This window comes from Pseudomonas costantinii (assembly GCF_001870435.1).
Taxonomy (GTDB): Bacteria; Pseudomonadota; Gammaproteobacteria; order Pseudomonadales; family Pseudomonadaceae; genus Aquipseudomonas; species Aquipseudomonas costantinii.
Genome location: NZ_MDDR01000025.1, coordinates 1 through 227571 on the forward strand (window position 1 = coordinate 1; position 227571 = coordinate 227571).

Here is a 227571-nt window from a genome sequence, read left to right on the forward strand (position 1 = left end):
ATCTGGCTTTTGATCCACACCACTCAGGTCGGCTTTCAGGCCGCCGTGCTCTGCTTTTGATCTGCTTGTGATCTTGATCTCAGGCGCCCCATTAACCACGCTGGCCGCACGCAGGCACACCGAGCCTAGGCGAGGTGCCGAGTGGTGGGGCAAGAGCCCTTTTGGTTACTTTTGGCTGGGCCGGCATTCCGGGCTCTTTTCCAAAAGTGACCCGCCGTAAGGGCGGAACCCTAAGCGGCCGTTACCGCAACAACGGATATGTACTCATATCTACCTAAAGAAAATGGCCAAGCGCCAAGAGCTGTGTAAATACCTATGCTGCGATGGCATCGACCCAGTCTCCCAGGGAAACCGAGTTGCCCGCATTGCGGGCAAGCCCGGCTCCCACATGGTTCTCAGTGTTTCCAAGGCAGCGCTATACCCGAAACTGATCCATCAACTTCATCTGCTGGGTGGCCAACGCATTCAGTTGGCTGCTGATAGCCGCCGATTCGGTGGCCTGGCCAGTGAGGGTTTCGGTCACGGTGCGGATCGCCGAGACGTTGCGATTGACCTCTTCGGCCACGGCGCTCTGCTGTTCGGCGGCGCTGGCGATTTGCAGGTTCATGTCGCTGATCACCGTCACTGCGTCACTGATCTTGCCTAACGCTTGCACCGCTTGATGGATCTGCCCGGCATTGCTCTGGGCCTGGTGTTGGCTGGAATGCATGGTCTCCACCACGCCGCGGGTGCCGTTCTGGATGCGCTCGATCACCACGCGAATTTCCTCCACGGAATCCTGAGTGCGTTTGGCCAGGTTGCGTACTTCGTCGGCGACTACCGCAAAACCACGTCCGCTTTCCCCGGCACGCGCGGCTTCGATGGCGGCGTTCAGCGCCAGCAGGTTGGTCTGTTCGGCAATGCTGCGGATCACTTCCAGCACCGACCCAATCTGCTCACTGTTCACCGCCAGGGCTTCAACTTCAGTCACCGCCTTGCTGACTTCTTCGGCGAGGGTGGTGATATCGCGGGTGCTCTGCTCAATGATCGACATGCCCTCACGCGCCGACTGATCAGCCCCACGTGCCGCGCTGGCGGCGTTAGACGCGCTGTTGGCCACATCATGGGCGGTGGCGCTCATTTCATTGGAGGCGGTAGCCACTTGGTCGATTTCGCGGAATTGCACCTGCATGCCTTCGCTGGTCTGGCGCGCGATGGCTGAGGATTGATCAGCAGTGCCACGCGCTTCGGTGATGCTTTGTTTGATCTGCGCGATGGTCGGTTGCAGCTTGTCGAGGAAGCGGTTGAACCAGTTTGCCAGTTCGCCCAGTTCGTCCTTTTTGGTGTAGGCCAAGCGTTGGGTGAGGTCACCTTCGCCGCTGGCAATATTCTTGAGCATGGCCGCCACGTTGTTGATCGGACGGGTCACGCCGGTGGCGGTCAGCCAGATCAACAGCAAACCGAGCAGGGCGGCGACGGCCCCTATCAGCAATGCCTCGAGTGTGGAGGCGCTTTGGGCCTTGTCGAGTATGCCTTGCAGTTTCACCACGTCGCCCAGCATCACGTGTTTGGGCAGTTTGATCACGATGCCCCAGGATTTGGAGTCGGCGATCGGCTTGACCGGGTACACGGCGCGAATCGTGTCGTCCTGTTCGCGGATCATGCGGGTATCGCTGGCGAGCAGTTGCACGATCTCTTTGCCTTCGGCGCCGAGGGTGTTGATCAGGTTTTTGCCGACCATGTCCGGCTGGCCGCTGAAGGCTGCAATCAAACCGGTGCTGGAGAGAATTTCGAGATACCCGGCACCGTCGAACAAGTCTTTTTGCGCCGCATCCGTGGCGGCTTGCAGGGCATTAAGGGCCAGGTCGACACCGACTACGCCGATGACTTTACCGTCCACGATCAACGGCAGGGAGATGGTGGTCATCAGCATCGACTTGCCCGCTACTTCATCGGCGTACGGGTCCAGTAGGCAAACACCGCGGGTGTCTCGTGGGCAGGTGTACCAGATGTTGTAGGGCGTGCCGCTGAGGTTGGGGGTGGTCTTGGTCAGGTCGTCCTCGACCATCACGGTGTTCAAGCCTTCGCCAGCGGCGCGGCTCCAGTAGCTGGAGAAACGGCCTTTTTCGTTGGAGACGCGGGCTTTGTCGTCGACGAACTCGTTGTCTTTGCCATCCAGGCCGTTGGGTTCGAACGACAGCCAGATGCCGAGCACCCGGCTGTTGCGCTCAAAGGCGGTCTTGAGGCTCTGGTTGAGTTCTTCACGCAGGGCGCCCGCTTCCAGCCCGCGCTTGGCTGCGGTGTTACGCAGGCCCTTGATCTGGTCGGCTAATGCGGTGATTACCACCAGGCTTTCGCCAAAGGTTTTTTGCAGTTGTACGGCTTGTTCGCCGGCCTTGGCTTGCAACAGGTTCTGCACACTGTTGGTGAGCATTCGCGAGCTTGAATCGCTGACCAGGCGGTTGTTCCGGCCGGCCTCGTACAGGTTGATGCCGATGATCAGCGCAATCACCCCCAAGAGGCAAAGGCCGGACAGCAGCACGATTTTCAAGCGGATGGAGAGGGTGTCGAACATAGGTTCACTCGCGATTGGACTTGTTGGAATGCAAGCAGGGCGAGCCAAGTCCATTCGGCGCTATGTCCGGAACATCGGCGTAACAAGTTGTTTCATTAGAGGAAGGCGATGAACGGTAGGGAAAGGACTACACGCAACGTTACACGGGGGCTGCAAGCCGTTCCGGGCGTGACCAGATCCACAGGTTGCCCAGACTCATCCCGGCAATCGCCAGGTAGATCGGCCAGCCGTGATCGAGCATTACCAGCATCAAACCGGCACACAACAGCATGCTCACCGTGGCGCTGATTTTGGCGCGGCGCGCGATGATCTTGCCATTGCGCCAGTTGAACAAAATCGGCCCGAATAACCGGTGGTTTTCCAGCCAGGCGCTAAGGCGCGGCGAGCTTTTGGTGGCGGCCCAGGCGGCGAGCAGGATGAATTCGGTGGTGGGCAAACCCGGTATGACAATCGCCACCAACCCAATGCCCAGGCTGACGTAGGCCAGCAGGCCGAAGAGGATCCGCGCGATTTTTGAGGTGGATTGGGTTTTGCCGGTCATGTTTTTTGCGAAGTAGAGGAAAAAGTCAGCTTGAAATGAGATTTAAATGTGGGAGCGGGCTTGCTCCCACATTTGACCGCATTTCAAACGATGGGTCAGGCCAGTTCTGGGGCGCTAGCGTACGCCTGTTCCAGCAGCACGGTGAAGCGCACGAACGCGTCGATCGCGCCTTTTTCTACCTCGGCTTCTTCTTCTGCGCTGAATTCCAGGCCATCGAGGGTGCGGGTGAAGTTCTTCCAGCCTTCGGCGCGACCACCGGCCGGCTCACCGAGGTGACGGGCACCGAAGGTTTCGCTCAGGCCCAGGCCCACGGCGCGCTTGATCAGGAACGCAGCGCCCAACTTGGAGCCTTCGGAGACGAACAACCAGCCCAGGGCTTGGGCCTTGCTCGGGTTTTTCACGGCGCCGGCGACCGGTGCAGGCACTTCGGTGTCCAGGTCGCCCAGGTCCAGCTTGGCGGCATCGGCGCGGCAGCGTTCGGCCAGGTCTGGGACGATTTTGATCAGCTCGGCGTCGTTGTACAGGCCGACCAATTCCGATTGAAACAGGTACTGCGCGACCACGAAGCGAGCGAAGTTGGCCTGGGTTTCAAATGGGGCGTGGGCCTTGACCAGTGCGTCGAGCTTGGTGTGCGGCTCGTTGGTGATCTGGTTCAGGCGCTGTGAGCGCAGGCTTGGGCGTTCTGCGGTAGGAGAAACGGTCATGAAAAAGTCCTTGAGAAGGGGAGCGCCTTGGTGCTCTGAAGCGTTGCAGAGCTGTTATCAACTAGACGAACAAGAAGACGCGGCACAGTAAAAAATCCTCACCTCGCCGATGAAATGTCGGCGAGGTGAGTGTGGGGTTGTCAGATGTCCCAGATCAGGTTGATCGCAAAGTGGCGACCAGGCTGAGTCAGTCGGTCCAGGTTGGCCGGGCCGGTTACAGCGGCTTCGCCGACGCTGTCGTAGCTGCGCACGTCATCCCAGTTCCAGTATTTCTTGTCGGTCAGGTTGTAGAGGCCGCCATTGACGGTCACGTCGTTGGTGACTTTGTAGTACGCGCTCAGGTCAAGAATGCCGAAGCCTGGCGTCTTGAATGGGCCGTCGGTGCTGCCGTCGGGCGCGTGGAAGGTCGTGCTGTCGACGCGACTCTGCTTCTTCACCAGGGTCCAGCTCAGCAGACCGCCATAGTTGTCCTTGTCGTAGCCCAAGCCGAACACGCCTTTGAGTGGGTTGACGCTGTTGAGCGCCTCGCCGTTGTCGTCGTTGCGGCCATAGGTGTAGCCAACCGAGCCCTGGGTGTACAGGCCTTGCGGTGCACCGAATGCGTCGAGGTTCAGGCGGCCTTTGGCTTCAATCCCTTTGATGGTGGCGTGCTTGATGTTGTTGGCTTCGAACTGTTGCACGTTACCGCCAGCGACAGAGGCGTCCTCGTCGATGAAGTCGCGGTATTTGTTGTAGAACACGGCGATGTCGAACGAGCCTGCGTCGAAGTTGCCGCGAATCCCGGTTTCTATGCCCTTGCTGCTTTCCGGCTTGAGGTTCGGGTTGGGTTCGACGGTGTAGCCCTGATTCAAGTTTTCAAAGCGGCCGTACAAGGCTTTGGCCGATGGTGTGCGGAAACCTTCGGCGTATTGGCCGAACCAGGTGTAGTTCTCGGTGAGCGCGTAGGTCAGGCCGAACTTGGGCGTTACACGGTGCCAGGTTTTTTCCTGGTCGCTCACTGGGTCTTTACCGGTTGGGTTGACGGTGTTGAGGAACGCCTGGGTCAACTCTGGTTTGAGCTGGGTGTAGTCGTAGCGCACGGCGGGCAGGAAGGTCCATTTGCCCCAGGCGATCTGATCCTGGGCGAACAGCGAATAGGTATTGATGGTTGGGTCCGGGAAGTCGCTGGACTTTTTCACGCTGTCGCTGGCGCTGGGGCTCGGCGCGCCGATGGCAGTGCAACCGCCGCCGACGGCCAGGCAGGTGGCGGCGCCTTCGCGGGAACCGGTGACTTTCTGCTGTTTCAGGGTGGTGCCATAGGTCACCAGGTGATCGGTTTCACCGACGCTGAAGGCCTTGTCCAACTGCGCGTCGAAGACCCACTGTTTTTCTTCATAGAGGGTTTCGCGGGTGCGCAATACACGGCGCGACGGCTGGTAAATCTCGGAGGTGGACTGGTCGGTCTTGGCGATTTGGTAGTTGAGGCTGGTCTTGATGTGATCGGCAATCGGCGAGTCGAGGGCGAAGCGGTTTTCGATGCCGAAACGCTCACGGGTGATGGTGTCGTTACCCGAACGGGCGCGGTAGAAGTTGAAGCCTCGCCCGCCCGCGAATGGGCCGCCCACGGCATTTTTCAGATTGACGTCGCGATCATCCTTGAACTTTTCGTACGTCAGGCCCAGTCGGTTGTCATCCCCATAATTCCAACCCAATTTGGCCAGTACGTTGGTGGTGCGCGCATCTTCCGGGTTGGCGCCGGTGCGGGACAGGCCGGTGGCGTTGTTGCCGTCGTAGGATTCCATTTCATGGCCATTACGCTGGCTCAGGTGCAGCAAACCGTCGAAGTCCTGCACGCGGCCAGCGACGGTGCCGGAGGTCAGCCAGCTTTCATCGGCGGAGCTGTAGCCGGTTTTCAGGCGGGCGCCGAAGTCTTGGCCGGGCTTGATGATGTCATCCGGGTCGAGGGTGAAGTAACTCACGGCGCCGCCGATGGCGCTGCTGCCGTAGAGGGCCGAGGCTGGGCCGCGGAGGATTTCCACGCGCTTGACGATTTCCGGGTCGACGTAGTTGCGGCGCGTCTTGGCGTACGGGCCGTTGAAGAAGTTGTCGGGGACTTCGACGCCATCTACCTGGGTGAGGATGCGGTCACCGTCGATACCGCGAATGTTGTAGCCCGCATTGCTGGCACGGGTGCCGGCGCCGCCCACTGAGACGTTAGGTTCGTAGCGCACCAGTTCACGAATGGTGTTCACGTTCTGGCGGTCCAGTTCCTGGCGCTCATGCACGCTGACGGTGCTTGGCACGCTGTTGACGTCTTGCTCGGTACGGGTGGCGCTGATGGTGACTTGTTGCAGGTTGAGGGTACTGCCCGCCGCGCGCTTTTCCAGGACGATGCTGTTATTGCCCAGTTTGCGGTAGCTCAGGTTGGTCCCCACCAACAGCCGGTCCAGGGCTTTTTCCGGCGACAACGGGCCGCGTACACCAGGGGACGAAACACCCTGGCCCAGCTCCGCCGGCAGGCCGACTTGCCAGCCGGTCACGCTGGTAAAGGCATTCAGTGCCGAGACCAGAGACTGCTGCTCGATGCTGAAGTTGTAGTTGCCGTGGCTGCGGGCGACCGGCTCGGCGGCGGTAGCTGCCATGGCTGGCGCGCTGGCCAGCAGGATGGCGGCGGTCAGCAAGGACAGGACGGGCGAAGAAGACCGGCGGTTGAAACGAGAGGACATCGAGAGCGCTCCGGAGGTACGAATCTTATAGTTGCGAACCGAATCAAATAGGAATCAGTTGCATTGGCTAAGACGAGACGTACCGCCGACAGCTATCGAGTAAAAATAATTCTCATTTAGTTCAAAATGACCAGCGCCGGGTATTCCGAAAGCTTGGCCGAAGTGATGTGTGCCAGGGAGCGCACGACATCGAGGGGTTGGTCGAGGCGATAATTACCGGTGACGGCTGTGCTTGCGAGCTTATCGTTGGTGTTGACGATCCAGCCGGGGTAATAGCGGCGCAGCTCAGCGAGCACTTCGCTCATCGGGCAGTTTTCGAATACCAGCCGACCCTGGACCCAGGCCAGGTCCTTGCTGGCATCCAGCTTGGCGGGTTGGCCGAAACCCTTGGGGCCGATACGGATACTTTCACCGGCGCTCAGGCGTACGCGGGCATCGTCGAAGGTATTGCTCAGGTCGACATCACCGCGCTGCACTTGCACCTGGGCTTCGCCATTGAGGTAGCGCACGGCGAAGGCCGTGTCGCGCACGCTGGCGCGAACCGGGCCAGCATCGATTTCCAGAGGCAGGCCACGGCTGGGCACCACGTCGAAAAACGCCTCGCCTTGGTACAGGCGAGCGATGCGCTGGTGATCCTTGATGCTGCTGGAAAACGCCGAATTGGTGTTCAGCAGCACTTTCGAACCATCGTCCAGTTCCAGGCGCTGGCGTTCACCGACCACGGTGAGGTGGTCGGCTTGCAGGCGCACGGGCAGGTTGCTGAAGCTGAACAGCCCGATCAGCAACATGGCAGCGGTGGCCAAGGGTTTCCAATGCGGCTTGATGCGGCGCCAAACTGTCGGCTTGCGCGGTGCAGCCAGGGCCACGGCTGCACTGTGCACCGGCGCACCACCCCAGGCGGCCTGGGCTTTGTTGAATGCGTGGACGTGCGCCGGGTCACTGGCCAGCCAGGCTTCGAACTCGACTTGCTGCCCGGGTTGCGGGCACTGCAAGGCGATCAGCCAGTCGAGGGCTTGGTCCATAGCCGTGTCTTGCAACACCTCATGAGCCAGCTCATGGGGGCGCAGTTTATTCGGGTCCGTCACGGTGTTCCTCGGGTCTTCGCCACGTTCTATTCATCTTTCCTACAGCCTGGATCGACACATCTGTCGGAGAAGCTTAAGGCTGATCCAGCCGTTCGGCCACACCTACGCAGATGGCCATGATCAATTTCAGCTCCTTTTGCACGGTGCTCAAGGACACTTGCAACTGATCGGCAATCTCCTGGTAGCTGCAACCGTGCAGGCGACTGAGGATGAAAATCTGCTGTTGACGGGCGCTCAACTGGCCGAGGCTGACGCTCAGGTGTTCGAGCAATTGCTCGGCCTGGGTGGCGTCTTCGGGAGTGCTGGTGGGGGCGGCGACGCTTTGCAGGATGTCCAGCGGGACATCTTCCTGCAGCGTGCGGGCCTGAATCCTGCGCGAACGCAGGTGATCCAGCGCCAGGTTGCGCGCAGTCTGGTAGACGAAAGGTTCGAGGTGATCGATCGGCCGCTCGCTCAGGGCCCGAGTGACGCGCAGGTAGGTTTCCTGCAACAGGTCCTCGGCAGTGCTGTGGTTATTCACCATCCGCTGCAAGGTGCGTAGCAGAATCACCCGTTGGGTGAGAAAGACTTGGTTGAAGCGAGATTGGCTCACAGTGGTACCAGACCGAGATGCAGTTAATGATAATGCTTATCATCAACTGAAATGGCAAGGGACTATTTTTGTGAGCCAATCATTTGCTTACTCGGCGTTACACAGCGCCAAGCAGTTATCCAGCATACGGTTGGAGAAGCCCCACTCATTGTCGTACCAAGCCAGCACTTTCAGTAGCTTGCCGCTGGATTTGGTGTGATTGGCATCGAAAATCGATGACAGCGGGTTATGGTTGAAGTCACTCGAAACCAGCGGCAGGGTGTTGTAGCCGAGGATTTTCGAGTGCTGGCTGGCTTCTTTCAGCAGTGCGTTGACTTGCTCTGCCGTGGCTTCTTTTTTCAACTGCACGGTGAGGTCCACCAGCGACACATTGATCACCGGTACACGCACCGCCATGCCGGTCAGCTTGCCTGCCAGCTCCGGCAGTACCAGGCCGACCGCTTCGGCGGCGCCGGTCTTGCTCGGGATCATGTTCTGAGTCGCCGAACGCGCGCGGTACGGGTCGGTGTGGTAAACGTCGGTCAGGTTCTGGTCGTTGGTGTAGGCGTGAATGGTGGTCATCAAGCCGCTTTCGATACCCAGCTCACGGTGCAGTACTTGGGCGACCGGCGCCAGGCAGTTAGTGGTGCACGAAGCGTTGGAAATGATCTGGTGGGATTGACGCAAAATGTCGTGGTTCACGCCATAGACTACGGTGGCGTCCGCGCCCTTGGCAGGTGCGGAGATGATCACCTTGCGCGCGCCGGCGGTAATATGGGCCGCAGCCTTGTCACGGTCGGTGAACAGACCGGTGCATTCGAACACTACGTCGATCTTGTGCGCAGCCCATGGCAGTTCGGCTGGGTTGCGAATGGCGCTGACGGCAATCCGGTCACCATTGACGGTCAGGCTTTCCTGATCGTGGGCGACCTCTGCTTCGAAAGTGCCATGTACGGTGTCGTATTTGAGCAGGTGGGCGTTGATTGCGCTGTCGCCCAAATCATTGATGGCGACGATCTGCAAATCCTGACGGTAGCCTTGGGTATACAGTGCGCGCAGGACATTACGGCCAATACGGCCAAAACCATTGATTGCGATACGAAGAGTCATTGGAAAGTGCCTGTCGTCGATTTGTTGTAAGAATTACAAGATTATTCGCATAAAAATAGAAAACAAGCCTTTTTAGTGGCAATATTTTGTTCAATCTACAACGAGTGACCTGAATCAACTGGTCCGATTGGTCAAGTAACACCCTGCCAACCTCTTCGCGGCGGGCGTTTGACCAGCATAGACACTCAGGTCGCCACATCCGTTAGCCTGGAGTTCTATACATGCATCCCCGCGTTCTTGAGGTCACCGAACGGCTTATCGCCCGTAGCCGCGCCACTCGCGAGGCTTACCTTGCGCTTATTCGCGGCGCAGCCAGCGACGGCCCGATGCGCGGTAAACTGCAATGCGCCAACTTTGCCCACGGCGTGGCCGGTTGCGGCACTGAAGATAAAAATAGCCTGCGCATGATGAATGCCGCCAACGTGGCAATTGTTTCGTCATATAACGACATGCTCTCGGCGCACCAGCCGTATGAGCATTTCCCGGAACAGATCAAGAAAGCCCTGCGTGAAGTCGGCTCGGTCGGCCAGTTCGCTGGTGGCACCCCCGCGATGTGCGACGGCGTGACCCAAGGCGAGCCCGGCATGGAGCTGAGCCTGCTCAGCCGTGAAGTGATTGCCATGTCCACGGCGGTAGCGCTGTCCCACAATATGTTCGACGCCGCGCTGATGCTCGGTATCTGCGACAAGATCGTCCCTGGCCTGATGATGGGCGCACTGCGCTACGGCCACCTGCCGATGATCTTCGTCCCTGGCGGCCCAATGCCGTCTGGCATCTCCAACAAGCAGAAGGCCGATGTGCGCCAGCGCTACGCCGAAGGCAAGGCTACCCGCGAAGAGCTGCTGGAATCGGAGATGAAGTCCTACCACAGCCCCGGCACCTGCACCTTCTACGGCACCGCCAACACCAACCAGTTGCTGATGGAAGTGATGGGCCTGCACTTGCCGGGCGCCTCGTTCGTCAACCCGTACACGCCGCTGCGTGATGCGCTGACCCGCGAAGCTGCGCACCAAGTTACTCGCCTGACCAAGGCCAATGGCAACTTCACGCCGATCGGTGAGATCGTCGACGAGAAATCCATCGTCAACTCCATCGTCGCGCTCAACGCCACCGGCGGTTCGACAAACCACACCCTGCACATGCCGGCCATCGCCATGTCGGCGGGCATCATCCTCACCTGGCAGGACATGGCCGATCTCTCCGAGGTAGTGCCGACCCTGTCCCACGTGTATCCAAACGGCAAGGCCGACATCAACCACTTCCAGGCCGCGGGCGGCATGTCGTTCCTGATCCGCGAACTGCTGGAAGCGGGTCTGCTTCACGACGACGTCAACACCGTTGCAGGCTTTGGCCTGAGCCGCTACACCCAGGAGCCGTTCCTGGTCGACGGCGAACTGATCTGGCGTGACGGCCCGATCGAAAGCCTCGACGAAGCCATCCTGCGCCCCGTGGCCCGTGCGTTCTCGCCGGAAGGTGGTTTGCGCGTGATGGAGGGCAACCTCGGCCGTGGCGTGATGAAGGTCTCCGCCGTGGCGTTGGAGCACCAGATCGTCGAAGCACCGGCGGTGGTGTTCCAGGATCAACAGGACCTGGCCGATGCGTTCAAGGCTGGCCAACTGGAAAAAGACTTCGTTGCTGTGATGCGCTTCCAGGGCCCGCGCTCCAATGGCATGCCGGAATTGCACAAGATGACGCCGTTCCTCGGCGTGTTGCAGGACCGTGGTTTCAAAGTGGCGTTGGTGACAGACGGGCGTATGTCCGGCGCGTCGGGTAAGATCCCCGCCGCGATTCATGTCAACCCCGAAGCTCAGAGCGGCGGGCCGCTGGCACGGGTCAAAGATGGCGATATCATTCGCGTCGATGGCGTGAAGGGCACCTTGGAGCTTAAGGTGGATGCCGAAGAATTCGCAGCGCGTACGCCTGCCACGGGCCTGTTGGGCAATAACGTGGGGGCTGGTCGCGAGCTGTTTGCATTTATGCGCTTGGCCGCAAGCTCCGCAGAGCAGGGCGCCAGCGCCTTTACCTCTGCCTTGGAGACGCTTAAGTGAAGCTTGCGCTGGTCGGTGATATTGGTGGAACCAACGCCCGTTTTGCGTTGTGGCGGGATCAGGAACTGCACTCGATCCGCGTGCATGCCACGGCGGATCACTCCAGCCCTGAAGAGGCCATCAAGGTCTATCTCAAGGAAGAAGGCCTGGAAATCGGGGACATCGGTGCGGTGTGCCTGTCGGTCGCCGGGCCGGTGAGTGGCGATGAATTTAAATTCACCAACAATCACTGGCGCCTGAGCAAGACTGCGTTTTGCAAAACCCTGCAGGTGGATGAGCTGCTGCTGGTCAATGACTTCACGGCCATGGCCCTGGGCATGACTCGCCTCAAGCCTGACGAGTTTCGCGTGGTCTGCGAAGGCACCCCGGAACCGTTGCGCCCTGCGGTAGTGATCGGTCCGGGCACCGGCCTCGGCGTCGGTACCTTGCTGGACTTGGGTGAAGGCCGTTGGGCGGCGCTGCCGGGGGAGGGGGGCCATGTCGACCTGCCGCTGAGCAGCCCGCGTGAAACCCAGCTGTGGCAGCACATTTACACTGAAATCGGCCATGTCAGCGCCGAGACGGCTTTGAGCGGTGGCGGTTTGCCGCGAGTGTATCGCGCCATTTGTGCGGTCGACGGTCACACGCCGGTGCTGGACACGCCCGAAGCCATCACGGCGGCGGGTCTGGCCGGCGACCCGGTGGCGATGGAAGTATTGAACCAGTTCAGCATCTGGCTGGGCCGTGTTGCCGGTAACAACGTACTGACCACCGGTGGGCGCGGTGGCGTGTACATCGTGGGCGGGGTGATACCGAGGTTTGCCGACTTCTTTATCAACAGTGGCTTTGCCAAGAGCTTCGCTGACAAAGGCTGCATGAGCGACTACTTCAAAGGTATTCCGGTGTGGTTGGTGACCGCGCCGTATTCCGGGCTGACTGGCGCGGGCGTGGCGCTTGAGCAGGCGTTTGCGTAGGTCGTGATGGCGCCATCAGGAACACCCCATAACAACAAGGAGGGCCCCATGAGCGTAATCAGTAAATCGATTCTCCTCGTCGACGACGACCAGGAAATCCGCGAATTGCTGCAAACCTACCTCAGTCGCGCCGGCTTCCAGGTGCGTGGCGTGCCGGATGGTGCGGGGTTCCGCCAGGCGATGAACGAGGCGCCGTGCGACTTGGTCATCCTCGATGTGATGTTGCCCGACGAAGACGGTTTCAGCCTCTGCCGCTGGATTCGCCAGCACCCGCGCCAGGCGCAGGTGCCGATCATCATGCTCACCGCCAGCTCCGATGAAACCGACCGTGTGATCGGCCTGGAACTCGGCGCTGATGATTACATCGGCAAACCGTTCAGCCCTCGCGAGTTGCAGGCGCGGATCAAGGCCCTGCTGCGCCGTGCCCAGTTTGGTCAGGAGCGCAGCAGTGGTGGCGATGTATGGGTATTTGATGAATGGCGCCTGGACATGATCAGTCACCGCCTGTTCCACATCGACGGCGAAGAAGTCATCCTCTCCGGCGCCGACTTCGCCTTGCTCAAATTGTTTCTCGATCACCCTCAACAAATTCTCGACCGCGACACCATCGGCAACGCCACCCGTGGCCGCGACCTGATGCCGCTGGACCGGATCGTCGACATGGCTGTCAGCCGCCTGCGCCAACGTCTGCGTGATACCGAAAAACCCCCAAGGCTGATCCGCACCGTGCGCGGCAGTGGTTATCAGCTGGCAGCCAGCGTGGTTGCCGGCAATGCCCACTGAACATCTGACCGAACGCCGTCGCCGCTTTCCGGTGCCGCGTTCGCTGCTGGGGCGAATGCTGCTGCTGACGTTGCTGGCGGTGCTGTTCGCCCAGGCGCTGTCCAGCGTGATCTGGGTCTCGCAATTGCGTGCCACCCAGCTCGAAGGCCTGGTCACCAGCGCCCGTAGCCTGGCGCATTCGATGACGGCCAGCGTGAGTTACTTCCGCTCGCTGCCGGTGGCCTATCGCCCGTTAGTGCTTGATCAGTTGCGCAGCATGGGCGGCACCCGTTTTGTGGTGACCCTCAACGATCGCCCCTTGGACATGCAGATATTGCCGCAAACCCCGCGCAAGCAAGCGGTGCTGCAAGCCGTGGATGAAGTGTTGCGCCAGACCCTGGGCGGCGACGTGCATATCTCGGTGGAGTTCGTCAGTGCCGAGGACCTGCGTATTTTCAACGCCGGCTTGAAACTCGATGAATTGCCGCGCTCCTGGGCGCATTACGCGTTGACCCTCGAACCGGTGAACCCGCCGGTGCTGGTCACCCAGATCCAGCTCGCCCCTGGCGAGTGGCTATACATCGCCTCGTTGTTGCCCGAGCCCTACACCAGCCTTGAAGAACAAGGCCTGCCGTCGCAACAGGTGTGGTTTATCGTGCTGACCAGCGGCTTCCTGTTGCTGTTTATCGGCCTGCTGGTGCACTGGCAGAGCCGGCCGCTCAAGCGCCTGGCGCGAGCGGCACGCGACATGTCCCTGGGCGCCGACGTGGAGCCGGTGGCCGAAGGCGGCGGCAGTGAAGTGGTGGAAGTGGGCCGCGCGTTCAATGCCATGCGCGAACGCATCAGCCGTTACCTGACTGAGCGCAGCCAATTGTTCAGTGCTATTTCCCACGACTTGCGCACGCCGATTACCCGCCTGCGCCTGCGCGTGGAACTGCTCGAAGATGAGAACCTGCAAACCAAATTCGGCCGCGACCTGGACGAGTTGGAGTTGCTGGTGAAGGGCGCGCTGCAATGTGTCAAAGACACTGACATTCATGAAAACATCGAGCCGGTAGACCTCAATCACGTACTCGATTGCCTGGTGGAGCCTTACCTGGCACCCAACGGTAACGGCCGAATCACCCAGGGCGGTCGTGCCCTGGCGCCGTACCCGGGCAAACCGCTGGCGCTCAAGCGCTGCATCGGCAACCTGATCGACAACGCCTTGAAGTACGGGCAGAACGCCCATTTGCATATCGAGGACGATGGCGCGGAGTTCATCCTGCACGTCGATGACGAGGGGCCGGGCGTGCCCGAACAGCGCCTTGAGCAAGTGTTTGAGCCGCACTTTCGACTGGCCGGCCAGCAGCAGGGTTACGGCTTGGGGCTGGGAATTGCGCGTAACATTGCCCATAGCCATGGCGGCGAAGTGAGTTTGCAGAACCTGCGCGAGGGCGGACTGCGAGTGACCTTGCAGCTACCCCGAACCCTCGACTGATCCCATCCGTAGCAGCTGTCGAGCGCCAGCGAGGCTGCGTTAGACGCACTGCCGACTCAGGATCGAGTCGCACCCGACGCAGCCTCGCTGGCGCTCGACAGCTGCTACGGGATGAGGTTTGTTAGATGCTCTGGCGCATCCTGGCCAAGTCGCGCAACGGCGGCGCTCCAAACAACCGGCTGTACTCCCGGCTGAACTGCGACGGGCTTTCATACCCCACCCGATACCCCGCCGCCGACGCTTCCAGCCCTTCGGCAATCATCAACCGCCGCGCTTCCTGCAAGCGCAGTTGCTTCTGGTATTGCAGTGGGCTCATGGCGGTGATCGCCTTGAAGCGGTGGTGCAAGGTCGAGACACTGAGGTTCACTTCCTTGGCCAAGTCATCAATGCGCAACGGTTGTTCGTAGTTGCCGTTGAGCCACTTGATGGCCTGGCTGACGCGATGACTCTGACTGTTAGCCACGGCGATTTCATACAGCCGATAGCCCTGTGGCCCACGCAACAAACGATAGAGAATTTCGCGGTTGATCAGCGGCGCCAACATTGCGATGTCTTTAGGCGCATCCAGCAAACGCGCCAAGCGCAATACCGCGTCCAGCAACTGGTTGTCGATGCGGTCGACGTACATGCCGCGGGAGGTTGGGCGCGACGGCACGCCCATCGGGCCCGCTTCGGCGATCAGCGCCGTGAGCTGCGCCGGGTCGATATTGATACGTACCGACAGGTTGGGATCTTCCGGCGTGGCATCAATGATCCGCCCGGCCACCGGCATGGCAACCGAGAACACCAAGTAGTTAAGTGGGTCGTAGGCAAAGATTTCGTCGGCCAGGCGCACTTCCTTGCTGCCACTGGCCAGGATGCACAAGGCGGGCTCAACCAGCACCGGCATGAAGTCGCGCGGCGTGTTGTGGCGGTTCAGATACAGCGAAGCGATTGCCGTGCCGTAGGAGCCATCTTCCCAGGTGTGGCGGTGCACGATGCTGGCCAGTTCGGCGCGCTGCTTTTCCATCTCGGCATCGAGGGGAATGGACTTATGTTCAGGCGACGACATGGGGCGACCTCTGCATGCTTCTTTGATGGGCTCAGCTTAAGGCGGCTTTTCAAAAGGTGTTACGTCGATTCTGCACAATCCTTGCCTGATCCTGCGATACGTCGTGAATCAGGCAAGTATGGGGGCTGTCATCTCCCTGAAACACTGAGGGAGCGCCGGGAATAACGCCAACGCACCAAGCTTCCTATCTACGCTTCTCGCAGGATTGTGCAATAAGCCTGCAGGAATTGACTAACTGCGCCCACGCCCGCGCCGTTATCTTTGATCCTGTGGCAACACGCCCTCACAGTGCTTGCCGAGCATCACTTCTCAACGGGAGAGTCGAACATGTCCACCCCCATTCCCGCGAGCCATATGGCCTTTATCCGTGCCCGTACCGGGTGCAGCACCGAACTCGGTGCACGCTTGAGCAGTTTGATCGAACCGGGCCGTCAGGCTCAGGGTTGCCTGCAATTCTCGTTGCAGCATTCCCAGGTTGATCCCGATGTGTGGCTGGTCTCGGGTTTCTGGAGCAGCGAGCAGGCGATGAGTGCCTACTTCAACTCTCCGGCCCTGATGATCTTCACCGAGCTGTTGAACGATATGGTGGTCCGCAGCATGGACTTCCAGACCTTCACCGATGCATCGGCCGTGCATGCCTACGGTGAGTACCTGCAACTGGCCGGTTGAGCGGGTTAGAATGGCCGACTTTCCATTGGCCAGGACCTGCAACATGGCACGTAAAGAGTTTGCCCACCACGAAGCCGTTTCCGCCGTAGTACCTGGGGAAGGTGGCTACAGCGCTGCCGTCGCCATCAAGGCACTGGATGGCATGGGTGCACCGCAGTTTCACAAGATCCTTGATGGACAGAAGTTCAAGACAGCCTCTGATGCCGATGATGCGGCCGCTCTGCAATTAGAGCGGTTGATCAATGTCGACGAAGAGGGGCAGTTGGCCTGGGCGCCTGCGTCCTAAGCTTTAGGTCGGTACATCTTGAACAACGCCTCAGGCCCCAACTGGAAGTAATCCGCTGGGCCGCCGCCGCGCAAAATGGGCTCGGCGGCGGCGGTGTCGTAGATGCCATCTTTGAGCAACCATTTGGCAATGTGCACCGCGACCACTTCGCCCAACACCAGCCAGCTCGGCACCAGTTGTTTGTCGGCGCGTTGCAGTTGAATGATCTGCGTCACTTTGCACTCGAACGACACCGGGCTCTCGCCCACCCGTGGTACGCCGACGATTTTCGATGCCACCGGCGTCAGGCCGGACAACTCGAATTCATTCACGTGCGGTGAAACCGCCGCGCAACTCTGGTTCATCTGCTCGGCCAGCGGACGGGTGGCCAGGTTCCACACAAACTCGCCGGTCTGTTCGATATTGTTCAGGCTGTCTTTGCGCCCGACACTGGAAAACCCAATGATCGGCGGAATGTAGTTGAACGCATTGAAGAAACTGTAAGGCGCCAAGTTCAGGTGGCCTTCACTGTCGTGTGACGAAATCCAGCCAATCGGCCGTGGGCCAACAATGGCATTGAACGGGTCGTGGGGCAGGCCGTGGCCGTTGGCAGGTTCATAGAAATGGATATCGTCAGACATGGCCGGGGTTCCTGCTGTTGGATTCGGTGAGGTGGCCATACTGCAAGGCATGACGACGAATTTCCATCGGCCATATGGAATTTTCATTGATTGCCCACCTATTTTTCACAGCCCCACGTTCAGTCTGCGCGCCTGGTCGACTCCCCTATAAGTCGGCCCATTGAAAGACTGAGCTTCGGAGCCTTCTGCACCATGAACAAACTTCCTCAGATCACCCTGGCGTTCTGGGTCATGAAAATCTGCGCAACCACCCTGGGTGAAACCGCCGGGGATTTGCTGTCGATGACCTTGAATGTCGGATACGCCATCAGTTCGATGATCCTGATCAGCGTGTTTCTCGTCACCCTGGTGACGCAACTCTGGTCGAAGACCTACAACCCGGTGCTGTACTGGATCGTGATCTTGTCCACCAGTACGGCGGGCACCACGATGTCGGACTTCATGGACCGCACACTGGGCCTGGGTTATGCCACCGGCTCCATGATCCTGATTGCGATCCTGATGATCATCTTCGCGTTGTGGCACTTCAGCGGTGATTCGCTGAACGTGAACAAAGTGCAGACCTTTCGAGGTGAGCTGTTCTACTGGATGGCGATCCTGTTCTCCAACACCTTGGGTACCGCGTTGGGCGACTTCCTGGCGGATGATTCCGGGCTGGGTTTTGCCGGAGGTGCCTTGTTGATCGGCTCGGCCATTGCGGTGGTGGTAGCACTCAAATACTTCACCCACATTTCATCGGTGTTGTTGTTCTGGGTGGCCTTTGTACTGACTCGACCGTTTGGTGCGACCTTGGGCGACTTCCTCACCAAGCCCCATGAAAAGGGCGGGCTGGATTTCGGCACTATCGGCTCATCGGCGGTGTTGGCGGCGGTACTGGTGGTGATGATTGTCGGGGCATCGTATGCGCAGCGCCGGTATGGGCGGCGTGAGGTTGCAGAGCTGTCCTGACCTGACAATAAAAAGGGGCTGTGTCATCAACTGACACAGCCCCTTTTTTATTGCTGACGAAACGTTAGTCCGTGGTAATCCGCGAATGCTTGCGGGTGTCTTTCATGGTCACGTAGACCACCAACGACACCGCGATACAGGCAGTCACGTACCAGTAATAGCCGGTTTCCATGCCGATGTTTTTGAACCACAGCGCGATGACTTCAGCGGTGCCACCGAAGATCGACACGGTCAGCGCATACGGCAGGCCCACGCCCAGGGCGCGGATTTCGGTAGGGAACAGCTCAGCTTTCACCACTGCGTTGATCGAGGTGTAGCCGCTGACGATGATCAGCGCCGCCATGATCAGGAAGAACGCGCCCCACCAGCTCTGGATAGTGTGCAGGGTGGTGAGGATCGGCACGGTGAGCAGGGTGCCGAGGATACCGAAGGCGATCAGGATCGGCCGACGACCAACCTTGTCCGACAGCCCACCGACGAGGGGTTGCAGGCACATGAACAGAAACAGCGTTGCCGCCGAGATGGTGGTGGAGTCGGAGATGCTCATGCCGACGGTGTTCACCAGGTATTTCTGCATGTAGGTGGTGTAGGTGTAGAACGCCAGGGTGCCGCCCATGGTCAGACCGACCACGGTCATCACTTCTTTGGGGTGACGCATCAAGGTGCGCATCGCGCTTTCCTTGGCTTTTTCTTTCTTGGTGAACGACTCGGTTTCTTCCATGCCGCGACGCAGGAACAACGCGACCACGGCACACAGCGCGCCGATGGCGAACGGGATACGCCAGCCCCAGGCATACAGCTGCTCGGTGGTCAGCACTTGTTGCAGCACGATCAACACCGCCAGGGCGATGAGTTGGCCGGAGATCAGGGTCACGTACTGGAAGCTGGAGAAGAAACCGCGGCGTTCCTTGGTTGCCATTTCACTCAGGTAGGTGGCCGACGTGCCGTACTCACCGCCGACCGAAAGGCCCTGCAGCAAACGTGCAAACACCAAGAGGATCGGTGCGCCGATGCCGATGGTGTCATAACCCGGGGTCAGGGCGATCAGCAGCGAGCCGAAGCACATCAGCAATACCGAGGCCATCAGCGCAGCTTTGCGGCCTTTGTAGTCAGCGTAGAGGCCCATCAGCCAGCCACCGATAGGGCGCATGATGAAACCCACGGCAAAGATGGCGGCAGTGTTCATCAACTGCGCGGTAGAGGAACCGGCGGGGAAGAAGGTTTTAGCGAAGTACAGCGAGAAGGCGGCGTAGACGTACCAGTCGTACCACTCGACCATGTTGCCGACCGATCCGCTGAAGATCGACTTGATGCGGCTGGAGGTGGTGCGTTCTTTCGCCGGCGCGGCCACCGACCCCAGAGGCAAGGTGTTGGAGTTATCCATTGAAGGATCCTTCATCTAATTGTTTTTGTGGAGCGGCGCGAGCGCAGCCTGGTTCGGGCTATAGCAGGAGCTGTGCCAAATAGACGAAGGCCCGGTTTAGAAGGACCGTAAGATTTTTTTGAGCGGAAAGTCGCTGATAAATTTCAGGGTGTGAGCGGAAATCCGCTTATGGCTTGCCTGCGATGAGGGCATGAGAGTCGACACACGCGTTGACCTAGAGAAACATCTCCCGCACCAACCCATGCCGCTGCATCTTTTCATTGAGGGTGCGGCGCGGCAGTTGCAGCTCCGCCAGCACTGCCTTGATATCGCCTTTGTGCCGAGTCAGCGCCGCTTTCAAACAATGCGCCTCAAAGGCTTCCTGCTGCGCCGCCAGCGATTGTCCGGGCTCGATGCCCTCCGGCTCCGGTTCGCCCAGCCCCAGCACTTGGCGTTCGGCGACATTGGCCAGTTCGCGCACATTGCCCGGCCAGTCATGGCTGAGCAGGCGCCCCAACTGCGGGCCGCTCAACGGTTCAACGCTGCGGCCCAGGCGTGCGGCGGCGCTTTGTGCAAAATGGTCGAACAGCAGCGGAATATCTTCGCGGCGCTCGCGCAAGGGCGGTAAACGCAATTGCGCGACGTTCAGCCGATAGGCCAGGTCTTCACGAAAACGTCCGGCACGCGCCTCTTCCAGCAGGTCCGGCTTGGTGGCGGCGATGATGCGCAAATCCACATGAATGCTTTGATTGGAGCCCAGTCGCTCCAGCTTCTGTTCCTGCAACACCCGCAGCAGTTTCACCTGCTGGGCCAGTGGCATGCTTTCGATTTCATCCAGGAATAGCGTGCCGCCGTGGGCGTACTCCAGCTTGCCGATGCGCTTGCCTTGAGCCCCCGTAAACGCACCGCTTTCGTGACCGAACAGTTCCGCTTCAAACAGCTGCTCGGGGATGGCTGCGCAGTTGAGCGCTACGAACGGTTTTTTCGCCCGTGGCCCGAAATCATGCAGGCAGCGGGCAACCAATTCCTTGCCGCTGCCAGTCTCGCCACGGATCAGCACATTGACCGGCAAGGTCGCCAGGTCCAGCACCTGGCGCCGCAGGTTTTGCAAACCCCGGGACACGCCCAGCAAGCTCGACTCCAACTGCGCCCGATGGTCGGCCTGTTGATGCAGGCGACGGTTTTCCAGAATCAGCCCGCGCTTGTCCAAGGCACGGCGCAGGCTGTTGAGCAACGCATCTGGGCTAAAGGGTTTTTCCAGAAAGTCGTAGGCACCGTCGCGCATGGCTTCCACGGCCATCGGCACATCGCCATGGCCGGTCAGCAGGATCACCGGCAAATCTTTGTCGCGACGTTGTACTTCAGCCAGCAATTGCAGGCCACTGAGCCCGGGCATGCGCACGTCGCTCAGAATCACACCGGGAAAGTCCTTGGGCAGTTGCGCCAGGCACTCTTCGGCGCGGCTGAACAACTGCACTTCAAACCCCGACAGGCTTAACCATTGTTCGACGGCCGTGCGAATGCTGGCTTCGTCATCGACCACAATTACCGCGTTCAACATAGGTCGGGCGTCTCCAACGCGATAGGCAAAGTCAGGGTAAACACCGCGCCGTCGCCACGGTTACTGGCGATCAGGCGCCCGCCCAATTCGTGCACGATAGCGTAGGACACCGCCAGCCCCAAGCCGAGCCCGTCACCCACGGGTTTGGTGGTGAAGAACGGGTCGAACACGCTGCTGAGGTGGTCGTCGGCAATTCCGCCGCCGCTGTCGCTGACGGTCAGTTGCCACAGTTGCTGATCGGCGTGCAGTCGGATTTCCAGGCGTTTGCGCGGCTTGTCAGCCATCGCATCAAGGGCGTTACGCAGCAAGTTTATCAAGACCTGTTCCAGGCGGATCGCGTCGCCGCGTACGCAGGCGGGGCGGGTCAGGTCCAGCATCACGCCGATGCCTTCATCGCGCAGCCGTGCGTCGAGCAAGTGCAGGGACTGGTCGACCACGGTGGCCAGGTCCAGGCGTTCGCGCAGGCCGCTGGGGCTTTTGCGGGCGAAGGTCTTGAGATGGCCGGTCAGTGCGGCCATGCGCGTGAGCATGTCGTCCAGCGGGGTGAGCGCCTTATAGGCGTCATCCACGCGGCCGTGATCGAGCAGCAGGCGTAAGGTCGCCAACTGCATGCGTTGGGCGGTCAGCGGCTGGTTGATTTCATGGGCGAGGGCGGCGGACATCTGCCCCAATGCCGCCAGCTTGGCTGATTGCACCAAACCGTCCTGAGCAGTACGCAGGGCCTGGGTGCGCTCTTCCACAAGCTGTTCGAGTTCTTCGCGGCTGCGTTGGCGCAAGCGGGCCAAGCGCCAGCGTTGGGTCAGGAACAGCACGAGGAACACCAGCGCCAGCCAGGAGCCGGCGGCGGCGAGGCCGGCGTTGCGTTGGTCTTCAAAGGCGAACTGGGGTTTGCGCAGCAGGTGCAGGGTCCAGCCTTCGGCTTTCAGCGGCAGGGACTCCCAGATGTAATTGGCGTTGCCGTCGGGGCCGTTGACGCGCATCAGGTGGCTGTTGTCGCCAAAGCGTTGCAACGTCTGGGTTTCCAGTGGTTGCAGTAGTTTTTTGTCGTATTGGCGGGTGGCCTTGAGCTCGGCGAGGTCACTGGCTGACAGCGGACGCAGGTTGCGGTAGCGCCAGCCCGGCTGGTTGGCGATAAACACAATGCCGCGCGCGTCGCTGACCAGCAGCAGGTCATTGCCCTGAGCCCATTCGCGTTCAAGTTCGGGGAACTCGAGCTTCACGACCATGGCACCGAGAAACTGCTCGTGTTCATCCACCACTGCGCTGGAGAGAAAGTAGCCGGGGATTCCAGTGGTCACTCCCACCGCATAAAAGCGCCCGGTGCCTTGGCTCAAGGTCTGTCTGAAGTAAGGGCGAAACGCGTAGTTATGCCCGACGTAACTGCTTGGCAGGTTCCAGTTGCTGGCGGCCACGGCCAGGCCGGTGCGGTCCATCAGTTCCAGGGTGGAGGATTGCGCCGCACCGTTGATGCGCTCCAGCTTGCGGTTGAGTACGTCCTGAGTGGTGGTGTCCAGCGGGCCTTTCAAGGCACTGATCATTTCCGAGTCCAGGGCCAATACGGCGGGCAGGGCGCGGTAGCGTTCGATCAGGGTATGCAGCGAGTTGGCGTACAGCGCCAACTGCTGGTTGGCACGGGCAGCGTCGTCCACCAGGGCCTGGCGCTCGGCATGGCGCGTGGCCAAGGCGGCGGCCAGCACCGCACCGGCGATAATCAGCAGCGAGTAGACGGTCAGGCGCAGGGGGCGAGGGATCACGATCATACGGTGAGGGGCAGGCACAGTAAGGGGAGAGCACCATAACATGCGCCATAAAAAAGGCGACTGGGCCATGGGCCACAGTCGCCTTTCTCCTTGCGGGGGAAGTACTTACTGCACTTCTACCGCCAGGCTTTCACTGATCTTTTTCTGCCAGATGGCAGGACCGGTGATGTGGACGGATTCGCCCTTGCTGTCCACCGCAACGGTGACCGGCATGTCTTTCACGTCGAACTCGTAGATCGCTTCCATGCCCAGTTCGGCGAAAGCCACTACGCGCGACTTCTTGATGGCTTGCGCCACCAGGTAAGCGGCGCCGCCGACGGCCATCAGGTACACAGCCTTGTGGTCCTTGATTGCTTCGATTGCGGTTGGACCACGTTCGGACTTGCCGATCATGCCCAGCAGGCCAGTTTGCTCAAGGATCTGACGGGTGAACTTGTCCATCCGCGTGGCGGTGGTCGGGCCAGCCGGACCAACCACTTCTTCGCGCACCGGATCAACCGGGCCGACGTAGTAGATGAAACGACCTTTGAGGTCTACCGGCAGGGTTTCGCCCTTGTTCAGCATCTCAACCATGCGCTTGTGCGCCGCGTCGCGACCGGTGAGCATCTTGCCGTTGAGCAACACGGTTTCGCCCGGCTTCCAGCTCTGCACGTCTTCCGGGGTCAGGGTGTCGAGGTTGACGCGACGGGCCGATGGGCCGGCTTCCCAGACGATTTCCGGGTAGGCGTCCAGCGGTGGCGCTTCCAGCGACGCCGGGCCGGAACCGTCGAGCACAAAGTGCGCGTGACGGGTGGCGGCGCAGTTAGGGATCATGCACACCGGCAAGGAGGCGGCGTGAGTCGGGTAGTCCATGATCTTCACGTCGAGCACGGTGGTCAGGCCACCCAGGCCCTGGGCGCCGATGCCCAGTTGGTTGACCTTCTCGAACAGCTCCAGGCGCATCTCTTCGATACGGTTGGACGGGCCGCGCTTTTTCAGCTCGTGGATGTCGATGGATTCCATCAACACTTCCTTGGCCATCACTGCAGCTTTCTCGGCGGTGCCGCCGATGCCGATACCCAGCATGCCCGGTGGGCACCAGCCGGCGCCCATGGTCGGAACGGTCTTCAGCACCCAGTCAACGATCGAGTCGGACGGGTTGAGCATAGCCATTTTCGACTTGTTCTCGGAACCGCCGCCCTTGGCCGCTACGTCCACTTCCACGGTGTTACCCGGGACGATGGAGTAGTGGATCACGGCCGGGGTGTTGTCCTTGGTGTTTTTACGCGCACCTGCCGGGTCGGCGAGGATCGATGCACGCAGGACGTTTTCCGGCAGGTTGTAAGCCTGGCGCACGCCTTGGTTGATCATGTCGTCCAGGCTCATGGTGGCGCCATCCCAGCGCACGTCCATGCCTACACGTACGAACACGGTAACGATACCGGTGTCCTGGCAGATCGGGCGGTGGCCGGTGGCGCACATGCGCGAGTTGATCAGGATCTGGGCCATGGAGTCACGGGCTGCTGGCGATTCTTCGCGCAGGTAGGCTTCGTGCATGGCCTGGATGAAGTCAACGGGGTGGTAGTAGGAAATGAATTGCAGGGCGTCGGCAACGCTCTGAATCAGGTCGTCTTGCTTGATCACGGTCATGAGTCGCGCTCCTCTATAAGGGAACATTCAATAAAGGTGGGCCCAGTGTTGCATCGGTCGGCTGAACCCACCTTTCCAAGGCACGCCAAAGTGGTGCAGGCGCGACGCTAAAAAGGCGCGGCAGTATAACCCGGCGAGGTGGCCGATACACCCGACTATGGTCAAACTGTCGCAGGCATGATTCCCTGTGAGCGCCCCTTATGATTGAGTCCTTATATGCCTGAACTGTACGTCGGTGAGCGCCATTGGTCGGTAACCGCAGGCAGCAATCTGCTGGATGCCCTGAACCAGGCGGGTGTGGCCGTGCCCTACAGTTGCCGGGCGGGCAGTTGCCACGCGTGCCTGGTGCGCTGCCAGGGTGAGGTCGAGGACACGCAGCCCGATGCCTTGAGCCCGGCGCAACGCCAGGATGGCTGGCGCCTGGCGTGTCAGTGCCAGGTTGCCGGAGATCTGCAGGTTGAAGCCTTTGATCCGCTACGCGACGGTTTGGCGGCCCGGGTGGTGGGTGTCGACTGGTTGAGCGCGAGTGTGCTGCGCCTGCGTCTGCAGCCGGAGCGGGGCCTGCGTTATCGGGCCGGGCAACATCTGGTGTTGTGGGCGGGGCAGGTGGCGCGGCCGTATTCCCTGGCCAGTTTGCCCCAGGAAGATCCTTTCCTGGAATTTCACCTCGATTGCCGTCAGCCCGGTGAGTTCAGCGATATTGCCCGGCAGTTGCAGATAGGCGACGCCTTGCGACTGGGCGAGTTGCGGGGCGGCGCGCTGCAATACGACCCCGACTGGCAGTCCAGACCGTTATGGTTGCTGGCCTCCGGTACTGGCTTGGGGCCTTTGTGGGGGGTGTTGCGTGAGGCGTTGCGTCAGGATCACCAAGGTACCATCCGGGTAATTCACCTCGCGCATGATGCCAATGGTCATTATTTGTCGGAACCCTTGGCGGAGCTGGCTGCACACCATCCAAACCTGACGGTGGAGCTGTGGACCGCGGCTGAGTTGACCCAGGCATTGGCGCAACTGCGGCTTGTTTCGCGGCAAACTCTGGCCTTACTCTGCGGGCACCCCGCCAGCGTCGAGGCGTTTTCCAAGCGCTTGTTTCTGGCCGGGCTGCCGCGCAATCAACTGCTGGCCGATGTGTTCCTGCCCCGTGGTTGAGCGCTGAATTCTACAGTCGCGAGATTCGCCATGACCGACGCCATCCTGCAGCTACGCGAACGCGGGCTGCTGATCCTGCAGCTCAATCGCCTCGACAAGAAAAACGCCCTGACCCGCGCGATGTACACGCAACTCGCCGAGGCGTTGGAGCTAGCTGACGCGGACCCGGAGATTCGCGCCGTGCTGATCCAAGGCAACTGCGAATGTTTTACGGCCGGCAATGACATTGGCGATTTTCTGGCGCAGCCGCCCAGCGACCTCGACAGCCCGCCGTTTCATTTTATGAAAAGCCTTATCAATTGCCGTAAGCCGGTGGTTGCAGGTGTGGCGGGTGCGGCCGTGGGGATTGGTACGACGCTGCTGCTGCATTGCGACCTGGTGTATATCAGCCGCGATGCACGGTTGCGTATGCCGTTCGTGAATCTGGGGTTGTGTCCGGAGTTTGGTTCGAGCTTGATCCTCCCGCGCCTGTTGGGGCATGCAAAAGCCGCTGAGTTGTTGCTCTTGGGCGAGGGGTTTACGGGTGAACAGGCCGCTGCGTGGGGGATCGCCACTGAGGCGTTGGGCAGCGGTGAGGCTGCGTTGGCCAAGGCTCGGGAGATGGCCGAGCGCTTTGAAACCCTGGCACCGGGGGCTGTGCAAGTGACCAAGCAGTTGATGAAAAGTGTGGATCGCGAGCAACTGCGCCAGGTGATTGAGGAGGAGGGGGCGTTGTTTACCCAGCGCTTGAAATCACCGGAGGCGATTGCGGCGTTGTCGGCCTTCATTACCAGGCGATGAGTTGCTACGAAGAAAGCAAAAAGCCCCGCCATTCACATGGCGGGGCTTTTGGTTTTCAGCGTGTCACTCAGACCTGTGGGTCGCCCACATGCAGAATCTTCATGCCATTGGTGCCACCGGTGGTGTGGTAGCTGTCGCCCTTGGTCAGGATGACCCAGTCGCCTTTCTCTACGACGCCGCGTTTGACCAGCTCGTCGATCGCCTTCTGGCTGACTTCGTTCGGTGCCAGCGAAGCCGGATCGAACGGAACGGTATACACGCCACGGAACAGCGCCGTGCGGGCCTGGGCTTCGCGGTGAGGGGTGAACGCGTAAATCGGCACCGACGAGCGGATGCGCGACATGATCAGCGGCGTGTAACCACTTTCGGTCAAGGCGATGATCGCTTTAACGCCTGGGAAGTGGTTGGCGGTGTACATGGCGGCCAGGGCGATACTCTGGTCGCAGCTTTCGAACTCTTTGCCGATGCGGTGGCTGGAGGTCTTGCTTGTCGGGTGCTTTTCAGCGCCGATGCAGATACGCGCCATGGCCTGGACGGCTTCCAGCGGGTACGGGCCGGCGGCACTTTCAGCCGAGAGCATCACGGCGTCGGTGTAGTCGAGCACGGCGTTGGCCACGTCGGACACTTCGGCGCGGGTCGGCATCGGGTTCTGGATCATCGACTCCATCATCTGGGTCGCCACGATCACCGCTTTGTTGTGGCGGCGTGCGTGCAGGATGATCTTCTTCTGGATACCGATCAGCTCGGCGTCACCGATTTCCACGCCCAGGTCACCACGGGCAACCATGACAGCGTCGGAAGCCTTGATCAGACCGTCGAGGGTTTCGTCATCGGCCACGGCTTCGGCGCGTTCGATTTTCGCCACCAGCCAAGCGGTACCGCCGGCTTCGTCGCGCAGTTTACGGGCGTATTCCATATCGGCGGCGTCGCGCGGGAAGGACACGGCGAGGTAGTCCACTTCCATTTCGGCGGCGAGCTTGATGTCGGCCTTGTCTTTTTCAGTCAGGGCTGGCGCCGTCAGGCCACCACCACGACGGTTGATGCCTTTGTGGTCCGACAGCGGGCCGCCGATGATCACGGTGCAGTTCAGTTCAGTGACGCTGGCGGTGTCGACACGCATAACTACGCGGCCATCATCCAGCAACAGTTCGTCACCGACGCCGCAGTCTTTAACCAGGTCCGGGTAGTCGATACCCACGACTTCCTGGTTGCCTTCGGTCAGCGAGTGGCTGGTGGAGAAGGTGAACTTGTCACCGATCTTCAGCTCGATTCGCTTGTTGGTGAATTTGGCGATACGGATTTTCGGGCCTTGCAGGTCACCCAGCAGTGCCACGAAGCGGCCGTGTTTGGCGGCCAGGTCACGCACCAGCTTGGCGCGAGCCTTGTGCTCGTCCGGGGTGCCGTGGGAGAAGTTCAGACGGGCAACGTCCAAACCAGCCAGAATCAGCTGTTCGAGGACTTCCGGCGAGTTACTGGCCGGGCCAAGGGTGGCGACGATTTTGGTACGACGGACGGACATGCACAGACTCCTGAGTTCAAGCGCTGGGGAAGGCTACTATGCTCTTTCGTTGTAGTCATTGTTCGTTTGCACTACTTATCGACGATTGACTTGTTTTTGCTGCGGTTGAATAGACGAACATCCTTGAAGATTTTTGACGAGGGGTCGATACACTGCACAAGACAGGAGAACCCCCATGCGAATTTTGCTCGTTGCTGCCCTGGCCGTCAGTGTTGTCGGCTGTACCCGTTGGTCGATGGACCATCATCTGAACAACGCTTACCGCGCCTACGGGGCGGGTGATTGCGAGCGCGTCACCCTGGAGTTGTCCCAGGTCGACCGCGAGAGCCGTACCCGCCGTTATGTGCAACCGGAGGTCTCGATGTTGCGCGGGCAATGCCTGGAACGGCAGAAATTGTTCGTTGATGCCGTACAAACCTATCAGTTCATCATCAGCCAATACCCGTCGAGCGAGTACGCGTTCCGTGCTCGGGCCAGGCTCGATACCCTGCAGCAGTTGGGGCATTACCCCGGTGCCAGCGTTGCGCAGCCACGTCCGGCGTCTTTGTGATGATATTTGTCATCCTATAACTGGTCCGTCGCCAATCTTGGGCTATTCTTTGAAGGTTCGGTTGTACACGTTCTATTTGAATGAATGAGAGGCCCGGATTCGGTAGCTGTCCAGTGACAAAGGGATGTGTGTTGTCACACCGAGATCCAGGGAGCGCGAGCCATTGGCTCGTTCCGAATCACTGGCCATTGGATGATAATCACATCATGTTTACCAACCGACGGATTGAGCGGCATCAACTACCTTATTTCCTGCAGGTGTTCAATCGCCTTACAGACAAGCCTATCGGCTTTCTAGGCAATGTCTCAGAGGATGGGCTGATGTTGATCAGCCATTTGCCTATGATGGTCGACGCGGACTTCGAGCTGCGCTTGAAAATTCCTGGGCCAAAAGGCGAACTCCAGGCAATTGACCTCACGGCGACCTGCCTGTGGAGCCAAGAGGATATCAACCCTCAGCATTATGACTCGGGGTTCAGCCTGGTTCAGGCGGGCGAAGAGTACGGGCAACTGATCACCGCTTTGTTGAATTATTTCAGTTTCGACCCTTTACAGGCATCAGCCTAGACGCTTCGTGCAGTCGATACGGCTTGGGTTTGTAACCCTTGCCGTTGTCGTGTGCGCCCCTCAAAAGACTCCGGCTTTTTTCCAACCCAAATAGCGCGTAACCAGGGCGGGCCCCAGTTCTGAGGGTGAAGTATCCAATACTGACAAGCCATGAGCGCTCAGCCGGTCATGCAGTTCGTTTCGGGTATTGAGATAGTCGACCGTACCGCTGTAAGCCAGTGCCTCGGGCAAGGTTTGCACGGGGGCCTGGCGCAGTTGATCGAGGACTTCCTCCCGCAGACTGGCCACCAGCACCCGGTGTTGTCGACTGATGCGTTTGACCGCTGACATCAGTGCTTCATCGTCCTCATCCCGCAGATTGGTGACCACGATCACCAATGCCCTGCGCTTTTGCCGAGCCAGCAGTTGGCTGGCGGCAGCCTCGTAGTCGGCTGTTCGACGGGTGGTATCCAGGTCGTATACCGCGTTGAGCAGCCGGTTCAACTGACCACTGCCCTTGACGGGGGCCAGGTAGCGCGGTTGGTCACTGGCGAAGGTGCACAGACCCACGGCATCGCCCTGACGCAACGCAACATAGCTGAGCAACAGGCAGGCGTTGAGCGCATGGTCGAAATGCGATAATTCGTCATCCTGGCTGCGCATGCGTCGACCGCAATCGAGCATGAACACAATTTGCTGGTCGCGCTCATCCTGGTATTCCCGAGCGATTGGCGTGCGTTGTCGTGCGGTGGCCTTCCAATCGATCTGGCGCAGGCTGTCGCCTTCACGAAACTCGCGCAGTTGATGAAACTCCAGCCCCAACCCCCTTCGTTGGTGTTGGCGCACGCCCAGTTGGCTCAGCCAGTTATCCACACCCAACAACTGCGCGCCGTATAAACGGGCAAAATCCGGGTAGACGCGGGTGGTATCGTTGATCTCGATAAACCGCCGTGCCGACCATAGTCCAAAGGGGCTGGGCAGGTGAGCTTCACAGCGGCTGAAACTGAAGTGTCCACGGCGCAGAGGGCGTAGGCGATAGCCCAGCTCGCAGCGTTCATCGGGGCGCAGTTCAATGGTCTGAGGCAGGTGCTCCATGCCCAAGCCGTCTGGGACGTGATCGAACACTTGTACGGTCAGCGGCTGTGGGTAGGTGTGCGTGACGGTCAGGCGTACTTCGCCCCAGCGTCCAAGTGCCAAGCTGCCGGGCATTTGCCGTTGCACCTGGACGGATGGCCTGCGACGCAGGCGTACGGCATCCAGCAACGCCAGCAGTAATAGCGCCAGTAATAAGCCCCAGGCTATCGAATGCAACGTATCGGGCACCTTGAACTGCAACGCCGTTGCGGCGCCGAGCAGGATGTTCAAGCCCAGCAGAATACTCAGCCAGCTCAACAACAGTCGGGTCGGCTTCATGGGCGAGTCACTGCCGTGGTACCGGGATCTGGTCCAGCAGTTGCTTGAGCACTTGGTCTACCTCCAGACCGTCGATGTCCAGCTCCGGCGCAATTCGTACCCGATGGCGCAGTACCGCCAGTGCGCAACCCTTGATGTCGTCTGGGGTGACGAATTCGCCACCGCGCAACAAGGCCCGAGCCCGAGCACCGCGAACCAGGGCGATGGACGCTCGAGGACCGGCGCCGATGGTCAGTCCTGGCCAAGTGCGGGTGGCTCGGGCCAGCCGCACGGCGTAGTCGAGTACCTGTTCATCCAGGACCAGTTCACTGGCGATCTGCTGGAGCGCAAGCACGTCCTGCGCCTGCAACACGGTGCGTAGCGGCTGTACATCCAGCATGTCGGCTCTGGACGAGCGAGTCACTTCGCGCACCATATCCAGCTCTTGTTGGGCATCGGGGTAGTCCATGCGCACCTTGAGCATGAACCTGTCCAGTTCGGCTTCGGGCAGCGGGTAGGTGCCTTCTTGTTCGATGGGGTTCTGAGTGGCCAGTACCATGAACGGTTGACCGATCGGCAATGCCTCGCCTTCAAGGGTGACTTGGCGCTCCTGCATGGCTTCAAGCAGTGCGGCCTGCGTCTTGGCAGGGGCACGGTTGATTTCGTCGGCCAGCAATAGGTGAGTGAACAGCGGCCCCTTTCGCAGCTTGAACTGTTCGGTGTGCAGGTCGTACACGGCGTGGCCGGTGACATCGCTGGGCATCAGGTCCGGCGTGAACTGGATTCGGGCGAAATCCCCCCCAAAACAACGGGCCAAGGCGCGCACCAGCAATGTCTTGCCAAGGCCTGGTACGCCCTCCAGCAGTACATGACCGCCTGCGATCAATGCGGTGAGTACGTCGTCAATCACCTGATCCTGGCCGATCACTGCTTTGCGCAGTTCAACGCGCAAGGCTTGTGCCTGCTGGCTGGCGTGTCGAAGGTTTTCGATGGTCAGGGCAGTGGCTGCCGGAAAATCGCTCATAGGGCATTCCTGATAGTTTGCAGGTACGCCACCTGACGGCAGAAATCGGCGCTGGTGAGCCGTTTTGCGGCAGGTGTGCCGAGGGCCTGACTGATGATGTGGGAGGGCTGGCGCGTCAGGCGTTCAAGTACCTGCCACTGCTCAGCGGTTTCGAGGTGTTCAAAGCCTGGGTGACGACGGCGGGCAGCACGCTGAATGTCACGCTGCAAGGCGTGCAACAAGGTGCCTTGGCCACTTCGGCGTAGCAGGAAGTCGGCGCTGGCCTTCAAGTGTTCCTGCAACTGCCGACGGGCCTTGGGGGCTGGAGTCTGGATTGGGCCTTGGCGCATTCCGGCGTGCCAGAGCGCCAAGGCAATCAACGCGACGAGTGCTACCAGCGCCTGGGGGAAATAACGTATCAATAGGGTCAGTAGATCATCCACGTCGCTGCTGAACAGCAAGGTCACGTCAGTACCCTGGTTGAGGTACCACAACAGCCAGGCGTTATCGTGTTTGCCGATGTCAGGGGTTTTCCACAAGTCGCTATCGGTTACAACTGTTACGGTGCCGTGCCCGAGGTTGCGTTGCATCAGGTGGCTGGATTTGGCGCTGTTGGCGGAAAATTGCGCCAGGTGCTTGGGGTCGGTGAGGTTGAAGTCGGTGTTGAAGCTGAAGTAGGCCGGGGCGGTTTCATTGTCCACATAGAGTTTGGTCAGGCCCGGCGCTTTCTTTTTGCGCGGGGAGGCTGGTTCGTCAAATGACTCACTCAATGTCTGGTGGATGTTTAACCGATCCAGCAACAGGTCACCACTTTTGCCTGTCTCTTCATCCCATAAAGCTTCGGCGACGACCAGCAGGTGACCGCCGGATTTCGCCCAGTCCAACAGTTGGTCCACTTGGCGTGGGGTCATGTTGCTGCGTTCGCCCAGCAGTAGCAGGCTATTGCCTTTGGGAGGAAGGTTGCTGAGCCGTTCAAGGCTATTGGCATGTTCAACTGCCAGGCCTTGTTGGCGCAGAAAGTATTCGGCCGCCAGATACGGGTTCGCCCGAGCTTGTGGCGTTGGACCGCGATCCACCACTTCGTCATAAGGAATTGCCTTGTGCCAGGCGTAAAATGCTCCGCCTCCAAACAGGCACGCCAGCAGCAACCCCACCCACAGTAACGGTCGGTTCATCGGGCCGCTCCCGAACTGAACAACGCACGCCAGTCGCTGCAGAGTTTTTGCTGGGCAGAGGCAGGGGGCAGGTGGTGACCGTAGGCGAGATTTTGCCAGTGACGTGTCAGGTCATCACTAAATGCCAGCAATTGTGGTTGTTGCAAATGGTGAATGCGCTGCAGGATCTGGCCTTCAGTATCAGCACTTTTCAGCGGTAGGTTGTAGTCATGCAGCAACCGGCTGAGCAGGCCACGGTACAGTAGGCCGAGGGCTTCCCGTGGCTGTGTGGGCCAGAGTTGTTCGACGGTGGTAGCGAGGTCTTCGGGCAAGGTCTCGCTACCCAGTTCCAGGCCGAATAATTGCGTTGGGGCGGGTCTGGCGACCTTGGGTTTACGTCCTCCGCGCCGACTGACAAAGGCGCGCAGCCAGTCGCGGTAGTACCAGGCGAGTAGGGCGATGCCTCCGATCAACGCGCTCCATAGAAGTATTTCCAGCCCTTGGGCAGCATGTTTGAAGGTGTTGCTGTTGAGGTTGTCCAGCAGCGCCTGTAGCCAGGCGGGTAATTTGCCTTCACTGTGCGTTTTGCTTTTAACGGTAGGTTTTTCTTCGCCGAAACGATAGCGGGTGACGGTTTCAGGGTTTTTAAAGGGCGGCTCTTCCAACAGCACCTTTATCGATTGACTGGCGGCTTGGGTATTCAGTTGTTTGGGGCTATTGGACTCATCAGCCAAGGCCGGTGGGCTGGCTTGCACCAGCATCAGCCCGACTGTCAGCAGCAACACCGTCGCGGCGCTGCTCAGGCGTTGGCGCAATCGGCGAAATACCAGTTCCAGGTCCCAGGCTTCCAGTACGGTACGGCGGTTAAGGTAAAGACTGAAACCGCAGGCGATGTAGATGGGTTCCCAGAACACCAGTATCAGGGCATAGAAGGCGTTGCTCAGGTGTTCCAGCCATAGACCTTCGGGACCGGTTGTGAGCGCCAGCCGTTGCCAGTCCCAATCCAGCTCAACCTGTTCAGGAATGAAAAAATAGAACAGCGCCATGCAGCCAAACCATAGGCCGATTTCCAGGTGCGTCCCAATGATCGTCAGCCAGCGCGCGGCGCCCGCGTTACGTTGTAGCAGCACGCCGAGGCGTTGCTGGCGTGCCTGGCCATCCAGGCCCTCGAGTTGACTTACCGGCAACACGAAACTGCGGCTCAGGCTGAGTCGCCGCCACGTCAGGCTGGCCAGCAATTGGCTTTTAAGCAGTCGCGGCCAATGGCGTACCGCGTTTTTGACGCTGGGTGTTTCACCAAACAGGGACTTGGACAAGATGTGTAGCGGCAAGCGGTCGAAGGCTGGCTTAAGCCACCAGAATAGGAATATAGCGGTTGACGGGTGCTCCCAGAGCAGCGCGGTGAGCAAGGCAAACACCGGCAAGCTCACCAGCGCCCAACTGCTCATCAATAGCAGGCGATGTTCCCGGGCCATTAATACACCAAGGTCCATGGCTTCCCAGGCTGTACGGGGGCGAATCACCACACTCGCATCACTCAGGCGCATGGTGAGTCCGCCCAGCGAAAATCAGGTAGATGGCCACTACCAGCCAAAGCACAGTACCCACGAGGTATTTGACCCAGGGGGCGATGCTTGTTGTGGAAGACCAGTAGGCTTCGATAAACGCCGCGATCAGTAGAAACACCATGACGCCGCAGAGCATCTGCATGCTTTTGCGCGCCGCCAATCGCAGGGATTCACTCCGAGCTAGAGGCCCTGGAGCAATCAGCGCCCAACCCAACTGTAAACCTGCTGCGCCCGCGAGGGCGATGGCGCTCAGCTCGAATGCGCCGTGACCGATGACAAACGACCAGAAGGTCTGGCCATAGCCAATCTCGGTCAGGTGGCCGGAGATTGCTCCGATGATCAAACCGTTGAAGATCAAAAAGAACACGCTGCCCAAGCCGAACAGCAAGCCGGCGGCAAAGGTCTGGAAGGCGATGCCGATGTTGTGCATCACGTAGTAGCCAAACATCATCCAGTCTTCGCTGGCGGCGCGTTCGGCAGCGCGGCCCAGACGGCTGGCATCGGGGTTGTACATGCCTTGCATCTCAGCGACCTGCTGGGGGCTGACGATGCTGTAGATCAGGTCGGGAAACAGGTAAACCAGCAAGGCTATGCCCACCAAGCTGCCAAAGAACAGCACGCAGGCGATTAAAACGAAGCGCCACTGTTCACGCACCAGGCGGGGGAATCCCGCCAGTACGAAGCTCAATACGTTCGCCCCCAATTGGCTGCGATGGCGATACAACTGTTGGTGGCCGCGCAGGGCCAGTTGCTGCAGTGGGTCTACCAGGTAACTGCTGTAACCGCGCTCTTGTGCCAGGGCTAGATGTTGGCACAGACGCCGGTAATGATGAGGGAAGTCGGCCATATCGCTGGCTTTGGCCTTGCCTTGTTCCAACTGTTTCAGTTGTTCTGCAAAGGCTTGCCATTGGGGCTGGTAACGGCTTTCGAACAGGCTCTGCTTCATGTCGGCCCCAGCAGTCCACGGGCCACACCGTTGAGCTGTTCCACCGCCCGGGCCGGAGACACTTGCAGGGGTGCGGCGAGGATGGATGCCAGCTCATGCACTCGTTCGGTAGACAATTCGCCTTGGCGTTCGGCGAAGCCGAGGATGGCGCGCTGTTCGCTCAGGTCCAGGGTAAAGGGCAGGCGCAGAGCAGTAGCTTGAGGTATCTGGGGGCGGACCAGTGGCTGTTCGCGGTAAATTACCAGGGTGCCGGCGGCCAAGTCGCCCAGGCGTTTGAAGTGAGGATGTTGCAGGCAGCTGATGGCGCCGAGGAAGTAGCCGAAGGGCAGCATGTCGACAAAGCGCAGCAGGTTGCGGATCAGTGATGCAGACCAGCCGACAGGCGTACCGTCATCCTGGACTACCCGCAGGCCCATGACCTGCTTGCCTGGAGAACAGCCCTGATTGAGCACTTCGAAAAGCACCATGTACCACCAACTGATCAGGAATAGCAGCAATAAACCCAGGCCAATACCTACATTGCCCAGCAGGGCCAACGGTACGAGCAGGATACCCATGACCAACCCACGCAAACCCAGGTCGAAAGCAAAGGCCAGTGTGCGCGGCAGCAGGCCTGCCGGGCGCAAGGGCAGATCAATACCTTCTGGGGTCTCGATCTGGTAGCGGGTATCCAAAGGGGCTGATGGCATTGCGATCCTTGGCAGTGCAAAACATCTAAGAGACAGGGATGCTAGCAGTGTCGACGGTGGAAGCAACCATTCAAGGTTTTACTGGGTATTTGTACAGCAATGTTATCGCTGGCCCCGGATACCTCACTGCGCCTAGACTTTGTCGATCTTCAGCACAGGAATAGCCCGTGACCTCGATTTTCTGGTACGACTATGAAACCACTGGCATCAACCCGCGCAACGATCGCCCGCTCCAGGTCGCTGGTATTCGTACCGATCTCGAGCTGAACGAGGTTGGCCCGCCGGTTAACCTTTATTGCCAGCCCAGCGACGATATTTTGCCCCATCCGATCGCCTGCGCGATCACGGGTATCACCCCCGGTGTTCTGGCGGAAAAGGGCTTGGCCGAAGCCGACTTCATGACCCGGATACACGCTGAGTTGGCCGCTCCAGGCACGTGTGGTGCCGGTTACAACACCCTGCGGTTTGACGATGAAATGACGCGCTACAGCCTGTATCGCAACTTTTTTGATCCTTACGCCCGTGAATGGCAGGGCGGCAACAGTCGCTGGGACCTGATCGATGTGGTCCGTACTGCCTACGCGCTACGTCCGGAAGGGATTGTCTGGCCTGAGCAGGATGGGCGGGTCACCCTCAAGCTCGAGCGCTTGACTGAGGCCAACGGCATTGATCATGGTCAGGCCCACGATGCGTTGTCCGACGTGCGTGCCACTATTGCATTGGCCCGCTTGGTCCGCGAAAAACAACCGAAGTTATACGACTGGTTGTTTCAGCTGCGTAGTAAGCAACGGGTGATGGATCAGGTGCGCCTGTTGCAACCGATGGTACATATTTCCGGGCGCTTTTCCGCCGAGCGCCATTACTTGGGAGTGGTCCTGCCGCTGGCCTGGCACCCGCGCAATCGCAATGCGTTGATTGTCTGTGACCTTGGGCTCGACCCGCAGGGTTTGCTCGATCTGGACGCCGATACTTTGCGCCAGCGTCTCTACACGCGCCGTGATGATTTGGCGGAAGGTGAACTGCCGGTACCGCTCAAGTTGTTGCATATCAACCGCTGCCCGGTCGTTGCCCCTTTGAATGTGTTACGGGCGCAAGATCGTGAACGACTCCAATTGGATATGGATGCCTGTCTGGCACGGTCGCTGCGACTAACTGACGCACAAGAAGTGTGGCGTGACAAGTTGGCGGCCATTTACGCGGTGGAGGATTTTGCGCCAAGTACTGACCCGGAGCAGCAGCTCTACGACGGTTTTATTGGTGATCGCGATCGACGTTTATGCGAACAAGTCCGTGCGGCTGAGCCTGCACATCTAGCACGTCAGCAATGGCCTTTCGATGATCATCGTTTGCCTGAATTGTTATTTCGTTACCGCGCCCGAAACTTTCCTGACACCTTGAACAACGAGGAGCAACAGCGCTGGAAACTTTTCTGCCAGCAGCGTTTGTCGAATCCGGAGTGGGGAGCACCCAATACCTTTTTGGCATTTAAGCAGGCGCGCGAGGAGTTGGCTGTTAGTGCTACATCGTTTCAGTGCCAGGTGCTTGATGAATGGCAGGTGTATGCCGACTCTTTAGCCGCCCGACTGGATTTGTAATCAGGTTATTGCAAAATATCCGGACAATAAAAAACGCCAGCAAGCTGACGTTTTTTATTGTGTTGCGTATCAGGCGAGAGCCTGGCGAAGCTTAACCCAGCAGGGTAGCCCAGCCTTCAACCACGTCGCCGCCCCACTTGGCTTTCCACTCTTTCAGAGTCTTGTGGTTGCCACCTTTGGTTTCAATCACTTCGCCGTTGTGCGGGTTTTTGTATTGCTTGACCTTGCGAGCACGCTTGGTGCCGGTAGTTTTCACGGCGCCACGCGGTGCTTTAACTTTCGACTCTGGATCCAGCAGCGCGATGATGTCACGCAGGGATTTTGAGTATTCGCCCATCAGGGTGCGCAGTTTGCCTTCGAACTCCAGCTCGGTTTGCAGCTTGTCATCTTGGGACAGATTCTTCAAACGGGCTTGCAGCTCTTTGATAGCTTCTTCGGTGGCACGGTATTCGTTGATCAGAGACATGTGGACTACCTTATGTAGAGCGCTGGTTGACAGGGACAGTGGCCAATAATAGTCAGGCTATTTCCCCAAGTAAACAATTAAGGATGTATTTATGTGAATTACTTTGAATGTTAGTGGTGACGCTATGCAAACGAGTTAATTAATAGGTGTATGCCTTAAGACAATCCCGTTTATTTTTTGATAACTGCCCAAACGTGCCGTTGTTCGGTCATATAACGGTGGTAAAACCTTACGTTGCTAAGGGATGTAGCCATGGTCAGGTGTCAGAATAAGCCGTAATGAATACTGCAGTTTTTCTGCGTAATCGCTAGAATGGCGGCCTTTGCGAAGTTTTGGAGTTTCCCCCTAATGCGCACTTTTCGGCTGGTGATCGCTTGCCCGGACCGGGTTGGCATCGTTGCCAAAGTCAGTAACTTTCTGGCCTCCCATAATGGCTGGATCACCGAGGCGAGCCATCACTCGGACGATCTCAGCGGTTGGTTTTTCATGCGTCACGAAATTCGTGCCGATACGTTGCCCTTTGGTCTTGAAGCTTTCCGCGAGGCGTTTGCGCCGATCGCCGAAGAGTTTTCGATGACCTGGCATATCACCGACACCGAGCAGAAAAAGCGCGTGGTGTTGATGGCCAGTCGTGAGTCCCACTGCCTGGCCGACTTGCTGCACCGCTGGCATAGCGATGAGCTGGACTGTGAGATCGCTTGCGTAATCTCCAACCATGACGACCTGCGCAGCATGGTTGAATGGCATGGCATCCCGTACTACCACGTCCCGGTCAACCCGCAGGACAAGGAGCCGGCTTTCGCTGAGGTCTCCCGCCTGGTCAAGCAGCACGAAGCTGACGTTGTGGTGCTGGCGCGTTATATGCAGATCTTGCCGCCGGAACTGTGCCGCGAATACGCCGGCAAAGTGATCAACATTCACCACAGCTTCCTGCCGTCGTTTGTCGGTGCCAAGCCATACCACCAAGCCTCCCTGCGTGGCGTGAAGCTGATTGGCGCAACCTGCCACTACGTCACCGAAGAGCTGGACGCCGGCCCGATCATCGAGCAGGACGTGGTGCGCGTCAGCCACAGCGACAGCATTGAAGACATGGTGCGTTTTGGCCGTGACGTCGAGAAGATGGTCCTGGCCCGTGGCCTGCGTTATCACCTGGAAGATCGCGTGCTGGTGCACGGCAACAAGACCGTCGTGTTCTGATAGCGGCGTTTGTGTTGAAGTCTTTTGATTGAAGAATAGGGGGCCTGGGCGTTAAATCGTTCCAGGCCCTTTTTCTTTGTCTGCCGTTGAGGATTGATTGATGAGCGACCCGCTGGATAAAGCCACCTCAAAAGCTCCGGCGACCTTGGGGGAGGGCTGCTTGAGTCGATTTGATCCGGATGACCTGGATGCGGACGACGGCACCGAATTTCCCGGAGCCGCTGAGTTGTGGGAGCGGGAGCAGAATAAACCCGAGCCCCAGAAAGAATAATCGCCCGCAGTTGTATGAAACGGCGGGCGCTGGAATCAGATCCGGAAGCTGCCCACCAACTGCTTCAATCGCGATGCCTGTTGTTCCAGGTCGGCACACGCGCGCAGGGTTGATTGCAGGTTTTCCACACCCTCCTGGTTGAGGGTGTTGATCTCGGTAATGTCCATGTTGATCGACTCCACCACGGAGGTCTGCTCCTCGGTGGCGGTGGCGACTGACTGGTTCATGCCATCGATTTCGCCAATACGTTGGGTCACGCTGTTCAGGCGTTCGCCGGCGAGGTTGGCGATGTCTACGCTGTCGAGACTGTGACGCTGGCTTTCACTCATGGTGCTGACTGAGTCCCGGGCCCCGACCTGCAACTCCTCAATCATCTTTTGCACTTGTTGCGCCGATTCCTGGGTGCGATGGGCCAAGTTGCGCACTTCATCGGCCACTACGGCAAACCCGCGTCCAGCTTCGCCTGCCCGAGCGGCTTCGATCGCGGCGTTAAGCGCCAGCAGGTTGGTTTGCTGGGAGATGCTGGTGATGACTTCCAGAATTTGCCCGATATTGACTGTCTTGCTGTTGAGCGCTTCGATGTTGCTGCTGGAGGCGCTGATCATCTCGGACAGTTGGTTCATCGCCTTGATATTACGTTCTACCACTTGCTGGCCGTCTTCAGCCAAGTGCCGCGCGTCGCTGGCCTGATGCGAGGCAAGGGCTGCGTTACGGGCGATTTCCTGCGCGGCGGCGCCCAGTTCGTTGATGGCGGCGGCGACGCTGTTGGTGCGATTGGCCTGCTCGTCGGAATTGACCATCGACGAGTTGGAGGCGCTGACCACTCGCAAGGCTACTTCGTTGACCTGCTCGGTGGCGGAGGATACTTCGCGTATCGACGTATGAATCCGTTCCACGAAGCGGTTGAAGGCATTGCCCAACGTACCGAATTCGTCATTATTCTGGATGGTCAGGCGGCGGGTCAGGTCACCTTCGCCATCGGCGATGTCCTGCAGGGTGTGGGTCATCTCATGCAAGGGTTGCAGCAGTACACGGATCAGCATACCCAGCAGCGCGATGATGATTGCCACGGCAATGATCGTGGCAATTACCGCCGAGGTGCGGAATTCGCTGAGCATGGCGAAGGATTTGTCTTTATCTACCGAAATACCCAGGTACCAGTTCACCGACGGGAGGCCCTTGATCGGTGTAAAGGTCACGATGTTGTCCTTGCCGTTGGCCTCAACTTCGCTGAAGTCACCACTGATCTTCGGTGTGTTTTTCGGGTACACGTCAGCGAGGGTCTTCATCACCAGGTTTTTGTCCGGGTGCACCAGCACTTTGCCATCGGCACTGACCAGGAACGCATAGCCCATGCCGCCGAAGTTCAGGGCGCCGATGTTATTCACCAGGGTTTGCAGGCTCAGGTCGCCACCCACTACGCCGAGACTCTGGCCGGCCTTGGTGCTGGGGGTCGCGATGGAGATGATCAACTGCCCGGTAGCGGCGTCGATATAGGGTTCGGTCAGCGTTGAGCCATTGCTGCTCTGGGCGCCTTTGTACCAAGGGCGAACCCGTGGGTCGAAGCCATCCGGCATTTTTGTGTCGGGGCGGATGGTGAAGGCGCCTTTGCTGTCGCCCACGTAGGTTGCCATGAACGAGGACGTCAGGGCTTTCTGTTCCAGCAGGCTGGCAACCGCAGTGGGTTCTGGGTTGATGGCGATGTTTTGTGCAGCGTTTTCCACCAGGGCAATGCGCCCGGTAAGCCAGGTTTGAATGTTGCTGGCGGTGACATCGCCCATTTCATGCAGGTAGTTATTGAGGTCGTCGCGAATCGCATTGCGTTGCAGGTAGTCGTTGTAGAGGGTAAACAGGGCGAAGGCGGCGATGACGATAAGGGAGGCTGCAAGCAGGATTTTGTGGCTGAAGCGCAGATTTTTATTCATGGCTTGTAGGGTCCGCTAAGGTCTTATTATCCGAGGCGCGTCTTTGTGGGATGCGCAAAATGGCAGCGTCAAAAAAAGGTGTGATGTTTCTTGTGATAGCTCCGTTTGATAGCTTCGTGGGTTCCTGTAGGAACCATTCGACCTATTTTTGACTTTGTGGGTCTCACACTTGTCTATATCGACCTGGCCGCACTAAAGATTAACCATAGGTGACGAAATGCCTGACTCCACGCAACTCCTTATCGGCGCTGGCCTAGACGGCCAGCCCATCACCCAGGCAATGCGCCTGGCCAACCGTCACGGGTTGATTGCCGGCGCCACCGGTACAGGCAAGACCGTCACTTTGCAGCGCCTGGCGGAAGCCTTCAGCGATGCAGGCGTGGCTGTATTCGCTGCTGATATCAAGGGTGACCTGTGCGGACTGGGTGCTGCGGCCAACCCTCAGGGTAAAGTGGCCGAGCGCATCGCGGGTATGCCCTTCCTTAATTACACGGCGAAGGCTTATCCGGTGACGCTGTGGGATATCCATGGGCAATCCGGTCATCCGTTACGCACCACCATCAGCGAAATGGGGCCGTTATTGCTCGGCAGTCTGCTGGAACTCACCGACAGCCAGCAGTCGGCGCTCTATGCCACCTTCAAGGTGGCGGACCGCGAAGGCCTGTTGCTACTGGACCTCAAGGACCTCAAGGCACTGCTCAACCATCTGCGTTATCACCCGGAGTTGCTGGGCGATGATGCTGCGTTGATGACCACCGGCTCCAGCCAGGCGCTGTTACGGCGTTTGGCGGTGCTGGAGCAACAGGGCGCTGAGGCCTTGTTTGGCGAGCCTGCCCTGCAACTTGAAGATATCTTGCAGCCCACCAGTGATGGTCGCGGACGCATCCATCTGCTGGACGCCAGCCGTCTGGTGCATGAGGCGCCGAAGGTCTACGCGACGTTCTTGCTGTGGCTGTTGGCGGAACTGTTCGAGCAGCTTCCGGAACGCGGTGATGCCGACAAACCGCTGCTGGCACTGTTTTTCGACGAGGCACATTTGTTGTTTGCCGATACGCCGAAGGCTTTGCAGGATCGCCTGGAGCAAGTGGTGCGCTTGATTCGGTCCAAAGGTGTGGGTGTGTATTTCGTCACTCAATCCCCGGGTGATTTACCTGACACGGTATTGGCCCAACTCGGTCTGCGTATTCAGCACGGTTTGCGGGCTTTCACGACCAAAGAACAGAAGTCTCTAAGGGCTGTGGCAGACGGTTTCCGACCTAACCCGGCGTTCGATGCCTTGTCGGTACTGACTGAGTTGGGTACGGGTGAGGCGCTGGTGGGCACCTTGCAGGACAAAGGCACGCCGGAAGTCGTCCAGCGTGTACTGGTGGCACCACCGCAATCGCGGATCGGACCGCTCAGCGAAGCTGAACGCGCCGTGCTGATTGCCAGTTCGCCTTTGCTGGGGCGGTATGACAAACCGATCGATCGGGAGTCTGCCTATGAAGTGTTGATGGCGCGCAAAGAACTTGGGACAACGGAGGAGGCCAAGCCAGCCGCCGAAGAACCGAGCTTTACCGACAAGGCCGGAGCCTTTCTGGGAACCACTGCAGGCAAGGCACTCAAATCAGCGATGCAACAGGCTGCCAATCAGATGGGGCGGCAGTTGGTGCGTGGGTTGCTGGGGTCGTTGCTGGGCGGTAGCAAGCGCAAGTAGTGGTTCAGGGCTTGGGCTTGGCATGGGCGGCCAACCGCTCCAATGCTGCGCGCAGGCCCGGATTACTGATCCCGTCAGCCGTTGCCTGAATGGTTTCGGCCGCATTCACCGACAGGTCCATCGTGTGCCCCACTGCGCCTTGCTGCACGGTGGGTGGCTGCACCTTGAACTGGATACGCGTCAAACTGGCAAACTCATCAAATGCCATCAATTGTCGCTGCAGGCGTTTTTGCTGATAGCGCAAACGAGTAGCCCAATGGCCGTCGGTGACAATTAATAGCAAATTACCTTCGCGCCACGACGCCACATGACAATGTTCACGTGCGGCAGGTTGCAGTTGGCTGTCGAGCAGGCGTTGCAAATGGCCCAAGCGTTGCGCATGGCCGAAGATGGCTTTCAACGGCTTGGCTTCGCGAAGCAACACGCCAGGGGCGCGGGCTGTAAGAGGGCGAAATGCCATGTTTAGACACCTTAAGTAACAGAGCGGCTATCTTAGCAGAAAGCGCCTGTATGGCCCCAGGCAATGCGATAGCAGGGCTTTGCCCATGAAATCGATAGGTAACTTCTGCGCGCCATGGGTTGAAGTTCCAGCAAAAGCCCTTATTTTAAACAGGCCCTCTCACAGCACCATGCCAGCATCGGGGAATAACGCCACTTTCCTCACCCACGATTCCGGGTAGAATGCGCGTTCGCATGCGGCCGTGAGGGCTGCTCGGGCCACTCACGGTGCGCCCTCCATCCCTATGTGTGGAAGAACCTGCCGATATGTTTGCGCCTTTGTTAAAGAAACTTTTTGGAAGCAAGAATGAGCGCGAAGTTAAACGCATGCTCAAGACGGTGCAGCTGGTCAATGCCTTCGAGGAGCAGATGGTTGCTCTTTCGGACGAGCAATTGCGCGCCAAGACCGAAGAGTTCAAGGCCCGCATAGCCAAAGGTGAAACCCTCGACAAGCTGCTTCCCGAAGCCTTTGCGGTCGCCCGCGAAGCCGGTAAGCGTGTCATGGGCATGCGCCACTTCGACGTCCAGTTGATCGGCGGCATGACCTTGCATGAAGGCATGATTGCCGAAATGCGTACCGGTGAAGGCAAGACCCTGGTGGCAACCCTGGGTGTTTACCTCAACGCACTGTCCGGCAAGGGCGTGCACGTTGTGACGGTGAACGACTACCTGGCCCGCCGGGACGCCAACTGGATGCGCCCGCTGTATGAATTCCTCGGCCTGACCGTCGGCGTGGTAACGCCGTTCCAGCCACCGGAAGAGAAACGTCTGGCTTACGCTGCCGACATCACCTACGGCACCAACAACGAATTCGGTTTCGACTACCTGCGCGACAACATGGCGTTCAGCATGGAAGAAAAATTCCAGCGCGAACTCAACTTTGCCGTGATCGACGAAGTCGACTCCATCCTGATCGACGAAGCCCGTACCCCGCTGATCATCTCCGGCCAGGCCGAAGACAGCTCGCGTCTGTACACCGAAATCAACAAACTGATTCCGCGTCTGACCCAGCACATTGAAGAAGTGGAAGGCGTGGTGACCAAAGAAGGTCACTTCACCATCGACGAGAAGACTCGTCAGGTCGAGCTCAACGAGGCCGGTCACCAGTTCGTCGAAGACATGCTGACCCAGATTGGCGAGCTGGGCGAGGGCGAAAGCCTGTACTCGGCGCACAACCTGGGCCTGTTGACCCACGTGTATGCTGGCCTGCGCGCTCACAAGCTGTTCCATCGCAACGTCGAATACATCGTGCAAGACGGCCAGGTCGTACTGGTCGACGAACACACCGGTCGCACCATGCCGGGTCGTCGTCTGTCCGAAGGCCTGCACCAGGCCATCGAAGCCAAGGAAGTGCTCAACATCCAGGCTGAAAGCCAGACGTTGGCGTCCACTACCTTCCAGAACTACTTCCGTCTGTACAACAAACTGTCCGGTATGACCGGTACAGCCGACACAGAAGCATTCGAATTCCACCAGATCTACGGTCTGTCGGTTGTGGTTATCCCGCCGAACAAGCCGCTGGCACGTAAAGACTTCAACGACCTGGTGTTCCTGACCGCCGAAGAGAAATACGCGGCGATCATCAACGACATCAAGGAAGGCATGGCCCAGGGCCGTCCGATCCTGGTGGGTACCGCCACCATCGAAACTTCCGAGCACGTGTCCAACCTGCTTAATAAGGAAGGCATCGAGCACAAGGTCCTCAACGCCAAGTTCCACGAAAAAGAAGCCGAGATCATCGCCCAGGCCGGTCGCCCAGGCGCACTGACCATCGCGACCAACATGGCCGGTCGTGGTACCGACATCCTGTTGGGCGGCAACTGGGAAGTCGAAGTCGCGGCATTGGAAAACCCGAGTCCCGAGCAGATCGCACAGATCAAGGCTGACTGGCAGAAACGCCACCAGGCCGTGCTGGAGTCTGGTGGTTTGCAGGTGATCGCTTCCGAGCGTCACGAATCGCGTCGTATCGACAACCAGTTGCGTGGTCGTGCCGGTCGTCAGGGTGACGCCGGTTCCAGCCGTTTCTACCTGTCCCTGGAAGACAGCCTGATGCGCATCTTTGCCTCTGATCGGGTGAAGAACTTCATGAAAGCCTTGGGCATGCAGTCCGGTGAAGCGATCGAGCACCGCATGGTGACCAACGCCATCGAGAAGGCCCAGCGCAAGGTTGAAGGCCGCAACTTCGACATTCGTAAGCAACTGCTTGAGTTCGATGACGTCAACAACGAACAGCGTAAAGTGATCTATCACATGCGTAACACGTTGCTGGCTGCCGATAACATTGGCGAGACCATTGCTGATTTCCGTCAGGACGTGCTTAACGCCACTGTCAGCGCCCACATCCCGCCACAGTCCCTGCCTGAGCAGTGGGATGTTGCCGGTCTGGAAGCTGCGCTGAAGAACGACTTCGGCGTCGACTTGCCGGTTCAGCAATGGCTGGACGAAGACGACCACCTGTACGAAGAAACCCTGCGCGAGAAGCTGATGACCGAGCTGCTGGCCGCGTACAACGAGAAAGAAGAGCAAGCAAGTGCCGAAGCACTGCGCACCTTCGAGAAGCAAATCGTTCTGCGCGTGTTGGACGATCTGTGGAAAGACCACCTGTCGACCATGGACCACCTGCGTCACGGTATCCACCTGCGTGGCTACGCCCAGAAGAACCCGAAGCAAGAGTACAAGCGCGAGTCGTTCACGCTGTTCTCCGAACTGCTGGATTCGATCAAGCGCGATTCGATTCGCGTGCTATCTCACGTTCAGGTGCGTCGCGAAGACCCGATCGAGGAAGAAGCTCGCTTGCGTCAGGAAGCCGAAGCACTGGCGGCCCGTATGCAGTTCCAGCATGACGAAGCACCGGGTCTGGAAGCCCCTGAGGTATTGGGCGAAGAGGTTGATGTGGCCCTGGCTCAAGCCCCGGTTCGCAATGACCAGAAGCTGGGCCGTAACGAACTGTGCTGGTGCGGTTCGGGCAAGAAGTTCAAACATTGCCACGGCGAAATCAACTAAGATTTTTGCCTGACGCTGTAACACCCTGCGCCGCGACCGGCCTCTGCCGTCGCGGCGTTTTGCCATTAATTTCACCGTCGCTCACGACGGCACAGACATCACCTATTTTTAAGGAGCGCATTCATGGCTGTTGGTCTTGGTCCTTTGCCCACTTTGCACCCGGTTGCCGGTTTTGAACTCGGTATCGCTTCGGCCGGCATCAAGCGCCCAGGGCGCAAAGATGTGGTGGTGATGCGCTGTGCTGAAGGCTCGACTGTCGCGGGTGTGTTCACCCTCAACGCTTTCTGCGCTGCGCCGGTGATCCTGGCCAAACAACGTGTGGCTGGTTCTATTCGTTACCTGCTGACCAACACCGGCAATGCCAACGCCGGTACCGGCGAACCAGGCTTGGTGGCGGCTGCGCGCACCTGCGCCAAGCTGGCCCAATTGACCGGTGTAGATGCCAGCCAAGTGCTGCCGTACTCCACCGGCGTGATCGGTGAGCCGTTGCCTGTTGAGAAAATCGAAGGCGCCCTGCAAGCCGCGCTGGACGACCTGTCTGTGGATAACTGGGCCGCCGCCGCCACCGGCATCATGACCACCGACACCTTGCCAAAAGGCGCGAGTCGTCAGTTCGTACACGAAGGCGTGACTGTCACCGTGACCGGTATCAGCAAAGGCGCGGGCATGATCCGCCCGAACATGGCCACCATGCTCGGCTATATCGCCACCGACGCCAAAGTCTCCCGCGACGTGCTGCACAGCCTGATCCTGGACGGCGCTAACAAGTCGTTCAACCGCATTACTATCGACGGCGACACCTCGACCAACGACTGCTGCATGCTGATCGCTACCGGCCAGGCCAATCTGCCGGAAATCACCTCCGCCAACGGCCCGCTGTTCGCGGCGTTGAAGCAGGCGGTGTTCGAAGTGTGCATGGACGTGGCCCAGGCCATCGTGCGTGACGGCGAGGGCGCTACCAAGTTCGTCACTGTTGAAGTCAACGGCGGCGGCAACCACCAGGAATGCCTGGACGTGGGCTACACCGTGGCGCATTCGCCGCTGATCAAGACTGCACTGTTCGCTTCCGACCCGAACTGGGGCCGTATCCTCGCCGCCGTTGGTCGTGCCGGCGTGCCGAACCTGGACGTGAGCAAGATCGACGTGTTCCTCGGCGACGTGTGCATCGCCAGCCGTGGCGCCCGTGCGCAGACCTACACCGAAGCTCAAGGCTCGGCGGTGATGCAGCAGGAAGAAATCACCATCCGCATCGAGCTGGGTCGCGGCGCGTGCAGCGAAACCATCTGGACCACCGACCTGTCCCACGAGTACGTGAAGATCAATGCGGAATACCGTACCTGATAGCAAAGAGGATTAGCGCGGTGAAACGAGTGCATGTAGCAGCAGCGGTGATCCGCGGTGTCGACGGCAGGATCCTGCTGGCGCGCCGCGCCGATACTCAGCATCAGGGTGGCCTCTGGGAGTTTCCCGGTGGCAAGGTCGAGGCCGACGAGTCGGTCGCCACGGCGCTGTCCCGCGAATTGCAGGAAGAGCTGGGTATTCAGGTCACCACGGCGCGGCCGCTGATCAAAGTGCAGCATGACTACCCGGACAAGCAGGTGTTGCTGGATGTCTGGGAAGTCTCAGCCTTTACTGGCGAACCCCATGGTGCCGAAGGGCAGCCGCTGGAATGGGTGGCCCCTCGGGACTTGCCCAACTATGAATTTCCGGCGGCGAATGCGCCGATCGTTGCGGCGGCACGGTTGCCTGCGCAATACCTGATCACCCCGGGCGAGCTGGAAACCCCGACGCTGTTGCGCGGTATTCAGAAAGCCATTGCCGGCGGTATCAAGCTGGTTCAATTGCGTGCGCCCAACGGTTACGACCCTAAATACCGTGACCTGGCGGTGGACGCTGTTGGCCTGTGTGCCGGCAAGGCGCAATTGATGCTCAAGGGGCCGTTTGAATGGCTGGGGGATTTTCCTTCGGCGGGTTGGCACATGACCTCGGCGCAACTGCGTAAGTACGCGAGCAAAGGTCGGCCGTTGCCAAAGGATCGCTGGTTGGCGGCGTCGTGCCACAACGCAGAAGAACTGGCGCTGGCGGAAATGATGGACGTGGATTTTGTCACGCTGTCGCCGGTTCAGCCGACCCAGACTCACCCCGATGCCCAGCCTTTGGGCTGGGAGCAGGCGGCGCAGTTGATCAGTGGATTCAGCAAACCGGTGTTTTTGCTCGGCGGGGTTGGGCCTGCTGAACAGGAGCAGGCTTGGGACGCTGGGGCTCAGGGTGTTGCGGGTATTAGAGCGTTTTGGCCTGAGGTTTGATGCCGCTCTGACAGGACTCTTCGCGGGCTTGCTCGCGAAAGGGCCTGATCAAACACCGCTGTACTCAGTGTGGCTTCGCCGCCGCCTGCCACAAAATCTCCGCAACACCCTGGCGCCTGGCAATCACCCGCGCCGCCACAAACAACAAATCCGACAACCGATTGATATACGCCAACCCCACGCCCTCCAAAGGCTCCAGCGCATTCAACTGCTGACACCGCCGCTCCGCACTACGCGCCAGGCTGCGGCACACATGGGCCTGGGCGATCAGCGCTGAACCACCGGGCAAGATGAAGTTCTCCAGCGGCCCGACTTCCTCATTCCAGCGATCAATCGCCGCCTCTAGCCGATCGACTTCCGCCGCATTCAGCGCCTTGTACACCGGCATCGCCAGTTCACCGCCCAGATCGAACAAACGGTGCTGACAAGGTGTAAGCACCTCAATCACATCCTTTAGCTCCGGATGCTTGCCACTCTGTTCTTCAAGATTGGCCAACAGCAAACCCAACTGGCTGTTCAGCGTATCGACCTCGCCGATGGCCTCCACCCGTGGGTGGTCCTTGGGCACGCGTCGGCCGTCGCCCAGGCCCGTCTCGCCCTTGTCGCCGGTGCGGGTGTAGATCTTCGACAGGCGAAAGCCCATGGTCATTGCTCCAGTTGAGTGAGTTCGTAGGGCGGTAATTGGCTGCCCGCTAAAGGCAGGCGCAGGGTAAAGCAGGTGCCTTGGCCTAGCGTGGAGTGCACTTCCATCTGGCCTTTGTGGTTGTTGGTAATGATGAAGTACGACACCGATAGCCCAAGCCCGGTGCCCTGGCCGATTTCCTTGGTGGTGAAAAATGGCTCGAAAGTACGTTTGCGCACGTTTTCGCTCATGCCGATGCCGTTGTCTTCCACCTGGATCTCCGCCCAAGGCGGATTGAGGCGGGTGCGCAGGATAATGCGCCCAGGTTCACTGTCATCTTCACGCAGGTGAATGGCCTGAGCTGCGTTTTTCAGCAGGTTGAGCAGCACCTGTTCCAGTTCGTTGGCGGTGCCGGGTACCGGGCCTAACTGCGGATCGAACTGGCGGATGATCGCCTGGCCCTTGAAGTCGAAGCCGATCGTCAGGTCGAAGTCATTACCGGCAATGTCTACCGCTTGGTCGATCAGTGCCGGTAAATCGCAGGGCGCCATCTGGCGATTACTGCGGCGGCTGAAACTGAGCATATGGGTGACGATTTTCGCTGCCCGAGCCCCGGCTTGCTGGATGCCATCGAGCAGTTGCGGCACTTCGCGGCTTTGCAGGTAGCGATTGACCGTGTCTAGCTCGATGCCCGCCTGTTCGGCGTGTTCCAGGTTCTTGGGCAGGTCGGGGGACAGGCGGCGACGGATGTTCTGCACGTTATGCAGGATCGCCCCCAGCGGGTTATTAATTTCGTGGGCCATACCCGCGGCGAGACCGCCGACGGAGAGCATTTTCTCCGATTGCACCATCATTTCTTCCAGGGACAGGCGCTGGGTGATGTCGTCGATACGGATGACCACGCCACGCCCGGCACCGCCCATCAATGGGTAGAAGGTCAGGGCGTAATGTTTGGGCTCGTCATCCTTGATCCAGGTGACGCGCTCAATGCGTTCCACCGTGTGCTGCTCAACCGTGGCCTTGATTTGCGGCAGATACGGCTTGAGCGGTTGGAACGCAAGGAAGATCGGTTGATTCAGTGCCTCATCCAGACGCGTGCCGGAAAGCGCAGTTGCCTCCTGGTTCCATTGGGTGACGTAGAGCTGCTCATCCAGAGCGATCAGCGCCGAAGGCATCGAGTCGATGATGCTGTTCAGGTAGTTCTGGAAACCGGTGAGCTTTTTCTCGATCTTGCTGCGAACCTGCACTTCCAGTTCCAGCTTGCGGTTGGTGTGGCGTGTCTCTTCGGCCAAGCCTTGGGCCTGATCGTAGGCGGCCTGGGAGTCGTCGCGCGCGCGCTTGAGCTGCTGCTCGCGGGCTTCGATGCGTGACAGCATGGTGTTGAAGGCTTCGGCCAGGCTGCCGATCTCATCGTGGTTACCACGCCGGGCGCGCAGGGCGTAGTTTTCTTCGCGGGTTACCTGGCGGGACAGTTCTTCCAGTTCGTGGATCGGACGGGTAATCAGGCGTTTGATCTGCCGCGCGATGACCAGCCATAGCAGCACACTGAAAATCAGAATGCCCAGGCTCGCCGTCAGCGTACCGGTATAGAAGGCGACCGGCAGTTCACTGCTGGCCACCAACAGCAGATGCCCGGAAGGCTGGCCGGCGCGGGGCAGGGTGATGATTTGATTGCTGCGAAACTCGGTGACGCGCCAGGCCTCGATATGCCGGTAATTGTCCGGCAGGTGTAAGCGATTGACGTGTTGCATCTGCGCCAGACGGTTGCCTTCTCCGTCATACAACGCAGCGGCGCGTAGTGGCGAGTAACTGGTCAGTTCGTTGAGCAGGGCCTCAGCCTTGGCTGGGGACTCAAGGGCTTCGGCGGCGAGGGACGGGTTGGACACCAGGCGGCCAATGGCCTGCAATGCCTGGGGCGCCATGCTTTCCTGGGAGATCCAGTAGGCGGCACTGATAAACGTCAGGTTGGCCACCAGCAATACGGTGGTCAATAACACCAGCAAGGCGGCCAGCAGCTTCTGCCCTACCGGTAGATTTTCAAGACGCTGGCGCAGTGGCATCAGGTTTTTTCCAGGTGATAGACAGGTAGGCAGGGTAGCGCGTGCCTCAGTCGCTGGCCAATCCACGTGCACGTAAGTAGTCGACCAGGCGCGCCTGCACTTGTTGCAGATGCGGCAGGACTAATTGGTGACGGGCAGTCGCCTGGCAGGCATAGCCGAGCAAGTAGCTGATTTCGGTGCGCCGGGCGTTGGCCACGTCCTGATACATGGAGGAATAGTTAGCGGCAGTGGCCTGGATCACCCGTTCCACTTCGCTGTGCAAATCCTGGGCGGCGGCTGGTTGACCGCAACACTCGAGCAGCTCGCTCAATTCGGCGCACAAGGTCGCGACTTCACACTGATGCTCTTGCAAGCCGCCGTTGCGGCATTGGTACAGCACGGTCAGTGGGTTGATGGCGCAATTGAGGGCCAGCTTGCGCCACAGGCGCGTGAGAATCTCGGTGCTCCATTCGTGGGGAATGCCGGCGGTGTGCAAGTCTTCCAGCCACAGCGGTGGAGTGGGGTGGGCCGCGTCCCCCAGCCAAGTGTAGCCATGACCGGCAAAGACCACGCGCCAATCGCCGTCGCGGAACGCACCTTCGGTGCTGGAGGCAAAGATGCAGCGGGCTTGGGGTAGCTGCGCGGCCACCGCATCCTGGCTGCCGAGGCCGTTTTGCAGCAGGATCAGTTCGGCATCCGGTACAAGTCGATGTTGCAGCTGTGCGATGGCGTTCTGGGCGTCGTAGGCTTTGCACGCTACCAACAGGCGATGAATTGGCTCAGGGCTGTGCGGCGTTTCGCCGATCACGGGGTAGGTGTGTTCTACGCCTTGCTCTACCAGCGTCAGCCCTTTTCCCGCTTGATAGTTGGCCAGGCGCGCGTCATCGCGCAAGATCAGCCTCACTGGTATGCCCGCGCGAGCCAGGCGTGTGGCCCAGAGTGTACCCAGGCTGCCGGCGCCGAGAATATGCCAGGTGGTCGACATCAGTTTGTGCTCCGTAGGGTCGCTCACAGTGAACGGGGCGAAAGAACCGCTATAATGCCTCGGCATTTTAGCTCGGGCGCGCTCCATCTCTACTGAGTCCGCCCCTTATATTGGAGAAATGACATGCCTTCGTTCGACGTGGTATCCGAACTGGACAAACACGAAGTCACCAACGCCGTCGAGAACGCCGTCAAGGAGCTGGACCGTCGCTATGACTTGAAAGGCAAGGGCAGCTTCGAATTCAAGGAAAAGGAACTGACCGTCAACCTGACCGCTGAAGCCGATTTCCAGCTGGAAGCGATGATCGAGATCCTCAAGCTGTCCTTGGTAAAGCGCAAGATCGACGCGCAGTGCCTTGAAATCAAAGATGCCTACGCTTCCGGCAAGCTGATGAAGCAGGAAGCCGTACTCAAGGAAGGCATCGACAAAGAGCTGGCGAAGAAAATCGTCGCTCACGTTAAAGATGCCAAGTTGAAAGTCCAGGCGGCTATCCAGGGCGAGCAGGTACGTATCACCGGCAAGAAGCGTGACGACTTGCAGGAAGCGATCGCTGCCCTGCGCGCCAAGACCTTCGACATGCCGCTGCAGTTCAATAACTTCCGCGACTGATGGCACTTTGGGGAACCTGTTGGGTTTTTTGACGTCCCACGCCCCAGTGTCTGTGCCTGCCAATGAGCCCCACGGGGCTCATTTGCGTTTTCAGACAGTCAATAAAGCCGCACATCCGCGAAACTGGAGAAGATAGATGGATTTGAATGCTGAAGTGGATCAACTGATCAAGAGCTCAGAGTCGTGGATCCCGATGATCATGGAATACGGCAGCCGGTTTTTGCTGGCAGTGATCACCCTGGCCATCGGTTGGTGGCTGATCAACGTTCTGACCCACCGTGTGGGTCGTTTGCTGGCTCTGCGTAATGCGGACCTGGCGCTGCAACATTTCATCACCAGCCTGGCCAACATCGCGCTTAAAGTCATGCTGGTTGTCAACGTGGCCTCGATGATCGGTGTGGCAACCACCTCGTTCGTTGCCGCGATTGGTGCCGCCACCCTGGCCATCGGCCTGGCGTTGCAAGGCAGCCTGGCGAACTTCGCCGGTGGTGTGCTGATTCTGTTGTTCCGCCCGTTCCGCATTGGTGACTGGATCGAAGCCCAGGGCACTTCCGGTACCGTCGACAGCATCCAGATCTTCCACACCGTGTTGCGCACCGGTGACAACAAGACGGTGATCATTCCGAACGGCAGCCTGTCCAACGGCCTGATCACCAACACCAACCGTCAGCCGACCCGCAAGGTAGTGTTTGACGTGGGTGTCGACTATAACGCCGACCTGCAGAAAGCCCGTGAAGTGCTGCTGGAGCTGGCGAAAGACCCGCGTGTGTTGGCTGATCCGGCGGCGGTAGCCGTGGTTTCGACCCTGGGCGACAGTTCGATCACTGTTTCTCTGCGTTGCTGGACCAAGACAGCAGATTATTGGGACCTGGTGTTCATGTTTAATGAACTGGCACGTGATCGCTTGAAAGAGGCGGGGATTGATATTCCGTTTCCACAGCGGGTTATTCGTGTGATGCAGGAACCTGTTGCGAAATAACTAAGCGGCAGGGTGTTGAACTTGGCCGATAGGTCAGGTTCGATGCAAACGTTTAATCTCGTTAGTTAGCTTGCTAGTTATTTTTCGATTGAAATAAAACTGCAATAAAAAAGCCGCTCCCTTGTAGACAGGGGAGCGGCTTTTTATTTAAGGCCTAAACCTTAAGTCATCGTTGCAATCAAGTTGCTGATTACAAGATGTTCAGCGGGTAGTTCGCGATCAGACGCAGTTCGTCGATCGAAGGCGAACCGTAGTACACGCCATCGCCGGAGCGATAGGTCGCTTGACGCAGACGTAGGCTGAGGTCTTTGGCCGGGCCGCTCTGGATCACGTACTTGGCTTCGATGTCGCGTTCCCATTCTTTAGCGTTGGTAGTGGTGCCGTTGTCAGCACCGCTGCCGGTCACGTAACGGGTCATGAAGCTCAGACCTGGAACGCCGAAGGTGGCCATGTTCAGGTCGTAGCGAGCTTGCCAGGATTTTTCACCCTCAGCGTTGAAGTCGGAACGAGCGACGGAGTTAGCCAGGAAGATCGTGCCGCCGCCGTCTACGCCGTAGCCGTAGTCGCCGTCACCGCTAACCTTTTGATAGGCCAGGGTGAAGGTGTGAGCGTCGATGGTGTATGCGCCTTGCAAGCTGTACGCACGGTTATCGAGCTTGGTGGTGTTGTCTTTTTCTGCACGTTGCAGGCCGAGACCATCGCTTTTGGTGCTGTAGATGTTGAAGTCAAACGCCAGCGACTGATCCTTGCTCAGAGCATGGGTCCAGTTGATGTTGGCGTAAGTCTTCTTCCAGTAGTCTTCGGTTTTCGCGTAGTACAGACTACCCGTCAGCTCTGGAGTGAATGCGTAGACGCCACCTATGAAGTTGGTTTCCTTCAAGCCCAGGCTGTCATGGTAAGTTGCGTTTTGCGCAGTACTGGCAGTGAAGTGACCGCCTTCCAGTTTCAGACCTTTGATTTCGTTGCTGGTGATCGAGATACCTTGCGGCAACTCTGGCAGCAGACGGCTGTCATCGGAAGCGAAGACCGGAGCGGTTGTGTACTGGTCACCGATTTTCAGGACGGTGTCGGAGAAGCGGAACTTGATTGCGCCGCCGCCTTTGGAGTAGTCGTCTTGCGCACGACCGTCCGCGCCGTTAGGGAACAGGCCGGTGCCTGCGCGACCTTTACCGCTGTCGAGTTTGACGCCCAACAGGCCAATCACGTCAACGCCGACACCGATAGTGCCCTGGGTGAAACCCGATTGGTACAGTGCGTTGAAGCCCAGGCCAGTTTCTTCGACACGGCTTTGAGCCTTGCCATTGATAATTTTGTAGCCGCTAGCTGGCTCGTTACGGAAGTCACGGCTGAAATACAGCAAGCGAGTATTGATACCGAAAGTGCTGTCTTCAACAAAGCCTTTGGAATCGTCCTGGGCGGACGCCATTGCGTACTGCGAAACGCCGGCTGAAACAGCCAGGGCGATCATGCTCCACTTCATCACGCGCATCGTGATTTGCTCCTTTGGTTTTAGGAAGAGTACTGCCGTCCCACCTGTATTTTTATCTGGGCGGCTCTTTCTTTTTTGTGTCGGCGCAAAGTTATATCACGCAGACTCTATTGACGATACTTACCCAACTATCCTTTCAGCTTCTTTACGAGGCTGTCGTAAATTGCTAGCTCCCTGTCGCAAATTCACAGTCCGACTGTAACCGGACTGACAACTTCAATGCTCTTTTCAGACCTCTTTCAAAGTTTGAACTCTTCCTTGATGCACATTGAAACGCTGCTGTTTTTATCGCGAAACACCTGCTTCCAAGCGTGTGTCGTTGCCGACGATACGGGTATGAATGCAACAAGCGTGCACAAAGCGGTAACCGAATGTCATTTTTTCGTGAAAAACGTTACGCCCGTGTAAAAACCGCATAAGCACGGGCTTTTTGCGCCGTTTGGTTTGGGCTTGACGCCCAGGCATTTCACCTGTGAGGAGGTGCACAAATCTTGTACCAGAGAAAAATGTTACCGGTTCACCCCTGTAGGTGGGTAAATGGCGGATCCCTTTGAGGCGCAAGTGGGTCATTTTGGTGCGTCCTGTTGAGGCCCGATTTAGCGTAGCTCAAATATTCGCCTGCCTCGAAAGGGTGCATGTTTTTTTATCGAGTTGCATCAGGGCTCCTTGTATTCGCCGTGAAGCCGGGAGCATTCGAAGGTATGCTGGACGCCTGAAACTGACCTGCCGAACGGAGTGCCCGCGGTGTTCGCCTTAGATCAACGCCTGCAACATGACACACTGGCCATTGGGGATTTCCCACTCTGCCGCCTGCTGCTGTCCAATGACTCGAATTACCCCTGGTTCATCCTGGTGCCACGTATCAACGGTATCAGCGAAGTGTTTCAGCTGGATGTCGCCGATCAGCAAACGCTGTGGCAAGAGACGACCGCCTTGGCACAGTTGCTGAACGAAGGTCTGGCTGCCGACAAGATGAATATTGGTGCACTGGGTAATGTCGTCAGCCAGTTGCACGTGCATGTGATTGTGCGCAAACGCGATGACGCCGCCTGGCCTGCTCCGGTTTGGGGCAAGCATCCGGCGCAGCCTTACACTGAAGAGCAAGTAGCGGCTATTCGCGTCCGACTGCACGCGTTATTGCCTGCCCACTTCATCTTTACCCAGGACTGAGCTATGGATTTGCAAGACCGCGTAACCGACCTGGAAAGCCGCCTGGCCTTTCAGGACGATACTATCGAGACGCTCAATGACATCCTGGTCACCCAGCAGCGGGCTGTTGAACGCCTGCAACTGCAGATGACGGCGCTGCTCAAGCGCCAGGAAGAAATGGGCGGCCAGTTCGAGTCATCTGAAGAAGAAGCGCCGCCGCCTCATTATTGATAAGCCTGCAATTAATTGCCGCGCAATAAAAAACCGCGACCCAGCTGAGCTGGATCGCGGTTTTTTTACGCCGAGGGTGTGAGTCAGCGACGCGGCAGTGCCGCGATCACGTCTTCGGCTTGCAGGCCTTTGTCGCGGTTCATCACGGAGAACTCCACGCGCTGGCCTTCCACCAGGACGCGATGGCCTTCGCCGCGGATGGCCCGGAAGTGGACGAAGATATCGTCGCCCGAATCGCGGGAGATAAAGCCAAAGCCTTTAGAGGTGTTGAACCACTTGACGGTTCCGGTATCCCGGTTGGTCATGTCGTAGTTTTGCGGCGCGGCGGCTGGGGACGAACGGTAGAAGCTGACGGCCAAGTGAAGAACGATGGCAACAGCAGCAATCACCAGGCTGAGCAGGATGGCCGGGTGGCCACCCACTTCAGGCATGGGTGCCAGGAGGGTGAGGGTTTGAACGACAACGGTCAGTACCAGCAGCGCGCTGACCAGGTTTTGCAGTTGATGACGCGTGCCTTTGTTCCAGTAAGGGATCACCGGTGCCAGCGTCAGGTTAAGAAGGCCGAACAAGGCCAGGTACAGAGCGTCGTGTTGTTCCAGGTAGGGAGGGCTTCCCTGTTGCAGGCTCGGGATAAAGGACAGCAGCAACGCTGCAACGCCCGTTAGCAGGTGGACGATTTTCAACATTTTGATTAACTCACGTTAAGACGGATCACAAGGAAGAGCTGACTGGCACGGTTCGCTTCTGAACAATGGGAGGCGTTGAGCACGTGCGCGGGTATCAGCCTATGTGGTGCACCGCAGAAATAAACGGCAGCCACACGTTGTCTATTTAACAGCAAAGGCTGTGCCTACTCAAATCAAGCATTTCGGGGTGTTGCGAGCGCCATGGCATTTCTGCGTCAAACGCTTGTCCTAGACATCTGCGGGCATTTGAACGGTATTTCAAGAATTTTCCTACTCTGCACAAAGGCTTGACCATCGTTGTCAGCCGAGCAACAGAGGGGCGATTTGCCGCACGCCATCTGGGTGTCTCCGGCTGCACGCAGCCAGCACTCTTGCTAGAGTGGTCCTGCACCTGATCAATGAATGCTCGTCAATTGAAGGGGAAAAACATGGCAATCGATATTGGTATCAGTGAAGAGGATCGTAAATCCATCGTCGATGGACTATCACGACTGCTGTCCGATACCTATGTACTGTATTTGAAGACCCACAACTTCCATTGGAACGTCACGGGCCCCATGTTTCGTACGCTGCACTTGATGTTTGAAGAGCAGTACAACGAACTGGCACTGGCGGTTGACCTGATTGCCGAGCGTATCCGTGCCCTGGGTTTCCCGGCACCGGGCGCTTATTCGATCTACGCCCGTCTGTCTTCCATCAAGGAAGAAGAGGGTGTGCCGAGTGCCGACGAAATGATCAAGCAATTGGTGGCGGGCCAGGAGGCGGTGACTCGCACTGCGCGCGGTATTTTCCCATTGCTCGATAAGGTCAGCGATGAACCGACGGCCGACTTGTTGACCCAGCGTATGCAAGTTCACGAAAAAACCGCCTGGATGTTGCGTTCCCTGCTCGAAAACCAGTAAGCATCGAACCTGAGTGGCGTCGTCCTGGCGCCCCTCGATCATTTCCCCGCACTTCCTGGCGTTGTCCTACGACTAACAACTCCCCGTCTTCTGGCTGCCTCTCGCTTCCTGCTGTTTTATAGGCCCATCGCCCAATGGGAAAAGCCCATGGGCTGCTGTTTGGCAATGGAGTGTCAGGTGTATGTCACGCGGAGTGGGTAATGGAGTGATGGAAACCTGTGGTTTTCATAAGATAAAGGTCGACCCCTTTGCTAAAGGGTTTGATATGGGGCTGGCCAAGCCATTGTCCCGGTCGGTCAGGCTCAATGGGTTTTCCACCTGCCTGCGGCTTGAACAGATCTATTGGAATATCCTCACGGAGATAGCCATGATCAATGCCTGTTCAGTCAGTGCGTTGCTGTCTTACGTCGATCGGGAAGTGCATTTGCGTTATGGCGGCGTGAAGAACTTCAGTGGGTTGGTCAGGGTGGTGTGTGTGGTTCACGTATTAAAAGACCGTGCCGCCTCGTACATCCCTGAGTAATCAGGGGGCTCCGGGGCTGGCCCGCTGTCCAGGCGGGCGAGACTCCGGGCTGAAAGCCGGCTGCGCTGCCTCGATTTACCAGATATAATCCCGCGCTTTGCTGCGCGTGCCCGGTTTTCCGGTAGAGCAGGCGTAGCGCAGTAACGATCTGATCGCCGAGACATCTCCATGCCCATGTACGATTATCAATGTGCTTCCTGTGGTCATCAGTTGGAAGCCATTCAGAAGATCAGCGCCGCGCCGTTGGTCGATTGCCCTGCCTGCCAGGCGCCTGAGCTGAAGAAGATGTTGTCCATGCCGGGCTTCCGCCTGAGCGGCAGCGGCTGGTACGAGACCGACTTCAAGACCGGCTCGAAGAAGAATCTGGCGGGCGGCGACAAAGCAGACTGAGTTGAACTCTACGCGCAGGCTCCTGCATTATCCGTCCCCTGCTTAAATGTACGGTGACGAGGCAAGCCTCCATCGAATTTCGAATTACGAGAAGTGAAACCACTACCATGATGCGCAGCCACTATTGCGGCCAACTGAACGAGACCCTGGAAGGTCAGGAAATCACTCTTTGCGGATGGGTTCACCGTCGCCGCGACCACGGCGGGGTGATCTTCCTCGATATCCGTGATCGTGATGGTCTGGCCCAGGTGGTGTTCGATCCGGACCGCGCCGAGAGCTTCGCCGCCGCCGACCGCGTGCGCAGCGAGTACGTCGTGAAGATCACCGGCAAGGTTCGCCTGCGTCCGGCCGGTGCTGTGAACAAGAACATGGCGTCTGGCGGCATTGAGGTGCTGGGCTACGAACTGGAAGTGTTGAACGAGTCGGAAACCCCGCCGTTCCCACTCAACGAGTACTCCGACGTGGGCGAAGAAACCCGCCTGCGCTACCGCTTCCTGGACCTGCGTCGTCCGGAAATGGCCGAGAAGCTGCGTCTGCGTTCGCGCATGACCACCAGCATCCGTCGCTTCCTCGACGAGAACGGCTTCCTCGACGTAGAAACGCCGATCCTGACCCGGGCTACCCCGGAAGGCGCGCGTGACTACCTGGTGCCTAGCCGCACCCACGCCGGTTCGTTCTTCGCACTGCCGCAATCGCCGCAACTGTTCAAACAACTGCTGATGGTGGCCGGCTTCGACCGTTACTACCAGATCGCCAAGTGCTTCCGCGACGAAGACCTGCGCGCCGACCGTCAGCCTGAATTCACCCAGATCGACATCGAGACCAGCTTCCTCGATGAAAAAGAGATCATGGGCCTGACCGAACAAATGATCCGCAACCTGTTCAAGGAAGTGCTGGACCTGGAATTCGGCGAATTCCCGCACATGACCTTCGAAGAGGCCATGCGCCGCTACGGTTCCGACAAACCAGACCTGCGTAACCCGCTGGAACTGGTGGACGTTGCCGACCAGCTCAAAGAAGTCGACTTCAAGGTGTTCAGCGGCCCGGCCAACGACCCTAAATGCCGCATCGCTGCCCTGCGCGTGCCTGGCGGCGCGAGCATGCCGCGCAAGCAGATCGACGACTACACCAAGTTTGTTGGTATCTACGGTGCCAAGGGCCTGGCGTACATCAAGGTCAACGAGCGCGCCAACGGTGTTGACGGCCTGCAATCGCCGATCGTGAAAAACATCCCGCTGGACAACCTGAACGCGATTCTTGATCGCGTGGGTGCAGTTGACGGCGACATCGTGTTCTTCGGCGCCGACAAATCCAAGATCGTCAGCGAAGCGCTGGGTGCATTGCGCATCAAGCTGGGCCACGATCTGGACCTGCTGACCTGCAAATGGGCCCCGATGTGGGTTGTCGACTTCCCGATGTTCGAAGAGAACGACGACGGCAGCTTCAGTGCCTTGCACCACCCGTTCACCGCGCCGAAGTGCACGCCACAAGAGCTGGAAGCCAACCCGGCTGGCGCTCTGTCCCGTGCCTACGACATGGTATTGAACGGCACTGAGTTGGGTGGCGGTTCGATCCGTATCCATCGTAAGGAAATGCAGCAGTCGGTCTTCCGTCTGTTGGGTATCAACGAAGCGGAACAGGAAGAGAAATTCGGCTTCCTGCTCGACGCCCTGAAATATGGTGCGCCGCCGCACGGTGGCCTGGCCTTCGGCCTGGACCGTCTGGTGATGCTGATGACCGGCGCCCAGTCGATTCGTGAAGTGATTGCCTTCCCGAAAACCCAGAGTGCTGCGGACGTAATGACCCAGGCTCCGGGTGTGGTGGATGCCAAGGCGCTGCGCGAGTTGCATATTCGTCTGCGCGAGACGCCGAAGGCTGAGTAAGGCCGCTGCGTGAAAGCGCACTGAGGTTTACGCAGTCTAAAAAGGCGCATCTTCGGATGCGCCTTTGCGTTACAAGGGTTGCATCCCGTCTGGGACGGGATTGATAAGGTTTCTAGAGAATTTTCGGAGTTGTGTTATGGCTGGCCATTCCAAGTGGGCGAACATCAAGCACCGCAAAGAGCGTCAGGATGCCAAGAAAGGCAAGATTTTTACCAAGTGGATCCGCGAACTGACCGTCGCTGCCCGTCAGGGTGGTGGTGATCCGGGCTCGAACCCTCGCCTGCGTCTGGCGCTGGACAAGGCCTTGGGCGCGAACATGAGCCGCGACATCATCGACCGCGCCGTGGCCCGTGGTGCCGGTGCCGCCGATACCGATGACATGGTCGAACTGAGCTACGAAGGCTATGGCCCTGGCGGCGTGGCGGTGATGGTCGAATGCATGACCGACAACCGCAACCGTACAGCTGCGGCCGTACGTCATGCGTTCAGTAAATGTGGCGGCAACCTCGGCACCGACGGTTCGGTAGCCTATCTGTTCGAGCGTAAGGGGCAGATCTCCTTCGCGCCGGGCGTGGATGAAGATGCGCTGATCGAGGCTGCCATGGAGGCCGATGCCGACGACGTGGTGACCAATGAAGATGGTTCCATCGACGTGTTCACCTCGTTTGCTGGCTTTTATGCTGTGCGTAACGCCTTGGAAGCAGCTGGTTTCAAAGGCGCCGACGCGGAAATCGTGATGCTGCCGACCACCAGCGCGGAGCTGGATCTGGACGGTGCGCAGAAAGTGCTGAAGATGCTGGATATGCTGGAAGATTTGGATGATGTGCAGAACGTGTACTCGAATGCCGACATCCCGGAATCCGTCGCTGAGCAGCTAGGCTGAAGAACGACGTAGATCCAAATGTGGGAGGACAAGCCCCCTCTCACATTGGATCTTCTCTGTATCAAAAATTGTTTTTACCCTACCTGCAGGCGTTATGACTTTAATCCTAGGTATCGACCCCGGTTCGCGCATCACCGGTTTTGGCGTGGTGCAGCACACTCCGCGAGGCTGTATCTACGTCGCCTCGGGCTGCATCCGCACCGGTGCGGGCGAATTGGCTGAGCGCTTGCAGATCGTCTATCGCGGCGTGCGTGAAGTGATCCAGACCTACGGCCCGGTCACCATGGGGATCGAAAAAGTCTTCATGGCCAAAAACGCCGATTCGGCGCTGAAGCTTGGCCAGGCCCGTGGGGCCGCCATCGTTGCCGGAGCCGAGGAAGGCCTGGAAATCGCCGAGTACACCGCGACCCAAGTCAAGCAGGCCGTGGTCGGCACCGGTGCGGCAAACAAGGAACAAGTGCAGATGATGGTCATGCACATGCTCAAGCTCACCGCCAAACCACAGATCGACGCCTCCGACGCCCTGGCCATTGCCATTTGCCATGCACACACCCGCTCCAGTCTGCTACCGCACGGCCTGGGCACGGCACGCAGTCGTGGCGGGCGGCTGCGTCTCTGATAGCATCAGCGCAATCGTTATTTCCGGTCAGGCCTTGATCTGACCTCCAAGCTTTAAGGATCTGAACCGTGATTGGACGCTTGCGCGGCACCCTGGCTGAGAAACAGCCGCCGCACCTGATTCTGGATGTAAATGGGTTGGGGTATGAGCTGGAAGTGCCCATGACCACCCTCTATCGTCTACCATCGGTCGGCGAGCCGCTGACCCTGCACACCCACTTGGTGGTGCGTGAAGATGCGCAATTGCTCTATGGTTTTATTGGTCGGCGTGACCGCGACTTCTTTCGCGAGCTGATTCGCCTGAATGGCGTGGGGCCCAAGCTTGCGCTGGCGCTGATGTCGAGCCTGGAAGTGGATGAGCTGGTACGTGCTGTTTCGGCCCAGGACACTTCGGCGTTGACCAAGGTGCCGGGAGTCGGCAAGAAAACCGCTGAGCGCCTGCTGGTGGAACTCAAGGACCGCTTCAAGGCCTGGGAGGTCGTACCGAGCATGTTTGCGCTGGTGCCTAACCAACCGGATATGCCGGCGGGCCAGGTGGCGAGCGCCGAAAGCGATGCCGTCAGCGCGTTGATCTCCCTGGGCTACAAGCCGCAGGAAGCCAGCAAGGCCGTATCGGCCATCAAGGACAAGAACCTGAGCAGCGAAGACATGATCCGCCGAGCCCTGAAGGGAATGATTTAAGTGATTGAAGCTGATCGTCTGATCGCGGCCACCGGCCCGCGCGACCGTGAAGAAGTCCAGGATCGCGCCATCCGGCCCCTGAGCCTGGCCGAATACATCGGCCAGCCCACCGTGCGCGAGCAAATGGAACTGTTCATCCAGGCCGCGCGCGGGCGCAGTGAGTCCCTGGATCACACGCTGATCTTCGGCCCGCCTGGCCTGGGTAAAACCACGCTGGCCAACATCATTGCCCAGGAAATGGGCGTGTCGATCAAGTCCACTTCTGGCCCGGTGCTGGAGCGTCCGGGTGACCTCGCGGCATTGCTGACCAACCTTGAGCCGCACGACGTGCTGTTTATCGACGAGATCCACCGGCTGTCGCCCATCGTCGAGGAAGTGCTGTACCCGGCCATGGAAGACTTCCAGCTCGACATCATGATCGGCGAAGGCCCGGCGGCCCGCTCGATCAAGCTCGACCTGCCGCCTTTCACCTTGGTGGGCGCCACGACCCGTGCGGGCATGCTGACCAACCCGCTGCGAGACCGTTTCGGCATTGTTCAACGTCTAGAGTTCTATAGCACTGCTGACCTTGCAACCATCGTCAGTCGTTCGGCGAACATTCTCGGTTTGCCACTGGACCCGGAAGGTGCGTTTGAAATCGCCCGCAGGGCTCGTGGTACGCCACGAATCGCCAACCGCTTGCTGCGCCGCGTGCGTGATTTTGCCGAAGTGCGGGCCAAGGGGCATATCACCAAACCCGTGGCGGACTTGGCTTTGAACCTGCTGGATGTGGATGAACATGGCTTCGATCACCAGGATCGGCGTCTACTCTTGACCATGATCGAGAAGTTCGACGGTGGCCCAGTGGGCGTGGACAGCCTGGCGGCAGCTATCAGTGAGGAGCGCCATACCATTGAGGATGTCCTGGAGCCGTACCTGATTCAGCAGGGCTACATCATGCGTACGCCCAGGGGGCGAGTGGTGACGCGGCATGCCTATCTGCACTTTGGGTTAAACATTCCGTCACGATTAGGTGAGATGCCTGTGGTAGACGAGTTCCTCGATGCAGTGGACGATTAAAAAGATCACGCCAGTCGATTTATCTGAGGTTTGTGCTGTCCTAGTGGCTGGTGTCGTCATTCAGTCGTTCAAAATGTTTCATAGAATGAAAAAACAGTTGCCTGGCCGGATTGGCAACCTGAGGAGTAAGCACTAGAGTATGCGCGCGCAAAACGGGGATCAGTCGTTCGCACATCGCTGTCGCGTTTATTACGAGGACACCGATGCTGGCGGCATCGTGTATTACGTCAACTACCTCAAGTTCATGGAGCGGGCTCGAACCGAGCGGCTACGGGAGCTGGGCTTTGCCCAATCCCAGCTTGCGGGGGAGGACCTGTTGTTTGTCGTGCATTCCAGCGAGGCGCGTTACCACGCGCCGGCGCGGCTGGACGATGAACTGCTGGTCAGCGCGGAAGTAATCGAATTGAACCGTGTCAGCCTGCGCTTTAAACAGCAAGTCAGGCGGGCAACGGATGCAACGCTGCTCTGTGAGGGGCAGTTCCTGGTGGCCTGTGTGCGCACCAATAGTTTGAAACCCCGGGCCATTCCCGAAGCTCTACGTGCGGCCTTTGCCGGCGTAAGCGGCGCGGGTAAACAATCAAAGCAGGAGATTTAGCGTGGAACCTACCGTCGTCGACCATTCCTCCATGTGGAGCCTGGTCAGCAATGCCAGTGTTGTGGTTCAACTGGTGATGCTGGTCCTGGTAGCCGCATCGGTTACCTCTTGGGTCATGATTTTTCAGCGCAGCAATTTGCTGCGTGCCGGTCGACGTGCCCTGGAGAGCTTTGAAGAGCGCTTCTGGTCGGGTATCGACCTGTCCAAGTTGTACCGTCAAGCCGGCAGCAACCCTGACCCGGATTCCGGCGTAGAACAAATCTTCCGCGCCGGCTTCAAGGAATTCTCCCGCCTGCGCCAGCAACCGGGCGTTGACCCGGAAGCGGTCATGGAAGGCGTGGCCCGCGCCATGCGCGTTGCGATTTCCCGCGAAGAAGAGAAGCTGGAGCAGAGCCTGCCGTTCCTCGCCACCGTTGGTTCCGTCAGCCCGTACATCGGCCTGTTCGGTACCGTGTGGGGGATCATGAACTCCTTCCGTGGCCTGGCCCAGGCCCAGCAAGCGACCCTGGCCACCGTGGCCCCGGGTATCGCCGAAGCCCTGATTGCTACCGCGATCGGCCTGTTCGCTGCTATCCCCGCAGTAATCGCCTACAACCGTTTTGCCGCTCGCGGTGAAAACCTGATTGGCCGTTACTACACCTTCGCCGACGAATTCCAGGCGATCCTGCACCGTAAAGTGCACACCAGCGAAGAATAAGCAGGTAATTCCCAATGGCTTTAATCGCTCGAGCTCGCAAAAAGCGCAAGCCGGTCGCCGAGATGAACGTAGTGCCTTACATCGACGTGATGCTGGTGCTGCTGGTTATCTTCATGGTGACCGCGCCGATGCTCAATCAGGGCGTGAAGGTTGATCTGCCCAAGGTTTCCAGCGAAGCCTTGCCGCAAGACAACAACACTCAGGTCCTGACCATTTCGATCAAGGCTGACAAGACCTATTACTGGAATCTTGGCAGCGAAGTCGACACCCAGAAACAACAGGACAAGGCTCTGACCTTGCCGGCCATGACCGATGCGGTGACCAAAATCATTCGCTCCGGCAACGAAGGCGGCAAGCACACCCAGGTCTTCATCCGCGGTGACAAGGCGGTCGACTACGGCTCCGTCATGGGCGCCATGGGCGGTCTGCAGAAAGCCGGCGTCGGTAACGTTGGCTTGATTACCGAGGCGCCCTGATGCAGCAACAGCGAGAGCCGTCCGCCTCGGAAAGCTACTTCTGGCCTAGCGTCTGGGCAATTGCCCTGCACGTCCTGGTGTTTGGCATGCTGTTTGTCAGCTTTGCCATGACCCCGGACCTGCCGCCAGCCAAGCCGATCGTGCAGGCGACCCTGTATCAGCTGAAATCGAAAAGTCAGGCCACCACCCAGACCAATCAGAAGATTGCGGGTGAGGCCCAGAAGTCGGCTGCGCGCCAGACTGAAGTCGAGCAGATGGAACAGAAGAAGGTCGAGCAGGAAGCGGTGAAGGCTGCTGCGGAACAAAAGAAAGAAGAGGCGGCTCAAAAGGCCGAGGAATCGAAAAAGGCTGACGAAGCCAAGAAAGCTGACGAGGCGAAAAAGGCTGATGAAGCCAAGAAAGCCGACAAAGCTGCCGAAGCGAAAAAGGCCGAAGAGAAACAATTGGCTGATATAGCCAAGAAGAAGTCTGAAGAAGAAGCCAAAAAAGCTGCCGAAGAAGAGGCCAAGAAAAAGGCCGCTGAAGAGGCCAAGAAAAAGATAGTCGAAGACGCGAAGAAGAAAGCCGCCGAAGACGCCAAGAAAAAAGCTGAAGCAGACGAGGCGAAGAAAAAAGTCGCCGATGATGCGAAGAAGAAAGCTGCCGCCGACGCCACCAAGAAAAAGGCCCAGGAAGCAGCGCGCAAATCCGCCGAAGAGAAAAAGGCTCAGGCCTTGGCAGATTTGCTTTCCGACACGCCGCAGCGTCAGCAAGCCTTGGCCGATGAGCGTGGTGATGAAGTTGCGGGCAGTTTCGACGATCTGATTCGGGCACGGGCAGCAGAAGGCTGGACACGTCCACCTTCGGCACGCAAAGGCATGACAGTAGTACTGCAGATCGGCATGTTGCCGGACGGTACGGTGACTTCGGTCAGCGTGTCCAAGTCCAGTGGTGACGGTTCGTTCGACAGTTCGGCGGTTGCCGCGGTCAAGAACATTGGCCGGTTGACCGAGATGCAGGGAATGAAACCAAGCGACTTCGCTCCCTATCGTTCATTCAAGATGACATTCACACCTGAGGATCTAGCCTTGTGAGAAACCTTCTTCGAGGAATGCTTGTCGTTATTTGCTGTATGGCAGGGATAGCGGCGGCGGATGAAAAGAATATCCTGGTCACCAGCGGTAGCGATCGGGCCACCCCGATCGCGGTAGTACCGTTCGGCTGGCAGGGCGGCAGCGTGCTGCCGGACGACATGGCCCAGATCGTCAGCGACGACCTGCGCAACTCCGGCTACTACGCGCCGATTCCGAAAGGCAACATGATCAGCCAGCCGACCCAGGCCAGCGAAGTCATCTTCCGTGACTGGAAAGCAGTCGGTGCCCAGTACCTGATGGTCGGTAGCATCGTGCCGGCCGGCGGTCGCCTGCAGATCCAGTACACGTTGTTCAACGTGGCCACCGAGCAGCAGGTCTTGACCGGCAGCGTGTCGGGCACGGCCGAACAACTGCGGGACATGGCTCACTACATCTCGGACCAGTCGTTTGAAAAACTCACCGGTATCAAAGGTGCGTTCTCGACACGTCTGTTGTATGTAACCGCTGAACGTTTCTCTGTGGATAACACGCGCTACACGTTGCAGCGTTCGGACTACGACGGCGCGCGAGCAGTGACCCTGCTGCAATCGCGTGAGCCAATCCTGTCGCCGCGTTTTGCGCCGGACGGCAAGCGTATTGCCTACGTCTCCTTCGAACAGCGCCGTCCGCGTATCTTCGTCCAGCACATTGATACTGGTCGTCGTGAGCAGATCACCAACTTTGAAGGTTTGAACGGTGCACCTGCCTGGTCGCCGGATGGTTCGCGTCTGGCGTTCGTGTTGTCTAAAGACGGCAACCCGGATATCTACGTGATGAACATGGCTTCGCGCCAGATCAGCCGTGTTACCAGCGGCCCGGGCATCAACACCGAACCGTTCTGGGGTAAGGATGGTTCGACCATCTACTTCACTTCCGATCGCGGCGGTAAGCCACAAATCTATAAAACGAGCGTGGGTGGTGGTGGCGCGGAACGCGTGACCTTTATCGGTAACTACAACGCCAACCCTAAGCTTTCTGCTGATGAAAAAACGTTGGTGATGATTCACCGTCAGGATGGTTTCACTAATTTCCGGGTTGCGGCCCAGGATTTGCAGCGTGGAACGGTAAAAATCCTCACAGATACCAACCTAGATGAGTCAGCTACTGTTGCGCCCAACGGCACCATGGTAATCTACGCCACCCGCCAGCAGGGCCGGGGAGTCTTGATGCTCGTGTCCATTAATGGACGCGTAAGGCTCCCGCTTCCTACCGCACAAGGCGAAGTCAGAGAACCGTCCTGGTCCCCTTACCTGAACTGACGCGGCGCTACAAAAAGATTTGCTTAACACACTGGGGTTCATTAGGAGTTTCACGATGGAAATGCTGAAGTTTGGTAAGTTTGCTGCTCTGGCTCTGGCTCTGTCCGTAGCCGTTGGTTGCTCGTCTAAAGGCGGCGACAATGCCGGTGAAGGCGCAGCTGTTGATCCAAACGCTGGTTACGGCGCTAACACTGGTGCAGTTGACGGCTCCCTGAGCGAAGAAGCTGCTCTGCGCGCTATCACCACCTTCTACTTCGAATACGACAGTTCGGACCTGAAGCCAGAAGCCATGCGCGCTCTGGACGTTCACGCGAAGGACCTGAAAGCTAACGGCGCTCGCGTTGTTCTGGAAGGTAACACTGACGAACGTGGTACTCGTGAGTACAACATGGCACTGGGCGAGCGTCGTGCGAAAGCCGTTCAGCGCTACCTGGTACTGCAAGGTGTTGCTCCAGGCCAACTGGAACTGGTTTCCTACGGTAAAGAGCGTCCAGTTGCTACTGGCCACGACGAGCAGTCCTGGGCTCAAAACCGTCGCGTCGAACTGCGTAAGTAATTCGTCATGCGAACGTGCCGTCGTGCTCTAACTGTATTGGCTCTCAGCCTCGCACCGCTTGCGGTGTGGGCTGCGGTTCCTGTGGAAGATAGCAACTCTGGCTATAACAATAGCGGGAGCAGTTATCCGCCAGCGGGTTATGGCACGAACGGCGCCTATGCTGGGGGGCCGGCTACGGCTGCTCCCTCGGCACAGGGCGAACTGTTCAACCAGCTGCAACGCATGCAGGATCAATTGTCGCAGCAACAAGGCACAATTGAGATTTTGCAGAACCAAGTGAACCAGCTGAAGCAAGAAGGCCTGGAGCGTTACCAGGATCTTGATCGACGTATTGGAGCCGGTGTTACACCTGCCGCAACTCCTGATAATTCTTCTGCCGGTGGTGCGCCAAGCGCGGCCGTCGGTGGTGCAGCAACAGGGGCCGCAGCAGCAAGCCAAGCCCCTGCTGCGAGCAGCGAACCGGGTGATCCGGCGAAGGAAAAGCTGTATTACGATGCAGCCTTCGACCTGATCAAAGCCAAGGACTTCGATAAGGCCAGCCAGGCTTTTACCGCATTCCTGCGCAAATACCCGAACAGCCAATATGCGGGTAATGCCCAGTACTGGTTGGGCGAGGTCAACTTGGCCAAGGGTGATCTGCAAGGTGCAGGCCAGGCATTTGCCAAGGTCAGCCAGCTTTACCCAAAGCACGCCAAGGTGCCTGATTCGCTGTACAAACTTGCTGACGTTGAGCGCCGCCTGGGTCACACCGACAAGGTCAAAGGCATTCTGCAGCAGGTGGTCTCCCAGTATCCGGGTACCTCCGCTGCACAGTTGGCCCAGCGGGATCTGCAACGCTTGTAAGCATTGCCTTCCCGTTCAGAAGAAACCCGCGCCTGTCGCGGGTTTTTTCGTTAGAATCCACGCCCTTTTATGAAACACGCTTTTTGGGGTCTACGCGTTGGCGAGATCGCTTGAAGTGCCTGACGGAGGCGGACAGCCTGTTTAGCTGTTACGCCCGTGGCGACTATGCAAGACACATTACGCATTACCGAAGTTTTTTACTCGTTACAGGGTGAAACGCGAACCGCTGGCCTGCCCACCGTATTTGTACGGCTGACCGGCTGCCCGTTGCGTTGCCAATACTGTGACAGCGCCTACGCCTTCAGTGGCGGCACCGTGCGTACCCTTGACGACATCCTTGAGCAGGTTGCCGGCTTCAAGCCGCGCTACGTCTGCGTGACGGGTGGCGAGCCCTTGGCCCAGCCCAACGCCATCCCGTTGCTCAAGCAACTGTGTGACGCCGGTTATGAGGTTTCCCTGGAAACCAGTGGCGCGTTGGACATCTCTGCGGTAGACCCGCGTGTGAGCCGAGTGGTTGACCTCAAGACCCCGGATTCCAAGGAAGCACACCGCAACCTGTACACGAACCTGGATCTGCTCACGCCCAACGATCAGGTCAAGTTCGTGATCTGCTCCCGTGATGACTACGATTGGGCCGCTTCCAAGCTGATCCAGTATGGCCTGGAGCGTCGGGCGGGCGAGGTGCTGTTCTCCCCAAGCCACCATGACTTGAATGCCCGCGACCTGGCTGACTGGGTGGTGGCGGACAACCTGCCGGTACGCCTGCAATTGCAGTTGCATAAGTACCTGTGGAATGACGAACCCGGGCGTTGAAAAGGGCTGAATTACCGATCAAATGCGTTATTTCTGATTTATTTAAAATAAGGTGTTGAATAATCCTTAGAAATCAGTATTATACGCGCCACCACACAGCGGGTCGTTAGCTCAGTTGGTAGAGCAGTTGGCTTTTAACCAATTGGTCGTAGGTTCGAATCCCACACGACCCACCATTTTTGGCGGTTTAGAAAATCCGGAAGGCCCACGCAAGTGAGGATTTCCGGGTTTTTTTTTGCCCGCGATTCGTGAGTGATGGCAAGTAGCTACAAGTCTTTCTTGTTGATGCGCAAAGGCAGGCGTAGGATGCGCCCCCGATCAGCCCAGCTGAATCGGTTAATGCCTTTGAACATGGATTGTTATGACTGCTTGCTCCCGCTTTTTCACACTATTGCTCCTTGTTATTTTTATGACGATCCCGGAATTGGCCAATGCCAACCCAGGTCGCGCCGATTTGCTCGGGGTTTATCGGCAAGCAGTGGAGCATGATGCGCAGCTGTCTGCCGCACGCCACGATTATCTGGCTCGGCGCGAAGGCGTACCGCAGGCTCGGGCCGGCCTGCTGCCGACCCTCAATGCCGGCAGCACGGTGGAGGCGGTGCGATTGCAGCGCGATGAGCCGGGCTTGACCCGCACCCGCAACACCTCGGTGTTCCAAGCGAACCTCAATCAACCATTGTTTCGCATCGATCGCTGGTTTCAGCTCGAAGCCGCGCAGGCTGCCGCTTCCCAGGCCGAGCTTGAATTGGGTGCCAAGGAGCAGGGGCTGGTTCTGACAACGGCTCAGGCGTATTTCGAAACCTTGCGTGCGTTGGATTTATTGGCGGCCTCCAAAGCTGAAGAAGCCGCGCTCAAACGCCAGCAGGCGCAGGCACAGGCGCGTTTGGACAACGGTGCGTCGAGCATCACCGACGTGTTGGACGCCCAAGCCGCTTACGACAATGCCAATGCCAACCGCAAACTGGCCGAGCGCAAGGTAGAGGACGCGTATGAGGCGCTGTCGCGTCTGACCAGCCAGGACTATGCCTTGATCGAGGGCATCGAACATCAATTACCGGTACAGCTTCCGATCCCCAGTGATCCCAACGCGTGGGTCACTCGCGCGGTGCAGCAGAACCTGGCATTGCAGGCCAGCAGCTACGGGGTAATCGCTGCCGAGCAAACCAACCTCCAGCGCAAGGCCGGCTATGCGCCAACCGTCGACGCTATCGCGTCTTGGCGTAAGGGCGACAACGACAGTTTCGGTTACAGCAATCCCACCGATTTCGGCCGCGATGGTTATCGGGGCAGCGTTTCCCAGGGCAGCATTGGCGTCGAGCTGAATATCCCGTTGTACAGCGGTGGCATGACGCGTTCGCAAGTATGTGAGTCCACCGAGCGCTTGGCTCAAAGTGAAGACGAGCGTGAAGACCGCCGCCGTGAAGTGGTGCTCAACACGCGCAATTTTTACCGTGCGATCAATTCCGATATCGAGCAGGTGGCCGCCCGGCGCCAGACGATTCGCTCCAGTCGCGCCTCGGTCAAGGCCAATCAAGTGGGCCGCGACCTGGGCTCGCGCAACACCGCCGACGTGCTCAACGCCGAGCGCCAGTTGTACGGCGCTGTGCGTGAATACAACAATGCGCGGTACGACTACATCATCGACACGCTCAAACTCAAACAGGCGGCGGGGACGCTGAGCCCGGCCGACTTGAGCGATCTGGCCATGTACCTGAACAAGGATTACGACCCGGATCGCGATTTTCTCCCGCCCCAGGAGCGCCAAGCGCTCTGACCCATGAGATAAATCTCAATAAAGTGATGTCATATTGATTCTAATTGTTTCAAGATTGATATAACCTATTGAAAGGTTTAGGGATTTATTGTCACTTCGCGGCATGCATGGAAGCTTATGATTGATCAAGGAAAGGGCGCGGAGCCGCCTGCGCCAGATACCGGTCTCGTGTGTCTGGTGATGCTGGCCAGGTTTCATTCGGTGGCGGCATCCGCCGAGCAATTGGCCCACGAGTTCGCTCCCGCCAACCAGTCATTCACCCAGCGTGAACTGTTGCTGGCCGCACGCAAGCTGGGCCTCAAAGCCAAGGCCGTCCGTACCCACATTGATCGCCTTGAGCGCACGCCACTGCCGGCCATAGCGGCCGATCGCGACGGTACGTTCTTTATCATCGCCAAACTGGATCAGGGCAAAGCGCTGATCCAGGACCCGCGTGCCGAACGCCCGGAAGTCATCAGCTTTGAAGACCTGGCGGCGCGCTGGAGTGGTGAGTTACTGCTGGTGCGCTCCGAATCCGGTCTGCCGGGGGAAACTTCGCGCTTTGATTTCACCTGGTTCATTCCTGCCATCGTCAAATACCGCAAGCTGCTCGGCGAAGTGCTGCTGGTGTCGTTCGCCTTGCAGTTGTTTGCACTGGTCACGCCGTTGTTTTTCCAGGTGGTGATGGACAAAGTCCTGGTCCACCACGGCTTGACCACGCTGGATGTGATTGCTGCCGGGCTGCTGGGCATCATGCTGTTCGAGTCGGCTTTGAGCGGTCTGCGCAGCTATGTATTTGCCCACACCGCCAGTCGTATCGACGTGGAACTGGGCTCACGCCTGTTTCGGCATTTGATCAACCTGCCGCTGGCGTATTTCCAGGCGCGACGTGTGGGTGATTCAGTAGCCCGGGTACGCGAACTGGAAAACATCCGCAGCTTCCTTACCGGCAACGCCATCACCCTGTTGCTCGATGTGCTGTTCTCCGTGGTGTTCGTGCTGGTGATGTTCTACTACAGCGGCTGGCTCACCCTGATCGTGTTGTTGTCGTTGCCGCTGTACGTGCTGGTTTCGCTGTTCATCACGCCGTTGCTGCGGGCACGCCTGCAAGACAGCTTCACGCGAGGCGCCGAGAACCAGGCATTCCTGGTGGAGACCGTCAACGGCATCGACACCGTGAAGTCCATGGCCGTCGAGCCTCAGGCTATCCGCAAGTGGGACAACCAGATGGCGGCCTACGTCGCCGCCGGTTTCAAGACCCAGACCCTGTCCACCCTCGCCAATGAAAGCGTGGGCCTGATCGGCAAACTGGTGACGGTCGCCACCCTGTGGCTGGGTGCACGGTTGGTGATCGATGGGCAATTGTCGGTAGGCGAATTGATCGCCTTCAACATGCTGGCCGGTCGCGTCAGCGGCCCGATCATGCGCCTGGCGCAGCTGTGGACCAGCTTTCAGCAGACCGGCGTGTCGGTGCAGCGTCTGGGCGACATTCTCAACACCCGCACTGAGTTGTCCCAGGCCACCCGCAGTGCGCTGCCGCCGCTCAGAGGCCAGATCGAATTCGACCAAGTGCATTTCCGTTATCGCGCCGATGGCTCCGAGGTGCTGCGCGGTGTGAGCTTGCACATTGCCGCGGGTGAGGTGATCGGTGTGGTCGGGCGTTCCGGCTCCGGCAAAAGCACCCTGACTCGGTTGCTACAGCGCTTGTACGTGCCCGAGCGGGGTCGGGTGCTGGTCGATGGCATGGACCTGGCCCTGGCCGACGTTTCCTCGTTGCGACGCCAGATTGGTGTGGTGCTTCAGGACAACATGCTGTTCAACCGCAGCATCCGCGAGAACATCGCCCTGAGTGATCCGGGGGCGCCCCTCGAAGCCGTGATGCACGCGGCGCGCATGGCCGGTGCCCATGAGTTCATCCTGGAGTTACCGGAAGGCTACGACACCATGGTCGGCGAGCACGGCACCTCGCTGTCCGGTGGTCAGCGCCAACGCGTGGCGATTGCCCGAGCCTTGATCGGCAACCCGCGCATCCTGATTTTTGATGAGGCCACCAGCGCGTTGGACTACGAGTCCGAACGCATCATCCAGCAGAACATGCAGAGCATCTGCGCGGGGCGCACGGTGATCATCATTGCGCACCGGTTGTCTGCGGTGCGCGACGCCCATCGCATTCTGGTGGTCGACCGCGGGCAAATCGTCGAGCAGGGCAGCCATGCCGAATTGCTCACTCACCAGGCGGGGCACTACTCGCGCCTGCACCGCATGCAACAAGGCTGAGCGCCGCCCTGGCCTCAACCGTATTTCGGATTCAAGGATTGATGTCCCATGAGCGCAACGCCTTCGTTAATGCAGCGTTATCGTCACGCCTGGCGCGCGTCCTGGCGCCAGCGCAAGCAGATGGACAGCGTCCCGCGTCTGCCCCATGAAGCGCAGTTTCTGCCCGCTGCGCTGGAATTACAGGACACGCCCGTGCACCCGGCGCCGAGAATTTTCATCTGGAGCATCCTGGGCTTCGCGGTATTGGCGTTGCTGTGGGCGTGCCTGGGCAAGATCGAAGTGGTGGCGGTGGCGTCCGGCAAAGTGGTGGCAAGCGGCAAGACCAAGTTGATTCAGTCCAGTGAAACGGCCGTGGTCAGGGCGATTCATGTCAACGATGGCCAGCGCGTGAACGCCGGTGAGTTGCTGGTCGAGCTGGACCCGACGGCGGCGGACGCAGACATCCGGCGCATCCAGAGCGATCTGCTGGCTGCACGCATCGACGGCGCACGCAGTGCCGCTATGCTGGAGGCGATCAACCTGCGCAAAGCCCCGGCCTCGCTGATCGGCGCCATTGCCGGTGCCGACCCACAGCAGGTGCTCAGCGCCGAGCGCTGGCTGCAAGGTCAGTATCAGGAATACCGCAGCAGCCTGGAGCTGGTCGACGCGGAGATCCAGCAGCGCAACGCCGAAATCCAGTCAGCCCAGGCTCAGGTCGCCAGCCTCAGGCAGACCGTGCCGATTGCCACGCAACTGGCCGAAGACTACCAGCGCCTGCTGGCTCAACAGTATGTCGCCCGCCACGAGTACTTGGAAAAAGAGCAGGCCCGCCTCGACCTGCTGCGTCAATTGAGCGTGCAGCAGGCCAGCGTCCTGCAATCCACCGCGGCCCAGGGCGAAGCGCGGCGGCGTCGTGAAGGTGTGGTGGCGCAGAACCGCCGCGCCATGCTCGACCTGCAGCAGCAAGCCAATCAGAAGGCCGCGAGCCTGACCGAAGAATTGGCAAAGGCCCGCTACCAGGAAACCCTCACCAGTCTGATTGCTCCGGTGGACGGCACCGTGCAGCAGTTGGCGATCCATACCGTGGGCGGCGTGGTCACCCCGGCCCAGCCGCTGATGGTCATTGTGCCCGCGGATCAACCGGTGGAAGTGGAGGCCATGCTGGAAAACAAAGATGTCGGCTTCGTGCACAGCGGCCAGCCGGTCACGGTCAAGATCGAGACCTTCACCTTCACCAAATACGGCACGGTCGATGGCGAAGTGCTGAGTGTGTCCAGCGATGCTATCGAAGACGAAAAACGCGGGTTGATTTACAGCAGCCGAATCCGTTTGAACACTGACCATTTACAGGTGAACGGCCAGCGCGTGGCACTTTCTCCAGGCATGTCGGTGACGGCGGAAGTGAAGACCGATCAGCGACGGGTGATCGAGTACTTCCTCAGTCCATTGCAGCAGCATATGAGCGAAAGCTTGCATGAGCGTTGAGTCAGTCGGGTTCTTCAAGTCAGTAGGTCAGTCATGAATATCAGGATGGGTGGATTGAAAATTTTCGGCTGGTTGAAAGTCATATTGATGTTTGTTGGCGCTCTGGCGCTGTTGAAGTATGGCGCGGTCAAGCTGTTGTCACTTGATTTTGACTCGGATGATGATGTGGCAACTGTGCTCTCAAAATCTCCCGATGGAAGGTTCACGGCGGCCACTGTTACCCGTGCAGGAGGCGGCGCGATAGCGCCGTTTTGCTCCGACAGCATTTTTGTATTTAACAGCTTGCAAACCATCGATGAAGTGATTGCGCAGCCTGAATACGAAGTCTACTCCGCTGAGTGCGATGTCTTTTTTGATCATGATGCGTCGCCGAAAGTGCGCTGGGATTCTGAGAACACACTACAGATCGACTTTGCAATCGGTGCCACGCGCACTGCAGCTCGAGATGCGAAGTTGCGTGCTTCGGATGCGTCCGGAAAGGTCCGGATCAGCTTTTCGGCGTATCGCTAGAAAGGGAATGTTCGAATTTCTTCTTGAATAGGCAAGAGAAATTAAAAGTAAGGGAAGCACGTGGCGAAACTGACGTTGATGCAGGAGCAATTTGGTAAGGACCGTTTTGATGTCTTGACCAAGGATGGGAAGCTCGTAGCTGCGAAATGGCTGAATGACGGACTTGGCAGCTATGTCATGGACCCGCAGACGGATCGGCCGTACGTGGTGCCGGCGGATTACGACATGAACGCTTCGATTGAGCAGTTCAAAAAAATCCGCGCTGAGTATGATGGGTCGCTGACCAGTACGCGTGTCAGTCTCTACAAAGATATTTATGAAACGTTCCGACAAAGTGGTGTTGGGGACCTTCAGCGCTCCTATAACGGTGAGTCACATGCAACCGGAGCGGACTTTGTTCCCAGCTTTACCAATGCGGCTTCTTTTAACTTTGGTTTGATCTCGACCGTATTGGGGCTGACCGAGACGGAAGTGATTGGCGGCGGCGGCCTTTATAACTTGTATAAATCCTTCCGCCCCGGTGGTCAGAATATCAAGACCGAAGGCGAGTGGTGGAACAACGAGCCCAACGTCATATCGATCAAAACAGGGATGTCGATCATTCATCCTGATCGAGACGGACAACCACTGATTGACCAGGGCGGCCCCGCCTGGGTAGCTCCGCCAAGTGTGCTGAACATTGAAATCAACCCCGATCCCCAAGCGAATCGCCAGGTTCAACTTGAGAACCAGCTCGCCCGTGACGCGATGAATGGTTATATCAACAACGCGGCGACACATAAGATCTTTACCCTTGAGGGCATTCTCAACAAAACCGATTTCGTCTCCACCCAAATGGCGAGTCTGGCTTCTGGCGGTATTCGCCCGGGTGAAATGCAGCTTGATCCCAATGCGCGCCCCAACAGCTACCTGTCGCAGTTCTACCCGGCTCCCGACGCGACCAAACCGGATTTCAGCCTGCGCAGCGCCGTGACCCTCAATGGGCTGTCGGCGATGTCGACATTCAACACCTACGTTGACCCGCTGTTGCTGGACCTGACCGGCAATGGCGTGCACATGACCGACATCCGTGACGGCGTGTTGTTCGATACCGACCACAGTGGCACGGTCAAGCGCACCGGCTGGGCGGATCGCACCACCGGTATGCTGGTAATTGACGACGGCAGCGGCCAGGTCAAAGACGTCAGCCAGATGTTCTCTGAGTACTACGGCGGCAAGGTTGGCGCTAACGGTGTTGCGGGTGAAGCGCGGTTCAAGGATGGCTTTGCAGCGCTCGCCAGCGAGGATGCAAACAAAGACGGGGTGATCGATCAGAACGATCCGATCTGGAGCAAGCTGCGTGTCTGGGTTGACGGTACGCATGATGCGAAAGTGGATGCCGGTGAACTGAAAACCCTGGCCGAGCTGGGTATTACTCAAATAAACGTGCGCGCCACGACGGCTCCTCAGGGCGTTGAACGTGACGGCAACCGTGTGCTTGCCACCGGTTCCTTCACCATCAATGGCAAAAGCCAGGAAGCGCTGGCGGTGGACTTCCTCGGCGATCCGGTCAGCAATACGTTGAATCAACAGGGGACAGGCACGCGAGTGACCTCGACCACCAGTGGGGCAAACAGCAAAACCACCATTGCTTACGCCAGCCAGAGCACCACCGGGGAAACCCTGGATGCGGCAAAACTGGGCGTGAACAATGTCTATGGCGGCGCCGGTAATGACACCTTGATCGCTGCCGCTACCGGCAGCTGGCTCGTCGGTGGCGCCGGCAGCAACACGTATCTCGGCGGTCAGGGTGACGACGTCTTTGTCATCAGTGCCTCGGACGACACCAGAAACATCCGCGGCAATGGCGGACGAGATACCGCCATTATTGTGGGTTCGCAGGATGTGTTTCTGAACATGGCTCAGGCCGGGCTTACCGTCGCCGAAGGCGGTGGTGGCAACGATGTCATCATGAGCGGCGGCACCGGCAGCGCCTTCATCAAAGGCGGCTCGGGCAACGCGACACTGGTGGGCGGCGGCGGCAACGATGTGCTGGTCGGCGGCACCGGCCACAACACCATCATCGGTGGCAGCGGCAAAGCGGTGATTTATGCCGGGCCGCAAGGCGACACCATTTACGCCTCCGAAGGCGGCAGCATCATCCATGCCGGTGGCGGTGCCGATAAAATCTACGGCGGCGCCGGCAACGACGTGATCGAAGTCGGCCACGGCAACGCAAGCATCGACGGCGACGGCGGGGTCAACCTGGTCACGCTGCACGGCAACCATGGCGACTACCGCATCACTCGCACCGCCACGGGTTATGAAGTGGCCGACAAGGTCGCCGGTCGCGACGGCACAGTGACGTTGCGCAATATCCAGAAACTCAACTTCTCGGACATCTCCGCCGTTGACCTGCAAACCCCCAATGCCATGCCGGTGGCCGATGTACTCACGGTGGACAAGGCCGGCAAGGCGTTCGATCGCACCCAGGCGCACCTGATCAGCGCCGAGGCTTTACTGGCCAACGATCAGCGCCTCAATAGCCAGGGCGCGCTGCATATCGCTAACGTCGGTGACGCGGTTGGCGGCACGGTCAGCCTCACCGCCCAAGGCGATGTGCTGTTCACCCCGGACAAGCATTACGACGGCCTGATCAGCTTCAAGTACGGCGTGGCCGATGCGGCTGGCAACCTGTCGGCGTCGGTAGTCGACCTGGGCAGTGGCCAGAGCGCGCCGATGCGTGCAGGTGTGACCTTGCTCACGCCTGAAGTGCCGCTTGATCCGCTGGCGGCGCAGGAATGGTATTTGAGCGACACCCACGTGCTGCCGGTGTGGAAGGATTACACCGGTAAAGGTGTGCGCATCGGCCAGTTCGAGCCGGGGGGCGAGTTCGCCACCGCACCGGAGATCTTCGACACCACGCACCCGGACCTGGCACCGAATATCGATCAGGCCTGGCTGCAAACGCAAAAAACCAACGGCACCTTGCCGGGCCTGGTGTCCAACCACGCGACAATGGTGGCGGGGGTGATGGTCGGGGCAAAGAACGGCATCGGCGGCGTCGGCGTGGCCTATGACGCGAAACTCGGTGGTTATTACCTGGCCGGCAAAGGCGATGATCTGACCGGGTTGGGGCATATGGTCAGTTTCGACATCGCCAACAACAGCTGGGGTTTTACCAACGACTTCGCGCTGAGCAGTTTTCAGGACGGCACGATTAACACCGCGGCGGCTCTGAGCATGAATGCCCAGTACGCGGCCAGTAACGGTCGCGGCGGCCTGGGCACGATCATCGTGGCAGCGGGCGGCAACAGCCGGGCCTCGGGTGGCAATGCCCAAGGTTCGTTGACCAACAACAACCGCTTCTCGGTGGAAGTCGGCGCGATCAATGCACAGGGCGATTTGTCGACCTTGCAGATCGGTTCGTCGCCGTTCTCCAACCCAGGCGCCAGCTTGCTGGTGTCGGCACCGGGCAGCAATGTGGTATCCACCAGCCACATGCTGGAAACCGAACGCGGTTCCACCTTCGGTAACGACTACACCAGCATGCAAGGCACCAGCTTTGCCGCGCCGATTGTGTCCGGCATCGTTGCGCTGATGCTCGAAGCCAACCCCAACCTGGGCTACCGCGACGTGCAGCAGATCCTCGCGTTGTCGGCGCGCAAGATCAACGACCCGTCCACCCAGTGGACCGATAACGCCGCGCATGCCTGGAACGGCGGCGGTCTGCATACCAGCAACGACTACGGTTTCGGTGAAGTCGATGCGCGTGCGGCGGTGCGCCTGTCCGAGGCCTGGATGACCCAGAGCGTCGGCGCCAATGAGTATGTTTACAGCGCCTCCAGCGGGGCGCTCGGCAAGCCGTTGGCGGCGGGTGCAACGCTGACGTCGTCCATCGCGATGAACGCCGGGCTGAACGTCGAACACGTCGAAATCGACTTCGATGCCACGGTCGGCCGCCTGGGCGATCTGACCCTCAAGCTGATTTCGCCGGATGGCACGCAAAGCGTGTTGCTCAACCGTCAGGGCAAAGTGCCGGACGGCATGGCGGGCGCCAGCGCGGCGGATGTCGGCAGTACGCGGTCCGGCTCGTTCAAATACACCTTCATGTCGACCCATGATTTTGGGGAGCGCTCGGCGGGCAACTGGACGTTGCAGGTCACGGACGCAGCATCCGGTCTGCCGGTGACGCTCAACAATTGGTCGCTGCGTTTATACGGCAGCAAGGCCAGCGCGGACGACACTTACTTCTACACCGACGAATACGTCAAGGCGGTGCTGGGCAACGCCGGCCGTGCAGTGCTGGACGATGCCGTCAACGGCGTGGCGGGTGGGCGCAATACGCTCAACGCGGCGGCGGTGTCGGGGGATACGTCGGTCAACCTGCTGACCGGTGTCGCCAGTATCGGCGGTGCCGCGCTGACGGTGAAAAACCCGTCGAGCATCCAGAACATCGTCACCGGTGATGGCAATGACACGCTGGTGGCGGGTAACAACGATGCGTTACTCGACGGTGGTCGTGGCAACAACACCCTGACCGGCGGCGCGGGCAAGGACTTCTTTGTGGTGCATCGCCGGGATGCCGGCAACGATACCATCACCAACTTTGAAGCGGCCCGTGGCGAGATCGTCGACTTGGTAGGGTTTGCCGGCAAGAAGTTTGCCGATCTGCAACTGACCCAACAGGGCGCGGACGTCAAAGTCGATCTGGGCAAGGGCCAGAGCATTGTGCTCAAGAACCAGGCCGTCGCCGGTCTCACGGCGGCGAACTTCAAGTTCCAGGACAGCTTTGTGGCACCTACGGCCTACGTCAACAGCGACGCCTCGGCGGCCAAGCCGCAGGAAGGCTTGGGCACCGTGGTGCTCAACGGTGGCGCCAAAGGCGTGATGTATTCCAGCGATGCCCAAGGTAAAAACGTGGCGTCGTTGAGCGGTACGGTCTACAGCCATGACAGCGCGACCTCGGATGTCTTCGTGGTGGCGGCGCAAACCGGCGTCACGGACTACAGCAATGCGTTGCGTGGCTTTCGCCATGGCATCGACAAGATCGACTTGCGCCAGACCGGTGTCACCGACTTCAGCCAACTGACGGTCGAACACAAAAACCGCGCCACGATCAACAATCTTGCGCAGATCCATGGGGTGTACGTCACGCGCAACGACTCCAACACCAAGTTACTGTACCTGGATGCATTGGATGTGGCACAGGTGACGGCGTCGGACTTCATCTTCGCCGACCATGCGCCGGCGGTGGTCGCGCCGGTCGGGCCTGTGGTTGATCATCCGAATGTCGACAAACCGGTGGTCGTGGGGCCGCTGCCGCCGATTGATCTGCACCCGAGCATCACCATTCCTGACCCGATTGTGGTGCCGCCGATCACGATTCCGGACTTTAAAGTCCCGGAACACAAAACCCTGGAGCAGATCCTGGCGGAGCGGGGCATCGATCTGAACCCGAAAGTGCCTGAACACAAAACCATCGAGCAGATTCTCGCCGAGCGCGGCGTTGGCTCACTGGAACCGACCACGCGGCCGGACATTGGCACAGTAGGGCGCACACCGATTGATATCCCGAGCCCACGACCGATTCTGATCCCGGACATTCCAGCGGTGGATATCACCCATCGTGACCTGAATATCCCGACGCGCACGCCGGTGGATATCTCCTTCGAATCGGCCCGCGACCGCATTCTGGGGCGCACGCCGACGACGGTGGACCCGGCTGGCGACCCGAATGTCATGACGATCAAAGGCTTCTTTGCCGACGATGTCACCCTGGGCGACGAGAGCAAGACCCTCAACATCGAAGCCTCGAATGTCAAAGTGGTCGCCGGCAACGGGGACAACACCGTGAATGTGACCGGCCGCCGCGGCGATATCAGCCTGGGTAACGGGCATAACGTGGTAACCGGTGACATCGACAAGCTGACTGTAGGCCACGGCAACAACACGATTACCGACTCCGGCTCGTTCACCACGGTGAAACTCGGGGATGGCAATAACCACGTGGTGGTCAGCGGCAACATGCCGACGGTTGAGGTCGGGCACGGGGTCAATGACATCGAGTTCAAGGGCGGCATGGGTGAACTGGTGTTCGGCAAGGACATCAACCCCAACCAACTGTGGTTCCAGCACAAAGGGCAGGACCTGCAGATATCGGTGGTCGGCAGCAAGCAAGAGGTCACGCTGCACAACTGGTATGCCGATGCGCCTGAGCGTCCACGGGACATCATGGCGGGGGATCGTCATCGCCTGATGGATCGGGATGTGGAGCACCTGGTCCAGGCCATGGCGGCGTTCGCACCGGCTGCGCCGGCGACGATGACCTTCGGTGCTGCCGAGCAACAGACCTTGCAACCGGTGCTGGCGGCCAACTGGCGATAAACGCCGCACCTTAACCTGAAGAAAGGGCCCGCGATATTCATCGCGGGCCTCTGGTTTGGCTAGCCAAACCGCCCAGTGATGTAGTCTTCCGTCTGCTTCATCTTCGGTGTGGTAAAGATCTGATCGGTCTTGCCATGCTCAATCAATTCCCCCATGAACATGAACGCGGTGCTGTCCGACACCCGTGCGGCCTGCTGCATGTTGTGGGTCACGATGATCACCGTGTATTGCGTCTTCAACTCCGTAATCAATTGCTCGATGCGCCCTGTAGAAATGGGATCGAGTGCTGAGGTCGGCTCATCCAGCAATAACACCTGAGGCCGCAGCGCGATGGTGCGGGCGATGCACAGCCGCTGTTGCTGACCGCCGGAGAGGCTTTGTGCACTCTGGTTGAGTTTGTCTTTCACCTCATCCCACAGAGCGCCACCGCGCAAGGCTTGCTCGACACGATCATTCATTTCGCGCCGGGACAATTTTTCATGGTGGCGTACGGCATAGGCGATGTTGTCGTAGATCGACATCGGGAATGGTACGGGCTTCTGAAACACCATGCCGACGTGGCTGCGCAGGCGGTTCATCGAGTAGCCGGGGGCGAGGATGTTTTCGCCATTGAGCAACACTTCGCCACGGGCTTCCTGCTTGGGGTACATCGAGTAGATGCGGTTGAACACCCGCAGCATGGTGGATTTGCCGCAGCCCGAAGGGCCGATGATGGCGGTGATGCGCTTCTCTGGAATATCGATGTTGATGGATTTCAGCGAGCGTTGGTTGTTGTAGAAGAATTCCAACCCACGCACCTGGATTTTGGTTTTGTCGGGAGCAATGCCGGTGGCGTCCATCAGTGAGACCTATTGCGTAAAAGAATCAGGCGGGATGCCAGGCTGAGTACGAGCACGAACAGCGTCAGAACCAACGCACCCGCCCACGCGAGCGAATGCCAGTCATCGAACGGGCTCATGGCGTACTGGAAAATAACCACGGGGACGCTGGCAATCGGCTTGAGCAGGTTACTGCTCCAGAACTGGTTGCCGAAGGCGGTGAACAGCAGGGGCGCGGTCTCCCCGGTGATTCGGGCCAAGGCCAGCAGGATGCCGGTGACGACACCGGCCTTGGCCGCTCTCAACACAATTTGCAGCGTCAACTTCCATTGCGGCACACCGAGAGCCAGGGCTGCCTCGCGCATGGTCGAGGGCTGCAGTTGCAGCATCTCATCGGTGGTACGCACGACCACCGGAATCACCAACAGCGCCAAGGCCAATGCACCGGCAATAGCGGAAAACCCGACCTGGTGATTGGTGAGCAAGTTCAGCGGCAGGATGACCCCGGTGTAGATGAACAGACCCAGCACAATCGACGGCGCGGACAAGAGGATGTCGTTGATGAAACGCACCGTAGTCCCCAGACGCGAATGGCGTGCGAATTCTGCCAGCCAGATGCCTGCCATGAGCCCGATCGGAGTACCGATCAGCAATGCGATGGCGGACATCAGCGCGCTGCCATAAAACGCGTTGGCCAGCCCGCCTTCGGTGCCGGGCGGTGGGGTCATCTGGGTAAACAGGCGCAGGTTAAGGGCCTGGAAACCATTGACGATGGTCGTCAGCAGAATCCACGCCAGCCACAGCAAGCCAAAGGCTGTCGCACCGCAGCTGAGGAACATGGCCACGCCATTTTTAAGCGCGCGTTTTCGGTAGAGACGTTCGTTGGCGTTCATATCCCTTCCTTACGCGACAGGCGCATCAGCATCAGCCGCGCCAGCGCCAGCACGACGAAGGTCACGATAAACAGCAGGAAGCCCAAGGCAATCAGCGCGGAACGATGGAGGTCGGTGTAGGCCTCGCTGAATTCGTTGGCGATGACGGAAGCGATGGAGCTGCTGGGCATCAGCAGGGAGGCGGAAAATTGTTGGGCGTTACCCAATACGAAGGTCACTGCCATGGTCTCGCCAAGCGCACGACCGAGGCCGAGAAAGATGCCGCCGACCACCGCCGAGCGGGTGTAAGGCAAGACGATGTCCCATACGACTTCCCACGTAGTGCTACCCAGTGCGTAGGCAGACTCTTTCAATTGCGTGGGCACGCTGCGAAACACCTCATGCATCACCGAGGTGATGAACGGCATGATCATCACTGCCAGCACGATGCCAGCAGTGAGCATGCCAATCCCCAGTGGTGGCCCCTGGAACAGGGAACCGACAAAGGGCAGGGCGCCCAGGTAATCATTGATCAACGGCGACAGGTGTTCGGCCATGAACGGCCCGAACACGAATAAACCCCACATGCCATAAATGATCGAGGGGATACCCGCGAGCAGTTCAATGGCCGATGCCACCGGCATTTTCAGCCAGGGCGGCGCGACTTCCGTAAGAAAAATGGCGATGCCGAAACTCACCGGAACGGCAATCAGCAACGCCAGAAACGAGGTGACCAAGGTGCCGTAAATCGGCACCACGGCGCCAAAGTGGTTATTGACCGCATCCCACTCGGTGCTGGTGATAAAACCGAAACCAAACGTCTTGAAGGCCAGCCCGCCACCCCAGAGGGTCGAGGCTGCAATGGCACCCAGCAGCGCCAATACCAGCATGGCTGCGCCGAACATCGAGCGTTTGAACCACAGATCGTGGCGTTGATCGCGGGCGGCGCGGCTGTCGCCCCGTGTGTCGCTCGCGTGAGTAGTCATTACCAGGGGTTGGACGGTGTCATTCATATCAGATGTGCTCACCACCTGCCTCGATCACCTGGTGACCGAGGAGGGCGGTCGTAGGGCGAGTCAGTTGGTGAAGTCAGACTTCCAGTAACCTTCGATACGCGACACCAGAGAGTCCGGCAGTGCTACGTAGTCCAGCGCCGCTGCCTGTTGCTGACCTTTTTCCAGTGACCACTTGAAGAAGCTGAACGCCGCCTGGCTTTGCTCAGCATTCTTGGGCTGCTTGTACATGATGATCCAGGTAGTCGCCGTAATTGGCCATGCGCCTTCGCCTGGTGCGTTGGTCATGATCAGGTTGAAGTCCTTGGCGTTGGCCCAGTCGGCGGTGTCAGCGGCAGCCTGGAAGGCCTTGGCGTTAGGCTCGACGAATTTGCCCGAAGCGTTTTTCAGCGAGGCATAAGTCATCTTGTTCTGCAGGGCGTAGGCGTATTCCACAAAGCCGATCGAGTTCTTGATCTGCTTCACGTAGGCCGAAACGCCTTCGTTGCCTTTGCCGCCGACACCGACTGGCCAAGGCACGGTGGTACCGAAACCAATCTTGGTTTTCCAGCTGTCGCTGACTTTGGCCAAGTAGTTGGTGAAGTTGTACGAGGTGCCGGAACCGTCCGAACGGTGCACCACAGTGATGTTCGCGCTTGGCAGTTTCACGCCAGGGTTGAGTGCGGCGATGGCCGGGTCGTTCCAGGCCTTGATATCACCGAGGAAGATCTTCGCCAGGGTATCGCCATCGAGTTTCAGTTGGCCTGCGGCCACACCCTCTACGTTCATTACCGGCACGATGCCGCCGATCACGCTGGGGAACTGGCCCAGGCCACCGGCTTTGAGCTCATCGGCCGACAGCGGGGCGTCGGAGGCGCCGAAGTCAACGGTGGCTGCCTTGATCTGGGCGATGCCGCCGCCGGAACCGATCGACTGATAGTTGATGCGGTTGCTGGAGTTCTTGCTGTAGTCCTGCGACCACTTGGACAGCACCGGGTAGACGAAGCTGGAGCCTGCGCCGGTGACGTCGGTGGCATGGGCTACGCCGCTCAGGCACAGGGCGCTCAACAAAACAGACAGACTTTTTTTAGTCGGCAACATCACGACAACACCTCAAGGGAAGGGGTAAGTGGAAAGATCCACCTGTCTAGGACGTGACGATTTAATTCCCGGTATGTGTCTTTTTGATGACGGTTTGGCTTTATGAAGAAACATTTAGAAATGTTTTCGACTGAAGGTGAGCACGGGTTTATCCGTCGGCGTTTCAGCTTACTTGATGAGTGCTGGGTATGGCTCTTTGCTACTTACTTTGGCTTCAATGCTGTCAATCCCAATGTGTCTTGGCTAAATTGAACGTTACTCAGCTTTTAAGACACGGACTGTCATGACTACGCTAACGCCGATCATCACGACCAATCCCCTCATTGCTCGAGCTGTCGCCGTCACTCCTTCGTCCCCGCTGGCGAATGCCGTAGACGTCTCACCAGCTCGACCTTCTTCGGTAGTCAGTCTCGGCAATCCAGCTGCCGTCGCTGTCGATACCTACTCTCGAAACGGATTGTTGCCGGGTCAAGAGAGCGTGCGCACCTGGGAAAGTAGCAATCAGGACGCTGTTACCAACATCATGAATACCCGCTTCAACGCGATCTCCGCGGCCAGTCGCTACAACGGCCTGGGAGCGGCCTTGGTGGATCAGTTCACTAAAGGTGACGGGGCGGGTATTTCACAATCTGTGCTCACTACCACGGCTGACCGGGCCGGGGATGCCGGAGCGATCAAGGCCGATCAGGCGTTGCTGCACAGCAAGGCCGATAATCAGGTCAGCCTCAGTATCAAGACCGCCAGCGGCAAGACCGTCACGTTCAGCCTGTCCAGCCAGAAAGACGGCCTTGGCGTGCAGGCCTCAGTCGAGGGTGGCGACTTGACCACTGATGAGCTCAAGGCCGTCGGCCAATTGGGCAGCGCCTTCCAGGCCTCGGTCGACGGGCTGACCGCCGTACCGCCAAAACTCGACCTGAGCAAACTGACCCAGTTCGACACCAAGCTGCTGGCGTCCGTCGATCTTAATGCCAAGGTGAAGTCCCAGGACGGCGGCGACCTGACCCTGGCCTTCCACGCCGACAACCAGAGCCGCACCACGCGCATGAGTGGCCCGGCTGGTGAGGTTGACCTGGCGGTGGACCTGAAAAACACCGCGATCCTCGGTGACGCCAAACAGCAGGCCAAGGCGCTGAAAACCTACCTCGCCCAATTCGACCGAGTGCAGCAGCGGGGCAGTGCCAACGCGGATCTGATGGCGATGTTCAAGGACGCGTTCAGCGCCATGAACAGCAACTATCCGCAAGGCGCTACCGCCCAGGACGCTTTGACCCGCAACCCGACTGATAAGGGGTTGCTCACTGGCCTGGCGGACTTCAAGGCCTCCATCAAGCAGACCGTTGAAAGATCCAACGACATGCGCCCATCGGAAGTCGACAGCTTTTCCTACAACGTGTCGCAGAAGACTCAAGTCAGTGGTCGTAGCACAGCCGATCGCAGCGTCACTCAGAACCAGCAATCGACGCTGTCGGCAAGCTTCCACAAAAGCCTCGACGGCGGGAAAGCCCCGGTTCTGGACGGCAGTCGCGAGTCGCAGAACTATCTCTATGTGCAAGTGCAGGACAAGGCCAGCAGCACCGCGAGCTTCTCCTACAAAGATGGCCAACTGGCCAGAGCCTCCGTCACGCAAGCAGCGGTGCAGAATACCCATACGCAAAAATATGTGATGGCCCAGCTGGTGGAAGACACCGTGGTGCCGAAGGAAGGCTCATCCAAGCGCGATTACTTGGTGCTGCTTGAACACGCAGCCAAGGAAAGCAAGAAATCCAAGGATGCATTGGAGCAGTCAACGTTGAAGGATGCCCTGGCGAATATGCATGACTCGGTCATGCTGCAGGATGATCCGGATGTGCTGATGCGCTGACGTTCGTAGTGATCAAGGCGGGAAGGCCCAGTGATGAGCCTTCCCGTTTTTTTTGCCCGACAGGCATGCGGTGCCATGCCAGATTAGGCTTTTGAATCCATTCGATATTCTGTAGCCTTGCGCAGCTTCACCTTTACCCGTGCTTGATGAATACAATCACTTCGTCCGGCGGCGCCCGAAGGGCTCCAGAGCCGGTGGTACACTCGACTTTCGCGCAACTGCGCCTGCAGGTCTTGCGAACATGACGCAAATTTCCGAACGCCTTCTGGTTCAAGCCCACCTTGACGCCAAGCAGCCTAAGGCTCTAAGTGCCGATGAAGAGGCCAGTCTGCGTGCTGACATCGCCGCTGAGCTCAAGGCTCAAGACGCGGTGCTGGTCGCGCATTTCTATTGCGATCCGGTGATTCAGGCCTTGGCCGAAGAAACCGGTGGCTGTGTCTCCGACTCCCTGGAAATGGCGCGCTTCGGCGCTGCCCACCCGGCCAAGACCGTACTGGTCGCCGGTGTGCGTTTCATGGGCGAGACCGCCAAAATTCTTACCCCCGAAAAACGCATCCTGATGCCAACCCTGGAAGCCACGTGCTCCCTGGACTTGGGTTGCCCAGTGGATGAGTTTTCGGCGTTCTGCGATCAGCATCCCGAGCGCACCGTGGTGGTGTACGCCAACACGTCGGCGGCGGTCAAAGCCCGGGCGGATTGGGTGGTGACCTCCAGTTGCGCACTGGAAATCGTCGAAAGCCTGATGGATAACGGCGAGACGATTATCTGGGGGCCGGACAAGCATTTGGGCACCTACATCCAGCGTCAGACCGGTGCGGATATGTTGCTGTGGGACGGTGCGTGCATCGTCCATGAAGAGTTCAAGTCCAAGCAGCTTGAGGACATGAAGGCGTTGTACCCGGATGCTGCGATCCTGGTGCACCCGGAGTCGCCGACGGCGGTGATCGAGTTGGCGGATGCGGTGGGCTCCACCAGTCAGTTGATTGCGGCAGCGCAGCGTTTGCCGAACAAGACCTTCATCGTGGCTACCGATCGCGGCATCTTCTACAAGATGCAGCAGCTGTGCCCGGACAAGGTATTTGTTGAGGCGCCTACCGCCGGTAACGGCGCTGCGTGCCGTAGTTGCGCGCACTGCCCGTGGATGGCGATGAATACGCTGGAGCGTACGCTGCAGTGCCTGCGTGAGGGGACTAACGAGATCTTTGTCGAGCCTTCGGTGATCCCACACGCCGTACGCCCGCTCAAGCGCATGCTGGACTTCACTCAGGCTGCGCGCCTCAGGCTGGCCGGCAACGCCTGACCCAAGGCCAACACAGTAAAAATGTGGGAGCAGGCAAGCCAGCTCCCACACTTGTTTGTATCGTTCGAATTTATTTCTTCTGCTTCGGAATCCGCACCAACTGCGTATCCGAATAGATGTCGTGCCAGCTGCGTTTGTGCTTATCAAACAGCGACCAGAAAAACCCCAGCCCTCCACACAACCACGACGCAATCGACACCACAAAACGCAACAGCGCCTGCCACAGACTGATCCGCGATCCATCGGCATTCTGCACACGCACGCCCCACACCTGCATGCCCAGGGTCTGCCCGGAATGAGTCCAGAACTTGGCAAAGAACCCAAACAACACAAAGAACAAAATCGTCGATAGCAACGGGTCGCCGTCCAGCGCGCCGGACTCGGTAAGCGTGCGCATCTTGGCCTCGCCCACAAACGCGATCCACACCAACTTGTAGATGAAGGCGGTGACGATCAGCAGGGCCGTGCATAACAGGAAGTCATAGAACATCGCTGCCAGGCGACGGCCCAGGCCAACGGCGGGGAACTCGCCTTGGGGGCTCAGCAGGGGTTTGGACATGGCAGGACTCTCTGAAGAAAAAAGACATTTTACGGGCCATACCCACACAGCGCCCATAAAAAAGCCCCTGATGGTGACATCAGGGGCTTTTTGTCGCAGGAAGGATCAGCCTTCTGCTTGTACTTCGTCTGCTTGCAGGCCTTTTTGGCCTTGAACCGAAACGAAGGTGACTTTCTGGCCTTCTTTCAGGCTTTTGAAGCCGTTGCCCTGAATAGCGCGGAAATGGACGAACAGATCCGGACCGCTTTCTGGAGTGATAAAACCAAACCCTTTCTCGTCGTTAAACCACTTGACGGTACCGCTCTGACGATTCGACATTTCTTCTTTCCTATGACGCAAAAAATTAATGACAGCCCCTTTCACATGAAAGAGTACTGGGCTGAGTTGCAGGAAAGTAAGAGACGTCGAACGGGTTGTAGCAAACTTTGGCTACTGCCCAGGTCCAGGTTCAAAGCGACCCATGCAAACACAGTGATTAAACTTTACGCCAACTAATGCAGAAAAAACAAGCCCTGCCAAAAGCCCAGCTTTTGCTCGGTTTCATGACACTTTGGTCAACAAAAACGGATCCCGCTTATTCGATAGAATTGATCACTTGTTATAGGTTAGTTCCTATTGTATTGACTATCGTCAATGCACTGTTTTATGGCGGTTGCGTTACAGTTTAGTGCGCGTTAACGCAACCGCGTTACTTATAGGAACAGTCAATCAGCCACGGTAGTAACGCTGCGGCACAAATGGCATTTTACTTACACGCAGTGGCACCTTTTTCCCACGTACCAACGCAGAGACCTCGGTATCCAGTGCGATGAACGCGCTGTCCAGGTAACCCATGGCCAGCGGGCCGCCCAAGGTTGGGCCAAAACCGCCGCTGCACACGCTGCCGATCACGGTGCCATGTTCGTCGACGATCTCCGCACCTTCACGCACGGGTGTGCGTTCTTGGGGCAGCAGGCCTACTCGCTTGCGGCTCACACCGGCTTGCTGCTGGGTGAAGATCCGGTCAGCGCCCGGGAAGCCACCGGCACGCGCGCCATCAGCGCGACGGGCCTTGGAGATGGCCCACAGCAGGCTGGCTTCAATCGGCGTGGTCTCGGTGTTCATGTCGTGGCCGTACAGGCACAGGCCAGCTTCCAGGCGCAGGGAGTCGCGGGCGCCCAGGCCGATGGCCTGTACTTCGGTCTCGGCCAGCAGGCTGCGGGCCAGGCTTTCGGCGTTGGCGGCGGGCACGGAGATTTCAAAACCGTCTTCACCGGTGTAGCCGGAACGGCTGACGTAGCAGTCCACACCGAGCAGACGCAGGGTGGCGAACTGCATGAACGTCATCTTGGTCACTTCAGGTGCCAGGCGTGCCAGTACCTTCACCGCCGCCGGGCCTTGCAGGGCCAGCAGCGCGCGTTCTTCGAACAGTGGTTCGATGGTGCACTGGTCGCCGATATGTTTGCGCAGGTGGGCCAGATCCTGATCCTTGCAGGCCGCGTTGACCACCAGGAACAGCTCGTCGTTACCCAGGTTGGCGACCATCAGGTCGTCGAGGATGCCACCCTGGTCATTGGTGAACATCGCATAGCGCTGCATGCCCATCGGCAGGTCGATGATGTCGACCGGCACCAGGGTTTCCAGGGCCTTGGCGGCGTTCGCGCCGGTCAGGCGGATCTGGCCCATGTGGGACACGTCGAACAACCCGGCCTGTTCACGGGTATGCAGGTGTTCCTTCATCACGCCCAGCGGGTATTGCACCGGCATGTCGTAGCCGGCGAAGGGCACCATGCGCGCGCCCAGTTCGATGTGCAGCGCATGCAATGGGGTTTTCAACAGGGTTTCGGTGGACATATTCAGCTCCTGAAAAACGTGCGGACGCGCCTTTGGGCGTCAGCACTCGATAATGTTGACCGCCAAACCGCCACGGGCGGTTTCCTTGTATTTGCTTTTCATGTCGGCGCCGGTCTGGCGCATGGTGCGAATGACCTTGTCGAGGGACACAAAGTGCTGGCCGTCGCCGCGCAACGCCATGCGCACCGCATTGATGGCCTTGACCGAGCCCATGGCATTGCGCTCGATACAGGGCACCTGCACCAGTCCGCCAATCGGGTCGCACGTCAGGCCAAGGTTGTGTTCCATGCCGATCTCGGCGGCGTTTTCAACTTGGGAAACGCTGCCGCCCAACACTTCGCACAACGCGCCCGCGGCCATCGAACAGGCCACGCCGACTTCACCCTGGCAGCCGACTTCGGCCCCGGAGATCGATGCATTTTCCTTGTACAAGATGCCGATGGCGGCGGCGGTGAGCAGAAAGCGCACCACGCCATCTTCCGTCGCGCCTGGGATAAAGCGCATGTAGTAATGCAAGACCGCCGGCACAATTCCTGCGGCGCCGTTGGTAGGCGCCGTCACCACGCGGCCGCCGTTGGCGTTTTCTTCGTTGACCGCCAGTGCATACAGATTGACCCAGTCCAGTACCGACAACGGGTCGCGCAGCGCCGATTCCGGGTGTTTGCACAACTGCCGGTGCAGCGCAGCCGCGCGGCGCTTGACCTTCAAACCACCGGGCAAAATCCCTTCATTGCGACAGCCTGCATCTACGCAGTCCTGCATCACCTGCCAGATTTTCAGCAAGCCGCTGCGTGTCTCCGCCTCCGGGCGCCAGGCACTTTCGTTGGTCAGCATCACCTGGCTGATGGACAGCCCGTAGGTGGCGCAATGGCCCAGCAGCTCCTTGGCGGTCTTGAACGGGAAGGTCAGGGGCGTGGCGTCTTCGACGATCCGGTCAGCACCGGCAGCGTCTTCATCCACCACAAAACCGCCGCCGACCGAGTAGTACTCGCGGCTGCGAATCTGGATGTTTGCGGCGTCGAAGGCACGAAAAATCATGCCATTGGGATGGTAGGCGAGGGGTTTGCGAATCATCGCCAAGTGTTCTTTCTCGTTGAACGCAATGCTGTGTTCGCCGAGCAAATTCAAGCGGCCGTCCTTGCGCATTTGCGCCAAGCGGGTAGCCACGGTTTCAGTGTTTACGGTGTCCGGGTGTTCGCCTTCCAGGCCCAGTAACACGGCCTTGTCGCTGCCGTGGCCTTTGCCGGTGGCGCCGAGGGAGCCATAGAGTTCCACCTTGACGCAGGTGGCGACGCTCAGCAGGTTGTCACGTCGCAACCCTTCGACAAAACGGGCAGCGGCGCGCATCGGGCCGACGGTGTGGGAGCTGGAGGGGCCGATGCCAATCTTGAACAGGTCGAACACGCTAAGGGACATGGTTGTTCTCCGGTTTCTTATTATTTTTTGAAGGCTGACTCGGTCAAGTGTGGGAGGGAGTAAGCCCCCTCCCACATTTTTGACCGCGTTCAGCCAGTCAGGTTATGCGTAGCTCTCGATCGAAGGGCACGCACACACCAGATTGCGATCGCCAAACACGTTGTCGACCCGGCCAACCGGCGGCCAGTACTTGCCTTCGACCAACGACGCCACTGGGTACACCGCCTGTTCGCGGCTGTACGGGTGGCTCCATTCGCCCACCAGTTCAGCTGCCGTGTGCGGCGCGTTTTTCAGTGGGTTGTCGTCCTTGTCCAGGGTGCCGTTTTCCACTGCGCGGATTTCTTCGCGGATGGCGATCATTGCGTTGCAGAAGCGGTCCAGTTCTTCCTTGGATTCACTTTCGGTCGGCTCGATCATCAAGGTGCCGGCCACCGGGAACGACATGGTCGGGGCGTGGAAACCGAAGTCGATCAGGCGCTTGGCCACGTCATCCACGCTGATGCCGCTGCTGTCTTTCAGCGGGCGCAGGTCGAGGATGCATTCGTGGGCCACCAGGCCGTTGCTGCCGGTGTACAGCACGGGGTAGTGCTCTTCCAGGCGACGGGAAATGTAGTTGGCATTCAGGATCGCCAGCTGCGAAGCACGCTTGAGGCCTGCGCCACCCATCATGCTGATGTACATCCAGGTGATCGGCAAAATGCTCGCGCTGCCGAATGGCGCCGCACACACCGCGCCTTCCTTGCGCTCCATGGCCGCGTGGCCCGGCAGGAATGGCGTGAGGTGGGATTTGACGCCGATCGGGCCAACGCCTGGGCCGCCACCGCCGTGAGGAATGCAGAAGGTCTTGTGCAGGTTCAGGTGGGACACGTCGCCGCCGAACTTACCCGGTGCGCACAGGCCAACCATCGCGTTCATGTTGGCGCCGTCGATATACACCTGGCCGCCGTTGTCGTGAATGATCTCGCAGATTTCGCGGATGCCTTCTTCGAACACGCCGTGGGTGGACGGGTAGGTGATCATCAGCGCGGCGAGGTGGTCGCGGTGCTCAATGGCCTTGGCGCGCAGGTCTTCGATGTCCACGTTGCCGCGGGCGTCGCAGGCTGTCACGACAACGCGCATGCCGGCCATGTTGGCGGTGGCCGGGTTGGTGCCGTGGGCCGACGACGGGATCAGGCAGATGTCGCGGCGCTCATCGCCACGGCTCTGGTGATAGGCACGGATCGCCAGCAGGCCTGCGTATTCGCCTTGGGAGCCGGCGTTCGGTTGCAGCGAGATCGCGTCGTAACCGGTGGCGGCGCAGAGCATGGCTTCCAGGTCCGAGGTCAGCTCCAGGTAGCCGGCGCTTTGCTCGGCCGGGGCGAACGGGTGCAGGGCACCAAACTCGGCCCAGGTCACCGGGATCATTTCGCTGGCGGCGTTGAGCTTCATCGTGCACGAGCCCAGCGGGATCATGGTGCGGTCCAGCGCCAGGTCCTTGTCGGCCAGCTTGCGCAGGTAGCGCATCAGCTCGGTTTCGGAGTGATAACGGTTGAACACCGGGTGGCTGAGGACTGGCGACTGGCGCAGCAGGGCGGCTGGCAGGGTGCTTTCAGTCTCGACGAACGCGGGCAGGGCCTTGCCGTCGGCGAAGATCGACCACAGGGTTTCGATATCGGCCTGGGTGGTGGTTTCATCCACCGATACGCCAAGACGCTCACCGTCGACCACACGCAAATTGATGCGCTGGGCGCGGGCCTTGTCGTGCAAGGCCGCAGTGTTGGCACCGGTGTTGAGGGTGATGGTGTCGAAGAAGTTGGCTTGCTCGACTTTCAAGCCCAAAGCGGTCAAGCCTTTGGCCAGGATCGCGGTCAACTGGTGAATGCGCTGAGCGATCTGGGTCAGGCCTTTCGGGCCGTGGTACACGGCGTACATGCTGGCGATGTTGGCCAGCAATACTTGGGCGGTGCAGATGTTGCTCGTGGCTTTCTCGCGGCGGATGTGTTGCTCGCGGGTTTGCATCGCCAGGCGCAGGGCCGGCTTGCCGAAACGATCGACCGACACACCGACCAAGCGGCCCGGCATGTCGCGCTTGAACGCATCCTTGGTGGAGAAGTACGCCGCGTGTGGGCCACCAAAGCCCAGCGGTACACCGAAGCGTTGCGCGCTGCCGATGGCCACGTCGGCACCGAACTCACCCGGTGGGGTCAGCAGGGTCAAGGCCAACAGGTCAGCGGCCACGGCTACCAAAGCATTGGCGGCATGGAAACGTTCGGTCAGTTCGCGGTAATCAAACACGTCACCGTTGCTGGCCGGGTATTGCAGCAGGGCGCCGAAGAACGGGCTGACGTCGGTCAGTTCGCGCTCGTCGCCCACTACCACGTCAATGCCCAACGGCTCGGCGCGGGTGCGCAGCACGTCGAGGGTTTGCGGGTGGCTGTGCACGGAGGCGAAGAAGGCGTTGCTGCCCTTGTTCTTGCTCAGGCGCTTGCAGAAGGTCATGGCTTCGGCGGCGGCGGTAGCTTCGTCGAGCAAGGAGGCGTTGGCGATCGGCAGGCCGGTGAGGTCGCTGATCAGGGTCTGGAAGTTCAGCAGCGCTTCCAGGCGGCCCTGGGAAATCTCTGGTTGATATGGGGTGTAGGCGGTGTACCAGGCCGGGTTTTCCAGCAGGTTGCGCAGGATCGGCGACGGCGTGTGGCAGTTGTAGTAGCCCTGGCCGATGTAGGTCTTGAACAGTTGGTTCTTGCCGGCGATGGCCTTGATCTTGGCCAGGGCCTCGGCTTCGCTCAGGCCGTCCTCCAGGCCGAGCACGCTGGTGCCCTTGATGCTTTCCGGGATCACGCTGGCGCTCAGGGCTTCCAGGGAGTCAAAGCCCAGGCTGGCAAGCATTTGCTGCTCGTCTTCCTGGCGCGGGCCGATGTGGCGGGCGATGAATTCGTTGGCGGTACTCAAATTAACAGTCATGGCGCGCTCCTCAGGCTTGCGCGTTGGCTTTGATCAGGCGGTCGTACGCATCCTGATCCAACAGCTTAGCTACTGCATCGGCATCGGCCGGTTTAAAACGGAAGAACCAGCCTTGGCCCATCGGGTCTTCGTTGACCAATTCCGGGCTGTCGCTCAGTTGTTCGTTCACTTCCAGCACTTCGCCAGTCAGGGGCATGTACACGCCGCTGGCGGCTTTGACCGATTCCACGGTGGACGCTTCAGCGCCCTTGTCGTAGGCCTGCAACTCAGGCAGTTGTACGAAAACCACATCACCCAGCGCGTTCTGTGCGAAAGCGGTGATACCCACGGTGACGCTGCCGTCAGCTTCGGCGCGCAGCCATTCGTGATCTTCAGTGAAACGCAACTCGCTCATGGAAACTCCTCGGGGCCAGATTCGTCTGGTGGACGGGATTGGAATAATGAGGAGTTGCTTAGCAAAATCGCGGCCAATGTTATTAAGTCTTTATAAATCAATGATTTAATAAAATTGGTTATAGCGTTATACATCGAGGCTGTAGCGATTTCGCTACAGGGAGGCGCATGAAAAAAAGCCTATGTGGATCAAAGCCTTGCATGGCGCGCAAAAAACAGGGTTGTAGCGATATCGTTCCGCTGTAGCGCTTTCAGTACAGTGGATGTCGTTCTCAGACCACATTTGGACCGAGTGCAATCAATTCTTACCGGGAATGCCGTATTTGCGCAGGCGATGGGCGATGGCCGTGTGGGAAGTTTGCAGGCGGCTGGCCAATTGGCGGGTCGAGGGGTAGCTGGTGTAGAGCTTTTCCAGCAGGCTGCGCTCGAAGTCTTCCACTGCCTGTTCCAGGCTGTCGATTTCCCCGTCGCTTTGGCGTGCCACCGAGGTGCCGGCGATGTCCAGGTCGCCAATATCCACCAGGCTGCTTTCACAAATGGCCGCGGCGCGGAAGATCACGTTCTGCAATTGCCGCACATTGCCCGGCCAGCGGTTACCCAACAGCGCCGGGTAAGTGCCGGGCGCCAGGCGGCACACCGGGCGTTGGATCTGCGCGCAGGCCTGCTGCATGAAGTAACGGGCGAGCAGCAGAATGTCCTGGCCGCGTTCGCGCAGCGGCGGCACTTCAACGTTGAGTACGTTGAGGCGGTAGAACAGGTCTTCACGAAAGGTGCCTTCGCTGACCATCTTTTCCAGGTCGCGGTGGGTGGCGCTGAGGATGCGCACATTGACCTTCACTTCGCGGTCACCGCCCACACGGCGGAAACTGCCGTCGTTGAGAAAACGCAGCAACTTGGCCTGTAAGTACGGCGACATTTCGCCGATCTCATCCAGAAACACCGTGCCCTGGTTGGCCAACTCCATCAGGCCCGGCTTGCCGCCTCGCTGGGCGCCGGTAAAGGCGCCGGGGGCGTAGCCGAACAACTCGCTCTCGGCGAGGTTCTCCGGCAGTGCTGCGCAGTTCAGCGCCAGAAACGGCGCACTGTGGCGCGCGCTGATCGCATGGCAGGCTCGGGCCACCAGCTCTTTGCCGGTGCCGGTCTCGCCCTGAATCAACAACGGTGCATCCAACGCCGCCACCCGCTGCGCCCGCGCCTTGAGGGTGCGAATGACGGGGGACTCGCCCAGCAGCGCATCAAACCCTTCGGCATGGTCGTGGTGCAGCGCCGACAGTTGTTCGCCGATGCGGTTGGGTTGGTACAGGGTCAGCAGGGCGCCGGCGTCGGTGATCGGCGTGGCGTCCAGCAGCAGGGTCTGGCCGTTGACGCTGATTTCGCGCAGGGCCAGGCGAAAGCCATGTTCCAGCAAGGTCTCCAGCAGCGCCGGGTCGTTGAACAGCTCGGCGATGCTTTCCCCAGCCGGTTCGCGGCCGTACAGGGCGATCAGTGCAGGGTTGGCCAGCAGGATTTTGCCCGCGCTGTCCAACGCCAGCACCGGGTCGGTCATGGCGGCCAGCAGGGCGTCGAGTTGCAGGTGGCGGCGCTGGCCGGGAAGGATGTCCACCACGGTAACCGCCTGCACACCGTGCACGCTGAACAGCGCGTCGCGCAGTTCTTCGAGGACGTCGGCGCTGAGGGTCGGCGCGTCGATATAGACGTTGGGCGGCACCATCTCCACTGCATCCAGGTTGAGATTGCGCCCACCGAGCAAGGCCAGGACTTCCTGGGTAATGCCGACGCGGTCGATGAAGCTGACGTGGATACGCATGGGGTGGCTGACAAATCTGCAGAGCGAGAGGCGGCAAGTATGCCTTGGAGACGATGGAGATCAAAATGCGGGAGCTGGTTTACCTGTGAGAAAGGAGTTGAATGATCGTTCCCACGCTCTGCGTGGGAATGCCGCCATGGACGCTCCGCGTCCCGCTGTCGATTCAGGTTTCAAGTCCTGCGCAAAGTGACGCACAGCGTCACGGGATGCATTCCCACGCGGAGCGTGGGAACGATCATCGGGTGCAACTACTCGAGGTGTTCGGGTTTGATCGGATCGCCCGGCTTCACATCCAACTGATGCCGCACATCCTCAAACATCAGATCGTACTGCTTGTGCATCTGCCCATTAAGCACGGCAGCCTTCGGCATTCCATACTTCTGCGCGATCTTCATCGCATAGCGGGCAAAGTCGAACGCTTGGTCCTTGGGCAAAAAGAACTCTTCCTTGAGGTCCTTGCCTTGCACCGAACCGTGCATCTTGAACAGCATTCCCTTGCCTTCCTTTGGGTCCTGGCTGACTTCGTAGTCGATGCACAGGTTGTAGCTGTGGTCGTCCTTGGTGAGCGCGTGACGTTCAATGTGCAAGTGACCAGGTTCAAAGGTGGCCATAGGCGTTTCTCCTCTACTTCATAGGTAGGTGATGCCAGGTTTTGCCGTGCTGATCCGCGTGCCGGCACTGCCCTGGACGATGGCTTCGATGTCCGAGAGTGAACCGATGACTGCGGTTTTGCCAGTCTGGCGGGCGAACTCACAGGCGGCTTGAACCTTGGGCCCCATGGAGCCGGCGGCGAAGCCGAGTTTTTCCATTTCGTCGGGGTGGGCCTGGCCGATGGCTTTTTGGGTCGGCTTGCCGTAGTCGATAAAGGCGGCGTTGACGTCAGTGGCGATCACCAGCAAATCGGCGTGCAGTTGCCCGGCGAGGAGGGACGAGCAGAGGTCCTTATCGATCACTGCCTCGATGCCTTTGAGCTTGCCGTCATCACCGTACATCGTTGGAATCCCACCGCCGCCGGCGCAAATAACAATGCTGCCTTTTTCCAGCAACCAGGTGATTGGGCGGATTTCAAAGATGCGCTTCGGACGCGGGCTGGCAACTACGCGGCGGTATTTATCGCCATCCGGCGCGATGGCCCAGCCTTTTTCAGCGGCCAGTTTTTCAGCTTCGGCTTTGGAGTACACCGGGCCGATGGGTTTGGTGGGGTTTTTGAAGGCCGGATCTTTGGCGTCGACTTCCACCTGAGTGAGCAAGGTGGCGAAGGGCACTTCGAAGTCCAGCAGATTGCCCAGTTCCTGTTCGATGATGTAGCCGATCATGCCCTCGGTCTCGGCGCCCAAAACGTCCAGCGGGTATGGCGAAACCTGGGTGTAGGCCGCCGCCTGCAGCGACAGCAGGCCGACTTGCGGGCCATTGCCGTGGGCGATCACCAGTTCGTTGCCGGGGTAGATCTTGGCGATCTGTTCGGTGGCGATCCGGATATTGGCGCGTTGGTTGTCCGCGGTCATGGGTTCACCACGGCGGAGCAGGGCGTTACCGCCCAGTGCAACGACGATACGCATAATGCAATCCTTCTAGAGATGATCGTTCCCACGCTCTGCGTGGGAATGCATCCTGTGACGCTCCGCGTCACGACTTTAAGTGCAGACGCGGAGCGTCCAGGGCGGCATTCCCACGCAGAGCGTGGGAACGATCAGTGGAAGTTAGATATCCGCCAACGCCGACACCAGAATCGCCTTGATGGTGTGCATGCGGTTTTCCGCCTGCTCGAACGCGATATTGGCGGGCGACTCAAACACCTCTTCGGTCACTTCCACACCATTGGCCAGGTTCGGATAGCGCGCGGCGATGTCCTTGCCGACCTTGGTTTCGCTGTTGTGGAATGCCGGCAGGCAGTGCATGAATTTCACCCGAGGATTGCCCGAGGCTTTCATCATCTTGGCGTTGACCTGGTACGGCAGCAGTTGCTCGATACGCTCGTCCCACGCTTCTACCGGCTCACCCATCGACACCCAGATATCGGTATGGATGAAGTCCACGCCCTTGACCGCTTCTTTCGGGTCTTCGGTGATGGTGATGCGCGCGCCGCTTTCCTCGGCAAATGCCTGGCACTGCTTGATGAAATCTTCATGGGGCCACAGGGCTTTCGGTGCGCCGATGCGCACGTCCATGCCCAGCTTGGCGCCGATCATCAGCAGTGAGTTACCCATGTTGTAACGGGCGTCACCGAGGTAGGCGTAGCTGATGTCATGCAGCGGCTTGTCGCTGTGTTCGCGCATGGTCAGGGTGTCGGCAATCATTTGCGTCGGGTGGAATTCGGCGGTCAGGCCGTTGAACACCGGCACGCCAGCGAACTTGGCCAGCTCTTCGACGATTTCCTGTTCAAAGCCACGGTACTCGATGGCATCGAACATACGGCCCAGCACGCGGGCGGTGTCTTTCATGCTTTCTTTGTGGCCGATCTGCGACGACACCGGGTCGATATAAGTGACGTGGGCGCCTTGGTCATGGGCCGCTACTTCGAACGCGCAGCGGGTGCGGGTCGAGGTTTTTTCGAAAATCAGCGCGATGTTTTTGCCCTTCAGGTGCGGACGCTCGGTGCCGGTGTATTTGGCGCGTTTGAGGTCGCGGGACAGGTCCAGCAGGTAGTGCAGCTCGCGAGTGGTGTGGTGCATCAGCGAGAGCAGGCTGCGGTTGCGCATGTTAAAAGCCATGATGGATCTCCTTCTGTTTAGGTTATCCCCTTGGCCGGCGCTTTGTGGGCGGCGGCCAAGGCCTGAAAATTAATAGTCGATAGGGTCGCGAATGATCGGGCAGGTCATGCAGTGGCCGCCGCCCCGGCCCCGGCCGAGTTCACCGGCGCTGATGGTGATGACTTCCACACCGGCCTTGCGCAGCAGGGTGTTGGTGTAGGTGTTGCGGTCGTAACCAATGACCACGCCTGGCTCCACGGCCACCACGTTGTTGCCGTCGTCCCACTGTTCGCGTTCGGCGGCGAAGGCATTGCCGCCGGTTTCTACTACGCGCAGGGCCTTGAGGTTGAGTGCCGCGGCCACGGTGTCGAGGAAGTTGGTTTTCTCCCGTTGGATATCGATACCGTGCGGTTTGCTCTCGTCAGGACGCAGGGTGAACGCGACGATCTGGTTGACCACTTCGGGGAAGATGGTCACCAGGTCGCGATCGCAGAAGCTGAATACGGTATCCAGGTGCATCGCCGCGCGGGATTTCGGCAGGCCGGCAACGATCACGCGTTCCACCGCCTTGTTCTTGAACAGGTTGCGCGCCAGTTGGCCGATAGCCTGGTGGGACGAGCGTTCGCCCATGCCGATCAAGACCACGCCGTTGCCAATCGGCATCACGTCACCGCCTTCCAGCGTGGAGGCACCGTGCTCCTGGTCGGGGTCGCCGTACCAGATCTGGAAGTCCGCGTTGGTGAACTCGGGGTGGAATTTGTAAATGGCGCTGGCCAACAGGGTTTCCTGACGTCGCGCCGGCCAGTACATCGGGTTCAGCGTCACGCCGCCGTAGATCCAGCAGGTGGTATCACGGGTGAACTGGGTGTTGGGCAGCGGTGGCAGGATGAAGCTTGAGTGGCCGAGGAAGTCGCGGAACATCTCGATGGTCTTGCCACCGAAGCTGCTTGGCAGGTCATCGGCCGACACGCCACCGATCAGGAACTCGGCGATCTTGCGTGGCTCCAGGCTGCGCAGCCACGAGCCGACTTCATTGACCAAGCCCAGGCCAACCGTATTGGCGGTGATCTTGCGCTCCAGGATCCAGTCCAGCGCTTCGGGGTTGGCGACGATATCGGTCAGTAGGTTGTGCATTTCCAGCACATCGATGTCGCGCTCGCGCATCTTGGTCACGAAGTCGAAATGGTCGCGCTTGGCCTGGGCCACCCACAGCACGTCATCGAACAGCAGCTCATCGCAGTTATTGGGGGTCAGCCGCTGGTGGGCCAAGCCTGGGGAGCACACCATGACTTTGCGCAGTTTGCCGGCTTCGGAATGTACGCCGTACTTCACTTTTTCCGTGGTCATTACAGATCCTCCAGTGAACAAATCCATCTTGGGTTACAGAGTCAGGAAGCCCGAATAGAGGCCATAGCCCGCCACGAGGGCGCCTATGACGACTGCGGCGAAAATCAGCTTCTCGACGTTGGTGAAAATCGGTTTGCCCAGCTCACGCTTGGCCATGGCGAACAGGATCACGCCGGGGGCGTAGAGCAGGGCGGAGAGCAGCAGGTATTTGGTGCCGCCGGCGTAAAGCAGCCACACCGCGTAGATCAATGCGATGGCGCCGATGAACAGGTCTTTCTTGCGCTCGCGCAGGGCGTTTTCGTAGGTCTCGCCGCGCACCGCCAGCAGCAGCGCGTAGGCCGCCGACCACAGGTAAGGCACCAGGATCATCGAGGTGGCGAGGTAGATCAGCGAGAGGTAAGTGCTGGCGGAAAACAGCGTGATCACCAGGAAAATCTGCACCATCGCGTTGGTCAGCCACAGGGCATTGGCCGGCACATGGTTGGCGTTTTCGCGGCGCAAAAACTCCGGCATGGTGTGGTCCTTGGCGGCGGCGAACATGATCTCCGCACACAGCAACACCCACGACAGCAGTGCCCCCAGCAAGGAAATGATCAAGCCAACGCTGATCAGCACCGCACCCCAGTGGCCCACCACATGCTCCAGCACGGCGGCCATCGACGGGTTCTGCAGCTTGGCCAGTTCCGGTTGGGTCATGATGCCCAGGGACAGCACGTTCACCAGCATCAGGAACAGCAGCACGGTGATAAAGCCGATCACGGTGGCTTTACCGACGTCGGAGCGTTTTTCCGCACGGGACGAAAAGATGCTCGCGCCTTCGATGCCGATGAACACCCACACGGTGACCAGCATCATGTTGCGCACCTGGTTCATCACGCTGCCCAGGTCCGGGTTTTTCACGCCCCAGATGTCAGCGGTGAAGATGTCCAGCTTGAACGCGAACAATGCGATCAATACGAACAGCACCAGCGGCACCACCTTGGCGACGGTGGTCACCAGGTTGATGAAGGCTGCTTCCTTGATCCCGCGCAGCACCAGAAAATGCACGGCCCACAGCAACACCGAGGCACCGATCACCGCAGCGGGTGTGTTGCCTTCGCCGAAGATGGGAAAGAAGTATCCGAGGGTGCTGAACAGCAACACGAAGTAACCGACGTTGCCTAGCCAGGCACTGATCCAGTAGCCCCAGGCCGATGAGAAACCCATGTAGTCGCCGAAACCGGCCTTGGCGTAGGCGTACACCCCGCCGTCGAGGTCGGGCTTGCGGTTGGCCAGGGTCTGGAATACGAACGCGAGGGTCAACATGCCGATGGCGGTAATCACCCAACCGATCAACACCGCACCCACATCGGCGCTGGCGGCCATGTTTTGCGGCAGTGAGAAGATCCCGCCGCCAATCATTGAGCCCACGACAAGTGCAACCAGTGCACCTAATCGAAGTTTTCCGGGAGTTTCAGACATTGCATGACTCCAATGCAGGAGAAGAGAGACCACAGAATAATTCTGTGCGCTAATCAAACAGCTGACTCAGATCACTTCATTGGCACATTCCATTGTGAATTAATGACTTGGGGTGAAATCCTTTAGGCAATAAAATCGCCCGTAGAGGCGCTTTCCAGAGCGGTCTCTGCGTTATGGTTAATTATTTGGTCAGGGGCATGGACGTTTGAAGTTAGACCGTTTTCCTGAATGTGCAAACTTTTCTAGGACGCGTTGCCAAGTAGTCGACACACGCTGAAGTTCAAGCGGTATTTAAATTCTAAATAAGCCTAAACTTTACAAATTGACATGTCATTAGGTTATGAACGTGTTGGTTTTATCGCCTTCTCTAATAAACGCTACACTCGCTGAGTTAATTAGTTGAGTGCACGGTTGTCAGCTAAAGTCGTTATTTCTTCAGGAGTTTTCATGTCTCAACCGACCCAGAAACTTCGACTTGGCGCCCTGATTGCCTTGGTGGTGGGCTCAATGATCGGTGGCGGGATCTTCTCCCTGCCGCAAAATATGGCCGCGCGCGCCGAGGTGGGTGCGGTGTTGATCGGTTGGGCGATCACCGCCGTCGGCATGCTGACCCTGGCCTTTGTGTTCCAGACCCTTGCCAACCGCAAACCTGAACTGGACTCCGGGGTGTATGCCTACGCCAAGGCCGGTTTCGGCGACTACATGGGCTTTTCATCCGCCTGGGGTTACTGGATCAGTGCATGGATGGGCAACGTGGGTTACTTCGTGTTGCTGTTCAGCACCCTCGGCTATTTTTTTCCGGTATTTGGCCAGGGCAATACGCCGATTGCCATCGGCTGTGCGTCGGTGCTGCTGTGGGCCGTGCATTTTCTGGTGCTGCGCGGGATCAAGGAGGCGACGTTCATCAACCAGATCACCACTGTGGCGAAGGTTGTGCCCTTGCTGATGTTTATCGCGATTGCCGCCGTGGCGTTCAAGGCCGATATCTTTACCCGCGATATCTGGGGCTTGGGTAATCCCAACATCGGCAGCGTGGTAGACCAGGTACGGCACATGATGCTGGTCACGGTGTTTGTGTTTATCGGCATCGAAGGCGCCAGCGTGTATTCGGCGCGGGCCGAGAAGCGCTCGGACGTGGGCCGCGCCACGGTGATTGGATTTATTGGTGTGCTGGCGTTGTTGGTACTGGTGAATGTGCTGTCCCTGGGCGTCATGAGCCAGCCGGACCTCGCGCAATTGCAAAACCCGTCCCTGGCGGGCGTGTTGGAACATATCGTCGGGCCGTGGGGCGCGATGCTGATCAGCATCGGCCTGGCGGTGTCGCTGCTGGGGGCCCTGCTGTCATGGGCGTTGCTGTGCGCCGAAATCCTTTACGCCACGGCCCACGACAAGACCATGCCGGCTTTCCTGAAAAAGGAAAATGCCAACCAGGTACCGGTCAACGCCCTGTGGCTGACCAATGTGATGATCCAGGTGTTCCTGGTGATTACGCTGTTTTCCAAAAGCACCTACACCACTCTGATTTACCTTGCGTCCTCGATGATTCTGGTGCCGTACCTGTGGTCGGCTGCCTACGCGGTGCTGTTGAGCGGGCGCGGCGAAACGTATGAAGGCGCCCACCGCCGACGCATGAAGGACTTGCTGGTGGGCCTGATTGCCCTCGCTTATGCGGTGTGGCTGCTCTACGCCGGGGGCTTGAAGTACCTGCTGCTGTCGGCGTTGCTGTATGCACCGGGTGTGATCCTGTTCGCCCAGGCTAAACGTGAACAAGGCCTGCCCTTGTTCACCTCCATGGAAAAAGGCATTTTCAGTTGCGTGATCGCAGGCGCAGGGCTGGCGGCGTACGGGCTGTATAGCGGGGTGTTGTCGTTGTGAGACTGGCGTATCAGCCGCCCTATGACTGGGCGGCGATGTTGGGCTTTTTATCGATGCGGGCTATCGGTGGGTTGGAAACCGTTGAGGCTGGTGTATATCGGCGCAGCATCAGCGTGGGTGGGCAGCATGGCTGGATCAGTGTTACGCCGGGGGCGGGGAGTTGGTTGGAGGTCGGTGTTGAGTTTCCTGACGCTGCAGCCTTGCCCGAGATTGAGCGGCGTCTGAGGAGCATGTTTGATCTGGACGCTCAGCCTCAACGGATCAACGCGCAGTTAGCGACGGACCCGTTGATGGCGCAACTCGTCGCAGCTCGCCCTGGGTTACGCGTGCCGGGCACCTGGGACGGTCTGGAACTGGCGATTCGTGCGGTGCTTGGCCAGCAAATCACGGTGGTCGCGGCGATCCGCTTGGCGGGCAAATTGGTGGCGCAGTATGGCCAGCCGCTGGAAACCCCTTTTGCTGATATCACCCATGTCTTTCCGACGCCCGAAGTCTTGGCGGCGGCGGATTTGGCGACGTTGGGCATGCCTAAAGCGCGGGGCCGCACCTTGTCCTGTGTCGCCAAGGCGTTGCTGGATGATCCAGATGTGTTTGAACCCAAGGCCAGCCTCAAGGACGGCGTGGCGCGGCTGGTGGCTTTACCGGGGATTGGCGACTGGACGGCGCAGTACATCGCCATGCGCCAGTTGCGCGAGCCGGATGCGTTTGCGTCGGGGGATATCGGGTTGATCAATGCGTTGGCGGCGTTGGAAGGTGGACCGGTTTCGGCGCGTCAGTTGTTGGCGCGGGCCGAGGCTTGGCGGCCGTTGAGGGCTTATGCGGCGCAGCACTTATGGACGTCGCTGAGCCGGGGGGATTGATTGTGCTTGTTATGGCCTCATCGCAGGCAAGCCAGCTCCCACATTTTGACCGAGTACATCCTTTGGAATGCGGTCACCTGTGGGCGCTGGCTTGCCTGCGATAGCGGTAATCAGGTCACCACTGAGGCCGGTGTGATCCCAGCTCCCCAGCCGGTAAATCCCACTGCAATGGCGTCCCGCTGATAGTGACCGGCGCGAGCAACCGATGGGCCTGGCCCCAGGCCGTCTGCTCCACCACCAAACCTTGATCGCTCGCTTCTTCAGCCCGCAACGCCGGTTGCTCCGGAACCTGCCCGGCCTTCACCAATAACTTCGCCGTACGCGCCAATGACAATCGCGCCGAACCGCCGCGCCCGGATTTCAATCGCTCGCTCAAGGCCTGAATCGCACTGGCCGCCATCAAATACCCGGTGGCGTGATCCAGCGCCTGCAACGGCAGCGGCACCGGTTTATCCGACTGTTTCCAGGCCATGCCCGCGTCGGCAATCCCGCTGCTCATTTGCACCAGACTGTCGAAGCCGCGGCGATTGCGCCATGGGCCGCTCCAGCCGTAGGCGTTGAGGCTCACGTCGATCAGGCCAGGGGCAATCGCTCGCAGCTCACTGGCGGTGTAGCCCAAGTGCTCCAAGGCATCGGCGCGGTAACCGTGGAACAGGATGTCGGCCTCTTTGAGTAAGCTTTCGAAAATCTGTCGGCCCTCGGGGCTTTTCAGGTCGAGGCGAGCGCAGCGTTTACCCAGGGTCATCTCCGGCACCACACCCGGTTCGCTCCAGGTGGGTGAGTCAATGCGCAATACATCCGCGCCCAATCCCGCGAGAAAGCGACTGGCCACGGGGCCCGCCAATACGCGGGTCAAGTCCAACACCTTGAGGCCCGCCAGCGGGCGCGCCACCGAGCCGAGCCAAGGTTTGCCGGTGGTGGTTTCGAAAGTCTGGCGCTGTACCAGATCTTCTGCATTCACCGCCAACCCTTGGGGGTGCGTCTGCCAGGCCTGCCACGCACGCATCTGCGCCGCACACCCGCCTTCATCGACAATCGCCTGCTCCAATTGCGCGGCATTCCACGCAGTGACTTTGGCGGCCATCTCGGCACGGTCAACCACCTTGCCCAATACGCGCTCGGCGGCAGCGCGATGATGAGGCGCGTTAGTGTGCAAACGAATCCAGCCATCGGCGCAGGCATAGTCGCCGGCCACCGGGTCCCACAGCGGCGGCATTTGCCAGCCTGCGGGGCGAATCGAGGATGAAAACCAGAAAGAGGCGAGGCGCCGGTCCACGGTGACGCCAGGCAAGCGCCCGGTCTGTTGCTGGATCAACTGCGCGACCGCTTGGCCTGCGGCGCCAACGGTGGCGCAGGCCAGCTCGGTGACGGCGAACGTCGAGGGCAGGGCACCGGCCGAGGTTTTGGTCAGCGGGATGTGCGGTAGATCGAGTGCGGCTTGGATGGGTGTCAGCAGGTCAGTCATCAAAGGCCCTCCGTAAGAGAAGGGCCACTATAGAAGATCATCACACGGGTGTGACAATTCCAGGTTCCAACGGCAGGTCGATGCTGGCGATAAAACCACCTTCAGGGTGGTTGGCCAGAATCAGGCTACCGCCATGGCGTTCGGCGGCGCGACGCGCGATGGCCAGGCCCAGGCCATGGCCTTGGGCAACCTGGCCGGGGGCGCGGTAAAACGGTTCGCCCAATTGGCTCAAGTGTTCGGCGTCAACGCCGGGGCCATGGTCGCGCACGCTGATCAGAATACGCTCGCCCTGGCGTTGGGCCTGCAATTCGATCGGCTGGCCTTGCGGGTTGAAGCGCTGCGCGTTGCGTAACAGGTTATCCACGGCCCGTTCGAGCATGGTCGGCCAGCCCTTGAGGTGTAGCTCGGATTCGGCCGTCAGTTGCACCACCTGGTCCGGCGCGCCAAGTTGGGCGTCCTTTTGCAGGGTTTTGAGCAGTGGGTTGAGGTCCACTTCTTCGGCACTGGCGTTGTCGGCATCCACACGGGCCAATACCAGGATTTCGCTGATCAGCGCTTCCAAACGGTCGCATTCGCGGGTCAGGCGTGGCCAGAATTTTTCCCGCTCTTCGGGGTTGGAACGTTCGGCCAGGGCCAGGGCGATTCGCAGGCGGGCGAGGGGCGAGCGCAGCTCGTGGGACACGTCCCGCAGCAACTGACGCTGGCTACTGATTAGACTTTGCAGGCGCGCGCCCATGCGGTTGAAGTCGGTGGCCAACACGCCGAACTCATCACGCCGATTGGCCAGCTGCGCCAGGCTATTTTGCTGATAAGTGGCCTGGCCCAGATCATGTACCGCGCCACGCAGGCGGCTGAGCGGGCGGGTGATGGACAGCGTCACCAGCAGGCTGAACAGCGTCAACACGACCAGTGCAATCGCCAGTGCACTCAGCGGCCACGCCAGGCTGCTGCGATGCCAGGCGTCCAGTTCCGGATGGGGGATGCGGTAGATCAGCAGGTAGGTGTCGCCGGTTTTTTCACTGGTGTACTCGGCGGTCAGGCGCCGCCAGGGCAGGTGGCCGTCCTTGCTGTCATTTTGCCGAGCTTCAAAGGCCGCGGCACGGCGTGGGAAGGTGCCAGGCACCACCGGCTCGCCGCTTTCGTTCAGCACTTGCACGTCGATGTGGTACTGGCGTTTGCGCTGTTGCAGCAAGTCCTGGGCAGCGTCTTCACCCTGGGCTTCGTAGAGTTGCGTCCATTCTTGCGCCAGGTTGTTGAGGCCGGGGTGGCGGCTGAGAATCCAGGCGTCCTGATTGAGCATGTGCCCAAGCAGGATCGACAACCCGGCAACCAGGGCGATGGCCAGCCAGAAGCTGGCCAGGATACGCCAGAACAATGAACGCACAGGAAATCCTCAAACAGGAAAAGCCCAGTGGTGGGGGCCACTGGGCTGGGGAGGTAAAGCTAGATCATTATTGCGCTTTTTGCGGCTGCTGGGCTTTCCAGGCCTGGAATTCCTTCCACTCGGCGCGGCGCTCAGCTTGTTTCTTGACGATCTCGTCGAATTTCTTCTGTTGATCAGGTTTCAGCACGGCACGGATGTCTGCCTGGGTTTTTTGCTTGCCTGCGGCGATTTCATCCTGCATGGCTTTCTGGTCGGCGGCCGGGAGTTTGTCCAGGTACTTTTTGACCAGGTCTTTGCGAGCGTGCCATTGCTCACCCATCAATTTGCCGATTTGCTGGCGCTGTTCCTTGCTCAGATCCAGCTGGCTGAATGGGCCGCCTTTGCCACGCGGACCGTGTTCACCGCCGTGGCCTGGGCCACCCATCATGTGGCCTTCAGGACCGCCCATCGGGCCTTGGCCATCAGGCATTGCGGCCATGGCAACAGTCGGCAGGGCAGCGGCGAACATCAGGGCGATAAGGGTCTTGCGCATGGTGATTCTCCTGTCTCTATTCCGGTGAGTCCGGATGTGAATAGATTACGGAGATCAAGGTCAGCGGCGGTCAGGTGAGGGTAAAGCTTGGGTAAAGAGGGGTTTGGGGCGAGCTGACAAAACGTTGAAGGCTGATCAGATCAAATCTAGGAGCTGGCTTGCCAGCTCCTACAGGTTAGAGGCTGTAGTAGTAGCCTCGGCTGCGCAATGCCACGATCCGTGGTCGGCCATCCGGGTGTGGGCCGATTTTTTTGCGCAGGTTGCTGACGTGCATGTCCAGGCTGCGATCGTAAAGTGTCAGCTTGCGGCCCAGAGCGATCTGCGCCAGTTCCTGCTTGTCCAGCGGTTCGCCGGGCTGGCGCAGCAAGGCTTCCAGCAGGCGGCTTTCGGACACGGTGAGGGTAAATTCCTGCTCATTGATGCTGACCACGCCGCGCACCGGGCTGAAGCACAGGTCGCCCAGCTCCATTTGTGTCGACACTGCGGCTGGGTGACTGCGGCGCAGTACGGCACGCAGGCGGGCGGTGAGCTCGCGCGGGTCGCAAGGTTTGGCCAGGTAGTCGTCGGCGCCCAGTTCGAGGCCGAGGATACGGTCCAGCGGCTCGCCGCGGGCCGACAACATCAGCACCGGCAACTCCGGGTGGTCGCTGCGCAGTTGCTTGAGCAGCTCCAGGCCACTGCCGTCGGGCAGCATCACGTCGAGCACCACCGCCGCAGGGGCGGCGTCGGCCAAGGCTTTACGCGCGCTCAAGCCGTCGTGGCAGGCACGCACCTGGAAACCTTCCTGGCTTAGCCAACTGGTCAGCAGCTCACAGAGCTCCTGGTCATCATCTATTAGTAACAGCTCGCTCATGACTCACTCAATTTAGCCATTGTCGACGGCGACGGTGCCCACCGCTGGCGAAGATCCCGCTCAGCAAGGCGATCAGTGCGACGGCCCCACCGGTGACAAACCATTGCTGTTGCTCGGTCAGCCACCGGGTCAAGGTACCACCCTGTGTCTCTTTGAGTTGCTGGGCCAAGCGTTGGTTCTCTTGGCGCAAGCGATTTAGTTGGGTGCTTTCGCGGGCAGCATCTGCGGTTTGCAGTTGCTTGCTCAGTTCTTCACGCTGCCGCTCGCTTTCTTTCAAGCGTTGCTGCAGCTCGGTGATCTGGCTGCCGGCACTCAAGGACAGGGGCGTGGAACTGCCGGTGTTCGAGGGTTCTTCAGCGTGGGCCGTAGCCCCGATCGTTAACACTGCCAACAGACACAACTGACGTAAGCGCATCGGAACTCCTGATTCCACACGAATATTCAGAACGTTGTCGGCAGGTTACCGAGAATAATGAGGGATTAGGAGTGCGCCGAACCGAATAGGTTCGACGCAACTTGAGTCAAGGCAGGACTTGCTTGAACGGCTTGATCACAACATCAGCGTAGACGCCTGCCGCCACATACGGATCAGCCTTGGCCCAGGCTTGGGCATCGGCCAGGGAGGCGAACTCTGCGACGATCAGGCTACCGGTGAAACCGGCGTCGCCCGGGTCATTGCTGTCGACCGCCGGGTGCGGGCCCGCCAGCACGATGCGGCCTTCGGCTTGCAGCTGTTTCAGGCGTTCAACGTGGGCCGGGCGAACGCTCAGGCGTTTCTCCAGCGAGTTGGCGACGTCGGTGGCAATGATGGCGTAGAGCATGTCAATCCTCGGTTTTCGGCGTAGTAGGGTCGGTGTCATGCATGTGGCGCGACAGGTAGATGCCTTGAGCGACCAGGAACAGTACGGTCATGCCCAGGCTGCCGAAGACTTTGAAATCGACCCAGTAGTTCTGGAAAGTGAAGGCCACAAACAGGTTGGCGGCACCGCAGAACAGGAAAAACACGATCCAGGCGATGTTCAAGCGTGTCCACACCGGTTCCGGCAGGGTCAGCGCGTGGCCCATGATCCGCTTGATCAGCAGGCGATCACCGATGAAGTGGCTGCCGATAAATGCCAGGGCGAACAGCCAGTTCACTACCGGGGCTTTCCACTTAAGGAAGGTTTCGCTGTGGAAGGCCAGGGTCAGGCTGCCGAAGACCAGGCAGGCGATCAGGGTCAGCCATTGGCTTTTTTCCAGTTTGCGCTGGGAGATGAAGATGGCGCCGTAGACCACGAGGGAGCTGATGATCAACACGGCGGTGGCGCTGTAGATACCCCCAACCGTCAGCTCATGGCCGGCGACGTCGATGACCCTGGGGTCGAGTTTATAAACGATGAAAAACAGCAACAGCGGGATGAAGTCGATGAATTGTTTCACAGTAAGAGCCAGAAGCTGGATGTGGCGGCATAATAACAAACATCCTTGGTAGCGAAAGCGCCAGCTGACTTGAGGTTACACACTCCCGTGAATGTTGATTTGCACTGCCACAGCACGGCCTCCGACGGCGCCCTGGCGCCCGCGGTACTGGTTGCGCGTGCGTTTGAAAAAGGCGTGCGAGTCCTGGCGTTGACCGACCACGACACCCTCGAAGGCCTCGATGAGGCCCGCACAGCGGCCCATGCCCTCGGTATGCAACTGGTCAATGGCGTGGAATTGTCCTGCACCTGGGGCGGCGCGACCATTCATGTGCTGGGTTACGGTTTCGACCAAAAAGCTCTGCCACTGGTGGAGGCCATCGCTAAATTGCACGATGGCCGCTGGTTGCGGTCCGAAGAAATAAGCCGAAAACTCAGCCTTAAAGGTATGCCCAACGCCCTCGACGGCGCCCGCGCCATCCAGCAGGAGTTGGGCGATAGCGGCAATGCACCGGCCCGGCCGCATTTTGCCGATTGGATGGTGCGTGAAGGTTTTGTCAAGGACCGCGCCGAAGCCTTTCGTAAGTGGCTGGGCGCCGGCAAGTTGGGCGACGTCAAGCAACACTGGCCGACCCTGGAAGATACCGTCGAGACCCTGCGGGCTTCCGGGGCCTGGGTCAGCCTGGCGCATCCCTGGCATTACGATTTCACCCGCAGCAAGCGCCGCAAGCTGATTGCCGACTATATTGGAGCGGGCGGGCACGCAATCGAAGTGGTCAACGGGCATCAACCTGCCGAGCAGGTGGGGAGCCTGGCGATTCTTGCCCGCGAATTTGGTCTGCTGGTCAGTGCCGGCAGTGATTTTCATGGCCCAGGCGGCTGGTCCGAGATTGGCGAGTATCGCCAGGTCCCGGAAGACCTGCCGCTTTTGTGGGGGCGATTCAAGCATGACCCCATTACTGCCGCCGTCTGAACAGGTAGAACACGTGAGTCAATTCTTCCAGATTCATCCGGAAAACCCTCAAGCGCGCCTGATCAAACAGGCGGTGGAGATCATCCGCGCCGGCGGGGTGGTGATCTATCCGACTGATTCGTCCTACGCCATCGGTTGCCAGATCGGCGACAAGGGCGCGGTCGAGCGGGTCAGACGCTTGCGCCAGTTGGACGACAAGCACAATTTCGCGCTGATCTGCAGCGACCTGTCCCAACTCGGGCTGTTCGCCAAAGTCGACACTGGCACTTTCCGCCTGCTCAAGGCCCACACGCCGGGGCCGTACACCTTTATTCTCAATGCCACCCGCGAAGTGCCGCGCCTGTTACTGCACCCGAAGAAGCGCACCATCGGCCTGCGCGTGCCGGAGCACCCCATCGCCCTGGCGCTGCTGGCTGAGTTGGGTGAGCCGTTGATGAGCGTGTCGTTGATTTTGCCCGGTGAAACCGAGCCGCTTTACGACCCGTACGAAATGCGCCAATTGCTGGAAAAGCAGGTGGACCTGATCATCGATGGCGGCTACGGCGGCAATAAAGCGTCCACCGTGATCAACCTGGCCGACGGCGAGCCGGAAGTGGTGCGTGTTGGCTGCGGCGACCCGACGCCCTTTATGGTTGAGGCCTGAATGTCGGTCGTGGAAACCGTCGACAGCCAGGCGGGCGCTCAGCAGGAACTGCCATTTGCAATGGTCTATGGCCAGGCCGTGCTGGAAATGCCGCTGGATTTGTACATTCCGCCTGACGCTCTGGAAGTCTTCCTTGAAGCCTTCGAAGGCCCGCTGGACTTGCTGCTGTACCTGATCCGCAAGCAGAACATCAACATCCTCGATATCCCGGTGGCGGAAATCACCCGTCAGTACATGGGCTATGTCGAGTTGATGCAGTCGGTGCGTCTGGAACTGGCTGCCGAGTACCTGGTGATGGCCGCCATGCTCGCCGAGATCAAGTCGCGCATGCTGTTGCCGCGCTCGGAGACGATCGAAGCCGAAGAAGACGACCCGCGCGCCGAATTGATCCGCCGCCTGCAAGAGTACGAACGCTTCAAGGCTGCCGCCGAAGGCATTGACGGCTTGAGCCGCGTCGGTCGGGATGTGGTAGTCCCCAAACTCGACGCCCCGGAAGCCCGGGCGCGCAAGCTGTTGCCGGACGTGAGCCTGGAAGAATTGTTGATGTCCATGGCCGAGGTATTGCGCCGTGGCGACATGTTTGAAAGCCACCAGGTCAGCCGCGAGGCCCTGTCCACCCGCGAGCGCATGAGTGATGTGCTCGAACGCCTCAAGGGCGGCGGGTTTGTGCCGTTTGTCGAGCTGTTTACCAAAGAGGAAGGGCGCCTGGGGGTGGTGGTGACCTTTATGGCGATCTTAGAGCTGGTCAAGGAGTCCTTGGTCGAGCTGGTCCAGAATGAGCCTTTTGCGGCTATCCACGTGCGGGCGCGAGCCGAATAAAGAGCTGAATCGATGAATTTGACTGAACCCCGCGAACTGGCCCCGCTGCTGGAGGCCTTTCTACTGGCCTCGGGTAAACCGCAATCGTTGGAGCGCCTGTTCGAACTTTTCGAAGAGGCCGAGCGCCCGGAGCCGCCGGTGTTCAAGAAGGCGCTGGAGATCCTGCGCAAGTCCTGCGACGGCCGTGCCTTTGAACTGCGCGAAGTGGCGTCGGGTTATCGCCTGCAGATTCGTGAGAAATTTTCCCCGTGGGTCGGCCGTTTGTGGGAAGAGCGCCCGCAGCGTTACTCCCGGGCAATGCTCGAAACCATGGCGCTGATTGCCTATCGCCAGCCGATTACCCGGGGCGAGATCGAGGACGTACGCGGTGTGGCGGTCAACAGCCATATCGTCAAGACCCTGCTGGAGCGCGAGTGGATCCGCATCGTCGGCTACCGCGACGTGCCGGGTAAACCGGCGATGTTCGCCACCACCAAAGTGTTCCTCGACCACTTCAACCTGAAAAACCTCGACGACCTGCCGCCGCTTGCTGAACTGCGCGAGATGGAGCCGGACCCTGTGCTGGACTTTGACGATGCGCCGGTGCCCGCCAGCTTGCAGGAACTGGCTGACGCCAGTGCCGAGCCGGAAGAGCCGAAGGACGAAACCAGTTTCCACACCTTGCTGCTGGAACTGGACGATATGGAGCAGGGCATCAAGACCGATTTTGACGATTTGCTGCGCGATGGCGCCGTTGAGCCTGAAAGCCAGGTGAATGATGAGCCTGAGCCTGAAGTCGAGACGGAGCCTGAGCCGGAACCCGAGGAAGACATCCTCGGCGTTGCTGAAGCTCGCGAGAAACTCCTGGCTGCCGTCGCCGCCCTTGAACAACCACCACTGAGCGACGAAGAGGCCGAAGCCCGCGCACTGGCCGAAGCCATCGAAAACGAGCGCCGCCAGTTCGAAGATTGACGCCGAACCCCTGTGGGCGCTGAGCAGCGATTGCTGGCCCTGGGCACCACCGGTCGGCGGAAAAATTAATGACTTGGTGCTTATCGACTAGTCTCTGATGCGCAACGTGCGCTATGCGCGTATGATTCGCGACCCTTTGGCGACGTATTCGCCCAAAGCCCCGCTTTCAACACTCCTCAGGCCACGCCTGAATCGACCCACCGGGAGGTGCTTAAGATGAACGACAAAGACCAGAACGACAGCCAGGAAATCGGCCCAGCAGGCGAAAAACTGCAAAAGGTGCTGGCACGTATCGGCGTGGGCTCGCGCCGCGACGTCGAAGCCTGGATCACCCAGAAGCGCATCAAGGTCAACGGCGTCGAGGCTACCCTCGGCCAGCGCGTCGACCTGCATGACGCAATCACCATTGATGGCAAGGTCATCAAGCGTGAAGAGGCCGCCGAATCGGTGCGCCGCGTCATCATGTACAACAAGCCTGATGGTGAAATCTGCACCCGTGACGACCCGGAAGGCCGTCCGACCGTGTTCGACAAGATGCCAAAGCCGAAAGAGGGCCGCTGGATCAACATCGGCCGTCTCGACATCAACACCACCGGCTTGCTGATGTTCACCACCGACGGTGAGTTGGCTAACCGCCTGATGCACCCGTCCTACGAGATGGACCGTGAATACGCGGTACGTGTTCGTGGTGAAGTCGATGACGAGATGATCGAACGCCTGAAAGCCGGCGTAGTTCTTGAAGACGGCCCGGCCAAGTTCACCGACATCAAGCAAGCTCCCGGCGGTGAAGGCTTCAACCACTGGTACCACTGCGTGGTGATGGAAGGCCGTAACCGTGAAGTACGTCGCCTGTGGGAATCCCAGGGCCTGGTGGTCAGCCGCCTGAAGCGCGTGCGTTTCGGTCCGGTGTTCTTGAACTCCGACCTGCCGATGGGCCGCTGGCGCGAAATGAGCCAATACGAAGTCGACATCCTCAGCGCCGAAGTTGGCCTGACGCCAGTCGCCATGCCGCAGATGAACGCCAAGAGCAAAGACAAGCTTGAGCGTATGCAGCGTAAATCGTCGCGCCCTGTGGCCCGCACCGAACGTGTTGCCCGCACGCTGCGCCCAGCGCTGAATGCACCGGCTACCGGTGGTCGTATCTCCCGCGAGCCGCAGATCGAAGGTGAGCGTCGCCCAACCGCGCCATCGCGTCAGGAAGGTGATCGTGCCCCACGCACGCCGCGTCCAGCCCCGGCGGGTGGTCGCAGCAACCGTGGTGAAGCGGATCGCCCAGCTGACAACGCCAGCACCAAGCGCCCAGCCAAGCCGGCGGCGAACAAGCGTCCTGGCCCGAAACTGGTCGCGGACGAGCCGTCGGGCAAGCGCCGTGGCGCACCGGCCGGTTCCGGCCAGCGTCCTGGTTTTGGTCGCAAGAAGCCGCAGTGATTTAGTCGCTGCATAAAAAAACGCCAACCCTAGGGTTGGCGTTTTTTTTAGACCTGGAATTTGGTAACCCAATCAACGGTGGGAGCTGGCAAGCCAGCTCCCACCGTTGTATCTCCAGCGTTCATGAGGTCAGAACGCAAATGTCCCGTCAAACACCGGCTTGTCATCCAGCGCCAACACTCCGCTGGCAAAGATCAAGTCCAGGTGATGGCTGCCTTTCTGCCCGCCGCCCAGGCCCAAGTGCAGTCCGCAATGGCGCTCCTCGAAGCCTGCATTGCGCGCATACAGGTCCTTGACCCCTTCGTTGGTACCAATCCCCAATTCCTCCACACGCCGGTTCGATGGGTTGGCATTCAAGTATTTGTTGAAGTCATCCGCGAGCCCCGGCACGTCACTGGCGACGCTGCAGATGGTCGAGTTCTCGATCCACAGCTCCAACGGTGATTGCAGCACGCCATATTTACGTGCGAAGGGGATGGTGCTGAGAAAGGTGCCGACAAACCTCACCTGGCCGTTGATGGCCTCGCTGTGGGTGGCGATCTCGCCGGGGGCCAGGTCGTGGTTGCCGACACCATTGATGTTGGTCCACTTCTTGATGCTGCTCATCGGCGTCTCAAGGCGTGAGCCGTGCTTGTCGGTAAAGCTCAGCACGTTGGCCTGGGACATACGCCGGATCAGCGTGGCGTTGAGGTCGGCAATGCGCTGCGGTTCGACGCTGAAGGTGTCGTAGAAATAGTCGCCATAATCCTTGAACAGCAGGGATTTCTTCCAGTGCTCGGCCATCACGCCTTGCAGGGCGCGGATAAAGTCCGGGCCTTCGGCGCGTGGGTTGGGCAATGTCGAGGAGTCGTAGAGAAACAGGTACAGGTCGCAGGTGCGGATGGCCTCTGTGAGGGCCTCGCTGGCAGCCAGGTCCAGACGCTGCACCTGGAAGTTGAAACGGGCGGCGCTGCCGTGTGTGATCGCCTGGGCGATGGCGTCGTAGCGCTCGGTATGGCCCAGCAGCACGGTCGGGCGGCTCAGGCCGTTGAGGGCCGGGTGGTGAGCAAGGTAGTAGAGGAAGTGTTCGACGGCGCGGGCCTTGTCCATGACGGGTGTCCTTCTGTGCCTTGGGTAAGGGGGCAGGTGCCGTGCACAGCACCTGCCGGATGCCTGCCGGTTTCTAGAAAGGCCACATCGCGGTGCCAAAGGGCACAACGGCATCGGCTTGCATCATTTCAACGGCGGCCTCATGGGTCGGCGCTTCAAACCAATCGTCGAGTTGCAGTTCGGTTTCCAGGTCGTTTTCCAGTGCTTGCATGGTGTATCTCCTAGAGGACGTTGTTTGAGAACGGCTTGCCAGCGGGCTTCGCTGGGCAAGTGAGAGAACCTAGGAGAGTGTGTTTCGGAATGCAAAATATTTATTGACACGGTCTCATTTGGATTTTTTGTTCTGTTTTTTCGCCGTTCTTTTTATCCAGAAAAAACAAAGTATTGGTGAGGGTAATTCGTCGGAAATTTCCTACTGACATTTTTCCGTTTACTGACGGACTATGTCCGGCTGTAACGCTTATTTTCCGCCTTGTAACGATTAATTTACGGAAAAAGCGCGGCATTATTGAGGGGTATCACGCTGTAAGGAATGCCTGACAGATTGTCACGGGCGCATCCCGAGGGCGGCCCGAAGCTGTTGAGCGGTGTACAATGCGCCGCGTTTTACTGTGACCCCCCTTGCGTACCCACGCAAAAGGCCAAGACCTCAGGGTTTATCCCCCCTGATCACTCCGCCTGGCCACGAGCCAGACGGGTTCGATTTCGTCACAGATAAAAACAAACAGGTGACGCATGACCGTTAGAAAGACGCTGTACTCCTGGTGCCTGCGCTGGGGTTTGAGCGGCGCTGCTTGAGTCGAGATTCACGGCAGCAACGTGCATTCAACATCATCAAACCTTGCGTGAGACCCTTTTCATGAGTGGACCCCATTCCTCTTCAGGCGAGCTGAAACGCGGCCTGAAAAATCGGCACATCCAGTTGATCGCCCTCGGTGGCGCCATCGGCACCGGCCTGTTCCTGGGCTCGGCCGGGGTGCTCAAATCCGCCGGCCCGTCGATGATCCTGGGCTATGCCATCTGCGGCTTTATCGCCTTCATGATCATGCGCCAACTCGGCGAAATGATCGTCGAAGAGCCGGTCGCCGGCTCCTTCAGCCACTTTGCCCACAAGTACTGGGGCGGTTTCGCCGGCTTTCTGTCGGGCTGGAACTGCTGGATTCTGTACATCCTGGTGGGTATGTCGGAGCTGACGGCCGTCGGCAAGTACGTGCACTACTGGTGGCCGGAGATCCCGACCTGGGTTTCGGCGGCGGCGTTCTTCGTGCTGATCAACCTGATCAACCTGGCCAACGTCAAAGTGTTTGGTGAAGCCGAATTCTGGTTTGCCATTATCAAAGTGGTGGCTATCGTCGGCATGATCGCTCTGGGCAGCTATATGCTGGTGAGCGGCAGCGGCGGCCCGCAAGCTTCGGTCAGCAACCTGTGGGAGCACGGCGGCTTTTTCCCCCATGGTGTGGGCGGTTTGGTGATGGCCATGGCGATCATCATGTTCTCCTTCGGCGGCCTGGAAATGCTCGGCTTTACCGCTGCCGAAGCTGACCAGCCGCGCACTGTGATCCCGAAGGCGATCAACCAGGTGATCTACCGCATCCTGATTTTCTACATCGGTGCACTCGTGGTGCTGTTGTCGCTGACACCGTGGGACAGCCTGCTGGCGACTCTCAACGCGTCCGGCGATGCCTATAGCGGCAGCCCGTTTGTGCAGGTGTTCTCGATGCTGGGCAGCAACACGGCCGCGCACATCCTTAACTTCGTGGTGCTGACCGCTGCGCTGTCGGTGTACAACAGCGGCACGTACTGCAACAGCCGCATGCTGCTGGGCATGGCCGAGCAGGGCGATGCGCCCAAGGCCCTGGCCAAGATCGACAAGCGCGGTGTGCCGGTGCGTTCGATCCTTGCTTCGGCGGCCGTCACTCTGGTGGCGGTGCTGATGAACTACCTGATCCCGCAACACGCGCTGGAACTGCTGATGTCGCTGGTGGTTGCCACGCTGGTGATCAACTGGGCGATGATCAGCTTCTCCCACTTCAAGTTCCGCCAACACATGAACCGCACCGGCCAGGTGCCGCTGTTCAAGGCGCTGTGGTACCCGTATGGCAACTACATCTGCCTGGCGTTCGTGGCGTTTATCCTGGTGATCATGCTGATGATTCCGGGGATTCAGGTGTCGGTGTACGCGATCCCGGTGTGGGTGGCGTTTATGGCGGTGTGCTACTGGATCAAGAACAAGCGCAGTGCCGAAGCGGCGCTGACCACTGCGAGTGCGGCGTTGAAGTAAGCTGCCTCCCGTAATATAGAAAACCCGGCGCCTTGCCGGGTTTTTTGTGGGCGCGGGCAGGTTAGACTCGCGCCTCGTTTCAATCGACTCTTGCCGGGAGGCCTCATGCAGCACACCGATATCGACGGTGGCATCTTTCAGCGTGACGACTTGGAAGACCTGATCGACCAGCACAGCGGGCCCTTGCGCCTGATGGGCGTTGACTTGAGTGGGGCCGATCTGTCACGGATGGTGCTGGATCACTGGGTGTTCGAACGCTGCATTTTGGCCCAGACGTCTTTCCTCGGCTCGCGTCTGGAAGGCAGTCAGTGGAAAAGTTGCCGGGCCGGCCACGCGGTCTTCGAGGCGGCGAACCTACTGGAAGCGCAGTTCGACAGTTGCGATCTGAACAACACCCGTTGGCAGCGTAGCAAGCTGTCCCAGGCCAACTTTGAGCACTGCAAGCTGACCGGCGCCAACTTCACCCATTGTGCGTCCCTGGGCCTGAGCTTCAACGAAACCCGGCTCAACAGCGCCTTTTTATCCGGGCTGTCGTTTGCCCGAACAGTGCTGAATAACCTGGATTTCTCCGACAGCGACCTGTCGGATGCCGACTTTCGCAAGGCTGAACTGATCGACTGCAGCCTCGCCCACGCCCGCATCAATGGCGCCAATTTCGCCGGTGCCGACCTGCGCGGCGCGGATTTGAGCGGGTTTCGCCTCAATGATGCCAAACTGTTCAAAGGCGCCGTGATTTCCAAAGCCCAGGCGTCGATGTTGTTATCCGAGTTGGGCTTGTCCGTTGCTTAAGGTTTTTGAGTCATGCTGGTAATTTCCAACAACGTGCACTTGCCTGATGCCGAGATCGAGCTGACCGCCATTCGCGCCCAGGGCGCCGGCGGGCAGAACGTCAACAAGGTGTCGAGTGCGGTGCACCTGCGTTTTGACATTCCGGCATCGTCATTGCCGGAGTTTTACAAGGAGCGGTTACTGGCGCTGCGTGACAGCCGGATCACCAGCGAAGGCGTGCTGGTGCTCAAGGCCCAGCAATATCGAACCCAGGAACAGAACCGTGCCGATGCGCTGGAACGCCTGGTGGAATTGATCCTCAGCGCCACCAAGGTCGAGAAAAAGCGCCGCCCGACCAAACCCACATTGGGTTCGAAAAAGCGCCGGTTGGAATCCAAGACCAAGCGCGGCAGCATTAAAGCCGGGCGCGGCAAAGTGGATTTCTAGGCGTCGCGGGCTTCACGGGCCTTGGGCGCTTGCCGGTACAGGTACACACTTAGCAGCAAGCCACCTGCGGCTGCGAGGGCGGCGAACAGGAAGATCGACGCAAAGCCGAAGCCTGCCGCCACAGCCCCAGCCAGCGGGCCGGTGATCCCCAACGATAAGTCGATAAACAGCGAGTAAGCCCCCACCGCCGAACCACGGCTGGAGGCCGGCACCAGGTTGACCGCCTCCACCCCCAGCGCCGGAAACACCAGGGAAAAGCCGAACCCGCTCAATGCCGCACCGGCCAATGCCAAGTGGGCATCCGGTGCCAGCCACAGCAACAGCAGGCCAAGGATTTCCACCGACAGGCAGGCAATCGCCACGCGAAAGCCGCCGATACGGTTGATCAAGTTGCCGAACAGCAGGCGCGCGCCGATAAAGCTGGCACCGAACAGGCTCAAGGCCCACACCGCGTTATCCCAATGTTGGGTGGTGTAATACAGGGTGATAAAGGTGGCGATGGTGCCAAAGCCGATCGAGCCCAACGCCAGCGCACAGCCGTGGGGCAGCACTCGGCCCAACACATTCATGAAAGGTAGGCGCACTCCGGCAACAATGGGTGCTGCTTCCTTGTTCCAGGCCAATAGCAAGCCCAGGATCGCCAGCAGGATGATGCTGACGCCCATGCTCCACAGCCCGAAATAACTGACCAGCAGCACCCCAAGCGGTGCGCCGACGGCCAGTGCGCCGTAACTGGCGATACCGTTCCACGAGATGACTTTGGCCGTATTCGCCGCGCCAACGCGGCCGATGCCCCAGCCAATGGCACCCGAGCCCACCAGGCTTTCGGCGCTGCCCAACACCAGTCGGCCGATCAGCAAGCTGCCGAGGCTGATGGCCGGCAGGCTTGAAAACCACGCGGCCAGCAACATGAACACGCCACTCAGGCCACAGCCCACCAAGCCGATCAGCACCGCACGCTTGCTGCCCAGGTTATCGATGATTTTTCCGGCATAGGGGCGGCTTAGCAAAGTGGCCAGGTATTGCACGCTGATCACCAGGCCTGCGATGACTGCGCCATAGCCCAACTGACTGTGGACATAGCCCGGCAGCACGGCCAGGGGAATGCCGATATTCAGGTAGCCGATAAAGGTGAACAAGACGATGGAAACAACTTGCAGCGTGACCGCCATGGGGCGCTGGGTTTCTGGCATGGGAGAGGTCCACTGTCGCAGCAGTAAAAGATAGGCTGCTAATAATACCGGCGCTTTGGTCGGGCAGGGCGGCAAAAAATCAAAAACGTCAGATCAAAAAGACATCAAGGTTGGGCAGGGGCCAGCAGTTGCGTGGTTACCAGCGCAGCCAGGGCATTTTCCTGGGTGCCGAAGCGCTTGAGCAGCACGGCTTGTTTGTCCGCGCTGAGGCGGTTCCAGACGTCGACCATCTGCAAGGCAGCGTCGAGTACAGCAGCATCCGGGGTGTTGGGGAGGGTATCGGTCATGGCGGGTATCTCAGGTGATTCAGGCAGTGTGGAAAGCGCTCAAAGGTGCGCTTTCCACACAGTCTGGTACGGCGTCAGTCCTGGCTTTCGCTGTCGACTGGTTTTGCTTCTTTGGCCTCAGGCTGCTCGTTGCCGGCCTGCTGCGGTGTTGGCTGCTCAGTTGGGTGCAGGCTTGGGAAGGGGAGATTAGGTATCTCGTGCATCGTCGTCGCTCCTCGCAAGGTCTGTTTTTTCAATCGCAGGTGATTCCGCGCTCTCAAAAAGCCTTGGCAGGATACAGCACTGAAAATGACAAAAAGATTTTAATCTCGGCGGATGTACGAATTTTCATCGTTTAAACGCAAGTGACATGAGGTCACACCCTTAGAACGGCACCTTGCCAAGGATCATGTCGCGGTACATCACAAAGTCCCCCAGCAAGCTGTAGAACGGGTGCTGAAAGGTCGCCGGGCGGTTCTTTTCGAAGAAGAAGTGGCCAACCCAGGCAAAGCTGTAACCGGCGATCGGCAAGGCCAGCAGCAGGCCCAATGAACCTCTGCCGATGGCATAGGCCAGAATGCCAATCACCAGCGTGGTGCCGATAAAGTGCAGGCGTCGGCAAGTGCTGTTGCCGTGCTCACTCAGGTAGTACGGGTAGAAATCGGCGAAGCTGTTGAATTGCCTGATATTTTCCACGGTGGCTGGCCCTTTGATTGTTAGGCCGCCCAACAGATGTTCGGCGGGGAGCTTATTTGAGTCTAGAGTGATCAGTGGTAACAGCCAGTGACAATAGATGCCACTTTAGTATCCTTGGCTTCCTGGCTGCCGTTTAAGCCTGCTTTTTTAAGAAGACGCCATGAGCGAACGAACAACTTCTGCAAGCTGGGCGATGGGGATAGTCAAGGCGTTGGAAATGGACGGCCTGGACTGCCGTGCCTTGTTCAAGCAACTGGGCCTGGACTACGCAGCCCTCAGTGACCCCGATGCGCGTTTTCCGCAAGACTCCATGACCCGGTTGTGGCAGCGGGCAGTGGAGTTGTCGGGCAACCCGGCGATTGGCCTGAACATGGGCAAGGTGGTGCGCCCTGCGTCGTTTCATGTGGCCGGTTATGCGCTGATGTCCAGCAATACGCTGGCCGAAGGTTTCATGCGCCTGGTGCGCTACCAACGGATCATCGCCGAAAGCGCCGACTTGAGTTTCCGACTATTACCTGAAGGCTATGCGCTGATTCTGACGGTGCACGGCGATCACCTGCCGCCGACCCGGCAAAGCGCCGAAGCTTCGTTGGCCAGTGCGCTGGCGTTGTGCGGCTGGCTGACCGGCCGCACCCTGCAACCGCGCAAAGTGCTGGTGCAGGGCGACCAACCGGCGGACCTGGCGCCCTACAAGCAGGCGTTTCATGCGCCGCTGGAATTTAACGCGCCCTATGACGCACTGATTTTTGAACGGGCCGACATGGAAGCGCCGCTGCCCACGGCCAATGAGGCCATGGCGTTGTTACACGATCGATTTGCCGGCGAGTACCTGGCGCGTTTTTCTGAAAGCCGCGTGACCCACAAGGCGCGACAGGTGTTATGCCGTCTGTTGCCCCAGGGCGAGCCCAAGCGCGAAGTGGTGGCCCAGACCCTGCACCTGTCCCAGCGCACCTTACAGCGGCGGTTACAGGAGGAAGGCACCAGCTTCCAGACCCTGCTCGACGACACGCGCCGCGAACTCGCCGAGCAATACCTGGCGCAGCCGAGCATGACCCTGCTGGAAATTGCCTATCTGTTGGGTTTTGCCGACCCGAGTAATTTCTTCCGCGCGTTTCGCCGCTGGTTCGATGCCACGCCCGGCGAATACCGGACGCGGTTGCTGGAAGCCTCGACGGTCAGTGACGCCAAAACGCAGGAATGCACAGAACAAAGACTGTGATGATTTCCAGGCGACCCAACAGCATGCCGAACGACAAGATCCACTTGGCCGCATCCGGCAGGCTGGCGAAGTTACCGGCTGGGCCAATGGTTTCGCCCAGGCCCGGGCCGACGCCGGACACGGTACTGGCGGCGCCGGTCAGAGCAGTCATCCAGTCCAGCCCCAGCAACGACAGGGCCAGGGCGATGGCGCAGATGGTGATGGCGAAGAAAAACGAGAAGGTCAGAATCGACCGCACGATCTCCTCGTCGAGGCGATGGCCGTTGTACTTTTGCTTGATCACTGCCCGTGGGTGAATCAGCTGGTTCAAGTTGGCCTTGAGCAGGATATAGGCGACCTGGAAGCGGAAGATCTTGATTCCGCCGGCCGTCGAGCCCGAGCAGCCGCCGACAAAACCCAGGTAGAAGAACAACATCAGTGAGAAGTTGCCCCAGATGCTGTAGTCCCCCAGCGCAAAACCGGTGGTGGTTACCACTGATGTGACGTTCACTGCCACATGGCGCAGCGCGTCCAGCCAGTGCAAATCGGTGGTCCACCAATACCAGGTGCCGAGTACCAGCCAGGTCACGATCAGCAAGCCGAGTAAGCCTTGCACCTGCTGATCCTTGATCAATGCCCGACGGTTGCCGCGTAACGTCGCCACATACAGGGTGAACGGCAAGCTGCCGAGAATCATCACCACTACCGCCACCCAGTGCACCGCCGGTTGTTTCCAGTGGGCCAGGGATTCATCCGAGGTGGAAAAGCCACCCGTGGAAATCGCTGACATTGCGTGGTTGATCGCATCGAACAGGCCCATCCCGGCCCACCAGAACGCCAGGCTACCCAGGATGGTGATACCCACATATGTCGCCACAATCAGCCGCGCCACCATGTGTGAGCGCGGCATGACCTTTTCCGAGCGGTCTGAGGACTCGGTCTGGAACAGGCGCATGCCACCAATGCGCAGCAGCGGCAGGATCGCCACCGCCATGCCGATAAAGCCGATGCCGCCGAGCCAGTGCAGGAGCGAGCGCCACATCAGAATGCCGGGGGACATGCTGTCCAGGCCGCTCAATACGGTTGACCCGGTGGCGGTGATGCCGGACATGCTTTCGAAAAAAGAGTCGGTGTAGCTGATGTGCTGGGTCAGCAAAAAGGGCAGCGCGGCGAAGATGCACACCACCAGCCAACTGCTGACCGTCAGCAGGTACATGTCGCGGGGGCGTAGGTGTACGTGTTCGGGGCGGCCGGGGATGACCAGGGCCAGGCCTGCGATAAAGGTGATCATGCTGGCCCACAGGAACGAGGGCAGGTCGCTGGTGCGTTCGAAGATCACCAGGGTGGCCATCGGGATGACCATGGCGATCGCGAGGGTGATCAGGAAGATGCCGATGATGAAACCGATGATGCGTAGGGTCGGCAACGCCATGAAATTTGCTCGGGTGGTAGGCTAATGAGGCGCCATTCTACCTGCGGTGGGGGGGGTGTAAACCTTGCGGGCTGTTCTGTGTGTATATCCGTTGCTGCGGTCACGGCCTCTATTGGTTCCGCCCTTACGGCGGGTCACTTTTGGAAAAGAGTCCCAAAAGTAACCAAAAGGGCTCTTGCCCCACCACTCGGCACCTCGCCTAGGCTCGGTGTGCCCGCACGCAGGCTTGAATCCGTGGGCCGCCGCGATGGGCCATCCTTGGCCCAGCGCGGCTAACCCGGCGTCCTGCCGGGTCACCCACGGATTCAAGCCTGCGTGCGGCCAGCGTGGTTAATGGGGCGCCTGAGATCAAGATCAAAAGCAAAAGCACGGCGGCCTGAAAGCCGACCTGAGTGGTGTGGATCAAAAGCCAGATCAGAAGCAGGGCAGATTGCAGTTTCCCTGATGTATGGAACTCCCACATTCCGATCGCTTTTGATCTACACCACTCAGGTTGGCTTTCAGGCCGCCGTGCTCTGCTTTTGATCTTTTTGATCTTGATCTTAGGCGCCCCATTAACCACGCTGGCCGCAAGTAGGCACGGTGGAGCGGGTAAACCGGCAAGGATGCCGGTTTAGCCGCGCTGGGCCAGGGATGGCCCATCGCGGCGACCCGCGCAGCCGTGCCGGAGTGCGGGCACACCGAGCCACAGCGAGGTGCCGAGTGGTGGGGCAAGAGCGTTTTGCTTACTTTTGCGCTGTTCAAAAGTGAGCCGCCGTAAGGGCGGAACCATACGCGGCCGTGACCGCAGCAACGGATATGTACCCAAAAGCCCCCATAAAAAAAGGCGACCCAAAGGCCGCCTCATTCAACACAACACTAGATCAAAACTCGTGATCAGCATTATCCGGGTTCAAATCACTGATCCCCAACTTACCCGCAGCCGCCTCAATCGACCCCGTCTGCTTAACCAACGCAGCGATTGCGTCACGCACGATCTGATTGCCCTTGTCGTTACCGGCGGCGATCAACTGGTCGTAGTGCTCACCGTTGTTGGCGTGATCAACCATGACCTGGATCTTCGCTTCAGTCGACGCCAGGTCAGCCTTCAGCGCCGAGTCGGCAGCCGGATCAACTTTGGCCACCAACGAGGACAAGCTGGCGCCAGTCATCTTGTTGCCGTCAACACGGGTGTACTCACCCAGATAAACGTTACGAATACCCTTGGCATCGTAGAAGTGCGAGTTGTGGGTGTTGTCGCTGAAGCAATCCTGCTCGTCTTCCGGCGAGTTGGCCTCCAGGGAAACTTTCATACGCTCACCGGCCAGTTCACCCAGGGACAGGCTGCCCATGCCGAACAACATCTTACGCAGACCGTCGGTGGCAGGTTCTGCCTCCAGGGTGGCGCGGTAGTTGTCTTCGACGTTGGGTTTCCAGTTGCCGACCATTTCTTCCAGGTCGCTGACCAGCAATTGGGTCACGGCGCGCAGGTAAGTGCGGCGGCGCTCGTTGTGGCCACCGGTAGCACCGTCACCGGTCATGTAGTCCGAAGCCGGGCGGTTGCCCGCGCCTGGGCCGGTGCCATTGAGGTCTTGGCCCCACAGCAGGAATTCAATGGCGTGGTAGCCGGTGGCGACGTTCGCTTCGGAACCGCCCAGCTCATTGAGGCTGGCGAGTTTTTCCGGGGTGATGTCTTTGACGTCGACCTTGTCTTCGCCGACCTGGATCTGGGTGTTGGCGATGATATTGGCGTTGGCGCCTGGGTTACCCAGCGCGTGCTCGTAGGATTTGTCGACGTAGTCGATCAGGCCTTCGTCCAAAGGCCAGGCGTTCACTTGGCCTTCCCAGTCGTCGATGATGGTGTTACCGAAACGGAACACTTCGCTCTGCAGGTACGGTACGCGAGCGGCGACCCAGGCGGTACGGGCCGCTTTCAAGGTTTGATCGTTCGGGTTGGCGAGGAAGGTGTCGATCGCAGTCTGCAGGGTTTTCGCCGTAGATTCGGCATCGCTGTACACCGCGAACACCATGTCAGCGTAATGCGCGACCACGGCCTTGGCAGCAGCCTCATCAACCTGGCCGGCGGCTGCCGCTGGAGCGGTAGTGCTGGCCGTCGGGGTCGGCGCTTGAGGCGCGGCGGCCTTGTCTTTACCTTCGCCGCAACCGGCGAGAGAAATGGCAATGGCCAGCAGACTGGCGGTGGCCAGGGGCATACGAATCATGGCGAACATCCTGCTTCGGTTGTTGAGAGGGCGCGCGGGGGAGCGCAAAAACTGCGACATAATGCGAAAGATTTGCATTTTGTGTAAAGGGTTATACGTGGGAAATATTTAGTATCGTTTGGTTATTTCAGAGAATCGCCGCGTTATTACGCTCGGCATGTTTCAAGAAAGCCGCCAACTCCCGAGCTTGCAGCGGTTTGCTGTAGTGGTAGCCCTGGCCCTCGTGGCAGCCCTCAGAAATGATGTAGGCCTCCTGCTCGGCGGTTTCCACGCCCTCGGCGATCACCTGCATGCCCAGGCTTTTGCCCAATTGGATGATGGCGCGCACGATGGTTGCATCGTCGTCGTCATCCAGCAGGTCCTGGACGAAACTCTTGTCGATCTTGATTTTGTCCAGCGGCAGGCTTTTCAGATAGCTCAAGGACGAATAGCCGGTGCCGAAGTCATCAATGGCGATCAACGCACCGGAACGACGCAGGCTCAGCAAGTGCTGGGCGGCGGTGCTGATGTCTTCCATCAGGCCGGTCTCGGTGACTTCAAGCTCAAGGCTACGCGGCGGCAGGCGGTAGATCTGCATCAGGTTGTTGATCACCCGTGGCAACTCGGTGTGGTGCAACTGCACGGTGGACAGATTGACCGCCATGCGCAGCGTGGTGAAGCCCAGGTCATGCCATTCGCGCAATTGTCGGCAGGCCTGGTCCAGCACCCATTCGCCAATCGGGATAATGGTGCCGTTTTGTTCCGCCAACGGGATGAACAAGTCCGGCGGCACCAGGCCGTGTTCCGGGTGTTGCCAGCGGATCAGCGCTTCCACGCCGACCACGCGGTGGTCGCGGTAGCTGATCTGCGGTTGATACACCAAGTGGAACTGTTCACGGCTCAGGGCATCGCGCAGGTCTTTTTCCAGCTCGCGACGCCGACGCATTTCACTGTCGACGCTGGCGATATAGAACTGATAGCGGTTGCGCGAGCGGCTTTTGGCCAGGGTCATGGTCTGTTCGGATTTTTGCAGCAACTTCTCGGTGCTGTCGCCGTCTTCCGGGAACAGGGTGATGCCGATGGTCGCGCGCAGGCGGATCTGATCCTGGTCGAGAGCGAATTCGGCCTCCAGGTCATCCAGGATGCTTTGCGCCAGTTCGGCGGCTTCGTAAGGTTGGTCGATATCGGCCTGCACCAGCGCGAATTGGTCGCCGCCCAGGCGCGCGAGGGTGCCGAGACGGCCGCTGTGGGCGCGCAAGCGATCAGCCAGGGCCAGCAGCAATTTGTCGCCGGCTTGGTAAGTGAACTGTTCGTTGACGCTTTTGAAGTCATCCAGCCCCACGCACAACACCGCGACTCGGCGTTGCCGACGACCGGCGTCGATCAGGATCTTGTCCAGCTGTTCCTGCAACTTCTGACGATTCGGCAAGCCCGTGAGGAAATCATACTGGGCCATACGCAGCAGGCTGGATTCTGCTTCGTGACGCAAATGGGTGTTGCGTTCGATGGATTCGAGCAATTGGTTGGCGGTGTTGATCCACAGCCCCAGTTCGTTGCGTTCGTGCCCTTTGAGCTGGGGAATTTTGTGCTCGCTGGGCCGATCCGGGTTGATCGAGGTCAGGTGCTCGATAATCCGCGACAGCGGTTTGGTCAGCAGCCAGTGATAGACCAGGTACAACACAAGACCCATGGCCAGGGCGCGCAGCACGCCGGAAATAAAGATGATTACCGAGCTGACAAGAAAACCTTTGCCGTAGTTGGCGGTGTCCAGGGTGATGCTCAGGTCGCCGTAATACTCGCTGTAGGGGCCTTTGCCGACTAATGAGGTGGTGAAGGTGCGCTCCTGGCCAAGAATCAGGTCGGTCAGCCAGCGGGTAGGCGATTGCTGCAACGCACGGGTTTTTTCCGCAAGCATGGTTTCGTTGGGATGGCCAATGGATGCCATGCGCACGGCATCGTCCTGAAACAGGCCTTCGATCACCTGCATGCCCATCTCGCGGTCCAAGCTGTAGACGGCCTGGGTCGAGGGGTCGCGAAACATGTCGAGAATACGCTGGGCATCGCCTGCCACGGCCTGGCGCGTCTTGTAGGCATCGAAAACGATTTGCGCTGCGCTCAACGCCACGCCCACGATCAATGCCGACAGCAGCACAACCCGTAGCAACTTCACCGACAAGCTGTTCCTGAGTTCCAGCTTCAAAGGGTCATTCCTTGTTCCATGCGGGTAGCCTCAATATGCCATGAGTATTGGCAATCTCGTGATGGCAGTCAAAGGAACATTAGGGCATCGGCGGGTTTGACGAGGAACTTGAGGCGGGTAGGGGTCAGGCGGATGTATATCCGCCTGCCTTGGTCAACTGCGCGGGCACGGGTGTTACGAGAAATTGATATTCACGTTGCTGCTGGCCGCGTTGCCGTTTGCAAAATCCACGGGCTTGTTGTGGTTATGGGTATCTTCATGGGCGATTTTGTTTTGACCCGCGTCCCCCCCTTTACCGCCCGATTGCGCCTGGACCAATTGACCGATCGTTTTGGCGATCTCGGTGACGGCTTTGAGGGCCTCGCCAGCAACGGGCAAGGCTGCTTTGGCCAGGTCGCCAACCATAGGGAGTGCTGAAGCTAGTGCGCCAATGGACATAGTAATTTCTCCGACAGGTACGAGAGGCGAATTCCTCACACTGACTACGTGGCACGATCTGCGCACTGAGTTCCAATGACGTAATCAGCGCCCATAAAAAAACCCGGCAAAATAGCCGGGCTCTTTTTACTGCAAGCGTTGCTTAGGCAGTGAAGGTCTTGCCTTCGAACTGCTCAGCCACGAACTTCCAGTTGACCAGGTTCCAGAACGCTTCCACATACTTTGGACGCACGTTGCGGTAGTCGATGTAGTAAGCGTGTTCCCAGACGTCGCAGGTCAGCAGCGGGGTGTCGCCGTTGGTCAGCGGGTTGCCGGCGCCGATGGTGCTGGCCAGGGCCAGGGAACCGTCAGCCTTTTTCACCAGCCAGCCCCAACCGGAACCGAAGGTGCCGACGGACGTCTTGGTGAATTCTTCCTTGAACTTGTCGAACGAACCGAAGGCTGCGTTGATGGCTTCAGCCAGCGCGCCGGTAGGTTGACCGCCGGCGTTTGGCGCCAGGCAGTTCCAGTAGAAGGTGTGGTTCCAGACCTGAGCGGCGTTGTTGAAGATGCCGCCCGAAGAAGATTTGACGATCTCTTCCAGGGTCTTGCCTTCGAACTCGGTGCCTGGCACCAGGTTGTTCAGGTTCACGACATAGGTGTTGTGGTGCTTGTCGTGGTGGAATTCCAAGGTTTCCTTGGAAATGTGCGGCTGCAGGGCATCGTGTGCGTAGGGCAGCGGCGGCAATTCGAAAGCCATGATGATTCTCCTAATCAGGTCAGTTGCGGTGAGCGCAAGGCCGATCACGGGCGGCCAAACAAGCGCCGGGGAGTTTGTACTCTTTGCGGCGCAGGGGCTGGATCATAGCACCGGGGGTGCGGCAAAACCACGCAACAACTGTGTGGAATAGAGGTTCCAGAGCGTTTTGGAATATTCGTCAAGCGCTGATCAATTGATAGGCCACGCTGAACATCATCGCGGCGACTAAAAGGTCCAACAGCCGCCAGGTGGCGGGGCGTGCCAGCCAGGGTGCCAGCCACGCCGCCCCGAGCGCCAGGGTGGCAAACCACAGGAACGACGCACTGGCGGCACCGGCCACATAGGCACCCGGTTCAGTTTGTTGGGCGCCCAATGAGCCAATCAGCAGCACCGTATCCAGATACACATGGGGATTAAGCAGTGTCACCGCCAGGGCACTGAGCATCACGACCCGCAATGAGCGCACCTTGAGGTTTCCTCCTTGCTCCAGGCTTTGTTTCGAAAACGCCCGACGCAGCGCCAGGGTGCCGTACCACAACAGGAAAGCCGCGCCGCCCCAGCGGGCAATCGCCAGCAACAGCGGGTTTTGCGCCAATACCGTCGCGAGGCCAAATACCCCGGCAGCCACCAGCAATGCATCGCACACAACACACAGTGCCGCGACGGGCAGGTGATGTTCACGGCGCAGGCTTTGCGCCAGCACAAAAGCATTCTGGGTGCCGATCGCCATGATCAGGCCGAGGGCCACCAATAGCCCGTTCACATAGCTCTGCCACATAGGAATTACTCCGTGTCCGCTGCCAGTTGCCGCAGTACGCCCATTGCGCGCTCGGCATCGGTACGGCCGACAAACAGATGGTCGTGGTAATAGCCGGCAATCACGTTGCAACTGATGCCAGCTTTGCCCAGCGCGCCGGCGAACGCGGCGGTCAGGCCTACGGCTTCGAGGGCTGAATGCACATTCAGGGTGATCCACGCGGCGATGTACTCGAAGGCCAATCCTGCCTGTTCTGCCTGTTGGCGCTCGACAATCAGCGTCAGCCCTTCCTGTTCGCGAAAGCTTCCGATCACCTCGCAACCTGGCGGGATGCGGTTGTCGGGCAGGGTGCAGAACACATAATCGCCGTCATTCAGATGCGGGCTCATGCTGCGCAGCAGGGTTGCCAGGGCGGTTTCGCCAGCCATGTGAGGATTCCTTTTAAAGAGAGAAGCAATGCTGGCCATTCTCACGGGCTAAGCTGTATAAGAAAAACCAATATTACTGATCGCTCATTAGAGAAACTGATGTTCGACTATAAATTGCTTTCTGCCCTGGCGGCGATCGTGGAGCAGGCTGGCTTCGAACGTGGTGCACAGGTGCTGGGGTTGTCGCAGTCGGCGATCTCCCAGCGCATCAAGCTGTTGGAAGCGCGTATTGGCCAGCCGGTGTTGGTGCGGGCTACACCGCCGACGCCCACGGATATCGGCCGACGCCTGCTCAACCACGTGCAGCAGGTGCGGTTGTTGGAGCGCGACCTGCAAAGCCAAGTGCCGGCGCTGGACGAGGAGGGCATGCCCGAGCGGCTACGCATCGCCTTGAATGCCGACAGCCTCGCCACGTGGTGGGCAGAGGCTGTCAGCGGTTTTTGCGCCGACCAACATTTGCTGCTGGACTTGGTGGTGGAAGACCAGACTGTCGGCCTCAAGCGCATGCGCGCCGGTGAAGTGGCGGCCTGTATCTGTGCCAGCGAACGACCCGTGGCCGGAGCGCGTAGCCTGTTGCTTGGCGCCATGCGCTATCGGGCGTTGGCCAGCCCGGCCTTTATTGCCCGGCATTTCCCTGAAGGCGTGCGTGCCGATCAATTGGCGCGAACGCCAGCGCTGGTATTCGGCCCGGATGATTTCCTGCAACACCGCTACCTGGCTTCTCTGGGTGTAGATGGTGGTTTCGAACACCATTTATGCCCCTCGTCCGAAGGTTTTATCCGGCTTACAGAAGCCGGTTTGGGCTGGGGCCTGGTGCCTGAATTGCAGGTGCGCGACCAGTTGGAAACGGGCGTTTTAGTCGAGTTATTGCCAGATAAGCCCATCGATGTGCCGCTGTACTGGCATCATTGGCGCAGTGGCGGGCAACTGTTGGGCCTGTTGACCGACCATCTGGCCCAGGCGTGTGGCCAATGGTTGGTGCCGTTGGAGTGATGGCGGGCGTCAAGGCAACAGCGATGAAAAACGAAAGAACACGGGGTAATACATGAAAATTCTGGTCACCGGCGCAAGCGGCTTCATCGGCGGACGCTTCGCGCGTTTCGCTCTGGAGCAGGGCCTGGACGTGCGGGTCAACGGGCGGCGCGCTGAAGGTGTAGAGCACCTGATACGGCGCGGTGCCGAGTTTATCCAGGGTGATCTGAATGATGCCGACCTGGTGCGCGACCTGTGCCGTGACGTCGAAGCCGTTGTGCACTGCGCTGGTGCCGTCGGGCTGTGGGGGCGGTATCAGGACTTCCACCAAGGCAATGTGCTGGTGACCGAAAACGTCGTGGAAGCGTGCCTTAAACAACGGGTCCGGCGCTTGGTGCACCTGTCGTCACCGTCGATCTACTTTGACGGTCGCGACCACCTGGGGCTGACCGAAGAGCAAGTGCCCAAACGCTTCAAACATCCCTACGCCGCCACCAAATATCTGGCGGAGCAAAAGGTGTTCGGTGCCCAAGAGTTCGGCCTTGAAGTACTGGCACTGCGTCCGCGTTTTGTCACCGGCGCCGGTGATATGAGCATCTTCCCGCGCCTGCTGAAGATGCAGCGCAAGAACCGCCTGGCCATCGTCGGTGACGGCCTGAACAAGGTCGACTTCACCAGTGTGCACAACCTCAACGAAGCGTTGCTCAGCAGTTTGCTGGCGACCGGCTCGGCGTTGGGCAAGGCCTACAACATCAGCAACGGCACGCCGGTGCCGGTGTGGGATGTGGTGAACTATGTGATGCGTCAGATGGACCTGCCCCAGGTCACCCGTTATCGATCCTACGGTTTGTCCTACAGCGTGGCCGCGTTGAACGAGGCATTCTGTGCGATGTGGCCGGGGCGACCGGAGCCGGCGTTGTCGCGGCTGGGCATGCAGGTGATGAACAAAGATTTCACCCTCGACATCAGTCGAGCGAGGCATTATCTCGATTACGAGCCCAAGGTCAGCCTGTGGACTGCCCTCGACGAGTTTTGCGGTTGGTGGAAAGCCCACGACCCGGGGCTAAAGTAAGCTCACAAGCAGCAACACATCAGGAACCGAATGGGTGGTTCCGGGTCGATCAATGCGGTGGGAACGCGGTTTATACTCCGGTTGCTCGGCTTTCCACATAGCCATCTCATTGATTCAAGGTTGATTCATGCGTAACGATGCTAAAGACGATTTCGACAATGTTCCCAGCCTGCGGGCCGACCACGGGGACGATGATGATTTCGAGCCGACTCCCGCGACATCGGTGCGCTCGAGCAATACCAAAGTGGTCAAGGTCAAGAGCGCCAGCACCGGCCCGCTGTGGGCATTGGTCGGCGCGCTGCTGATCGCCTTCGCGGGCCTCGCCTGGTGGAGCTTTCAGCAGATTTCCCTGATGGGTCAGCAACTGGTCGCCACCCAGGAAAGCTTCGCGCGCATCAGCGAAGAAGCGGCGGGGCGCTTGCAGGATATTTCCGGCAAGGTCGTGGCCAGTGAGGCCAGCGTGAACACCGGCAGTGAAGCGCTCAAGTTGCAGATCAAGCAGTTGGAAACTCAGCTGCTGGAACAGGGCAAGCAGCAAGTCGGTGTCGCCGGCCAGACCACTGCGCTGGACCAGCGCCTGGCGCAAATGACGGCCGGCACCACTGACCTGTCGAACGCGAATGCCAAGCTGCAAGGTCAAGTCCAGGCCCTGACCGAGGCGGTGGCAACCCTCAAAGCGGTACAGGGTGACGCGGGTAAGCGCGATACCGAGATCAAGGACTTGTCCGCCGACGTGGCCGCCCTGAAGAAACAGGGTAACCCGGCTGCGGCCATTGCCCGTCTCGAACAGGACCTGGTCGTGCTCAAAAGTGCTCAAGACAGCCAGCCGGTAAATAGCGATGTGCCGACCAACAAAGAGTTTGACGTGTTCCGCATCCAGACCACCCGCAACATCACTACCTTGCAGAGCCAGGTGCAGAACCTGAATCAGCGCCTCAATGCGCCAGCAGCTGTCACGCCGCTCGGTCAATAAGCCTGGTCGGGAAATGTCACCGTCCGGTGACATTTCCCATCCCCTTCGTTACTTGCCCTCGTCCCGCCCTTGTTTAGACTCCGGTCATCCCACAAAAAATAATAAGGGCTACCCATGACTACGCAACCACTGCCTGCCAGCAGTTGGCTGAACGCACCTGCCCATCACGCTTGGCTCGCCAATGAAGGCCAGCGCTTGCTGTCATTCGCCAAAGCCTCTCGTCTGCCTGACGGTTTTGGCAACCTGGATGACAAAGGCCAACTGCCGGCCGATGCCCACGCCGAAACCATGAACACCGCTCGCATGACCCACAGCTTCGCCATGGCCCATGCCATGGGGTTGCCGGGTTACGCCGAGCTGGTGGCACATGGCGTTGCGGCCCTCAGTGGCCCGTTGCGCGATAGTGAGCATGGCGGTTGGTTCGCAGCTCCCCGAGCACTCGATGGCAATAGTGGCAAGGCTGCTTACTTGCATGCCTTCGTGGCCCTGGCTGCCAGCTCTGCGGTCGTGGCTGGTGCGCCCGGCGCGCAAAGCCTGTTGACCGACGCCGTGCATATCATTGACCAGTTCTTCTGGAGCGAGGAGGAGGGCGTAATGCTCGAATCCTTTGCCCAGGACTGGACCGCTGTCGAAACCTATCGCGGCGCCAACAGCAACATGCACGCCACTGAAGCTTTCCTGGCCCTGGCCGATGTCACCGGTGACACCCGCTGGCTCGACCGTGCTTTGCGCATCGTGGAGCGTGTGATTCACACCCACGCCGTCGGCAACCGGTTCATGGTGATCGAGCATTTTGACGCCCAGTGGAACCCCTTGCTCGGCTACAACGAAGACAACCCTGCCGACGGCTTCCGACCCTACGGCATCACCCCCGGCCACGGTTTCGAATGGGCGCGGCTGGTGCTGCACCTGGAAGCCGCACGCCTGCAAGCCGGGCTGGCCACGCCGGACTGGCTGGTGACCGACGCCAAGGGCTTATTCGCCAGTGCCTGCGAATACGCCTGGGCTGTAGATGGCGCCCCCGGCATCGTCTACACGCTGGACTGGAACCAACGCCCGGTGGTGCGCGAACGCCTGCACTGGACCCATGCCGAAGCCAGCGCCGCTGCCCAGGCGTTGCTCAAACGCACCTCTGATGCGCATTACGAAACCTGGTACCGGCGCTTCTGGGAGTTTTGCGAAACTCACTTTATCGACCGTATCCACGGCAGTTGGCACCACGAACTCAGTCCGCACAACCAGCCCAGCAGCAAAATCTGGGGCGGCAAACCAGACCTGTACCATGCCTGGCAAGCGGTCGTGCTGCCTGCACTACCCTTGGCACCCAGCATGGCCAGTGCATTGGGCGCTGGGCGTTATGTCACCAGGTGGTGACATTTGTACGTCCCTTTGTTACCTGCGCCTTAAACATCCCTGTTTAAACTCCGTGCAGCGCAAGCTCTAGACTTGCATGCATAACAACAAAAAAAGGTACTCAGATGAACGCGATTAATCGCCTCGCCGTCGCTATTTCCATTGCCTCGTTGTTTCCCCTCAGTGCATTTGCCGCCGACTCGAAAGGGACGGTTGAAGTTGTGCATTGGTGGACCTCCGGCGGTGAGAAAGCGGCTGTAGATGTCCTGAAGGCCCAAGTTGAGAAAGACGGCTTCACCTGGAAAGACGGTGCCGTCGCAGGTGGCGGTGGCGCCACGGCCATGACCGTGTTGAAAAGCCGCGCGGTTGCCGGCAACCCACCAGGCGTTGCTCAGATCAAAGGCCCGGACATCCAGGAATGGGCGTCGACTGGCCTGCTCGACACTGACGTCTTGAAAGACGTGGCCAAAGAAGAGAAGTGGGATTCCCTGCTCGACAAGAAAGTCTCCGATACCGTGAAGTACGAAGGCAACTACGTTGCCGTACCGGTCAATATCCACCGCGTGAACTGGCTGTGGATCAACCCGGAAGTCTTCAAGAAAGCCGGTATCACCAAGAACCCAACCACCCTCGAAGAATTCTACGCAGCCGGCGACAAGCTGAAAGCTGCGGGCTTCATTGCGCTCGCCCACGGTGGCCAGCCTTGGCAGGACAGCACTGTATTCGAAGCCGTCGTATTGTCGGTGATGGGTGCAGATGGCTACAAGAAAGCCCTGGTTGACCTGGATAACGCTGCGCTGACCGGCCCGGAAATGGTCAAGTCGCTCACCGAGCTGAAGAAAGTCGCGACCTACATGGACGTCGACGGTAAAGGCCAGGACTGGAACCTCGAAGCAGGCAAGGTCATCAATGGCAAGGCCGGCATGCAGATCATGGGTGACTGGGCCAAGTCCGAGTGGACCGCGGCCAAGAAAGTCGCCGGCAAGGACTACGAGTGCGTAGCCTTCCCAGGCACCGACAAAGCCTTCACCTACAACATCGACTCCCTGGCGGTGTTCAAGCAGAAAGACAAAGGCACTGCTGCGGGTCAGCAAGACATCGCCAAAGTCGTGCTGGGTGAAAACTTCCAGAAAGTCTTCAGCATCAACAAGGGTTCGATCCCGGTGCGGACTGACATGCTGGAAAAAATGGCCTCCTACGGTTTCGACTCTTGCGCCCAGACCGCAGCCAAAGACTTCCTGGCTGACGCCAAGACCGGCGGCCTGCAACCAAGCATGGCGCACAACATGGCCACTACCCTGGCGGTGCAAGGTGCGTTCTTTGATGTCGTGACCAACTTCATCAACGACCCGAAAGCCGACCCGGCCGACACCGCCAAGAAACTTGGCGCTGCGATCAAGTCTGCCAAGTAACGGTTAGCACTGCTGGTCCTTGTGAGGGGAAACCCCCTGACCCCTCACAAGGCATGCTCCTGTAGTCCTATTTACCTGTACTGGATTTTCCCATGAGTTCTGTTGCTGTGTTCAGCAAGGCCTCGCCGTTCGATGCACTGCAGCGCTGGCTCCCCAAACTGGTGCTGGCGCCCAGCATGTTCATCGTTCTGGTGGGCTTTTACGGCTACATCCTGTGGACGTTCGTTCTGTCGTTCACCACCTCCACGTTCCTGCCAAGCTACAACTGGGCGGGGCTTGCGCAGTACGCGCGGTTGTTCGACAACGACCGCTGGTGGGTAGCGAGCAAGAACCTCGCGGTGTTCGGTGGCATGTTCATCGGCATCACCTTGGTGATCGGCGTGACGCTGGCGATTTTCCTCGACCAGAAAATCCGTCGCGAAGGCTTTATCCGCACCATTTACCTGTACCCGATGGCGCTCTCGATGATCGTTACCGGTACCGCCTGGAAATGGCTGCTCAACCCGGGCATGGGCCTGGACAAACTTCTGCGGGACTGGGGCTGGGAAGGCTTCCGTCTCGACTGGCTGATCGATCCGGACCGTGTTGTGTACTGCCTGGTCATCGCCGCAGTCTGGCAAGCCTCGGGCTTTATCATGGCGATGTTCCTGGCTGGCCTGCGCGGTGTTGATCAGTCGATCATCCGTGCCGCCCAGATCGACGGCGCCAGCCTGCCGCGTATCTACTGGAGCGTGGTGCTGCCAAGCCTGCGTCCGGTGTTCTTCAGTGCGGTGATGATTCTTGCGCACATCGCGATCAAGAGCTTCGACCTGGTGGCGGCGATGACGGCCGGTGGTCCGGGCTACTCGTCCGACTTGCCTGCGATGTTCATGTACTCGTTCACCTTCAGTCGTGGCCAGATGGGCATGGGCTCGGCCAGTGCAATCCTGATGCTCGGCGCGATCCTCGCGATCATCGTGCCTTACCTGTACTCCGAGCTGAGGACCAAGCGTAATGACTAGTCTCGCTTCCAAACCTTCCATCAGCCTGAGTCGCATCGCGATTTACGCGGTGCTGATCCTCGCCGTGTTGTTGTACCTGGTGCCGCTGGTGGTGATGTTGCTGACCAGCTTCAAGACCCCGGAAGACATCAGCACCGGCAACCTGCTGAGCTGGCCGACCGTGGTTACCGGCATTGGTTGGGTCAAGGCCTGGGCCACCGTCGATGGCTACTTCTGGAACTCGATCAAGATCACCGTTCCGGCGGTAATGATCTCCACTGCCATCGGTGCGTTGAACGGCTACGTGCTGTCGTTCTGGCGCTTCAAAGGCTCGCAGTTGTTCTTCGGTTTGCTGTTGTTCGGCTGCTTCCTGCCGTTCCAGACCGTGCTGCTGCCGGCATCGTTCACCCTTGGCAAGATGGGCCTGGCCAGCACCACCACGGGCCTGGTGTTTATACATGTGGTCTACGGCCTGGCGTTCACCACGCTGTTCTTCCGCAACTACTACGTGAGCATTCCGGATGCGCTGATCAAGGCGGCACGCCTGGATGGTGCCGGTTTCTTCACCATCTTCCGTCTGATCATCCTGCCGATGTCGACCCCGATCATCATGGTCTGCCTGATCTGGCAGTTCACCCAGATCTGGAACGACTTCCTGTTCGGTGTGGTGTTCTCCAGCGGCGACTCCCAGCCCATTACGGTGGCGCTGAACAACCTGGTCAACACCAGCACCGGGGCCAAGGAATATAACGTGGATATGGCGGCGGCGATGATCGCCGGGCTGCCGACCCTGCTGGTCTATGTGATCGCAGGCAAGTATTTCGTGCGCGGCCTCACGGCCGGCGCGGTCAAGGGGTAATCATGGCTACGCTTGAACTTCGCAATGTAAACAAGACTTATGGCGCCGGCCTGCCCGACACCTTGAAGAACATCGAACTGTCGATCAAGGAAGGCGAATTCCTGATTCTGGTTGGCCCTTCGGGGTGCGGTAAATCCACGCTGATGAACTGCATCGCAGGTCTTGAGACCATCACCGGCGGCGCAATCATGATCGGTGACCAGGACGTCAGCGGCATGAGCCCCAAGGACCGTGACATCGCGATGGTGTTCCAGTCCTACGCCCTGTACCCGACCATGAGCGTGCGCGAGAACATCGAATTCGGCCTCAAGATCCGCAAGATGCCCCAGGCCGATATCGATGCCGAAGTGGCGCGCGTGGCCAAGCTGCTGCAGATCGAACACCTGCTCAATCGCAAGCCGGGCCAGTTGTCCGGTGGTCAGCAACAGCGCGTGGCCATGGGCCGTGCCCTGGCGCGTCGGCCGAAGATCTACCTGTTCGATGAGCCGTTGTCCAACCTCGACGCCAAGCTGCGGGTCGAGATGCGCACCGAAATGAAACTGATGCACCAGCGTCTCAAGACCACCACCGTCTACGTCACCCACGACCAGATCGAAGCGATGACCCTGGGTGACAAAGTGGCGGTAATGAAGGACGGCATCATTCAACAATTTGGTACGCCGAAAGAAATTTACAACGACCCTGCTAACCTGTTTGTGGCAAGCTTTATCGGTTCACCACCCATGAACTTCGTTCCTATGCGTCTAAAACGCAAAGATGGCCAAATAGTAGCTCTGCTCGACAGTGGCCAGGCGCGTTGCGAATTGCCGCTGGGAATGAACGATGTTGGTTTGGAGGACCGTGACGTAATTCTGGGCCTGCGCCCTGAGCAAATCGTACTGGCGACGGGGGAGGGCAATAGCTCTTCGAGCATTCGTGCTGAAGTCCAGGTCACCGAGCCGACCGGCCCGGACACCCTGGTATTCGTGCAGCTCAACGACACCAAGGTTTGCTGCCGTTTGGCGCCGGATGTTGCGCCTCAGGTGGGCGAGACCCTGACGCTGCAGTTCGACCCTTCCAAGGTCCTGCTGTTCGACGCCAATACCGGCGAGCGTCTGGGCACCGCTTCTTCATCGCCCGCACAGGGGCATGCCGACAATGTGGCCCAATTCAAAGGCCGCTGAAGCAGGTAAGTTATTGTTTTTAATAAAAAAGTAACCCGCGTTAGATAAAAACAGTTAAATAACAATAAAGACGAGGATGTAGGGATGAAAAAGCAACACAACAACACCCGGTTGATCTGCCAACTGTCAGCAGCAGCAGCCCTGGTATTGTCCGCCAATGCGATGGCGGCCGATGCATTCAGCGCCGATTCCAAGTGGATGACCGGCGATTGGGGCGGTGAGCGTACCAAGCTGATCGAGCAAGGTATCGACATCAAGGCGGATTACGTCGGTGAAGTCGGTGGCAACCTTGGCGGTGGCTACAACAACGACAAAACTGCCCGTTACGCAGACCAATTCGGTCTGGGCGTAGCACTGGACCTGCAAAAGCTGTGGGGCTGGGATAACACCCAGGCCAAGATCCAGTTGACCAATCGTAATGGTGCGAACATCTCCAACGACCGCATTGGTGACCCACGTGCCGGCACCTTGAGTTCGTCTCAAGAAGTTGATGGCCGTGGCCACATGGTGCGTCTGACCCAGTTCTGGATTCAGCACCAGATGTTCGACAACAAGCTGGACGTGAAGCTCGGTTACTTCGGTGAAGGCGAAGACTTCAACACCTTCCCGTGCGACTTCCAGAACCTGTCGTTCTGCGGCTCCCAGGTCGGTAACTACGTAAACACCTGGTACAACTGGCCGGTCGCCCAGGCCGCTATCCGCGTGAAGTACAACATCACGCCTGAGCTGTATGCGCAAATCGGTGCGTACAACCAGAACCCGTCGCAGTTGGAGCACGGTAACGGCTTCAAACTCAGCGGCAGCGGCACCAAGGGCACCGTGATTCCGGTGGAATTGGTCTGGTCACCGAAAGTGAATAACCTGCCGGGCGAATACCGTGTGGGTTACTACAAAAGCGCCGCCGATGCCAACGACGTACTTAAAGATGTCAATGGCAACGACGCAGCGACCACTGGGGCGGCCTACCGTGTGCGCAGCAGCAAAACCGGTTACTGGTTCGTTGCGCAACAGCAACTCACCACCCATAACGGCGACGCTTCCCGTGGTCTGAACATCGCGGCCAACGCCACCTTCCACGACAAAGACACCAACCTTGTCGACAACTATCAGTCGCTGATGCTGGTGTACAAAGGGCCATTCGACGCGCGTGCAAAAGATGACGTCGGTATCGGTTTCTCTCGCATCCATGCCAACAGTGACGTGAAGAAAAACGCTGAGCTGTACAACGAGGCTAACGGCTTCACCGATTACAACCAAGCGGGTTACGCCCCGTTGCGTAACACCGAGTACAACGTTGAAGTTAACTACGGCTTCCACGTTACCAACTGGCTGACCGTGCGTCCTAACCTGCAGTACATCGCCAACCCAGGCGGTGTGAAGCAAGTCGACAACGCGGTGGTAGCGGGCCTGAAAATTCAGTCTACGTTCTAACGCTGTTGCGATAAGCTCCTCTCTCTGTGCGCATTTTGCGGGTAGCCATGGCTACCCGCTTTTTTTTGTGTAAGCGCCGGTTTGCCGGCGCCTACAAAGATATTCAGGACCGTGGCACATGCATGAGCATCCGCTGCAACGCTTTTTCAAATCCCTGCGCGAGCGTCCGGTGTTCGCCTGGGAGCGCTTTCAGATGCGCGACGTGTTGGTGATTGACCATCCGCTGTGCCAGGCGGTGTTCAGTCGCCAGGGCGCGCAATTGCTGCACTTTCAGCCCAAGGGCCAGAAGCCATGGCTGTGGTGCGCAGCCAAGTGGCCGCAAGTCGGCGCCATTCGTGGTGGCGTGCCGGTGTGCTGGCCGTGGTATGGCCGTCACCCGAGCGAAAATGCCTGGCCATCCCATGGTTGGGCGCGGCTGATCGACTGGAAACTGCTCGACAGCAGCACCGACGACGACGGTGTACGTCTGCACTGGCAATTGCAGTTGTGCGACTGGCAGGTGGACCTGCACGCTCACCTGGGGGAAACCCTGGAACTACGCCTGAGTACCGAGCATCAGGATGAGCTGCCGTGCCAGTTGAGCCATGCTTTGCATGCGTATTGGCGTATTGGTAACGTCGGTGAGATAGCGCTGTCTGGGCTCGATGGAGCGCAAGGTTATGACCAGCTTAATCGCCAGGTTTGCCAGCAGGAAGGCGAGTTGCGGGTGGATGGCGGGTGCCAGCGGGTGTTCCAGCATGACGGTGAATTACACCTCAAGGATCACGCCTGGCAGCGTGAGCTGTGTATCGACACCGGCGACAGCGCTGACACCGTGGTGTGGCATCCGGGTAGTCGGCCGTTGTTGGGGGTGAGCTTTAACGAGGCGTCGGGGTTTGTGTGTGTAGAGTCAGCGATGGCCGGAGCCAGTTTGGCGCCGGGGGAGAGGGCGCATCTCAGTTTGCAGGCCAGGGCTGGGGTTTAGTGGTGTTTAGATCGTTCCCACGCTCCGCGTGGGAATGCATCCTGTGACGCTCCGCGTCACGACTTTCAAGAGCGGACGCGGGGCGTCCAGGGCGGCATTCCCACGCGGAGCGTGGGAACGATCATGCTGACTTAGTTGAATTCATCCCCAACCGGATACCGGCTGTCATTCAAGCTTTCTTTGATCTTGCGCAAATGCGGCTGGAAATCCACGCCACGGCGCAAGGTCATGCCCGTCGCCAACACATCCAACACCGTCAGCTGGATGATCCGCGAGGTCATCGGCATGTAGATGTCAGTGTCTTCCGGCAGCGGAATGTTCAGGCTCACCGTACTGGCCTTGGCCAGTGGCGAATTTTCGGCGGTCACGCCCAGTACCGACGCACCGTTTTCCCGAGCAATGCGCGCCACTTCCACCAACTCGCGGGTACGCCCGGTGTAGGAAATGATCACGAACAGCTCGCCCGTGTGTGCCACCGAGGCGATCATGCGCTGCATCAGCACGTCGGCATGAGCGGTCACTGCCAGGTTGAAGCGGAAAAACTTGTGCAGCGCATCCATGGCCACCGGTGCTGAAGCACCAAGGCCGAAGAAGTGGATCTGCCGCGCCTGGATCAACAGGTCCACGGCCTTGCTGATCAAGTTCGGGTCCAGGGCCTGGCAGGCGCTGTCCAGGGATGCAATGGCGCTGCCAAAGATCTTCTGCGTGTAGGCCTCAGGGTTATCATCGGCCTCCACGGCACGGCTGACATACGCCGCACCACTGGCCAGGCTTTGCGCCAGTTGCAATTTAAGTTCAGGGTAACCGCTGACGCCGAACGAACGGCAGAAACGGTTGACCGTCGGTTCACTTACCGAAGCGGCTTGGGCGAGGGCGGCGATCGAGAAGCGGGTCGCCTGCTGCGGGTTGAGCAGGATAACCTCGGCGACTTTTTTCTCAGCCTTGTTCAATTCTTCGAGGCGGTTCCGGATCTGTTCCAGAAGATTTCGCACGCGGTCCATTCAGTCTTTCCTTCGGGCGACGATGCAAATAAAGGGCGGCAACCAATCGACGAGTGGCCCTTTGCGGTGGCCTATCCTACTGAGGGTAGCTGAACACCACCACTCGGAATGCGTATTTTGGGAAAATGTTGTGGTTATTACTACATTTTTCCTTGAGTGATGCCTTGAAAAAAGGTATTTGTAGCTTAACTTGATAAAAGAACAAACATCATGCCTTTGATAACCGTAGAACCCTGCACCTTTGCCCTGTTTGGCGCGTTGGGTGATCTGGCGCTGCGCAAGTTATTTCCTGCCCTCTATCAACTCGATGGCGCCGGGCTCTTGCACGACGACACCCGCATCCTGGCCCTGGCCCGTGAAGCCGGTACCGAGCAACAGCACCTGGCCCATATCGAAAAAGAACTGCGCAATTACGTCGGCAAGGAACTGGACGAAGCCGTGGCCGCGCGCTTTCTTGCGCGTCTGGCCTATGTGCACGTCGATTTCAAGAACGCCGACGATTACGTCGCCTTGGCCGAAAAGGTCGGTGCCGAACAGCGTTTGATTGCCTACTTCGCCACCCCTGCGGCGGTGTACGGCGCGATCTGCGAAAACCTGGCCAAGGTCGGCCTGGCGGAAAACACCCGTGTCGTGCTGGAAAAACCGATCGGTTCGGACCTGGAATCCTCGCGCAAGGTCAACGACGCCGTGGCGCAGTTTTTCCCGGAAAACCGCACCTACCGCATCGACCATTACCTGGGCAAAGAAACCGTCCAGAACCTGATTGCCCTGCGTTTCGCCAACAGCCTGTTCGAAACCCAGTGGAACCAGAACTACATCTCCCACGTGGAAATCACCGTGGCCGAGCAGGTCGGTATCGAAGGCCGTTGGGGCTATTTCGACAAGGCCGGCCAACTGCGGGACATGATCCAGAATCACCTGCTGCAACTGCTTTGCCTGATCGCCATGGACCCGCCGGCGGACCTGTCCGCCGACAGTATCCGTGACGAGAAGGTCAAGGTGCTCAAGGCCCTGGCGCCAATCAGCCCGGAAGGCCTGACCACCCAAGTGGTGCGCGGTCAATACATCGCCGGCTACAGCGCCGGCAAACCGGTGCCGGGTTACCTGGAAGAAGAGAACTCCAACACCCAGAGCGACACTGAGACCTTCGTCGCCCTGCGTGCCGATATTCGTAACTGGCGTTGGGCCGGGGTGCCGTTCTACCTGCGCACCGGCAAACGCATGCCGCAAAAACTGTCGCAGATCGTCATCCATTTCAAGGAACCGTCCCACTACATCTTCGCCCCCGAGCAGCGCCTGCAGATCAGCAACAAACTGATCATCCGCCTGCAACCGGACGAAGGTATTTCCTTGCGCGTGATGACCAAGGAGCAAGGCCTGGACAAAGGCATGCAACTGCGCAGCGGCCCACTGCAACTGAATTTTTCCGACACTTATCGCAGCGCACGGATTCCCGATGCCTACGAGCGGTTGTTGCTGGAAGTGATGCGCGGCAATCAGAACCTGTTTGTCCGCAAAGATGAAATCGAAGCCGCGTGGAAGTGGTGTGACCAGTTGATCGCCGGGTGGAAAAAATCCGGTGATGCGCCCAAGCCGTACGCGGCGGGTTCCTGGGGGCCGATGAGCTCAATTGCACTGATCACGCGGGATGGGAGGTCGTGGTATGGCGATATCTGAATTGAAACTGCCTCAGGGCGTCAGCGTCCATGAGTACCGTACGCCCGTGCTGTTGGCGGACGGCTTGGCGAATGACGTGGCCGGGCAACTGCGCGCGGCCATCAGTGCCCGCGGCGAAGCGACCCTGGTGGTGTCGGGTGGTCGCAGCCCTGTGGCGTTCTTCCAGAACCTGGCCAAGCAGGGCCTGGACTGGTCCAAGGTCACCATTACCCTGGCCGATGAACGCTGGGTGCCGGTGGAGCACGCCGACAGTAACGCCGGTTTGCTCAAGCAGCACTTGCTGCAAGGTCCGGCGGCCAACGCGAAGTTTTTGAGCCTGTACAGCGCCGCCGCCAATCTTGAGGACGCAGCCTTGCAGGCCGATCGCCTGCTGGGTGAGTTGCCGGCTATTGATGTGCTGGTACTCGGCATGGGTGATGACGGCCACACCGCATCGTTGTTTCCCAACAGCCCGAATCTGACCGAAGCCCTGCAGCCCGACGGTACCCGCCGTTGCTGGCCGATGCTGGCGCCGACCGTGCCGCACCAGCGCCTGACCATGAGTCGTGCGCTGCTGGCCACGGCCCACTACACCGTGCTGTCGATTTCCGGCAGTTCGAAATTGACCACCTTGAGCGCCGCGCTGGCCAGTGACGACGTTGCTGCCATGCCGATTCGCGCGTTTTTGCAACCTACTTTAGAGATTTACTGGTGCCCATGAGCCAAGGATCAGCCGCTATGAAAAGCCCTCAATCGACCGTGTCCATGGCGGACAAAGTTGCCCTGATCGACAGCCTCTGCGCCAAGGCGCGGATCCTGCCGGTGATCACCATCGCCCGCGAACAGGACATCCTGCCGCTGGCCGATGCCCTGGCAGCCGGTGGTTTGACCGCATTGGAAGTGACCCTGCGTTCCGAGTTCGGCCTCAAGGCCATTCAGGTACTGCGCGAGCAACGCCCTGAGCTGTGCACCGGTGCCGGCACCGTGCTGGATCGCCACATGCTCGAAGCGGCCGAAGTGGCTGGCTCGCAATTTATCGTCACCCCGGGCATTACTCGCGACCTGCTGGAAGCCTCGGTGCACAGCCCGATCCCGCTGCTGCCCGGCATCAGCAACGCCTCCGGCATCATGGAAGGCTATGGCCTGGGTTATCGCCGCTTCAAATTGTTCCCGGCTGAAGTCAGCGGCGGCGTTGCAGCGATCAAGGCGCTCGGCGGCCCGTTCGGCGAAGTGAAATTCTGCCCAACCGGCGGCGTGGGCCCGGCCAACATCAAAAACTACATGGCGTTGAAAAACGTAATGTGCGTGGGTGGTAGCTGGATGCTGGACCCTGAGTGGGTCAAGAACGGCGACTGGGCCCGTATCCAGGAAGTCACCGCCGAGGCGCTGGCGCTGCTGGATTGATCTGATTTACCGAATCGTTGTTGCTGTGCTTAACGGCATTTTTGCGGTGCACTTGGTCGGTGTACCGCTTTTTTTTGCCTGTAATAATCACACAAGACCCAGCCGTAGCAGCTGTCGAGCGAGAGCGAGGCTGCGTTAGCCACGCCGCTGTCATCCAGCCCTGCGCTGAAACCGAGGTGCGCCCGACGCAGCCTCGCTGGCGCTCGACAGCTGCTACGGTCGGGCTCAGTCACTGGCCAACTCAGTAATGGCTTTGATCAGCACACCGATGTCTTCAGCAGACGTCATCAACCCCGGCGTCACCCGAATGCACGTACCAAACGCCGCCCCGACACGGGTAGTAGTAAACAGGTCGTAATCCTTGAGCAAACGATCGACCATCGCCTGCTGATCCCGCCCGGTAAACTTAAAGGCCGTAATCCCGCAATACAGCCGTGGATCATCCGGTGTCAGCACCTCGATCCCCGGCAACGCACGCACCTGGCTCACCCACAGGTCTCGCAGATAATTGACCCGCGCCCCTTTGGCCGCCGAGCCACCCACTGCGCGATGTTCTTCAAATACCAGCGGCAAGGTCATCAGTGCCGGGAAGTTTGGCGTGCTGTAGGACGTGCGTGCACGTACGTCGGTGACCGGGTAATGAAACTCGCCCATGTCCGGGTCGATATCGGCCAGGCGCTCGGGGGCTATATACAGAAAGCCCAGGGTCAGCGGTGCGCCGATCCATTTATGCAGGTTGAAACCGGCAAAGCTGATGCCCAGTTCGGCGAGGTTGAACTCGACCTGACCCAGGGCATGGGCGCCGTCGAGGATCACGTCAACGTCATGCTCACGCGCGGCCTTGGCAATGGCCTCGACGGGCATCACCAGGCCGGTGCGGTGGGTGACATGGGTCAGCGCCATCAGTTTGAGGCGTGGGTGCTGAGCGAACGCATCGCGGTAGGTCTGCACTAGGCTGTCGAAGCTCGCCGGGTGAGTGTGGGAGACCTCGACCACCTCCACACCGCGGACACCCGCCAACCAACGCATGGCGCCTTTGACCGTGTCGTACTCCAGGTCGCTGATCAACACTTGGTCGCCCGGTTGCAGGCGGTTGTAGTTGCGGATCAGCGACTGCAAGGCCTCGGTAGCGTTACGGGTGAAGGCCACCGACTCAGGGTCGACGTCGATCAACTCAGCCAGTTGGCGACGGATCTCGACGTTTTCGCCCTGTTCGAAGCGCTGGCGCACGTAGAGTGAATTACTGCGGTTGATAAACGCAACGTGCTCCAGGTAGTGCGCCCGTATCACGCGGCTCATGCGACCGAAGTAACCGTTTTCCAGGTTGATCGGGCCAGGCTCCAGCTCATAGCGCTGGGCGATGGCCTGCCAGTGAAGTTCGTTATCTGCATTCCTTGGCATGGCGTGGGCTCTTAATGACGAGGGGCGGGTTTGCCATGTTTGGCGCGTAGCGGTTCCAGCAGTTCGGACAGGCCGTTGCTGTCGATTTCCTGCATCAATGCCAGCAAGCCACCGAGCTCGCCGTGGGGGAAACCTTCACGGGCAAACCAGTTCAGGTAGGGCCCGGGCAGGTCGGCGATGATCCGTCCCTTGTACTTGCCGAAGGGCATTTCGCGGGTGATCAGCAGTTCGAGTTTTTCCGGATTCATGGGGCTTCAGATGCGTCAGTCGAGGCTTTGGAAAATACAGGCATTCTGCATGAAGGCCAAATGACAGATCATGCATATAAAGCGCATACAGATTTATTGATAATTAAGAATTAAGTTGTTTTTTTGCTTGGTGCGATAAGGTGAAAAACCTGCGTAATCAAGCCCACACTCGTTCGTAAGCGTTGGATAAAAAAGCCCCGCAAATGCGGGGCTTTTTTGTCGGTGCTGGAATCAGCCAATGCTGATCGGCGGCAGCTCGGTCAACGTCACGACCTGCTGCTTGCGCGGTGCGAGGATTTCCGCCTCACCGTCCACCACCAACTCATCGCGCTGGTTAAATACGCGAGTGGCAATGCGCACGCGAAACTTCGGCAGCTTCTCGAGGATTTCCAGGCGCACCGTCAGGGTGTCGCCAATTTTCACCGGCTTCTGAAAGCTCATCTGCTGACCGATGTAGATCGTGCCCGGTCCAGGCAACTCGCAGGCTACTGCCGCACTGATCAGCGCGCCGCTGAACATGCCGTGGGCGATACGCTCCTTGAACATGGTTGCCTTGGCGTACTCGGCGTCCAGGTGCACTGGGTTGTGGTCACCGGACATTGCGGCGAACAGCTGGATATCGCGTTCTTCGACAGTCTTGCTGTAGCTGGCGGTCTGGCCGACTTCGAGGGCTTCGTACGGGGTGTTGGTAACCTGAGTCATCTAAAAGTGCATCCTGTGGCTAATCGGTAATTATCGGCTGTTTTTAAACGGCTGATTTTAAATGGAAAATTATTCGCAGCGAGTCGGCCTGCGCAAAGCCAGGGCCTGGTCGAGCCACGTCAGCACATCCGCAATGACTTCATCGCGGTTGGTTTCGTTGAACACTTCATGTCGCGCCTGCGGGTAGATAGTCAATTGCAGGTTCTGGCAGCCGGCCTCACGCAGTGCATGGGCCAGGCTTTTGAGACGCTTGCCTTCGCTCACCGGATCACATTCGCCGCCCATTACCATTATCGGCAGGCCAGGGTTGATCTGGGCGAGATTGGACGCTTTGCTGATTTGCTGCAAGCCGCCCAGCAGGTCGATCCACAGCTGGTTGGTGCAGCGGAAGCCGCAGAGCGGGTCATTGATGTATTTGTCGACCTCATCCGGGTCACGGCTGAGCCAATCAAACGCCGTGCGATTGGGCTTGAACGCCTTGTTGAATGAGCCGAACGACAGGAACTCGATCAGCGCACTGCGCCCGCGCAGGCCTTGGCGCGCACGCTCAATACGCGCAATCACCCCGGCAGCGCGGTACAGCGCCACCGGCTGGAAGTTCGAGCCGCTGAGAATCGCTCCGCTCAAGCTAGCGCTGTGATGCAGCAGATAGGCCTGGGCGATATAGCTGCCCATGCTGTGGCCCAGCAGGATGATTGGCAGTCCTGGCTGTTGATGCGCAATGTGCTGGTTGAGGCTGGCCAGGTCGCCCACCACTTTGTTCCAGCCGTCCTGTTCTGCGTACAACCCCAAGGTGCCTTCGTCGGCAGTGCGGCCATGGCCACGCTGATCCGGCGCATACAGCCCGTAACCCGCCCCGCACAACGCTTCGGCCAGGCGCGCATAGCGACCACTGTGCTCGGCCATACCGTGGGACAGCATGATCAGTGCCTTGGCCGGGCCGTCCGGCAACCATTGATTGACGTACAGGCGGCTGCGGTCATTCGCGGTCAGCCAGAAGGTGCTGTGATTCATGGCGCTTCCTTTGCTCGGGGTCGTTGCAGTGTATAGCTCATCTGCCGGGGGCTGGGGTATCTGCCTACGCATCAGGGGCAAGATTCATACAATCAATGACACGGTTTGGCGTATTTGCCTGTTTGGCCATAGCTGCTAACGTCCCCAAAGCTCCGCTTTTTATAGCGGCCGGATACATTCAGGTAAGAGGACAAGAATAATGCAACCTGATTTCTGGAATGACAAACGCGCGGCGGGCGTTCCCAATGACATCGACCTGACCACCTACAAGTCGGTGATCGAGGTCTTCGAGCGCTCCTGCAAGGCTTTTGCCGACCGTCCGGCCTTCAGCAACATGGGCATTACCCTGACCTACGCCGAGCTTGAGCGCCAGAGTGCGGCGTTCGCCGGCTACCTGCAACAACACACCGACCTCAAGCCCGGCGATCGCATTGCGGTACAGATGCCCAACGTGCTGCATTACCCGATTGCCGTATTCGGGGCCCTGCGTGCCGGGCTGATCGTGGTTAACACCAACCCGTTGTACACGCCGCGCGAGATGCGCCACCAGTTCAAGGACGCCGGCGTGCGTGCGCTGGTCTACCTCAACCTGTTCGGTTCGCGGGTGCAGGAAGTGTGCACCGACACCGAGATCGACTACCTGATCGAAGCCAAGATGGGCGACTTCATGCCCGCCGCCAAGGGCTGGCTGATCAACACGGTGGTCGACAAGGTGAAGAAGATGGTCCCGGCCTACAACCTGCCACGGGCCGTGTCGTTCAAACGCGCCTTGCGCATGGGCGCGGGCCTGGGCGTGACCCGGCATCCCGTGACCCTGGATGACATCGCCGTGCTGCAATACACCGGTGGCACCACCGGCCTGGCCAAGGGCGCGATGCTTACCCACGGCAACCTCGTCGCCAATATGCAGCAGGCGCGGGCGTGTATGTCCCAGGTCACTGACGACGGTCAGCCGCTGGTGCGAGAAGGGCAGGAGGTGATGATCGCGCCGTTGCCGCTGTACCACATCTATGCGTTCACGGCGAACTGCATGTGCATGATGGTGACCGGCAACCACAACGTGCTGATCACCAATCCACGGGACATCGGCGGTTTTATCAAGGAACTGAAAAAGTGGCGGTTCTCCTGCCTGCTTGGGCTGAACACGCTGTTTGTGGCGCTGATGGACCACCCCGACTTCAAAACCCTGGACTTCTCCCACCTCAAGATCACCAATTCCGGCGGCACCGCACTGGTCAAGGCCACGGCCGAGCGTTGGAAGGCGTTGACCGGTTGCTCCATCGGCGAAGGTTACGGGCTGACCGAAACCTCACCGGTGGCCAGCACCAACCCCTATGGCAGCCAATCGCGGCTGGGCACCGTGGGCATTCCAGTGCCGGGCACCGCGATGAAAGTCATTGATGATGAGGGCCACGAGTTGCCATTGGGCGAACGTGGTGAGTTGTGCATCAAGGGTCCGCAGGTGATGAAGGGCTACTGGCAGCAACCGGTCGCTACCGCCGAGACCTTGGACGCCGAGGGCTGGTTGAAGACGGGGGACATTGCAGTGATCGACGCCGATGGGTTTGTACGCATTGTCGACCGCAAGAAGGATTTGATCATCGTCTCGGGTTTCAACGTGTACCCCAACGAGATCGAAGATGTGGTGATGGCGCACCCGGCGGTGGCTAACTGCGCGGTGATCGGCGTGCCGGATGAACGCACGGGGGAGGCGGTGAAGCTATTTGTCGTGGCGCGGGCGCAGGGCGTGAGCCTTGAGGAGTTGAAGACGTATTGCAAGACCAACTTCACCGGGTACAAGGTGCCCAAGCATATTGTGTTGCGGGACTCGTTGCCGATGACGCCGGTGGGCAAGATTTTACGGCGTGAGCTGCGCGACATCGCCTGATGTGAATCAGGCTCAAAAATGTGGGAGCGGGCTTGCTCGCAAATGCGCTGGTTCAGTCACCAAATGTATCGACTGAGCCACCACATTCGCGAGCAAGCCCGCTCCCACATTTTATTTATCGCTCTGTAAAGCCCATTCCAGAGCGTTTGCTTGGGTGATTTTATAGTTATTCCAAGTGTGACCAGATATTGTAGGACAGTCATGTTTATGACTGTGGGACCCTCTTTTGGCTCTAGGCGGCCCTTGGCAAAGCTGCTACTCTCGGCGCGCTTTGTGACTTCTCGGCCTGCTTGAAAGCGCCAGACTCACCTTAAAAAACATACACCAATAATAATCGCATCAAATGCGATGATGAATTCGCGTCGCTGAGGAGTGGGCTTCCATGAACGAAGACTTTTGGAAGGATAAGTACCCCGCCGGGATTGCTGCAGACATCAATCCAGACGAGTATCCGAATATTCAGGCGGTACTGAAACAGTCCTGCCAGCGCTTCGCCAACAAACCGGCTTTCAGCAACCTGGGCAAGACAATCACCTACGGTGAATTGTACGAATTGTCCGGTGCGTTCGCCGCGTATCTGCAACAACATACCGACTTGAAGCCCGGTGATCGAATCGCCGTGCAACTGCCCAACGTCCTGCAATACCCGGTTGCAGTGTTCGGTGCTATCCGTGCCGGCCTGATCGTGGTCAACACCAACCCGCTGTACACCGCGCGGGAAATGGAACACCAATTCAATGATTCCGGGGCCAAGGCTCTGGTTTGCCTGGCCAACATGGCCCACTTGGCGGAAAAGGTCGTGCCCAAGACCGCCGTCAAGCACGTGATCGTCACCGAAGTTGCCGACCTGTTGCCGCCGCTCAAGCGCCTGCTGATCAACAGCGTCATCAAGTACGTGAAGAAAATGGTCCCGGCCTATCACTTGCCCCAGGCGATCAAGTTCAACGACGTGCTGGCCAAGGGGCACGGCCAACCGGTCAGCGATGCCAGCCCCGCCAGCAGCGACGTAGCGGTGCTGCAATACACCGGCGGCACCACCGGCGTGGCCAAGGGCGCGATGCTCACCCACCGCAACCTCGTCGCCAACATGCTGCAGTGCAAGGCCTTGATGGGCTCGAACCTCAACGAAGGTTGCGAGATTCTGATCACGCCACTGCCGCTGTACCACATCTATGCGTTCACCTTTCATTGCATGGCGATGATGCTGATCGGCAACCACAACATCCTGATCAGCAACCCGCGCGATTTGCCGGCGATGGTCAAGGAACTGTCGAAGTGGAAGTTCAGCGGCTTCGTTGGCCTGAACACCTTGTTCGTGGCGCTGTGCAACAACGAAGGTTTCCGCAAGCTGGATTTCTCCGCGCTGAAAGTCACCCTGTCGGGCGGCATGGCCCTGCAACTGGCGGCCGCCGAGCGTTGGAAAGCCGTGACCGGCTGTGGCATCTGCGAAGGTTACGGCATGACCGAAACCAGCCCGGTGGCCACTGTCAATCCGATCCAGCATGTCCAGATCGGCACTATCGGCATTCCCGTGCCATCGACCCTGTGCAAGGTCATCGCCGATGACGGCACCGAGTTGGCGTTGGGTGAAACCGGCGAGCTGTGCGTCAAGGGCCCGCAAGTGATGAAGGGCTACTGGCAACGCGAAGACGCCACTGCCGAGATCCTCGACAGCGAAGGCTGGTTGAAGACCGGTGACATCGCGATCATCCAGCAAGATGGCTACATGCGCATCGTCGATCGCAAGAAGGACATGATTCTGGTCTCCGGTTTCAACGTTTACCCCAATGAGCTGGAAGACGTGCTGGCGACCCTGCCGGGCGTACTGCAATGTGCGGCCATCGGCGTGCCGGACGAAAAATCCGGAGAGCACATCAAGATCTTCATCGTGGTCAAGCCGGGGGCTACCCTGACCAAGGACCAAGTGATGGAACACATGCGTGCCAACGTCACCGGCTACAAGGTGCCCAAGGCCGTGGAGTTTCGTGATGCGTTGCCGACCACTAACGTGGGCAAGATCCTGCGCCGTGAGTTGCGCGATGAAGAACTGAAGAAGCTGGGCCTGAAAAAGTAACCCAATAAAAAACCCCGCAATGCGGGGTTTTTTATTGTTGGATTGGAATGCAATCCAATGTGGGAGCGGGTTGTTACAGCGCGAACTGCGCGAAGCTCACGCCAGCCCCGGTTGGCCGCACATCCTTCAAAAACGAATCTTTGTCCGCGCTCAGCTCCAAGGTGATTTCCGGGCTGCGCTTGCCTGCATTGCGCACCACCAGTCCTTCGAGCTTTTCGCGCAGGAACACCGTCGGCACCTTCAGGTGCAGCAACTGGTCGGACTCGGCGTTGTGCATCAACAAGTGAATCCACTCGTACTGGCCCACGGAAATACGCCCCACCGGCAGGTCGAACCACCAGATGTTGCGTTTGCGGTCCAGGTCGGTGAAGTGGCAGTTGTTGACGCCGAGTACGGCACCGCCCAGTTCCTGGTTTCTGCGGGCGATGGCCTGTGCTTTATTGAGTTTCATAACCTTCCTACGGGATCTGTTATTCAGCGTTATAGCCTGAATGTGCCGGGCATTCTCGTGGGTTGGCCGCAAAACATAAAGCCAAACCTGCGTCGGCGATTAAATGTGCGATGAAATGCCCCCTGAAAATAATTGAAACTCTGCCGAACCGCCCCGGGTCAATCTCTAGGTAATGACCAAAACCCTTGATTGTTCTTTCGGAGAAATACCATGGGCAGCACAGCGGATAAGGCAAAAGGTTTGAAAGACGAAGTTGTCGGCAACATCAAGCAAGGCATCGGCAAAGTCACCGGCAACGACAAGCTGCGCGTTGAAGGCGTGGTGCAGGAAAAGAAAGGCCAAGTCGAAAAAGCGATTGGCGACACCAAAGATGCGGTAAAAAAAGCGACCCAGTAGGCCTGTTATTGAACAGCCAAGCGGCCATCCACGGATGGCCGTTTTTATGTCATCTGCTGACGCTAAAGTTTCGAAATTGTTTCAAGGTCGCCAAATGAGCTACCTTGATGTAGAAAACGGCCCCTGAGTCGCCCACGAACTCAACCTTTTGCGGCGAAAGGAGACGCTATGATTTTTCCGGTACTACAAGGCCTCAAGTTGCACAAAGTCCTGGTGCGCACCGTCACGGAGTTTCTCGATGACGAGATGCCCACCTACGCCTCGGCACTGGCCTACCAGATGCTGTTTTCCTTGTTTCCCTTTCTGCTGTTCCTCATCGCCCTGATCGGTTTTCTACACCTGCCGGACTTTTTCACCTGGCTGCGCATGCAATCGGAACTGGTGTTGCCGCCTCAGGCGTTGGACCAGGTCAACCCCGTGATCGACCAGTTGCAACAATCCAAGGGTGGCTTGCTTTCGGTGGGTATCGTGATCGCGCTGTGGACCGCCTCTGCCGGCGTACGCCTGATGATGAGCGCGATGAATGCCGCCTACGACGTGGTAGAGGGGCGGCCAATCTGGAAGCGGTTTCCCCTTTCTGTGTTCTACACCATCGGTATCGCTGGCATGCTGCTGGCCGCTGCCGCGCTGATGGTGCTTGGCCCGCAGGTGATGGAGTGGCTCGCCGCGCAGATCGGCATGCAGGAATTCGTGGTCACGTTATGGACCATCCTGCGCTGGCCGCTGATCGTGATTTTGCTGATGTTCTCCGTGGCCCTCATGTACTACGTGATGCCTGATGTGAAGCAGAAATTTCGCTTTATCACCCCAGGCTCGGTGCTGGCCGTGGTGGTGTGGATCGTCGCTTCCCTGGGTTTTGGTTACTACGTCAAAACCTTTGCCGACTACAACGCCATGTATGGCAGTATCGGTGCGATCATCGTCCTGCTCCTGTACTTTTATATTTCAGCCGCCGTGCTGCTGCTCGGGGCGGAGATGAATGCGGTGATCGAGCACATGTCTGCCGAAGGCAAGAACCCTGGCGAAAAGGGTTTCGACCAGCACGCGACGGATGAAAAACAGCACGTCTCAGGCTTAGGCCGCGACCCCTCACTCAAGCCCACTACTGATGAAGCCTGATCGATGATCCGTGAAATCCTGAAAATGGGCGACGAGCGCCTGCTGCGTATCGCGCCACCGGTTCCGCCGGAAATGTTCGACAGCCCTGAGCTGTGGCAACTGATCGACGACATGTTCCAGACCATGGAGCACGTGGGCGGTGTCGGCCTGGCCGCACCGCAAATTGGCGTCGACCTGCAACTGGTGATCTTTGGTTTCGAGGCCAGTGAACGTTACCCCGACGCGCCGCCGGTGCCGCAGACCATCCTGATCAACCCGCTGATCACGCCTCTGAGCCCGATAGTGGAAGAGGGTTACGAGGGTTGTCTTTCCGTGCCGGGCTTGCGCGGTGCTGTGAACCGTTACCAGCAGATTCGCTATGAAGGTTTCGACCCCAAGGGTGAGCCGATCGTACGCATCGCCGAAGGCTTCCATGCGCGGGTGGTGCAGCACGAGTGCGATCACCTGATTGGCCGGTTGTACCCGTCGCGGATTACCGACTTCAGCAAGTTCGGGTTTATTGAAGTGATGTTCCCCGATATGGACCCAACGGCTGACGAGTAACCCCTGACACACCCAAAACCTAAACTGTGGGAGCAGGCAAGCCAGCTCCCACATTGGTTTCTACGTTCATCCGGTTATTTGCTGGGTTTAACAAACCGCAACGTCATCCGATCCGACTCACCAATCGCCACATACTTCGCCTTATCCTGCTCCCCCAACTTCAACGTCGGTGGCAACGTCCAGACGCCCGCGGGATAGTCCTTGGTGTCCTTTGGGTTGGCGTTGACCTCACTTTGTCCCGCCAGCTTGAACCCTGCATCGGTCGCCAGCTTCACCACCTGGGCCGTGGTCAGGTAACCACTGTCCTTGATGGCTGTCAGATCCGCTCCATCCTTGGCCCGGTGATCTTCCACGCCGAGCACACCGCCCGGTTTGAGCACCTTGTAGAACGCGCTGAATGTGGCCTGGGCGGTATCCGCCAATACCCAGTTATGCACATTGCGGAAGGTCAGCACGGCGTCGACCGAAGCGGGTTTGCCGAATACCGGGGCCTTGGGGTCAAACTCGACCACCTGAGCCTTGGCATAACGCGCAGGGTCGGCGGCGAATTTCTTTTTCAGGTTCTCTTCGGAGGTACGCGCGTAGGCGCTGCTGCTCGCTGCCTGCACGGCGGCAATGTAATGCCCATGCTCCTTGAGCAACGGCGCCAGCAGTTCGCTGTACCAACCGCCTCCAGGGGTGATTTCAATCACACTCTGTTTGGCGCCCAAGCCAAAGAATTCCAACGTCTGCTGCGGGTGGCGATAGCCGTCGCGCGCGCTGTTGGCCGGGTCGCGCCAACTGCCGGTGAGCACGCTTGAGTATTGCTGGGCGGTAATCGGAGCATCGGCTGCCTGGCTCAAAGTCGGGGCGAGCAGGGCGGTAAGAGATAGGGCTGCAAGCGTCTTTTTCATGATCATCCTGTGAGAGGGCCACTGTGCCGCCGAGGCTAGCATGGGCCCTGCACTGGCCGATCACACATTATCCGAGGTCGACCTCACCAAACGATCTAAGCCCATGGCGATCATCGGTTTGTTGCGCTTGTAGCGCACTAATCGTTCGCTGAGGGATTGAGGCAGCACCGTGTTCTGGGTGAAGCCCATGCGTTGATACAACCCTTCCAGGTCCGGATGGCACAACAACCAAACCGTGCCGTCCACTGACGCCACCGCCTGAAGAATCAACCGCGCCGCCAGCCCTTTGCCGCGATAGGCCGGGTCCACAAACACCCCGGTCAACCACTGCCCACCGACCACTGGCGTCAGACACAGGCCGCCCACAATCTCGCCGTCTCGAGCCACCCACAAATGCCCGCCCTTGAGCGCCTTCATCGACGAATCATGGCTGCGGTAAAACTTGTTCAGCAGCGGCCACAGCGGCTCTGCCAGCAGATCGATGGTCAACTCGGGCATGGTGTTCAGGCAACATAATCAAGGGGCGGGGATTATAAGCGCCTTCTGTAGCGCAATAGGTGTTATACCCAATGCTACATCCCCTTCACGTGGAGTACGCATCATGTCCAAAGGTATGGATTCAAAGAAAGCCGCGAAGAAAAAACCGGCCAAGACCGCCGATGAAAAACGCGCCGAAAAGAAAGCCAAAAAATCCGACACCGGCTTGTTCGGCCATTAAGTTCCAAGCTTAGAACCAAATGATCTGCAAGATTTTCCGGCCTCAATGCACAGAGCAGGAAACACCTGCTCTGAGCTGCCGATGGCCAACTATCTTGATCTGACCCAACGCCGGGAAATCGAAGCCCTGGCCCAACGATTTACTGCAAAAACCGAATGGCCGACCTGGCTGTTGTTGATCGGCGTGTATGCCGGCTGGTTCGCCGTGATGCTCGGCAGCCACTGGCTGGGCCTGTGGCTGAGCACCCTGTTGCTGATTCCGCTGGTCACGCTGTGGCTGTCGGTGCAGCACGAGTTGCTCCACGGCCATCCCACCCGTTCCCTTCTTTTGAACAAGCTGCTCGGCTACGCCCCATTTGCCGTGTGGTACCCCTACACCCTGTACCGTGACAGCCACCTGTTGCACCACAACGACGAAGACCTGACCCTGCCGGGCATCGACCCGGAAAGCCGCTACCTGAACCAACACCAATGGGACAACAGCTCGCTGTTCGAACGAGGTGTGCATTGGCTGACCAAAACCGTGCTTGGCCGTTTCCTGTTGTCGGCACCGCTGGCGATAGGGCAACTGGCTCGCCATGAGTGCCAACGCCTGCCCCAGGTATGGCCGATGTGGCTGGCCCATGGTGCCGTAACTATTCTGATGCTGAGTTTTATCGCCCACTACAGCGTATTGCCGGTGTGGCATTACCTGCTGCTGGTCAGCGTGCCGGCCTTGTCCCTGGCGTCGATCCGTTCCTACTATGAGCACCGCCCGCATCCACAGCCGGAACAGCGCACTGTGCTCAATGAAGCCTCCTGGCCGTGGACCTGGCTGTTTCTGAACAACAACCTGCACTTGGTGCACCACGACTTGCCGAAACTGCCCTGGTATTTACTGCCAACGGTCTATCGCGCTCGCCGCGAACAATGGGTCGCGCGTAGCGGTGGTTTTCTGGTGCAGGGTTATGGGCAGTTGATCAGCCGCCACGGCCTCAAGGCCATCGACAGCCCCCGGCACCCTTTTGCGTGAGAGACGACCATGAGTGATCACTACGCTGAGCTGCTGATGTACGTGGCGCCGGAGCAAGTACAGCAGGCTAACCAACAGTGGTTGGCGCGTATTTTTGAACGCTTGAACCTGCGCCGCCGCGACGCCGGCCATCTTGACCTGCTCGGCCTGTGGCTCGCCCCCGAACTGCTGGTCACCCAAACGTGTGGCTACCCGCTGATGACCCAACTGCGTGGCCAAGTGCGCGTGATCGGTCGCCCACGCTACGAGCTGGCCCACAGTAGTAACGGCGAGCATTGCAGCCTGTTGCTGGCCCACGACGACAACCCGCGCACCACACTGGCAGATTTCTACAACAGCCGCGGCGTGATCAACGGCCACGACTCCAACAGCGGCATGAACCTGCTGCGCGAGCGCCTCGCACCGTTGCAGCGCGACGGCCGTTTCTTCGCCAGCGTCGATATCAGCGGCGCCCACCGCGAAAGCCTGCGGTGGCTGCGGGAAAAGCGCGCCGACCTCGCCGCCATCGACAGCGTCACCTACGACTACCTTGCGCGTTTCTCCCCGCAAGAAGTGGCGGGGCTGCGCATTGTCAGCCACAGCGCGCCGAGCCCGACGTTGCCGTATATCGGTTCGCTGGGTTTGAGTGATGAGGGCCTGAAGCAGATTCGCGAGGCGATGAACCTGGCGTTGCAGGATTTGTCGCAGGTGGTTGAGACGTTGGGTATACAAGAAGTCCTCCCGGCCAATGAAGACGACTACCACGTGTTGCTGGATTACCAGCAACGAGCCGTCAGCGCCGGTTATCCGATACTTCAATAAGGTTATATAAAAATACCTTTTAAATATTATTAAAGAATAAGCAGCCTTGCTAGGATCGCTCCACCGGAACACCGGACATAACGCGCAACCTACTCAGATGGAGCCACTATGTCCGGCGCCGACACTTCTCACAGCGATTACGTGGGCGGATTGTTCCGCAGTCATTACGACTGGCTGTGCAGCCGTTTGCACCGCCACCTCGACTCCCGCGCGCACGCCGAAGACATCGCCGCCGACACCTTTGTCCAGCTCCTGAGTTCACCGGGACTGAGCGCGTCTGGGGTAGCGCCGATTCGTCAGCCCCGTGCCTTGCTCACCACCATCGCCCAGCGTTTGATGTACCAGCTGTGGCGCCGCCGTGACCTGGAGCGCGCCTACCTCGATGCACTGAGCAACGACGAGATGGCCACCGCGCCGTCCCCTGAAGACCTGGCGCAAATGCTCGAAGCCCTGCAAGCCATCGACCAGTTGCTCGACGGCTTGCCGGCCAAGGTCAAGGCGACGTTCCTGTTATCCCAACTCAATGGCCTGACCTACCCGCAAATCGCCGCCGAACTGGGCATCTCCCAGCGCTCGGTCAGCGACTACATGGCTCGCGCGCTCAACCGATGCCTGCGGCTGTGCCTGGAATGAGCGACGAACTGATCGAGAGCGCCACGCGCTGGTACGTGCTGCTGCGCTCGGGCCAGGCCAATGCGTCGGATTGGCAGCGTTATCACCAGTGGCGTGCGGCCGACCCTCGTCATGATGCTTTGTGTCAGCAATTGGAAATGCGCCTTGGTGTATTTCAGGTTCCTCAGGCGCAGGGCGTGAGCGGCAAAGTGCTGCAGCAGGCACTGGATGCGCCTTCCAGTCGTCGTCATGTGCTGCAGATCGCTTTGATGGGGGCCGGTGTGGCGTTGGGTGCCGCTTTGTTGGCCAAGCCCGTGGGCTTATCGGAGCTGACGGCGGATATCCGTACCGGCATCGGTGAGCGCCGCACCGTCACCTTGGCCGATGGCAGCGAATTGCTGCTCAACGCGCAAAGCGCGGCAGATATTCAGTTCAACCCGCAACAGCGCCTGGTACGCCTGCGCGAAGGCGAGTTGCTGGCCAAGGTCGCCAGCGATCGCAGTCGACCGTTTCTGATCCAGACCGACCAGGCGCGGCTGCGCGCCTACGGCAACCGCTTTTTGGTGCGTGAACGGGAAGGGCAGGGCCAAGTCGTCGCGCTTAACGGTGCCGTGGAAATCGACAGCCGCAACGGTGAACGCCTGCAACTTGCCGCCGGCCATGAAGTGCATTACGACCGCGCCGGCTTCGGCCCGGTGCAAGCCAGCTCTTCTGGTGCCACTGCCTGGATCGACGGCTTCCTGCAAGTGCGCGACCGCCCGCTGGCTGAAGTGATCGATGCGTTGCGCCCTTATCACAATGGCGTGCTGCGCCTGGACCCAGCCGTGGCCGGGTTGCGCGTCAGTGGCCTGTATCGCCTCGACAACCCCCAGCAAATCCTCGACACCCTGGCGCGCACCTTGCCCATCCACATCACCCGACGCACCGGCTTGTGGGTGACCGTCAGTGCCACGTGAGCCACAGATGAACGTGCGTAGCAGCTGTCGAGCTTTAGTGAGGCTGCGTAGGGGCCACCTCGCTGTATCTGTTAGACCCAGTCGCCTGCATCGCAGCCTCGCTAAAGCTCGACAGCTCCTACGGGGAGTTGGGCGTTCTAAGGACATAACCAAACGATCTGCAAGTTTTCCTCCCGCCATCCCACATCACTCCCGTAAGCGCTGCGGGGAGCAGCGTTCTCGAGTTTCCTTGGGGGGAGCCAACGTGAGTCAGTTCAACCGTGTACCGCTTCGAACCTTTGCCCTGGTGCCGTTGGCCAGCCTGTTTTTCTCATTTACCGCCAGCGCCGAAGAGGCGCGTCAGGTCTATCACATTGCCCCGGGCCCTCTGGATGAAGTGCTGCTGAACATCAGCCGCCAGAGTGGCCAGGTGATTTCCTTCACCCCGCAACTGGGCAGTTATTCCTCGGCCACTGTCGACGGTTCGCTGTCGGCGCAGCAGGCGGTGGACGCTGCGCTCAAGGGTACCGGCCTGCAAGTGCAAGTCAGTCCGGACGGTGCGTTCATCATCAAGGAAGGCGCCGCCAAAAGCGCCCAAGCCACCAGCAATCTAAAGGCTCAAACCAGCGCTGCAAAGGCACCGACCCTTGACCGCGTGGTCGCCATCGGTACCCGTCGCAGCGACGCCACGGCCTTGACCAGCGCGGCCCCGGTGGATGTGATCAACGCCGAAGAACTCAAACAGACCGGCGCTACCAGCCTCAACCAGGCACTGTTCCAACTGCTGCCCTCGTTCAACTTTCCACAGAACCAGAGCGCCACCCGAGGCCAGAACCCCAAGGGTGCGTCCCTGCGTGGCCTGGCCCCGGACCAGACGCTGGTGCTGATCAACGGCAAGCGCCGCCACGCCTCGGCGGTGGTGAATATCTCCGGCGGCGTACCGTTCATTGGCGCGCAGCCGGTGGACCTGGACATGATCCCGATCAGCAGCATCGATCATGTCGAAGTGCTGCGCGATGGCGCCTCGGCGCAGTACGGCTCGGATGCGGTGGCGGGTGTGGTCAACATCGTGCTCAAAGAGCGTGACAGCGGCGGCCAGCTCAACACCCAACTGGGTAAATACGCCCAGGGCGACGGCTTCAGCAAAACCACCGACGGCTGGTACGGCCTGGGGTTGCCGGGGGATGGTTTCCTCACCCTGAGTTTCAACACCCTCAACAACAAACCCACCGACATTGGCGACAAATACGTCGCCGGCGGCCAGCTGCAAGACCCGCGCTGGGGTGGTGCCGGGCGGGACAAGTTCAACCTGGCGGCCAACGCCGAGATCGGCTTGAGTGACCAGTGGCGCCTCTACAGTTTCGCCACCTTTGGCCAGGACAAGTCGGTGAACAACACGCCGCCGCTGCTGGCCAATAACCCCAACAACGTGCCGGGGATCTACCCCGGCGGCACCATCCCCAAATACCGCTATCGCTACGAAGACGGTGCCCTCACCGTGGGTACCCGCTACGAAGACGAGACCCTCGGCCGCTTCGATCTGAGCGCTACTTACGGTCGCGACAAGCATGATGAACTGGCCTTCGATACGGTCAATCCCAGCTACGGCCTGAACAGCCCGACCAAATTCAACGTGGCCACATTGATCAACGACCAGACCAACCTTGGCCTGGATTACGCCAAGGACCTGGACGTCAACTGGTCAAGCCACCCGCTGACGGTGTCGGCGGGCATTGCCTACCGCCACGAGCAGTATCGGTTGGAGCAGGGTGACTACGAGTCCTACTCATTTGGCGGCATCAACGGCGTACAGGTCGGCGCAGTTCAAGCCTCCGGCCTGACACCTGACGACGCCGGCACCTACAAGCGTGACGTTGGTGGCGTGTACTTCGGCCTGGAACATCAGCTCACCGACAAATTCCAGGTCGGCCTGGCCGGGCGCACCGAGCACTATTCGGACTTCGGTTCCGCGACCACCGGCAAGCTCTCGGCGCGTTATGACTTCACTCCGCAAGTGGGCCTGCGCGCTACGGTGAACAACTCGTTCCGTGCGCCGACCCTGGGCCAGATCGGTACCTCGTGGACCACCACCACCAACGTCGACATCAACGGCAACCCGGTGCTTACCCGCATGCTGCCCGCCGACAACCCGGCCGCCCGCGCCCTGGGTGCCGAGCCGCTGAAGCCGGAGAAGTCGACTAACTACTCGCTGGGCCTGGTGCTGCGCCCGATCGAACAAGCCTCGCTGACCATCGACGCCTACCAGATCTCGATTCGTGATCGATTGCTCTACAGCGGCGGCATTTCCGGACCGCGCGCGGAGCAGATCCTTCAGCAAGCCGGCTTTGGCCAGTACACCTGGGCGCAGTTCATGACCAACGCGGCGAACACCCGCACTCGGGGCGTCGACATTGTCGGCAAGTACAACCTGGATTTGGCGCAGTACGGCGCGTTGAGCCTGTCAGCCGGTTACACCAAGGCCCGCACCACGATTGAGAAGGTCCACGAAAACCCCAACGGTTTCGACATCCTCACCCGTGAGGCCCGAGGTTTCCTCGAGCACGGCTACCCCGAAGACAAGCTGGTACTCGGCGCTACCCACAAGATTGGCGCCTGGACCATCGCCCTCAGCGAAACCCGTTACGGCGAATACCGCAAATACGCCGCCAGCGAAGCCAACGCCCAGTACGACCAGACCTTCGCCGCGCAATGGAACACCGACCTGGACGTGAACTACGCCTTCACCCAGCAACTGCGCTTGTCGGTCGGCGCCAACAACCTGTTCGACAGCAAACCCGACGACTTCAATACCCGCCTGCGCCAGACCCCAGGCCAGCAGTACAGCTACCTGTCGCCGTCGGCGCCGGAAGGGGCGTTCTACTACACGCGGCTCAGTTATGACTTTTAAGAAAACTTGAAGAACACACCGGTCCAGTGTGGGAGAGGCGGTGCCCACTTTGGATCTGCTTGGAACCGAATCACCAAGAGGCTACACATGAAAACAATTAAAAACCTGCTCGGTGGCTCGCTGCTGGCACTGACCATCCTGGCCCAACCAGCCCCCGCCGCCGAGGCGGTCAAACCGATCCACTTCGGTGACATCACTTGGGAAAGCGGCAGCCTGATCACCGAAGTGCTGCGCCTGATCGTCGAGAAAGGCTACGGCCTGCCCACTGACACCTTGCCCGGCAGCACCGTGAGCCTGGAAGCCGCCCTGGCCAAGGACGACATCCAGGTGATCGGCGAAGAGTGGGCCGGGCGCAGTCCCGCGTGGGTCAAGGCCGAGAGCGAAGGCAAAGTGTTTGGCCTGGGCGACACGGTCAAGGGCGCCACCGAAGGCTGGTGGGTACCCGAATATGTGATCAAGGGCGACGCGACACGCGGCATTAAACCCTTGGCGCCAGACCTGAAATCGGTGGCTGATCTGGCGCGCTACAAGGACGTGTTCCGCGACCCTGAAGACCCCACCAAAGGCCGTTTCCTCAACAGCCCCACTGGCTGGACTTCGGAAATCGTCAACAGTCAGAAACTCAAGGCTTACACACTGACCGACAGCTTCGTCAACTTCCGCACCGGCTCCGGCGCGGCGCTGGATGCTGAAGTGGCGTCGTCGATCCGACGCGGCAAACCGGTGCTGTTCTACTACTGGTCGCCGACCCCGCTGCTGGGCCGCTTCAAGTTGATCAAACTGGAAGAGCCGCCGTTTAACGCAGAAGCCTGGAAAACCTTGTCCGACGCGAAAAACCCTAACCCGCAAGGCACTCGCTCGATGCCTGCGCGCTTGGCAATTGGCGTGTCTGCACCGTTTAAGGCGCAGTACCCGCAACTGGTGAGCTTCTTTGAAAAAGTCGACCTGCCGATCGACCTGCTCAACGGCATCCTCGGTGAAATGAGCGAGAAGCGTCAGCCACCACGCCAAGTGGCTGAAGCGTTCCTCAAAGAGCAGCCGCAGGTTTGGCAGCAGTGGGTGCCGGCGGATGTGGCGGCCAAGGTCAAGGGAGCGCTCTGATGCTGAAATTTATTGCTGGCGCTGTTCTGTCGATGGTCGCAGGCCACGTGCTGGCGGCCGAACCTTCCACCTTGCGCATCGGCTACCAGAAAAGCTCGGTGAGCATGGTGCTGGCCCGTGAGCACAAGCTCTTCGAAGAGGGGCTGCCCGGCACTCAGGTGCAGTGGATCGAATTCCTCGGCGGCCCGCCGCTGATCGAAGCGCTGAATGGCGGCAGCCTGGACATCGGCAATATCGGCGACATCCCGCCGATCTTCGCCCAGGCCGCCGGTATCGACTTGCAGTACATCGCCGTCGAGCCTAACGAAGGCAAAACCGAAGCGGTGTTGGTGCCCAAAAACAGCCCCGTGCAAACCGTGGCTGAACTCAAGGGCAAGCGCGTGGCGCTGCTCAAGGGCTCCAGCGCCCACAACCTGTTCCTCAAAAGCCTGCTGCGCGCCGGCTTGCAGTGGAAGGATGTAGACGTGGTGTACCTGTCGCCGTCCGACGGGCGTGCCGCGTTTGAACAAGGCAAGGTGGACGCCTGGGTGGTGTGGGACCCGTACTACTCGGCCGCCGTGGTCGACGGTTCTGCACGCTTGCTGGGGGATGGCCAAGGCCTCAACCCCGCGGGCAGTTTCTTCGTCGCCAGCAGCCCATTTGCCAAGCAACACCCGCACGCCATTGCCGCGATTATCAAGACCCTGGGCAAGGCACAGCGCCTGTCCCTCGACCAACCCGAGGAAAGCATCGCGCTGATGGCCAAGACCCTGGGGCTGCAACCGGCGGTGGTGAAAAGCTACTTCGAACACCGCTCACCCGCACCGATTCGCCCGCTGGAAGCCATCGACATTGCCAACCAACAACGCACCGCCGACCTGTTTTTCGCCAACGGCCTGATCCCGAAAAAGGTCGATGTGCAGCAGATCGTGTTCAAGGCCCCGTAACCCCATCAGTGAGCAGACCATGCAACCGATCTACATCGACTTTCTCAACGGCCTGGACATCGAAGAACTGGGCTTAAGCAACGACGAAATCCTCACCGCGATTGAAGCCAGCCTGGCTATCCAGGGCCGGGGCGAGGCGGTGATTGAGCCGCGCACCCATCTGATTCCTGGCGGTGAAATCAACGGTCACTTCAACGTGTTGCGCGGTGTGCTCGGCGGCGATATCGGCTACGCCGGGGTCAAGGTCGTGGGGGACTTTGTCGACAACTACCGCAAGGGGTTGCCATCTGAACTGGCCATTCTCAACCTGCTGGACCCGGCCACGGGCATTCCCAAGGCCATCCTCGACGCTTCGGCGATCACCGATATGCGCACCGGCGCGGTCACCGCCATCGGCGCCAAATACCTGGCCCGGCCCGACAGTAAAGTGCTGGCGCACATCGGCGCGCGCGGCACCGCTTACTGGAACGTGCGGCTGCTGGACCACCTGTTCGACTTCGAGGAAATCCGCGTGCACTCGCGCCGCAGCGAAAGCCGCGAAGCCTTCGCCGAACGCCTGCGCCGCGACCTTGGCAAACCGGTGATTGTCACCGACGACTGGGAATCCACCGTGCGCGGCGCCGATATCGTGGTCGAGGCCTCGCGCCTGGATCAGCCCGCGCCGTTGTTGCGCACCGACTGGATCAAGCCCGGCGCCTTTGTGGTGCCCTACGGCACCATGAGCGCGGTGGAATTGTCGCTGACCGACATCATGAGCAAGCTGGTGGTGGACGATTGGGGGCAATGCAAAGGCGGTCTGTTTGGCGCATTGCGCGCCCATGTCGACGCCGGAAAGCTCAGTGCCGAGACCCTGCATGCCGAGCTTGGGCAGATTGTCGCCGGCTTGAAAAGCGGTCGGGAAAACCCGCAAGAAACCATCCTGTTCTGGCACCGAGGCTTGAGCCTCAGTGATATCGCTCTGGGCCATGCGCTGCTGGAGAAAGCCAAGCGCTCAGGTGTTGGGCAGCGGTTGCGTTGGGCATGATTCATTTCGATCCCCAAGGCCTGACACTCGCGGATTTGCTGGCGATTGCCCGCCAGGAAGCACCGACGGACTTCACCGCGCAGGCCCGCCAACGCATCGATGAAGGCCACCAGTTGCTGGTGAAGCTCGCGGCTGAAGGCACGCCGATTTATGGCGTCACCACCGGCCTCGGGGCGGCGGTGGATACGCCGGTGGTGCCAGTGCAGGCGAGCATTCCGTTGGGGCGTGCAGTGGGCGTTGGGCGTTTGGCGAATCGACAGGAGCTGCGCGCGATCACGGCTGCACGCTTGGCGGGGTTGGCCCAGGGCCGTTCGGGCATTTCGCCGAGAGCGGCGGATGCGTTGTTGGCGTTGCTCAACGCAGGCACAGAACCGCCAGTGCCGCTGCTCGGCTCATTGGGTGAGAGTGACCTGGCACCGTTGGCACACCTGAGTTTGGCGTTGTCCGTACCATTAAGCGGCAAAGATGGCCTGGCGCTGGTGTCGGCGAATTCGGCGAGTGTCGGTCTCGGCGCGTTGCTGGTGGCCGAGGCGCAGCAGGTGTTGGACGCTTTGTTGGCGGCGCTGGCGTTATCGTGCGAAGGCTATCGAGCCAATCTCAGTCCCTTTCAGCCGTGGGCTTCACGCTTGCGGCCGGCGCCTGGGCAAACCAAACAATCGGCGGCGCTGTTGCAACTGCTTGAGGGCGGTGAATTGGCGGACGGCCCACGCCGCTTGCAGGACCCGTTGAGCTTCCGCTGTGCCACGGTAGTTCAGGGCGCAGCGCAACAGGCGTTGCAACAGCTGCATGAATTGGTCGAGTTGGAGTTGCGCAGTGGTGCGGATAACCCGGCGTTGATCAGCGAAGAATCATTGGTATTGGCCACGGCCAATTTCGACAGCACGCATCTGGCGCTGGCCGCCGAAGGGTTGGGCTTGGCACTCAATCGAGTTGCCGCGTGCAGTGCGGAGAGAATTGCCAAGTTGCTATCGCCAGCCTCCAGCGATTTGCCGCGCTTTCTGATCACCCAACCGGGTCATGTCGGGATGGCTGCCTTACAGCGCACGAGCTCGGCGTTGGTCGCGGAAATCGGCCATTTGGCCAACCCGTTGCCGGCAGTGAGCGTGCCGGTGGCAGATCGTGTGGAAGACTACGCCGGACAGGCTCTGGCGGTGGTCGACAAGACCCGTCGTTTGGCCGAGCGGGTGTTGTGGCTGGTCAGCATTGAACTGATCGTCGCCGCGCAAGCGGTGGATCTGCGCGGTGCGCTGCGATTGGGGCAGGGCGTTCGGCAGGTTCATAACTTCGTGCGCAGCCAGGTCGCCTATCTGGACCAGGATCGCTCAGGCTCGGTGGATGTGTTGGCGCTGAGCGCTTTCATCACCGATGGCCACCTGAAACCCATTCTTTAAGTCGATCAAGATCAAATGTGGGAGCGAGCAAGTCGAGTCGTCGCACCGCCCCTCCCACATGTTTAACTGCATTTCAGGTCATGGGTTCTCGGCAGCCAGTGCGGCTAGTACAGCAGGCCGCCCACCCACCCGCTGCTGAAACGCATCCAACGCAGGCCACTCACGCAGATCGATATCGTGAAACGCCGCCCAGCGCAGCACCACAAACAGATACGCATCCGCCACCGAGTACTGCGAACCCAGCAAATAATCCTGGCGCTCCAACGTCTGCACCAGAATCGCGAAGCGCTTGAACAACGTAGCCTTGAACATTTCCCGCACATCGCCCTGGATCGCGCCGTTGAAGAAGACCGCCAGGCCACCATGAATCTCGCTGGCGATAAAGTTCAGCGATTCCTGCAAGCGCACGCGCTCCCAACTACCATTAGCCGGGGCCAGGTGAGCATCCGGTTTCAGGTCGGCCAGGTATTGCAGGATCGCGCTGGCCTCGGTCAGCACTTCACCATTGTCCAACTGCAACGCCGCCACGTAGCCCTTAGGGTTTATTTGCAGGAAGTCTTCGCCGTTGGCGGTGGTTTTGGCCTGGTTATTCACCAGCACCAAGTCGAACGGCAGCGCCAATTCCCGCAGTACGATATGCGGGGCGAGGGAACAGGCGTTTGGGAAGAAATACAGTTTCATCGGGGGCAGCTCCGTGGGATTTGCGCCAGTCTCGCGGGCATGGCACCTTGCGTAAAATTAAACGTTCAGACCCCTGCCATAAGGACAGCTACTGCCATGATGAACCTGATGCATTGGCGCTTGCTGGTGGCCGTGGCCGATCACGGCAGCATTACCGCCGCCGCCGAGCGTGTAGGCATGACTCAATCCGCCGCTAGCCAGGCCATGGCCGGTATGGAAGCGACGCTGGGTGCGCAACTGTTTACCCGTGAGCCACGCAAGACGTTGCCCACTGCCCTGGGGCTGAGTGTGGTTGAACAGGCGCGGGTGATGCTCGGCGCCTTACAGGCGATTCGCAGCACCGTGGACGAAGCCAAGCCCATGCTGCGTGGGAGTCTGCGCATTGCCAGTTTCCCCGTGGTGCTGGCGACGTTTCTGACGCCGCTGTTACAGCGTTTCGCGCAGCTTTATCCCGGCATCGAGGTCACCACCCTGGATGTCACGGACAACGAAGTGCTCACCCTGCTCGACGCCGACCTGATCGACCTGGGCGTGGTGCTCAACCCTAAGCCCGAGCGCAATGCCACGGTATTGGGGCGGGACTTCTGGGTGGCGGTGCTGCCGGTGGACCATCCGTTGGCGCAGCGCCGGGCCGATGCCAGCGTGTCGTTTGAGGAATTACTTGAGCAACCCTTTGTGCTCGCCACTGGCGGCTGCACCGCCAACGCCCGCAGCCTAGGGGCTGCAGCGGGACTGACCCTGCGTGATATTCGCGTGGAGGTGCGTGAATGGAACAGCGCCTTTAGCCTGGTGCGCGAAGGCGTCGGTGTCACGCTGGTGCCGGAAATGGCCCTGCCGGCCCAGCGTAATGGCCTGCGCGTGATGCCGCTGAGCGTGCCACTGCACCGTGAGTTTGCCTTGGTCGGCTCGCCAACCCGTCTCCCTTCAGCCGCCGCCTGTGCATTGTTAAAAATGCTGGCTGATTAGTGGCCTTGCATAGCGCCAAGCCCTGTCTATGCTCACCCAGAACCGTTGATGACGTTTGACATATGAAGCGTTTCGGATGGTTATTTCCCCAAGAAGGTTTGCCAGCAATATCCAACAAATGAATGGAATGCGCCTTCGAGGCGCCGGGAATCAAGGGTGATCTGACCATGTTTAACCGCCAGCACAAATCCGACCTGCAAGAAATCGAACGTTTCTCCTGTGCACTCACTGAGGCCAACGCCAAACTTGCTGCGATTAACCGTTCAATGGCGATGATCGAGTTCGACCGCACGGGCGTGATCCTCGATGCCAACGACAATTTCTGCAAAACCATGGGCTACAGCGTCGAGGAGATTCGCGGCAAACATCACCGGGTCTTTTGCGAAGAGGCCTACACCCACACCGACGCCTACGCCAAGTTGTGGCGTGACCTGGCGCGCGGCGAAGCCATCAGCGGCACCTTTATGCGCTTGAACAAGCGCGGTCAGGAAGTATGGCTTGAGGCCAGCTACATGCCGGTGTTGGACAGCCAAAACCAGGTGCGGAGCGTGATTAAAGTGGCGTCGGACATTACCGCGCGGGTCCACCATGAGCACGAGAACCAGAGCCTGATCGATGCCATCGGCCGCTCCATGGCAGTGATCGAATTCAACCCTCAGGGCCAGATCCTCAATGCCAACGAAAACTTCCTGCGTACCGTGCAGTACTCGAAGGAAGAAATCATTGGCCAGCACCACAGCATGTTCTGCCATCGCAGCGAAGTGGAGTCACCGGCGTACAAGGCGTTCTGGGCCTCGCTGAACCGCGGCGAATATCACTCACACCGCTTTGAGCGCAAAAACAAATACGGCAAAACCCTGTTTTTGGAGGCTTCCTATAACCCAATCTTCGACACCAATGGGCGTCTGTACAAAGTGGTGAAGTTCGCCAGCGACATCACCGACCAGGTCACCACCCTGCGTACCGCCGCCGACTCGGCCCACGCTACCTCGGTACAAAACGACGCTTGCGCGCGCAAAGGCTCGGAGGTAGTGCAGCAAACGGTGCAGATCATCGAAGAGATTTCCCACGACCTGAACCAGGCAGCAGTGAGTATCGACGCGGTGAGCAAGCAGTCGGACATCATTGGCGCCATCGTGCAGACCATCCGCAGCATCGCCGAACAAACCAACATGCTGGCGCTCAACGCGGCGATTGAAGCGGCGCGGGCAGGTGAGCACGGGCGCGGGTTTGCGGTGGTGGCAGATGAAGTGCGCAGCCTTGCGGCGCGGACCAGCCAGGCGACGGTGGAGATTGTCGATGTGGTGCGCAAGAACCACGACTTGTCAGTGAGCGCGGTCTCGAGCATGCAGTCGAGCTTGAGCCGCACGGGGCTGGGGGTGGAGCTGGCGAATGAGGCGGGGCAGGTGATCCTGGAGATTCAGGAAGGGTCACGGCATGTGGTGGATGCGATCAGTCAGTTCAATTCGACGTTGCAATTGCAGTAGGCGTCTTGTCGCTCGCTGTCGGTACAGGGTCGGCAGCGAGCTTTGCGATTAACCCTACAGATCGGTTCCAAGGGGGGGCGTATAAAACTCAGGTTTATTCACTGAGTAGGACTAACTATGAAGTTGCAAGGTGCCTTATTCCTGTCGCTGTGCATGCTGTCAGCCGGCGTGATTGCGAACGATGCCGTTCTGGAAAAAATCCGCGAAAACAAACAAATGGTGATTGGTTATCCGGCTGAGGCCTTGCCGTTCTCTTATCAAACCGGCGACGGTGAACCGGTCGGCTACTCCATCGATCTGTGTCGGCGTATCGCCAGTGATGTGAAGAAAAACCTCAAGCTTGATGAGCTGGCCTTGAGCTTCAAACCCTTGAGTTTCAAAGACCGTATCAGTGCGGTCAGCAGCGGGGCGGTAGATCTGGAATGTGGTTCCACCACCAATACGCTGGAGCGTCAGAAGCAGGTCGACTTCAGTATTTCCACCTTCGCAGCCTCGATCAAAGTGGTCTCCAGGGTCGGCGAGAAGCTGGACACCTTGAAGGCTCTCAACGGCCGCTCCGTAGTGATCGTCGACGGCACCACGGTGGGCGAGGTGGTTGAGCAGCTTGAAAAGCGCAAAGGTTGGAGCTTTAAAAAGGTGCATGCCAAGAGCCTGACCGAAGGCTTCAAGTTGCTGGTGGAGAACCAAGCCGACAGCCTGGTGTTTGATGAAGTGGTGGTGGCGCCGTTAATGGCGAGCGCCGCCGAGCCTGCGCGTTATCAGTTTTTACCGGATGTGCTGGTGGTGGAGCACCTGGGGTTGATCATGCCGAAGAATAACCCTGCGTTGAAACGGACGGTGGACGCGACCCTGATGGGCTTGATGGTATCGGGGGAAGCCAAAACACTCTATGCGAAATGGTTTGATGCGCCGATTGTGACCAAGATGCTTAATTTGAACGTGCCGTTTTCGGCCCAGATGGAGCAGATGTTCAGCGCCCCGACGGATCAGCCGGGTAAGGCGTTGTAAGGTTATTTGCCCAAGGAGGGGCGCAGCCCTGCCCCCTCCTCAAAGGCTGCGTAGTCAGATCGCGGCCAAGGTCTCTTTCACGGTCTGCGCCTGCGGGTCAGCAGTCTTCGCCGCTACCTGCTGATCTTGCTGCTGCTTCAGGCGCTCAGCCACTTCCTTGGAAATAGCGTCCTGCTTTTCCTGCGGCAGGCTCTGCACATCCGCCTCAGTCAAACCCTGCTCCTTGAGCAACTGCTCACGAATGCGTTCGGCCGGGGATTTGCTCATGTAGTCAGTGAAGTCGGCACGTGCGGTGCTGGTGCTCGAACCCACTGCCGGTGTATCAGTGGTCGCCGTGGTTGCCGCCGTGGTGGCTTGCAACTGCACACGGGTCTTGGCGAAGGCTTCGTCGATGCGATCGTTGGCCTTGTCCAGGTTTGTCTGCGCCGTCGGCACCGTGACGCTTTGCTGGGCCATTTGCGCGGCGCCGCTGTAGAGCGCGCTGGCGGCGGCGTTGGCCGGGTCCATGTCGGCGCGCTTGAGCTGTTGGATCGTCGCCTGGGCTTGGGGATTGTTGTTAACCAGCATGATCGGTCACCTGCGGATATGTTCGGTGCGTCAGGTGGAGCAAATAGCATGCCGGGTGCGCCACCCCCGGTTTTATTGGGGATGGCACGGCCGTCGCGGCAAACATTGTCCCGTAGGCGGCCAGCCGTTGCCGTCAGTGGGCGATATTCTCCAGCGCCAGGTTGCGCGTGCGCGGGCCGAACCAGCTAATGGTGATCATCACAATCAACATGCTGCTGGCGATAAATGCCAACACGCCCGGTGTGCCCAGGTGTTCGAGGATAAAACCGATCAACAGGCTGCTGAACACCGTGGACAAGCGGCTGAACGAATAGCAGAAGCCCACCGCCCGTGCGCGGATATTGGTGGGGAACAGTTCGCTTTGGTATGAGTGATAACTGAAGCTCAGCCAGGCATTGCAGAAGGTGATCATCACCCCGCAAATCACCAGCCCTACCGCTGTAGTTTGCAGGGCAAACAGGCTGCCGAAGATCATCGCGCCCATGGCCGAGCCGACGATCTGCCATTTGTTTTCAAAACGGTTGGCCACCTTCACAAACAGCAGCGGGCCCAGCGGGTAGGCAAGGGTGATGATAAAGGCGTACATCAAACTGTGTGTCACGCTGACGCCTTGGCCCGACAGCAGCGCCGGCAACCAATTGCCGAAACCGAAAAAGCCGATGGCCTGGAACACATGGAACACGATCAGCATCAGCGCGCGGCGGCGGTACGGCGGTTGCCAGATATCGGCAAAGCGGCCCGCGCCTTGAACGCTGATCGCTTCGGGTTCTGGTTCATCCAGCGGTTTGCCGTGATCTTTTTGGCAACGCGCTTCCAGGTTGTCCATGATCTTTCCCGCCTCATCGAAGCGGCCTTTCTGCGCCAGCCAGCGCGGCGACTCCGGCAGGCGCTTACGCAGTTGCCAGATAAACAGTGCAAACACTGCACTCGAGAGCACCACCCAGCGCCAACCGGAGATCCCGAACGGCGCCTGGGGCACCAGCCACCACGACATCAAGGCCACCGCCGGTACCGACAGAAACTGGATGAAAAACGCAAAGGCAAACGCGGAGCTGCGCATGCGCTTGGGCACCAGTTCCGAGAGGTAGGCGTCGATGGTCACCAACTCGATCCCCAAGCCAATGCCCACCAGGAAGCGCATGCAGATAATCCCCAGTGCGGAGGTCTGGATGCCCATCAACACCGTGGCGACGGTGTACCAGATCAACGCGAAGGTGAAGATCGCCCGGCGCCCGTAGCGGTCGGCAATAGGACTGAGCAGGCTGGCGCCGAGGAACAGGCCCAGGAAGGTCGCCGAGGCGAACGCCGCCTGGTCCGAGAAGCCAAACACGCCCTCGCTGCCGGTGTGGAAAATCCCGTCGCTGATCAAGCCGGGGCTGATATAGGCAGTCTGGAACAGGTCATACAGCTCGAAAAAACCGCCGATCGACAGCAACGCTACAAGGCGCCAGACGGTGGCGACGGCAGGCAGGCGGTCGATGCGCGCGCTGATGTGGGTGGCACGGACTGGGTCGATGCCGTCGGCGGTGGAAAGTGCGGACATGGTGAGCGGGCTCAGTAAGTAATCGGGATTTCAAATGCCTGGAAGGCATCATCCACGGGTTGGTAGCCCAATACACGCGTGGTTTCGCTCAAGTCCAAGCGCTTAAAGCGGTTATTGGAAATGCCGTGGGCGATCAGGTGTTTCACGCCCTCGGCCTCCACCGAGCGTTGCAGCAATTGCACCGCGTCACGCGGGCTGAGCCAGGCGCTGAGGTCGCGGGCGTTGTTCAGGTCGTGGGTTTCGGGGAACTCAAAGGCGCCGATGCGCAGGGCAATCGTCGACAGCGGCGTTTTGGCTGCGTAATAGCCGCACAACGCCTCGCCGTAGCATTTGCTCACGCCATACAGATTGGCAGGTAAGACCGGCATGCCGGGAGTGATTTGTCGGTCTACCGAGTAGCCTTCGATGGTTTGCGCGCTGCTGGCGAATACCAGGCGTTGCACGCCCGCGGCCACGGCGGCTTCAAACAGGTAGGTGGTGGCGAGGATGTTGTTGGGCAGCAATTCGTCGAACGACGCGCTGGCGTGGGGGATGCCTGAGAGGTGCACGATCACGTCGATGCCTTCGAGCAGGGCGGCCAGGCTGGTTTTATCGCTGAGGTCGGCGTTGATGAAACGGTGCTCGTCGAGGGCGAAGTCCGGTGCGACGCGGTCGGTGAGGGTGAAGCGGTAGCGCTCCTTCGAGGCTTCGAAAAACGTCTTGCCGATTCTGCCGCAGGCGCCGGTGAGCAGTACGTTGAGTCCTTTCACGGTGAAGTCCTTGTTTTAGTTATGGCCGTCGAGGGCGAAGGTCTGGAAGCCCGGGCGCCCGCTGAGGCGTTGGTAATACGCCTCGACAGCCGGGTAGGGCGGATGCTCCAAAGGCGCATTGCGCCAGCGGTGCACGGAGAGGCCGACGAGGATGTCGGCCAGGGTGAACTCACTGCCGGCCACGTAGGCGCCGGTCTTGATCAACTGTTGTTCGAGCAGGCCCATCTTGTCATTCCAGGCTTGCACACCGGCCTTGAGACGTTGCGGGTCTTGATAGTCAGGGTTTTTGCGCACTAGGGCGTGAAAGGCGTAGCCCCAGGACGGGTTGAGTTCGGTGGCTTGCCAGTCCATCCACTGTTCCACCCTGGCCCGTGGTGCGGGTTCGGCGGGTAAAAGGTCGTGGCGTTGGTAAAGGCCGACGAGGTAGCGGCAGATGGTGTTGGATTCCCATAGCACGCCGTGGTCGTCGATCAGCACCGGTACCTGGGCGTTGGGGTTCAGGGCCAGGAATTCGGGGGACTGGGTGGGGGTGTAGCCGATGCCCCAGTCCTCGCGGGTGTATTCGATGCCCAGTTCCTGGCAGGTCCACAGGACTTTTCGCACGTTGATGGAGGAGGTGCGACCCAAGATTTTCAGAGAGTGTCCCATGGTGCTTTCCTGGCGGGGGAGAGCGGTCAATCTAACAGGGGCCGGGAGCCACGGCGATGCTTCCAAGTGTGCACAATAAAAAAAGTGGGCTTGCCCGCTCCCGCATTTCTAACCGAGTAGGGCTTTAAACTCGCGGTGTGTGTTGATCCATCGCCTGGCCGACCAGCAATACGCTCAGTTCGCTGAGTTGATGAATCGCCAAGGCAACATCACGCTGTTTACCCGTAAGGTCATCTGAGAGGTCGAGCAACAAGGTGCTGACGGAACACACGGTTTCGTAGCTGTTGATCAGCAAGGTTTCGGTGGGGGTATCGGGGATGACGGTGAAGAGCGTATTCGGGGGATTGACGCTTTGCATGGTTGAAATACCTGACTTGTGCCAACACCCGCATCGCTACTAAACGAATGGGGTGGCAGCTGTACGCAGGTTAGTAGACCGGTAATCCCACACAAACCCGGCGCGCTCGAAGGCGCCCTACGCACAGCCGCCATGATTGGCTTATGCATATTGTGTGGGGACGTTCAGGCTACTAAACCCGATCACCGAGAAATTCAGCGACCGGCCAACCTTAGTTGCCCCCCACCCAAGCGCACAAGCCGGCGGATTCTGACGTAAGCGTAGGCAACCGGGCAAGGCGCTTACCGCAATGTCAGTCGCGTCCTACGGGCGTCCTACACCACTCTGATCGTTCCCACGCTCCTGCGTGGGAATGCTGCCTGGGGCGCTCTGCGTCCCGCCATTCACCGAGGTTGTGACGCGGAGCGTCACGAGATGCATTCCCACGCAGAGCGTGGGAACGAGCGAGTCAGGTACTTTCGCGGACCTGCAACTCAAACCCCATATCCACCACCGGCTTGGCGATTTTGTTGCCCGCCATGATCGTCAACAAATGCTCCGCCGAGCGCCGACCAATGGCTTCACGCGGTGTGCTGATGCTGCTCAAGCGCGGCACCATAAAGGACGACGCAGGCAAGTCGTTGAACCCCAGTACCGCCACGCGTTCCGGCACTTTGATGCCATGGCGCATGGCTTCCAGCAGCGCGCCTTGGGCCAAGTCGTCGTTGCCAAAGAAGATCGCATCCACATCGGGATGGCTGGCCAGCAACTGCAAAAACAGCTCGCCGCCCAGGCCGACCGAGGACGGGCGTGGTGTCAGCAGTTCCAGCGCCGGGTCGTACATTCCGGCCTGTTGCAGGGCGCGGCGAAAACCCTCACCGCGCAGCAACGTGCGCTGATCCAACTGCGCGCCGATGTAGGCCAGGCGCTTACGTCCACGGGACAGCAAATGCGCCGCCGCCGTTTCACCGGCGTTCAATTGTGAGAAACCCACGCAGTTCACGCCGGCGTTGGGGTCCAGGTCCATCATGTACACGCAGGGCACATTGCTGGCCTCGACCATCCGTCGGGCGCTTTCGGTGCGGTCAAACCCGGTCAGCAGCAAACCCCGTGGCTGGTAGGCCATGTAGTTGCGCAGCAGGTTTTCTTCTTCATCGCGCGAATAGTGGGAGTTGCCGATCAACACCTCAAAGCCCTTTGGCCGCAGCACTTGGTGGATGGCTTCCAGGGTTTCGATAAACAGCAGGTTGGACAGCGACGGCACGATGACCACCACCGAATGGCTTTGCGCCGACGCCAGGGCGCGGGCGGCAGGGTTGACCACATAGTTGAGTTCAGCGGCGGCCTGTTGCACTTTTTCCACCAGTTCGGTGGCCACAGTACTGACGCCACGCAAGGCGCGGGAGGCGGTAATCGGGCTGACACCGGCCAGGCGGGCAACTTCGTTCAGGGTAGGGCGGCCCGTCGTGCGGGTATTTTTATCGTTCTTAGAGGTCATCAGGCGGCTTGCCAAACAAAAATCGAGGCACTAAGGTAGCGCTGTCTCCAAAAGGCTGCAAATTCTTGAACATTGGGTTGCCTGATCCGGTTCAAATGATTGGAGAGGATGCACGCGTCACTCCATAAAAACGACAAGACGGCGCGGGAAAAGCCTGTTTTTGCACTAGCCTTACAGCGTGCAAAGGTAGCGCTATCTGCGTCCTGAGGTGTTTCATGAGTCAACCTGTTACCGCCCTGGTCATCATGGGTGTTTCCGGCTGTGGCAAGTCCAGTGTCAGCGAGGCCCTGTGCCGCCTGAACGGCGCCACCGCCATTGAAGGCGACAGCTTTCACCCCGCCGCCAACATCGAAAAAATGAGTGCCGGCCACCCCCTCAACGACGACGACCGTGCCGGTTGGCTCGACATCCTTTGCGATGAACTGCGCCGTGCGCTCAAGGCCGGCGAGCATCCTGTGCTCACCTGTTCAGCCCTGAAAAAGAAATACCGCGACCACCTGCGCGAAGCCGCGCCGGGCCTGGGGTTTGTGTTTCTGGAACTGACTCGTGAAGTGGCCGCTGACCGCGTGTCCCATCGCCCCGGCCATTTCATGCCGGCAAGCCTGATCGACAGCCAGTTCGCCACCCTTGAATCGCCCGTGGGCGAAACGCTGACCCTGGCGCTCAACGCCAGCGAAGACAGCGTCGAGGCGTTGGCCGAGCAAACCAATGCCTGGTGGCTGCAACACGGCTTTGAACCTTCCAAGTGATTTTTTGCCGGAAAAGATAGCGCTATCTACGGCAGGAAATTTAACACCCGCTTTAATAACAACAACAAACAGGAGAGACCCCCCATGTTTGGCATGTCCCACGAGTCCTACCTGCTGCTAGATGCAGTGGTCACTATCATCGGGCTGATCTTTTTGATCACCAAGTTCAAGGTTCACCCGTTCATTGCACTGATCATCGCGGCCGGCTTTCTAGGCCTGACCTCGGGCATGCCCGTGGACAAGATCATCAAGGCGTTCCAGGACGGCTTCGGCGGGGTGCTCGGCTTTGTCGGCATCATCCTTGCGCTGGGCACGATGCTCGGCAAGATGATGGCCGAATCCGGCGGCGCCGATCAGATCGCCCAGACCCTGATCCGTGCCTTTGGCAAGGAAAAGGTCCAGTGGGCCATGATGTTCGCCGCATTCCTGGTGGGTATCCCGCTGTTTTTCGAGATCGGCTTTGTGCTGCTGATTCCGCTGGTGTTCATCGTCGCGCGCCGCACCGGCGTGTCGCTGATCAAGATCGGCATCCCGCTGCTCGCCGGCCTGTCGGCGGTGCACGGTTTGGTGCCACCGCACCCGGGCCCGTTGCTGGCCATCGGCGTGTTTGGCGCGGACATCGGCAAGACCATTCTGTACGGCCTGATTGTCGCATTGCCGACTGCCATCATTGCCGGTCCGATCTTCGGTACGTTTATCGCCAAGTACATCCCGGGCAACCCGTCCCAGGAACTGGTGGATCAACTGGCCCGTGAACCTGAGTCGAAAGACCTGCCGAGCTTCAGCATTACCCTGATCACCGTGCTGCTGCCGGTGTTCCTGATGCTGCTCAAAACCTTCGCTGACGTCGCGCTGCCGGACGGTCACGCCATTCGTAACTGGATGGACATGATCGGTCACCCGATCACCGCGTTGCTGCTGGCCTTGCTGCTGTCGCTGTACACCTTTGGTCATCGCCAAGGCATTCATTCCAAGCAAATCCTCAAACTGCTCGACGCCAGCCTTGCGCCGACCGCCGCGATCATCCTGATCATCGGCGCCGGTGGTGGCTTCAAACAGATGCTGGTGACCAGCGGCGTGGGTGACGTGATCGGCCATATGGCGGTGAACGCGCAGATCAACCCGATCCTGCTGGCGTGGCTGGTGGCGGCGGTGATTCGTGTGGCAACCGGCTCGGCCACTGTGGCGACCATCACTGGCGCGGGCATCGTGGTGCCGGTGGTGGGGATGATTCCGGGGGTTAACCGTGAGCTGCTGGTGTTGGCGACGGGGGCGGGTTCGTTGGTGTTGTCTCACGTCAACGATGCGGGGTTCTGGCTGGTGAAGCAGTACTTCAACATGACTGTGGCTGAGACGTTCAAGACCTGGACGGCGATGGAGACCATTCTGTCGGTTGTGGCGCTGATCTTTATCATGTTGCTGTCGTTGGTGGTGTAACCCCTGACTAATCGTTCCCACGCTCTGCGTGGGAATGCCTCTTGTGACGCTCCGCGTCACGCTTTGGGACGCGGAGCGTCCTCGGCTGCATTCCCACGCGGAGCGTGGGAACGATCAACGATCATTTGGATCAGGCTTTGGTGACAAGCCCATCCGCTCGGAACATCCCGCGAATCCCGCGCACTGCCTGGCGAATCCGGTCCTGGTTCTCGATCAGCGCAAAGCGCACATGATCATCCCCATACTCACCAAAGCCGATCCCCGGCGACACACACACCTTCGCCTCCAGCAGCAGCTTCTTGGCAAATTCCAGCGAGCCCATGGCGGCATACGCCTCGGGAATTTTCGCCCAGACGTACATCGACGCCTTCGGGTTCTCGACCATCCAGCCCAGCTCATGCAGGCCTTTGACTAGCACGTTACGGCGCTGGCGGTACTGCTCGGCAATGTCCTTCACGCACTGTTGGTCGCCTTCGAGCGCGGCAATCGCCGCCACTTGCAGCGGGGTAAAGGTGCCGTAGTCGTGGTAGCTCTTGATCCGCGCCAGGGCGTTGACCAGTTCCGGGTTACCCACCATGAAGCCAATACGCCAGCCGGCCATGTTGTAGCTCTTGGACAGGGTGAAAAACTCCACCGCAATGTCCTTGGCACCGGGCACCTGCATGATCGACGGGGCTTTCCAGCCGTCGTAGACGATGTCGGCGTAGGCCAGGTCGTGGACCACCAACACGTCGTACTGCTTGGCCAGCGCAATCACGCGCTCGAAGAAATCCAGCTCCACGCACTGCGCGGTGGGGTTGGACGGAAAACCCAGAATCATCATTTTTGGCTTGGGAATCGAACCCCGAATCGCCCGTTCCAGCTCGGCGAAGAAGTCTACGCCGGGAATCAACGGCACCGAGCGCACCTGGGCGCCGGCAATTACAGCACCGTAGATGTGAATCGGGTAGCTCGGGTTCGGAACTAATACGGTATCGCCCTGGTCCAGGGTGGCCAGCATCAAGTGCGCCAGGCCTTCCTTGGAACCGATGGTCACGATGGCTTCCGACTCGGGGTCGATGTCCACTTCATAGCGGTCTTTGTACCAGCGCGAAATCGCCCGGCGCAGACGCGGAATGCCTTTGGAGGTGGAGTAGCCGTGGGTGTCTTCACGCTGAGCGACGGTGACCATTTTTTCCACGATGTGCGGTGGAGTGGCGCCGTCAGGGTTACCCATGCTCAAGTCGATGATGTCTTCGCCGCGCCGACGCGCAGCCATCTTCAGCTCGGCAGTGATATTGAATACGTAAGGGGGGAGTCGATCTATGCGCGCAAAGCGGCGCGGCGAACCTTGGTCTGCCATTGTTGCCTCGAAGTACGTAAGCGCCCGGAACCGTCCGAGCGACGTCGGCCACTGCGGTGGCCTGCGGAGCAGACAATACGGTTGATGATGGCCCGTTGTCCAGATGCGTAGGAAAAATTTCTGCGTGGAGTGCAACGCGGATATCCCCCTATACTTGATGCGGGTTTGTTCCCTCATAAGAAGGAGACTGTTCAGATGGATCAGCAGACAAAGCAACCGTTGCAGCCACGCATGGAAGCAGGCAAGGCACTGGTCATCGCCGGTGTACAAGGGCGTTATTCGAAGGCCACCATCGGTGATATTCCCAAGTTGTGGGAGCTGTTCGACACCTGCATCAAGGACATCAAACAGCGCGTCGGTGGGGTGACTTACGGCGTGTGCCATAACCCCAATCACGGCGAATTCGATTACATGGCCGGGGTTGAAGTGCCGAGCAAGAGCGATGTGCCGGGCAACTTCGAGTTCATCGAAATTCCGCCGCTCAACTATGCCGTGTTCCCTCATTTCGGGCCGGTACAGGCGCTTGAGCAGACCTACGAGCGGATCATGTTCGAGTGGCTGCCGCACTCGGGCTATAAGGTGATGGGGTCGGATTTCGAGCGCTACAGCGCCGATTTTGATGGGCGCAAGGGGACCGGGACCGTGGAAATCTGGTTGCCGGTCGGCGAAAGAGGCTGACCACGACCCTGTAGGAGCCGGCAAGCCGGCTCTACAGGTGCTTCAATACAACGTACTTCTGACTCGCTCCGGCATCTCTGGCCAGGTAGTCCTCGTTGAGAAACGGGATTTCCTTGCGCACCGCCCGTTCATGGGGGAGGCCGTAGAGGGTTTCGAGTTGTTCGAGGGTTGTCAGCATGTTCACCACCTCCTTATCGTTCAAAACACTAACGCCAGTCGGCGCTCATAACCGATCCGCCCTTTATACGCCTCCCCGCTGTCCACCCACCCGGCCCCCAAATACAACCCCATCGCTGCCACATTGTCCGTATCCACCGACAGCTCCAACCCCTTGATCTGCGGCCACGCCTGCTTTGCCGCCTCCGGCAGCGCTTGCAAACACGCCTTGCCAAACCCGCGACCCTGTTGCCCGCGATCCACCTGCAACGCATGCAAAGTAGCGCTGTGTTCATCGGCCCAATGGGGTAAACACGGCGGGCGTTTGAGCAGAAGAAAGGCGACGGGGATTTCATCGGCGAGCAAGGCAAAGCCTTTGATACCGGCGGGATTGGGATTGACCAGCAGGCTGTTCAGCGCGCAGTAGATATCGCCGGAGTAAGCCAGTTGCTCGGGATGCACTTGCAGCGTGTCGAGCCGCTGCTTTTGCACGGGGCTCAGCGTCTCATAGAGGACGAGGCGGGTTTCCATCGGGGGTGCATCCGAAATCCTACAAAGAGGCGTGGATTCTAGCGGGTTTGCCGGGGACGAAATTATTTTTCAGCGGTGTGTCGATTTACCGAAAGGCCATTCGACTAAGGGTGTCTGTTGTGATTTTCCACCCCAAGGAGTATCGCTATGAGCACTGCAATCAACACCCTGATCGATCAATGGAAGCAAGCCATACTTGCCCATGATATCGACAAAATTGTCAGCTTTTACGCCGATGATATCGTCTCGTTCGACGCCGTAACCGCGCTGCAATTCAAGGGCAAGGCCGCCTACCGCGCGCACTGGGACGAATGCATGAAGCATTGCCCCGGCCCAGGTATTTTTGAGTTCCATGAACTGCGTATTGTCGAGGCACAAGACAGTGCGTTTGCCCACTGGCTGGCCCACTGCGGCGGTGCCGGGCCGGACGGTGTGGTGAAGGCCTGCTGGATGCGGGTGACCGCCGGTTACCAGCGCTTCAATGGCCAGTGGAAGGTGGTGCATGAGCATTGGTCGGCGCCTTTCGATATGGAAAGCGGCACCGCTTTGTTTGATCTGGAACCTTGATCGGCGCGAACTATAGTCAGTAGTCCGAAAACGGAGACTCACATGAAATACCTCTGCCTGATCTACAGCAACGAACAGGTGCTGCACACCTCGCCTGACAGCCCCGCAGACCCGGAGTGTTTCGCCTACGCGCAGTCCATTCAAGCCAGCGGTCGGATGCTTGCCGCCGAGCCGCTGGAGTCGGTGACCACCGCTACCACCGTGCGTATGCGCAATGGCAAGTTGTCGATCACCGACGGGCCGTTTGCCGAAACCAAGGAGCAACTCGCCGGGTTTTACCTGATCGACGCGAAGGACTTGAACGAAGCGATCCTGGTAGCTGGCGGCATTCCGGCGGCAAGGGTCGGCAGTGTGGAAGTGCGCCCGGTGCGCGAATTGAATCTCTGACCACTACAACCATAAGACTCAAGAGGTTTACCCCATGACGATGCAGCCTGCCGAATTTGAACTGTCCATCAGCCGCCTGATCGACGCCCCGCGCAGCCGTGTGTTCCGCGCCTGGACCACGCCTGAGTTGTTGCAACAATGGTGGGGGCCCCACGGCATGACCACCCCTGAGTGCGAAATGAACCTGTGGGTCGGTGGCCTGTTTCGTACCCTGATGCGCGCGCCGGATGGCACTGAGTACCCCACCCAGGGCGTATTTCTGGAGATCGATGCGCCGAACCGATTGGTGTTCACCGATGCTTTTACACCCGGCTGGATACCTGCGGGCAAGCCGTTCATGACCGCCGAAGTCACCTTCGAAGACGTCGACGGCAAGACCCGCTACACCGCCCGCGCCCTGCACTGGAATGCTGAAGACAAGCAGGCCCACGAAGCCATGGGTTTTCATGACGGCTGGGGCCAGAGCCTCGACCGTTTAGTGACGCTGGTGACCCAAGGCATGTTCGATTGACGCCTCAGGTCGAGGCGATTTACCGCAGCGAATCACGGCGCGTGCTGGCGACGTTGATTCGCTTGCTCGGTGATTTCGACTTGGCCGAAGAGGCTTTGCACGAGGCGTTTTTCATCGCTGTGCAGCGCTGGCCGCAGGACGGCGTGCCGGATAATCCTCGGGCGTGGCTGGTTTCTACCGGCCGCTTCAAGGCCATCGATCGCCTGCGCCGTCAGGCGCGTTTTACCCCGTTATTGCAGGAACAGGCCGACGCGCTGGAAGCGGCTGACTGGAGCGACGAGGACGTGGAAGACGACCGCCTGCGCCTGATTTTCACCTGCTGCCACCCTGCGCTGGCGCCCGATGCACAGGCGGCACTGACCTTGCGTGAGATCTGCGACCTCACCACCGAGGAAATCGCCCGGGCCTTTCTCGCTACGCCCACCACCATCGCCCAGCGCATCGTGCGCGCCAAAAGCAAGATTCGTGAGGCCAGGATTCCCTACCAAGTGCCGTCCCTGGCCGAGTTGCCCGAGCGTCTCGACAGTGTGCTGCGGGTGATTTACCTGGTGTTCAACGAGGGGTATTCGGCGTCCATGGGCGCGGATCTCACGCGGGAAGACTTGACCCGCGAGGCCATTCGCCTTGGCCGTCTGCTGATGGAGTTGTTGCCGGAGCCTGAAGTGATGGGGTTGCTGGCGCTGATGTTGCTGCACGAATCCCGCCGAGCGGCGCGCACCTCGGTTGGCGGTGAGTTGGTGCTGTTGGATGAGCAGGACCGTTTGCTGTGGGACGCGTCCTTAATTGCTGAAGGCTGTGCACTGGTGGAGCAGGCGTTGAGCACGCGGCGCTTTGGACCGTATTGCCTGCAAGCGGCGATTGCGGCGGTACATGCCGAAGCTCTTGGCGCGGGGGAGACGGACTGGTTGCAGATTGTCGGGCTCTACGATGTGTTGCTTCGAGAAGTTCCGTCGCCGGTGATCGAGTTGAATCGCGCAGTGGCGGTGGCGATGTGGCAGGGGCCGTTGGCCGGGTTGCAGTTGGTGGAGAGTATTTTGGCGCGAGGTGAGTTGCTGGATTACCACTTGGCGCACTCGGCGCGGGGGGAGTTTTGCCGGCAGTTGGGGCGTATCGAAGAGGCGCGTACTGCATACGGAAAAGCGCTCTCACTGACCCAGCAAATTCCTGAGGAACGGTTTTTAGAGCGACGTTTGGCTGAACTTGAATAGCCCAGTGGTGGGGGCTGTTGGGGGGGCGATTGGGTACATATCCGTTGTTTGGGTAACGGCCGCCTAGGGTTTCGCCCTTACGGCGACTCACTTTGGAAAAGCCCCAAAGTAAGCAAAGGGCTCTTGCCCCACCACTCGGCACCTCGCCTAGGCTCGGCGTGCGGCCAGCGTGGTTGATGGGGCGCCTGAGATCAAGATCACAAGCAGAGCACGGCGGCCTGAAAGCCGACCTGAGTGGTGTGGATCAAAAGCCAGATCAACAGCAGTGGGTGTTTTCCTGATGTATGGAGATTAAAAATGTGGGAGCGGGCTTGCTCGCTCCACATGTTTTACCGCTTTTGATCTACACCACTCAGGTCGGCTTTCAGGCCGCCGTGCTGTTGATTTTGATCTTGACCTTGATCTTAGGCGCCCCGTTAAACCACGCTGGCCGCAAGTAGGCACGGTGGAGCGGGTAAACCGGCAGGACGCCGGTTTAGCCGCGCTGGGCCAGGGATGGCCCATCGCGGCGACCCGCGCAGCCGTGCCGGAGTGCGGGCACACCGAGCCTAGGCGAGGTGCCGAGTGGTGGGGCAAGAGCCTTTTGCTTACTTTGGGCTGGGCCGGCATTCCGGCTTTTCCAAAGTGAGTCGCCGTAAGGGCGAAACCCTAGGCGGCCGTTACCCAAACAACGGATATGTACTCAGCGGCCCCGCAACAACCATAGAGCAAGCCAGCTCCCACAGTGTTGATCTTCATTGTCTGAAAGTAATCACTCCAGCATCTTACCGAGCAACCAACTCCCCGCCGGCCCCGGCGGGTGGTGCCGCGACCACAGCGCATCCACCGCCACCGAACGCGGCCAACTGCGCGCCTTGAGTTCGACCAACTGGCCGCCATCAAAACGCTCCACCAGCCAGCGCGGCAGGGGCGCCCAACCGAAACCCAGTTGGGCCATTTCCATCAACATCAAGTAACTGGGCGCCGACCACACGCGGCCGGTGGCACGGGTTTCAGTCGGGTTGATGATGCTGGCCAGGCGCAATTCGCGGTGTTGTAGCAGGGTATCGGCGGGGATATTTTGCAGACTGGCCAGTGGGTGCTTGGGCGCAACGAACAGGGCGATTTCCGTACGTTCTTCCACCGGCGCGCCGGTCAGGTCGGGCGGGTAGACGTCCTGTTTTTCGATAAACGCGATCTGCGCCCGGCCGCTTTGAACCAGGGCGATCAGGTCCTCACATTCGGCGATCAGGCATTCCAGCTCAAGGTCCGGGTAGCGCTGTTCAAAGGCCTTGAGGGCGACTTCAAAGCGGTCGGATTGGTAGGTATCGGACATGGCGATCGTCAACTTGGGTTCCAAACCGTGTGACAACTGACTTGCCGCCAACTCCAGGCGACTACTGGCTTCCAGCACCTGCTCGGCTCGTTGCAGCAACACATGCCCCGCCGGAGTCAACGTCGGCTTGCGGCTGCTGCGATCAAACAGCACCACATCCAGGTCAATCTCCAGGCTCGCCACTGCAGCGCTGACGGTGGACTGGCTCTTGCCCAGTTTGCGCGCGGCCGCCGAAAACGAGCCTTGGGTGGCCGCTTGCACAAACGCCTGCAGCACTTCGTTTGAGGCCATGACTATCGCCTTGATCGATGGTTATTAGTTATGAAGTATCGAGTCAAAGGGTAATCATGGCAACCATCGTCACTCACAGAGCGCAGGTTATGAACCCTACCAAGTCGATTACTGAACGCGTTTGCCAAGCCCTGGGTTTTGAAGGCTTGGCCTTATTGATCTGCACACCGCTGCTGGTCTGGATCACCGGCAGGCCGGCCCTTGAAATGGGTGCGGTTACCCTGGGCATCAGCCTGCTGGCGCTGACCTGGAACATTATTTTCAACAGCCTGTTCGATCGTCTCAAAGTGCGCCTGCAACTGGCCACCAACGGCTGGACCCGCGTGCTGCATGCGCTGATGTTTGAAGGTGGCTTGATCCTGGTGTGCGTGCCGTTGATCGCGGCGTGGCTGAATATCAGCCTGATGGACGCCTTTATCCTCGACATCGGCGTACTGCTGTTCTTCCTGCCGTACACCTATGTGTATCACTGGGGGTATGACGTAATTCGGGAAAAAGTCGTACAGCAACGTGTGCCTAGCCAAGCTTGAGGGCCACGACAAAATCAGGAAACGCCCGCTCCCAACAGCGGGCGATTTCCTGATAACGCGTCGCTAGCGCAGAGGGTTTAAAGAAACATCCCGCCCGAGGCCTCGATGCGTTGGCCGGTGATCCAGTTACTGCCATCGGCCAGCAAGATCGAAATCGCCCCGCCAATGTCGTCCGGCAAACCGGCACGGCCCAGGGCCGTGTTGTTGGCGACCATCGCATTGACGTCCGGGTTATCTCGTACTACGCCGCCGCTGAAGTCAGTCGCAATGGCGCCCGGTGCCAGGGTGTTGACGGTGATACCGCGCGGGCCCAGCTCCTTGGCCTGGTAGCGCGACAGCACCTCCACCGCACCTTTCATCGACGCGTAAGCCGAATAACCCGGCAGGCTGAACCGCGCCAGACCGCTGGAGATATTGATGATGCGCCCGCCATCGCTGATCAGTGGCAACAGCTTCTGGGTCAGGAAAAACGGCGCCTTAAAGTGGATCGCCACCAGACGGTCGAACTGTTCTTCGGTAGTTTCAGCAAAGCTGGCGTGAACGCCTATGCCGGCGTTGTTGATCAGAAAGTTGAAGTGATCCTGTGCGAAAACATCTTTGAGTACGGTGGCAATTTCGCCGACGAAGTCGTTGAAGGTGTCGCTCTTGCTCACATCCAGTTGCAGCATGGCGGCGCGGCCACCCAGGGCTTCGATCTGCTCAACCACGGCTTGGGCTTCGGCCGCAGCGCTGTGGTAAGTGCCGATGATGTCGATACCTTGTGCCGCGAGGTGCAGCGCAGCGTTTTTGCCCAGGCCGCGGCTGGCGCCGGTGATCAGTGCGATTTTACGGGGGGTGGTTTTAAGGGGCATGGTGCAGTCCTCTGATTGATCGTGGACTGAGTGTATTTGTCCGGCCGTAACGTGATAAACATAGGGATATCGGAATCACTGGCCGGATAAGGCGAACAATCCAATGAACAAGCTGGAACTGCTGCGCACCTTCGTACGGGTTACCGAACTGTCGAGTTTCACCCAGGCGGGTGAGAGCCTTGGTTTGCCACGCTCCACCGTGTCCGAGCATGTGCAGGCCCTCGAAGAACTGCTCGGCGCGCGTTTGTTACAACGCACCACGCGCAGGGTGCAGGCGACTCAGGACGGCCGTGTGCTGTATGAGCGCAGCAAGGATCTGCTGTCGCACATGGAAGAGCTGGAAGGCCTGTTTCGTCAGGACGAGGCGCAACTCACCGGGCGTATTCGCGTGGACATGCCGAATGTGATGGCGCGCGAATTGATCCTGCCGCGTCTGCCGCAATTCATGGCCGCGCACCCGTTGATTGAGCTGGAAATCAGCACCACCGACCGCCAGGTCGACCTGCTGGCCGAAGGCTTCGATTGTGTACTGCGAGTGGGCGCGCAGCCGGATCAGTCGGTGGTGGCGCGGCTGCTCTGTAGCATGCCTATGATCAACTGTGTCAGCGCCGAGTATGTTGAACGCCACGGCGTGCCCAAGACCTTGGCCGACCTGGCGCATCACCAGTTGGTGCATTACGTGCGCCCGCTGGGTTCACGCTCGGCAGGCTTCGAATACCAGCTCGGCAACAAGGTGCATCGCATACCGATGGCCGGGCGGGTCACGGTCAACAGCACCGATGCGTATAAAGTGGCGTGCCTGGGTGGCTTTGGCATTACCCAAGTGCCGATCCTGGGCATTCGCGATTTACTCGACAGCGGTGAGCTGGTGGCGGTATTGCCGGACTACCCGGCACCGGCGCTGGACGTGTCCCTGCTCTACGCGGGACAGCGGCATCTACCGCAGCGGGTACGGGTGTTCATGGATTGGCTGGCCGCCACGCTGCAATCCCGGCTCTAACGCCGGGCTGACAATTGCTGCGGTGCCAGGAAGGCGTCGTGGAAGTAGTCCCTAAACGCCTGCATCGCGGGCGTAAACGTACGCTCGCGGTGCCAAGCCAGGCCGACGCTCATGGGCGCCACTGGGTCGGTGACGGTCAGGGTCTCGATGCGCTTGCCTTCCAGGGACCAAGGGCGGTGCACCAAATCCGACAAAATCGCCACACCGCTGCCATTGGCAACCATGCTGCGCACCGCCTCCACCGAACTGGTGCGCAGCCGCACCTTGGGTGTTTGCCCGGCCTGCTCCCAGTAGCGCATGGCGCTGTGTTCGGCCTCGTCGACGGTGAGTAGGATGTAGGGTTCTTCGGCCACATCCGCCAGGCTCACGGCGCCGCGTTCGCACAGCGGGTGATGGCTGGGCAGCCATAGGCGGCGTTCCGAATTGAACAGGATTTCGGAGACGATATCCGGGTGAGTGAGGTTGGCCGTGAGCACCACCGCCATGTCGAACTGGCCGTCGAGCAGGCCGTGTTCGATGGCTTGGCGTTCCTGTTCGAAGACCTCGATGGTCACGTCCGGGTGCCAATGCTCCATGCGCTGCAAGTGGTGGGGCAGGAAATAACCCAGCACCGTGTAGCTGGCGGCGACCCGCAGCACGCCACTGGCGCGGTAGTCCGGCAAGGGGCTATTCAACGCGTCGTCGACGCTGCGCACGATCACATAGGCGCGGTTGAGAAAGTGCCGCCCGGCGTCGGTCAGGTTCATGCCCTGGGCCGAGCGCACAAACAGCTGCACGCCGAGCATGGCTTCCAGCTCCTTGATCGCCGTGGTCACCGCCGACTGGGAGATGTTCAGGTGAATCGCAGCCTGGGAGATCTGGCCGATCTCGGCGGTGGCGACGAAGTAGCGGACTTGGCGCAAAGTCAGGGACATGGCTTTATCTGTTTTTCAGAAGATGCCCTATCTGATAATAGATCTTCCCAAGGGGTCAAGCCGCAGCCTACTTTCAGCCATCACCTTTTGGCGGAGCAGTCCCGATGCAGGCAGTGGATTTCAATTCGGATATGGGCGAAGGCTTCGGCCCCTGGACCATCGGCGATGGTGTCGACGCGGAACTGATGGCCTACATCAGCTCGGCCAATATCGCCACCGGCTTCCACGCCGGCGACCCCGGTACCATGCGCCGTACCATCGAGCGTGCCAAGCAATTGGGTGTGGCCATCGGCGCACATCCGGGCTTTCGCGACCTGGTCGGGTTTGGTCGCCGGCATATCAATGCGCCGGCCCAAGAACTGGTGGACGATATGCTTTACCAGCTCGGCGCCCTGCGCGAAATGGCCCGTGCCCAAGGCGTGACCCTGCAACATATCAAGCCCCATGGCGCGCTTTACATGCACTTGGCCCGCGACGAAGAGGCCGCGCGGCTGCTGGTGCAGAACCTGCAAATCATCGAACCGACACTGTTGCTGTACTGCATGCCCCACTCGGTGATCTGGCGTGTTGCCAAGGAGTTGGGGCAACCGGTGGTGCGGGAGTTTTATGCCGACCGTGCGTACGATCTCAGCGGTTCCATCGTGTTTACCCGCAATGTGCGCGCACTGGATCCTGCAACAGTCGCGGCGCGGGTTCTGCGTGCTTGTCAGACCGGGCTTGTACGCACCGTAGAAGGCGAAGACCTGTTTATCGAATTCGACTCCATCTGCCTGCACAGCGACACCCCCGGCGCCCTGGAACTGGTGGAAGCCACCCGCGAAGCGTTGGACCAAGCGGGCATCGACGTCAGAACACCCCAATAAGATCGAAACATTACTTTTTGCCTGCCTTTCTACAATGATTCCAAGAGGAACAGACATGGCCGAAACGACCCCCATCCGCTACAGCTTCGGCGGTGATGAACACCTGTTTGCCGAGGTCAGCGACAGCATGTCCCTGGAGGCTTTTTTCAAGGGCATGGCGGTGACCCGTGCAGTGGAGCGCCTGGCGCTGGAAGGCGTGCTGGATGTGTGCCTGGCCAATGCATCGTTCCAGATTCGCTTCGACCCTGACCGTATCGCGCCTCATGTATTGCTCGACGCTGTGCAAAGCGCCGAAGCCCAGGCGGTGGCCGAACGCACCTTGCACACGCGCATTATCGAAATCCCGGTGCTCTACAACGACCCGTGGACCCATGAAACCCTGATGCGTTTTCGTGACCGTCATCAAGACCCCAGCGGTACGGATCTGGAATACGCGGCGCGCATCAATGGTCTGGCGGACGTCGACGCGTTTATCGCCGCCCACAGTGGCGCGCCGTGGTTTGTGTCGATTGTCGGTTTTGTCGCGGGCTTGCCGTTCATGTTCCAAATGGTCGAGCGCGAGCGCCAATTGCAGGTGCCCAAGTACCTGCGCCCGCGTACCGACACGCCAAAATTGACCCTCGGCCATGGCGGCTGTTTCGGCTGTATCTACTCGGTGCGCGGCGCCGGTGGTTACCAGATGTTCGGCGTGACCCCGGCACCGATCTACGACCCGGCGCAGCAGTTGGCGTACCTCAAGGAACACATGGTGTTCTTTCGCCCAGGCGACATTGTGCAATTCAAACCGATGGACCGAGAGGCCTACGACCTGGCCGTCGCCGAAGTGGACGCCGGACGTTTCGACCTGCGCATTCGCCCGGTAGAGTTTTCCCTCGACGCCTTTCTTGCCGACCCCATCGGCTACCCGAAAACCTTGCAGGAGGCGCTGGCATGATCAAGGTCCTCAAACCCGGCCTTGCCACCTCTGTGCAAGACCTTGGCCGCGAAGGTTATTACCACCTGGGCATTCCGCCTTCGGGCGCGTTGGACCAATACGCGTTGAGTGCGGCCAACCATTTGGTGGGCAATCCGGTGGGTGCGGCGGGCCTGGAATGTACGTTGATCGGGCCCGAGTTGGAGTTTCAGCAGGACACACTGGTGGCACTCAGCGGGGCCTTGATGTCGCCGCGCCTGGACGGTGAGGTGGTGCACCAGGACACCGCGTTCCAGGTGCGCGCGGGACAGGTGTTGCGCTTTGAATTTCCCAAGGCCGGAGCCCGCGCTTATCTCGCCGTGGCGGGGGGGATTGATGTGCCGCTGGTACTCGGCAGTCGCTCGACCTACACCCTCGGTGCGCTGGGTGGGTTTAAGGGGCGGCGCTTGCAGGAAGGTGACGAACTGCCCATCGGTGAGCCCAGTGGACAGGGGCGAGCGGGTAATAGTCTGCCGATGGCCTTGCGTCGGTCGGTGGGCGGTGACGTGACCTTGCGCGTAGTACCGGGGCTGTATTACGAACGCCTGACGTCTGCTGCCAAAAGCAGCTTTTTTGCCGAGCCGTGGACGGTGGGTTCCGAGGCGGATCGCATCGGCTATCGCTTCAAGGGTGGCAGTGCGCTGAGCTTTCAGCCACGGGAGCAGCCGTTTGGCGCGGGGTCTGATCCGTCGAACATCGTCGACAGTTGCTACCCGATTGGTTCGATACAAGTCCCGGCCGGGTTAGAGCCGATTGTGCTGCATCGGGATGCGGTATCGGGCGGTGGTTACGCGATGATCGGTACGGTGATCAGCGCGGACCTGGACTTGATTGGGCAGATGCAGCCGAACCAAAGGGCGGGGTTTGTGGCGGTGACATTGGAGGAAGCGCTGGAGGCGCGGCGGATCTACAAAAAACGGCTCAAGGCCATGGCCGGACTCTTCAATCACTGAAGCAATACAAAACCAAATGTGGGAGCGGGCTTGCTCCCACATGTTTTAACGGTGCTGTGTCAGAAGAGCTTGGTGAACAACCAGTACAAACTACCCGACAATAAAATCGCCGCCGGCAACGTCAGCACCCAGGCCATCAGCAAATTGCGGATGGTCTTCATCTGCAAGCCACCACCGTTGGCCACCATGGTCCCCGCCACACCCGACGACAACACATGGGTGGTCGACACCGGCAAGCCATACATATCCGCCGCACCGATGGTCAGCATCGCTACCATTTCCGCCGAGGCGCCTTGGGCGTAAGTCAGGTGCGTCTTGCCGATTTTCTCGCCCACCGTCACCACGATGCGCTTCCAGCCGACCATGGTCCCCAGCCCCAGGGCGATGGCCACGGCGATCTTCACCCACAGCGGGATAAAACGCGTGGACGTGTCGATCTGGTCTTTGAACAGTTTCAGTTTGCCTTGGGTGTCGGCGTCGAAGTTGCCCACCTTGTCCTTGTCCATCAGGCGAATGGTTTCGCTGGCCAGGTACATGTCGTTACGTACGTTGCCGACGGCTTCGGCGGGCACTTTGGCCAGGGAGCCGTAGCCTTTCACTTCTTCACCGATCTTGCCGGCGAGGGCGGCGAGGGCGGGCACCAGCTCCGGCGTGGCTTCCTTGGTACGTACGTAGGTTGAGAGGATCGGTCGCGGGTCGCCCGACACTACTTGCGGCGCACTTTTCGTCAAGGCGACCTGGGTGACTTCGGCCACCGCCGCAAACTGCATCGTCTGCTCGGCGGGCATGGTGCGGTTCAGTGCATAGGCCATCGGCAGAGTGCCGACCAGGATCAACATGATCAGGCCCATGCCTTTCTGCCCATCGTTGGAGCCGTGAGCGAAGGACACGCCGGTGCAGGTAACAATCAGCATGCCGCGAATCCACCATGGCGGCGGGGTGTCGCCCTTCGGGGCTTTGTACAGCGAGCGGTTTTTTACAAAGGCGCGCAGGGCCAACAGCAGCAACGCCGCAAAGGCAAAGCCGATCAGCGGCGACAGCAGTAAGGCATAACCGATCTTGATCGCCTGGCCCCAATCCACACCGCTGGTGCCGTCACGGCCGTGCATCAAGGCGTTTGCCACGCCGACGCCGATGATCGAGCCAATCAAGGTGTGGGACGAGGAGGCCGGCAAACCCAGCCACCAAGTACCGAGGTTCCACAGGATGGCCGCGATCAGCAGGGCGAAGATCATCGCGAAACCGGCCGATGAGCCCACCTGCAAAATCAGCTCAACCGGCAGCAGGGCGATGATCCCGAACGCCACCGCGCCGCTGGACAGCAGCACCCCGAGGAAGTTGAAAAAGCCCGACCACACCACCGCAAAATGCGGCGGCAGCGAGTTGGTGTAAATCACCGTCGCGACGGCGTTGGCGGTGTCGTGAAAACCGTTGACGAACTCAAAGCCCAGGGCGATCAACAGCGCCACGCCGAGCAGCAGGAACGGCGTCCAGGTGGTGACCACCGTGCCCAGTTCATGCATGTCGTGCATCAGGCTGTAGGCGGTAAACAACAGGCCCATGGCGAGCACGGCCAGGAAGATGATCACTGTCACCAGGCTGGGTTTTTTGTCCAGCCTGGGTTTGGGGTCAGCGTGTGACGCGGTAGAGGAGGCAGTCAGGGAAGGGGTGGCCATGCCGGAGCATCCAGAGTGAGGAGGATGGCGTTCATGATCATTGCAGAATGTTACAGAGATGCTGCGGTAAGTCAGTGTTTAGGAGATTGGGGGTGCCACTGGTCTACAAATCACTTGAGTTCATCCCGTAGCAGCTGTCGAGCGCCAGCGAGGCTGCGTTGGGCGCGCCTCGGTACCAAGTCAGGCTTGATAACAGCGGTGCTCCCAACGCAGCCTTGCTGGCAGCTCGACAGCTGCTATGCGAAGTTTGGCGCTAGTAGTCTTTACGTTTGCGGAACGCCCAACGCCCGGCAATCAAGGTAAACGTCGCCACCAACGCCACCAGAATCCAAAACCCCTCCGGGTCGGTCGAAAGCGGCACGCCGCCCACGTTCATGCCGAAAAAACCGGCGATGATGTTGATCGGCAGCGCCAGCACCGTCACCACCGTGAGGGTGAACAGCGTGCGGTTACTCTGCTCGTTGAGATTGGCGGCGATCTCTTCCTGCAACAACTTGATTCGCTCGCCCAGGGTCATCAGGTCGTTGATGATCAGCGCAAACTCCTCAGTGGATTTACGCAGTTCCTTCACGTCTTCCTTTTGCAGCCACTGCGGCGGGCGATTAAGCAGGCGTAGCAATGAACCAGGCTCCAGCGCCAGCAGGCGTTGCAGACGCACCAGCACCCGGCGCGCCGCACCGAGTTCGGCACGGTTGGTGGACAGGCGCGAGGACAGCAACTGGTCTTCGATATGGTCGACGCTGAGGCTGGTCTTGCGCACGATTTGCGTCAGCACCTCACCCTGATCGCGCAGTAAATGCACCAGCAACTCCAGTGGCGAGCGAAAGCGTTCACCGGCCTTCACCGACGAGCGCAATTTATCCACCGAGTGCAACGGTTGCAGGCGTGCGCTGACCAGCAAACGGCTGCGGGCGCACACCCACAGCGTAGAAATATCCGACGAGACCATGCTGCTGAAGTTGAACACCACGTCGTTGACCACCGCCAGCAACGCCGAGTCGACGTGTTCGATACGGGTCGAGCGCGAGCCTTCGTGCAGGGCTTCGAAGAACTCATCCGGCAGCGCCAGGTGTGCCTGCATCCACCGCTCACAAGCGGCATGGGCCAGGTTCAGGTGCAGCCACAGAAACTCATCCGGGTCTTGCGGTTGCTGTAAGGCTGCAAGCGCGGTAGCTGAATCAATCTGCTGGCCCTTTTCACCGGGGCGAAAACGAAAACCGTAAAGCAGGCCAAACAGATCGGGATCCTGGTGGCCGTGGTCAATGCTGTGGTTCATGGAGGCTCGCAGAGAAAGCGCCTGTAGGACGTTTCACAGGTTCGCGTGGGCGAATCATTGCAAGTAAATTTGACAAAAATGTGACGGTTTGAGGTGTGCTCGGGTAATAAGACACTTTTTTGACCACTGGTCAGATAGCCTCAAGAAGCGTCTGAGGCAGCCGATTCAGCGCATGAGCATTCTGTGGACCAGCGGTGCTTTTGATGACAGGGAAGTTGCGGCGTGCATTCAACACCTTCCCTGTATCGAGGCTTTACCCCGATGAATGTTTTGCGAACCTCCTTAAGAGCACAAATCTTGTCGTTGCTCGGTGGCAGTCTGCTGGCGATGCTGTTGATCGCCCTGGCGTGTTTCAATTTCCTCTCTAACGGCGTGCAGAGTTATCGCAACTTGATCGAAGGGCCCTTGCTCACTTCACAGTTGATAGACGAAGCCAACCTGCAATTTAAGGTGCAGGTGCAGGAATGGAAAAACGTTTTGCTGCGTGGCAAGTCGCCTCAGGACATGGAGAAGTATTGGGGCCAGTTCCAGGATCGGCAACGTGATGTGCAAGGCATCCTCACGCGGTTGGTCACTCAGACGAATGATGACCCGAGCTTGAGCCGGCGCATTGATGCCCTGCGTCAGGAACATCAGCAACTTGGCGTCGCCTATCAGAAAGGGCGCGACACCTACTTGGCCGCTGGCGCCGATCCGGTTGCCGGCGACAACGCAGTTAAAGGTGTCGACCGTGCCACCAGCGAACAGATGAGCGCTCTGGTCAGCGATCTGCGCGCTCAGGGTCGCCAACAATCCCTTGCCATCAGTGCCTATGCCGAACGTACAGTGATGGTGGGTTTGGCGATTATGTTGCTGTCCGGTGCCGTGATCGGTGTGTTCAGTTTGTTGTTGATCAATCGCAACTTGATCCTGCCGATCCGTGGTTTGATCGACTACGTGACCCAACTGAGTCATGGCCGCTTTGCCGAGCGAGTCGCCAGTCGTCGTCAGGATGAACTGGGCCATTTGGCTGGCGCAGCAAATACTTTGCGCGACTTCCTCGCCGAAACCTTTAGCCGCTTGCAACACAGTGCTACCGATCTGGTCAGCGCCAGTGGCGAGTTGAATTCGATTGCGGGACAGATGGCGACCGGCACCCACGAGCAATTCAACCGCACCGACCAAGTGGCTACGGCGATGACCGAAATGTCCGCTACCGCCCAAGAAGTGGCACGTCACGCTGCCAGTGCCTCGCGCGCTGCTGATGAGGCAGACCAATCGGCTCGTGAAGGTGGCGAAGTGATGCAGGTTACCATCGCTACCATCGGCCAGATGCGCGATGAAATCCTCAACACCGGCACCATCATTCGCCGCCTGGAAGCCGACAGTGTGCGCATCGGTAAGGTATTGGAAGTGATTCGGGGGATCGCCGAGCAGACTAACCTGCTCGCACTCAACGCTGCCATTGAAGCCGCGCGGGCAGGCGAGGCTGGCCGTGGCTTTGCGGTGGTCGCCGATGAAGTACGCAGTCTGGCGCAACGCACGGCTGCGTCGATCATCGAGATCAACCAGATCATTCACGCGGTACAAACGGGCGCGGTAGAGGCGGCCAAGGCGATTATCAGCGGCCAGTCGTGCAGCGATGACAGCGTGGCAAAAGTCACCGAGGCCGGTGCCATGCTCAATCAGATCACCCTGGCTGTGGAAGCGATCCGCGATATGAATCGTCAAATTGCGACAGCAGCGGAAGAACAAACCTCGGTGGCCGAGGATATCTCTCGCAATATCACGCAGATCACCCAAGTGGCCACCGCTAACCTGAACAATGTGCAGCGCACCGAGGCGGCAAGTGTGAACCTGCGTGGGTTATCGGGTGAGCTGAATGATGTTACGGCGCGCCTTGGCGCGTGATCAGGCCATTGGCAGGCTGAAACTAAAGAGGGTGCCGTGCTGTTCGGTGCTCGAAACGCTCAGTTCACCGCCATGAGCATCAGCAATTTGTTTCACGATATACAACCCCAGGCCTAGACCCGCCTGGGGCGTATCGCTGATGGGGCGCGAGTAGGGTTGGAACAATCGAGGCAAGGCTTGTTCGCTTATCTGCCCCGAGTTTTTCACCGTCAGTGTGAAGAGGTCATGCTCAACGCGCGCCGTGACCTCAACCGGGCCATCCTGGCGACCATGATGGATGGCATTGGCCACCAGGTTGGAGAGCAATTGCGCCAGTCGATCGCGGTCGCCGTGCACGCCCCGCAAGTCGCCGATATCGGCGTGAATCAGGCGATGTGGATGCACGCTTTGCACTTCGGACACCACGTGCTGGAAAGCCTCTTGCAAATCCTGGCAGTCATTGAGGTGCAGCGGGATGCCGCTGCCCATCCGGCCCCGGGCGAAATCCAGTACATCTTCGACCAGTTGCGAAGCGCGCCGGCCACTGGCGAGAATATGGCGCACCAGCAAATCGGTCGCGGGGTCGGGGTGTTTGCGCAGCAACCGCTCGGCACCGAAGTTGATGGCGAACAGCGGGTTGCGCAGGTCATGCCCGAGCACGGCGATGAATTGCTCGCGCAGCTCTGCCGTTCCGCGCTCTTCTTGCAGGTCCGCTTCGGTTTTCTGCTGGCTTTCTTCCGCTTCAATTTGCAACGACAGCACCCGGGCAAACGATTCCATGGTCGACTGGATCGTACTGTTGCGCAGTTGCGCGGGGTTGGGGTCCAGCGCGCAAATGGTGCCAAAGAAGCGGCCATCGGTGCGGAACACCGGCACCGAAATGTAGCTCTCGAATTGGTAAATTCGCGGGGTGTGGTGGTCGTGGTAAAGCGGGTCTTCGCTGGCCTTGTCGATCACGACCGACACGTGGGAACCGCGAATTTCGTGGCAAATAGTGGTGGTCAGGTCCAGTTCGCCACCGACGCCGAGGCCGAACTCCAGTTGATCGAGTACGGCGCAGGCGGTCCAGGTGTTTTCAGTCACCCGGGCAACGGCGGCAAAGCGCAGGCCGGTCATGTCGCTGATGACTTTGAGCATCGCAGGTACTGCGCTGATGCGACCAATGGTCGCGATGTCGGCGGCTTTCTGCCCCATTAAATGGTCTCGGTTCGTAAGGCTATGGCTGATGGTTGGGAGTCTAGCGACCTTGCGGGACGTAGATATAGTTTGATGTGTGGCAAAGACGATTTTCTTACCCCCCGACTGACGAGCGTGCATAAAAAAACCGCGCCACTCTAAAAAGTGGCGCGGTTTTTTTGGCAGTTAGCTTAAGTGTCTTGCTTGTTTTCCAGTACTTCACCGGTCTTGGCATCGAGCTTTACGTCCCACTTTTTGCCGGTGGTGTCAGTCAGGTCTGCTTCGTAGACCAGGCGACCGGCTTTGTGATCCAGCTCGGTGTCGGTGATGGTCGCGCCTGGGTGTTTGGCCAGGGCGGCGGCGTTGAGTTTCTCGAAAGCCATTACCTCACCTGACTTGAGCAGGCTTGGGATTTGGTCCGGGCGTACATCGGCCTGGGCCAACCCGGCGGTCAGGGTCAGGGCGGTGGCGGCGAACAGGGCGGTCAGGGTTTTCATGGTGGTTGTCCTTCTTCGGTGAGCTGTTTAAGTGGGCTCAGGTTATCCGGCACAACTTAATTCACCCTTAATTAATTCAGGCGGTTGCGTCGTTTGTTCAATTCGCCTTGCGCGGGGGATTTCATGCTGGGGGCTCACGTAAAGGGAGACTCGGATGAAACGCTTAGTGAGCTGGATTTATGGGCCTGTATTTTTTGTGGGGTTTATCGGGTGGGGCGTTTGTCGGCCGCAGTGGTTGTTACTGGTGTTTGCGACGGCAGTGGCGGTGTCATTTTTAATGGAGCAGTGGTTGCCCTATGAGCCGCAGTGGAATCGCAGCTTGGGGGATCGTCGGCGGGACACGCTCCACGCGCTGGTCAACGAAAGCCTGAATGCTCTTGGCCTGTTGATTCTGCCGGGGCTGACGGCGCTGCTAGCGCTCGACGGGGTTTGGCCACGAGGCTGGGCGCTGTGGGCGCAATTGCTGCTGGCGATCGTGATCGCCGACGCGGGAATCACCTTGATGCATTACGCCAGCCACCGCATTGCCCCGCTCTGGCGTTTGCACGCGGTGCATCACAGTGTGCAGCGGCTGTATGGTTTCAACGGTTTGATGAAGCATCCTTTGCACCAGATGCTGGAGGCCACGGCTGGCCTGCTGCCGCTGTTGCTTATGGGCATACCCCTGGAGGTCGCGCAGCTGTTGGCGTTGGCCATTGCTATTGAGTTGTTGTTGCAGCATTCCAATGTCGATATGCGCCTGGGGCCATTGCGATGGGTGTTCGCCTGGGCACCGGTGCATCGGTTTCACCATATGAAGTACGGCCGGGCCGGTGATGTGAATTTCGGGTTGTTTTTCAACCTGTGGGATTGGCTGCTGGGCACGGCGTTTTATCGCGAGGACTACCGCATGGGGCCGGGTGATCTGGGAATTGGCAGTCGGCCAGACTTTCCAGTGGAGTACAGGGCGCAGTTGCGTGATCCCTTTGTGCCGGTGCAGGTGGGTAAGGAACCGCCGCTACCAGACGATCTACGTTAGAAACCGCACCTCCAACCGGCGTAGGGACGCGGTGGCGGTGACGCCAAACAACTGCTTCATCGTCCGTGAGAAATGCGCCGAGTCGGCAAAGCCCGCACCGTGGGCGGCCTCGGTCAGCGAGTTGCCGGCGAGGGCCAATTGCAAGGCCACGCGCAAACGCCGCCATAGTACGAGGCGACGTACGGGCAGGCCCAACTGGTGAGCGAACAGGCGTTCCAGCTGGCTCAGTGACAGGTGCGCCGCTTCGGCCACAGCCAGGGCTGAAACCTTGCCGGTGAGCTGCTGATCAAGGGCTGACAGGGCACGCTCCATGCGCGGGTCTTCGAGGGTTTGCCGGGGCAATTGGCGCAGGTGTGTGTCCAACGTGTCGAGGCAGGGTTGAGCGTTGATCAACAGCTGCTGTAAGGCGTGGGCCTCAAAGATGGCTGGCTCGGCATACAGCATCAACACCTCGCCCTCGGACTCGAGAATGGCGTGGGGGTGTCGTGAGGGGATAAACACGCGATGGGTCGTGACGACCCGACCATCAAGGCTGACCGTGACCGGCCCGGTGGGGCAGAACATCAGCTGATGGGCATAGTGCGCATGGGGCGCGGTGCGCCCCAGCTCGCCGAGGATCAGGCCGTAGTCACGCCCTAACCACAGGCGGCCTGACCATTCGGTCTTCACTCAGTAGCCATTGTCCTTCAGCAGATCCGACACACTCGAGGACGGCCAGCGCTTGTAGTACTTGAGCAGTTCGGCGGCGCGGTTGGTGAAGATGCCATCGACACCGGCCTTCATCACCTTGTCGAAATCCACCGGCTCATCGACGGTATAGACGTGCACCAGCAGGCCCTTATCGTGGGTCAGTTGGTTCATTTCAGGCTTCACCAGGTCGGTGTAGCTCTGGTCGCCATGGTTGGTCAGTTCAGCCGATGGGCCTGTGCCGATGGCGCCGAGGCTCTTGGCTTCGTCGACCCATTTTTCGAACTCGGCCGCATCTTTTGGTTCTTGCTTGGCGTAGTAGGCGGCTTTGGTCGCTTCGCCGGACTCGGCGAAGGTCTGCGTGGATTTCGGCTCGATGCTGCCTGCCCCGACCCACAACAGCAGGATTTTCGGGGTGTTGGGCATTTCTTTCTGCAGCTCTTTCAAGCTGTCTTTTTCGAACGTCTGCAGGACCACGCGGCCCTTGCCCTGGCCAACGCCGGTGTTGCTCTTGCCCAGTTTGGAGCCGGCGGAGCTCAACCAGCCCTTATCCAGCAGCTTGTTTTTCAGGTCGGCTTCGATACCCGGAAATTGCTTGGGCTCCTTGGTCTCGATGTACAGGCCGGGTTTGTGCTGAGGGTTGCCTTCGGCGATCTTGATGATTTCGTCCAGGCTCTGGATTTTCAGGCCGACGAACGCCGGGCGGGCACGATCCGGGTAGGCGGCGTTAAACCAGCTGCCGGCGTCCAGGGTGCGCAACTCGGCCCAGGTGAATTCGTTGGCCGGGCTGTCTTTGCGCTCGGGGAACTTGGTGGCGACGTCGGTGGTGCGTTGCAGGTTGTTGTCGTGCAGGGCGAACAGCACGCCGTCCTTGCTGCGCTGCAGGTCCATTTCCAGATAGTCGGCGCCGAGGTCGCGTGCGAGCTTGTAGGAAGCGGCGGTGGATTCGGGGGCGTCGTAGGAAGCGCCACGGTGAGCGATGACCGCCGGGTACGGAATGCCTTCGTTTGTCGCCAACTCAGCCGGGGTGATTGGGTCTGCAGCCTGCGCGGGGCCAAGGCCGAGCATCAGGGCAAGCAACAAGGCGCTCCCTAGAGTGGTGGGCACCGGGCCGTTGGTAAACGTGACAGGCATATGCGAAGTCCTTTCGTGGAGGTAACTTTGAGAAGTCGTCCTTTTTAACAATTGATTGCGAAAGGCGCTATCACCAAACCGACATTAACGTGCGCACAGTCCATTTTTCTGGGTTTTTTTGTGCTCCATTGCAGTACTCTTGGCCGAAGCTGCCCCGTTAGAGGGCAGTAATTTCTGCCACGCGTGTAAACCATCTTTCCAGTCCCTATGGGACTTTTCAGTGAGGTTTACCATGCGCATCACTTCAGAACTTATCTGCCAGGCTGCCGACAGACTCCACGGTTTTGTCGGACTGAACCGCAAGAGCGGCCAGTACATTGTGCGTTTCAGCGAAGATTCCTTCGGCATGGATGTGGCCGATGACGGCATTATTCCCACCGCTGAATTTGTCTGGCTGCCTGCCGCCGACCACGCCATGACGCTGTCGCGGGAGCGCCTTCAGTTGTTGCTGGACCAGAACATCGACGATCGCATCAACATCACCGAGCCGTTGCGGGTGTATATGCGGCGGGTGGAGATACCGCAGATCAGTGCGTTGCGTAGTTTGGTGAGCTAATCAATCTCGGGCAGTCATTAAGGTGAGCGGGTTTTTGTGGTGAGCGGGGCAAGCCCGCTCGCCACGACAAGCTCCTTCGCCACAAGTGTTATTAACCCCCAAATGCGTAAGCCCGCTCTACCTTGCACACGCGCGTGTGAAACGCCGAGTACCAGGTGGCGCGGCCTTGTTCGCGCACGTCTCGATGCTCGGCCTGCTGTTTCCAGGCCAGGATCGCCGCCTCGCTGTCCCAGTAGGACACGGTAATCCCCAAGCCATCTTCCCGTGCCGACTCCACCCCAAGAAACCCCGGTTGTTCGCGCGCAAGTTCCAGCATACGGGTCGCGGCTTGGCCGTAGCCTTGATCACCCTCGGTGCGCAGTGAACTGAAAATCACCGCGTAGTAAGGAGGAACGGGTGTGTTGGCGATCATCGAGACACCTCCTGGCAAGCCTTAAGCAGGGCAATCGCCAATGGCGGCGTAATGCCCTTGAGCGCGGCACGCTCCGGTTGGAACAGGGTGGCGACGAAAAACGGGTGGTCCAGTAGCTCCACGGCACGCAGGTCGCCCGCCGAGTCATGGCCGCAGGGAATCAGCTCGCCTTCAAGCAACGCATTGGCGAACTCGGGGTTGATGCCGTAACGGCAGCGATAGCCTTCATGGATATCCAGGGTGCCATAGGCTTCGGCGATGCGGGTGTAGGGCGCCAGGCGCACGGTGTCGGTCGCCTCCACCAGTGAGCAACTCAGCGGCGCGATCACCGCGCGTTTCGCATCCGGAGCCAGCTCGCCATGTTCGGCATCCGCCCAGCCCAGCACATTGCGCGCATATTCCAGCACCGCGTGCTGAAAACCACCGCAGGTGCCGAGGAAAGGGCGTCGCTGTTCGCGGGCAAAGCGGATCGCCCGCAGTGCGGCGTCTGTGTCGCGGTATGGGCTGGCGGGCACGCACCAGAAACCGTCGAAAGCATGCAACGGGGTGGTGGGTGTGAGCGAGTCCGTCTCGAGCCATTGGACTTGAACAGTCAGGCCCAGGGTTTCTGCCGCCTGTTGCAGGGCCACGGGAATGGCCTGGTGCGCGATAACGTCGGGGTTGTAGTCGCCGATCAGGGCGAGGTGCAGGGTGGTGCTTTTCATCGTGTACGTCCCATGGCTTGTTGTGTCCTGGTGCGCACTATAGATTGGCGCTCACGCAATCAATATTGGCGTTTACCCATATGCTCAATGCAGCTACGCACTATCAAATTGACTACTCCGACCTGTCGTTGATTCTCGCCCTGGTGCGCGGCGGCACGCTGGCGCGGGCGGCGGCGCTGTTGCGGGTGGACGTGTCGACCGTGTTCCGCGCAGTGCGGCGGCTGGAGGCGGCGCTGGGTCAGACGCTGTTTGAAAAAAGCCGCGCAGGCTACCTGCCAACCAATTTGGCCAGCAACCTGGCGCAGCAGGCCGAGCACGCGGAACAGGCCTTGGAGGCTGCGCGCATTGGTGTGGAGCAGGGCGGCGAAGTGATCAGCGGCACCGTGCGCCTGACCTGCACCGACTCGGTGCTGCAAGGCTTGCTGCTGCCGGCCCTGGCGCAGTTCATGCCTGAATACCCGGCGTTAACCCTGGAGTTGAGTACCTCTAATGATTTCGCCAACCTCAGCCGTCGCGACGCGGATATCGCCCTACGCCTGACAAAGACCCCACCGGAGCATCTGGTAGGGCGTTGCCTGGGCACAGTGGCCTATCAGGTGTGCGCCAGCACAGATTATGCGCGCCAGCATGACGGCCACGACTTTGCCGACCTGGCCTGGATTGCGCCGGATGACTTCCTGCCCGATCACCCCACGGTTGCCTGGCGTCGCGAGCACCTGCCCGGTGTACGCCCCAGTTATCGCTGTAACAGTATGTTATCGGTTACCGAACTGGTGCGGGCGGGGTTGGGTGTGGCGGCGTTGCCGGATTTTTTATTGGGCGATGGCCTGCAACCGCTGGGCCCCGCATTGGCAGGGCGTGACACGGCTTTATGGCTGCTGACGCGCCCGGATTGCCGGGCGCTGCGTTCGGTGGTGACATTGTTTGATGAGCTGGGGCGGCATGTGCGCTGGCCGCGCCGTTAGGCTTTACGCACAAACTGCTCATGCATTTCGCAAGTCAGGGTCTCGATTCGCTCGGTCAGTTGCTTGGTCATTTCCGTCAGCCGAGTGTTTTGCTCGAGCAATTCCATCAGTTGCTGGGTGGTCTGCTCGGCCTGGGCTTGGCGTTCGGTGTTGGCAATCGCCAGAGCTTCACGGTGTTGTGCATCAGCGTCTGACTGGGCTTTATCGCGGGCGGCCTGGCGTGTCTGGGCCAGCAGGATCAACGGTGCGGCGTAGGCCGATTGCAGGCTGAAGGCCAGGTTGAGCAGGATGAACGGGTACACGTCGAAGTGCGTGACGCCTGTGATGTTCAGTATCACCCACAACACTACGATCGCGGTTTGTGCGCCGAGGAAGGTCGGTGTGCCAAAGAAGCGGGCGAAGGCTTCAGCCTTGAGGGCAAAGGTGTCGTTGCCGAAAGTCGGCGCCAGGTGGGCGTGGCCTCGATGGAAGCGCAGATGGTCAACAGGGGCGGCTTCGGGTTTATCTGGGGTCATGAGGGGCTCGAGTCCTTAGCGTAAAAACAGTCAACACTATAGACCGAGCCCCCGGACAGACACATGAAAAACGGGTCAGTTGTTGCCCCGCTCATTGGCAAACGCGCTCACCGCCTGTACGGCCTCGCCGGTGCCTTCGCGAATCTGCAGGATCACCGTCCCGGCTTGATTGGCCAGTTCCACACCCTGTGCGGCACGGTCGCGGGTACCTTCCATGCTGTCGATGGCCTGACGGGTTTCCTCCTGGATCATGGCGATCATGCTGGAAATTTCCGCGGTGGAGCCGCTGGTGCGGGCCGCCAATTGCCGCACTTCATCGGCCACCACGGCAAACCCGCGCCCCTGCTCGCCGGCGCGGGCGGCTTCGATGGCGGCGTTAAGTGCCAGCAAATTGGTCTGGTCGGCAATCCCGCGAATGGTGTTGACGATGGCGGTGATTTGCTGCGATCGCTCGCCCAGCTTGGCGATCAGTTGAGACGAACCGTCAATGTCGGCGGCAATTTCGCGCATGCCGCTGGCGGTTTGCTGGATCACCTCGGCGCCTTTTTCAGCAATATCCCGGGTGTTCAAGGAGATGTGGTAGGCCTGTGCGGCGCTCTGCGCGTCAGCGGCATGCTGTTGTACCCTGGCGGTGACGTCGGAGGCGAACTTCACCACTTTGCACAGGCGCCCGCTGGCGTCGTACACCGGGTTGTAGTTGGCTTCGAGCCACACCGTTTGGCCGTTTTTATCGACGCGCTCAAACTGGCCGTTGAACAGTTCGCCCTGGTTCAAGCGTTTCCAGAACTCTACGTACGCCGAGCTGCTGGCTAGCTCCGGCTTGCAGAACAGACGGTGATGCTTGCCCTGAATCTGCGCCAGGCTGTAGCCCATGCGCTGCAGGAAATTTGCGTTGGCGGTAATGATGGTGCCGTCGAGGTTGAACTCGATCACCGCCATGGCACGGTCGATGGCACCCAGCTTGGCGTTTGCTTCGCTTTCGGCCTGCAGGCGTGGGGTGACATCCATGGCGTACTTCACCACTTTGATGACTTGGCCTGCGTCATCGCGCACCGGGTTGTAGCTGGCCTCCAACCACACCGACTGACCGTCGCCGGCTACTCGTTCAAAGGTGCCTGACTGGAATTGGCCATTGCGCAGTTGTGTCCACAGTTGGCTGTATTCAGCGCTGCGGGCGAACGCGGGCGTGCAGAACATGCGGTGGGGCTGGCCCACGATCTGTTCGGCGCGGTAGTTCATGGTCTTGAGAAAGTTGTCGTTGGCCCGCAGCACAGTGCCTTGCAGGTCGAACTCGATCACTGCCATGGAACGCTCGATCGCTTCCAGCAGGCAGGCTTGTTGAGCATTGGTGTATTGCAGGGTGTTGATAGTTTTCTTATGGGCGTTGAATAGCATGTTCGAGGGCTCGGGCAAGCACGCGTCAAAGGTATCCATGGATATGCGCCTGCCCCCGTAGGGCTCCCGGCCTTACGGTTGACGTGCTCATTGCCAGCTTCCTGGTGCTGACAGAGGGGGGGAACAAAAGGCTCAGAGTGATCAGCCTGCCAAGAAGTTCGCCGTTAGGGCAGGACCAATATTGGGCAGGCGACCGATGGCGGCATTATGCTATTGCGGCAGGACGGCAATAGAAGATTCAGACGAGGTGTTGCAGGGCCACTTAGGCGGAGTGCGCGACTATGTAGTCGCTGACATTAACCCGGTTGCGTCCGGTGTCCTTGGCTGCGTACAACGCGCGATCTGCGGCGTTGAGCCACATGGCTGCATCGCTGAAGACGGGCTGGAAGTCTGCCAGGCCGATGCTAAGGCTCACGCGCAGCTCGGGGATCTGCGGGTTGCGATAATTACTGAATGTTTCGCGCATGCGCTCCATGACCTGCGCCGCTTCTTCCAGGGACATTTGCGGAAGAATCACACAGAACTCATCGCCTCCGTAACGTCCGGCCAGGTCGTTTTCCCTCAGATGCTGACGCAATTCCTGGCTCAACTGGCGTAATACCGCATCACCGACGATATGGCCGTAGGTGTCGTTGATCTGCTTGAAGTGATCGATATCGATCAGGGCGACAGTGGCTTGGCTGTGTTGCTGCTGGCACTTGTGGAACTTGAGGTTCAGCAGGTCTTTCCATGAGCCGTGGTTGAGCAGGCCGGTAAGGCTGTCGATGCGACTCAGGGCGCTGAGGGCGCGTTTGTGTTCCGACAGCTTGATTGCCAACTGATAGCAGACCATCCCGATGGCCATCGGATAGAGCGTCAGCATCGGCAGGCAGGTGTAGACCTGTGTGAGGCTGACATTCGGATTGAACTTGATCCCGAACAGGCCCCATGCCACCCCAATACCGACCGTTTGTGCCAGCAACCCACGCAGGAACAGGCGCTTACCGCCGGCTGCAAAGTTGTTCATGGTCATCATCGACAGAATGGTTACGGCCGTCAGCGGCGTGAACTGAGTGGCAGCGGTCCAGAAACCGCCGCACAACGAGTCATAGAGCAGGTTGCGCTGTTCGGCCTGGTAGGGAAATTGCGAACGAGTTGAGAGCTGATACGCCACATGGGCCCAGACATAGCCATTGAATATCAGGAACGCCCAGACCCAGCCAGGCATCGCCAAAGGGTAAAGGGCACCGGCGACACTGAGACAACCGATACCCAGGCCGATGATCCTTGGCTTGTAGATGCGTCTGGCAAATGAAAGCCCTTTGCCTCGTCTGTTTTCCATAGTTTCCGGGTAGCTCTTTTTTGCAGATACGACGACATGCGTCAGCGGGGAGAACCGTTGATCGGATAATAGTTGTGAATATTGTCAGTTATTCGCGTGGGAATAATCAGTGTCCTTCCGGGCCATTTGCGCAGCACAACGTGCGAATACGCTAAAAACGACCCGGAATGTCGTTCATGCAACAGGTTTTTAGTGCAGGCGGGGAGCGCAGACTTCGTAGCCGGCCAGGAACAGGTCGATTGCCGACTCGACAACGTTGGCTTGGCTGGCGACGTCAAGGGTAGGTTGGCCCAGCGTAATTTGTGGCCAGAAAGCGAAAGCCTTGAGCAGGCTCTGTATTTGGTGGGCCGCGAAAGCCGGATCGCTGCAGGAGAGACGACCATCTTCCTGGGCCGCGCGTACCCACTGGGTAAAGCCTTCTTCACGTTTGCTCAGGCGGTTGACCATGTCCTGTGCGCGTTCCGGCGAATGGATGGTGGCGGCAATCGCGACACGGGCCAGGTCGAGGAAATTGGCATCCGACATCATCTGCATCTTCGCCGCCAGTAACTCGCGCAATTGATCGCGCAAGGGGCGATCGCTGGAGTAGCTCACGTCCAATTGCGCCACGCTGCTGGCCCACAATTGGTGAAGGATTTCTGCAAACAACTCTTCCTTGCTGGGGAAGTGGTTGTACACCGTGCGCTTGGAGACGCCGGCGGTGGCGGCGATTTTGTCCATGCTGGTGACCTCGAACCCGTTTGCCCGAAACTCGACGATGGCAGCTGCCACGATGGCTTCGCGTTTGCGGTCGGTGAGGCGTTGGGGGGCAGTCATGGATGGCGTTCGGCTCTAAAAGGAAAGTTACACTCGGTAGTTTACTTGCTCCGGGTTTTGTTGCAATCTAGAAACTACACTGTGCAGTGTAATTTAAGCGTGCAGTGTAATTTTTGAGCGGACCGTAGGAGTCACTCTGCAATGGCCACGATTTCAACCCGTCTCGACCCAGCGCCTGCGGCACCCAAGCCTGCCGAACAGGAGCAAGGGCACTTCAGCAATGATGCTCCGGTACAGCACGGTGGCTTTGGCAAGACGCTGCGCATTTTCTGGAACATGCTTTTCAACAAGCCACGCACTACGCGGCCAGTGGGGAAGATCCCGGTGCAGCCGCTGACCCGTGAGCAGCTTTTGGCCGCTCCGGATCACAGCGTGTTCCGTTTGGGGCACTCCACCGTATTGCTGAAAATGCGCGGCAAGTTCTGGATAACCGACCCGGTATTTGCCGAGCGTGCCTCACCGTTCAGTTGGGCTGGCCCTAAGCGTTTCCACCAGCCGCCCATCAGTCTCGATGACTTGCCGCCGATAGAGGCGGTGATTCTTTCCCACAACCATTACGACCATCTTGACCACAAGGCCGTCGTCCAACTGGCCGACAAAACCCGTTACTTTCTCGCGCCGCTGGGCGTTGGCGACACCCTGGTCAAATGGGGCGTGGACGCCAGCAAGGTACGGCAACTGGATTGGTGGGAGGGCACGGAGGTTGATGGCATTCGTTTTGTCGCCACACCGGCGCAACACTTTTCCGGACGCGGCCTGTTTGATGGCAACCAGACCTTGTGGTGTTCCTGGGTGATGATCGACGGCGCACGGCGGATCTTTTTCAGCGGTGACACTGGCTATTTCGACGGTTTCAAACGTATCGGCGAACAATACGGCCCGTTTGACCTGACGCTGATGGAAACAGGTGCTTACAACGTCGACTGGCCTCATGTGCACATGCAGCCGGAGCAAACCCTGCAAGCACACATCGACCTCAAGGGTCGCTGGCTGTTGCCGATTCACAACGGCACCTTCGACCTGGCGTTCCACGCCTGGCACGAACCGTTCGACCGCATCATGGCCCTGGCCTGGGAGCGTAACGTGTCGATCACCACGCCGGCGATGGGCCAGGCTTTCAGCTTGAACCAGCCTGAACGCGGGCATGCGTGGTGGTTGGAGGTGGACGCTCAACGTGTGGAAGAACATGTTGTGGGCTGAGAAAAGGGTTCCCTGAAAAAGGAGTTTTCAGGGTGTTTCAGCCCTGCGACAAACGTCAGATGAGAGTGCGATGATCCCGCGAATATTATTTTCGGGGGGCAGGTTCTGATGGAAGGCAATTGCAGGAAATATTGGCACTTGGGCATGCCTTGTCGCCCAGGGCAGTCGTTGTCATTGCCTGAGAATACGGTTGGCTTGGAGCCCGCCTCGACCCATTCTCAATCCGACGGCGCGGACCCAGGCAGTATTGTTTTCAGCGCCGAACACCATAAGGGCGCTGCACCCATTCCCGGATATAACGCCCTGGCCCCGTTGATCAAAACGGTGCGGGACCCTGCGTTATCACTGATCGCCTTGAGTGGTATTGACCCCACAGAGCCCGTGATGGTGGAGGTTCCCCTGGTGCTGAACAACACCACTTTCACAGAGACCCAATTGTTGTCGGGGTGGCGCATCGGGTTCGCTGGCCGGTATGTGCGCGGTGGGCATGTCGAATCGGTCTCACACAGTGAGGCCTTCTTCCGGGCCTTGGATATCTTGCGCCAAGCCGGTGCGCAGCTGGTTGCGGTGGATGCGCAACGGGCCGATGACACCCTTCACTTCAATACACAAATTCGCAATGAAATCGATGATCTTGTGACCGAGCATCGTCTCGATGCCTTGGTTTCCGACGGTCAAAGTGCTGCGTTCCATCGGGCGTGCAGAAGTGGGTACCCCTCTCTTTGCGAACCGCTGGCGGGTGGGACGAAACTCTGGATTTATGGCGCGCGGTGGTCGCGTGATTCGTTGCCCACATTGTTGCGCGCGTATCGACAGATTAGTGCCTGCGTACCAGGCGGCGCGGCGCGACAACTGGGCGTACTGAGTCATCCTGTGATGTGAGCGGTGATGGCCTTAATGTCTGGAAACTGTAAGCGCTGCAGTTGCAAGCCCGGCTTGTCCACGGTTTACACTCAATGTCATGGAGGAACGCCATGGCCCACAAAGTTCACATCCTGGGTGCCGCAGGTACCGGCACCACCACCTTGGGCAAGGCCTTGGCCGAACGCCTGAATGTCGCGTATTTCGACTCCGACTATTTTTACTGGCAGCAAACCCCAGACCCTTTCACCATCGCCCGGCCTCGTGATGAGCGCATCGGCCTGCTGCAAGAACAGAGTACTGACCTTGAAGGCTGGGTGCTGTCCGGCTCACTCTGCGGTTGGGGCGATGCAATGATCACGCAGTTCACCCACGTGGTGTTCCTGCGTTTGGCTCCTGAAGTTCGCCTGCACCGACTGCGTCTGCGGGAAGTGCAACGCTACGGCGACCAGATTCTGAAGGGCGGCAGTCGCCATGAAAACAGCGTCGCCTTCCTCGCCTGGGCTGCTCGTTACGAGGATGGTAATCACAGCCTACGTAGCTATCGCCGGCATGAAACCTGGTTAAGAGCGCTGACCTGCCCGGTGATTCGGTTGGACTCTACGCACCATTCGGTTGAGGCGTTGCTGAGTCAATTGATGCAGCTGTTGAGCCCATCAACCGCGAGATGATGCTTTGTGCCGCAGGTTCGGATGGCGTGGCGTCAAACCGGCGCACACTCATTCCCCACCCCGGCGCAAACCCCGGGAAAAATACCAGACCTTCGGCCTCCAGCCGAAACGCCAGGGTCAACCGGGTTTGATCATCCACATCCCCCTGGCTTTCAAACAGTTGAACGGCTTCCACCGCCACACCTGCCTGGCGGGCCAGGTCTTCTCGACCCCAGCCCAACATCGCACGAGCCTGAACGCTATGTTTTGCCGTGAATTGATGCAGGACGATCTGCTGTTCTACGAAAGAGCTCATTGCCAGAGAGGACATGGGGTTTCTCCAGGTTTCGACGAGGGAGGTCAAACTATACTGTGTTTTTGTACAGTTGTTTTGACCGTTCATCAACTGGATTTTTTCGATAGCGTTTTCGCCGCCTACGATTCCGCCCCCGGCGCCTCCCGGATAATCAGATGATCCAGGTTTTCGATATTCGCGCTGAATACCCCGAATGTCTGTTCGGGGTTTTTCTTGCTCGGCACCTGTTTCAACTCAGGCGTTACGCCGTAGAAGAAGCAATACAACGCCCGTTCGCTGTCCACCGCTGCCTTGATCTGCTCCAGGAAGGCCGTGCGCTTGCGGTAGTTCTCGATGAGTTTTTTATTCAGGTAGACGTTGACCGAGTAAGGCTTTTTATCGAGCCACACCTTCTTTTCGAAGTCGATGCGAAAGCTACTGGTGTAGTCCTTGATCTCTTTGATTTTGCCCCAGTAGATCAGGCCCTTGTTGTCCTGCAGGTACTCGATCTTCTTGAAAAACGTCCAGTAGGTTGCCGTGTGGTCGCCGATCTTCAACGGCATGCGCTTGAGCTTGTCCTTGCCATCGATATTCGACACGTAACATTCCACCGGATGTGCGAAGACGCTGGTTTTATCCGGGGTGGTGTCGCTTGCACTGTGAGACGGGGTGGCGCGATTTGAAGGTGCCTTCGTTGAACCCTGTGGGACGCCGCCCTCGGTGCCTGCAGGCGGTGTTTTGCGTTCGTACTGACGCCGTGTCAGTACAAATTCCGATGGGAAATTGTCCTCGCGCTCGTCGTCATTTTCGCTGGCCGCGCTCTTGAGCGTACTGGCATAGCGGCAGCCGTCGATATGCCGGGTGCCGTTCTTGTTCTTGAAGTGTGGTGTGCGCCGGTAGTTGACGTTTTTCGCGTTGAACGTGCTCAGCGTATTGCCCGCTTCAAACGCCGCGCGGCATTCATCGTTGGGGCAGAGAAAGCTGTCCTTGTCGGAATCGAAAGGGCTGGTTTCGTCGAAATTCAGGTCTCGTACGTCATAGATCGACAGCTTGTCATCGAGACTCAGGCTGTAGGCCGTGTCGAATTTCATGGGGCTCGGGTCCGTGAGAGGTTTCGCTATTAATAGCGGGATCTTACGTAAATATCAGCAAGAACCTGCAACCCGGCGGCCACTCAAGAAGCACAGTGTCCCGCCCACGGCGGTCAGGGCCCCGAGGGCATAGAACATGCTGGCCGGAGCCGCATTTATGAGTAGATAGCCGCAAATCACTGGGCTCATGGCGCCGCCAAAGGCTGCCAGGTTTTGCGCACCGTAATAGCTGCCGCGCAGGGCATCAGGGGCAATGGTGTCGATAAACAGGAACTCTGAGGGGTAGATAATCATCTCGCCCAAAGTGAACACGAACATCGCCAGGCACCATGTAAGCAGGCTGTCCGCCAAGCTGAAACCGATCAGCCCGATAATGAACAACAAGGTGCCCAGTACGATCCAGTAGCGCAGTTGTTCGCGCTTGAGAAAGCGGCCGATCTGGTACTGCATCAAAATCACGGTGATGGCGTTGCAGGCCAGCACCGCCGATAGAATCTTCAGCGCCTCGGCAGGCTTGTAGGCCACCAGCAGGAACTGCGACAGATAAAGCGTGTAGCGCCCGTGGACAATAGTGCTCAGCAGGCTGCCGCTGGTGAACAGGATCAGCGTGCGGTCGCCGCGCAAGGTACGCAGGGTGCTGAGAAAACTCAGCGGTTTGTTGCTGTTATCCCGTTGGGTCGGCGGGATGCCAATCATCAGGAACAGGCTGCCAAAGGCAATCGCGCTGGCGATCAGGAACGGCGCCAGCGGCATCTGGCCGGCGATCACAACACCGACCATCGGGCCGGTGGCGTAGCCGACGTTGGTCAGGGTGTAGCGCAGGGAAAATACTTTGGCACGATCACCTACCGGCAGGTTTTCGCTGATGATGGCTTTAGAGCCAATCAGGAATAACGCTGAAGCGGCTTCGGTGATGACCAGGGTCAAGGTCGTGAGGTAGAGGTTACTGGCAAAGGTCAGCAACAGAAAACCGATGGAACTGGAGAGCATGGCCAGGATCAGCAGCTTGCGCTTCTCCAGGCGGTCGATGATGTAGCCGCCGTAGAGTCCCAGCAGTGTGGCGATGAACACGGCGATGCCCATCAACAGGCCGATGTCCTGCTGGTTGAGGCCCAGGCGGGTGCTCAAGAGCAAGGCGAGCAGTGGGCTGGTCATCGCGCGGCTGACGACGATCGTCACCGAGCAAATCATCAGGCGGCGGATTACCAGGGAGTAGGTAGCCACGGTGGGGCGGATGTCCTTGTTTTTTGTTCGATCGTTCCTACGCGGAGCGTGGGAACGATCGGTTTGGAGTTATTGGCCTGCGTTGATGCTGATCTTTTCAACAGCACCCTGCTCCAGATCCCACTTCTTCAGGATCTTGCCGTACGTCCCATCATCAATCATCCCCTGCAACGCCTCACTGATCGCCGTGACCAGCTCAGTGTTGCTCTTCTCAATCCCCAGTCCGGTGAACTGCTTGGAAATCGCCAACCCCACCGGCTTGTACTTACCCTTATCCAACGACATCAAATAAGGAATCGTCTCGCTACCCTGCATTGCCGCATCCAGGCGGTTCTGCTGCAACTGCGCCCGCGCATCTGCCGAACCTTCAGTCCCGATTACCACGATCGCCGGCTTACCCGCCGCTTCGCAATTTTCCTTGCTCCACGCGGCAATTTCCGACGGCCAGGTCGTACGTCGGCTGGTGCCGACTTTTTTACCGCACAGGTCAGTCAATTCCTTGAGGTCTTCACGCTTGGCCAGGGTGTACAGCTGTGGGCCACTGGTGAAGTAGTCGATGAAGGTCACGGCCTTTTGTCGCTCTGCGGTGTCGGACATGCCCGACAGCACAATGTCTACGCGCTTGGTGGTCAGGCCGCTGAGCATCTGCTCGAAGCCGGTTTCCTGCCACTTGATCTTCACGCCCAAGCGCTCGGCCAGGGCGTTGCCCAGGTCGAAGTCCAGGCCGGTGAGTTTGTTGGTCGCAGTGTCCTTGAAATCCATCGGCGGATAGTTCGGCACGATGGCCGCGCTGATCTCACCCTTGTCCTTGATTGCCGCCGGCAATGCCGCGAAAACAGACGTGGAGGCCATCAGGCCTACGAGCAAACTTGGGATAAACATGTTTTTCATGGGGGCGTTCTCGTTTGTTTTTTAGTTAAGTGCGAACGGCAGAAATAAAGCTTTGGGTACGCGGGTTTTGTGGGCTTATTAGAATTTCTTCGGGGCTGCCGGCTTCCACAATCTGGCCGGCATCCATAAACACCATGCGGTTGGAGACTTCGCGGGCGAAGCCCAATTCATGGGTGACCACGATCATGGTCATGCCGGTGGTGGCCAAATCGCGCATCACCGACAGCACTTCGCCTACAAGCTCCGGGTCGAGGGCTGACGTGGGTTCGTCAAACAGCATCAACTTGGGGCGCATCGCCAGTGCGCGGGCAATCGCCACACGCTGCTGTTGCCCGCCAGACAATTCCACCGGATAGGCATTGCGCTTGTCCGCCAGGCCGACGCGGGCCAGTAACTCCAGCGCGTCCTCGGTGGCTTCCTTGGGCGAGCGCTTGAGCACCTGGCACGGGCCTTCGATGATGTTCTGCAGCACGGTCATGTGCGGGAACAAATTGAAACGCTGGAACACCATGCCCGTGGCCAAACGCTGACGGGCGATCTGCGATTCATTCATTTCATGCAGCTTGTTGCCAACGACCCGGTAACCCACCAGCTCACCGTCGACCCACAGGCCGCCCTTGTCGATTTTTTCCAGCTGGTTGACGCAACGCAGCAGCGTGCTTTTACCCGAGCCGGACGGGCCGATGATGCACATGACTTCGCCTTGCTCGACCTCAATATTGATGTCGCGCAGCGCGTGATACTGGTCGTAATACTTGTTCAAGTTGACGGCCTTGACGATGCTTCTCATGGGGCAAATCTCCTCAACCCAAACTTACGAACGCTTGCCGGCGCCGCGGGCAAAACGACGCTCGAGGCGGCTTTGGCCAAATGAAAGAACAGTCACCACCGCCAGGTACCAAATGCCGGCCACAATCAGCAGCTCCATGACCCGGGCGTTGGCGTAGTAGATGTTTTGCGCGTTGTGCAGCAGCTCCGAGTACTGGATGACGCTGGCCAGGCTGGTCATTTTCACCATGCTGATGAACTCGTTGCCTACGGGCGGAATGATCACCCGCATCGCTTGCGGCAGAATGATCCTACGCAGCGCTTGCAGGCTCGGCATGCCGATTGATTTGGCGGCTTCGTATTGGCCGGTGTCTACCGACAACAGGCCGGCGCGCACCACTTCGGCGGTGTAGGCGCCCTGGTTGATACTCAAGCCGAGCAGGGCAGCCACGAACGGCGTCATCAGGTCGACCGTGTCGATGCTGAACACGCCGGGAATCGCGATCACCGGGAAAATCAGCGCCAGGTTGAACCACAGCAGCAATTGCAGAATCAGCGGCGTGCCGCGAAACAGCCAGGTGTAAGTGATGGCCACATAACGCAGGATCGGGTTAGCCGACATGCGCATGATCGCCGTGATCACGCCAATCACCACGCCCAGCGCCATTGCCAGAATCGACATGACGATAGTGTTCACCAGGCCCCAGAGAATGGCCTCAGACGTGAGGAACTGCCCGATGTAGGACCATTCGATCTGGCCATTGGCGAAGGCGCGCAACAACGCGGCCAGGGCAATCACGATCAACGTGGCAAAAAACATCCGCCCGTAATACCGACGCGGCACGTGCTCGTACTGCGTGATATCGAACTGGTTCTCGGACTGCTTGCGCTCGGCTGCCAAGCGCTCTGCCGGGGTTTGGTTCATGGTGACTCTCCAAAATTATTCTTGATGCTTGATCGTTCCCACGCTCCCGCGTGGGAATGCATCCCGTGACGCTCCGCGTCACCCTTGCACAGGACTCAAGCCTTGCAACGGGACGCAGAGCGTCCGGGGCGGCATTCCCACGCAGAGCGTGGGAACGATCGTCAGATACGAAATCCGGTGTAGGTGTCGGCCCATTTCTGCTGGGCGGCTAACGCAACTTTCAATCGCCCAATCTGCTCTTTCACCCGCTCCGGCGCCGTTCCGCCCCAACCACTGCGCGCCGCAATCGCCGCTTCCAGGGTCAAACAGTCCCGCACCTCAGGCAACAACCGAGCATCCACCTCCGCCAACATCGCCGGGGAGGCTTCCCACAACTCAATCTCATGCTTCTCACAGGCCTGCACCAACGCACCCGTAATCTCATGCGCCTCTTTAAACGGCACACCACGGGTCGCCAACCAATCCGCCACCTCAGTCGCCAAGGTAAATCCCATCGGCGCCTGACGCCGCAGCTCCTCCACCTGAACCTTCATGGTCGCGACCATTCCGGCCATCGCCGGCAGAACCAGCAGCAAGGTATCCACGCTGTCCAACACACTGTGCTTGTCTTCACTCAAATCACGGTTGTACGACAGCGGCAACGACTTGAGCGTCGACATCAACCCAGTCAGGTTGCCAATCAAGCGCCCAGCCTTACCCCGCGCCAATTCGGCAATGTCTGGGTTCTTTTTCTGCGGCATGATCGAGCTGCCCGTTGCGTAGGCATCGTCCAGCACCACCCAACGAAATTGCCGTGAAGACCACAGGCAAAACTCCTCCGACAGCCGCGAAATATTCACCCCAAGCATGCTCGCTACAAACAGAAACTCCGCCACATGGTCACGGCTGGCCACAGCGTCGATAGAGTTTTCGCACGGCCCGGTGTAGCCCATTTCCTTGGCCGAATGCTCCGGTTGTCGCGCAATCGCTGAACCTGCCATCGCCGCCGCACCCAGCGGCGACAACGCCGTACGCGCATCCCAATCCACCAAACGCTGCACATCGCGCAGCATCGACTGCGAATGAGCCAACAAGTGGTGGGCAAAGACGATAGGTTGCGCCTGCTGCAAATGGGTAAAGCCCGGGCAAATGCTTTCGATGTGCTGCTCAGCCTGCGCCACCAACGCCTGCTGCAAACCCAGCACCTCGGTGGTGATGGTGCGCGCATGGTCCCGTAGGAAAAGACGCAAGTCATTGGCGGTCTGGTCATTACGCGAACGCCCGGCACGCAACTTGCCGCCCAGGGCGCCGAGGCGCTCGGTCAATACGCGTTCGATGAAGGTGTGAACGTCCTCGTCATCCAGCGTCGGATGCAGGTTGCCGGCGGCGAAGTCCGCGCCGATACCGTCCAGGGCTTGCAGGGTGCGCAAGGTCTCCGACTCATCCAGCAAACCGGCGCGCTGCAACTCACGGGCATGGGCACGGGAGCCGGCCAGGTCGTAGGGTGTCAGGCGGAAATAGCGCTCAGGGCAACGCGACAACGCGGCCAAAGCAGCAGACGGACCGGTCTTGAAACGAGCGCCCCAAAGGCGATCGGTGGGCTGAGACATGGGTGTTCCTCACGCTTGTTTTTAGAAGAGTCGGAGGCAGTAGAAAACTAAAAAGTCCTGATCGTACTGTCAGGTTTTGCGGGGTGTTAAATCAGCCTCTGTGTGCTGTTCAACCCGCTATATTCAAGGTTGCCAAGGGCGGATGTTTATGTTCATTATCGCCGCCTGGCTATGTTCAAGGATTGGGTTTAAGCCTGTTGAATATGGCACTTGAGGTCAACGCGTATTATGGAAACCCCACTTTCCACTTCTGGAAACATACCGCCAAAACCCGGCACAAGACCGCCCCTGCAACTGAGCGGGCTGGACTTCAAATTGCTGCGGGTATTTATGGCCGTGGTCGAAGCGGGAGGCTTCAGCGCCGCGCAAAACGAGCTGAATGTGGGCCTGGCCGCCATCAGCAAACAGATCTCCGACCTTGAGATTCGCATCGGCATGCGCCTGTGTACACGGGGCAGGGAAGGGTTTGGCCTGACCGAAGAAGGCAAGCTGGTGTATCAAGCATCCATCGAGTTATTTACCTCGGTGGACAGTTTCAGAGACAAGCTTAGTTCGGCGCAGAATGAACTGATCGGTGATCTTAGTGTGGGTGTAATTGATAACACCGTGTCTGACGTTAATTCACCGCTAGTTGCCGCATTGGGAAAACTACATAGCGACTCACCAAAAATTAGATTGCGCCTACATGCTTCACAGTTAGACGAAGTTGAACGCGGCGTGGTGGAGGGGCGTCTGATCGTCGGCATCGTTCCGGTGTACCAGCGCCGTGAAGAGTTCGACTATTTCCCGCTGTACGAAGAAAAGGCCCACGCCTACTGCGCTGTAGGACATCCACTGTTCAACGCGAGCGACATCACACCTGACGTGCTGCGCCAATACGAAGTGGTCAACCATCGTTATGCGATCCATCGCGACAAGGCTAACTTCGTCACTTGCGACAGCCAGTCCGCCTCGGCTTCGCAAGTGGAAGCTGTCGCCATTTTGATCCTGACAGGCCGCTTCCTGGGCTTCCTGCCGGAACACTACGCCGCACCACTGGTAAGAGAAGGGCGCCTACGCGCACTGTGCCCGGAACAGGTTCACCTGAGCACCGCGTTCAACCTGATCCTGCGCCACAACGCGCCGCGCAGCCCGATGGTAAAAGCCTTCGCAACGGCGTTGGGTGTAGACCTGAAAACAGCCACATAAACACCCGCCGAACACAAAACAACGGGCTGAAAGAGATCAAATGTGGGAGCTGTCGAGCTCCAGCGAGGCTGCGAAGGTATCGACGCGGTCTCTCTGTCGAACCTGCCGTTCGCATCGATACATTTTCCGCCTGGGCAACAAACAACCAGACTTGTACTGTCTTCAGCTAACCCTGAGGAGGGATGCCCATGACTCAAACAAAAAACAGCCCCCCAGCAGAAGGCATCTGGGACAGCTACTTCCTCCATGGCCAATCAGTGTCCGGCGACTTTATGTCTGAGGATGACCGATTGGAGGTTCTGGAGTTAAATCAGATAGTTCATGAACGTCTCGACGCCAACGAGACGCCCATTCATGTGTCTCTCGACGATCTGATCAACGAGGCTGAGACAGAAACCGTCCGTAAGAATTGAGTTAGGTATCGAATCACAGTGCGTGTAAAAAAGCCCAACCTTCTAGATTGGGCTTAATGAAAACGAAATTCGGGGCAATGTGATTCAATCTCTCAACCCCTAGCATCCCATGCTAGTGCGCGACTACCGCAGCTGCTTGCGCTTCTTCTTCGCATGAAAATGCCGAAAATGCGCATCCTGCGCCGCCGCCAACAATTCCCTATCCCCACGCGTATCACCCCAAGCCCTCAGCCGATACTCCCCCAGGTCCCCATACACCGCCTCAAGCCGCAGCACCTTATTCTCACAGCGGCAATTATTCCCGGTGAGCTTGCCCGTCAACACCCCATCGACCACCTCAAGCTCAGTGCCGATCAACTTGATCCCCAGCCGATCCGCAAACGGCTGCAACACCAACGCCGGTGACGCCGAACACAACGTCACCACCGCCCCGGACTGCACCTCATCCGCCACCGACTGCAACCCGCTCGGGCGCATCAGCTTGTTCCAATACGCCTGGCAATACGCCTGCGCCTGCTGCTGAACCCAAGCCTTCTCCACACCCGTCATAAAGGTGCGAATCAACTGCGCCTTCAACTCATCCCGGCTGATCTGGCGTAACAAAAACTGCAGTCCAGGCAACGCAAGCTTCACCATCCGCCGACAGAACTCACCCTTGCCAAAGGCAAACTTGAGGAACGGCACAAAACTGTCGTGGTGGGTCAGGGTGCCGTCGAAGTCAAAGACGGAAAGTACTTTGGCGTCAGCGGGGCCGGCTTCGAGCATGTCTGGGTTCACGGGTGGTCCTTGATCGTTTGGAGCGGGTTCTGATAACTGTGTGACTGATGCCCACTGCATGGGTTCAGGCTGACAACGGTTATGCAATTCAGATCAGCCAGACAGAGTGATGTTGTGCTTTTACTGGCAATGATCAAGGGAGTTTACCCGGTCGGGCATAGGAATGAACGTTGGAAGGCATCCGGCATTGTTACAGCGCGGACAGGGAAAGGGTTGTTGGTGATCCGTCCGAGCATCAGCCCGGACGGACCGCTTTTTGGATATCAGCGTGTCGAATGGCTCGACGGCTGGAAATACTCTGCCATTTTTTGAAACCAAGTCTTGCTCGGCGGTGCTCGTCGGCGAGTCCTATTGAGCAGTAGATACGGCATATCACGTAACCGAATCCACCCTTCATCCTGCCAATGCAGAAGGCTCAACGACATCTCCGGCCAATCCAGCAAGCTCAGCATCGGTCGGTCTTTAGATCGTGGTTGATGCTTGTCACGCAAAGTCGGCACGACTTGATGGGTCAACCATTCACGCAGCAGGCGATGCCCTGGTGAGTAGTGATACACCAACAATGCATACACACCGGACTCACTGATCATCAGCATGCTCTCAGGCTGGCCGTGATAGCAGATTTCCAGTGTTTGTCGCTGATCCTCATCGAGCTTGCTGACCATTCGTTCATGCAGATATAGCCCCATCAGCCGACCAAGGTCGCGAGCACAGAACCATGGCTGGTTCTCCAGCAGCAGGGCATGCAGATGCAGGTTTTGGCGGATAAAGACGGTAGGTTCATGCATGACACACCTCCGAGCCGGAGCGTGTTTGAGAAATGGTGCGGGTGCTGCGAATGACCTTCGCAGGTGATGCAAAGTATCCAGGCATTTCCGTTACCTCTGGTTGCTTTCTTAGGGCAGGCGTTATGGGTGTCGGGAGCTAAGAAACCCACCAGAGACGGGCCGGACATATTCCCCTTTCGGGTCTTGTATTCGCCCACTCCCGACATAACGGGGATTTTTCACAGGCGTAGAGAAACCGCTGGCGAAAAAAAGCCGCATGGCTGTCGGGTGCGGAGGACCGCTCTGGTTGAGGCGTTTCTTAGGCGCCGAATGGTGAGGGTAGGTGGGCGGTTGGAGGCCGTCAAGCTCTCAGAGTTATCATTCCATTTCAGTTGAGATGTGCTGACTATCGATTTCGGGGTTGATCATTTTTTGGATTTCAGCCCGCAATGTGTCTCTATTTTTCGTCTGGCATTCCCAGATAATCGATACGCGCCAACCTGACCCTTCAAGCGCTCGTTTAGCCTTCATATCTCGTTCAACATTTTTTGCGAGCTTAGGTAGCCAAAAATCCAGTCTGCTTTTAGGCGTGTACGCGTATTTGCAGCCAGGATGGCTATGCCAGAAACACCCGTGAACGAACAAACATAATCGGTGCTTCGGGAATGCTAGGTCTGGTGTCCCTGGTAGATCCTTTCGGTGTAGACGATAGCGAAACCCTAAATCATGGCATGCCGATCTAACAATCATTTCGGGCTTGGTATTTTTTCCCTTAATTCTGGACATGTTCTGAGAGCGTTGTTCTGGTGTGACGATGTCTGCACTCATTCAAGGCTTTCCCAATGAAGAAATCTTTTTTTTGACGAGGCAGGTCCTCGACCCTGATTTTTGTAGATCTATTCCTCTTAGAGAATCTAGCAAGTTTTTCCAGCTGGAATCATTGCTACGTGATTTTTATCCACGCTTTTAGGTGAGATCAATGGTGCATTGATATCATGACGATATCCCAAGTTGACGATGGTATAGGCGGATCAGACTTTATACCTCTGTACCGTCGACGAGAGGCTGAGATACCTCGTTCTCGATTTGGCATGTACCGTTACCATCGGGCCCACTTCGGCAAATTAAGCGCCAACTGTCCAAGGCTCGCACGGTGGCACTGCTGTTCCTTTACGTGGTGATGACAAGTGGATATTGTGAATGGCATTGCGCCACTGCCAGACGGTTGGTGATTTTCCAACATAAGTAGTTTTCTGATAATTTCACATCAGATCCAATCACTTTTCGTGAATATCTTTTTAATGCCAACGTCGAGTTAGCAAGTTTTAGAGAGCAGGATATGGACAAGGAGTCGACCCTGAAATCAGGTATATACAACCAGCTCATTTTTCGAGTCATCGTTGCGAGAGCGACTTATGAGGCGGAGACATGGGAATGTGGGCCGATCGGTGGCTAAGATGAACCCACTGCTCCGCATGGCGATTATTGCTGGTGTTGAGGTCGCAGTTAAGCTCCACATCGCACGTGGCGATGATCTTGACGCTCGCGACAGAGGGGGAGCCACTCCCTTGATGTTGGCCTCTGCTCGAAGGAAAAAGGGTGTTGTGCAGCTACTTTTGGCTGCTGGCGCAAAGCCTGAGCTGCTCGATCCTGAAGGCAAGGATGCGCTCGCATATGCAGAGAAGGCTGAGTGCGCTCATTGTATCGATCTGTTGAGAGAGGCCCTTGGCTCTAACGGGCAAGCGAATGAAACCTACGCATCCGACAAAGGTTTGTCTCTGGCGAGTGAATCGCCCCGGATTCTCTAGACACCTTGCAAGCTCATTGCGTAACGCTTTTCAAACTCTACCGGTGACAGCTGATTGTTGAAACCATGGCGGCGTTTTACGTTGTAGAACATCTCGATGTAATCGAACACGTCACTACGAGCATCTTCCCGCGAGGTGTAGATTTTTCGCTTGATTCGTTCCCGTTTCAGAAGCTGGAAAAAGCTCTCGGCCACAGCGTTGTCATGACAGTTGCCTCGGCGACTCATGCTGGCAACCAAATTGTTTGCCTTCAAAAAGCTACGCCAATCGGAGCTGCTGTACTGGCTGCCTTGGTCGCTATGAATCATTACCTCTTGTTTCGGTTTACGCCTCCAAACCGCCATCAATAAAGCATCAATGGCTAAATCGCTGGTCATCTGCGACTTCATTGACCAGCCTACAACCTGGCGAGAAAACAGATCTAGCACCACAGCCAAGTACAACCAGCCTTCATACGTACGAATGTAGGTGATGTCGGTAACCCAAACCTTGTTGGGCTCCACGACATCGAACTGGCGCTTCAGCAAATTGGGTGAGGCGACAGCTGGCTTACCGCCGTACTTTCCAGGGCGGCGTCTATAACCTGTCTGAGAACGCAGACCTTCAAGACGCATCAGCCTCGCCACACGATGTCGACCACAATCTTCACCGACCTCGCGCAGATCGTCATGGATTTTGCGATAGCCATAAACGCCGCCGCTCTCCAGCCAGGAGTGCTTGATCAAACCTAACAGTCTCTGGTCGTCTTTGGCGCGTGCAGATTGCGGCTCAGACAGCCAGGCGTAATAACCGCTGGGATGGACTTTCAGCGTCAGGCAAAGCCGTCGAATCGAATAGTCGCCAGCGCGCTGCTTGATAAAGGCGTACTTCAGCCGCACTCCTTGGCAAAGTACGCGGCGGCCTTTTTTAATATGTCTCGCTCTTCAGTGACGCGCTTGAGTTCCGCTCGCAGACGACGCAGTTCAGCGTGCTGATCATCATCCTGCTGCCGTTCTTCTTGAGGTTTGCTGTAGCGCTTTATCCAGGCATAGAGGCTATGCGTCGACACACCAAGACGGGCCGCTACCTCAGCGACAGCCAGCTTCTTTTCGGTCACTTGATTGACTGCTTGGATTTTGAATTCTTCGGGGTAACGCGGGTTGCTCATGGCACCTCCTAATTGGCCTCAGTTTAAGGCAAAGAGGTGTCTACGAAACCCGGGGCGATTCA

General features: G+C 59.1%; 214 protein-coding genes, 1 tRNA gene and 5 pseudogenes. 111 read left to right on the top strand and 109 right to left on the bottom strand.

All coding sequences use genetic code 11. The features are described 5' to 3' along the window. Positions 1–415: 415 nt before the first annotated feature. From BFL40_RS34600 to gap, 8 genes and pseudogenes are all read right to left on the bottom strand, one after another. The gene (locus tag BFL40_RS34600) at positions 416–1171 is read right to left on the bottom strand and encodes a methyl-accepting chemotaxis protein (RefSeq protein WP_408003977.1); all 756 of its coding nucleotides are present in this window, start codon (positions 1169–1171) and stop codon (positions 416–418) included. Positions 1172–1273: 102 nt separating this feature from the next. Beyond that, positions 1274–2608, bottom strand: a pseudogene (locus BFL40_RS34605) (methyl-accepting chemotaxis protein); the annotation flags it as partial. Between the two features lie 85 nt (positions 2609–2693). Beyond that, complete coding sequence (locus BFL40_RS12620) at positions 2694–3095, bottom strand: YbaN family protein (protein ID WP_071484303.1); 402 nt, start codon at positions 3093–3095, stop codon at positions 2694–2696. Between the two features lie 95 nt (positions 3096–3190). Beyond that, positions 3191–3799 (bottom strand): biliverdin-producing heme oxygenase, encoded by a 609-nt coding sequence (locus BFL40_RS12625; RefSeq protein ID WP_071484304.1) that lies wholly within the window; start codon positions 3797–3799, stop codon positions 3191–3193. A 140-nt stretch (positions 3800–3939) separates the two neighbouring features. Then, a complete protein-coding gene (locus tag BFL40_RS12630; RefSeq protein WP_071484305.1) occupies positions 3940–6504 on the bottom strand; it encodes a TonB-dependent receptor in 2565 nt (854 codons plus the stop codon). 116 nt (positions 6505–6620) lie between these two features. Next, the gene (locus BFL40_RS12635) at positions 6621–7589 is read right to left on the bottom strand and encodes a FecR family protein (RefSeq protein ID WP_071484306.1); all 969 of its coding nucleotides are present in this window, start codon (positions 7587–7589) and stop codon (positions 6621–6623) included. 73 nt (positions 7590–7662) lie between these two features. Then, complete coding sequence (locus BFL40_RS12640; RefSeq protein ID WP_071484307.1) at positions 7663–8181, bottom strand: RNA polymerase sigma factor; 519 nt, start codon at positions 8179–8181, stop codon at positions 7663–7665. An 87-nt stretch (positions 8182–8268) separates the two neighbouring features. Beyond that, positions 8269–9270: a type I glyceraldehyde-3-phosphate dehydrogenase gene (gap, locus tag BFL40_RS12645; RefSeq protein ID WP_071484308.1), complete on the bottom strand. Its 1002-nt coding sequence runs from the start codon at positions 9268–9270 to the stop codon at positions 8269–8271. Positions 9271–9491: 221 nt separating this feature from the next. On the opposite strand from gap, the gene edd reads away from it, so the two are divergent. The 4 genes from edd to BFL40_RS12665 are packed head-to-tail and all read left to right on the top strand — an operon-like array spanning position 9492 to position 14513. After that, positions 9492–11318: a phosphogluconate dehydratase gene (gene edd / locus BFL40_RS12650; RefSeq protein ID WP_071484309.1), complete on the top strand. Its 1827-nt coding sequence runs from the start codon at positions 9492–9494 to the stop codon at positions 11316–11318. Beyond that, positions 11315–12271 carry a glucokinase gene (locus BFL40_RS12655; protein ID WP_071484310.1) on the top strand — a complete coding sequence of 319 codons (957 nt, stop codon included), beginning with the start codon at positions 11315–11317 and terminating at the stop codon, positions 12269–12271. Before edd ends, BFL40_RS12655 begins: the two co-directional genes overlap by 4 nt. A gap of 48 nt (positions 12272–12319) precedes the next feature. Then, positions 12320–13054 (top strand): response regulator, encoded by a 735-nt coding sequence (locus BFL40_RS12660; protein ID WP_071484311.1) that lies wholly within the window; start codon positions 12320–12322, stop codon positions 13052–13054. Between the two features lie 31 nt (positions 13055–13085). Beyond that, the gene (locus tag BFL40_RS12665) at positions 13086–14513 is read left to right on the top strand and encodes an ATP-binding protein (protein ID WP_408003976.1); all 1428 of its coding nucleotides are present in this window, start codon (positions 13086–13088) and stop codon (positions 14511–14513) included. A gap of 121 nt (positions 14514–14634) precedes the next feature. On the opposite strand, the gene BFL40_RS12670 is transcribed toward BFL40_RS12665, so the two are convergent. After that, positions 14635–15564 (bottom strand): AraC family transcriptional regulator, encoded by a 930-nt coding sequence (locus BFL40_RS12670; protein ID WP_071484313.1) that lies wholly within the window; start codon positions 15562–15564, stop codon positions 14635–14637. 327 nt (positions 15565–15891) lie between these two features. Here BFL40_RS12670 and BFL40_RS12675 point away from each other — a divergent pair, with 327 nt between their 5' ends. Continuing rightward, positions 15892–16233 (top strand): antibiotic biosynthesis monooxygenase family protein, encoded by a 342-nt coding sequence (locus BFL40_RS12675; RefSeq protein ID WP_071484314.1) that lies wholly within the window; start codon positions 15892–15894, stop codon positions 16231–16233. Between the two features lie 10 nt (positions 16234–16243). Next, entirely contained in the window at positions 16244–16519 is a 276-nt protein-coding gene (locus tag BFL40_RS12680) for a hypothetical protein (RefSeq protein WP_071484315.1), read from the top strand. Here the strand turns inward: BFL40_RS12680 and BFL40_RS12685 are convergent. Then, positions 16516–17139, bottom strand: a complete 624-nt coding sequence (locus BFL40_RS12685) for a flavin reductase family protein (protein WP_071484316.1) — start codon at positions 17137–17139, stop codon at positions 16516–16518. The two genes, BFL40_RS12680 and BFL40_RS12685, sit on opposite strands and share 4 nt — an antisense overlap. 192 nt (positions 17140–17331) lie before the next feature. On the opposite strand from BFL40_RS12685, the gene BFL40_RS12690 reads away from it, so the two are divergent. Continuing rightward, positions 17332–18087 carry a COG4705 family protein gene (locus BFL40_RS12690; protein WP_071484317.1) on the top strand — a complete coding sequence of 252 codons (756 nt, stop codon included), beginning with the start codon at positions 17332–17334 and terminating at the stop codon, positions 18085–18087. A gap of 64 nt (positions 18088–18151) precedes the next feature. Here BFL40_RS12690 and BFL40_RS12695 read toward each other — a convergent pair whose 3' ends face one another. The 4 genes from BFL40_RS12695 to BFL40_RS12710 form a co-directional block, all read right to left on the bottom strand. Next, a complete protein-coding gene (locus tag BFL40_RS12695; protein WP_071484318.1) occupies positions 18152–19471 on the bottom strand; it encodes an MFS transporter in 1320 nt (439 codons plus the stop codon). A gap of 214 nt (positions 19472–19685) precedes the next feature. Then, complete coding sequence (gene mifR / locus BFL40_RS12700) at positions 19686–21011, bottom strand: sigma-54-dependent transcriptional regulator (protein WP_071484319.1); 1326 nt, start codon at positions 21009–21011, stop codon at positions 19686–19688. Further along, on the bottom strand, positions 21005–22771 hold the full coding sequence (locus BFL40_RS12705) for a sensor histidine kinase (protein ID WP_071484320.1): 1767 nt from the start codon (positions 22769–22771) through the stop codon (positions 21005–21007). The genes mifR and BFL40_RS12705 overlap by 7 nt, the downstream gene beginning before the upstream one ends. Before the next feature lie 105 nt (positions 22772–22876). Continuing rightward, on the bottom strand, positions 22877–24400 hold the full coding sequence (locus tag BFL40_RS12710) for a fumarate hydratase (RefSeq protein ID WP_003214142.1): 1524 nt from the start codon (positions 24398–24400) through the stop codon (positions 22877–22879). A gap of 216 nt (positions 24401–24616) precedes the next feature. Here BFL40_RS12710 and BFL40_RS12715 point away from each other — a divergent pair, with 216 nt between their 5' ends. Further along, complete coding sequence (locus BFL40_RS12715) at positions 24617–25549, top strand: iron-sulfur-binding ferredoxin reductase (protein WP_071484321.1); 933 nt, start codon at positions 24617–24619, stop codon at positions 25547–25549. A 30-nt stretch (positions 25550–25579) separates the two neighbouring features. Then, positions 25580–26329 carry an enoyl-CoA hydratase-related protein gene (locus tag BFL40_RS12720; protein WP_071484322.1) on the top strand — a complete coding sequence of 250 codons (750 nt, stop codon included), beginning with the start codon at positions 25580–25582 and terminating at the stop codon, positions 26327–26329. 67 nt (positions 26330–26396) lie between these two features. On the opposite strand, the gene pyk is transcribed toward BFL40_RS12720, so the two are convergent. Further along, entirely contained in the window at positions 26397–27848 is a 1452-nt protein-coding gene (gene pyk / locus BFL40_RS12725) for a pyruvate kinase (RefSeq protein WP_071484323.1), read from the bottom strand. Positions 27849–28023: 175 nt separating this feature from the next. On the opposite strand from pyk, the gene BFL40_RS12730 reads away from it, so the two are divergent. Next, positions 28024–28398 (top strand): tol-pal system YbgF family protein, encoded by a 375-nt coding sequence (locus BFL40_RS12730; protein WP_071484324.1) that lies wholly within the window; start codon positions 28024–28026, stop codon positions 28396–28398. Positions 28399–28604: 206 nt separating this feature from the next. Continuing rightward, entirely contained in the window at positions 28605–28964 is a 360-nt protein-coding gene (locus BFL40_RS12735; protein ID WP_071484325.1) for a PilZ domain-containing protein, read from the top strand. A gap of 60 nt (positions 28965–29024) precedes the next feature. Here BFL40_RS12735 and BFL40_RS12740 read toward each other — a convergent pair whose 3' ends face one another. From BFL40_RS12740 to BFL40_RS12765, 6 genes are read right to left on the bottom strand one after another with little or no spacing between them, the layout of a single operon-like run. Then, positions 29025–30356, bottom strand: a complete 1332-nt coding sequence (locus tag BFL40_RS12740) for a DUF58 domain-containing protein (protein WP_071484326.1) — start codon at positions 30354–30356, stop codon at positions 29025–29027. 7 nt (positions 30357–30363) lie between these two features. Beyond that, positions 30364–31359, bottom strand: coding sequence for an AAA family ATPase (locus tag BFL40_RS12745; protein ID WP_071484327.1), 996 nt, complete (start codon positions 31357–31359; stop codon positions 30364–30366). Then, a complete protein-coding gene (locus BFL40_RS12750; protein ID WP_071484328.1) occupies positions 31356–32513 on the bottom strand; it encodes a DUF4350 domain-containing protein in 1158 nt (385 codons plus the stop codon). Before BFL40_RS12750 ends, BFL40_RS12745 begins: the two co-directional genes overlap by 4 nt. Further along, a complete protein-coding gene (locus BFL40_RS12755) occupies positions 32510–34039 on the bottom strand; it encodes a DUF4129 domain-containing protein (protein WP_071484329.1) in 1530 nt (509 codons plus the stop codon). Before BFL40_RS12755 ends, BFL40_RS12750 begins: the two co-directional genes overlap by 4 nt. After that, entirely contained in the window at positions 34026–35006 is a 981-nt protein-coding gene (locus tag BFL40_RS12760) for a stage II sporulation protein M (protein WP_071484330.1), read from the bottom strand. Before BFL40_RS12760 ends, BFL40_RS12755 begins: the two co-directional genes overlap by 14 nt. Further along, positions 35003–35695, bottom strand: a complete 693-nt coding sequence (locus tag BFL40_RS12765; protein ID WP_071484331.1) for an RDD family protein — start codon at positions 35693–35695, stop codon at positions 35003–35005. The genes BFL40_RS12760 and BFL40_RS12765 overlap by 4 nt, the downstream gene beginning before the upstream one ends. Positions 35696–35862: 167 nt before the next feature. Between BFL40_RS12765 and sbcB the strand changes: the two genes are divergently transcribed. Then, positions 35863–37290 carry an exodeoxyribonuclease I gene (gene sbcB, locus BFL40_RS12770; RefSeq protein WP_071484332.1) on the top strand — a complete coding sequence of 476 codons (1428 nt, stop codon included), beginning with the start codon at positions 35863–35865 and terminating at the stop codon, positions 37288–37290. A gap of 91 nt (positions 37291–37381) precedes the next feature. Here sbcB and mvaT read toward each other — a convergent pair whose 3' ends face one another. After that, positions 37382–37756 carry a histone-like nucleoid-structuring protein MvaT gene (gene mvaT / locus BFL40_RS12775; protein ID WP_005790963.1) on the bottom strand — a complete coding sequence of 125 codons (375 nt, stop codon included), beginning with the start codon at positions 37754–37756 and terminating at the stop codon, positions 37382–37384. Between the two features lie 348 nt (positions 37757–38104). On the opposite strand from mvaT, the gene purU reads away from it, so the two are divergent. Together purU and BFL40_RS34090 are read left to right on the top strand one after the other, a co-directional pair. Further along, positions 38105–38953, top strand: a complete 849-nt coding sequence (gene purU / locus BFL40_RS12780) for a formyltetrahydrofolate deformylase (protein WP_005790961.1) — start codon at positions 38105–38107, stop codon at positions 38951–38953. 100 nt (positions 38954–39053) lie between these two features. After that, a complete protein-coding gene (locus BFL40_RS34090; protein WP_162843033.1) occupies positions 39054–39224 on the top strand; it encodes a hypothetical protein in 171 nt (56 codons plus the stop codon). Between the two features lie 35 nt (positions 39225–39259). On the opposite strand, the gene BFL40_RS34610 is transcribed toward BFL40_RS34090, so the two are convergent. Together BFL40_RS34610 and BFL40_RS34615 are read right to left on the bottom strand one after the other, a co-directional pair. After that, positions 39260–40024 (bottom strand): methyl-accepting chemotaxis protein, encoded by a 765-nt coding sequence (locus BFL40_RS34610; RefSeq protein ID WP_408003975.1) that lies wholly within the window; start codon positions 40022–40024, stop codon positions 39260–39262. A gap of 93 nt (positions 40025–40117) precedes the next feature. Continuing rightward, positions 40118–41149 (bottom strand): annotated as a pseudogene (locus tag BFL40_RS34615) (HAMP domain-containing protein); the annotation flags it as partial. A gap of 217 nt (positions 41150–41366) precedes the next feature. On the opposite strand from BFL40_RS34615, the gene BFL40_RS12790 reads away from it, so the two are divergent. Continuing rightward, a complete protein-coding gene (locus BFL40_RS12790) occupies positions 41367–42845 on the top strand; it encodes a helicase HerA-like domain-containing protein (protein WP_071484334.1) in 1479 nt (492 codons plus the stop codon). Between the two features lie 4 nt (positions 42846–42849). Here BFL40_RS12790 and BFL40_RS12795 read toward each other — a convergent pair whose 3' ends face one another. Continuing rightward, positions 42850–43305, bottom strand: a complete 456-nt coding sequence (locus BFL40_RS12795) for a DUF721 domain-containing protein (RefSeq protein ID WP_071484335.1) — start codon at positions 43303–43305, stop codon at positions 42850–42852. 305 nt (positions 43306–43610) lie between these two features. On the opposite strand from BFL40_RS12795, the gene secA reads away from it, so the two are divergent. The 3 genes from secA (at position 43611) to BFL40_RS12810 (ending at position 48652) form a co-directional block, all read left to right on the top strand. Next, the gene (secA, locus tag BFL40_RS12800; RefSeq protein WP_071484336.1) at positions 43611–46346 is read left to right on the top strand and encodes a preprotein translocase subunit SecA; all 2736 of its coding nucleotides are present in this window, start codon (positions 43611–43613) and stop codon (positions 46344–46346) included. 123 nt (positions 46347–46469) lie between these two features. Continuing rightward, positions 46470–47687, top strand: a complete 1218-nt coding sequence (gene argJ / locus BFL40_RS12805) for a bifunctional glutamate N-acetyltransferase/amino-acid acetyltransferase ArgJ (RefSeq protein ID WP_071484337.1) — start codon at positions 46470–46472, stop codon at positions 47685–47687. Positions 47688–47707: 20 nt separating this feature from the next. Then, entirely contained in the window at positions 47708–48652 is a 945-nt protein-coding gene (locus BFL40_RS12810) for a Nudix family hydrolase (protein ID WP_071484338.1), read from the top strand. 64 nt (positions 48653–48716) lie between these two features. Here BFL40_RS12810 and BFL40_RS12815 read toward each other — a convergent pair whose 3' ends face one another. The 3 genes from BFL40_RS12815 to BFL40_RS12825 are packed head-to-tail and all read right to left on the bottom strand — an operon-like array spanning position 48717 to position 52298. Continuing rightward, positions 48717–49295 carry a cob(I)yrinic acid a,c-diamide adenosyltransferase gene (locus BFL40_RS12815; RefSeq protein WP_071484339.1) on the bottom strand — a complete coding sequence of 193 codons (579 nt, stop codon included), beginning with the start codon at positions 49293–49295 and terminating at the stop codon, positions 48717–48719. Positions 49296–49297: 2 nt separating this feature from the next. Next, positions 49298–51334 carry a sensor histidine kinase gene (locus BFL40_RS12820; RefSeq protein WP_071484340.1) on the bottom strand — a complete coding sequence of 679 codons (2037 nt, stop codon included), beginning with the start codon at positions 51332–51334 and terminating at the stop codon, positions 49298–49300. A gap of 46 nt (positions 51335–51380) precedes the next feature. Then, the gene (locus BFL40_RS12825) at positions 51381–52298 is read right to left on the bottom strand and encodes a putative 2-dehydropantoate 2-reductase (RefSeq protein ID WP_071484341.1); all 918 of its coding nucleotides are present in this window, start codon (positions 52296–52298) and stop codon (positions 51381–51383) included. Positions 52299–52421: 123 nt separating this feature from the next. Between BFL40_RS12825 and BFL40_RS12830 the strand changes: the two genes are divergently transcribed. Beyond that, positions 52422–52907 (top strand): YajQ family cyclic di-GMP-binding protein, encoded by a 486-nt coding sequence (locus BFL40_RS12830; RefSeq protein ID WP_003209785.1) that lies wholly within the window; start codon positions 52422–52424, stop codon positions 52905–52907. Between the two features lie 136 nt (positions 52908–53043). Then, positions 53044–53886, top strand: coding sequence for a mechanosensitive ion channel family protein (locus BFL40_RS12835; RefSeq protein WP_071484342.1), 843 nt, complete (start codon positions 53044–53046; stop codon positions 53884–53886). A gap of 190 nt (positions 53887–54076) precedes the next feature. Here BFL40_RS12835 and BFL40_RS12840 read toward each other — a convergent pair whose 3' ends face one another. Further along, positions 54077–55375, bottom strand: coding sequence for an OprD family porin (locus tag BFL40_RS12840; protein WP_071484343.1), 1299 nt, complete (start codon positions 55373–55375; stop codon positions 54077–54079). 744 nt (positions 55376–56119) lie between these two features. Here BFL40_RS12840 and BFL40_RS12845 point away from each other — a divergent pair. Beyond that, on the top strand, positions 56120–56545 hold the full coding sequence (locus BFL40_RS12845; protein WP_071484344.1) for an HIT domain-containing protein: 426 nt from the start codon (positions 56120–56122) through the stop codon (positions 56543–56545). Between the two features lie 3 nt (positions 56546–56548). Next, on the top strand, positions 56549–56755 hold the full coding sequence (locus BFL40_RS12850; protein WP_017847119.1) for a SlyX family protein: 207 nt from the start codon (positions 56549–56551) through the stop codon (positions 56753–56755). An 83-nt stretch (positions 56756–56838) separates the two neighbouring features. Here the strand turns inward: BFL40_RS12850 and BFL40_RS34435 are convergent, their stop codons facing one another. Next, positions 56839–57441, bottom strand: coding sequence for a cold-shock protein (locus BFL40_RS34435; protein ID WP_071484345.1), 603 nt, complete (start codon positions 57439–57441; stop codon positions 56839–56841). 428 nt (positions 57442–57869) lie between these two features. Here BFL40_RS34435 and BFL40_RS12860 point away from each other — a divergent pair, with 428 nt between their 5' ends. The 22 genes from BFL40_RS12860 (at position 57870) to BFL40_RS12965 (ending at position 83101) form a co-directional block, all read left to right on the top strand. Then, the gene (locus tag BFL40_RS12860; protein ID WP_071484346.1) at positions 57870–58343 is read left to right on the top strand and encodes a Dps family protein; all 474 of its coding nucleotides are present in this window, start codon (positions 57870–57872) and stop codon (positions 58341–58343) included. A gap of 181 nt (positions 58344–58524) precedes the next feature. Continuing rightward, a complete protein-coding gene (locus BFL40_RS12865) occupies positions 58525–58866 on the top strand; it encodes a ribbon-helix-helix domain-containing protein (protein WP_071484347.1) in 342 nt (113 codons plus the stop codon). A 168-nt stretch (positions 58867–59034) separates the two neighbouring features. Beyond that, a complete protein-coding gene (locus BFL40_RS12870; protein ID WP_010208103.1) occupies positions 59035–59256 on the top strand; it encodes an FmdB family zinc ribbon protein in 222 nt (73 codons plus the stop codon). A 107-nt stretch (positions 59257–59363) separates the two neighbouring features. After that, complete coding sequence (gene aspS, locus BFL40_RS12875; protein WP_071484348.1) at positions 59364–61139, top strand: aspartate--tRNA ligase; 1776 nt, start codon at positions 59364–59366, stop codon at positions 61137–61139. Between the two features lie 136 nt (positions 61140–61275). After that, the gene (locus BFL40_RS12880; RefSeq protein ID WP_071484349.1) at positions 61276–62022 is read left to right on the top strand and encodes a YebC/PmpR family DNA-binding transcriptional regulator; all 747 of its coding nucleotides are present in this window, start codon (positions 61276–61278) and stop codon (positions 62020–62022) included. 94 nt (positions 62023–62116) lie between these two features. Next, positions 62117–62641: a crossover junction endodeoxyribonuclease RuvC gene (ruvC, locus tag BFL40_RS12885; protein ID WP_071484350.1), complete on the top strand. Its 525-nt coding sequence runs from the start codon at positions 62117–62119 to the stop codon at positions 62639–62641. 68 nt (positions 62642–62709) lie between these two features. Further along, on the top strand, positions 62710–63321 hold the full coding sequence (gene ruvA, locus BFL40_RS12890; protein WP_071484351.1) for a Holliday junction branch migration protein RuvA: 612 nt from the start codon (positions 62710–62712) through the stop codon (positions 63319–63321). After that, complete coding sequence (gene ruvB, locus BFL40_RS12895) at positions 63322–64380, top strand: Holliday junction branch migration DNA helicase RuvB (protein ID WP_071484352.1); 1059 nt, start codon at positions 63322–63324, stop codon at positions 64378–64380. It abuts the gene before it with no gap. A 139-nt stretch (positions 64381–64519) separates the two neighbouring features. After that, on the top strand, positions 64520–64975 hold the full coding sequence (gene ybgC / locus BFL40_RS12900) for a tol-pal system-associated acyl-CoA thioesterase (RefSeq protein WP_071484353.1): 456 nt from the start codon (positions 64520–64522) through the stop codon (positions 64973–64975). A gap of 1 nt (position 64976) precedes the next feature. Beyond that, a complete protein-coding gene (gene tolQ, locus BFL40_RS12905; protein WP_071484354.1) occupies positions 64977–65672 on the top strand; it encodes a protein TolQ in 696 nt (231 codons plus the stop codon). Between the two features lie 23 nt (positions 65673–65695). Further along, the gene (gene tolR / locus BFL40_RS12910) at positions 65696–66148 is read left to right on the top strand and encodes a protein TolR (RefSeq protein ID WP_162493886.1); all 453 of its coding nucleotides are present in this window, start codon (positions 65696–65698) and stop codon (positions 66146–66148) included. After that, complete coding sequence (gene tolA / locus BFL40_RS12915) at positions 66148–67221, top strand: cell envelope integrity protein TolA (protein ID WP_071484356.1); 1074 nt, start codon at positions 66148–66150, stop codon at positions 67219–67221. The genes tolR and tolA overlap by 1 nt, the downstream gene beginning before the upstream one ends. Positions 67222–67238: 17 nt before the next feature. Further along, a complete protein-coding gene (tolB, locus tag BFL40_RS12920; protein ID WP_174555573.1) occupies positions 67239–68519 on the top strand; it encodes a Tol-Pal system beta propeller repeat protein TolB in 1281 nt (426 codons plus the stop codon). A 55-nt stretch (positions 68520–68574) separates the two neighbouring features. Next, the gene (gene pal, locus BFL40_RS12925; protein WP_003209827.1) at positions 68575–69075 is read left to right on the top strand and encodes a peptidoglycan-associated lipoprotein Pal; all 501 of its coding nucleotides are present in this window, start codon (positions 68575–68577) and stop codon (positions 69073–69075) included. Positions 69076–69081: 6 nt separating this feature from the next. Beyond that, a complete protein-coding gene (gene ybgF, locus BFL40_RS12930) occupies positions 69082–69918 on the top strand; it encodes a tol-pal system protein YbgF (RefSeq protein WP_071484358.1) in 837 nt (278 codons plus the stop codon). Positions 69919–70083: 165 nt separating this feature from the next. Then, positions 70084–70731, top strand: a complete 648-nt coding sequence (gene queE, locus BFL40_RS12935; protein WP_071484359.1) for a 7-carboxy-7-deazaguanine synthase QueE — start codon at positions 70084–70086, stop codon at positions 70729–70731. A 100-nt stretch (positions 70732–70831) separates the two neighbouring features. After that, a tRNA-Lys gene (locus BFL40_RS12940) sits at positions 70832–70907 on the top strand. A 233-nt stretch (positions 70908–71140) separates the two neighbouring features. After that, entirely contained in the window at positions 71141–72505 is a 1365-nt protein-coding gene (locus BFL40_RS12945) for a TolC family outer membrane protein (RefSeq protein ID WP_235864691.1), read from the top strand. A gap of 117 nt (positions 72506–72622) precedes the next feature. Further along, the gene (locus tag BFL40_RS12950; RefSeq protein WP_071484361.1) at positions 72623–74761 is read left to right on the top strand and encodes a type I secretion system permease/ATPase; all 2139 of its coding nucleotides are present in this window, start codon (positions 72623–72625) and stop codon (positions 74759–74761) included. A gap of 48 nt (positions 74762–74809) precedes the next feature. Further along, positions 74810–76225 carry an HlyD family type I secretion periplasmic adaptor subunit gene (locus BFL40_RS12955; protein WP_071484362.1) on the top strand — a complete coding sequence of 472 codons (1416 nt, stop codon included), beginning with the start codon at positions 74810–74812 and terminating at the stop codon, positions 76223–76225. A 33-nt stretch (positions 76226–76258) separates the two neighbouring features. Continuing rightward, entirely contained in the window at positions 76259–76735 is a 477-nt protein-coding gene (locus tag BFL40_RS12960) for a hypothetical protein (protein ID WP_139213503.1), read from the top strand. A 60-nt stretch (positions 76736–76795) separates the two neighbouring features. Next, the gene (locus BFL40_RS12965; protein WP_501037497.1) at positions 76796–83101 is read left to right on the top strand and encodes an SPM autocatalytic domain-containing protein; all 6306 of its coding nucleotides are present in this window, start codon (positions 76796–76798) and stop codon (positions 83099–83101) included. 59 nt (positions 83102–83160) lie between these two features. Here the strand turns inward: BFL40_RS12965 and pstB are convergent, their stop codons facing one another. The 4 genes from pstB to pstS form a co-directional block, all read right to left on the bottom strand. Next, on the bottom strand, positions 83161–83940 hold the full coding sequence (pstB, locus tag BFL40_RS12970; protein ID WP_071484364.1) for a phosphate ABC transporter ATP-binding protein PstB: 780 nt from the start codon (positions 83938–83940) through the stop codon (positions 83161–83163). After that, entirely contained in the window at positions 83940–84812 is an 873-nt protein-coding gene (gene pstA, locus BFL40_RS12975; protein WP_071484365.1) for a phosphate ABC transporter permease PstA, read from the bottom strand. Before pstA ends, pstB begins: the two co-directional genes overlap by 1 nt. Further along, the gene (gene pstC, locus BFL40_RS12980; RefSeq protein ID WP_071484366.1) at positions 84809–85804 is read right to left on the bottom strand and encodes a phosphate ABC transporter permease subunit PstC; all 996 of its coding nucleotides are present in this window, start codon (positions 85802–85804) and stop codon (positions 84809–84811) included. Before pstC ends, pstA begins: the two co-directional genes overlap by 4 nt. A gap of 63 nt (positions 85805–85867) precedes the next feature. Then, positions 85868–86884, bottom strand: a complete 1017-nt coding sequence (gene pstS, locus BFL40_RS12985) for a phosphate ABC transporter substrate-binding protein PstS (RefSeq protein ID WP_074851609.1) — start codon at positions 86882–86884, stop codon at positions 85868–85870. Positions 86885–87167: 283 nt separating this feature from the next. Between pstS and BFL40_RS12990 the strand changes: the two genes are divergently transcribed. Both BFL40_RS12990 and nadA read left to right on the top strand, forming a co-directional pair. Further along, entirely contained in the window at positions 87168–88745 is a 1578-nt protein-coding gene (locus BFL40_RS12990; RefSeq protein WP_235864690.1) for a lactate dehydrogenase, read from the top strand. Between the two features lie 241 nt (positions 88746–88986). Next, positions 88987–90045 (top strand): quinolinate synthase NadA, encoded by a 1059-nt coding sequence (gene nadA, locus BFL40_RS12995; RefSeq protein ID WP_071484368.1) that lies wholly within the window; start codon positions 88987–88989, stop codon positions 90043–90045. Positions 90046–90115: 70 nt separating this feature from the next. On the opposite strand, the gene BFL40_RS13000 is transcribed toward nadA, so the two are convergent. From BFL40_RS13000 to arcD (BFL40_RS13055), 12 genes are all read right to left on the bottom strand, one after another. After that, a complete protein-coding gene (locus tag BFL40_RS13000) occupies positions 90116–90604 on the bottom strand; it encodes an RDD family protein (RefSeq protein WP_071484369.1) in 489 nt (162 codons plus the stop codon). A gap of 105 nt (positions 90605–90709) precedes the next feature. Next, positions 90710–90922 carry a cold-shock protein gene (locus tag BFL40_RS13005; protein ID WP_071484370.1) on the bottom strand — a complete coding sequence of 71 codons (213 nt, stop codon included), beginning with the start codon at positions 90920–90922 and terminating at the stop codon, positions 90710–90712. 390 nt (positions 90923–91312) lie between these two features. Continuing rightward, on the bottom strand, positions 91313–92437 hold the full coding sequence (gene gcvT / locus BFL40_RS13010) for a glycine cleavage system aminomethyltransferase GcvT (protein WP_071484371.1): 1125 nt from the start codon (positions 92435–92437) through the stop codon (positions 91313–91315). 39 nt (positions 92438–92476) lie between these two features. Next, positions 92477–93853 (bottom strand): L-serine ammonia-lyase, encoded by a 1377-nt coding sequence (locus BFL40_RS13015; protein WP_071484372.1) that lies wholly within the window; start codon positions 93851–93853, stop codon positions 92477–92479. 102 nt (positions 93854–93955) lie between these two features. Then, positions 93956–96793 (bottom strand): aminomethyl-transferring glycine dehydrogenase, encoded by a 2838-nt coding sequence (gene gcvP, locus BFL40_RS13020; RefSeq protein WP_071484373.1) that lies wholly within the window; start codon positions 96791–96793, stop codon positions 93956–93958. Positions 96794–96803: 10 nt separating this feature from the next. Next, a complete protein-coding gene (gene gcvH / locus BFL40_RS13025) occupies positions 96804–97187 on the bottom strand; it encodes a glycine cleavage system protein GcvH (RefSeq protein ID WP_071484374.1) in 384 nt (127 codons plus the stop codon). A 297-nt stretch (positions 97188–97484) separates the two neighbouring features. Then, positions 97485–98993: a transcriptional regulator GcsR gene (gcsR, locus tag BFL40_RS13030; protein WP_071484375.1), complete on the bottom strand. Its 1509-nt coding sequence runs from the start codon at positions 98991–98993 to the stop codon at positions 97485–97487. A gap of 248 nt (positions 98994–99241) precedes the next feature. Beyond that, positions 99242–99604 carry a DUF5064 family protein gene (locus BFL40_RS13035; protein ID WP_071484376.1) on the bottom strand — a complete coding sequence of 121 codons (363 nt, stop codon included), beginning with the start codon at positions 99602–99604 and terminating at the stop codon, positions 99242–99244. An 18-nt stretch (positions 99605–99622) separates the two neighbouring features. Further along, on the bottom strand, positions 99623–100552 hold the full coding sequence (gene arcC / locus BFL40_RS13040) for a carbamate kinase (RefSeq protein WP_071484377.1): 930 nt from the start codon (positions 100550–100552) through the stop codon (positions 99623–99625). A gap of 141 nt (positions 100553–100693) precedes the next feature. Next, on the bottom strand, positions 100694–101704 hold the full coding sequence (locus tag BFL40_RS13045) for an ornithine carbamoyltransferase (protein WP_071484378.1): 1011 nt from the start codon (positions 101702–101704) through the stop codon (positions 100694–100696). A 69-nt stretch (positions 101705–101773) separates the two neighbouring features. Beyond that, entirely contained in the window at positions 101774–103030 is a 1257-nt protein-coding gene (arcA, locus tag BFL40_RS13050) for an arginine deiminase (RefSeq protein ID WP_071484379.1), read from the bottom strand. A 33-nt stretch (positions 103031–103063) separates the two neighbouring features. Then, positions 103064–104491, bottom strand: a complete 1428-nt coding sequence (gene arcD / locus BFL40_RS13055; RefSeq protein WP_071484380.1) for an arginine-ornithine antiporter — start codon at positions 104489–104491, stop codon at positions 103064–103066. Between the two features lie 447 nt (positions 104492–104938). On the opposite strand from arcD (BFL40_RS13055), the gene arcD (BFL40_RS13060) reads away from it, so the two are divergent. Both arcD (BFL40_RS13060) and BFL40_RS13065 read left to right on the top strand, forming a co-directional pair. Next, complete coding sequence (gene arcD / locus BFL40_RS13060; protein WP_071484381.1) at positions 104939–106366, top strand: arginine-ornithine antiporter; 1428 nt, start codon at positions 104939–104941, stop codon at positions 106364–106366. Next, positions 106363–107226 (top strand): DNA-3-methyladenine glycosylase family protein, encoded by an 864-nt coding sequence (locus tag BFL40_RS13065; protein WP_071484382.1) that lies wholly within the window; start codon positions 106363–106365, stop codon positions 107224–107226. Before arcD (BFL40_RS13060) ends, BFL40_RS13065 begins: the two co-directional genes overlap by 4 nt. A 115-nt stretch (positions 107227–107341) precedes the next feature. Here the strand turns inward: BFL40_RS13065 and BFL40_RS13070 are convergent, their stop codons facing one another. The 7 genes from BFL40_RS13070 to BFL40_RS13100 form a co-directional block, all read right to left on the bottom strand. Continuing rightward, positions 107342–108691: a CoA transferase gene (locus BFL40_RS13070; protein ID WP_071484383.1), complete on the bottom strand. Its 1350-nt coding sequence runs from the start codon at positions 108689–108691 to the stop codon at positions 107342–107344. A gap of 40 nt (positions 108692–108731) precedes the next feature. Then, complete coding sequence (locus tag BFL40_RS13075; protein WP_071484384.1) at positions 108732–110075, bottom strand: sensor histidine kinase; 1344 nt, start codon at positions 110073–110075, stop codon at positions 108732–108734. A gap of 67 nt (positions 110076–110142) precedes the next feature. Next, positions 110143–110607, bottom strand: coding sequence for an LTXXQ domain protein (locus BFL40_RS13080; protein ID WP_071484385.1), 465 nt, complete (start codon positions 110605–110607; stop codon positions 110143–110145). A gap of 175 nt (positions 110608–110782) precedes the next feature. Then, entirely contained in the window at positions 110783–111460 is a 678-nt protein-coding gene (locus BFL40_RS13085; protein WP_071484386.1) for a response regulator transcription factor, read from the bottom strand. Positions 111461–111467: 7 nt separating this feature from the next. Then, complete coding sequence (locus BFL40_RS13090) at positions 111468–111875, bottom strand: SH3 domain-containing protein (RefSeq protein WP_071484387.1); 408 nt, start codon at positions 111873–111875, stop codon at positions 111468–111470. Positions 111876–111981: 106 nt separating this feature from the next. Further along, a complete protein-coding gene (locus BFL40_RS13095; RefSeq protein ID WP_015885584.1) occupies positions 111982–112281 on the bottom strand; it encodes a YciI family protein in 300 nt (99 codons plus the stop codon). A 1-nt stretch (position 112282) separates the two neighbouring features. Next, positions 112283–112879, bottom strand: a complete 597-nt coding sequence (locus tag BFL40_RS13100; RefSeq protein ID WP_071484388.1) for a septation protein A — start codon at positions 112877–112879, stop codon at positions 112283–112285. 87 nt (positions 112880–112966) lie between these two features. Between BFL40_RS13100 and BFL40_RS13105 the strand changes: the two genes are divergently transcribed. From BFL40_RS13105 to rluB, 5 genes are all read left to right on the top strand, one after another. Continuing rightward, positions 112967–113830: a PHP domain-containing protein gene (locus BFL40_RS13105; RefSeq protein ID WP_071484389.1), complete on the top strand. Its 864-nt coding sequence runs from the start codon at positions 112967–112969 to the stop codon at positions 113828–113830. Positions 113831–113843: 13 nt separating this feature from the next. Then, positions 113844–114473: an L-threonylcarbamoyladenylate synthase gene (locus BFL40_RS13110; protein ID WP_016973230.1), complete on the top strand. Its 630-nt coding sequence runs from the start codon at positions 113844–113846 to the stop codon at positions 114471–114473. Further along, positions 114474–115292: a segregation and condensation protein A gene (locus tag BFL40_RS13115; protein ID WP_071484390.1), complete on the top strand. Its 819-nt coding sequence runs from the start codon at positions 114474–114476 to the stop codon at positions 115290–115292. It abuts the gene before it with no gap. 12 nt (positions 115293–115304) lie between these two features. Beyond that, positions 115305–116243 carry an SMC-Scp complex subunit ScpB gene (gene scpB, locus BFL40_RS13120; protein WP_071484391.1) on the top strand — a complete coding sequence of 313 codons (939 nt, stop codon included), beginning with the start codon at positions 115305–115307 and terminating at the stop codon, positions 116241–116243. A 216-nt stretch (positions 116244–116459) separates the two neighbouring features. Further along, complete coding sequence (gene rluB / locus BFL40_RS13125) at positions 116460–117671, top strand: 23S rRNA pseudouridine(2605) synthase RluB (RefSeq protein WP_071484392.1); 1212 nt, start codon at positions 116460–116462, stop codon at positions 117669–117671. A 129-nt stretch (positions 117672–117800) separates the two neighbouring features. On the opposite strand, the gene BFL40_RS13130 is transcribed toward rluB, so the two are convergent. Beyond that, the gene (locus tag BFL40_RS13130) at positions 117801–118760 is read right to left on the bottom strand and encodes a CgnE/CgnB domain-containing protein (RefSeq protein WP_071484393.1); all 960 of its coding nucleotides are present in this window, start codon (positions 118758–118760) and stop codon (positions 117801–117803) included. A 73-nt stretch (positions 118761–118833) separates the two neighbouring features. Continuing rightward, the gene (locus BFL40_RS34095; protein ID WP_003175756.1) at positions 118834–118971 is read right to left on the bottom strand and encodes a hypothetical protein; all 138 of its coding nucleotides are present in this window, start codon (positions 118969–118971) and stop codon (positions 118834–118836) included. A 648-nt stretch (positions 118972–119619) separates the two neighbouring features. Here BFL40_RS34095 and BFL40_RS13135 point away from each other — a divergent pair. The 3 genes from BFL40_RS13135 (at position 119620) to arfB (ending at position 122256) form a co-directional block, all read left to right on the top strand. Further along, on the top strand, positions 119620–121041 hold the full coding sequence (locus BFL40_RS13135) for an amino acid permease (protein ID WP_071484394.1): 1422 nt from the start codon (positions 119620–119622) through the stop codon (positions 121039–121041). 105 nt (positions 121042–121146) lie between these two features. Further along, the gene (locus BFL40_RS13140) at positions 121147–121830 is read left to right on the top strand and encodes a pentapeptide repeat-containing protein (RefSeq protein ID WP_071484395.1); all 684 of its coding nucleotides are present in this window, start codon (positions 121147–121149) and stop codon (positions 121828–121830) included. A gap of 12 nt (positions 121831–121842) precedes the next feature. Beyond that, positions 121843–122256 (top strand): alternative ribosome rescue aminoacyl-tRNA hydrolase ArfB, encoded by a 414-nt coding sequence (gene arfB / locus BFL40_RS13145; RefSeq protein WP_016975416.1) that lies wholly within the window; start codon positions 121843–121845, stop codon positions 122254–122256. Here the strand turns inward: arfB and BFL40_RS13150 are convergent. Continuing rightward, positions 122253–123449 (bottom strand): MFS transporter, encoded by a 1197-nt coding sequence (locus BFL40_RS13150; protein WP_071484396.1) that lies wholly within the window; start codon positions 123447–123449, stop codon positions 122253–122255. The genes arfB and BFL40_RS13150 overlap by 4 nt on opposite strands. Positions 123450–123553: 104 nt before the next feature. Then, positions 123554–123736 (bottom strand): hypothetical protein, encoded by a 183-nt coding sequence (locus BFL40_RS13155; protein ID WP_071484397.1) that lies wholly within the window; start codon positions 123734–123736, stop codon positions 123554–123556. A 14-nt stretch (positions 123737–123750) separates the two neighbouring features. Here BFL40_RS13155 and BFL40_RS34100 point away from each other — a divergent pair, with 14 nt between their 5' ends. Then, on the top strand, positions 123751–124074 hold the full coding sequence (locus BFL40_RS34100) for a hypothetical protein (protein ID WP_071484398.1): 324 nt from the start codon (positions 123751–123753) through the stop codon (positions 124072–124074). Positions 124075–124099: 25 nt separating this feature from the next. Here the strand turns inward: BFL40_RS34100 and BFL40_RS13165 are convergent, their stop codons facing one another. Continuing rightward, entirely contained in the window at positions 124100–124411 is a 312-nt protein-coding gene (locus tag BFL40_RS13165; protein WP_071484399.1) for an Mpo1-like protein, read from the bottom strand. 160 nt (positions 124412–124571) lie between these two features. Here BFL40_RS13165 and BFL40_RS13170 point away from each other — a divergent pair, with 160 nt between their 5' ends. After that, entirely contained in the window at positions 124572–125630 is a 1059-nt protein-coding gene (locus BFL40_RS13170) for an AraC family transcriptional regulator (RefSeq protein WP_071484400.1), read from the top strand. Here the strand turns inward: BFL40_RS13170 and BFL40_RS13175 are convergent. From BFL40_RS13175 to BFL40_RS13205, 7 genes are all read right to left on the bottom strand, one after another. Then, positions 125587–127041 (bottom strand): TrkH family potassium uptake protein, encoded by a 1455-nt coding sequence (locus BFL40_RS13175; RefSeq protein ID WP_071484401.1) that lies wholly within the window; start codon positions 127039–127041, stop codon positions 125587–125589. The two genes, BFL40_RS13170 and BFL40_RS13175, sit on opposite strands and share 44 nt — an antisense overlap. A gap of 863 nt (positions 127042–127904) precedes the next feature. Next, positions 127905–129242, bottom strand: coding sequence for an imelysin family protein (locus BFL40_RS13180; RefSeq protein WP_071484402.1), 1338 nt, complete (start codon positions 129240–129242; stop codon positions 127905–127907). 127 nt (positions 129243–129369) lie between these two features. Beyond that, positions 129370–131421, bottom strand: coding sequence for a putative bifunctional diguanylate cyclase/phosphodiesterase (locus BFL40_RS13185; RefSeq protein WP_071484403.1), 2052 nt, complete (start codon positions 131419–131421; stop codon positions 129370–129372). A gap of 174 nt (positions 131422–131595) precedes the next feature. Then, on the bottom strand, positions 131596–131859 hold the full coding sequence (locus BFL40_RS13190; protein WP_235864689.1) for a hypothetical protein: 264 nt from the start codon (positions 131857–131859) through the stop codon (positions 131596–131598). 142 nt (positions 131860–132001) lie between these two features. Next, a complete protein-coding gene (locus tag BFL40_RS13195; RefSeq protein WP_016975406.1) occupies positions 132002–132598 on the bottom strand; it encodes a superoxide dismutase in 597 nt (198 codons plus the stop codon). Positions 132599–132776: 178 nt separating this feature from the next. After that, positions 132777–133376 carry a LysE/ArgO family amino acid transporter gene (locus tag BFL40_RS13200; RefSeq protein ID WP_071484405.1) on the bottom strand — a complete coding sequence of 200 codons (600 nt, stop codon included), beginning with the start codon at positions 133374–133376 and terminating at the stop codon, positions 132777–132779. A 5-nt stretch (positions 133377–133381) separates the two neighbouring features. After that, positions 133382–133783 (bottom strand): ACT domain-containing protein, encoded by a 402-nt coding sequence (locus BFL40_RS13205; RefSeq protein WP_071484406.1) that lies wholly within the window; start codon positions 133781–133783, stop codon positions 133382–133384. Positions 133784–133882: 99 nt separating this feature from the next. On the opposite strand from BFL40_RS13205, the gene BFL40_RS13210 reads away from it, so the two are divergent. The 10 genes from BFL40_RS13210 (at position 133883) to BFL40_RS13255 (ending at position 144962) form a co-directional block, all read left to right on the top strand. Continuing rightward, entirely contained in the window at positions 133883–134776 is an 894-nt protein-coding gene (locus BFL40_RS13210; RefSeq protein ID WP_071484407.1) for a LysR family transcriptional regulator ArgP, read from the top strand. Positions 134777–134828: 52 nt separating this feature from the next. Beyond that, a complete protein-coding gene (locus tag BFL40_RS13215) occupies positions 134829–135827 on the top strand; it encodes an NAD-dependent epimerase/dehydratase family protein (protein WP_071484408.1) in 999 nt (332 codons plus the stop codon). 127 nt (positions 135828–135954) lie between these two features. Continuing rightward, on the top strand, positions 135955–136800 hold the full coding sequence (locus BFL40_RS13220; RefSeq protein ID WP_071484409.1) for an ATPase: 846 nt from the start codon (positions 135955–135957) through the stop codon (positions 136798–136800). 114 nt (positions 136801–136914) lie between these two features. Further along, positions 136915–138174, top strand: coding sequence for a D-mannose isomerase (locus BFL40_RS13225; RefSeq protein WP_071484410.1), 1260 nt, complete (start codon positions 136915–136917; stop codon positions 138172–138174). 104 nt (positions 138175–138278) lie between these two features. After that, positions 138279–139565 carry an ABC transporter substrate-binding protein gene (locus BFL40_RS13230; protein WP_071484411.1) on the top strand — a complete coding sequence of 429 codons (1287 nt, stop codon included), beginning with the start codon at positions 138279–138281 and terminating at the stop codon, positions 139563–139565. Positions 139566–139657: 92 nt separating this feature from the next. Beyond that, complete coding sequence (locus BFL40_RS13235; protein WP_071484412.1) at positions 139658–140566, top strand: carbohydrate ABC transporter permease; 909 nt, start codon at positions 139658–139660, stop codon at positions 140564–140566. Continuing rightward, a complete protein-coding gene (locus BFL40_RS13240; protein WP_071484413.1) occupies positions 140559–141404 on the top strand; it encodes a carbohydrate ABC transporter permease in 846 nt (281 codons plus the stop codon). Before BFL40_RS13235 ends, BFL40_RS13240 begins: the two co-directional genes overlap by 8 nt. Before the next feature lie 2 nt (positions 141405–141406). Continuing rightward, positions 141407–142567, top strand: a complete 1161-nt coding sequence (locus tag BFL40_RS13245) for an ABC transporter ATP-binding protein (RefSeq protein WP_071484414.1) — start codon at positions 141407–141409, stop codon at positions 142565–142567. A gap of 84 nt (positions 142568–142651) precedes the next feature. Beyond that, the gene (locus tag BFL40_RS13250) at positions 142652–143998 is read left to right on the top strand and encodes a carbohydrate porin (protein ID WP_071484415.1); all 1347 of its coding nucleotides are present in this window, start codon (positions 142652–142654) and stop codon (positions 143996–143998) included. Between the two features lie 118 nt (positions 143999–144116). After that, positions 144117–144962, top strand: coding sequence for a D-hexose-6-phosphate mutarotase (locus BFL40_RS13255; protein ID WP_071484416.1), 846 nt, complete (start codon positions 144117–144119; stop codon positions 144960–144962). 131 nt (positions 144963–145093) lie between these two features. On the opposite strand, the gene BFL40_RS13260 is transcribed toward BFL40_RS13255, so the two are convergent. Next, on the bottom strand, positions 145094–145954 hold the full coding sequence (locus BFL40_RS13260) for a MurR/RpiR family transcriptional regulator (RefSeq protein ID WP_174555598.1): 861 nt from the start codon (positions 145952–145954) through the stop codon (positions 145094–145096). A gap of 219 nt (positions 145955–146173) precedes the next feature. On the opposite strand from BFL40_RS13260, the gene zwf reads away from it, so the two are divergent. Genes zwf through BFL40_RS13275 form a run of 3 tightly spaced genes read left to right on the top strand, consistent with a single transcriptional unit; the run spans position 146174 to position 149023 of the window. Then, positions 146174–147640: a glucose-6-phosphate dehydrogenase gene (gene zwf / locus BFL40_RS13265; RefSeq protein ID WP_071484417.1), complete on the top strand. Its 1467-nt coding sequence runs from the start codon at positions 146174–146176 to the stop codon at positions 147638–147640. Beyond that, entirely contained in the window at positions 147627–148340 is a 714-nt protein-coding gene (gene pgl / locus BFL40_RS13270; RefSeq protein ID WP_071484418.1) for a 6-phosphogluconolactonase, read from the top strand. Before zwf ends, pgl begins: the two co-directional genes overlap by 14 nt. A gap of 17 nt (positions 148341–148357) precedes the next feature. Then, entirely contained in the window at positions 148358–149023 is a 666-nt protein-coding gene (locus tag BFL40_RS13275) for a bifunctional 4-hydroxy-2-oxoglutarate aldolase/2-dehydro-3-deoxy-phosphogluconate aldolase (protein WP_071484419.1), read from the top strand. 225 nt (positions 149024–149248) lie between these two features. On the opposite strand, the gene BFL40_RS13280 is transcribed toward BFL40_RS13275, so the two are convergent. From BFL40_RS13280 to BFL40_RS13295, 4 genes are all read right to left on the bottom strand, one after another. Continuing rightward, the gene (locus BFL40_RS13280; RefSeq protein ID WP_071484420.1) at positions 149249–150424 is read right to left on the bottom strand and encodes an aminotransferase class V-fold PLP-dependent enzyme; all 1176 of its coding nucleotides are present in this window, start codon (positions 150422–150424) and stop codon (positions 149249–149251) included. 11 nt (positions 150425–150435) lie between these two features. Next, positions 150436–150672: a DUF3820 family protein gene (locus tag BFL40_RS13285; RefSeq protein WP_010208204.1), complete on the bottom strand. Its 237-nt coding sequence runs from the start codon at positions 150670–150672 to the stop codon at positions 150436–150438. 231 nt (positions 150673–150903) lie between these two features. Continuing rightward, positions 150904–151374: a MaoC family dehydratase gene (locus tag BFL40_RS13290; protein WP_003175719.1), complete on the bottom strand. Its 471-nt coding sequence runs from the start codon at positions 151372–151374 to the stop codon at positions 150904–150906. Between the two features lie 69 nt (positions 151375–151443). Next, positions 151444–152388, bottom strand: coding sequence for an alpha/beta hydrolase (locus BFL40_RS13295; RefSeq protein WP_071484421.1), 945 nt, complete (start codon positions 152386–152388; stop codon positions 151444–151446). A gap of 199 nt (positions 152389–152587) precedes the next feature. On the opposite strand from BFL40_RS13295, the gene fadD2 reads away from it, so the two are divergent. Beyond that, on the top strand, positions 152588–154276 hold the full coding sequence (gene fadD2 / locus BFL40_RS13300) for a long-chain-fatty-acid--CoA ligase FadD2 (protein WP_071484422.1): 1689 nt from the start codon (positions 152588–152590) through the stop codon (positions 154274–154276). A gap of 382 nt (positions 154277–154658) precedes the next feature. Then, the gene (gene fadD1 / locus BFL40_RS13305; RefSeq protein WP_071484423.1) at positions 154659–156350 is read left to right on the top strand and encodes a long-chain-fatty-acid--CoA ligase FadD1; all 1692 of its coding nucleotides are present in this window, start codon (positions 154659–154661) and stop codon (positions 156348–156350) included. Positions 156351–156423: 73 nt separating this feature from the next. Here fadD1 and BFL40_RS13310 read toward each other — a convergent pair whose 3' ends face one another. Next, positions 156424–156801: a hypothetical protein gene (locus BFL40_RS13310; RefSeq protein WP_071484424.1), complete on the bottom strand. Its 378-nt coding sequence runs from the start codon at positions 156799–156801 to the stop codon at positions 156424–156426. Between the two features lie 210 nt (positions 156802–157011). Between BFL40_RS13310 and BFL40_RS13315 the strand changes: the two genes are divergently transcribed. The 3 genes from BFL40_RS13315 to def all read left to right on the top strand — a co-directional run bounded on the left by BFL40_RS13315 (position 157012) and on the right by def (position 158859). Next, the gene (locus BFL40_RS13315; protein ID WP_071484425.1) at positions 157012–157197 is read left to right on the top strand and encodes a CsbD family protein; all 186 of its coding nucleotides are present in this window, start codon (positions 157012–157014) and stop codon (positions 157195–157197) included. Between the two features lie 168 nt (positions 157198–157365). Then, positions 157366–158316: a YihY/virulence factor BrkB family protein gene (locus BFL40_RS13320; RefSeq protein WP_071484426.1), complete on the top strand. Its 951-nt coding sequence runs from the start codon at positions 157366–157368 to the stop codon at positions 158314–158316. 3 nt (positions 158317–158319) lie between these two features. Continuing rightward, positions 158320–158859, top strand: a complete 540-nt coding sequence (gene def / locus BFL40_RS13325; protein ID WP_071484427.1) for a peptide deformylase — start codon at positions 158320–158322, stop codon at positions 158857–158859. A gap of 74 nt (positions 158860–158933) precedes the next feature. Here the strand turns inward: def and BFL40_RS13330 are convergent, their stop codons facing one another. Continuing rightward, entirely contained in the window at positions 158934–159752 is an 819-nt protein-coding gene (locus tag BFL40_RS13330; RefSeq protein ID WP_071484428.1) for a class I SAM-dependent methyltransferase, read from the bottom strand. Positions 159753–159812: 60 nt separating this feature from the next. Then, positions 159813–160250: a GNAT family N-acetyltransferase gene (locus tag BFL40_RS13335; RefSeq protein ID WP_071484429.1), complete on the bottom strand. Its 438-nt coding sequence runs from the start codon at positions 160248–160250 to the stop codon at positions 159813–159815. A 301-nt stretch (positions 160251–160551) separates the two neighbouring features. Between BFL40_RS13335 and BFL40_RS13340 the strand changes: the two genes are divergently transcribed. The 9 genes from BFL40_RS13340 to BFL40_RS13380 all read left to right on the top strand — a co-directional run bounded on the left by BFL40_RS13340 (position 160552) and on the right by BFL40_RS13380 (position 171179). After that, positions 160552–161481, top strand: a complete 930-nt coding sequence (locus BFL40_RS13340; protein WP_071484430.1) for a fatty acid desaturase — start codon at positions 160552–160554, stop codon at positions 161479–161481. 9 nt (positions 161482–161490) lie between these two features. Next, positions 161491–162282 (top strand): phosphate/phosphite/phosphonate ABC transporter substrate-binding protein, encoded by a 792-nt coding sequence (locus BFL40_RS13345; RefSeq protein WP_071484431.1) that lies wholly within the window; start codon positions 161491–161493, stop codon positions 162280–162282. 108 nt (positions 162283–162390) lie between these two features. Beyond that, entirely contained in the window at positions 162391–162915 is a 525-nt protein-coding gene (locus tag BFL40_RS13350; protein ID WP_071484432.1) for a sigma-70 family RNA polymerase sigma factor, read from the top strand. Continuing rightward, positions 162912–163850, top strand: a complete 939-nt coding sequence (locus tag BFL40_RS13355) for a FecR domain-containing protein (RefSeq protein WP_071484433.1) — start codon at positions 162912–162914, stop codon at positions 163848–163850. Before BFL40_RS13350 ends, BFL40_RS13355 begins: the two co-directional genes overlap by 4 nt. Positions 163851–164094: 244 nt before the next feature. Next, on the top strand, positions 164095–166737 hold the full coding sequence (locus BFL40_RS13360; RefSeq protein WP_071484434.1) for a TonB-dependent receptor: 2643 nt from the start codon (positions 164095–164097) through the stop codon (positions 166735–166737). 87 nt (positions 166738–166824) lie between these two features. Then, complete coding sequence (locus tag BFL40_RS13365) at positions 166825–167838, top strand: ABC transporter substrate-binding protein (protein ID WP_071484435.1); 1014 nt, start codon at positions 166825–166827, stop codon at positions 167836–167838. After that, on the top strand, positions 167838–168764 hold the full coding sequence (locus tag BFL40_RS13370; RefSeq protein ID WP_071484436.1) for an aliphatic sulfonate ABC transporter substrate-binding protein: 927 nt from the start codon (positions 167838–167840) through the stop codon (positions 168762–168764). The genes BFL40_RS13365 and BFL40_RS13370 overlap by 1 nt, the downstream gene beginning before the upstream one ends. Before the next feature lie 19 nt (positions 168765–168783). Further along, positions 168784–169788, top strand: a complete 1005-nt coding sequence (locus BFL40_RS13375) for an ornithine cyclodeaminase family protein (RefSeq protein ID WP_071484437.1) — start codon at positions 168784–168786, stop codon at positions 169786–169788. Then, on the top strand, positions 169785–171179 hold the full coding sequence (locus BFL40_RS13380; protein ID WP_071484438.1) for an aromatic amino acid lyase: 1395 nt from the start codon (positions 169785–169787) through the stop codon (positions 171177–171179). Before BFL40_RS13375 ends, BFL40_RS13380 begins: the two co-directional genes overlap by 4 nt. 78 nt (positions 171180–171257) lie before the next feature. Here the strand turns inward: BFL40_RS13380 and gstA are convergent, their stop codons facing one another. Further along, complete coding sequence (gene gstA, locus BFL40_RS13385) at positions 171258–171860, bottom strand: glutathione transferase GstA (RefSeq protein WP_071484439.1); 603 nt, start codon at positions 171858–171860, stop codon at positions 171258–171260. 96 nt (positions 171861–171956) lie between these two features. On the opposite strand from gstA, the gene BFL40_RS13390 reads away from it, so the two are divergent. The 4 genes and pseudogenes from BFL40_RS13390 to BFL40_RS13400 all read left to right on the top strand — a co-directional run bounded on the left by BFL40_RS13390 (position 171957) and on the right by BFL40_RS13400 (position 175321). Continuing rightward, entirely contained in the window at positions 171957–172826 is an 870-nt protein-coding gene (locus BFL40_RS13390; protein ID WP_071484440.1) for a LysR family transcriptional regulator, read from the top strand. A gap of 266 nt (positions 172827–173092) precedes the next feature. Next, positions 173093–173770, top strand: a pseudogene (locus tag BFL40_RS34620) (PAS domain-containing protein); the annotation flags it as partial. A gap of 117 nt (positions 173771–173887) precedes the next feature. After that, positions 173888–174313 (top strand): annotated as a pseudogene (locus BFL40_RS34625) (methyl-accepting chemotaxis protein); the annotation flags it as partial. A 117-nt stretch (positions 174314–174430) separates the two neighbouring features. Continuing rightward, entirely contained in the window at positions 174431–175321 is an 891-nt protein-coding gene (locus BFL40_RS13400) for an amino acid ABC transporter substrate-binding protein (RefSeq protein WP_071484441.1), read from the top strand. A gap of 54 nt (positions 175322–175375) precedes the next feature. On the opposite strand, the gene BFL40_RS13405 is transcribed toward BFL40_RS13400, so the two are convergent. The 6 genes from BFL40_RS13405 to gntR form a co-directional block, all read right to left on the bottom strand. Then, entirely contained in the window at positions 175376–175888 is a 513-nt protein-coding gene (locus BFL40_RS13405) for a hypothetical protein (protein WP_071484442.1), read from the bottom strand. A 133-nt stretch (positions 175889–176021) separates the two neighbouring features. Then, on the bottom strand, positions 176022–177431 hold the full coding sequence (locus BFL40_RS13410) for an MFS transporter (protein ID WP_071484443.1): 1410 nt from the start codon (positions 177429–177431) through the stop codon (positions 176022–176024). A gap of 11 nt (positions 177432–177442) precedes the next feature. Beyond that, positions 177443–178180 carry an NAD-dependent epimerase/dehydratase family protein gene (locus tag BFL40_RS13415; protein ID WP_071484444.1) on the bottom strand — a complete coding sequence of 246 codons (738 nt, stop codon included), beginning with the start codon at positions 178178–178180 and terminating at the stop codon, positions 177443–177445. 15 nt (positions 178181–178195) lie between these two features. Beyond that, a complete protein-coding gene (locus BFL40_RS13420; protein WP_071484445.1) occupies positions 178196–178828 on the bottom strand; it encodes a glutathione S-transferase family protein in 633 nt (210 codons plus the stop codon). A gap of 124 nt (positions 178829–178952) precedes the next feature. Further along, positions 178953–179186, bottom strand: coding sequence for a DUF6124 family protein (locus BFL40_RS13425; protein WP_071484446.1), 234 nt, complete (start codon positions 179184–179186; stop codon positions 178953–178955). Between the two features lie 448 nt (positions 179187–179634). Beyond that, positions 179635–180666: an HTH-type transcriptional regulator GntR gene (gene gntR, locus BFL40_RS13430; RefSeq protein WP_162493885.1), complete on the bottom strand. Its 1032-nt coding sequence runs from the start codon at positions 180664–180666 to the stop codon at positions 179635–179637. Between the two features lie 212 nt (positions 180667–180878). On the opposite strand from gntR, the gene BFL40_RS13435 reads away from it, so the two are divergent. Together BFL40_RS13435 and BFL40_RS13440 are read left to right on the top strand one after the other, a co-directional pair. Further along, positions 180879–181412 carry a gluconokinase gene (locus BFL40_RS13435; RefSeq protein WP_071484448.1) on the top strand — a complete coding sequence of 178 codons (534 nt, stop codon included), beginning with the start codon at positions 180879–180881 and terminating at the stop codon, positions 181410–181412. A gap of 84 nt (positions 181413–181496) precedes the next feature. After that, complete coding sequence (locus tag BFL40_RS13440) at positions 181497–182849, top strand: GntP family permease (RefSeq protein WP_071484449.1); 1353 nt, start codon at positions 181497–181499, stop codon at positions 182847–182849. Positions 182850–182979: 130 nt separating this feature from the next. Here BFL40_RS13440 and alaC read toward each other — a convergent pair whose 3' ends face one another. Then, entirely contained in the window at positions 182980–184191 is a 1212-nt protein-coding gene (alaC, locus tag BFL40_RS13445; RefSeq protein WP_071484450.1) for an alanine transaminase, read from the bottom strand. Positions 184192–184386: 195 nt separating this feature from the next. On the opposite strand from alaC, the gene BFL40_RS13450 reads away from it, so the two are divergent. Next, positions 184387–184869, top strand: coding sequence for a GyrI-like domain-containing protein (locus tag BFL40_RS13450; RefSeq protein WP_071484451.1), 483 nt, complete (start codon positions 184387–184389; stop codon positions 184867–184869). 79 nt (positions 184870–184948) lie between these two features. On the opposite strand, the pseudogene BFL40_RS33735 reads toward BFL40_RS13450, so the two are convergent. Together BFL40_RS33735 and BFL40_RS13455 are read right to left on the bottom strand one after the other, a co-directional pair. After that, positions 184949–185047 (bottom strand): annotated as a pseudogene (locus BFL40_RS33735) (pyridoxamine 5'-phosphate oxidase family protein); the annotation flags it as partial. A gap of 20 nt (positions 185048–185067) precedes the next feature. Continuing rightward, entirely contained in the window at positions 185068–185556 is a 489-nt protein-coding gene (locus BFL40_RS13455; RefSeq protein WP_071484452.1) for a GNAT family N-acetyltransferase, read from the bottom strand. Between the two features lie 147 nt (positions 185557–185703). Here BFL40_RS13455 and BFL40_RS13460 point away from each other — a divergent pair, with 147 nt between their 5' ends. From BFL40_RS13460 to BFL40_RS13475, 4 genes are read left to right on the top strand one after another with little or no spacing between them, the layout of a single operon-like run. Then, complete coding sequence (locus BFL40_RS13460; RefSeq protein WP_071484453.1) at positions 185704–186123, top strand: YybH family protein; 420 nt, start codon at positions 185704–185706, stop codon at positions 186121–186123. A gap of 42 nt (positions 186124–186165) precedes the next feature. Then, a complete protein-coding gene (locus BFL40_RS13465; protein WP_071484454.1) occupies positions 186166–186510 on the top strand; it encodes a YciI family protein in 345 nt (114 codons plus the stop codon). Between the two features lie 34 nt (positions 186511–186544). Next, complete coding sequence (locus BFL40_RS13470) at positions 186545–187021, top strand: SRPBCC family protein (RefSeq protein WP_071484455.1); 477 nt, start codon at positions 186545–186547, stop codon at positions 187019–187021. Then, complete coding sequence (locus tag BFL40_RS13475) at positions 187018–188229, top strand: RNA polymerase sigma factor (RefSeq protein WP_071484456.1); 1212 nt, start codon at positions 187018–187020, stop codon at positions 188227–188229. Before BFL40_RS13470 ends, BFL40_RS13475 begins: the two co-directional genes overlap by 4 nt. A gap of 751 nt (positions 188230–188980) precedes the next feature. On the opposite strand, the gene BFL40_RS13480 is transcribed toward BFL40_RS13475, so the two are convergent. Further along, positions 188981–189835: a LysR family transcriptional regulator gene (locus tag BFL40_RS13480; protein WP_071484457.1), complete on the bottom strand. Its 855-nt coding sequence runs from the start codon at positions 189833–189835 to the stop codon at positions 188981–188983. Positions 189836–189924: 89 nt separating this feature from the next. Between BFL40_RS13480 and BFL40_RS13485 the strand changes: the two genes are divergently transcribed. Beyond that, entirely contained in the window at positions 189925–190365 is a 441-nt protein-coding gene (locus tag BFL40_RS13485; protein ID WP_071484458.1) for a multidrug/biocide efflux PACE transporter, read from the top strand. A 77-nt stretch (positions 190366–190442) separates the two neighbouring features. Here the strand turns inward: BFL40_RS13485 and BFL40_RS13490 are convergent, their stop codons facing one another. Further along, positions 190443–191216, bottom strand: coding sequence for an SDR family NAD(P)-dependent oxidoreductase (locus tag BFL40_RS13490; protein WP_071484459.1), 774 nt, complete (start codon positions 191214–191216; stop codon positions 190443–190445). A gap of 103 nt (positions 191217–191319) precedes the next feature. Between BFL40_RS13490 and BFL40_RS13495 the strand changes: the two genes are divergently transcribed. Beyond that, a complete protein-coding gene (locus BFL40_RS13495; RefSeq protein ID WP_071484460.1) occupies positions 191320–192216 on the top strand; it encodes a LysR family transcriptional regulator in 897 nt (298 codons plus the stop codon). Here the strand turns inward: BFL40_RS13495 and BFL40_RS13500 are convergent. After that, positions 192213–193130 (bottom strand): LysR family transcriptional regulator, encoded by a 918-nt coding sequence (locus BFL40_RS13500; RefSeq protein WP_071484461.1) that lies wholly within the window; start codon positions 193128–193130, stop codon positions 192213–192215. The genes BFL40_RS13495 and BFL40_RS13500 overlap by 4 nt on opposite strands. Positions 193131–193234: 104 nt before the next feature. Between BFL40_RS13500 and BFL40_RS13505 the strand changes: the two genes are divergently transcribed. Genes BFL40_RS13505 through BFL40_RS13515 form a run of 3 tightly spaced genes read left to right on the top strand, consistent with a single transcriptional unit; the run spans position 193235 to position 195898 of the window. Beyond that, positions 193235–193993 (top strand): 5-oxoprolinase subunit PxpA, encoded by a 759-nt coding sequence (locus tag BFL40_RS13505; RefSeq protein ID WP_071484462.1) that lies wholly within the window; start codon positions 193235–193237, stop codon positions 193991–193993. A 55-nt stretch (positions 193994–194048) separates the two neighbouring features. Further along, positions 194049–194927 carry a 5-oxoprolinase subunit B family protein gene (locus BFL40_RS13510; protein WP_071484463.1) on the top strand — a complete coding sequence of 293 codons (879 nt, stop codon included), beginning with the start codon at positions 194049–194051 and terminating at the stop codon, positions 194925–194927. Continuing rightward, positions 194924–195898: a 5-oxoprolinase subunit C family protein gene (locus BFL40_RS13515; protein WP_071484464.1), complete on the top strand. Its 975-nt coding sequence runs from the start codon at positions 194924–194926 to the stop codon at positions 195896–195898. The genes BFL40_RS13510 and BFL40_RS13515 overlap by 4 nt, the downstream gene beginning before the upstream one ends. A gap of 59 nt (positions 195899–195957) precedes the next feature. On the opposite strand, the gene BFL40_RS13520 is transcribed toward BFL40_RS13515, so the two are convergent. Together BFL40_RS13520 and BFL40_RS13525 are read right to left on the bottom strand one after the other, a co-directional pair. Further along, the gene (locus tag BFL40_RS13520) at positions 195958–197574 is read right to left on the bottom strand and encodes an inorganic phosphate transporter (protein WP_071484465.1); all 1617 of its coding nucleotides are present in this window, start codon (positions 197572–197574) and stop codon (positions 195958–195960) included. A gap of 253 nt (positions 197575–197827) precedes the next feature. After that, on the bottom strand, positions 197828–198850 hold the full coding sequence (locus tag BFL40_RS13525) for a transporter (protein WP_071484466.1): 1023 nt from the start codon (positions 198848–198850) through the stop codon (positions 197828–197830). Between the two features lie 261 nt (positions 198851–199111). Between BFL40_RS13525 and BFL40_RS13530 the strand changes: the two genes are divergently transcribed. Then, positions 199112–200740 (top strand): methyl-accepting chemotaxis protein, encoded by a 1629-nt coding sequence (locus BFL40_RS13530; RefSeq protein WP_071484467.1) that lies wholly within the window; start codon positions 199112–199114, stop codon positions 200738–200740. Here BFL40_RS13530 and BFL40_RS13535 read toward each other — a convergent pair whose 3' ends face one another. Beyond that, entirely contained in the window at positions 200741–201913 is a 1173-nt protein-coding gene (locus BFL40_RS13535; RefSeq protein ID WP_071484468.1) for a GAF domain-containing sensor histidine kinase, read from the bottom strand. Between the two features lie 173 nt (positions 201914–202086). Further along, a complete protein-coding gene (locus BFL40_RS13540; protein ID WP_071484469.1) occupies positions 202087–202392 on the bottom strand; it encodes a PepSY domain-containing protein in 306 nt (101 codons plus the stop codon). A 154-nt stretch (positions 202393–202546) separates the two neighbouring features. Between BFL40_RS13540 and BFL40_RS13545 the strand changes: the two genes are divergently transcribed. Continuing rightward, positions 202547–203410 (top strand): sterol desaturase family protein, encoded by an 864-nt coding sequence (locus BFL40_RS13545; RefSeq protein ID WP_071484470.1) that lies wholly within the window; start codon positions 202547–202549, stop codon positions 203408–203410. Here the strand turns inward: BFL40_RS13545 and BFL40_RS13550 are convergent. Continuing rightward, on the bottom strand, positions 203402–204079 hold the full coding sequence (locus BFL40_RS13550; RefSeq protein WP_071484471.1) for a helix-turn-helix transcriptional regulator: 678 nt from the start codon (positions 204077–204079) through the stop codon (positions 203402–203404). The genes BFL40_RS13545 and BFL40_RS13550 overlap by 9 nt on opposite strands. Further along, on the bottom strand, positions 204080–205231 hold the full coding sequence (locus BFL40_RS13555; protein ID WP_071484472.1) for a glycerophosphodiester phosphodiesterase: 1152 nt from the start codon (positions 205229–205231) through the stop codon (positions 204080–204082). Positions 205232–205463: 232 nt separating this feature from the next. Between BFL40_RS13555 and BFL40_RS13560 the strand changes: the two genes are divergently transcribed. Next, complete coding sequence (locus BFL40_RS13560) at positions 205464–205787, top strand: DUF2025 family protein (RefSeq protein ID WP_071484473.1); 324 nt, start codon at positions 205464–205466, stop codon at positions 205785–205787. A 91-nt stretch (positions 205788–205878) separates the two neighbouring features. Here BFL40_RS13560 and BFL40_RS13565 read toward each other — a convergent pair whose 3' ends face one another. Next, positions 205879–206199 (bottom strand): antibiotic biosynthesis monooxygenase family protein, encoded by a 321-nt coding sequence (locus BFL40_RS13565; protein WP_071484474.1) that lies wholly within the window; start codon positions 206197–206199, stop codon positions 205879–205881. Further along, entirely contained in the window at positions 206196–206903 is a 708-nt protein-coding gene (locus tag BFL40_RS13570; protein WP_071484475.1) for a CTP synthase C-terminal region-related (seleno)protein, read from the bottom strand. Before BFL40_RS13570 ends, BFL40_RS13565 begins: the two co-directional genes overlap by 4 nt. Positions 206904–206983: 80 nt before the next feature. On the opposite strand from BFL40_RS13570, the gene BFL40_RS13575 reads away from it, so the two are divergent. Then, positions 206984–207868 (top strand): LysR family transcriptional regulator, encoded by an 885-nt coding sequence (locus BFL40_RS13575; RefSeq protein WP_071484476.1) that lies wholly within the window; start codon positions 206984–206986, stop codon positions 207866–207868. Here the strand turns inward: BFL40_RS13575 and BFL40_RS13580 are convergent. The 4 genes from BFL40_RS13580 to BFL40_RS13595 all read right to left on the bottom strand — a co-directional run bounded on the left by BFL40_RS13580 (position 207865) and on the right by BFL40_RS13595 (position 211915). Further along, entirely contained in the window at positions 207865–208383 is a 519-nt protein-coding gene (locus BFL40_RS13580) for a DUF1003 domain-containing protein (RefSeq protein ID WP_071484477.1), read from the bottom strand. The two genes, BFL40_RS13575 and BFL40_RS13580, sit on opposite strands and share 4 nt — an antisense overlap. A gap of 75 nt (positions 208384–208458) precedes the next feature. After that, positions 208459–209778, bottom strand: coding sequence for a methyl-accepting chemotaxis protein (locus BFL40_RS13585; RefSeq protein ID WP_071484496.1), 1320 nt, complete (start codon positions 209776–209778; stop codon positions 208459–208461). 262 nt (positions 209779–210040) lie between these two features. Further along, positions 210041–211099, bottom strand: coding sequence for a diguanylate cyclase (locus BFL40_RS13590; protein WP_071484478.1), 1059 nt, complete (start codon positions 211097–211099; stop codon positions 210041–210043). A 189-nt stretch (positions 211100–211288) separates the two neighbouring features. Next, positions 211289–211915, bottom strand: a complete 627-nt coding sequence (locus BFL40_RS13595; protein ID WP_071484479.1) for a TetR/AcrR family transcriptional regulator — start codon at positions 211913–211915, stop codon at positions 211289–211291. Positions 211916–212056: 141 nt separating this feature from the next. Here BFL40_RS13595 and BFL40_RS13600 point away from each other — a divergent pair, with 141 nt between their 5' ends. The 3 genes from BFL40_RS13600 (at position 212057) to BFL40_RS13610 (ending at position 214647) form a co-directional block, all read left to right on the top strand. Next, a complete protein-coding gene (locus tag BFL40_RS13600) occupies positions 212057–213115 on the top strand; it encodes an MBL fold metallo-hydrolase (RefSeq protein WP_071484480.1) in 1059 nt (352 codons plus the stop codon). Between the two features lie 168 nt (positions 213116–213283). Next, positions 213284–213997 carry a hypothetical protein gene (locus BFL40_RS32945; protein ID WP_235864688.1) on the top strand — a complete coding sequence of 238 codons (714 nt, stop codon included), beginning with the start codon at positions 213284–213286 and terminating at the stop codon, positions 213995–213997. 92 nt (positions 213998–214089) lie between these two features. Continuing rightward, entirely contained in the window at positions 214090–214647 is a 558-nt protein-coding gene (locus BFL40_RS13610) for an AAA family ATPase (RefSeq protein ID WP_071484482.1), read from the top strand. Here the strand turns inward: BFL40_RS13610 and BFL40_RS32950 are convergent. From BFL40_RS32950 to argH, 7 genes are all read right to left on the bottom strand, one after another. Further along, positions 214577–214957 carry a helix-turn-helix domain-containing protein gene (locus tag BFL40_RS32950; RefSeq protein WP_074851604.1) on the bottom strand — a complete coding sequence of 127 codons (381 nt, stop codon included), beginning with the start codon at positions 214955–214957 and terminating at the stop codon, positions 214577–214579. The genes BFL40_RS13610 and BFL40_RS32950 overlap by 71 nt on opposite strands. Positions 214958–215061: 104 nt before the next feature. Further along, entirely contained in the window at positions 215062–216012 is a 951-nt protein-coding gene (locus BFL40_RS13615; RefSeq protein WP_071484483.1) for a hypothetical protein, read from the bottom strand. A gap of 54 nt (positions 216013–216066) precedes the next feature. Then, the gene (locus BFL40_RS13620) at positions 216067–217236 is read right to left on the bottom strand and encodes an MFS transporter (protein ID WP_071484484.1); all 1170 of its coding nucleotides are present in this window, start codon (positions 217234–217236) and stop codon (positions 216067–216069) included. 69 nt (positions 217237–217305) lie between these two features. Further along, complete coding sequence (locus BFL40_RS13625) at positions 217306–218127, bottom strand: ABC transporter substrate-binding protein (RefSeq protein WP_071484485.1); 822 nt, start codon at positions 218125–218127, stop codon at positions 217306–217308. A 25-nt stretch (positions 218128–218152) separates the two neighbouring features. Continuing rightward, positions 218153–218917: an amino acid ABC transporter ATP-binding protein gene (locus BFL40_RS13630; protein ID WP_016974699.1), complete on the bottom strand. Its 765-nt coding sequence runs from the start codon at positions 218915–218917 to the stop codon at positions 218153–218155. 24 nt (positions 218918–218941) lie between these two features. Further along, entirely contained in the window at positions 218942–219820 is an 879-nt protein-coding gene (locus BFL40_RS13635; RefSeq protein ID WP_071484486.1) for an amino acid ABC transporter permease, read from the bottom strand. Between the two features lie 161 nt (positions 219821–219981). Then, the gene (argH, locus tag BFL40_RS13640) at positions 219982–221409 is read right to left on the bottom strand and encodes an argininosuccinate lyase (protein WP_071484487.1); all 1428 of its coding nucleotides are present in this window, start codon (positions 221407–221409) and stop codon (positions 219982–219984) included. A gap of 228 nt (positions 221410–221637) precedes the next feature. Between argH and BFL40_RS13645 the strand changes: the two genes are divergently transcribed. Together BFL40_RS13645 and BFL40_RS13650 are read left to right on the top strand one after the other, a co-directional pair. Then, positions 221638–222597 (top strand): LysR family transcriptional regulator, encoded by a 960-nt coding sequence (locus tag BFL40_RS13645; protein ID WP_071484488.1) that lies wholly within the window; start codon positions 221638–221640, stop codon positions 222595–222597. Positions 222598–222785: 188 nt separating this feature from the next. After that, the gene (locus tag BFL40_RS13650; RefSeq protein ID WP_071484489.1) at positions 222786–223010 is read left to right on the top strand and encodes an AbrB/MazE/SpoVT family DNA-binding domain-containing protein; all 225 of its coding nucleotides are present in this window, start codon (positions 222786–222788) and stop codon (positions 223008–223010) included. Between the two features lie 123 nt (positions 223011–223133). On the opposite strand, the gene BFL40_RS13655 is transcribed toward BFL40_RS13650, so the two are convergent. The 3 genes from BFL40_RS13655 to BFL40_RS32955 all read right to left on the bottom strand — a co-directional run bounded on the left by BFL40_RS13655 (position 223134) and on the right by BFL40_RS32955 (position 225382). Further along, entirely contained in the window at positions 223134–223775 is a 642-nt protein-coding gene (locus tag BFL40_RS13655; protein ID WP_071484490.1) for an HAD-IB family hydrolase, read from the bottom strand. A gap of 275 nt (positions 223776–224050) precedes the next feature. Then, the gene (locus tag BFL40_RS13660) at positions 224051–224575 is read right to left on the bottom strand and encodes a BRO-N domain-containing protein (RefSeq protein ID WP_071484491.1); all 525 of its coding nucleotides are present in this window, start codon (positions 224573–224575) and stop codon (positions 224051–224053) included. A 357-nt stretch (positions 224576–224932) separates the two neighbouring features. Next, positions 224933–225382 carry a very short patch repair endonuclease gene (locus tag BFL40_RS32955; RefSeq protein WP_074851602.1) on the bottom strand — a complete coding sequence of 150 codons (450 nt, stop codon included), beginning with the start codon at positions 225380–225382 and terminating at the stop codon, positions 224933–224935. A 629-nt stretch (positions 225383–226011) separates the two neighbouring features. Between BFL40_RS32955 and BFL40_RS13665 the strand changes: the two genes are divergently transcribed. Next, positions 226012–226362: an ankyrin repeat domain-containing protein gene (locus BFL40_RS13665; RefSeq protein ID WP_071484492.1), complete on the top strand. Its 351-nt coding sequence runs from the start codon at positions 226012–226014 to the stop codon at positions 226360–226362. On the opposite strand, the gene BFL40_RS13670 is transcribed toward BFL40_RS13665, so the two are convergent. Beyond that, a protein-coding gene (locus tag BFL40_RS13670; RefSeq protein WP_139213470.1) for an IS3 family transposase occupies positions 226359–227509 on the bottom strand; the annotation gives its coding sequence in 2 pieces (ribosomal slippage) (positions 226359–227272 and positions 227272–227509; 1152 coding nt in all). The genes BFL40_RS13665 and BFL40_RS13670 overlap by 4 nt on opposite strands. Between the last annotated feature and the right edge of the window lie 62 nt (positions 227510–227571).

Coding starts and splice junctions, on each gene's coding strand:
- argH (WP_071484487.1), bottom strand. CDS start 221,409: ATGTCTCAGCCCACCGATCGCCTTTGGGGCGCTCGTTTCAAGACCGGT.
- BFL40_RS13370 (WP_071484436.1), top strand. CDS start 167,838: ATGCTGAAATTTATTGCTGGCGCTGTTCTGTCGATGGTCGCAGGCCAC.
- edd (WP_071484309.1), top strand. CDS start 9,492: ATGCATCCCCGCGTTCTTGAGGTCACCGAACGGCTTATCGCCCGTAGC.
- BFL40_RS13280 (WP_071484420.1), bottom strand. CDS start 150,424: ATGCCAAGGAATGCAGATAACGAACTTCACTGGCAGGCCATCGCCCAG.
- BFL40_RS13570 (WP_071484475.1), bottom strand. CDS start 206,903: ATGAAAAGCACCACCCTGCACCTCGCCCTGATCGGCGACTACAACCCC.
- BFL40_RS13495 (WP_071484460.1), top strand. CDS start 191,320: ATGAACAAGCTGGAACTGCTGCGCACCTTCGTACGGGTTACCGAACTG.
- BFL40_RS13660 (WP_071484491.1), bottom strand. CDS start 224,575: ATGCATGAACCTACCGTCTTTATCCGCCAAAACCTGCATCTGCATGCC.
- tolB (WP_174555573.1), top strand. CDS start 67,239: ATGCTTGTCGTTATTTGCTGTATGGCAGGGATAGCGGCGGCGGATGAA.
- BFL40_RS12675 (WP_071484314.1), top strand. CDS start 15,892: ATGTCCACCCCCATTCCCGCGAGCCATATGGCCTTTATCCGTGCCCGT.
- BFL40_RS12740 (WP_071484326.1), bottom strand. CDS start 30,356: ATGAAGCCGACCCGACTGTTGTTGAGCTGGCTGAGTATTCTGCTGGGC.
- BFL40_RS13435 (WP_071484448.1), top strand. CDS start 180,879: ATGAGTCAACCTGTTACCGCCCTGGTCATCATGGGTGTTTCCGGCTGT.
- BFL40_RS12960 (WP_139213503.1), top strand. CDS start 76,259: ATGAATATCAGGATGGGTGGATTGAAAATTTTCGGCTGGTTGAAAGTC.
- fadD2 (WP_071484422.1), top strand. CDS start 152,588: ATGCAACCTGATTTCTGGAATGACAAACGCGCGGCGGGCGTTCCCAAT.
- BFL40_RS13630 (WP_016974699.1), bottom strand. CDS start 218,917: ATGAGAAGCATCGTCAAGGCCGTCAACTTGAACAAGTATTACGACCAG.
- BFL40_RS13485 (WP_071484458.1), top strand. CDS start 189,925: ATGAACCCTACCAAGTCGATTACTGAACGCGTTTGCCAAGCCCTGGGT.
- BFL40_RS13245 (WP_071484414.1), top strand. CDS start 141,407: ATGGCTACGCTTGAACTTCGCAATGTAAACAAGACTTATGGCGCCGGC.
- BFL40_RS13600 (WP_071484480.1), top strand. CDS start 212,057: ATGGCCACGATTTCAACCCGTCTCGACCCAGCGCCTGCGGCACCCAAG.
- BFL40_RS13225 (WP_071484410.1), top strand. CDS start 136,915: ATGACTACGCAACCACTGCCTGCCAGCAGTTGGCTGAACGCACCTGCC.
- BFL40_RS12715 (WP_071484321.1), top strand. CDS start 24,617: ATGCCTGAACTGTACGTCGGTGAGCGCCATTGGTCGGTAACCGCAGGC.
- pstS (WP_074851609.1), bottom strand. CDS start 86,884: ATGTTGCCGACTAAAAAAAGTCTGTCTGTTTTGTTGAGCGCCCTGTGC.
- BFL40_RS13455 (WP_071484452.1), bottom strand. CDS start 185,556: ATGGAAACCCGCCTCGTCCTCTATGAGACGCTGAGCCCCGTGCAAAAG.
- queE (WP_071484359.1), top strand. CDS start 70,084: ATGCAAGACACATTACGCATTACCGAAGTTTTTTACTCGTTACAGGGT.
- pstB (WP_071484364.1), bottom strand. CDS start 83,940: ATGGACGCCACCGGCATTGCTCCCGACAAAACCAAAATCCAGGTGCGT.
- BFL40_RS13200 (WP_071484405.1), bottom strand. CDS start 133,376: ATGTGGCAGAGCTATGTGAACGGGCTATTGGTGGCCCTCGGCCTGATC.
- BFL40_RS13350 (WP_071484432.1), top strand. CDS start 162,391: ATGTCCGGCGCCGACACTTCTCACAGCGATTACGTGGGCGGATTGTTC.
- BFL40_RS12625 (WP_071484304.1), bottom strand. CDS start 3,799: ATGACCGTTTCTCCTACCGCAGAACGCCCAAGCCTGCGCTCACAGCGC.
- BFL40_RS12670 (WP_071484313.1), bottom strand. CDS start 15,564: ATGTCGTCGCCTGAACATAAGTCCATTCCCCTCGATGCCGAGATGGAA.
- BFL40_RS13560 (WP_071484473.1), top strand. CDS start 205,464: ATGCGCATCACTTCAGAACTTATCTGCCAGGCTGCCGACAGACTCCAC.
- BFL40_RS34600 (WP_408003977.1), bottom strand. CDS start 1,171: ATGCAGGTGCAATTCCGCGAAATCGACCAAGTGGCTACCGCCTCCAAT.
- BFL40_RS13535 (WP_071484468.1), bottom strand. CDS start 201,913: ATGGGGCAGAAAGCCGCCGACATCGCGACCATTGGTCGCATCAGCGCA.
- BFL40_RS13240 (WP_071484413.1), top strand. CDS start 140,559: ATGACTAGTCTCGCTTCCAAACCTTCCATCAGCCTGAGTCGCATCGCG.
- BFL40_RS13340 (WP_071484430.1), top strand. CDS start 160,552: ATGGCCAACTATCTTGATCTGACCCAACGCCGGGAAATCGAAGCCCTG.
- BFL40_RS12840 (WP_071484343.1), bottom strand. CDS start 55,375: ATGCGCGTGATGAAGTGGAGCATGATCGCCCTGGCTGTTTCAGCCGGC.
- tolA (WP_071484356.1), top strand. CDS start 66,148: ATGCAGCAACAGCGAGAGCCGTCCGCCTCGGAAAGCTACTTCTGGCCT.
- BFL40_RS13045 (WP_071484378.1), bottom strand. CDS start 101,704: ATGGCTTTTAACATGCGCAACCGCAGCCTGCTCTCGCTGATGCACCAC.
- BFL40_RS13595 (WP_071484479.1), bottom strand. CDS start 211,915: ATGACTGCCCCCCAACGCCTCACCGACCGCAAACGCGAAGCCATCGTG.
- nadA (WP_071484368.1), top strand. CDS start 88,987: ATGACGCAAATTTCCGAACGCCTTCTGGTTCAAGCCCACCTTGACGCC.
- BFL40_RS13545 (WP_071484470.1), top strand. CDS start 202,547: ATGAAACGCTTAGTGAGCTGGATTTATGGGCCTGTATTTTTTGTGGGG.
- arcA (WP_071484379.1), bottom strand. CDS start 103,030: ATGACCACGGAAAAAGTGAAGTACGGCGTACATTCCGAAGCCGGCAAA.
- BFL40_RS13035 (WP_071484376.1), bottom strand. CDS start 99,604: ATGGCCACCTTTGAACCTGGTCACTTGCACATTGAACGTCACGCGCTC.
- pal (WP_003209827.1), top strand. CDS start 68,575: ATGGAAATGCTGAAGTTTGGTAAGTTTGCTGCTCTGGCTCTGGCTCTG.
- BFL40_RS13180 (WP_071484402.1), bottom strand. CDS start 129,242: ATGATTCGTATGCCCCTGGCCACCGCCAGTCTGCTGGCCATTGCCATT.
- BFL40_RS12755 (WP_071484329.1), bottom strand. CDS start 34,039: ATGCGCCTGAGTGATGCGAGTGTGGTGATTCGCCCCCGTACAGCCTGG.
- gcsR (WP_071484375.1), bottom strand. CDS start 98,993: ATGCGTATCCACGTCAGCTTCATCGACCGCGTCGGCATTACCCAGGAA.
- BFL40_RS13380 (WP_071484438.1), top strand. CDS start 169,785: ATGATTCATTTCGATCCCCAAGGCCTGACACTCGCGGATTTGCTGGCG.
- gcvT (WP_071484371.1), bottom strand. CDS start 92,437: ATGTCCACCGAAACCCTGTTGAAAACCCCATTGCATGCGCTGCACATC.
- BFL40_RS13410 (WP_071484443.1), bottom strand. CDS start 177,431: ATGTCCGCACTTTCCACCGCCGACGGCATCGACCCAGTCCGTGCCACC.
- BFL40_RS13345 (WP_071484431.1), top strand. CDS start 161,491: ATGAGTGATCACTACGCTGAGCTGCTGATGTACGTGGCGCCGGAGCAA.
- BFL40_RS13220 (WP_071484409.1), top strand. CDS start 135,955: ATGCGTAACGATGCTAAAGACGATTTCGACAATGTTCCCAGCCTGCGG.
- BFL40_RS13635 (WP_071484486.1), bottom strand. CDS start 219,820: ATGAACCAAACCCCGGCAGAGCGCTTGGCAGCCGAGCGCAAGCAGTCC.
- ruvC (WP_071484350.1), top strand. CDS start 62,117: ATGACTTTAATCCTAGGTATCGACCCCGGTTCGCGCATCACCGGTTTT.
- BFL40_RS13425 (WP_071484446.1), bottom strand. CDS start 179,186: ATGCAAAGCGTCAATCCCCCGAATACGCTCTTCACCGTCATCCCCGAT.
- BFL40_RS34095 (WP_003175756.1), bottom strand. CDS start 118,971: ATGCAAGCACTGGAAAACGACCTGGAAACCGAACTGCAACTCGACGAT.
- scpB (WP_071484391.1), top strand. CDS start 115,305: ATGAATTTGACTGAACCCCGCGAACTGGCCCCGCTGCTGGAGGCCTTT.
- argJ (WP_071484337.1), top strand. CDS start 46,470: ATGGCTGTTGGTCTTGGTCCTTTGCCCACTTTGCACCCGGTTGCCGGT.
- BFL40_RS12630 (WP_071484305.1), bottom strand. CDS start 6,504: ATGTCCTCTCGTTTCAACCGCCGGTCTTCTTCGCCCGTCCTGTCCTTG.
- BFL40_RS13355 (WP_071484433.1), top strand. CDS start 162,912: ATGAGCGACGAACTGATCGAGAGCGCCACGCGCTGGTACGTGCTGCTG.
- BFL40_RS13655 (WP_071484490.1), bottom strand. CDS start 223,775: ATGCTCGAAGCCGGCCCCGCTGACGCCAAAGTACTTTCCGTCTTTGAC.
- BFL40_RS12690 (WP_071484317.1), top strand. CDS start 17,332: ATGAACAAACTTCCTCAGATCACCCTGGCGTTCTGGGTCATGAAAATC.
- ybgC (WP_071484353.1), top strand. CDS start 64,520: ATGCGCGCGCAAAACGGGGATCAGTCGTTCGCACATCGCTGTCGCGTT.
- BFL40_RS13150 (WP_071484396.1), bottom strand. CDS start 123,449: ATGCCAGAAACCCAGCGCCCCATGGCGGTCACGCTGCAAGTTGTTTCC.
- pgl (WP_071484418.1), top strand. CDS start 147,627: ATGGCGATATCTGAATTGAAACTGCCTCAGGGCGTCAGCGTCCATGAG.
- BFL40_RS13255 (WP_071484416.1), top strand. CDS start 144,117: ATGCATGAGCATCCGCTGCAACGCTTTTTCAAATCCCTGCGCGAGCGT.
- purU (WP_005790961.1), top strand. CDS start 38,105: ATGCGCACTTTTCGGCTGGTGATCGCTTGCCCGGACCGGGTTGGCATC.
- BFL40_RS13465 (WP_071484454.1), top strand. CDS start 186,166: ATGAAATACCTCTGCCTGATCTACAGCAACGAACAGGTGCTGCACACC.
- BFL40_RS13505 (WP_071484462.1), top strand. CDS start 193,235: ATGCAGGCAGTGGATTTCAATTCGGATATGGGCGAAGGCTTCGGCCCC.
- BFL40_RS12620 (WP_071484303.1), bottom strand. CDS start 3,095: ATGACCGGCAAAACCCAATCCACCTCAAAAATCGCGCGGATCCTCTTC.
- gap (WP_071484308.1), bottom strand. CDS start 9,270: ATGACTCTTCGTATCGCAATCAATGGTTTTGGCCGTATTGGCCGTAAT.
- BFL40_RS13290 (WP_003175719.1), bottom strand. CDS start 151,374: ATGACTCAGGTTACCAACACCCCGTACGAAGCCCTCGAAGTCGGCCAG.
- BFL40_RS13500 (WP_071484461.1), bottom strand. CDS start 193,130: ATGTCCCTGACTTTGCGCCAAGTCCGCTACTTCGTCGCCACCGCCGAG.
- BFL40_RS13375 (WP_071484437.1), top strand. CDS start 168,784: ATGCAACCGATCTACATCGACTTTCTCAACGGCCTGGACATCGAAGAA.
- mifR (WP_071484319.1), bottom strand. CDS start 21,011: ATGTTGAACGCGGTAATTGTGGTCGATGACGAAGCCAGCATTCGCACG.
- BFL40_RS13490 (WP_071484459.1), bottom strand. CDS start 191,216: ATGCCCCTTAAAACCACCCCCCGTAAAATCGCACTGATCACCGGCGCC.
- mvaT (WP_005790963.1), bottom strand. CDS start 37,756: ATGTCTCTGATCAACGAATACCGTGCCACCGAAGAAGCTATCAAAGAG.
- BFL40_RS12945 (WP_235864691.1), top strand. CDS start 71,141: ATGACGATCCCGGAATTGGCCAATGCCAACCCAGGTCGCGCCGATTTG.
- BFL40_RS13230 (WP_071484411.1), top strand. CDS start 138,279: ATGAACGCGATTAATCGCCTCGCCGTCGCTATTTCCATTGCCTCGTTG.
- BFL40_RS13610 (WP_071484482.1), top strand. CDS start 214,090: ATGGCCCACAAAGTTCACATCCTGGGTGCCGCAGGTACCGGCACCACC.
- BFL40_RS12695 (WP_071484318.1), bottom strand. CDS start 19,471: ATGGATAACTCCAACACCTTGCCTCTGGGGTCGGTGGCCGCGCCGGCG.
- BFL40_RS12750 (WP_071484328.1), bottom strand. CDS start 32,513: ATGAACCGACCGTTACTGTGGGTGGGGTTGCTGCTGGCGTGCCTGTTT.
- rluB (WP_071484392.1), top strand. CDS start 116,460: ATGAACGACAAAGACCAGAACGACAGCCAGGAAATCGGCCCAGCAGGC.
- BFL40_RS12795 (WP_071484335.1), bottom strand. CDS start 43,305: ATGGCATTTCGCCCTCTTACAGCCCGCGCCCCTGGCGTGTTGCTTCGC.
- BFL40_RS13310 (WP_071484424.1), bottom strand. CDS start 156,801: ATGAAACTCAATAAAGCACAGGCCATCGCCCGCAGAAACCAGGAACTG.
- BFL40_RS12660 (WP_071484311.1), top strand. CDS start 12,320: ATGAGCGTAATCAGTAAATCGATTCTCCTCGTCGACGACGACCAGGAA.
- BFL40_RS13365 (WP_071484435.1), top strand. CDS start 166,825: ATGAAAACAATTAAAAACCTGCTCGGTGGCTCGCTGCTGGCACTGACC.
- BFL40_RS13335 (WP_071484429.1), bottom strand. CDS start 160,250: ATGCCCGAGTTGACCATCGATCTGCTGGCAGAGCCGCTGTGGCCGCTG.
- BFL40_RS12990 (WP_235864690.1), top strand. CDS start 87,168: ATGACTACGCTAACGCCGATCATCACGACCAATCCCCTCATTGCTCGA.
- BFL40_RS13645 (WP_071484488.1), top strand. CDS start 221,638: ATGGAAACCCCACTTTCCACTTCTGGAAACATACCGCCAAAACCCGGC.
- BFL40_RS12710 (WP_003214142.1), bottom strand. CDS start 24,400: ATGACCGTGATCAAGCAAGACGACCTGATTCAGAGCGTTGCCGACGCC.
- BFL40_RS13000 (WP_071484369.1), bottom strand. CDS start 90,604: ATGTCCAAACCCCTGCTGAGCCCCCAAGGCGAGTTCCCCGCCGTTGGC.
- ybgF (WP_071484358.1), top strand. CDS start 69,082: ATGCGAACGTGCCGTCGTGCTCTAACTGTATTGGCTCTCAGCCTCGCA.
- gcvP (WP_071484373.1), bottom strand. CDS start 96,793: ATGACTGTTAATTTGAGTACCGCCAACGAATTCATCGCCCGCCACATC.
- BFL40_RS13625 (WP_071484485.1), bottom strand. CDS start 218,127: ATGAAAAACATGTTTATCCCAAGTTTGCTCGTAGGCCTGATGGCCTCC.
- BFL40_RS12790 (WP_071484334.1), top strand. CDS start 41,367: ATGCCTGACTCCACGCAACTCCTTATCGGCGCTGGCCTAGACGGCCAG.
- BFL40_RS12760 (WP_071484330.1), bottom strand. CDS start 35,006: ATGAAGCAGAGCCTGTTCGAAAGCCGTTACCAGCCCCAATGGCAAGCC.
- BFL40_RS12735 (WP_071484325.1), top strand. CDS start 28,605: ATGTTTACCAACCGACGGATTGAGCGGCATCAACTACCTTATTTCCTG.
- secA (WP_071484336.1), top strand. CDS start 43,611: ATGTTTGCGCCTTTGTTAAAGAAACTTTTTGGAAGCAAGAATGAGCGC.
- BFL40_RS13530 (WP_071484467.1), top strand. CDS start 199,112: ATGAATGTTTTGCGAACCTCCTTAAGAGCACAAATCTTGTCGTTGCTC.
- BFL40_RS13095 (WP_015885584.1), bottom strand. CDS start 112,281: ATGCTCTACGCCATCATTGCCACCGACGTCGCCAACTCGCTGGAGAAA.
- pstA (WP_071484365.1), bottom strand. CDS start 84,812: ATGAACGCCAACGAACGTCTCTACCGAAAACGCGCGCTTAAAAATGGC.
- BFL40_RS13470 (WP_071484455.1), top strand. CDS start 186,545: ATGACGATGCAGCCTGCCGAATTTGAACTGTCCATCAGCCGCCTGATC.
- BFL40_RS12830 (WP_003209785.1), top strand. CDS start 52,422: ATGCCTTCGTTCGACGTGGTATCCGAACTGGACAAACACGAAGTCACC.
- BFL40_RS12765 (WP_071484331.1), bottom strand. CDS start 35,695: ATGCCATCAGCCCCTTTGGATACCCGCTACCAGATCGAGACCCCAGAA.
- BFL40_RS13190 (WP_235864689.1), bottom strand. CDS start 131,859: ATGTCCATTGGCGCACTAGCTTCAGCACTCCCTATGGTTGGCGACCTG.
- fadD1 (WP_071484423.1), top strand. CDS start 154,659: ATGAACGAAGACTTTTGGAAGGATAAGTACCCCGCCGGGATTGCTGCA.
- BFL40_RS13580 (WP_071484477.1), bottom strand. CDS start 208,383: ATGACCCCAGATAAACCCGAAGCCGCCCCTGTTGACCATCTGCGCTTC.
- BFL40_RS13195 (WP_016975406.1), bottom strand. CDS start 132,598: ATGGCTTTCGAATTGCCGCCGCTGCCCTACGCACACGATGCCCTGCAG.
- BFL40_RS34090 (WP_162843033.1), top strand. CDS start 39,054: ATGAGCGACCCGCTGGATAAAGCCACCTCAAAAGCTCCGGCGACCTTG.
- BFL40_RS13135 (WP_071484394.1), top strand. CDS start 119,620: ATGAGTGGACCCCATTCCTCTTCAGGCGAGCTGAAACGCGGCCTGAAA.
- BFL40_RS13175 (WP_071484401.1), bottom strand. CDS start 127,041: ATGGCGTTGCCGACCCTACGCATCATCGGTTTCATCATCGGCATCTTC.
- BFL40_RS13235 (WP_071484412.1), top strand. CDS start 139,658: ATGAGTTCTGTTGCTGTGTTCAGCAAGGCCTCGCCGTTCGATGCACTG.
- BFL40_RS12865 (WP_071484347.1), top strand. CDS start 58,525: ATGTCACGCGGAGTGGGTAATGGAGTGATGGAAACCTGTGGTTTTCAT.
- BFL40_RS12825 (WP_071484341.1), bottom strand. CDS start 52,298: ATGTCGACCACCTGGCATATTCTCGGCGCCGGCAGCCTGGGTACACTC.
- BFL40_RS13650 (WP_071484489.1), top strand. CDS start 222,786: ATGACTCAAACAAAAAACAGCCCCCCAGCAGAAGGCATCTGGGACAGC.
- def (WP_071484427.1), top strand. CDS start 158,320: ATGATCCGTGAAATCCTGAAAATGGGCGACGAGCGCCTGCTGCGTATC.
- BFL40_RS13005 (WP_071484370.1), bottom strand. CDS start 90,922: ATGTCGAATCGTCAGAGCGGTACCGTCAAGTGGTTTAACGACGAGAAA.
- BFL40_RS13275 (WP_071484419.1), top strand. CDS start 148,358: ATGAAAAGCCCTCAATCGACCGTGTCCATGGCGGACAAAGTTGCCCTG.
- BFL40_RS13400 (WP_071484441.1), top strand. CDS start 174,431: ATGAAGTTGCAAGGTGCCTTATTCCTGTCGCTGTGCATGCTGTCAGCC.
- BFL40_RS12730 (WP_071484324.1), top strand. CDS start 28,024: ATGCGAATTTTGCTCGTTGCTGCCCTGGCCGTCAGTGTTGTCGGCTGT.
- BFL40_RS13295 (WP_071484421.1), bottom strand. CDS start 152,388: ATGAATCACAGCACCTTCTGGCTGACCGCGAATGACCGCAGCCGCCTG.
- BFL40_RS13420 (WP_071484445.1), bottom strand. CDS start 178,828: ATGGGACACTCTCTGAAAATCTTGGGTCGCACCTCCTCCATCAACGTG.
- BFL40_RS13080 (WP_071484385.1), bottom strand. CDS start 110,607: ATGCGCAAGACCCTTATCGCCCTGATGTTCGCCGCTGCCCTGCCGACT.
- BFL40_RS13460 (WP_071484453.1), top strand. CDS start 185,704: ATGAGCACTGCAATCAACACCCTGATCGATCAATGGAAGCAAGCCATA.
- gstA (WP_071484439.1), bottom strand. CDS start 171,860: ATGAAACTGTATTTCTTCCCAAACGCCTGTTCCCTCGCCCCGCATATC.
- BFL40_RS13555 (WP_071484472.1), bottom strand. CDS start 205,231: ATGCCTGTCACGTTTACCAACGGCCCGGTGCCCACCACTCTAGGGAGC.
- BFL40_RS13565 (WP_071484474.1), bottom strand. CDS start 206,199: ATGATCGCCAACACACCCGTTCCTCCTTACTACGCGGTGATTTTCAGT.
- BFL40_RS13155 (WP_071484397.1), bottom strand. CDS start 123,736: ATGACCGATACCCTCCCCAACACCCCGGATGCTGCTGTACTCGACGCT.
- BFL40_RS13585 (WP_071484496.1), bottom strand. CDS start 209,778: ATGCTATTCAACGCCCATAAGAAAACTATCAACACCCTGCAATACACC.
- BFL40_RS12860 (WP_071484346.1), top strand. CDS start 57,870: ATGGCAATCGATATTGGTATCAGTGAAGAGGATCGTAAATCCATCGTC.
- aspS (WP_071484348.1), top strand. CDS start 59,364: ATGATGCGCAGCCACTATTGCGGCCAACTGAACGAGACCCTGGAAGGT.
- BFL40_RS13085 (WP_071484386.1), bottom strand. CDS start 111,460: ATGAGCGAGCTGTTACTAATAGATGATGACCAGGAGCTCTGTGAGCTG.
- BFL40_RS12815 (WP_071484339.1), bottom strand. CDS start 49,295: ATGGGCTTTCGCCTGTCGAAGATCTACACCCGCACCGGCGACAAGGGC.
- BFL40_RS13575 (WP_071484476.1), top strand. CDS start 206,984: ATGCTCAATGCAGCTACGCACTATCAAATTGACTACTCCGACCTGTCG.
- BFL40_RS13285 (WP_010208204.1), bottom strand. CDS start 150,672: ATGAATCCGGAAAAACTCGAACTGCTGATCACCCGCGAAATGCCCTTC.
- BFL40_RS13510 (WP_071484463.1), top strand. CDS start 194,049: ATGGCCGAAACGACCCCCATCCGCTACAGCTTCGGCGGTGATGAACAC.
- BFL40_RS13170 (WP_071484400.1), top strand. CDS start 124,572: ATGAGCGAACGAACAACTTCTGCAAGCTGGGCGATGGGGATAGTCAAG.
- BFL40_RS34435 (WP_071484345.1), bottom strand. CDS start 57,441: ATGTTGAAAATCGTCCACCTGCTAACGGGCGTTGCAGCGTTGCTGCTG.
- BFL40_RS12685 (WP_071484316.1), bottom strand. CDS start 17,139: ATGTCTGACGATATCCATTTCTATGAACCTGCCAACGGCCACGGCCTG.
- BFL40_RS13330 (WP_071484428.1), bottom strand. CDS start 159,752: ATGAAAAAGACGCTTGCAGCCCTATCTCTTACCGCCCTGCTCGCCCCG.
- BFL40_RS13515 (WP_071484464.1), top strand. CDS start 194,924: ATGATCAAGGTCCTCAAACCCGGCCTTGCCACCTCTGTGCAAGACCTT.
- BFL40_RS12720 (WP_071484322.1), top strand. CDS start 25,580: ATGACCGACGCCATCCTGCAGCTACGCGAACGCGGGCTGCTGATCCTG.
- BFL40_RS13115 (WP_071484390.1), top strand. CDS start 114,474: ATGTCGGTCGTGGAAACCGTCGACAGCCAGGCGGGCGCTCAGCAGGAA.
- BFL40_RS12820 (WP_071484340.1), bottom strand. CDS start 51,334: ATGCCACTGCGCCAGCGTCTTGAAAATCTACCGGTAGGGCAGAAGCTG.
- BFL40_RS13480 (WP_071484457.1), bottom strand. CDS start 189,835: ATGGCCTCAAACGAAGTGCTGCAGGCGTTTGTGCAAGCGGCCACCCAA.
- BFL40_RS13320 (WP_071484426.1), top strand. CDS start 157,366: ATGATTTTTCCGGTACTACAAGGCCTCAAGTTGCACAAAGTCCTGGTG.
- BFL40_RS13525 (WP_071484466.1), bottom strand. CDS start 198,850: ATGAACCACAGCATTGACCACGGCCACCAGGATCCCGATCTGTTTGGC.
- BFL40_RS13590 (WP_071484478.1), bottom strand. CDS start 211,099: ATGGAAAACAGACGAGGCAAAGGGCTTTCATTTGCCAGACGCATCTAC.
- BFL40_RS13665 (WP_071484492.1), top strand. CDS start 226,012: ATGAACCCACTGCTCCGCATGGCGATTATTGCTGGTGTTGAGGTCGCA.
- BFL40_RS13140 (WP_071484395.1), top strand. CDS start 121,147: ATGCAGCACACCGATATCGACGGTGGCATCTTTCAGCGTGACGACTTG.
- BFL40_RS13070 (WP_071484383.1), bottom strand. CDS start 108,691: ATGACTGACCTGCTGACACCCATCCAAGCCGCACTCGATCTACCGCAC.
- arcC (WP_071484377.1), bottom strand. CDS start 100,552: ATGCGTATCGTCGTTGCACTGGGCGGTAACGCCCTGCTCCGCCGTGGT.
- BFL40_RS12880 (WP_071484349.1), top strand. CDS start 61,276: ATGGCTGGCCATTCCAAGTGGGCGAACATCAAGCACCGCAAAGAGCGT.
- BFL40_RS13250 (WP_071484415.1), top strand. CDS start 142,652: ATGAAAAAGCAACACAACAACACCCGGTTGATCTGCCAACTGTCAGCA.
- BFL40_RS13440 (WP_071484449.1), top strand. CDS start 181,497: ATGTTTGGCATGTCCCACGAGTCCTACCTGCTGCTAGATGCAGTGGTC.
- BFL40_RS13090 (WP_071484387.1), bottom strand. CDS start 111,875: ATGCGCTTACGTCAGTTGTGTCTGTTGGCAGTGTTAACGATCGGGGCT.
- BFL40_RS13390 (WP_071484440.1), top strand. CDS start 171,957: ATGATGAACCTGATGCATTGGCGCTTGCTGGTGGCCGTGGCCGATCAC.
- BFL40_RS12835 (WP_071484342.1), top strand. CDS start 53,044: ATGGATTTGAATGCTGAAGTGGATCAACTGATCAAGAGCTCAGAGTCG.
- alaC (WP_071484450.1), bottom strand. CDS start 184,191: ATGGCAGACCAAGGTTCGCCGCGCCGCTTTGCGCGCATAGATCGACTC.
- BFL40_RS13315 (WP_071484425.1), top strand. CDS start 157,012: ATGGGCAGCACAGCGGATAAGGCAAAAGGTTTGAAAGACGAAGTTGTC.
- BFL40_RS13015 (WP_071484372.1), bottom strand. CDS start 93,853: ATGTCCCTTAGCGTGTTCGACCTGTTCAAGATTGGCATCGGCCCCTCC.
- BFL40_RS13215 (WP_071484408.1), top strand. CDS start 134,829: ATGAAAATTCTGGTCACCGGCGCAAGCGGCTTCATCGGCGGACGCTTC.
- BFL40_RS13520 (WP_071484465.1), bottom strand. CDS start 197,574: ATGGCCACCCCTTCCCTGACTGCCTCCTCTACCGCGTCACACGCTGAC.
- pyk (WP_071484323.1), bottom strand. CDS start 27,848: ATGTCCGTCCGTCGTACCAAAATCGTCGCCACCCTTGGCCCGGCCAGT.
- pstC (WP_071484366.1), bottom strand. CDS start 85,804: ATGAATGACACCGTCCAACCCCTGGTAATGACTACTCACGCGAGCGAC.
- arcD (WP_071484380.1), bottom strand. CDS start 104,491: ATGTCTGAAACTCCCGGAAAACTTCGATTAGGTGCACTGGTTGCACTT.
- BFL40_RS13205 (WP_071484406.1), bottom strand. CDS start 133,783: ATGGCTGGCGAAACCGCCCTGGCAACCCTGCTGCGCAGCATGAGCCCG.
- BFL40_RS12745 (WP_071484327.1), bottom strand. CDS start 31,359: ATGAGCGATTTTCCGGCAGCCACTGCCCTGACCATCGAAAACCTTCGA.
- BFL40_RS12870 (WP_010208103.1), top strand. CDS start 59,035: ATGCCCATGTACGATTATCAATGTGCTTCCTGTGGTCATCAGTTGGAA.
- arfB (WP_016975416.1), top strand. CDS start 121,843: ATGCTGGTAATTTCCAACAACGTGCACTTGCCTGATGCCGAGATCGAG.
- BFL40_RS12950 (WP_071484361.1), top strand. CDS start 72,623: ATGATTGATCAAGGAAAGGGCGCGGAGCCGCCTGCGCCAGATACCGGT.
- gcvH (WP_071484374.1), bottom strand. CDS start 97,187: ATGAGCGAGTTGCGTTTCACTGAAGATCACGAATGGCTGCGCGCCGAA.
- BFL40_RS12955 (WP_071484362.1), top strand. CDS start 74,810: ATGAGCGCAACGCCTTCGTTAATGCAGCGTTATCGTCACGCCTGGCGC.
- BFL40_RS34610 (WP_408003975.1), bottom strand. CDS start 40,024: ATGGTCAATTCCGACGAGCAGGCCAATCGCACCAACAGCGTCGCCGCC.
- BFL40_RS32950 (WP_074851604.1), bottom strand. CDS start 214,957: ATGTCCTCTCTGGCAATGAGCTCTTTCGTAGAACAGCAGATCGTCCTG.
- BFL40_RS12705 (WP_071484320.1), bottom strand. CDS start 22,771: ATGATCGTGATCCCTCGCCCCCTGCGCCTGACCGTCTACTCGCTGCTG.
- BFL40_RS12850 (WP_017847119.1), top strand. CDS start 56,549: ATGGATTTGCAAGACCGCGTAACCGACCTGGAAAGCCGCCTGGCCTTT.
- zwf (WP_071484417.1), top strand. CDS start 146,174: ATGCCTTTGATAACCGTAGAACCCTGCACCTTTGCCCTGTTTGGCGCG.
- arcD (WP_071484381.1), top strand. CDS start 104,939: ATGTCTCAACCGACCCAGAAACTTCGACTTGGCGCCCTGATTGCCTTG.
- BFL40_RS13615 (WP_071484483.1), bottom strand. CDS start 216,012: ATGAAATTCGACACGGCCTACAGCCTGAGTCTCGATGACAAGCTGTCG.
- BFL40_RS32955 (WP_074851602.1), bottom strand. CDS start 225,382: ATGAGTGCAGACATCGTCACACCAGAACAACGCTCTCAGAACATGTCC.
- BFL40_RS13130 (WP_071484393.1), bottom strand. CDS start 118,760: ATGGACAAGGCCCGCGCCGTCGAACACTTCCTCTACTACCTTGCTCAC.
- BFL40_RS13450 (WP_071484451.1), top strand. CDS start 184,387: ATGGATCAGCAGACAAAGCAACCGTTGCAGCCACGCATGGAAGCAGGC.
- BFL40_RS12680 (WP_071484315.1), top strand. CDS start 16,244: ATGGCCGACTTTCCATTGGCCAGGACCTGCAACATGGCACGTAAAGAG.
- BFL40_RS13405 (WP_071484442.1), bottom strand. CDS start 175,888: ATGCTGGTTAACAACAATCCCCAAGCCCAGGCGACGATCCAACAGCTC.
- BFL40_RS13210 (WP_071484407.1), top strand. CDS start 133,883: ATGTTCGACTATAAATTGCTTTCTGCCCTGGCGGCGATCGTGGAGCAG.
- BFL40_RS13540 (WP_071484469.1), bottom strand. CDS start 202,392: ATGAAAACCCTGACCGCCCTGTTCGCCGCCACCGCCCTGACCCTGACC.